This window comes from Streptomyces sp. NPDC005551 (assembly GCF_042871785.1).
Lineage (GTDB): Bacteria > Actinomycetota > Actinomycetes > Streptomycetales > Streptomycetaceae > Streptomyces.
Genome location: NZ_JBIAJE010000003.1, coordinates 1 through 226,843, shown reverse-complemented (window position 1 = coordinate 226,843; position 226,843 = coordinate 1). Strand labels below are relative to the sequence as shown.

Below are 226,843 nucleotides of genomic sequence, written 5' to 3'. Positions count from 1 at the left end.
CTCCTCGTACCCCCACACCCGCTGCGTCATGGAGGCGGCCGGGTCGCCGCCCAGACGGATGTCCTGTGCCGACTCGTCCCAGCGGCTGGCCAGCACGACCACCTCGTCGCCGAGCCGGACACCGCGCACGTCCTCACCGACGGCCCAGACGATGCCGGACAGATCGGAGCCGCCGATGTGGAAGTCCTCCGTGGCGCCCGCCTTCTGCCGCGCGGCGATGACGTCCAGCGGTGAACCGAGCGCCGCCCAGACGTTGTTGTAATTGACGCCCGCCGCCATCACCTTGACCAGGACCTGGCCGCGGCGGACCGGCGGCACGTCCACCACCTCGGTGCGGAAGGCGTCGCGCGGCTGTCCGTAGCGCTCACGGCGGATGAGGGAGGCGTACATCCGCTTGGGCGCGGTACCGAGGTCGGGTGCGTCACCGAGGTCGTAGAGGTCCTGGGACAAGGTCACGGGTGATCTCCTGAGCGGGTCGGGGCGTGCCGGCCGCGGAACCGGCCGGCCGCCGGGGTGCGTCCGGCGTGGGGGAACGGGGCTCGGGACCGGCGCGCGGTGCTTCAGTCGGACGCCGGACGCAGTGCCTTGGCGACCACCGCGCCGATCCTGGCGATCGGTTCGGGTTCGGTCATCTCGTAGTGACCGCACGGCACGGCGTGGTCGTCGAGCCGGCCGTCGACATGGGGACGCCAGCGGTCCGCCTTGCCGGGGGTGAGAGCGAGGTCGGCCGGAGCGGACGCCTCGGACGGCTCCTCCAGCGCGCTGAAGAACAGCACGTCTCCGCGGAAGACACCCGGGGTGAACTCCGGTGCGATACGCAGGTTGTTGCGCATGACGGCGGCGATCGCGGCTGCCTGCTCGCGTGTCACCGGCGCGGTCGCCTCCCCGGAGTCCGCCGCCTCCCGGCCGGCGTCGGCCGCCCCGGTGGCCGGGCCCGCCCCGATGCGGTCGAGGACGGACTCGACGTCGGGCACGTCGCCCCGGGGATCGACGGGCAGGCCTGCCACCCGCATCAGCAGTGCGGCGACCTGCCGCTCCGCCGCTTCGGGCGTGTAGAGGACGCCCCGCGGCAGGGGCGCGTCCAGCAGGGCGAGCAACTCCACCTCCTCGCCCCGCTCCTGGAGCGCGCAGGCCATCGCGTGTGCCACGAACCCGCCGTAGGACCAGCCGAGAAGCCGGTACGGGCCGTGGGGCTGGACCTCGCGGACCAGATCCAGGTACGAGGCCACCATGGACGCGGCGTCCGGCGCCGGCGGCCGGGTCCCGTCGAGACCGACGGCCTGGATCCCGAACACCGGCTGCTCCGCGCCCAGATGGGGCAGCAGGCCGGTGTACCGCCAGGACACTCCCGCCCCGGGGTGGACACAGAACAGGGGCGTCCTGGAACCCTCGGAACGCAGCGAAAGCAGCGGCCGCAGCGGGTCGGAAGCCGTGTCGTCTCCGGCGGCGGCGAGCAGCCCGGCGACGGTGGGCGTGGCCAGCAGCGAGGCGGCGGGCACGTCCAGCACGCCCGCGCTGCGCAGCCGGCCCGCCAGCAGCACGGCTCGCATCGAGTCACCGCCGAGGTCGAAGAGGTTGTCGTGGATCCCGATGCCGCCGATACCGAGCGTCTCCTCCCACAGCCGGGTCACCTCCCGCTCGCGTTCGGTGCGCGGAGCCACGTGCTGTGTGGTCAGGCGCGGACGCGGTGCGAGTGCCGTGCCCGGGACGGCGGGGGAGGCGGGTGTCTCGCCGGCGTCGCTGCCGGGGCGGGCGCCCGGCGCGTCGATCCAGTGCCGGCGGCGTTCGAAGGCGTAGCCGGGCAACGGGACACGCCGGGGCGGGGCCTGGGTGCCGGTGCCGTCGGGGAGCGCCGTGTCGACACCCGCGCTCCACAGCCGGCCCAGTGCCTCGGCGAGGACGAACCCGTCGGGGCTGTCCGCCTTGGCGTGCCGCATCGTGGTGACCGTGACCGGATCCTCCGCGGCGAGCTGGGCGCGGGCCAGCTTGGAGAGGCTGTCACCGGGGCCGATCTCGACCAGGACGGGGCGGTGACGCTGCCACAGGGCCGTGATGCCGTCCGCGAAACGCACCGTGCGGCGGGTGTGGTCGATCCAGTGCCCGATGTCGGTGGCCTGCGCGTCGGTGGCCCAGCCGCCGGTGACATTGGTGACGTAGGGAATGCGGGGCGGGCGCAGGGTGAGGGAACGCAGGTAACCCGCGAAGGTCTCCAGGATGGGGTCGAGGACGTGGGAGTGGGCGGCGGCCGGCAGCCGCAGCCTGCGGAACGGCACGTCGCGGCGCGCCAGTTCCGCCTCCAGCCGGGTCACCGCGTCGGTCCGCCCGGCGACGGTGCAGGCGGCGGGCCCGTTGACCGCGGCCAGGGACAGCTCGTCGTCGAGCAGCGGCAGCAGGCTCTCGGCGGAGGCCGCCACGCCGACCGTCGCACCCCCCGCGGAGGCGATGAGCCGGATGCGTTCCGCGACCAGCGGCAGCATCTCGTCGAGGTCCATGACCCCGGCGAGGCAGGCCGCCGTGTACTCGCCGAGCGAATGCCCGATCAGCGCGTCGGGACGCACGCCGGACTCCATCAGGGTGCGGGCGAGCGCGTACTCGGTGGCGACGAGGGCGAGGAACGCGGACGCGCTGCCGGGCTCGACACGCTCGAACAGGGAGGTGCGCAGATCCTCCCCGGTCACCGGGCGGAGGATGCGGGCGCAGTGGTCGACGACGTCGCGGTAGACGTCGTGGTCGCGGTACAGCTCCTTGCCCATGCCGAGGTACTGGGTGCCACCGCCCGGCAGCAGGAACGCCACCTTCGGAGCCTCGTCGGGGACGGGCGGGCCGGCCGGTCCCGTGGCACCGAGCGCGGCGACGGCCTCGTCGACGGAGGCGGCGGTGACGGTCAGCCGGTGACGCAGGGCGGGGCGGTGGGCCCGCAACGAGTGCGCCACATCGTCCAGGCGCAGGTCCGGCCGCGTCCGCAGGTGCCGGGCCAGGGCGTCGGCCTGGCCGCGCAGCGCGCCGGGCGTCCGCGCGGACAGCGGCAGGACGTGCCGCCGGCCGTCCTCGGGCGGCCGGGGTGCCTCCCGGCCGGTGGCGGGTGCCTCCTCCAGGATGACGTGCGCGTTGGTGCCGCCCACGCCGAAGGCGCTGACTGCCGCCCGGCGCGGGTGGCCGGCCGCGGGCCAGTCCTCCAGCGTGGTGGGCACGCGGAACGGTCCCGAGTCGAAGTCGATGAGCGGATTGGGCTGTTCGAAGTGCAGGTTCGGCGGGATCTTACGGTGCTCCAGGGCGAGAACGGCCTTGATGAATCCGGCGATCCCGGCTGCCGCGCCGAGGTGTCCGATGTTGGTCTTCACCGATCCGAGGGCGCAGAAGCCGCGCCGTTCGGTGCTCTGCCGGAAGGCCTCGGTGAGCGCGGCCACCTCGATGGGGTCGCCGATGCGGGTGGCGGTGCCGTGCGCCTCGACCAGCCCGATGGTGTCCGCGTCGACGTCGGCCTGGGCCTGCGCGGCGAGGATGACCTCGGTCTGCCCTGCGGTGCTCGGGGCGGTGAAGCCCACCTTGCGGCGTCCGTCGTTGTTGACGGCGGTCCCGCGGATCACCGCGCGGATGCGGTCGCCGTCGGCGAGGGCGTCCTCCAGGCGCTTGAGGACCACCACGCCCACCCCGTCACCGGAGGAGGTGCCGCGCGCGTCGGCGGCGAAGGCCCGGCAGTGCCCGTCGGGTGAGAACGGCCCGTCGGGCACGTGCCGGTAGCCGAGCAACGCCGCGGGATTGAGGGAGACCGCGGCGGCGAGGGCGGTGTCGCAGCGGTACTCGATCAGGTCCTGGCAGGCGGTGTGCAGGGCGACGAGAGCGGTGGAGCAGGCCGTCTGGAGCGATACGCTCGGCCCGGTCAGCCCCAGCTCGTAGGAGAGCCGGGTGGCGAGCGTACCCAGCGAGTTCGCGGTGGCCGCGTGTACGAGGTCCACGGTGCCGGGCTGTCCGGCGAACCGCGGATACACGTGCGCGGGGTAGTAGCGGCTGTCTCCGCCGCCCGCGTACACACCCGTCGTCCCGGCGCTCGGCCTGCCGGGGCCGCCCGCGTCCTCCAGGGCGTGGTACGCGGTCTCCAGCAGGAGCCGCTGCTGCGGGTCGACGACGGCGGCCTCGGCGGGGCTGTAGCCGAAGAACCCGGAGTCGAAGAGGTCGATGCCGTCCACGACCGACGCCATGCGCACGAGTGAGGGGTCGTCGAGGTCGCGCGGATCACCCCCCGCGGCCAGGAACTCCTCGTCGGTCACCGGGCGTATCGACTCACGGCCGCCGGCGAGGTTGTCCCAGAAGGCGTCCACGTCGTCGGCGCCCGGGAAGCGGGCCGCCATGCCGATCACGGCGACGGCGGGTGCGCCACCGCCCTGTGGGTCCGACGTCCCGTCGGTGTCCCGGGGGCCGGTCGTCTCATGCATGGCCTCGGTCCTTCCGTTCCCGTGCGGAGCGGCGTGCCGTGCGGGCTGCCCGCTGCCGCTGTGCTTGTTCCTTGGCCCGCTCCAGACCCGTGGGGGCGGGCGGGGGCGCGGGCGTCTCCTGCCGGACCGGACCCGGTGCGGTGGGAGCCGTGACGCCACGCTCGGTCAGGTGCCGGGCGAGGGCCCGCACGGTGGGGTGTGCGAACAGGTCGACCACGGTCAGTTCGCAGCCCAGCGCCTTGTTGATCGTCGTCTGCGCCGTGACCAGGAGCAGCGAGTTGCCGCCCAGGTCGAAGAAGTTCTCGTCGCGGGCCACGCGGTCGCGTCCGAGGACCGTGGACCAGAGTGCGGCCAGTTCGCTCTCCAGGCGGCGCAGCTCGTCCCCTGCTCCGGGGTCACCGTCCGACGGCTGTGCGGCGGTGCCCGCCGAGCGCAGCACCCAGGCACCGCCGACCCCGCTCGCCTCGGCGGCGCCCCCCGCGGCGGTGTACAGGGCGCCCAGGTCGGTGCCGTCGTCGAGCCCGACGCGTGCGCTCAGACGCCGCAACTGCCGTACGGGGGACACCACATGGCTGCGCACCCAGGGCGCCGTGCGGTCGGCGCCGATCAGGACGTGCGGTTCGTCGACGGTGCGGGCCAGGTCGAACGAGCGCAGGGCGGCGGCCGCGTCCAGAACTCGGTAGCCGCGGGCCTCGGTGAGCGAGACGAGCTGGTAGCCGAGGCTCATGCCGCGCTCGCGCCACATGCTCCACGCGAGGCTCTGCCCGGGCAGTCCGGACCTGCGCCGGTGCACGGCCAGGCCGTCCAGGAAGGCGTTGGCCGCGGAGTAGGCGGCGTTCATCGAGCCGCCGAAGTAGCCGTTCACGGAGGAGAAGGTGACGAAGGAGGTCACCGGGTGCTCGGCGGTCACCCGGTGCAGGGTCCAGGCGCCCCGCACCTTCGCGTCCACCGCCTCCCGCCAGTCGGCCGGCGAGAGGTCCTGGAGGGGCCGTTCGTCGAAGGCTCCGGCCAGGTGCAGCACCGATGTCAGTTCAGTGCCCCACGTGTCGGCGGCGTCGCGGACCGCTCGTCCCACCTGCTCGGCGTCGGTCACGTCCACGGCTTCGTAGCGGACCTCGCCGAGCCGGCGCAGCCGCTGGAGCGCCTCGATGCGCCCGGCGGCGGGTCCCGCTTCGTCGAGGTGCCGCTGCCAGGTCGCCTCGTCGGGCAGCCGGGTGCGGCCGAGGAGCAGGAGCCGTGTGCCCGGTGTCCTGAGCAGGTGCGCGGCGATCTCGCTGCCGACCCCGCCCAGACCGCCGCTGACGAGATGGAAGCCGTCGTTCCCGGGCGGCGCGGAGCGGGGGAGCGGATCGGGCAGCGGTGCCAGCCGGCGGACGTGCCGGTGCCCGTCGCGCCACGCCACCTCGGCGTCGGTGGGGTGGTCCGAGGCCTCGGCGAGGATGGTGTCGGCCGCCTCCTCGGCGTCGGCGGGTGCGAGGTCGAGGTGGACGCCCCGCAGCCACGGCAGCTCCTCCCGCAGCGACTTGAGCAGGGCCCCCGCGGCGGCGTGGGCGAGCGAGGGGACCTCGTCGCCCGTGACGGCCTGGGCGGAGGTGGTCACGTGGAGGAGGGTCACGGGGCGGTGCGGTTCCGGCCGCCCGGCGAGCGAGCGGGCGAGCACCAGCAGCGACTCGGCGCTGTCCTGTCCGACGGGAGACTCCGTGCTCCGGTCCTCGTGCAGTGCCGGCAGGTGCAGGACGGTGTCCACGGCGCGCCCGTCGGCGGCCAGGTGCGCCAGCAGTGCCGCGAGGTCGCTCTCGCTGCCGGGGCGGACCCGGTAGCGGGCGGCGTCGAGCCGTTCGTACGCCGGGCCGTGTGTGACGGTCGTGCACAGTCCGGCCCCGGCGCGCAGCCGGCCGGCGATGTGCCGGACCGTGCTCCCGGTGCGCGGGTCGTCCCCGGCCAGGACGAGCGTGTGATGCCCGGCAGGACGAGTGGCCGGACGCAGGGAGCGGGCCCGCTGCCACACGGGACGCAGGAACCAGTCGGGCAGCGTCTCGGCCGTGCCGAGCAGCACCTGGGACTCGCGCACGGCCGCGTCGAACTCACCGGCCTCGAAACTCTTGCGCAGTTTGGTCCGCTGAATCTTGCCGATCTCCGTCTTGGGGATCGCCTCGGCCGGGACGGGGACGAGGAAGGCGGGACTGACCCCGATCTCACGGGTCACCTTGCCGCCGATCTCCCGCAGCGCGGCCGCCGGGTCCTGTCCGGGGGCGAGATGGAAGAACAGGGCGAGTTCGTCGGTGGTGGCGGAGGGGTCCGAGCGCACCGCGCAGGCGGCGGTGAAACTCCTTACGACGGACGGCAGTTCCTCGACGCAGGCCTCGATCTCATGGCTGTAGTGGTTCACGCCGTTGACGATGATGACGTCCTTGGCGCGACCGGTGATGTACAGCTCGCCCGTGCGCAGGAAGGCCAGGTCGCCGGTGTCGAACCAGCCGTCGTCCGTGAACGACTCGGTGTTCGCCCGCGCGTTGTCGTGGTAGCCCCCGGTCACGGAGGTGCCCCGCACCTGGAGCCGTCCGACGTCGCCCTCGGAGAGGAGCCGGTCCTGTTCGTCGACGATCCGCATCGCGAAGCCGGGGTAGGGCAGCCCGCAGCTGACGAACGGCTCGTCGTGCTCGGGCGGTTCGCCGGGCAGGACGCAGTCGGTGACCACCGAGCAGGTCTCGGACATGCCCCAGCCGGGGTGCATGACGTCCTGCGGCAGACCGAACGGCCGCAGCGCGTGCAGGAACCGGCGGGCCGCCGAAGCGACCACGACCTCGCCCGCGTTCATCACCAGACGCATCGGGGACAGGTCCCAGCCGCGGTCCCCGAACCGGTCCTCGTGCTCGGCGAGGAGCCCGAAGGCGAAGTTGGGGGCCCAGGTGACCGTGACCCGGTGGCGGTGCGCGAGGTCGGCCCAGCGCGTCGGATCCTGGAGGATCCACGGGGTCGGCGCGTGGACCTGGCGGCAGCCGAGATAGACGTCCCGCAGATGGAACATCACCACACCGGTCACGTGGTCCAGCGGGATCCAGTTGAGGGTGACATCGCGCTCGCCGAGGGAGTTCATGGCCTCGGTGGCCGCGGAACGGGTCAGCACGTTGCGATGGGTGAGGCGTACGGCCTTCGGCAGGCCGGTGCTGCCGGACGTCATGAGCAGCAGGATCAGGTCGTCCGGCCGCGCGGGGTGCCAGTCGCGGTCCTCGGGGGCGTCACGCAGGACGTCGGCGGTGGTCAGCCGCAGGTCGGGCCACTCCTGCCGGGCGGCGAGTTCCCGCAGTCCGGCCTCGCTGTCCGGCGAGGCCACGATCCAGGGGCGGTCCAGCATTCGCCAGATGCCTTCGAGCTTGGTGACCGCGGCCGACGCGGTGGCGTAGGAGGGGGGCACGGTCAGCGGCACGGCGACGAAGCCGCCGAGGATGCAGCCCCACAGCACGGCGACGAAGTCCTCGCTGTCGCCGCACTGCAGGATCACCCGGTCACCCGGTCGCAGCCCCGCCCGGCGCAGCCCGGCCAGGACCCGTGAGGCCTCCGCCACGAGCGAGGCGTAACCGCGCCGCGTCTCGCTGCCGTCGGCGCGTACGTGGACGATCTCACCGCGGGGCCTGCCGGCCGCACGGGTGAGCGCGGTGGCCCAGTCGGGTACCGACGGCTCCGGCAGCGCGGGGCCCTCGCTGAGCGCGGGCACGGCGGACGTGCGCGCCACGGTTCCGTCCGGTTCGGGCGAGGGCGGAGCGGGGGCCCGGGACGCGCCGGCGTGCCGGCGGTCCAGTTCCTCGGGTACGTCCTCCACACGGACGTCGGCTCCCAGGACGCCGGGAAGGCGGGTCAGCTGCCGCCGCCAGGTCTCCGCGCTGCGCCGGTCGACGGGGACCAGAGTGCGCAGGGCGTCGGTGTCCAGGTGGCCGTCAGCGGTGCGCGGCAGGTCGCTCACCGCGGTGATCCGGGCCGGGGCGCCGCCGCCGAGGGCCTGTTCCACCTGGTCGGCGGCGCCTGCCCGGTGCGGGACCACGTACGCCGTGGGCGCCCCGCCGTCCGGCGCGGACAGGACCACCGCGTCGCGGACACCGGGGACGGACAGTGCCTGGCGTTCCAGCGCGGTCGCGGCGGACGCGGGGAAGCGGCCGGTGTCCGTCCTGACGGACCGGGAGGGCGCGGGCAGGGCGCCGACACGGACGTCCGGGTCGGCGCACACGGCGTCCAGGAGTGCCCGCAGGTCCCGGACGAACTCCTCGGCGGTGCCCGCGTCGTAGAGGTCGGTCGCGTACTCGACGTGCAGGTCCAGGCCGTCGGGCGCGTCCTGTGCGTCGTACCGTTCGAGGACGTCGACGAAGAGGTCGAACTTGGCGGTCCCGGTCGGCGTCGGACGCAGCGGAACGTGATCGTCGCCGAGCCGCAGCAGGGCCCTTTCGTTGTTCTGGAGGGCCAGCATCACCTGGAAGAGCGGGTGGCGCGCCGGATGGCGCGGCGGGTTGAGTTCGTCCACCAGACGGTCGAAGGGCAGCTCCTGGTGGTCCAGCGCCCTGAGGTCGAACTCCCGGGCGGCTGCCAGCACGTCACGGAACCGGGGATCGCCCGAGGTGTCGGTCCGCAGCACGAGCGTATTGGTGAGCAGACCGATCACGTCGTCGAGCGCGGGATCGGAGCGGCCGGCGACCGGCGTGCCGATCGCCACGTCCTCACCGGCGCCCCAGCGGGTGAGCAGGGCGGCCAGCGCACTGTGCAGCACCATGAACAGGCTGGCGTCCTCGGCGTCCGCCAGTCGCAGCAGCTTCTGGTGCAGGCCGCCGTCGACCGTGGCCGTCACGCTCGCGCCCCGGCCGCCGGGGACCTCCGGCCGCGGCCGGTCGGAGGACGGCGAACTCTCGGCGGGCAGCCCGGCCAGCGCCTCCCGCCAGAATCCCGTGAGCTGCTCGAGACGGCCCGGTCCCGCGGGCGGGGGTGCCAGCAGCCGACGCTGCCAGACGGCGTGGTCCGCGTACTGCACCGGCAGTGGTTCCCAGCGCGGGGCCTCGCCCGCACACCGCGCCCGGTAGGCGGCGCCAAGGTCGTCCGCGAGGGGACGCAGCGACCAGCCGTCGGCCGCGCTGTGGTGCAGGAGGAGGAGCAGCGTGCGGTCCGTGCCGGTGCCGAACACGGCGGCTCGCAGGGCGCTTTCACGGGTCAGGTCGAAGTGGTGGCGCAGCGCGCCTTCGACGTGGGCGGCGACCTCTTCGGCAGGGCAGTCCACCACCCGCAGCACGGGCCGCAGTTCACCGGCCGCGAGGATCCGCTGGTAGGGGGTGTCGCCGTCCTGCGCGAACACCGTGCGCAGACTTTCGTGCCGGGCCGCGACGTCGTCGAGGGCGGCCCGCAGCGCCGGGATGTCCAGTGGGTGCCGCAGGGGTACGACCAGCGGGATGTTGTACGTCGCGGACGCCTCGCCCAGCCGGTCGAGGAACCACATGCGTTCCTGGGCGAAGGAGAGCGGCACCCGCTCGGGGCGTTCGGCGGCCCGCAGGGGCGGCAGCCGCGGTCCCTCGTGTCCGTCGGCGAGCCGGGCCGCGAGGGCGGCCGGTGTGGGGGTGTCGAACAGAACGGTGATCGGGATGTCGATACCGGTCTCGGCCCGCAGCCGTGCCAGCAGGCGGGTGGCGAGGAGGGAGTGTCCGCCGAGGTCGAAGAAGTTGTCGTCCGGTCCGACCGTGTCCTCGGCGAGGCGCAGCACGTCTTCGAACAGGGCGCAGACGAGCGCTTGTTGGGGTGTGCCGGGGCGAGCACCACCGGCGGAGGCGGCGAAGTCGGGCGCCGGCAGGGCCCTGGCGTCGAGCTTCCCGTTGGCGGTCAGCGGCAGGTCGTCGACCAGCACGCAGGCCGCCGGGACCATGTGCTCGGGCAGGTGCGCGGCGAGATGGCGGCGCAGCTCCGCCGGGGCGGGGCGCGGGCCCGCGGCAGGGACCGCGTAGGCGACCAGCTGTACGCCGCTGCCGCCTCCGTCCGTGCTCTCGGAGCCGGAGCCGGAGCCGGAGCCGGAGCCTGTGTCGGTGTCGCGGGCGACGACGGCCGCCCGGGCGACGGAGGGGTGCCCGGTGAGGACCGCCTCGATCTCGGCGGGCTCGATCCGGAAGCCGCGGATCTTGATCTGCTGATCGGCACGTCCGAGGTATTCGAGGGTGCCGTCACCTCGGCGCAGGGCGAGGTCACCGGTGCGGTACATGCGTGAGCCGGGCAGCCCGAACGGGTCGGGCACGAACCGCTCCTCGGTCAGCTCCGGACGGTTCAGATAACCGGGTGCGACGCCCGGGCCCGAGACGTACATCTCGCCGGTCACGCCGGGTGGCACCGGCCGCCGGGCCGGGTCGAGGACGTGGACGCGCAGGTCCGCGAGCGGCCGGCCGATCACGCTCGCCCCGTGGGGATCGTCCAGGTCGGCCCGCGTGACGCGGTGCTGGGTGACGTGCACGGTGGTCTCGGTGATCCCGTACATGTTGACCAGCGCGGGCGCGTCCAGCCCGTGCCGGCCGGCCCAGGGGCGCAGCCGCCCGGCGCGCAGGGCCTCCCCGCCGAAGATCACATACCGCAGGGCGCCGGCCGACGGCCGCGGTCCGTCCGGGGCGGCCTCGGCGTCGGCCTGCATCAGCTGCTCGAAGGCCGAGGGGGTCTGGTTGAGGACGGTGACCCCCTCGTCGTGCAGCAGCCGCAGGAAGTCACGGGGGGAGCGGCTCACCGCGTACGGCACCACGACCAGACGCCCGCCGTGCAGCAGGGGGCCCCAGATCTCCCACACGGAGAAGTCGAAGGCGTACGAGTGGAAGAGGGTCCACACGTCGTCCTCACCGAAGGCGAAGTGTTCCGAGGCGGCCTCGAAGAGCCGGACCACGTTGGCATGCGGCACGGGCACGCCCTTGGGCCGGCCCGTGGAGCCCGAGGTGTGGATGATGTACGCGGTGTCGGTCGGGCCGGTCGCCCCGGTGCGTTCGGCGTCGGTGAGGTCTTCGGGCCGGTGTGCCGCCAGCTCCCTGTCGACGTCCGGCTCGCCGAGGACGACGGACGGCGTCTCCGAGGCGGGGAGCTGCGCTGCGTGGGCGGCGTCCGTCACCAGGACGGCGGGGCCGACGTCCTCCATGACCAGGCGCAGTCGCTCCGCGGGATGGCCGGTGTCGAGCGGAAGATAGGCGGCACCCGTCTTGAGCACGGCGAGCAGGGCCGGGACCAGCCGTAGTCCGCGGGGGAGGGCGAGCGCCACGACGCGGCCCGGCCCCGCGCCGCGCTCCACGAGCAGACGCGCCAACCGGTTGGCCTCCGCGTTGAGTTGCGCGTAGCTGAGCGTTTCACCCTCGCAGGAGACCGCCGTCCGTCCGGGCACGCGCGCGGCCTGGGCTTCGAAACGTTCGGTGAGCGTCGTGGTGACGGTGTGCTCCGGGGCGGCGGTGTCCTCGGGATGTTCGCCGGGAAGGAGGATCGAGGTGTCCGCGAGCGGCATCTCGGTTTGAGAGTCCGCGAGTTGGCGCAGCACGAGGAGAAACCGCTCCAGGTGCAGGGCGAGTTCCCTCTCGTCGTACAGGGCGGGGTTGGCGTCGAAGGCGAGCCACAGTCCGTTCGGGTCGGCTCCGGGGCGCACGGAGATCTGCAGGTCCTCGACGGCACCGCCGGACAGATGGTGGGAGGTGGACGGGCTGCCGGCGAACACCAGGTCCTCCGTGAAGGGCACGATGTTCACCACGGGTCCGTGCACGCGCCGGTCGCTGCCCAGCAGTCCCAGATCCCGGCGGAGGAACTCCCCCCGGTACTGCTGGTGTCGGCGCAGCGTCCGGACCTCGTCGGCGACGGTCCGTACGAACTCGCCGGCCGGTGTCCCGGGCGCGGCCGGCACCCGCAGTGGCAGGATGTCGGAGGCCGTGCCCGGTGTGCGCAGGGCCGCGCTGCCGACCCGGCTCATCGTGGCCAGTCCGAGGACGAGGTCGTCGGCACCGGTCATGCGGTGCAGGTAGGCGGCGACCGCGGCGATGAGGAGGTCGGTGCGTGAGACGCCCAGCCGGGCCGCCGACGCGGACAGGTCCTGCGCCTCGGCGGGCGTGAGGTCCACGGTGCGGCGCAGGAAGGGTGCGGTGGGGGCGGCGGTGCGCGGGGTGAGCCGCACGGGGTCCGGCAGTCCGGCCAGCCGCTCCGCCCAGTGCTCACGGTCGCGTGCGTGCCGCTCGGAGGCGAGGTAGGAGGCCTCCTCGGCCTGGAGGCGTGCGACGGACTCGAAGCCGGCCGGGCCGGGCTCCTCCCCGGCGGCCAGGGCCGTGTAGGTGTCGGCGAGGCGGCGTGCGACGACCTTGTAGCTGTAGCCGTCCAGGAGGATGTGGTGCGCGCGCAGGAACCAGAAGTGCCGGTCGGCCGCGAGGGTCAGCAGGGCGTGGGAGAACAGAGGACCCGACTCGATGTCCACCGGGGTCGCAAGGTCGCGCCGGATCCACTCCTCCGCCGCGGCCGCCGGGTCGGCCGAGGCGCTGACGTCGATGCGGTGCAGCGGCCACGCGCCGGGTGCCGGGGCCGGCACGCACACGGGACCGTCGGCGGTGTCGGGGAACCGCAGGGCGAACGTGTCGGCCTCGGCGACGGTGCGGCGCAGCGCAGTCTCGAACAGACCGGTGTCGAGCGGCCCGTGGATCTCCACGTACTCGCCGGTGTTGTAGGCGGCGCTCCCCGGAGCCAGGCGGTGGGCGAACCAGAGGCCCTCCTGTGCTCCGGACAGCGGTCGACGGTCGTCCTGGTGGACTGACATGGCACCAACCCTCAGTGGCGAGTTGACTTCAGACGAATCTCAGGAGAGGCCCGGCGGGGGCCGGGCGGGCCGCTATGGGTGCCACCACCCGCCCGTCGGCCCGGCCAGTCGGCGTACCGGGTGCCACTGAAAGCGGGGGCGAATGCGACGGGGGAAACGGTTGCACGCTCAGCGCAGGAATCGCGTGGTCGGTTGCGATCGCCTGCCGCCGCTTCACCTTGCATGACGCTCTGTCGGGCAGTCAAGGGCGCCCGGGCCTGCACGGAATGCGTTCCGTGGAATTCCCGATGAATGCCACCGGCTGCCGCGGAGGTGCCCCGCCGGGAGTGCGGCTGCATTTCAGTCATCCTTTCCCAACGCCCTGTTGCGCGGACGACGGATGCCTGCGGGCCGGGTCACCGGGTGTGCCCGAACGGGCGGGGCGGCCCGTCCGGAAGCCCCGAAACGGGCACGGGAGGCGCCACGTCGTTTGATCGATCGTGGTGGGCATGACCGGTCCGGGGCGGTTTCGAGGCCCCCGGCGGGCAGGGCCGGGAGGTCCGGCCGCAGGGAACGGGCACCCCCGCCAACCGGTCGGAACCTCTCGTTCCACAACAGGACCGCCGTCTTGTCGAGGGGGTGAATCGGCCAACTTCGCTGATCCGGCGGCTCATCGGTGAAGGGTTTGTGGAAGACTCCGCCGTGTTGGGGCGGCACGGCCGTGCACCAGTGCGAGTCGGCAGCCGCCGTGAACGGATGCGAAGACTTTCGAACAGCCGGCGTCTCGACGGCCCCGGCGCCCGCGGAGCGGTGGCCGCCTCCCGGCGTCGGACGTGGACCGCGCGATCACCGCGACGGGCCGCGCCGGACGAGGCCCGCCGGTCTCGGTGGCTTTCGGCCCGGTGCGGGGAGGTGCTCAATGACGTGTGCGAGAAAGTCCGGCGACGAGAATCCTTCCCATATAAACGACGTGTGACGGAAGAATGAATCGGGAATGTCGGCAAGGGGTTCCCGAGGTGGCGAAGGTCAACTTCGACAACCGCTTCCGGTGAATACCGCCGACGTCCTTTCACCCTCGCTTTGCCGTCGGCGGCACCCGATCTCCTCGTCCCCCAGCGATCCGACTGCGTCAAGAATCCGGAAATTCTGTGCAAAGGACCGTCTCCGTTCCCGGCCCGCCCGGGGCGGCGACGGCGAGAAAGGCTGAACGCATGCGCGCGCTGTGTCCCGTCGAAACCCTTTACGTGGCCCAGAGAAGCAGGGCGGTGCTCTCCTGCGCCGTACGCGGACACCTCGACGCGGTCGCGCTGTCGAGGGCGCTCGACGCGGTGACGGCCGAGCGGCCGACCCTGCGGGCACGCATCACCAACCACGGGCCGGGATACGCCCTGCAACTCCTCGGTGAGGACGACAGACCGCGGCTCGTCCTGCGGACCGGCGACACCGAGAAGACGTACGAGGAGCAGCTCAACACCCCTCTCCCGGTGGGCGGTCCGCTCCTGCGGGCCGTCCTCACCAGCGAACCCGACGAATCCCGTCACCTGCTCGTCCTGACGGTGGACCACACCATCACCGACGGACACAGCGCCATCGCGCTCCACAACACCCTCTGGGACCGGTACCGCGCCCTCGTCGAGGGGACGGAGCCGGCGCCGAGCCCCTCCGCTCCGGTCACCGACGAGACGGACCCCCCTGTCTGGCCCGAACCCGTCAGCGCTCTGCTGCCTCCCTCGGAAGAGGCGGAGACCGCCGAGTACCTTGAGCGCCGGCTCGCCGAGACCGGACGCCATCCCGTCGAGTTGGTCGCCTACGACGCACCCCGGCAGCCGGAGGCCGGCGCGGCCGCGGCGGAGAACGGCCACCGCATCGAGGTGCGCCGCCTGCTCCTCGACGCCGACCACACCAACCGCCTGCGCCGACTGGCCCGCGACACCGGCGTGTCCGTGCACGGCCTCGTCAGCGCGGCGGTGCTGACCGCCGCCCGCAAGCGGCTCGACGGCGACGGCCCGCGCTTCCTCGGCTGCCTGTCACCCGTCGACCTGCGTTCCCGCCTGACCCCGCCCGTGGCGCCGGACGTGATGGTCCCCGCGGTCACCATGCACCTGCACGCCGTCGCGGTCGGCGCGGACACCGAGCCGCTCGCCCTGGCCCGCGAGGTCGCCGCCCACCTGCGGCACTCCATCGAACAGGGCGACCATTTCCAGGACCTGCGCATCATGCCGCAGATCCCCCGGCACCCCGCCCTCCAGACCGGCACCGTGATCGTGACCAACATGGGTGCCGCCCCCGGCCCCCGGCTGCCCGACGGCGCGCAGGTCACCGACGTCCGTCTGGTGCCCGCCCGCGAGCAGTACTTCCCGCAGGCCGGCCGGAGCCCCGTGATGGCGTGCGTGGTCTCCTTCGACGGGCGGCTGGCCATCGAGTTCCCCCACTGGACGGCGTGTTTCACCCCGGCGTTCATGCGTGCGTTCCGCGACGACGTCCGCACCGCGCTCCTGGCCTTCGCCACGACCGGCGACCGATCCGCCGTTCCCGCGGTCACGAGCTGAGGGCACCCCTCAGCGCGGCCGCGGCGCCCCCACCGGCTTTTCCCAAGGAGCACCCCTCCGAGATGAAGACCGCGCACGAACTCCCCACCCCTCTCGCCCTGTTGCTGTCGCGCGCCCAGGCAGGCGACGAACAGGCGATGAACGACCTGCTCACCCACATCACGCCCTACGTCGCCCGGGTCTGCTACTCGATCGCTCACGACAACGGATCCGACGCGACACAGGAGGCGCTTCTCGCCATATACCGGGGCCTCGCCACCCTGAGAGAACCCGCGGCCTTCTACGGCTGGGTCCGCTCCGTCACCATCCGCGAGGCCGTCCGTACCGTCAAACGCCTCGACGACGCGATGACGTGTCCACCGGTCGAGGCCCGGCACGAGGCGAACCCCCTGGACACCGTCCACATCAACGACGTCCTGGAACGACTGTCGACGCAGCACCGCGAAGTACTCACACTGCGCGTCTACGGACTCAACGAGGAGGAGATGGCGAAGACCCTCTCGCTGCCCGTCGGGACGGTGCGTTCCCGGCTGCACCGTGCCCGCCGCCGGTTCCAGGAGGCGTGGCAGCCGTCGGCGGCGTGAGCCGGCCCCGCAGACGTACGACGGCACGGCGTGCCCTCGCCGTGCCGTCGGGGGGACCCTTGGCGGCCCGAGTACTGGTGGCCGGGGCCGGAGTCCTGAAGTCTGTCGGAACACACCTGACGGCCGGCTCCCGTGGAGCGGGCCGACGGCGACGACGGAGGGCACGGCCGATGAGCAGAGCCGACGACGACGCACGGAAGACCGACAGGGACCGTCCCCGCCGGGCCTACCCGGTGGGCCGCGACGACGACGGAACGTGGCAGATACGCGAGCACCGGGCGGCGCGCACCGTCCTGCGCAGCGCCGACACCGTCCAGGCAGGCCTCGGCATCGAGACCGTCGAGAAACTGCCGGCCCGGATCCGGCGTCCCGTCCTGTACCGGGACGGACCCGAGCACCGGGAGCACCGCCGCCAGACCGCACGCTACTTCACTCCCCGCCGGGTGGAGGAGCACTACCGGGACCTGGCGGAACGCGTCACCGAGAAGCACCTGGCGCCCCTGCGCACGGCGGGCGCGGCCCGGCTGGAGGACCTGAGCTTCGGCGTGGCGATCGACGTGGCGTGCGAAGTCATCGGCCTCACCCGCAGCAGACCGGGCATCCAGCGGCGGCTGGAGCGGTTCTTCCCCGAGAAGTTCGGCAGGCCGGGACTGACCAGCCTGCACGGGATCCACTGGATGTTCCGCCAGAACACGAACTGGCTGCGCGTCTACCTCGCCGACGTGCGCCCCGCGATCCGCGCCCACCGTGCACGGCCCGACGACAACCTCATCTCACATCTGATCGCGGAAGGCTGCACGGACGCCGAGATACTGGGGGAGTGCCTCACCTACGCGGCGGCCGGAATGGTGACCACCCGCGAGTTCAGCTGCGTCGCCGCCTGGCATCTGTTCACGGACGCCGGCCTCCGCGACAGGTTCCGTGCGGGGGACGGGCCGCAACGGCTCGCCGTCCTCCACGAGATCCTGCGCCTGGAACCCGTGGTCGCCCGCCTCAGCCGGAGGACCACCGCTGACCTCAAAGTACCGGGCGCCGAAGGTCCCGTCACGGTACCGGCCGGTGCGCTCGTGGACATCCTCGTGGACGAGGTCAACACCGATCCGGGAGCGGTGGGCGCCGATCCGCTGCTGGTCCGCCCGGGGCGCCCGACGGCGACCGGCAAGGCGATGGCGCTGTCCTTCGGCGACGGTCCGCACCGCTGTCCCGGAGCCGACCTCGCCATGGCGGAGACCGACGTCTTCCTGAGCCGCCTCTTCGCGCTGAAGGGCATCCGCATGGTCACGCCCCCTCGCGTCTCGTTCCAGGAGGAGACGAGCGGCTACGCGATCCGCGGCCTGGAGGTCGCCGTCGACGGCCCCTGACCCGCCACTCGTCTGCCACGTCCCGGCCGACGCGCTCCGCGGGAACGGGAGAGCCCCGCGTCCGGCCCGCCCCGGAAATCCAGGGGCGGTTCGTGCCGGCCGCGGGGCTCAGCCGGCCGGATCAGGTGCGGTACGCGTAGTACGCCGCGTTCGGGTTCGAGGCGATGATGCTCGCCACCGACCTGCGGTAGGTGTCGGCGGAGTGGTACGTCAGATACGGCACGCCCCGCGAACTGCGGTACGAGACGATCATCGTGTGGTCCTTGGACCCGTCCTTGTTGAAGTCCATCTGCAGCACGTCGCCGACGTCCATCTGATAGACGTTCGCGAGGCTGGTGGCCCGCTTGGAGTTCAGGGAGAACCAGGAGAACTCGTTGACGCCGACGAACGAGTCCGAGTGGATGTCGGCGTTGCCGAACCACCTGGTGTAGTCGTACACGTAGCCGGGGACGTGCTTCCAGCCGCCGGCCTTGAGGGACTGGCTGACGAAGTTGGTGCAGTCGCCGGCGCCCCCGTCGAAGCTGGGATAGGCCGGGTTGTAGTCGTCCCAGTACTTCTCCGCGTACGCGGCCATGGCCTTGTAGTTGTAGCCGCTGGCGGAGAAGTTCTTGGCCTTGGCGGGAGCGGGCCAGGAGGTGGCCGAGCGGGCCGCGGCGGGCATGTCGTCGCCGGCGACCGCCGCCGTGAACGAGGTCTTGGCCGGCTGGTTCACCGCCAGGTAGCCGTCATCCGTGTTGCGGACGCCGGTCAGCTGCCAGTCGCCCTGCCGGTCGGCGGTGAACGTCAGCTTGTGGTGGGCCTGGAAGCCGGTGGTCTTCGGCTCGTCGCCACGCACCTTCTCGTACGTCAGCATCGTGGTCTCGGTGACCTGGACGGTGGCGTGCCCGCCCCGCACCCGGGTCCTGTCCAGGGTGACGCTGGTCTCGGCCTTGCTGTACCGCTCGCCCAGGGTGGCGAGACGGGACTTGCGGCCGCGCAGCGAGGACAGCGTGGAGTCCTCCTTGTTCTCCAGCGAGGAGGACAGCTCCACGTCACCGGAGAAACGCGAGGTGAGCGGCGAGCGCCCCCGGTTCTGCTTGTGGTCCACCAGGGCGTCGGTACGGTCGGTGAAGACCGCGTCCGCCAGCCGCTGGAAGGTGGCCCTGGTGGCCGTATCCACCACGGGCTCCCCGGCCCCGGCGCTGCTCGCGCCGGCACTCCAGTTGGGCAGCATGGCCGCACCCGCGACGACCGAAGCGGCCGCCGCCGTCACTATGGTGGCGCGACGCCGCGTTCTGCTCAATTTCCTTGACTTCACTGAGTTTCCCCTCTACCCCGGACGCCTGCTGCCGGGGCAGGGCATCTTCGCACGTCAACGGTTCCGTTTGGGAAGAGGGATGCACAAGTGATACACGGACACTGCCCGGCGGCGTCCCGGGGCCACCGCACGCCCGCGTGTGCTCCGCTCCGCCGGGCAACGTCGGAGCAGACCCCTCGCACTGCACCAACGCCCGTGCCATGATGCTGAGTTATGACTGACGGGGAGGGTGTGGCGACTCGTGCGATCCGGGTCCGGCTGGACGGCACCGCGAGCCAGGGCGACATCGGTGCTCTGAAGAAGTGGCTGGAGCGGGAGAAGCCGCTGGAAGAGCTGGCCAGAAACGGCGATCTCCGCATCCAGGAGCGCGCCGGGACGGACGACCGGGAAACGGACGAACACGGCAGACCCATGGGCGCCGGGATCGAGATCCTGCTGCTGCTCGCCGGAGCCGCCGCCCAGTCCACGTTCGACATCGTGTTCAAGCAGGTGAGGAGAGGCGTCAAGGCCTGGTACGAGAACCGCCGTTCCGTGGAGAGCGGCGATCCGCCCGACTACGACGTCGACCCGGTGGACCTCGACGAGAGGTAGGCCGGTGCACCGCTTCGACCCGCGCGGAGAGGTGAACCGGGCCCTGCTGGTCGGCGTGTCCGTGTACGACTCCACGCGGCCGAAGGACCCACACGGCGTCCCCGGCGACCTCGCCGCCGTGGAGCACAACCTCGCCCTGCTGGAAGGTGCGCTGCTGCGGGGCGAGGTGTTCCGGAAGGGCGAGGTCGTCGTCTCCGGGTCGCCGTACCTGGACGCCTTCAGCGAGGCGCTGCGCACCGCCGCCGACGAGGCCGAGGGGCTGCTTCTCTTCTACTTCGCCGGTCACGGGGCCGTGCCCAGCGCGGGCGACGAGCTCTGGCTGCAGATGCGCAACGCGCGCGTCGTCCCCGGCAGCCGGGCCGTGTTCCCGGGCGCCGACCCCTTCTCCAGCGTGCTGACCGTGCTCGCCACCAGCCGGGCCCGGCACGTGGTCGTCGTCCTGGACTGCTGCAACGCCGGCAACGCCGCACAGGTCTGCGAGGCGCTCGCGGACCGGCGCCGCTTCTCGGTCCTGATGAGCGCGCAGGCCAACAACCGGATCGACGCCGGGGACGACGCGACGCCCACGCCGTTCACCTCCGAGCTGGTGCGGATGCTGGAGGAGGTGAGTACCGGACGGGACGGCGAGGTCACGTTCCTGGACCTGGCGGAGACGCTCACCGCGCACATGTCCGCCCGTTACACGACGTTGCGCAACGAGCCGTGGGAACCGCAGCGGTGGGGCGACACCGACATCGTCCTGGCCGGTGCGGCCCCGGCGCCCGTGCCCGTCGACGCCGTCCCGGTGCCCCCGGAGCAGCCGTCCCGGGAACCCGCGAAGGACCACCAGGGGCGTCGGACGCCTCCGGCGCAGCCCGACGAGCCGACGAAAGGGCGGGAAGCGCGGCCGCCACGGCCCGCGGTGGCGATCCCGCCGCGGGAACAGCAGACGCCCCCGGACCATGCTCCGCCCGGGGCGAAGCGGCGGGCCGGGGAAGGCCGGTCGCGGCCGCGCGCGTTCGCCCTGCTCCGGTCCCGGGGCCGCCGGACACCGTCCGCGGGCTGGGCGGGCCGGCTGTTGCTCTGGTCGCGGAGCAGGCCCCGCCGAGCCGTGGTCGCGGCCGCGGTCGTCCTCACCGGCGCGGGCGCCGGCGGCCACGCCCTTCTCTGGGGCACCGGCCCCGACCAGTCGTCCTGCGGCCCGACCCTCGAACTGCGCCTCCTCACCGACCCGGACCTCGAGCCCACCGTGCGCAGGGCCGCACAGGCGTATCTCACCTCACCGGCCAACACGACGTCCGCCGGCTGCCGGCGCAGCGGGATCACGGTGTACGGCGCCGGCGCCGCCGACGCCGTGACGGGCTTCCACGACCGGTCCGACCCCTGGCAACGCCCCGTCAGCGACGAACTGAACCCGCAGCGCGACATCGGTCCCCAGCCCGACATCTGGATCCCGGCGACGTCCGCTAGCGCGGCGCGGGCCCAGCCGGTCGAACCGCCGCGCACGTACGTGACGCTGGAACCGGACAGCGAGCCGTTCGCGTACTCCCCGATGGTGCTGTCGGTCCCGCAGAACATCGCCGAGGAGTCGTTACGGGACAGGACCGGGCGGCCGCTCGCCACCCTCAGGGACAAGCTCCTCCACCGGCAGCGGGACGCCGATGTACGGCGCACCGACCCCGAGTACACGGACTCCGCGCTGCTGGCCAGCGTCGGTCTCTACGGCGCCGGCACCGACGTGAGCCGCGCCGAGGGCACCGTGGCGCAGCCGGGACCGCCCGCGCCGACGGGCGCGGATCTGCTGTGCGCGCTGCCGGACCACCGGGACGTCGACAAGCGCACCGCCGCGCTCGTGCCCGAGTTCCTGATGGTGAGCGGACTCGGCTGCGACGGGCCCACGCGCACCCCGCGGCTGGCCGAGTACCCCACGGACGTACCGCCCCTGGACCCCACCTTCGTCCGCGTGCGCTGGGAGAACGCCGAACGCGACCGGGCCGCACGGGACGACGCCGTCCGGCGCTTCCATGACTGGCTGGTCGGCGGCACCACCGAGGACGGCCCGGGCGGACTCGACGTCTTCGGCGAGGACGGCTTCCGTGCCGTGTCGGGCGGGGACTTCCTCGGGCCCCGCGGCAACGACACCGGGACGCTCGCCCGCCCCAGCCCGCTCCCGGCGCCCGCCCGCGGTGACGCGCTGACGACGGCCCTCGAGCGGTACCGCAACGCCAACGGTCCCGGACGGGTCCTGTTCCTGCTCGACAGCTCCGGCTCGATGGGCGACCTGTGGGAGGGCGCCGGCGGCGCCCCCGGCATCCTCAAGCAGTCGCTGGGCGGACTGGGCGGACAGGACGAGTACGGGGTCTGGGCCGTCGCCTCGCGCGGGAGCAGCCCGTACGACGTCCTCCTGCCCTTCCGCCGCCACTCGCGCGCGGACGCGGAGCGGACCATCGACCGCGAGGCCGCGGTCCAGGACGCCGAGGCCGACCCGTACGCGGCGCTGACGGCGGCCCTCGACTACATGGCGGGGCGCGGCCGGGACGACGAGCGCCCCCAGCTGATCGTCTACGTCACCGACGACGAGGACAACGACCGGTTCACCGCGGGCAAGGACTTGGGCAGGCTCCTCGCGTCGGCCGAGGACCGGGGGGTCCCGGTGGTGATGGCGGCGCTGGACGGCGGCGGCTGCGACCGGGACAAGCCGGACGCCCGCCTCTCGGAGGCGAGCGGCGGGCGCTGCCTCGACACCCGGGCCGATCTGGTCGCGGGCCTGCGCGACGAGGTGGCGCGGACGGGGACGGGGGACGAATGAGGCGGCCGTGGACGCGTGGGCGGGCCTGGGTGCTCGCCGTTCTGCTCACGGCGTGCGCCGCCTGCACCGGCGGCGGCGCCTCCGAGCAGTCCGGAGCGGGCGCCACACCGAAGGCCGGTGGCGACATCGTCGTGGCCAGCGGGCGGGACGTGACCGGCAAGGGCGGCATCCGGCAGCAGCTCATCGACACCTGGAACGCGCAGCAGGACCGGCGCCACACGGGCCGCCGTGCCCGCCTGGTGGAACTCCCGGGCTCCGCCGACGAACAGCGCAGCCAGCTCCTCGGCGCGCTCCAGTCCGACAGTGCGCAGTACGACGTGGTGAACCTGGACGTGACCTGGGTCCCCGAGTTCGCCGAAGCGGGCCTGATCCGCGCGCTGCCGGCGGAGCTGGTCGACGACCACGACGTGATCAAGTCCGTGGCCAGTACCGCGCGTTGGGACGGGAAGGTGTACGCGGTCCCGTTCAACAGCGACGTCGGGCTGCTCTACTACCGCCGCGACCACCTGGAGCGGGCGGGCGTCCAGAACACCGACCTGAGCAAAGGGTTCGACCGGGGACAGCTGCAGGAGCTGATCGAAACCCTCGGCGAGCAGACCGGGAAGGACCGGCCCAAGGGCTACGAGAAGGGCTGGACCTCACAGTTCGGAGCTTACGAGGGGCGCACGGTCAACGGGATCGAGGCGTTCGCCTCCGTCCCCGGCGGCGTCACCCTCACCGACGCCGCGGGCCGCTACACCGCCACCGTGGCGGACCTGGAGAAGGGCCTCGCGGAACTGCGCAACCGCACCCAGTCCTCGTACCTGCTCAAGGACGCCCTGCGCTCCGACGAGGCCGCGTCGCTCACCGACTTCGCGAACGGCCGGACGGCATTCCTGCGCCACTGGCCCTACGCGTACCAGAGCCTTCACCAGTCCCTGCCCGGGGCACGGCTCGGGGTGACGACCCTGCCCGGCAGGGCGGTGCTCGGCGGACAGAACCTCGCCCTCACCCGGTCCTCCGCACAGCGGGACGCGGCGACCGACCTGATCGGGTTCCTGACGAGCCGGGAGAGCGAACGCTGCCTGCTGGACGCGGGGTTCGCGGCCACGCGGGTGTCCGCGTACCGGGACGACGACGTCAGGTGCCGGTCGGCGAAACCGTCCGGCGCGGCGACCGGCGGCGCGAGCCCCTCGCCGTCCGGCGAGAGCGCCGACCGGATGCCGCGCGACGGCCAGGGCCGCCCCAGGTACGCCCGCGGCATCCTGCTGCCGGCCCTCACCCGAGCCGTGCAGCGCCCTCGCACCCCGCTCTACGGCGCCTTCACCCAGACCTTCACCACCGAACTCGGCAGATTGTTCACCGCCGATCCTCCGGGCGACAGCGAACTCGCCGCAGACCTGGACAAGGCGCTCCGGGGCGTCCTGCCGGACGGGTGACCGCATCGGCGGCGAAGGCCGCCGGCCCGTGGCGGCGCCCCCACCGGACACGGAATACCGGAAGGAATCATGTCGTTCCAGCACAAATGAGCATTCCCTTCGAGGATGGCACTCCGTCCGCCGCCGAGCCGGGCCCGGTGCGCGGGCGGCTGATGGCCGAGCGCGCGGACACGTTCGCCCGGATCGCGGCCCTGGAGCGGGACTTCGACGCGATCGTGGAGGCGAACGCGCTGGTCGCGGTCGACGACGAGCACGACCCGGAGGGGTCGAGCACGGCGTTCGAGCGGGCGCACGTGGCATCCCTGCTGTCCCGGGCCCGGCAGTACCTGGAGGAGCTGGACGGCGCGCTGGAGCGACTCGAGCGCGGCGCCTACGGTTCGTGCGACACGTGCGGTGAGGTGATCCCGGCGGAGCGGCTGGAGGTGCGGCCCGCGGCGCGTACGTGTGTCAGGTGCGCCTCCGTCCGTCACCGCTGAGCGGGGCGGGGCCCGGGCGGGGTGGCAGGTGGTCGGGGATCTGGAGGGCGGGCGCGGCTCCCGGATCCACACCGAGCCGGTCCCACAGGGTGTCGCCGAGGAACCAGTGGTGATGGGTGAGCATGGTCAGGTGGTGACGGGCCCGCGCGTCGCCCCGCACCCTGGCGAGGGCCTGGTCCGGGGTCAGCGGCGGGCGGGGCGGGAGGCCGAGGCGCTCGAGGACGAGAGCGGTCAGCTCGGCGACGGCCAGCGGGGTCGGATGGTTGGCGTGCTGCGCTCCGGTGACATCGCTGTCGGTGAGAGCGGCGGCGACGGCGGCCCGGGCGAGGTCTGCGGCGTTGACCGCGGAGTGCAGGGCCGGGGTGTCCACGGCCGCTCCCAGGTACCGCAGGAGCCAGGTCAGGCCGGGCACGACCTGGCGGTCCCCGGTGCCGTAGACGAGGTGCGGGCGCAGGACGGTGCCGCCGGCGGCCAGGACGTGGCGCTCGGCGGCGGCACGCGTGTGACTGGCTGCCGATTCCGGGGCCGGGCGCAGATCCGCGACATCCGCCCGGTGGAAGGTGCCGTGGCCGTACACGGCGGCGGTGCTGACGTACACGACGCGGCGTACGCCGTGGCGCTCCGCGTCCTCGACCAGGGCCCGGGTGCCGACGTCGTTGACCGCGTGCAGCGTGGACGCGTCCGCGTCGATGGCGGAGGCGCAGTGGACGACCGCGTCGACGCCCTCGCACAGTCCGCGCAGGGAGTCGGGGTCGCCGAGGTCGGCTGTCACCGTGTCCATCTGCGCGCCCGTCGCCGGCCGCTCGGCGGTGCGCGCGAGGATTCGAAGCCGGACGTGCGGTTTTTTGAGGGCGGCGGCGGTGATGTGCCGTCCGATGAACCCGCGCGGGCCGGTGATGAGGAGGGTGGACGGCATCGGAACTCCTTGAAGGCGGCCTGAACTGGTTGCTTACCGTGTTGCCCGACGTGCGGAGGGTGGCGGGAGTGGTCCGGAGATGGCGTCGGAGTTCCTGGACATCCGGTACCGAAGGGAGTAGTGGCTTGTGAAAATACGGACTACCTGGTTTTGTTTCCGTAAAGGAAGGCAGTAGAACATCCATGGTTGTACTGGCGTCGTCCCGGGCGGACGCCGCGGTGGGATGTACACAAGTGAACTTCGGGAGGTCTGGTGGCGCGTCAGGAGCGTGCGGTCCGTACGAAGCTGGCGATTCTGAACGCCGCGGCGGCGGTGTTCGACGAACGCGGCTACGAGGCTGCCACGATCGGTGAGGTGCTGGCCCGGGCCGGCGTCACCAAGGGAGCCCTGTACTTCCACTTCCCCTCCAAGCAGGCGTTGGCGGAAGGCGTGCTGGGACAGCAGTTCGCCGCGGTGTCCGTCGTGCCGCAGGCTTCCCGGCTCCAGGAGTTCGTGGACACGGGCCTGCTGGTGGCCTATCAGATGCGGCGCGACCCGATGGTGAGCGCGGTGGCGAGGCTGTCGCTGGAACAGGACATGCGGGCCCAGTTCGGCACGGCGGCCCTGACGCAGTGGATCGACGCGTGCCGGCACCTCCTGCAAGAGGCCAAGAAACAGGGGGAGTTGCTGCCGCACGTCGACCCGGAGGAAAGCGCCTGGCTGTTCTCGGCGGCCTGGACCGGGGTGCAGGTGTACTCGCAGATCCTCGCCGGCCGCGAGGATCTGGAGACCCGCGTGGTGACGCTGTTCGAGCACCTGCTGCCCTCGATCGCCGTGCCCGCGGTGCTGGGCAGGCTGGTCATCACGGCCGAGCGCGCCCGCGAACTGGGCGCCGCGAGCATCCGTACCCCCGAGGAGCCCGAAGCCTCAGCGGCTCGCCAGAAGGACGAGGGCCCGGTGGACGCCACGGTCTGATCCGCCAGGGCCGCTCGCACCGGCTGTCCGGGATGCGTCACCCGGACGGCCGAAACGGACCGGGCATGCGGAAAAAGCACGGCCCGGACCCCGCCCCCGCACCCCCTTCGGACCGCGGCCACCTCTGGTACGGCGGCACCGCTCGCGCGGTCCCCCGCCCCGTCGGGTAGGCAGGAGGGGTGACGAACGATCCGAGTGACTCCTTCGTGCGCGTGCGGGGCGCCTGCGAGCACAACCTGAGGAACGTGGACGTCGACCTCCCCCGGGACGCGATGGTCGCCTTCACCGGTGTCTCCGGCTCGGGCAAGTCCTCCCTCGCCTTCGGCACGCTCTACGCCGAGGCACAGCGCAGGTACTTCGAATCCGTGGCACCGTACGCCCGCCGGCTGCTGCAGCAGGCCGGCGCACCCCACGTCCGGGAGATCACCGGGCTGCCGCCCGCCGTGGCGCTCCAGCAGCGCCGGGGGACTCCCGGCTCCCGGTCGACGGTCGGCACCCTCACCACGCTGTCCAACCTGCTGCGGATGCTGTACTCGCGCGCCGGAACCCACCCGCCCGGCGCACCCCGGCTGGCCGCGGAGGCGTTCTCGCCCAACACCCCCGCCGGTGCCTGCCCGCGTTGCCACGGGCTCGGCGTCGTCCACGACGTCGCCGAGGACCTCCTCGTCCCCGACCCCTCGCTGAGCATCCGGGACGGCGCGATCGCGGCCTGGCCGGGTGCCTGGCAGGGCGCCAATCTGCGCAGCATCGTGAGCGGCCTGGGCATCGACGTCGACCGGCCGTGGCGCAGGCTCGGGAAAAAGGACCGGGACTGGCTGCTCTACACCGACGAGCAGCCCTCCGTGCTGATCGAACCGGAGCCCGGCCGCGTCGACCACGGCTACCACGGGAAGTTCTGGAGCGCCCGCGCACACGTCATGCACGTCCTCGCCGACTCCAGGAGCGAACGGATGCGGGAGCGGGCCATGCGGTTCGTGCGCGGCGTGCCGTGTCCGGAGTGCCAAGGCAGCGGGCTGCGGCCGGAGGCGCTCGCGGTCACCTTCGCGGGCCGCACCGTCGCCGAGGTGAACGCGCTGCCGCTCGCCGGGGTGGTGAAACTGCTGCGGCCCGTCGCGGGACTGCCGGGCACCGGGACCACGACGGGGAGCGTCCCGCCCGCCGAGCGGACCGAGGCCGCGATCCGGATCTGCGCCGACGTGGTGGCACGCCTGGAGGTGCTGCTCGGCCTCGGCCTGGGATACCTGAGTCTGGGACGCCGGTCGACGACGCTCTCACCCGGAGAGGCACAGCGACTGCGGATCGCCACCCAGCTGCGCTCCGGACTCTTCGGAGTCGTCTACGTGCTCGACGAGCCGTCCGCGGGCCTGCACCCGGCGGACGCGGAACCCCTGCTGGACGTCCTGGACCGTTTGAAGGCCGCGGGCAACTCACTGTTCGTGGTGGAGCACGACATGGACGTCGTACGACGTGCGGACTGGGTCGTCGACGTCGGCCCCGGTGCGGGCGAGGGCGGCGGCCGGGTGCTGTACAGCGGGCCGGTGGCCGGCCTGGAGCGGGTGACGGAGTCGGCCACCGCCCGTCACCTGTTCGGCCGTGCCGAGGCGTGCGTTCGCCGCCCCCGGAAACCGTCCGGGCGACTGCGCCTGGCCGGGGTGTCCCGGCACAACCTGCGCGACGTGTCCGTCGAGGTGCCGCTGGACGTGCTGACGGCGGTGACCGGGGTCTCGGGATCCGGAAAGTCGACGCTGGTCACCCAGGTCCTCGCCGAAGTCGTACGCGCTCATCTCGGACTGGCACCCGACGACCTCGACGAGCCGGAGTCCGAGGTCGAGGTGCGGGACGCCTCGGGCCTCGACGCCTTCGACCGGCTGGTGCGGGTCGACCAGCGGCCCATCGGACGTACTCCCCGGTCCAACCTGGCGACCTACACGGGGATGTTCGACGCGGTGCGCAAGCTGTACGCCGCGACGGACGAAGCGTTGTCGCGCGGCTACCAGGCCGGCCGGTTCTCCTTCAACGTCCCGGAGGGACGGTGCGAGACCTGCCAGGGGGAAGGGTTCGTCGCAGTCGAGCTGCTCTTCCTGCCCGGGACGTACGCGCCGTGCCCGGCCTGCGACGGCGCGCGGTACGACGCCGAGACGCTCGAGGTGACCTACCGGGGGAAGAACATCGCGGACGTCCTGGCGATGTCGGTGGACGAGGCCACCCCGTTCCTGGCCGGGGTCCCGGCGGCCTCGCGAAGTCTGGAGACGCTCCGGGAGGTGGGACTCGGATACCTGCGGCTGGGCCAGCCCGCGACGGAACTCAGCGGTGGTGAGGCCCAGCGCATCAAGCTGGCCACGGAGCTTCAGCGCGCCCGGCGCGGCCACGCCCTGTACCTGCTCGACGAACCCACGGCCGGTCTGCACCCTGCGGACGTCGCTCTGCTGCTGCGTCAGCTGCACCGTCTCGTGGACGCCGGCAACACCGTCGTCCTGGTGGAACACGACCTGGACACGATCGCCACCGCGGACTGGATCATCGATCTCGGGCCGGGCGGCGGGGACGCGGGCGGACGGGTGGTGGCCACCGGCACTCCCTCCAAGGTGGCGAGATCCCGGCGCAGTGCCACCGCCCCCTACCTGGCGTCGAGACTGTCGCGCTCATGAGCGGCCGACACCGGCACGTGCACCGGCACGTCGGCCGCCGAGGCCGGGACTTCCCGGCCGGCTAGGGGTCCGCCGTCATCGCCGGTGCCGCCGACGGTCGCCGTCGGCGGCACCCGTCCGGCCGGGGTCAGTGCTGTCGCCCGCGCAGCTTGCCCAGAAGGCGCTGGGCCTGGGCCCGGCGGCGGGGGTCGGCGGAGGCGCGGCGGACCTGCTCGGCGGTGCGGCGGCCCTGCGGACTCTTCGCGAACTGCTTGATCTTCTCCATCATGCCTGGCACGACGTTCCTCCTGTGGCGGGGTCCTTGCAGCGGATGCGTGCACTGCTCTTGTACCCCGTTGACGCCGAGTAACCGGATTCCGGCCCATTCCCCGACCCGTACGGCCGGTACCGCATCGGCGGACCGTGGTCCCGCCCGCCCCGGCCGGGGAGCGGCGTCGGCGCGGCGTCGTCGACCAGGTGTGAGCGTCGGCGCCGGTCGGTACGGGCTGGTTCGTGATCTCCCGATGCCTTTCCTCCACGCTTCTCTTACAAGTAGAGGTGTTTCCCATCGAAAACGGACCGTGCGCGCATTTCGGCTCGCGGATGCGCGGGATCTCCAATAGGGAAGCCGGGCCGCCCGTTGGTTTCGACCGTGCAGGATTCGCGTCGATCATGAAACGCGCCGTCTCGGAGCCGGGCGGGCGCTGAAACGCCCCACCGGACCAGCCGTGCCGGAGAGTGACTCCACAGGGGCGAAAAGGCCATCCGTGAGTATTTGGTGCGTGTTTGTTACCCCCTGGACCGTCGCCCTCCGGGTCGGCGAAATGTCCGTAGTTGGAATTCGGCGGTGCCCCATTCTTCTCCCGGTATTCCAGCGTTCGCTGTGCGGATCCGGTGAATTTCCCGTAAGGGGAAGCGGTGTGCACGCCATTCGCCGCAGCCCCGGAGGAACTCCCGCAGACGAGAAACCCTTGCGGGAATACTGCGCGTCGAGTAACTAGATGACCTATGAATCTGTTCACCCGCAGTGCCGCACCGCGCCGCACGATCTCCCCGGCCCCGCACGAACGCGCGGCGGTCGTGTCGGCGTCCGGCTCCGCCGTCCGCCCGGACCCCCGCCTGGCGGCTCTGACGGGGGAGTGGGTCATCGACCCGGCGCACAGCCGTATCGGCTTCTCCGTCCGGCACGCCATGGTGACCACGGTGCGGGGATCCTTCACCGAGTACCAGAGCCGCATGTACTTCGACGGGCGGAACCCCGAGCGCTCGCGGGCCGAGATCGTGCTGTTCACCGCGAGTGTCGACAGCGGCGTGGAACAACGCGACGCCCACCTGGTCGGCCGCGACTTCCTGGACGCCAGGACCTATCCGCGCATGGCTTTCACCAGTACGTCCGTCGAGCTGGCCGGCCCGGACGTCTACCGCATGACCGGCGACCTCACGATCAGGGACGTCACGCGTCCCGTCGTCCTCGAACTCACCTACATCGGGCACGTCGTCGACCCGTTCGGCTATGAGCGGGCCGGCTTCGACGGCACCACCACCATCAACCGCTCCGACTGGGGGCTGACGTACAACACGAGGCTGGCGGAGGGCGGTGCCATGGTGAGCGAGAAGGTGCGTCTGCAGTTCGACATCGCCGCCATCCGCACCCAGGGTCCCTTGGCATGATCGAGGTCTGTCCGGTTTCATCCGGTGATGCCGAGGGCGGCCAGGGTCCTTCGCCAGTCGCGAGCGGTGTGACGTAGGGCGGTGGCGATGTTGGCGTGGCCGTCCTGGCGGTGGACGTCGATGGCGAGGTTGCGCAGGCCGGCCATGATGCGGGAGATGGCCGGCATGGATCTTGGAGTCGTCCTCGCGGAACGTGCGGTCGCGGACGTGGTGCAGAACATTTTCGATCTTCCGGTGGCCTCTGATCCAGTCCGCGAGCAGGGCACCGGTGAATGTCGTTGCCCTGTCGGCAACCTGACGTTGGGCCAGGACGTGGCCGCTGTGGTCCATCGCGGCGAGCAGGGTGACGTGCGTGGCGGTGGCGGTGCGTGAGCCGCGCAGGGCCTTGCCGTCGACGGCGATCGCCCGCAGTCCGGGGCCGGCCGGGGCACTGGCAGTCGTTCTCGTACGACAGCGCCGGCAACCGCAAGTCGGCCACCGACCATCTGTCCGGCGAGACCACCTCGTACGTCTACAAGACGGCCGATCAGCCCCGCCCGCACGCCCTGGCCTCCACCGAGACCAAGAAGAACGGCGCGGTCACCGCCACCACCGGCTACACCTACGACAAGGCGGGCAACACCGACCTGCGGACCGTCGGGGGCAAGCCCAGGACCTCGACTACAACGCCGAGGGCAGCCTGGAGAAGGTCACCGAGGCCGACAAGACGTCCACCGAGTACCTCAACGACGCGGAGGGCAACCGGCTCATCCGCCGCGACGTCACCGGCACCACGCTCTATCTGGGCGAGACCGAGCTGCGGCTCGACAAGGCCACCGGCAAGGTGGCGGCGACCCGCTACTACGGCCACGGCGACGAGACCGTCGCCGTGCGCACCACCGCGGGACTGTCCTGGCTCGCCGGCGACCACAACGGCACGGCCAACGTCCAGGTCGAAGCGGCCACGCAGCGCGTCACCCGGCGGCAGCTGAAGCCGTTCGGCGAGGACCGGGGCACGGCCGCCACCGCGTGGGTCGGCGAACGGGGATTCGTCGGCGGCATCGAGGACTCGACCGGTCTCACCCACCTGGGGGCGCGCGAGTACGACCCGACGACCGGCCGGTTCATGAGTGCCGACCCGGTCGCGGACCTGAAGGACCCGCAGCAGATCAACGGTTACGCCTACAGCAACAACAACCCGGTCACCTTCTCTGACCCCGACGGCAAGTTCTTCTTCGCCCTGGTCGCGCTCTTCGTGGCGATTGTCAGGCTCATCGTCGCCTACTACAACTACGTCCGCAGCCAGTCCTCCGGCTCCAACGGCTCAGGCGGCATGTCCACCATGGGCAGCGCCAACTACGGGAGTGGCGGCGGTGGCACGGACACCGGCACGGACTGCTCGGCCACGTATCCGGCGTACAAACCCGGTTGCAACACCAACGTGGAGCCCAAGGACCCACGCGCCGAGGGGTCGTTCAAGGACGATGCCTGCCACGCCGGAGAGCCAGCCGGCCGTTTCGGCGGCGTCGTCGCCCGCGTCGAACGCCTGGGAATCCTTGTCGACGCCGTGCTTCGCGACGAAGTCGTCGTACATGTCCTGCACCAAGTGCTTCCTCGCGGGCACGGGCGTCCGGATGGCCGACGGCTCGACCAAGGACATCGAGGACGTCCAGGTCGGCGACGAGGTGCAGACGACCGATCCGGAGACCGGCAAGAGCGGCCACCGCCAGGTCACGCGCCTGGTCGTCACCGAGGACGACAAGCGCTTCAACGAACTGTCCCTCGCGACCGACGACGGCGTCGAGAAGCTGACCGCCACGGACGAGCATCCGTTCTGGTCACCGTCCGAACAGGCCTGGATCGAGGCGGGCGACCTCACGGTGGGCGTGGCGCTGCTCACCGACGCCGGCGACACCGTCACCGGCAACCGCGCCTACACCGATCACGCCCGTACGTACAACCTCACGGTCGACGGCGTCTACGTCTACCGATTCCAACAGGCCATCGGCAAGACCGCGAAGAACGAGGACCAGTTCGAGATCAGCGTGGTGATCCGGGACCACAAGCTGATCACGGCCTACCCGTCGGGCAAATAGAGTAGGGAGATGCCGTGTGTGAGGGCTTTCCGAACTCGCGATATCACCGGGAGCGTAGCCATGGGCGTCGATGTCCTTCTCATGCAGGTGCGCAGAGAGGGGACGAGTTCCAAGCGTCACCATCGCTCGGTCCTGGACAGCGTTCCAGACTACTCCGACGTTTTCGCCGAGCTGTGTGAGAACAGTGGCAAGCCGATGCTGAGCAGGGTGAACCGATACGGTTCGCTGCTGCTGACCTCGCAGGACATGCCGCAGTTCATCACTGAGGTCGACGGGGTGCGAAGCGGCGTCGTAGTGGCCGAACAAGCAGCGGTCCTGGACGAGATCGGCCGCCTCGCGCGTCGGTGCGGCGAGGACGGAAGCCTTGAGCTCCACTTGGAGGGCGACTGACGGTCACGTCGGTCCGCTGTCCGGAGGGGAGCCTCGCCGAGTAATTCGGCAAGGCTCCCCTCGGTTCGCGAACAAGGAATACAAGGGATGCAAGGGGCATAAGGAATGCAGAGAGGGAATGTACGCCCGTGTCACAAGAAGGAAAGACCGTGAGTTCACCTACGAGGACCGATCCCACGATGCCCTGTCAGGTGCGCGCGGCTCAGTTGCTGTTGCTCGGGCTGGCGTTGGCGGGGCTGGTGGTCATCCTTGCGCTCTCGGACAGCCTGACTTCCTACGGCTTGGGCGACCTGATGGCGCCGTGGATCCTGGTCTGGGTGTGCGCGCTGCTCGCCCTGAGGTACGGCGGCAGCGCGCGGGGCGGGGTTCGGATCACGACCATCGTGGTGATGGTGTTCGTGGTCCTGCCGTCGTTCAGCAAGGCACTGGGCGCGGCGGGGCCCGCGGAGTTCGTGGACGCCGCGCTGCGGATCGTGCTCGGGCTGCCCGTGATCGTCCTGCTGTTCCTGCCGGAGACTACGGCCTGGTTCGACCGCGCGAAGTGACGAAGGCCGTCCAGGCGGGGCGGAGAAGGTGCCGCGCCAGTTGTGGGTGCTGCGAGACCGTGAACGCCGCGGCGTCAGCAGAAAGCTCACCATCGAGCGCGTCTACCCGATCACCAGCCTGCCGCCCGGCGCTGTCACCGGTGCCCAGCTCGCGGACTGGATCAGAGGCCACTGGAAGATCGAAAATGTTCTGCACCACGTCCGCGACCGCACGTTCCGCGAGGGCGAGGGCGAGGGCGAGGCGGAGTTCCGTGCCGGCCATCTTCCCCGCCTCATGGCCGGCCTGCGCAACCTCGCCATCGACGTCCACCGCCAGGACGGCCACACCAACATCGCCACCGCCCTACATCACACCGCTCGCGACTGGCGAAGGCCCTGGCCGCCCTCGGCATCACCGGATGAAACCGGACAGACCTCGATCATGCAAGGGACCCTGCATCCGCACCACCCCCGTCGGCTGACCGGACCTGCCGCCACCCTGCGGCCGTCGGCGAGGCCGGGTGGACCGAACCCCGCATGCCGTCAACGGTCCGCACGACGAGGAAACCGCGTCAGCCGGCGACGGCTGACGCGGTTCGTCACGCTCCAGCTCGCTGTCAGGCCTCCACGGGGGCCTGGTCCGGCGTCGTGGCGCCGGACCGGCCGCCCGCCGCTTCCGGGGCGCGGACGGCCGGGATGAGGGCGGCGATCACGGCGGCGACCAGGGCGACCCCGCCGCCGATCAGCAGAGCGGTACGGAAACCGTCCTCCGACGTGAAGCTGTAGCCGCCCATGGTGGTGGTGAGCTGGGAGAGGACGACGCCGATCACCGCGGCTCCGATCGACGTGCCGAGCGAGCGCATGAGGGTGTTGAAGCCGTTGGCGGCGGCGGTCTCGGACAGCGGCACCGAGCCCATGATCAGGGCGGGCATCGAACCGTAGGCGAGGCCGACGCCACTGTTGATGACCATGCACACCAGCATCAGACCCCAGGCGGAACCCAGCAGGGCCAGGGACAGGCCATAGCCCGCGGCGATGACCAAGACCCCGCAGATCAGGGTGAACTTCGGGCCGCGCGCGTCGGTGAGCTTTCCGCCGAGCGGCGAGACGAACATCATCATGACGCCGCCGGGGGCCATCCACAGACCGGCCGCGAGCATCGACTGGCTCAGACCGTAGCCGGTGGCCTCGGGGAACTGCAGCAACTGGGGGATGACCAGCATGCCGGCGTACATCCCGAAACCGACGAAGACCGAAGCGACGTTGGTGAACAGCACGCGGGGGCGGGCGGTGGTGCGCAGATCGACCAGCGGGTCCCGGGTGCGCAGCTCCCACACGCCCCACGCGCCCAGCACCACGACGGCGGCGGCGAACAGGCCCAGCGTGGTCGCCGAACCCCAGCCCCAGTCGGCGCCCTTGGACACCGCGAGGAGCAGGCAGACCAGGCCCACGGCGAGGCCCAGCGCGCCGGGCGCATCGAACCGCTGGCCCTTCGCGGCGGCCGGCACGTCGGGAATCAGGAACCAGATCAGTACGGCGATCGCCGCGGCCAGGACGGCACAGGCCCAGAACAGCACCCGCCAGCTCGCGTACTGCGCGACCGCCGCGGCGATGGGCAGGCCGAGGCCGCCGCCGATGCCCATCGAAGCGCTGACCAGCGCGATCGAGGAGCTGAGCTTCTCGGCGGGGACGACGTCACGCAGCAGGGCGATGCCCAGCGGCACCATGCCCATGCCCATGCCCTGAAGGCCGCGCCCGACGATCATCGGAACGACGGAGGACGCGAGCGCGCACACCACCGAACCCGCGACCAGCGGTATGGAGCACGCCAGGAGCATCCGGCGCTTGCCGAGGAGATCCCCGAGGCGGCCGGAGACCGGCACGCACACGGCGGCAGCGAGCAGGGTGACCGTGATCACCCACGCCGAGTTGGACGGGGAAGTGTGCAGGATCTTCGGCAGTTCCGCGATGAGCGGGGTGACCAAGGTCTGCGTGATCGCTGCCACGATGCCGGCGAAGGCGAGCGTGGCGACCACGCCTCCTGCGCGCGCTGACGGCTGGGGGGCGCCCATGGCGGGACTCCTGAGGTGCTTGTCCGACGGGAGTGTGCATCGTACATGCCGTATGTATTCAGCACGTCTCATGTACGGGGCACATGGTCATGAGAGGATGGGAGCCGGACCGGGCGCGACGAGACGTGACGTGCCACCGGACCGGCGGACGCAGGAGGCAACAGGCACGTGGTCAAGCCCACGCACGAAGTCGAGTACGAGCAGATGCTGCTGAGCCGCCACGGGCTCATGCACCACAGAAACGGGCGCCGCAAGGGCGGGCTGCTGGAACGCAGCGCCTACATCCTGCTCAGCCGTATCCGCGTGCAGGGACCGATGTCGATCGGTGAACTCAGCGACGCCTTCGGGCTCGACGCCTCCACCCTCAACCGGCAGACCGCCGCGGCGATGCGCGCGGGACTCGTGGAGCGCATCCCCGACCCCGAAGGGGGCATGGCCCGCAAGTTCCGCCTCACGGACGAGGGTGCGCGTCTCCTCGACGAGGAACGCGACGGCATCATCCACTCGCTGGACCAGGTGATGGCCGACTGGCCGGACGAGGACATCGCTGCCTTCGCCGCCTACCTGAGGCGCTTCAACACGGACATCGAACGCCTGGGCGGGCGCCCTTGGCCGCGTCCGTGACCGGTCGGTGGACGCCGTACCGCCGTGCGCCGGTGCCGCCCGGCCCGCCCCGGCCGGCGAGACAGGTTCCCGTCCTCGCGGAGCCCCGCCGTGCCGCGCGGCTCTACGCTCTCGGTCCATGACGAGCCCCGACTGCTACGCGTGCGCCACCGAGGCGCGGTTCGAGGAACTTCCGTCGCGCGAGCGCATCGCGAGTGACCAGTACTGGCGCGTGGCCCACGCCGTCGGCACCGCGTTGCCGGCATGGCTGGTGCTGTTGCCCCGGCGCCACGTGACAGCGGTCCACGAGCTCACCGATGCCGAGGCCGCCGACCTGGGCACGTGGCAGGTCCGGCTGTCCCGCGCCCTGCGGGACGTGACCGGCTGCGCCAAGACGTACGTCGTCCAGTTCGCCGAGGCCGAGGGCTTCGCCCACGTGCACTTCCACATCGTGCCCCGCGGCGCGGATCTTCCTCCGGAACAGCGTGGACCGGGCGTCTTCGCGCTGCTGGGCCGCCCGGAGGGGGAGCAGGTCCCGGCCGAACAGGCGGACCGCCTGGCTCACTCCCTGCGAGCCCGCCTCCGGGGTCGTACGGACGAGGAGGAGACCGCGGAACCCGGTCGCGACCACCGTTGACGCGCCCCGACGGGCGCAGGCGGAGCGCCCGGGAGAGCGGTCACGCGGCCCGGACGTCCTCGGACGGCGCGGCGGGACCGGGGGCGGACAGGTGCGCTCGTCCGGGCAGGAGCAGCGGGGTGGCGAGCAGGAGAGCGCCGGACACGGTGATCGCCGTGAGCGGGCCGGTGAGGGTGGCGAGAAGACCCCAGAGCGCCATCAGGGCAGCTTGCACGAGCTTGCTGACGGCACTCCAGGTACTGAGGACCCGGGCCGTCCGGCCCACGGGTGTCCGTTGCAGGCGCTCCGTGGCGCAGACGGGATTGAAGACGCCCATGCAGGTGATCAGCAGCCCCTCGACGACGATCACGGTGAGGAGCCCGCGGAGACCGGGACCGACCAGGGCGAGCCCGAGCGGAAAGAGCGATCGCAGCCGGCCGAAAACGGTCATGATCCGGAACCGGCCGTAGCGGGTGACGAGGCGCGGGGAGAGGCGGGCACCCGCGAACCCGCCGAGAGCCGGCACGCCGAAGGCCAGACCGTATTGCCAGGCCGGGACGTGGTACTGACCCAGGAGAAGGACGGACAGCAGCGGGGCGGTGGCCATGATCAGGCCGCTGACCAGGATCGAGTTGAGGAACAGGCGCCTCAGAACCGGATCCCGGACGATGAACAGCCACCCGCCCAGCAGCTCGGCTCCGCGCACCTCGGTGACCCGCCCGCGAGGTGTCACGACGTCGCCGCCGCGGATGCGCAGGACCCCGAGCGCCGACAGCAGGTAGCTGAAAGCGTCCACCGTGACGGTGACGACCGGGCCGAGCACCCCCATCAGCGCACCGCCGAGAGGCGGCCCGGCCGCAATCGCCACCCAGCTCGTACTCTCGAATCTCCCGCTCGCCACCACAAGACGATCGCCGGGGACGAGATACTTCAGATACGCACCCGACGCGGCGGTGAAGGCGATGCCCGCGGTCCCGGAGACGACCGAGACCACCAGCAGCTGGCCGTACGACAGCAGATTGAGGACGTACGACACCGGGACGCTCACCATCGCGGCGAACCGGACCAGATCCATCGTGATCATCACGCGGCGCTTGGCCCGGTGCTCCACCCACGGCCCCAGCGAGAACGCGACAAGCGCCGCCACTGCGAGCCCGGCCGCCTCCAGGAGCGACACGGCGAACGCAGACGAGTGCAGCACGCGGACCGCGATCACAGGGAACGCGCCGAAGGCGATCCACGTACCGTACGTACTGACCGCGTAGGCCGACCACAGCAGGCCGAAACCGTTCCCCAACCCCGCGCTCATGCGCCCCCCGCCACAACCGATGTTCGAGTCCCCCCATCACATCGGCCGCCCCTCGCAGGATCAAACAACCGCATCCCGGGCGAGCCACAACCATCGGTTGGGCGCCTCTATGCTGCCTTCATGGATACCGAGGCGGTGCGCTCGTTCGTCCGCGCGGCCGAGCTGGGACAGCTGCGGCACGCCGCCGACGAACTCGGCGTCACCCAACAGGCCGTGTCGAAGCGGATCGCCGCCCTGGAGCGCGAGCTGGATGTCCGGTTGTTCACCCGCACCGCCCGCGGGGTCGAGCTGACACTCGACGGCCAGGCCTTCCTCCCGCACGCCCGGAGCATCGTCACGGGTGTCGACCGCGCCGTCGGCGCGATCCGGCCCGGTTCCCGGGCCCTGCGGATCGACGTTCTCGGGCTGCGGTCCGCGCAGGCCGTCGTCCTGCACGACTACTGGCGGTCGCATCCCGAAACCGACCTAGACGTGGTCACCCTCAAGGGCAACGACCCGCGCACGGCCGTCACCGCAGTCCGGGCCGGCGACATCGACGCCTCGTTCCGCTCGGTCACCGACCCGGCCGCACTACCGCCCGACGTGCGGATGATCCACGCGTTCGACTCCCCGCTGGAACTCCTCGTCGGGCCGAAACACCCGCTCGCCGCCGCACGCACGGTGACGCCGTCGCGGCTGCGCCGGCACCGGATCTGGGTGCCTGGCATCGCGCCGCACAGCGAATGGGCGGATTTCTACGACCAGCTCGCCACCGACTTCGACCTCCGCGTCGACGCCGCGGGCCCGAACTTCGGCAACGAGGTCCTCCTCGACGTCCTGGCCGACTCCGCGGACGTGGCGACCCTCGTCGGCTCCCGCGACCGGTACATCTGGCCGACCCACCACGACCTGCGCCGCATCCCGATCGTGAATCCGACGATCGCCTACCCGCTCTCTCTCATCCTCCCCCGCGCGAATCCGCACCCCGGACTCCGGGCAATCATCGACCACTTCGCGAGCCTGGCACCGCTTCCCGAGACGACCTGGCGGCCGTCCTGGGCACCGGCACCCCACCCCGGCGGCGGACCTCGACGGGGCGCGGCGGACCTCGAAGGGGTTCGACGACCGCCGCCGACACCGTCCTGACCGACCGCGCCTAGGGGGTGAAAACCTCGTCGAGGCGGTCGATGGCGCCGTCGGCACCGAGGTGGTAGGTGAAGACCAGACCCGAGTTCGGGTGGGCCTCAAGCCAGTCGAGGAACTCCTGCACGCCGATGTGCTGGTTCTCGGTGTTCTCCACGATGGGGTTGGTCACGGTGATGTCCGCGGCCTGGTCCATCGGGATGAACGTCTCCTTGCCGACGGTCTCGAACGGCGCGCCGTCCGAGTCGGGCGAGCCGCAACCCCAGTTGCCGTGCTTGACGATCAGGCTCAGGGATCCCCCTTCCGGGGTGTAGCGGTAGACCGCGATCTCGTCCGGGGAGATGGGCATCTTGTGGTCACAGCCGTCGTCGTCGGCGCCACCCGCGCCCGTCGGCGTGGCAGCGGGGGACTTCGACGCGGCCGGAGCGGTGCCCTGGGACTTCGCGCCGCCGCCCGTACCCGCGGATGCCTTCGCACCGGCACCGGGCTTCTTGCTCGCGGCGCCGGTGGCCGCCTCCTTGCTGCCCGTGCCGCCCGCCTTCGTGGCGCTCGCGCCGCTGCCGGCGCCCTCCGCGCCGCCGTCGCCGTTGCACCCGGTGAGGGTCAACGCCCCCACCACACACGCCCCCAGCACGGCAGCGCGGAGGGTGCCCGGTCTGCGGCTCTTCGTCGGCGTCTGGTTCATCGTTCGTCCCCCTGGTGTCAAAGAATCCGTGTGCCTCAACAGCTTGACCGGAAGGACGACTTTCGGCCGTCCGCAGTTGCACGTCCGCGCGACCTGTTCACGCGTCACCGGCTGGTCGATTATGCGTGAGGAGTCCACCGCCGACGAGGGCCGGGTCGCGGTCGGCACAGGTGTTCCGGGGACCGCGGGCGGGATGCCGCTCCCACGGCGGCCCGGCCCGGCGCCGGTGACGAATGCTCAACAGACCGCATGTACCGGACACCTTGCCGTCGCTGGACGGCATGGCCTGTTCTCGCCCGCGCGCACCCCTCGCGACGAGGACGCTCCCGGGGACGTCCCCCGGTGCGGGCCCGCAGTCCCCGAGCGACTCCACCGCCGCCCGTGTGATTGACTACGGCCGTGCTGCACGAGTCGGTCTTCCGCACCGTTGATCTTCCGGTGGGCGACCGGTTCGAAGCCTGGACGGAGCGACTGGGCCGTACCCACGCACCCATGGAGCTGGCCAGTGACCGCACGGCCGACTACCGCGCCCAGCAGCGGCTGATCCAGCTCGGGGACGTGACGGTCTGGCCGGCGACGTTCGACCAGCTGGTCTTCCGCCGGACGGCGAAACTGATCCGCCGGTCCGACCCCGAGGTTCTCCACCTCTCCCTCCTGCTGCGCGGAGAGGCGGCCGCCACCTGGGACGGGCGGGACGTCGCGTACGGCGCCCACGACTTCCACGTCAACTGCTCCTCACGGTCGTACGAGATCTTCACCGGCCCCGACCCGGTCAGCAGCATCGGCGTCGAGATCCCGCGGGCGCTGGTCGCGCTGCCCGCCCACCGGACGGACGGCATGATCGGGCGCCGGATATCCGGCCGGGAGGGATTCGGTGCCCTGCTGCGCCAGTTCCTGGTCCAGGTGGCCTCGGACACCGGCTCCTTCCAGCCGTCGGACGCACCCCGGCTGGGCACGGTCGTCGCGGATCTGGTCACCGCGGTCGCGGCGCACGGGGCGGATTCCGACGTACGGCTGCCACCGGAGACCCACAGCCGGACGCTGACCCTGCGCATCAAGGCGTTCATACGACATCATCTGGGCGACCATGAACTGACACCCGCCCGGATCGCCGCCGCGCACCACATCTCGCGCAGCTATCTGCACCGCCTCTTCCAGGCGGAGGGCGTCACCGTGGCCTCCTACGTCCGGGACCAGCGACTGCGCAACGCCCGCCGCGATCTCACGGATCCGGCCCTGCGCACGCAACCCGTCCACGCCGTCGCCGCCCGGTGGGGGTTCCCCCGCGCCGCGGAGTTCAGCAGGGCCTTCCGCACCGCCTACGGCGTTCCGCCGAGCGAACTCCGCCAGCAGGCGCTCGGGTCGGGCGCCGGCCGCAAGACCGCGCAGTAGCCCCACAGCCATGTGCAGTAGACCCACCGCCAAGGGAATGTGGACTGTCGGCCAACGACAGGCGGACCCCTGCCCGTGCATGCTTGTGATCACCGCGGCCGGGGGGCGTGCGAGCGTCTGGAGCGGGCCGGGTACGGGGGTCCTGGCCCGGCTCCGGCGCGCACGGCGCCGGACCGGCGTCGCGGTGCCGGCGGTGGTCGTCAGCGCGGGCCGTGCCGCAGCCGACGGTTTCCGCGGAGGCCGCGCGGCGAGGGGGCGTTGCGGTCGGCAGGCGAGCAGCCGGCCCGCGGCGACGGCGCCGGGGCACGGGTCGCGTGCCGGGCAGGCCTCGGACACCGGCAGGGGAGCCCACCCGCCCGGGTGCGTGGCAGGAAGCGTGCATCGCACCTCCGTGGGACGACGACGGCGCGCAGCCGGAGAACCCGGCTGCGCGCCATCACCTGCACGCGGCTGCACGCACGGCGTGCGTCCCTGCGACCGTTCGGTCAGCGCTTGAAGCTGTCCTTCGACTTCTCCTTGGCGTCCCGGGCCTTGCCCCGGGTCTCCAGCGCGGCACCCTTCGCGGCGGTGGTCTCGTTGCCCGCCGCGTGGGCCGCCTTCCGCACGGCCTTACCGACGACCTGCTCGGTCTTGGCCTTGGCCTTCTCTCCGGCGCTCATGTCGGTCCTTTCGTAGGCACTCACCGAACCGACTGCCCGGGGTCCCCGGAAGAAAACCGCGGGCCTGAGCCCGTAAGCCTGTCCGGATGGCGGAACCGCCGGTCTGCCGTCGGGACGCGCGCGGCTTCGGCCTTCCGCGGCCGACCCCGCGCGACCGCGTTGCTCGTGCCAGGCGACCGCGTTGCTCGTCCCACGCGACCGCGTTGCTCGTCCCGCCGGTGACAGCGTGGTTCGTCCCCCGTGACAGCGGAGGTGAACAAGCGCTTAGATAGTGCTCGTCCAACGTCTCTCCCTCTCCTTCGATCCCGACCGGCTCGCGCCGCGCTGGAGGCCCCGTTGCTGTTCACATCCGTCGACGACGTGTCCGCGCGGCTGGCCGGGACCGGCTACCTCGCCTCCCCGGCCGTCGCCACCACGGTCTTCCTGGCCGACCGGCTCGGCAAGCCACTGCTCGTCGAGGGCCCCGCGGGCGTCGGCAAGACGGAACTGGCCAAGGCCGTCGCCCAGGTCGCCGGGGCAGAGCTGATCCGCCTGCAGTGCTACGAAGGAGTCGACGAGTCCCGGGCGCTGTACGAGTGGAACCACGCCAAGCAGCTGCTGCGGATCAGTGCGGGCCGTGACGAGACCTGGGACGAGGCGCGCACGGACATCTTCAGCGAGGAGTTCCTGCTGCCCCGGCCGCTGCTGACCGCGATCCGCGGGGACGAACGGAAGGTCCTGCTGATCGACGAGACCGACAAGGCCGACATCGAGGTCGAGGGCCTGCTTCTCGAGGTGCTCAGTGACTTCCAGGTCACGGTCCCCGAACTGGGCACGATCACCGCGACGAGCCGCCCGTTCGTGGTGCTCACGTCGAATGCGAGCCGTGAGCTGTCGGAGGCGTTGCGCCGACGCTGCCTCTTCCTCCACATCGGTTTCCCGGACGAGGAGTTGGAGCGCCGCATCGTGCGGCTGAAGGTGCCTGACCTCGACGAGGCGCTGACGGAGTCCGTGGTGCGCGTGGTCGGCGCGCTGCGCGGGATGGACCTGCGGAAGGTCCCGTCGGTCGCCGAGACCATCGACTGGGCGCGCACCCTCCTCGCACTCGGCGCCGGCACCCTCGACGAGTCGGTGGTGCGCGACAGTCTCGGCGTCCTACTCAAGCACCAGGACGACGTGCTCAAGGCGACGGCGAAGCTCGACCTGGGCGCCGTGTGAGCGCCCCGGCCGGGGTGGCGGAGCGGCTGACGGGTCTCGTCGCCGCGCTGCGCTCGCACGGTGTCGGCATCGGCACCGGCGAAACCGTGGACGCCGCACAGGCGTTGGAGGCGCTCGGTCTCACCGACCGGGAACGGCTGCGCGAGGGACTGGCCGCCACGCTGCTCCACAGCACGGGGCAGCGGGCGGTGTTCGACCCGGTCTTCGACGTGTACTTCCCTCGTCGGGTCGGGGTGGCGGACGTAGAAAAGCCCGTCGACCGGGAGGAGTTGCGGGACCGGCTCGTGGCCGCGCTCGCCGCGGACGACCAGGCGGTGCTGGCGGGGCTGGCCGTCGAGGCGGTGGACGGCTTCGGCGGCTACGGTTCCTCGCCGGGCTCGGACGGCTGGTCCTCGTACCAGACACTGGACCGGTTGCGTCCGCAGACGCTGATGGCGCGCGTGCGCGACACCGTCAGGGCCCAGGCCGGGGGAGCGGGGTTCGCCGACCGGCTGCTGGAGGACGAGGTCCGGCGGCGGATACAGGCCTTCCGGGCGCAGGTCGTCACGGAGGCCCGGCGCCGGGTGGCCGAACGGCGCGGCCGGGACCGGATCGCGCGGCGGGCGGTGGTCACCACCGCGGACCGGGTCGACTTCCTGTTCGCCGGACGGGACCAACTCGCCGAACTGCGCAGGGTGGTTCAGCCACTGGCGCGTAAACTCGCCACCCGTCTCGCCGCGCGGCGCCGTCGCGCCTCCCGGGGGACCGTCGACCTGCGGCGGACGCTGCGCGGGTCGTTGTCGACCGGCGGGGTGCCGATGCGGCCGGTGCTTCGTCGTCGCCGTCCCGCCCGCCCCGAACTCGTCCTGCTGTGCGACGTGTCGGGCTCGGTGGCGGGCTTCTCCGACTTCACGATGCTGCTGACGCAGGCGCTGCACGATCAGTTCAGCAAGGTGCGGGTGTTCGCCTTCGTCAACCGGATCGACGAGGTGACGGGTCTGCTCGTGCGCGGCGCCGCCGACCCCGAGGGGCTGAGCGGCCGGATCCGGTCGGAGGCGACGCTGACCGGCTGGCACGGGAGCAGTGACTACGGCGCCGCGTTCGCTGAGTTCAGTGAGCGGTACGACGCTGCGGTGGGGCCGCGGACGACCGTCTTCGTCCTCGGTGACGCCCGGACGAACATGAGCGACCCGAATCTGCCGGCCGTGCGCCGGCTCGCCGGACAGGCCCGCCGCTTCCACTGGTTGAACCCGGAGCAGCGGTCCCAGTGGGGCACCGGCGACTCCGCGGCGCTCTCCTACGCCGAGCTGGTGAACATGTACGAGTGCCGCAACGCCCGGCAGCTCGGTGACCTGATCGCCCGCCTGCTGCCCGTCTGAACGTCGTTCGGCCGTGGTGTGTCAGCGGGAGAGGGGGAGCGGAAGGGCGTCGGTGTAGGCGTTCACCGGTTTGGCGACCTTGTCGACGGTGCGGGCGTCCAGCGCGATCGCGGCGGATTTCGTGCCCAGGGTCCCGCCCCGGTGCCAGGTACCGGTGACGGACACCCAGGTGTTCGCGGGCAGCGCGGCGGCGCCGTGGATCCGTACCCGTACGGACTGGGCGTCCGCCGCGCAGCACGAGATGATGATCCGGGTCAGGTACCAGCTGTCGTCGCGCCGGCCGGGGGTGACGAAGCCGGTCATCCGGACGGTGCGGCCCGCGACGGCCCGCTCACGGTCCTGCCGTACGCGGCTGGTGAAATCCGTCAGGGTCATGGGCACCGGCGAGGTCGCGGGCAGCCGGTCGAAGTCCCTCTTCTCCGTGACCGCCCGCGGCGGCTGGCGGGCAGCGGTGTAGGCACCGAGGGCGGGCGGCGCGAGGAAGAGCAGACTCAGCGCCGGGAAGAACAGCAGCCAGGAGACGCGGGGCACGGAGGAGTGGTCGTGACCGTGGCCGTCGCCACTGTCGCCGTTGCTGCCCCCGCCGCGCCGCCCGTCATGCCCGCCCTCCGCGTCCGGACGGCGGACCGACCACGCCTCCGCGAGCCCGAGCAGGATCAGCAGGGCCCCCGAGACGATCAGCATCGGACGCATACCGGGCTTCACGTACCGGAGGCACAGGTCGGTGAAGAGCGAGGCGTGCAGCAGGCCGAGGCCGCTGAGGACGAGCAGGAGCACCTGAAGCGGCCGTCTCACAGCAGTAGTCCTCCGGTCAGCGTGCTGCACAGGATCGCGACGACCGTGGTCGCGGCGGAGAAGCGGAACGCGAAGGCCCGTCCGAAAGTGCCCGCCTGAAGAGCGATCAGCTTCAGGTCGACCATCGGCCCGACCACCATGAACGTCAGCCGGGCGAGCGGCGAGAAGCCGGTGAGCGAGGCCGCGAGGAAGGCGTCGGCCTCGGAGCACACCGCGAGCACGACGGCGAGCACGGCCAGGAACAGCACCGACAGCCACGGCGAGCCCGAGAACATGTCGAGTACCGAGCGCGGAACCGCCACGTTGAACGTTGCCGCGGCCATCGCACCCAGCACCAGGAACCCGCCGGCGTGCAGGAAGTCGTGCTGGAAACCGCGCCGGAACTCCCGCAGGCGGTTGCGCCCCGGCTCGTGCCCGGTGTGACGGGCCACGGGCTTCAGCCACTCCTCGCGACCCAGCCAGAGCCACAGCCATCCCATGACCGCGGCGGTGACCAGCGAGGCGAGGAGCCGCGCCAGGACCATGCCCGGACTGCCGGGGAAGGCGACGGCGGTCGCCGTCAGCACCACCGGGTTGACGGCGGGTGCCGACAGGAGGAACGCGAAGGCGGCGGCCGGGGTGACACCGCGCCCGATGAGGCTGTTCGCGACCGGCACCGACGCGCACTCGCAGCCGGGCAGCACGACTCCCGCGACTCCGGCGACGGGGACGGCGAGCGCGGTCCTGCGGGGCAGCAGTCGGCTGAACACGCGGGCCGGTACGAACGCGTTGATGGCACCGGACAGGGCCGTGCCGAGGAGGAGGAACGGCAGCGCCTGCATGGTGATCGCGAGGCAGACGGTCCGCCAGGCCTGCACGGCCGGTGTGTCCCACCGCATGGCGACGAAGGCCGCGGCGGGAGGCAGGACGATCGCGCACAGCAGTTCGAGCGGCCAGAAGCGCGGCCAGTTTCCCGACGAGGTCGTCTCGGCCGTCGTGGGCTCCACGAGGGCGGCCCGCAGCTCTCCGGCCGGTTCGTCCGTCGTCCGCATGCCCGCTCCGCTTGTCCGATGTTCAGAGCGAACATAGCGGCTGGCCCGGCCGGGGCGTGAACCGCCCCGGGCCGCCCCGGCCCCTCCCGGCCCGTCCGCGGGCGGGCCGCCGGTGCCCCGCGGGCGGGTCTCGGGACGCCCCCTCGCCCTGATCGGTGCCGGCGCCGCGGGCAGGCGCCCCCCCCCCCGCGACCGGGCTCAGGCCACGGCGAGGCTCTGGTAGAGGGCGGACTGCTGGCACAGCTGGCGGTCGTCCAGGAAGTGTTCGAGTGCCCGACGCCGGGCTCCGGCACCGAGTGCGGCGGCCCGGCCGGGATCCTGGAGCAGCCCGCCGGCGTGTGCCGCGAAGGCCACGCGGTCGTGCGGGTCGTCGAGGAGGATGCCGTGGACGCCGTGCTGGATCTGGTCCCGGATGCCGCCGACAGCGCTCGCCACGACCGGACGGCTCTTCCACATGGCCTCGGTCACGGTCAGCCCGAACCCCTCGGCGAGGCTCTTCTGCGCGACGACGGTGGCCTGCTGCTGCAGGGCACTGACGGTCACCGCGTTCTCCTCGGCGTCGGCCATCGGCAGGCACACCAGATGGATCCGGGAGCGGCTGCGAAGCGGCAGCCGGCCCCACAGGTCGACGCACTGCGCGAACACCGCACCGCCCTCGGGGTCGTCGCTGACACCGGTGACATCGGGTCCCACCAGCGCGAGGTGCGCCCCGTCGAGCGAGGCGGCGCCCGCGGCGAAGGAGCTCATCACCCCGGCCATGTCCTTGAGCGGGTCCCACCGGGAGATCTGTACGACCAGCGGAGCCTCGGCCGGGGGAGGGGAGACGCTGTACAGACAGACCGGCCTGCGACGGACCTGCCCCACGGTTCCGTCCCCGCGCCGGTAAAAGGCCCGTTCGCGGGCGCGGCCGCCGGCCCGCAGACCCATGCGGCGCACGATCGCGGCGGCGGCGTGGTCGTCCAGCGGCCGGTTCTTCGCCGACAGGGGATCGATCGACGGCTGGATCACCGCGATCTGCCGCTCGGCGAGCCAGCCGGGCACGTACTGGGCGCGCGAGAAGACGAACGCGTCCGCCGAATCCAGAAAAGGCCGCAGGAATGCCCATGCCCGGTCGGTGAACTCGTTGTGCGCGTCGCTTCCTATGTGCGAGCGCCACACCACCCGTACGCCTCCTCGCCGCAGTGCCGGAGCCAGGCCGGCCGTCTGGGGATCGTGCAGGGTGACGAGGTCCCCGGGCCGCACCGACCGCAGGAGCGCCCGCGCGTTGCGTTCACCGACGGCCGCGTAGTAGGCGCCGGCGTGGGTGTCCAGGGGTGGACCCGGGGCGTCCTGGCCGTGCAGGAGATGGTGGAGCCGCTTGGTGAGCGCGAAGAACGTCGGATCGGCCTCGATCGTGAACCACCGCGCGTCGACCCCGGCGCCACGCGTGTACCGCACGATCCGGTAGAGCATCTCGGCCACTCCGCCGCCGGCCGTCGTGGAGTTCACGTCGATGACCCGGCGCGCACCGAGCACCGAGCGAAGGCCGCCGACCGCCGCGTCGAGGCCGGCCGCCCGCTCGGGCCCGATGGTGTCTCTCAGCAGGGAGGGATCGGCGGGGGCGACGGCCACCTCCGGCAGCGGCGCCTCCCCGGCGGTCGCATGCGGAGAGAGGAAGAGCTGTGCCATGGCAGTCCGTCCACTGGGATTCAGGTCCACCGCTCGTCGGAGCCCGACACGGATCGTTCTCCGCTTCATGACGTTCTTGGCGTACGCGGCCTCTTTCGGAGGCTCTCCTGGCCTTGTCCCCTCGGGGTGATCCGGAGAAACCATTCGAAACACTGCTTTCTCATGAATTACGACGAGATCGGTTGTCGCGTCGCATTGCTCGGCGTTCCGCGTCGGATCACGATCAACGTCGCCCTGGTAGGGCTGGAAGGCCGAGGCCCGTCCGCACGGGTGGCGAGCGGACGGGGGCATGTCAGGAAGGGGGGACGGCGGAGTGCCCGAAGCGGTGCCGCGGCGGCGTTCGGCCCTACTCGTTCCTGAGCAGGGCGACCGTCCCCGCCAGGCCCTCGTCTCCGTGCCCCTGAGCCACCCGTCGGCGCATCAGCTCCATGTACGGGGTGAGCAGGCGGGGGTCGACGGACTGCTCCGCCGCGGTGGCCAGGAGGGTGTCGTTGCCCGTCGCCATCATGGCGAGGTGGGAGGTGACCCCCTCCGTGTAGTCACCGCTGGCCAGTTGTGCGGCGATGCCCTGGGCGGCACCCGCCATGGCGGCGAGCCATTCCGTGAGCAGGGTGGCGAACCGCGCCTGGTCGATGTCGTTCTCCGGCCGCGTGAGGGCAAACGCGTGGGTGATACCGGCGAACATGCCCGTCATCGCGCTGAGCAGTGCGACGTCATGCAGCGCGGCATGGCCGGGGTCGGCGCCGACCAACTGCGCACCGGCGGGGGCCCGCAGTACCTCCTGGTGCTGTTCGAAGACCTCGCGGTCGCCGCTGTAGAAGACGTACCCCCCGGTCGCCGGCCGGCCGATCATCGCGGGAACGGCCATGATTCCGCCGTCCAGGAGCCGAGCCCCGCGCTGCCCGGCCCAGTGGGCACGCCGTCGTGCCTGGGACGGCGTGCCCGTGGTCAGATTCACCAGATCCTTGCCGCGCAGGTCGACGCCGTCCAGAACCTCACCCACGGAGGCGTCGTCCAGGAGACATAGGACGACGGGGCCGGTGGCCGAAGCCACCGCTTCTGCCGGGGTGGCCACCACTCGGGCGCCCTCCTCGGCCAGTCGCACGGCCTTGCCCGGCGTGCGGTTCCAGACGGTCAGTGGATGCCCCGCGGCAAGCCAGGCACGGGCGAGGGCGCTGCCCATGTCGCCGAGGCCGAGGAGGGTGACGGACGTCTTTTCGGTGAGGTCGGTGTGCATGCAGATCAGACTCGTCCGCGCCCAGGCCGTGATCAAGTACGCACTGTTTTGTGGGTGGTTGCCTTAAGGTGCGCGCATGACCAGGCGGGACAAGTACGTGTGCGGCATCGACGCGGCGATCGACGTGGTTGGCGGTAAATGGAAAGCCCTCATCTTGTGGGCGCTGGACCAGGCGCCTTGCCGCTTCGGCGAGTTGCGGCGCGGGATCCCCGGTGTCACGGAGAAGGTCCTCACCTCGCATCTGCGGGAGTTGGAGGACGCCGGAATCGTCTTCCGGGAGGAGACGTTCGGGGGAGCGGTACGCCATGTCACCTACGCCCTCACCCCCCTCGGCGTCTCACTCAACGAGGCGCTCGCCCCCCTGGGCGCCTGGGGCAGGGAGCACCTGCTCGGCGGGCGGCCCGCCGAGGCGGCGGAGTTCGACGGGCCGCACTGAGCCGGTTCCGTCGGAGGCCCGTAGGACGGGCGTCGTCACGGGGAGCGGCCGAGACCGGCGATCCGCTCCCGGGACTCGTCGGCGTGGGCCGCGGGTCGACGAGGGCTGCGGTCCATGTGACCGGATTCCAGTGCCTCCGGGGCGTGCCGGACCACCTGTCCGGCACGTCCCGGTCGGCCGGGGCTACGGCAAGGAGACCGTTCAGCGGCAGGCGGCCTTCACGGCCGTCAGCTCCTCACCGGTGAGTTCCGCGACGCGGTGTGCCGGCACACCGGCGGCGAGCGCACGCGTCAGCAGCGCGTCGCGACCGTCGGTGCAGGAACGGTAGGCCAGCAGCTCCTGCTCCAGCAGGGCGATGTCCTGAGGTGCGGACTGGTTCCGTACGAGGCTCAGCTCCTCGTCGCTGAGGGGGACGGGCAGGCGTTCGGCGTCCTCCGGGACGGCCGAGGTCTCCTCCGGCGGCAGCAGACGCAGCTGCGGCGACGCCGCCGTGACTCCCTGCGCGTTGAGCCACGCCTGGACGGCGGGGGTTTCCAGACACGCCAGGTCTCCTACGGCTGCCGGGGGGACCCCGAGCGTCGCGGCCGCGCCGTCCAACAGGACGAGGTAGGCGTCGTCAGTCATTCTCGGTTCCTAACGGGGGGGGGGGTGGGTAGTGCTGTTGGCGGCCCTATACCCCGTAGCGGCCGTCGCATAGCGGCGGGATGAAACCGACAGTGGCGACATCTCGCCTGGAAGAGCGGACAACGGTGTGCTGCTTGGGGAAGGTCCGTTGCGGCGACTGGGCAAGCCAGGCGTGAGGCTGCTGTGAGCAGGTGGGACGACCGGGACTTCGCCATACGTACATGTGGGCGACCCCGACCCCGGGTCCAGACACAGGTTCGGCTGGGCTGGCCTCCCTACCGGGACTCCACGACATGACCCGGCGAACTTCGGCACGGAACACAACCTTTCACGCCGCCGGACTGTCTCATTTTCGTAGCCGCCCGCACGGGGCGGGGCGGCACTGAACCGACAGGGGGATGTCATGCGCAGGAGCGGTATGGCAATGGCGGCACTCGTACTCGCGGCTGGGGGACTGGGAGTGACGGCCGTTCCGGCCGCGGCCGCGGGTGCGGCCACGACGCGGGCGGCGGCCTGTGCGACGGCCTGGGGCAGCGGCCCGAAGAGCGGGGCCGCGACCACCTCGGCATCGCTGACGGACGTCAGGACGGGCCGGCACGAGTGCTTCGACCGGATGGTGCTGGACATCCCCGGCGGGGGCACCAGCGGCCTCGGCTACCACGTCCAGTACGTGGACCGGCTGTATCAGGACGGCTCCGGCCAGTACATCCCGGTCGGCGGCGGTGCCGTGATCGAGGTGCGCGCGGGGGCCCCGAGCTACGACCCGGAGACGGGTTCGCCGACCTACCCGGGGCAGGCCGCGCAGCCGCTTCCCGGTGTCGACCTCACCGGCTACAAGACGTTCAGGGACACGCGCTTCGCCGGCAGCTTCGAGGGTGACACACAGCTCGGTCTGGGCGTGCGGGCGCGGCTGCCGTTCCGCGTGCTTCAGCTGGACGACCGGCTCGTGGTGGACGTCGCGCACACCTGGTGAGACGGCACGCGTAGTACTCCGGCCACGCTCACCACGCACCGCCCCGCGGATCCACGGATCCGCGGGGTGCGTGGGGGCGTGGCCGGCGTGTGAGACGGCGTCGCCCCGTCGTGCAGACCGGATAGGCGCTTCTATCCGAACTGGCCGGGCTGGTAGTCGCCGGCGGGCTGCCGGACGATGACGTTGACGCGGTTGTAGGCGTTGATGAGGGCGATGAGGGACACCAGGGCGGCGAGCTGGTCCTCGTCGTAGTGCTCGGCGGCGTCCGCCCAGGCCTGATCGGTGACGCCGCCGGCCGCGTCGGCGGTACGGGTGCCCTGCTCGGTCAGTTCCAGGGCGGCCCGCTCGGCCTCGGTGAAGACCTTGGCCTCCCGCCAGGCGGCGATCAGATGGAGACGCGTCGAGGTCTCCCCGGCGTGCGCGGCGTCCTTGGTGTGCATGTCGGTGCAGAAGCCGCAGCCGTTGATCTGGCTGGCGCGGATCTTCACCAGTTCCTGGGTCTCGGCGGGCAGCGTCGAGTCGGAAAGCACCTTGCCGGCCGAGTTGATGTACCTCAGGAACTTGGTCGCGACCGGGTTGCCGTAGAGGTTCAAGCGAGCGTCCATGGTGAACTCCTGTGCCGTCGTCGGGTTACACCCCACTGACGGATCCGCTCGACGGCATGTGACAGGAGCGGATGTGACGTGCGTCTCCCCGACTGCCGGGGCGCCGGGCGCCAAAGTGCCGGGGGCCGGACCCCCGGCTGCGCGGGCTCGGCCGTCAGTCGCACGGGCGGGCCGCAAGTCGCGCGGCTCGGCCGCGAGAACAGGCCACCGTTTCGCCGCCGACGACGACGACGCGCGACCGCCCCGACCGGACGCGCGATGGCGCCCCGGACGCCCGACCGCCCCCGACGCGCGACCCTCGTCAACGCGCGACGGCGCCGTCCGGCCGCTCGCGCGGCCGGACGCGACACGAACCACGCGAGACGAACTAGGCGTCCTTCGGGGCCGCCTGCTGCACGACCTCGAACGACCACAACGTGGAGCCGCTCGCCGCCGGCTTGGGACGCTCCCCGCTTTCCGTGCCGCCGCCACCCTGGTGGGCGGCCTTCATCGGGCCCTCCATCCACGCCTGGAAGGACTCTTCGTCACGCCACCGCGTGTAGACGAGGTAGCTGTCGGTGCCTTCGACCGGGCGGAGAAGTTCGAACCACTCGAACCCGTCGGAGTTCTCCACGGCGTGGGCGCGGGAGGCGAAGCGCTTCTCCAGCGTTTCCCGCTGCTCGGCAGGGACGGTCAGTACGTTGATCTTGACTACGCTCATGGCCCCATCCTGCCCCACCGGGCAGGGCGGGCAGTCCGCCGGTCACCCCCCACCGGCAGGACGCCGCCCGCGAAAGCCAATGAGCTCCCTGGACCACCGTCCCGCCCGCCGGTCCGCGCAGTCCTGTGCTTCGGCACAACGCGGCCCCGGCCTCGCTGTGCACTCGCCTCTCACCCGCCCCGCCCCCTGTACGGGGCACCGGGCCGCTGGTGCCATGTCCGGCATGTCTCCTGCTATCCCTGCGACGTCGGGCCCGGGCGCGCCAACAGACCTGAACGCATCAGCGGCACCGGAGCGCCGCCCGTGAGCACCGGCGACGGACAGTCGCTCGCCGCCATGGTCTTTCTCGCCTTCGTCGCGGTGTCCCTGCTGCTGTGCGGTCTCGCCGCCGCCGACTTGGACGACCCCGAGCACTTCTACGCGGGCGGCAGCGCCGCCTTCGGTCCGGTCGGCAGCGGGCTCGCCGTCGCCGGCGACTACATCTCCGCGGCCACCCTGCTCAGCACCACGGGAGCCGTCGCCCTCGACGGGACCGACGGCATCCTCTTCGCGTGCGCCACCGTCGTCTCGCTCTACCTCGTCATGCGGATCCTGGGCGAGCCCCTGCGCCGCCGGGGCGTGTTCACCCTGGGCGACTTCCTCGCCGAACGGCTCGGCGACGTCTCCGTACGGCGTGCTCTCGGCATCGCCACCCTCGTCGTGCTCGCCCCCCTGCTCCTGGTGCAACTGTCCACGGCCGGCCACATCATGGCGGCCATGTTCGGCCTTCCGGAGGGCGCGCTGACCGGCTGCACCGTCGCCGGCGGGACCCTGATGGTCTGCTACGCCGCCTTCGGCGGGATGCGTGGCATCGGCTACGTACAGATTCTCAAGGTCGGGGTGACCCTGACCGCCGTACTGCTTCTCGCCGGGCTCGTTCTCGCCCGGTACGGATGGTCGCCGCTCGCCCTCTTCGACGCCGCGCGGGACCGCTCCGAGGCGGGCTCCGACTACGCGGCCCCCGGACTGCACTTCGGTCACTCCTTCGCCGGGCGACTGGACCTGATCAGCTTCGAGTCCACCCTCCTGATCGGCGCCGCCTGCCTGCCGCACCTGACCATGCGGCTGCACCCGCTGCGCGACGCCCGGACCGCGCGCCGTGCCGTCGGGTGGGCCGTGGGCCCCGTCGCGGTGGTGTGCGCCGGAGTCGCGGTGGCCGGGCTCGGTGCCTGCGCCCTGATCGGCCGGGACCTGATACGGGCCGCCGACCCCGGGGGAGCCACCGCCCTGCTGATGGTGACGGGCGCACTCGACCCGGTCCCCGGGGGCGCGCGGCACAGCATGCTGTTCGCGATCGTCGCCTGTGCCGTCTTCGTCACCACTCTCGCGGCCGTCGCGGGCATCACCCTGGCCGCCGCGTCCAGTCTCGCCCGCGACTTCGGCGCCCGCCCGGCCGGCGGGACCCCGGGCCGCTCACCCGGGGGAGAGATCCGCAGGGCGAGGGCGGGCATCGTCGTGGTCGGCGTTGCCGCCGTGATCCTGGCGGTGCTCCTCCAGGACCGCGGCCGACTGACCCTGATCTCCATGTCGTTCACCGTCGCGGCCTCGGTACTCGCTCCGGTCCTCCTGTACGCGCTCTTCCTGCCCGGCCACACGGCCACCGGGGCGCGCTGGACCATCTACGGGACGCTGCCGCTGATCGTGCTGCTGCTTGCGGGATCCCCGGCCGTGTCGGGCACGCCGATCGCGCTCTTCCCCGATCGCGACTTCCACTGGTATCCGCTCCAGACCCCGGGCCTCGTCACCATCCCGGTGGGCTTCCTGCTGGGGTTGGTCGGCCGGGACCGTACCCGCACCCGCACCCGCGCCCAGGGAAGGCAACCTCACCGGGACGTACAGACCAGGTCCCTGAGGAGGAGCTGGGTCTCCACGAAGTAGGGGGCCCACTCGGGATGCCCGCCTGTTCCCTGCCGTCCTTCTCCGTCGGCGGCGGGCGCTGCGGAGACGGAGCCCTCGCCCCGGGCGCTCGCAGCGGCGGCGCTGTTCTGTCCAGCGAGCGTGGGCGTCGTGAACGGCGCCGGCACCGGACACGTCGGTAGGCGGACTCCCGGCTGGGACGTGTGCGGATCAGCCTGCGCGGCGCGGATCGCACCACGTAGGTGCCGGTCGAGCCGCGCACGCGGGGCCGGGCCGGGGCCTGCCGCCGAAGTCCGTGCCCGGGCGCGGGCATGGACTCGTTTGTCCGGGGCACACGGACAACAGTTTCCCGGACAGATCACCGAAGGGGTGTCACCGTGTCGACGCCGGACCCGCGCCATGTGAGAAAGCTTCTCGCCCGGTACGCGAGCGCACGCATCGCTCTCGCGGAGAGGAGCACGCGTGAGTGGCAGCGGGAGCTGGACGACGTGACGCGTACCCTCTGCATGCTGACCGGCACCCGCTCGGTCGCCGACGCGATCTGCGCCGCAGACGAGATCCTGGCGCAGCACGCCCGGCGGCGGGCCCCCCGCCGTGCGACCGCGGGCGAGGGCAGGGCCCTGGCTGCCTGAGGACCTCGGGACGGGCCGGACGGACGCGCGCCGTTCCTGGTGAACACTCCCAGGACCTGACCTCGACCTCCTGCCACGGTTCCCGCCTGTCCCCAGGCTGCCCTGGACGAAGCGAAGTGTTCCTTCGCCGACGTAGTACGGGTGCGCTACCCGCTGGCCGGCCGGGCCGACTTCGAGCCCTGCCGGCCGACGCTGCGCGCGCGTTCGGCGAGGTCCGGCCGGCCGCCCCATGCTCATGTGCGGCCTCACCGATCCCCGCATGAAGGTCGAGATCGAGGTGTGCGCCCGGCGGATCACCGCGTAGCCGTCCGATCCGATCTCTGGGAACGGGGGCACCGTGCCCGAGGTTGCCCTGGCGTGACGTGCCTTAGCGATATGGGTCGGGTCCAACGCTCGATCAACTCGCTCGAGAGATTCCGCGCCGTGGCCACTCGCCATGACAAGCGTGCCTACGTCTTCCACGGCACCGTCGCCCTCGCCCCGATCCGCGCGTGGCTCCGACCATGATCCGCCGGACAGGCCCTAATCGTTGACGTGGAGGGTGGCGGCGTGGGGAACGAACACCGTGTCTCCGTCCTTGGCCGTTGCCAGTGCGGAGACGTACCAGGTACCCCGGTCCAGCCGGGATGCCTCCTTCTTGGTGACCTTCAGGGTGTAGGTGCAGCGAGAGGTGTCGTCCGAGGCGCTGCGGCATGTGGCGTCGTTCGTGTGCCGCAGCTCCGCCGCGGTCGGGTCAAGCTTCGAACTGCCGGGCCACGCGAGGACCTTGAGGCTGCGGACACCGGAGTCGTCACGCACGTCCGCGGTGAAGGTTGCCGAGCCGGCGCTGTCGCCTGAGGGGGCGATGTAGCGGGCCGAGCCGTTGGTCAGGGCCAGTTCCGTGGAGTCTGAGGCCATGGCGATACCGCCGGCGGTCACCGCGCCGACGAGGGCGAAACCGATGAGCGAGGAGACGAGAGCGTGCTTGGGCATGGGAGATCCCTCGGATTCATGTGGGAGCGGGCGTGGTGCGCCTGCAGAATGGAGTGGACGGGCGAAGCACGGCCGGAGCTGAGCGCAAGAACTGCTGGTCGAGCCGTTGGCCGGTCGCTTTTCCGATGTGTTCGAGACTATGGCCCGGAGTGGGGCGCGGTCCTCCGGCGGCCGGATGATTGCCGTGTCCAACCAGAGGCGGAGACCGCCGCCGGACGACAGCGTGAGGTACTGACGCCGGCGGCAGGAGGCACACGGGATCGCGGAGTTCGGGCGACACTGGTCGCGTGATCATCGAACGTGCCTATGCCCATCTCTCCTCGTACGACGAGGAAGCCTGGCCTTGGTCGGTGCCCTGCGTCCGGCAACTGCTCGACGAGGGGCTGCGGTTCACCGCCCCAGTGACGTTCCTGGTGGGTGAGAACGGCTCGGGGAAGTCGACCCTGGTCGAAGCGCTCGCGGAGGGGTTCGGTCTGGACTCCTACGGCGGCTCCCACGACTGGCGTTACGCCTCCTCGCGCGGGAAGTCGACCCTCGGCGAGCGTATGAGATTCGACGCCGCCTCGGGGCGCGGGCGCCGTATGGCCACCAGTTGGTCGGCCCGCAAGGGCTTCTTCCTGCGCGCCGAGACCGCGCTGGACGCACTGGACAGGGAGGGCTTCTCGCCGGACCACGTCAGCCACGGCGAGGGCTTTCTCGCGGCGTTCCGCGGGAAGTTCCTGCACGCCGGGCTCTACGTTCTCGACGAGCCGGAGGCAGCGCTCTCCTTCTCCTCGTGCCTCGAACTGATCGGGCACATCGACCGGTTGGCCAAGGAGGGCGGACAGGTCATCTGCGCCACGCACTCCCCGTTGCTGACCGCACTGCCGGGCGCGGACATCATCGAGGTCGGTGAGCACGGTATGCGCAGGGTCGCCTGGCAGCAGCTCGGCGTCGTGGATCACTGGCGCCGCTATCTCGCCGACCCGCACACCTATCTGCGGCACATCGTCGAACCGTAGCCTGACGTCAACGTGGACCAGTTCGCCCGGCCGGGAGCTTTCGTAGGGTCGTACCGGTTCTCCGGTGGCTCGGTCGCAGGCGGTGAGGGCGGGCGGACCGTGCCGGTTCAGGATGCGGGTTGTCGTACGCCCCCTCCGTACCGGCTGAAGACGCCGGCAACGCCAGGTGTGGCGTTGCGGCTCGGCCCGCTCCCGCGCCCATGAAAGCGAAGTGTTCTGCGGGGTGAACCGGAGCTGCGCCGATGCCGTTGAGGCAACAGGCATGCCCTGCACGTCGTGCACCCGACACCAGGCTGACCGACTGCAGATCTCCTTTCTACCCCAAGGAAAAGAATGCGCCATCACAGCCCCTTCTCCCTACGCCGCAGAGGGGGGATGACGGCCGCTGCCCTCACCGCCGTCACGGCCTCGCTGTTGCTCTCGGGGACCGCTTCGGCCGAAGCGGCCGGCGCCTCCGCGCAGGGATCCGTCAGGCACTACGTCGCCCTCGGTGACTCCTATGCCGCCGGCACGGGTCTGCCGCAGCAGACGAACGCGGAGTGCAAGCGTTCCGCGGGCAGTTACCCGTCATGGATCGCCGAGACGTACAAGCCGGCCGTGTTCAAGGACGTCACCTGCAGCGGTGCCACCACGCGCTCCCTGTGGAACAAGCAGGGATCAGCCGCCCCGCAGGTCGAGGCCCTCACCAAGGACACCGACCTGGTGACCGTCACACTCGGCGGCAACGACCTCGGCTTCTCCGACGTGCTCACCACCTGCGTGCTGGCCGGGTTGACCACCAAGGAGGGCACTCCCTGCCGCGACAGGCTGGCCGGCAGCGGCAAGGACCTGGACGCTGACTTCGCACGGCTGAGCACACGTGTGCCCGACATGCTCACCGACATCAAGCGGCGCAGCCCCGAGGCGCGTGTCGTCGTGGTCGGCTACCCGAATCTGTTCCCCGCCGACGGGAGCATCTGCGGTTCCTCCGTACCACTGGCCAAGGGTGACATCACCTGGCTGAACCAGGCCACGAACCGGTTGAACCTCCTGCTGGAGACGGCGGCCTACCTCAAGCAGGCCGAGTTCGTCGGCACGTCCTCCGTGTTCCGTGGCAAGGACATGTGCCAGTCCTCGGCCAAGCAGTGGATCAATCCGCTGCTGCCGCAGACGTCCGGCTCCGCCCACCCCAATGCCGTCGGACACCTGATGACGGCCCTCGAGGTGTACGGCCGGCTCGGCAAGTAGTCACCGTTCTCCCGCTCCGTCGCGTCGAACGACACCGCCGACGCGGCGGAGCGGGGCGCAGCCACAGGGCACCGCCCTGGACGAGCAGACCATCGTCGTGCCGGGCAGCGACGCTGCCGCTGTGAACGCCCCTGACCTCGCCAGCAGCTCGGTCGGCCGGTGGCTCCGTGTGGGCACGGTCGCGTCCGTAAGGCCGTCGGGCTGCCGGTGGCGACATGCGGGTCCGGCCTGCTTGACCAGCGGGGCCGCCGCCTGCAAAGTCGGGATGCGGCACCGCAGCAGCGCCGCCTCACTCTGTCGAGCGGTCCGCCCCTTCACAGGTGGTAGACGGCCCTGACGTCCAGGAGGCAGCTGATCCCATGGTCCTCGACCTGATTGTGATCGGTACGGCTGTCACGCTGGGGCCCTTGCACAACAGCGCGTTCATCCTGCTGCTCGCCTCCCGGCGCGGCGTTCGCAAGGGCCTGGCGTTCCTGTTGTCGTGGCTGGCCAACCTGGTTGTGGTGATCGCCTGCGTGATGCTGCTGACCGGCGGTCAGCCCCCGGCCCGTCACAGCGTGCCCTCGACCGCCGTGCTCGTTGCGAAACTCGCCATCGGCCTGGCACTGGTGCTGTACGGCGCCCATCGGCACCGTCGACCGCCCCGCCCACACCGACCCCCACGCTGGACCGCTCGCATCGACAGCGCATCCCTGGCCGCGGCAGCCGGCCTGGCATGGCTGCTGCAGCCCTGGGCCCTGGTCGGCGCCGGCGCCGCGACCGCCGTCGGCGCGAACCTGTCCGCACCTGCCGCCTGGCTCGCCCTGACCGGCTACTGCCTCCTGGCCACACTCAGCCTCATCGTCATGGAGATGTACGTGGTCTGGGCGCCTGCGGCCGCGAACGCCCGGTTGAACGCCCTGCGAAACTGGCTCGCGCAGCACCAGGAGGAGCTGGTCGTCACCCTCTCGCTGCTCCTCGGCCTGTGGCTGACAGCCCGGAGCATCGCCGAGCTCGTCGCCTGATAGAAGCGGTGCGGGCGGCGGCACCATCCCCGCATGCGTCCCCGGTGGCGCCTTGTATCGGGGGGCCTGGCTCCGCGCTGCGTCAGCGAACGCCGGATCCGCCGGGCGGGCGGTGGGGGAGACGTGCGGCGGCGGTGAGGCCGAGGAGCCGGACGGCTGCCAGCGACACGGACAGAACCCCTGAAAACTGCCCGTACGACATAGGCCGAGCCCGAGGAAGAACGAGGCAGCGCCCTTGCCCGTCCGGAAGCTCGCCGGCAGTCCGCTGCACGAGAAGCGACGGTGCAGGGTGAACCGACGCGGTGTTCCTGGCGTTCACATGAGGGGACCGCAGATTCGAAGATCATGGCACACGACTCCTCCGCCGCGTCTTTCGAAGAAGCGTTGCCCGAATCCGCTGTGGCCCGGCATTTCCCCCCGGGTGTCGAATCATGAAAAGGAGTTCACTGTGTTGGGTCGTCGTTCTCTTCTACGGTCCAGTGGCGTGGCGGCGGCTGGCGCGCTCGGCGCCGCCGCCTTTGCATCGGCGGCTGAGGCATCTTCCACGGCGCCTCACGGTCATCGCCCGCCTGTTCCCGACCCGACCGCCGGCGTGACGCGCACCTTGCTTCAGGAGAATCCGTCGCCCGCACAGGGCTGGAAGACCGTGCAGACACTCGTCGAAATCCCCCGGCGTAGGGAATCGGGCCGCCACAGCCACCCGGGAGTAGAGGTCGGATACATCGTCCGCGGTGACGTGTCGATGGAGTTCGACGATGGGACCACCAGGCGACTTCGCACTGGTGACCCCTTCTTCATCCCCTCGGGCACCATCCACAACGCCCGCAACATCGGGACGGTGACAACGATGATGCTGTCCACCTACGTCGTCGACGAGACCAAGCCTCTGGTTACCGTCCACACCCGTTAGTTCAAGATCGTACGCCCCCATCGCCGAAGGGTGAAGGAGAGCTGTGGGCGGCTCGGCCGCGCCGGCGCGGTCACGCGGGCTGCCACAGCTCGACTCGGTTGCCCTCGGGATCGGTGACCCAGCCGAATCGGCCGACACCCTCCATGTCCTGGATTTCCTCCGCCACGTCTGCTCCCTTTGCGCGCAATTGCGCGAGCATCGCCTCCAGATCGCCGACCCGGAAGTTGAGCATGGTCTGCTGGGCGCGGGATCCGAAGTAGTCGGTCTCCGACTCGAAAGTCGCGAACACCGTCGGCCCGTCTCCCTGACGCCATAGGCCGTTCTCGTCGACGTCCAGGCCCAGACAGTCGCGGTACCACGCGTTCAGGACCGCCGGGTCGGCAGCCCGCATGAAGTAGCCGCCGATTCCAAGTACACGTTCCATACCGCCATCCTGCCACTCTGCGAGCACTACCTGACCTGTGGTCACCTTCCCCTGCCACTTGGGGGGATCGCAGAAGTAGCGTGCCGACAGGAGCGGGGCGGGCGGCTTTCGCCGACCCGCCGACCTGGATGGGGTCCGCGCCGAATCGGCCCGCCTCATGCCCGCCGGGCGGCCGAACGGCGCCCGGCGGAGGACATCCCGGCAAACGGCGTCGGCACTACGAGGGAAGATCATCCCGTTCGTCGAACACCTCGCGGCCCTCGGTCACCGGTCCGACCTCGCCGGCGACGGGCGAGGCTCGCTCCGGGTCCGGTCCGTCGGCCACCGGCCGGCCGCCCTTACGTCCGGGTCCCCTGCTGACGGGGGTCTGCCGACCCGCCGGCCACCCACCAGCCGATGGCCGACGGCCACGAGGGCGAGCAGCGCCGCACCCGCCAGCAGTCCCAGGACCAGTCCGATGGCCACTCGCAGGATGAATTCTTCGCCCATGGTCGTCCTCGCTTCGCTGCACGTCGTTTCCTCCTGTGCAACGGGCTCCAGGCCAGGGTGGTTCAGGCCAGAGCGGGCGTGGGCGGACGGATCCCCCCGGTGGGTACCCGCGCGACTCGTGGTCGACCTGATCGTCCGGTGACCGAGGAGTTACTGGATCGCCACTGGACCTACGCTGCGTTCGTAATTGTGGATTGCGCAGGCCCGCCGCAGAGCATGCGTGCTGGACCCGGTCACAACCCTTGACGAAGCCGTCCCGTCGCCGTAATCGGCCCGCTGATCGCGGCAGTGGACCGGGTCGCCGACGGAGTCCTGCGCCCCGTGCCCTGCTAATGTCCCTTCCCGGAATGCGGGAAGGACGACGGGGTACTCACCGCTCCGGTCGTCTACGCCACTACCCGTCCCGGTCGGGTAGGTCACCGCGGGGGAACCGCGCGTGTCCCGCACGTCACGTGCGGGTGAGGGTAGTAACACCGTTGAGCGGGATACCGGGGAACGGTGACGGCTGTGGGGTTTGAACTCGACTTCGGGTTGCTGGGCCCGCTGCTGGTGCGGCGGGCGGGCGCCGTGTTGAACGCGGGGCCGCGCAAGCAGCGGCTGCTGCTGGTGCGGCTGCTGATCGCCGACGGCTGTGCGGTCCCTGCCGAGACGCTGTGCGAAGAGCTCTGGTCAGAGCAGTCAGGACGGGCACCGGGCGGGGCTACGGCCTCCCTGCACGCCCACGTCAGCAAGCTCCGCGCCGTCCTGGAACCCCCGCACCTGCGCGAGGGTGCGTTCGAGGTACTGGTCACCGAGCCCGCCGGGTACGCCCTTCGCGCCCCGTCCGAGAGCCGGGACACCGTCCGCTTCGGACGGGCCGTCGCCCAGGCACGCCGACTGCTGGGCCAGGACCAGCCCAAGCGCGCCCTGGAGGAGGCCGAGCGGGCCCTGGGCATGTGGCGGGGTGCCCCGCTCGCCGACGCCGCGCATCACCTGTTCGCCGCCCATGAAGCCGCTCGTCTGGAGGACCTGCGGCAGACCGTACGGGAGGTCCGCACCACCGCCCTGCTCCTGAGCGGACGGATCACGGAGGCCGAACAGGCGGCCCGGGAACTGACGGTGGAGCACCCGTTGCGGGAGACCGGCTGGGCTCTGCTGCTGCGGGCCCTGTACCTGGCGGGCCGGCACCCCGAGGCCCTGCGGTGTTACGCGGACCTGCGCCGGCACCTCGCCGACGAACTCGGCCTCGAACCAGGCCCCCCGCTGCGCGCCCTGCACGACGGCATCCTCCGCCACGACCTGCCACCTCTGCGTCCGACCGAGGCGGTGAAGAGTCCGGGCCCGGCGCCTGCATCCGGTGCGGGCGCGGGGGACGGCGGCGATCCACACAGGTCGACCGAGTCCGGAGGGCCGCATGAGGAGGAGCGGCCCGGACCCGTCGGCAGCGCGCCCTCCGCCGCGGCCGCCGTGGACTTGCCAGATGCGAGCGGCGCCCCGTCCACGAGCGGCAGTGCGAGTGAACCGCTGCCGGTGGCACGTCCGGCGCAGTTGCCGGGTGATCTGGCGGTGTTCGCGGGCCGGACGACCGAGGGCGCGTGGCTGTCCGGGGTGAGCGGTGCGTTCGGGCGTCCGGGAACGGCTGGTGCGCGGGCCGTTGTCATCGCGGGTGCTCCCGGTGTCGGCAAGACCACTTTCGCTGTTCATCACGCCCACCGGATCGCCTCGTACTTCCCCGACGGACAGCTCTTCGTCAATCTGTGCGGGTTCCATCCGCACGCGCCGGCCGTGGAACCCGGTGACGCCCTGCACGGTTTCCTCAGCGCTCTGGGGGTTCCCGCCCAGCGGATTCCCGAGGACACTCCCGCGCGCAGCGCGCTCTTCCGCAGTCTGCTGACCGGCCGGCGGGTCCTGCTCGTCCTGGACAACGCCCGCGACGAGCAACAGGTCCGTCCTCTGCTGCCCGCGGGAGACGGTTGTTTCACCCTGGTCACCAGCCGCAATCAGCTCGCGGGTCTGATCGCGGCCGACGGAGCCAGGTTCCTGTCCCTCCCGTTGCCCTCGCAGGCCGAGGCCCACGAGACGCTGGCGCGGCGGCTGGGAGCCGAGCGTCTGGCCGCCGAGCCGGACGCCGTCGGCGACATCGTCCGGTTGTGCGGGCGGCTGCCCCTGGCCCTGGCCGTGGTCGCCGCCGCCGCCGAACTCGACCCCGCCTTTCCCCTCCAGGCCGTCGCCGACGACTTGCGCCAGGCCCGCGGCGGCCTCGACGCGTTCACCGGCTTCGACACCACCACCGACGTCCGGGCCGCGTTCTCCTGGTCCTACCGGTCCCTGGACCCGGGTGCCGCGCGTCTCTTCCGCCTCCTCGCCCTTCACCCCGGACCCCACATCACCGCCCCGGCCGCCGCCGGCCTGGCCGGACTCTCCCTCCCGGCAACGCGCCGCCTGCTGGCCGCACTCACCCGCTCCTGCCTCGTCGAACAGCCCCTGCCCGGCCGCTTCACCCTCCACGACCTGCTGCGCGACTACGCCGGCGAACTCACCCACACCCACGACCACGCCGACGAACGCCACACGGCCACCCTCAGGGTCCTGGACCACTACCTGTTCACAGCACACGCAGGCAACCAGCTGCTCAAGCAGGGCTCCCTGCCCGACCTCGACCTAGGCTCCCCGACCGCGGGCGTCACCCCCGAAGTCCTCACCACCCCGGAACAGGCGAACCGGTGGTTCGACGCCGAACACCGGGTACTGGCCGCCCTGCTGCACACCGCCGTCAGCAAGCGACTGGATCGCCACATCACCGGGCTGGCCTGGTCACTGAAGGAACACCTGAACCGCCAGGAGTACTGGCCGGAGTCGATGGCAGCCCTGGCCCCCGCCCTGGAGGTGGCGCAGCGCCGGGGCGATCGCCTGGAGGAAGGACGCTGCCACCGCAGCCTCAGCGGAATCCACACCTTCCTGGGCCATCAGGAAGAGGCCTTGGAACATATGGAACGCTCCGTCGAGCTCTTCGAGGAGATCGGCGCGGTCGTCGAACAGGCCCGGACCCAGCACGCGATGGGGGTCGTGCTGCACCAGTTCGGCCGACTCCGGGAAGCCCTGGTGCCCGTTGAGCGGGCGCTCGTGCTGACCCGCGCGGCGGGGGACGACGTGTGGACGGCCGAGTGCCTCAACAGCCTCGCCTGGCTGCACTCCAGTCTGGGCCGGCCCGAGCAGGGTCTCGTACACGCCGAGGAGGCCATTGCCCTGTTCCAGGGCTTGAACGCGCCATGGCGAGAGGCGATTTGCCTGGACAGTCTGGCCTACACCCTCCATCTGCTCGGCCGGTACGAGGAAGCGGCGGCCGGCTACCGCAGGGCACTGGACGTGTTCGAGGAACTGGGGGACCACAGGAACGCGGTCGGCGTGCTGATGCGCCTCGGTGACACCCGCCTGGCCACGGGCAACCGGGAGGCCGCCCGCACGGAATGGATCCGTGGCCTCGCCGTCGCCGAACAGCAGGCGCTGTCCCACAGCGCCCAGGAGGTCCGGGACCGACTCTCCTCCCTGGACACCGGAGCAGACCACTCAGCTGCGGCGCCCACGAAGAGCCCTTCCGGGACGGCGGACTCCGGCTCCGCCATTTAGTAGACCAGTCGCCTAGTAGATGGCATGCTGGTGGAATCGGCCGGTTCGGAGGTCGGTGGTTCCAATGGACGGGAGAACCCTGATGCACAGCACGACGGAGACGGAAGCGATCCTGCGCGGCGTCGCCGACCGGTGGAAGGCGGCCGTGGACGGGCACCAGCCGCGGCGGGTCGCGTCCCTGTTCACCGAGGACGCCATCTTCCAGGGGCTGCACCCCTACGGCGTGGGTCGCGAGGCCGTCGCGGACTACTACGACTCCCAGCCGTTGGGCCTCACCGCGGACTACCGGATTCTCGAAACCAGACGCCTCGGCGACGATCTCGTCCTCGGGTATCTCGGTGTGGACTTCTCGTTCACCGACCGGCCCGCGATCACCGGCAGTCTGAGCCTGCTGCTGAAGCGCACGGACGAAGGCTGGCGCGTCGCCCACTACCAGGTCTCACGCCCGAGCTGATCCCGTCGGCTCGGAGGGAGCGCCAGGGCTCATCCCGGGCCGGCAGGTGTGCCGACGGGGTCAGCGGGCCGCTGCGGAGTCCGCGGGGAGTCCGGCGCGTGAGGGCGCGGCGTACGAGTGCCGCGCCATCGGTCGTCGCGGACGCTCGCCTCGCAGGCCCAAATGTCGGTCACCTCTTCGACGGGTGACACCCGCGCCGCGGTCGCGCCGGGACGCTTCAGAAAGGCAGGTCGATCCACGTGCCGTTCTGGGCGGTACGCAGGCACCCGGCGAGGCCCGCGTCGTCGAACGCGCGCTCGATGTCAGCACGCTCTTCGCTGAAGTGCGCCCAGCTGTCGCAGTGGGCGGGGATCACGACGGGTGCGCCGAGTACGGACACCGCGGCGCTCGCCCGCTCCGCGGACAGGGTCAGCGGGCGTCCGCGCATCTTGCCGGGCACGCGAGCCGCTCCCATGAACACGACCGCGACATCGACCGGCGCCATGCGACGAGCGATCTTGGCGACAATACCGACAGATGCGTTGTCGCCGCTGACGTACAGGGTCGGCAGGCCGTCCCCGCGCAGCACGAACCCGGTCACTTCGCAGTTCACGTGCCCGTCCTGGTCGCGCTCCCCGTCGTCCGGCCCGTGCTGGGCGGGAACGGCGCAGACTTCGAGCGTTCCGCCGTCGGGGCGGGGGAGCCGGGCAGGTTCCCAGGCCGCGAGCCCCCGGGCGGGTGAGCCCAGGCGGTCGGCGGACGCGGGACCGGTGAGCACCAGCGGAGAACGCAGAGCGAACGCCCGCCCGCGGTCGTCCAGGTTGTCGGGATGCAGATCGTGGCTGACCAGGACGGCATCGACGTCTCCGAGGTCGTCCTCGGCGGCCGCGGGCCCGGCGGTCTTCGTCAGGTAGCCGTGATCGCCGGCTTCGTCGAAGGTGGGATCACACACCAGACGGAGACCGCCCATGTCGATGACGGTGGTCGGCCCGCCGAGCACCGCAACGGCGCAGGGCCGACGTTCAGGACTGACTGTGTGAGCCATGACCGCACCTCACTGATGAGTTGCCTGCCGTTACCGACGGTGGTCCCGTTGGTGGGAGTCGATGACCGGAGTTGAAAGTGCACTCGAACCGGAACCGGGCCGGCCCGGCGCCGAAGGCCGGTTCCCCGAGCAACATATCCCGACGATGACGAGCGGGCGTTCCCGGCAGTCACGCGCTCACCTGCGTCACCTCGTCGCCGCTCGGCCGCGTCCTCGGGAGCGGCGAGCGGTCTCGATGCGGACGCCGACCGGAGCGCGGGCCCCGTCGCTCAGGCCTCTTGGTCGGACTTCCGGAAGGAACGCGCCGGCTGTTGCCGCCCCGCGCCGGTGACACGCGTCTGCTTGGAGGACCAGTTGGCGGGCTCCGGACGGGCGAGCGGCAACTCGACGATGATCGCCTTGCCCGTGCCGTCCGGGAGGGACTCCACGGACAAGCTGCGGCTGACGGCCTCGACGATCTCCAGGCCGTGTCCGCCGAGTCGTCCGGGATCCCGCTCCAGCACCTGGGGAGACCGGGTGGAGGTGTCGCGGACACTGATCCGGGCGCTGTCGCCGTCCGGCGCGAGGGCGATGTGCAGGCTGCCGCCGCCGGCTGTGTGGCGCAACACGTTCGTGACCAGCTCGCTGACCACGAGCTGTACGTTCTGGGTGTCGCGCGGGGTGGGTGAAATCCGGCCGGACTGCCGGGACCGCTCGAGGAATGCGCTTGCCGCGTGTCGCGCGTGCGCACTTGTCATCGCGCCACCGTCCCAGGAAATCTCCCAGTCCAGTGTCACGTCCGAGTTCGGCCCTGGCTCATCCGACGCCTGCTTCCTAAGCGGGATGACCATGGGTAACACGCCCTGTCAATCTGTGCTGTTCCGTCACTGAGGTGCTCTCGGCACGACAGCCACATACCCGGGGGCGCTGACTTTAAGGGCCCGCACATGTAGGTGGAAGGGGTCCGCTGCCTCCTGCGGGGCGGTGACGCGCGCGGTCCGCCTTTGGCCGCGGAGCCGCGCCCTGTGGCCTCAAACCGTCCGGCGGGCGCGGTCGGCGCTGGTGGTGCCGACCGCGGTCCCGCGCAGTCTCCGGCCGCGCCGGGTCAGTCCCCACGGCTTGAGGACCGAGATCACGGTCATGAAGACGTATGTGGACAAAGAGACAATCGGGCCGAACAGGAGGTCGCCGGCGTCGGGCAGCGGGCCGCCGTCGGAAAGTGCGGCGACGGCCGCGTTCACCCCGGGGCGCAACGCGAAGGCCGTGGCGGTGGTCGTCGCCAGAGTCAGCCAGAACTTCGTGTGGACCCACCGGTGTCTTGCCAGGCCCCAGTGGGTGCTCAGGGACAGCAGCAGGCCGCTGACCAGCGTGAGAAGCGCGACGGGGAGCAGGAGCCAGTCGGCGAACAGCTTCATGGATTGGGCGGAGGCCGCCACGGAAGCCGCGCCCGAGGTGGTGGTCGCGGTGATCCCGAGGGCGAGCAGTCCGAGCGACAGCCCGAGCCAGCTCGCGGAGGCGGCTACGTGGACGACGAGGCAGGCCCGGCGTGCGGGGCGGCTTGGTTTCACCTGGACACCGTGCCCGGCGGGGGAGGGGCGAGGCGTCTGCCGGCGGGAGTATGCACGCGTACTGGCCCGGGAGTACACACCGGGACGCCTTCCGTGACACGGTTCCTCTCCGGCAGGCCCGGATCCCGCACGAGCGGGCGTGCGACGTCTGCCGGGTTCCGCCCGGTCACTACCTGCGCGTGAGCCGCTGTCCCTGGCCGCAGCGACCTCGATCCTGCCGCTCCGGAGGGTCCGGTCCTCGCCGGGCCCGGTCCCCCGGGCGGCGGCCAGGCGGCGGCCGCTGGGCGGTCCCTCGCCTTACGGGATGTTTATCTTTGCCTTATCGGTGCATTCGGAGAAGGAACGCACTTCCGATTGTCTGAGGAGGAGTCGTGGGCATCATCGCCTGGATTCTGATCGGCCTGCTGGCCGGTGCCATCGCCAAGCTGTTGCTGCCCGGCAAGGACCCGGGCGGAATCATCGTCACCATGCTGATCGGTATCGCGGGCGCCCTGCTGGGAGGCTGGCTGGGGAAGGTCCTCTTCGACGTCGACTCGGTGGACGGTTTCTTCGAGCTGTCGACCTGGGTGGCGGCGATCGTCGGTTCCCTCATCCTGCTCGTGCTGTACCGCCTCATCACAGGCAATCGGCGTTCGCACCGACACGCCTGACGTACCCCGTCTCAGCCGGCGTCGCCCTCACGGGCGAGGCCGGCTGAGACGTGTTCGGGGCCCGTGGTTTTGGTGCGGCGGGCGTCAGGAGTCCTCCGTGGGGGGATCCGCGGCGGTGATGTCGGTGAGGAGCCCGCGGATCCGCGCGTTCCGAGGGTGGGCCGGGTGCAGGGACCGCTCGCAGTCGGCGAGTGCCCGGCGAGCCGTGATCTCCGCCTCGCCGCGGCGGCCCAGGCCACGGAGCGCCTGGGCGGTGACCAGTCCCAGCTGTCCGGCACCGGCGCGGGACGCCGACGGCGTCGGCTGCCGGGACTCGGCCACTGCCTCCTCGTACCGCCCCTGACCGTTCAGGCTCTGGATCAGCAGGCAGCGCAGGGAAGTCGCCCTGTTGCCCTCGGCTCTGGCCAGATTCCCGCGCGCGACGGCCTCGGCCTCCCCGAAACGGTCCTGCCCGCACAGGGCTTCCGCGAGGCACGCCAGCGCCGTCAACTCGATGTTCCACACATCGGTGAGATGCGTCAGACGGGTCACCTCGCGCAGGACGTCCGAGGCCTCGGCCCCTGCCTCCGGAAACCGCTCCTGCCCGTTGAGGATGACGGCGCGGTTGATCCGGAGCACCAGCAGCACCGTCCGGTCGGCGCCGCTCGACCCGCGCAACTCCTCCATCAGGACATCGAGTTCAGGCAGCAGGCCATCCCTGCGGCCGTGCAGCACGGCGGCTGTCACGGCGGAGGTCCTGGCCAGCCATACCGTCATGGAGTTCCGGTCCCCGGCGCGGCGTGGAGTGGCGACCAGAGCTGCTGCCCGGGCCTCGGCCTCTTCGTACTGGTCCGCCGCGATCAGGTCCGACAGCCCTCTGAGAGCCGACTGTTGTGACCTGGAGGGCTGTCTCGCGTCCCGTCCCGGCCGCAAGCGGTCAACGCTCCTGCGTATGAACTCCACGAGGGGCGACGGTACATGTACCGGGCAGTCCCCGTTCCCGGGCTTCCCGACGTCGCCGGAGCCCGCGGCCGAGGCGAAAGCCTCGGCCGGAAAGCCGCTCGTGCTACGTCTTCACCGGCACCGGCCGTCGGAGCAAGTACACGCCGGCGATGGTCACCAGGACGGCCATGCACGCGATGAACACCAGCCCCGCGCCCTCCAGACCCATCGGACCCGCCAACAGCCCCACGCCGATGACCGGCACCGAGATGCCCGCGTAGGCCACGACGAACAACGTCGAGATGACCGCGGCACGTCGTCCGGCGGGAGACGCCCCGGCCACCGCGGACAACGCTCCGCGAAAGGCCAGGCCCTGCCCGGCTCCGCCGACGACCGCGCTCAGCACCACCAGCGGCAGCGACTCCCACCGCAGCGCACCCGCGAGCAGCGCCAGCCCGGTGAGAAGACCCGCGCAGCCGAGTGGCAGTGACCGTCTCACCCCGACCCGGCCGACGGCCAACTGCCCGCCGGTCGAGGCGAAGAAGGCCAGCGCGACGACCAGCCCGCTCACGGCGTGGTCGCGCACGTCCAGGGACTGCGCGAGGAACGACGGGCTGACCGACGTGAACACGCCGAACAGGGCGAACCCGACGAACGAGGCGATCGCCGCGGGCCCGAACACCCCACGGACCTGGCCGGGCAGGCTGGGGCGCTGCGGCCGAACGGTACTCAGGGGTCGCCGCTCGCGCACGGTCTCCGGCAGCCACAGCAGAACGGCCGCCGAGCAGGCCACCAGCGCGAGGTGGACGACGAACGGGAGGTGGAGCGGCCGCTCGGCGTACTGTGCGAGCAGTCCCGCGAGCAGTGGGCCGCAGCCCAGCCCGCCCATGTTGGCGGCCGTCGCCACGAACGTGGCACGGGAAGCTGCGCCCGGCGGTGCCAGCTCCATGACGTACACCGTGGCCGCCCCGGTGAACAGACCGGCGGACAGTCCGGAAAGGAGCCGCCCCGCGTACAGCCAGCCCAGACCGGTCGCGCACAGGAAGCAGGTGGCGCTCGCCGCGGCGAACCCCAGTCCCACCAGCAGAACGGGACGTCTGCCGACCGCGTCCGAGGCGTTGCCCGCCAGCAGCAGCACGGCGATGACTCCGAAGGCGTACACGGCGTACACGACGGTGACCGTCAACTCGGAGAAGCCGAACTTCTGCTGGTAGAGGCCGTAGAGGGGAGTCGGCAGCGTGGTCCCGGCCATGCACACGGCGAACACCGCTCCGCCGAGCAGACACGGGACCCGGCCACGGCGATCACTGTCCATGCCGCTGACGGTAACTCCGCGTGCCACCCGGACCTGGAGAGGCGTGCCGGTGGGGGAAGGGCCGGGACGACCGGCGTGGCAGGAGCGCGCAGGGCATGGGCCCGGGGCTTGTCGTCATGGCCGGTCGCGGAACAGGCACCGGGGCGGCCGCGACTTCACGCGACCGCCCCGGTTGACTGGCTGTCAGCAGCCGATGGGGGCGGAGCCCACGGCCACATCGTCGAACCACAGGGTGTCGTCGCCAGTCCCGTAGCTTTCCCAGCCCAGACGCAGGGCGGTGGGCCGGGGTGGCGTGGTGCGGGCCAGCCACTGCTGATCCATGTCCTGCGTGGGGACGCCGTCGGCGTGCAGTCCCGGAATCCGCTCGTCGCCCAGCCAGGTGTCGAGACCGGGAACGGTTGTGTCGATCGCGAAACGCAGGCACTGCCAGCTACCCGTGGGCAGTGGCCTGCTCAACGCCACACCGGCCGGGCTCTGCACGGGCAGCGTGGCGTCGTCGCTCTCCCGGTTCCACTGCAGGGCGCCGTTCTGGCCCCCGACGCGCAGGGTCCGCCCACCCTGGGAGGCGTCGGGCAGCGAGACGAAGGTGACGTGGGCGGAGGGGAGCGCCGTGGTATGCCTCACCCACATGCGTGCGTACATCACCGGACCGACCGACGACAGGTCCGCGGTGGCGGCGACGAAGGCGTGGTTGCAGTAGCCGGCCCGGCCTTCGACGCGCAGCGATCTGCTGCCGCTGTGCGCGACGTCCCTGTCCACGGCGGCCGTGCCGCTGCCCTGGCAGTCGGGTGCGGTGAACCGCCAGGCGCCGGACGGAGCCGAGCCGGTCTGGTCCTCGAAGTCCGAGCAGATCACCGCGCTGCCGCAGTCCGCGCCGGACGCCGGGGGTGTCGTCGGCGGCGTGGTCGTGGGGGGCGGGGACGTGGGTGGCGGGGAGGTGGGTGGCGGGGTCGGCGGCGATGTGCCGTCACCGCCGCAGGGCACGCCATTGAGGGCGAAGTCGCTCGGCGCGGGATCGGCCGACCGCCAGGTCCCCTGCAGGCCGAAGTCGGCGGTGCCTCCGGTGGCCAGCGTGCGGTTCCAGTCGGTGTTGACGGCGACGACGGATCGGCCGGTCTGGGTGACGGTCGCGTTCCACGCCGATGTCACCTCCTGGTCGCCGGTGTAGGTCCAGGTCAGACGCCAGCCGCTCAGTGCCGGGCCCAGATTGGTGATCTTCATCTGGGCGGTGTAGCCGTTGGTCCACTTGTTCACGGTGTAGCCGACCCGGCAGCCGGACTCCGCACCGCTCGCGGACAGCGCCGTGAAACCGGACAACAGGACGACCACCGTGAGGACCGCCGTCCAGGGGCGCCGCGGTAGTCGCGGGTGAGTGACGCGCACGTGTGCCTCCGAGGCAGTAGGCGTGGAGGAGCGGACGACTCGGGAGTGTCCAACGGGCCGGGACGGGGCCCCGGTGCAACCGGAGCCCCGTCGGCGGTCAGCTGGTGGGGAAGTTGTCGGGGGTGCTGATGCGGTTCTTGAGCAGTGTTCCGGATTCGGTCAGTACGCCGCTGCTGCTGTAGTCACTGCCGTTGCAGGTGCCGGACTTGAACGCCGCACTGCTCTCGGAGGCGTCCGAGTAGGTCCAGTTCGCGTAGCTGATCTTCAGCTGATCGAGCAGGTCCAGCCAGGCCGTGGTGCTCGCCCGGTCCATCGCCCCGCCGCCGGTGGCGCTGACCGTGCCGAACTCGGTGACGAACAGCGGCAGTTTGGCGGCTGCCCGGCTCACTGCGGCCCGGTAGTTGTCCTTGTGGCTCGCGGCGTAGAAGTGGAACGCGTACATGACGTTGGTGGCGTTGACGGGACTGTTGACGACCTCGGTCTCGTTGGAGCCGTCCGAGACGCCCAGCGAGGACCAGCCGCGGGTGCCGACGATGATGACGGCGTCCGGGTCGGCGGCCCGGATCACCGGGATGACCTGCTCGGCGTAGTTCTTGATGGCCGCCCAGCTGACCCCGTTGGGCTCGTTGGCGATCTCGTAGATCACGTTCTTCTTGCCGGCGTTGCGGGCGGCGACGGACGCGAAGAAGGTCTTCGCGCGGTCGAGGTTGTAGTTCGGGTCGCCGGGCGTCAGGGTGTGGAAGTCGATCAGCGCGTACATGCCGCGGGCCTCGGCCATGTCGACGTAGCTGTTCACGCGGCTGGTGAAGCCCGCCGGGTCGGTCTCGTAGCCGCTCTCCTGCACGTACATGGCGATGCGCAGCAGGTCGGACTTCCAGTCCTTCGCCAGGGCGTCGAGGGAAGCGTTGTTGTAGCACTTGCTGAACCACTGGATGCCGTGCGTGCTCATGCCGCGCAGCTGTATGGGGCGGTTGTACTGGTTGCACAGGTTCACGCCGCAGACGTGGAGCTGCCCGTTGACGTCGACGGGAGTGCCGTCGGTGCCCGGGGTGGGCGGCGGAGGGTCTTCGTCGCCGACGGAGCCCGTGCAGGCCACACCGTTGAGGGTGAACGCCGAGGGCTTGGGGTTGGCGCCCGTGAAGGAGCCGGTGAACCCCAGGTCGGTCGCCGCGCCGGTGCCGAGCGTGCGGTTCCAGTCGACACTGGCGGCGGTGACCGCGGCGCCGGACTGCGACCAGGTGGCGTTCCAGCCCTGGACGACCTTCTGTCCCGCGTCCGGCATGGTCCACTTCAGTGTCCATCCGGTGACAGGGGCGCCCAGGTTCGTGACCTTCACTCCGGCCTGGAAACCGCCCTGCCATTGACTGGTGATCGTGTAGTCGACCTTGCACCCCGTGGCTGCCGCCGCCGGGGGCCCTGCCAGTGCGGTGAGACCGACGGCCGTGGCGCAGGTGGCCAGTACGGCCAAGAAGCGTTTCAACGTGTGTTCCTCCTCGTGCGATGCGGAAACTACGGGAGCGCTCCCGTTCGGGAGTCCGTCAGAACCCTCGCCCGCCCGGGGAGTCGGCCGGACAGGCGAGGGCGTTCCAGGGGTGGCCAGGGGGCTATGCGGGCGGTGTGCCCCAGGCCAGTGCGGTGCCGAGGTGGGCGGGGACCGTCGGGGCGTCGGCGTACGACGTGCCGGCGGTACGGCTGTAGTCGCCGACCTCGTTGAACGCGGACCAGTCCGACTTGTTCATCCGGAGCTGGATGTCCCCGGTGTCCTTGCCGGCCGCCAGGGAGCCACTGGCGAAACCGACCTCCAGGTAGGCGTCGGCGCCCGCGACCGGGGTGCTCAGCGGGACCACCTTGAGCCTGAGCCGGGAGCAGCCGACGGCGGCGTAGTCGCAGACGGCGTTCACCGTGGAGGAGCCGCCGTCCCGCGTGAAGTAGTAGCGGGCGGTGACCTCGGTCAGGTCCAGCGAGGCGCTGCCGGTGTTGACGATCTGCAGGCCGGGACGGATGCCGTTGTCCGTGGCCGAGGGGTCGTTGTTCTTGTACCGGACCTTCACACCGCCGGTCGGGTCGGGGTTGCCCCCGCCCGCGTCCGTGGTGACGCTCAGCGCGGCCGAGGACGCGGACGTGTTACCCGCGGCGTCCCGGGCCCGGACGGTGTAGCTGTAGGCGGTGCTGGCGCTCAGCCCGGTGTCCGTGTACGTGGTGCCGGGCACCGGCGACGTGGTGACCTTGGAACCGTTGCGGTAGACGTCGTACCCGCTCACTCCCACGTCGTCGGTGGACGCCGTCCAGGCCAGCGAGACGCTGCCCGAAGTCTTCGCCGTCGCCTTCAGCCCGGTCGGTGCGGTCGGGGCGGTGGTGTCACCCGGGTCGGTGCCTTCGACGGGTACGGCCGGGTAGGCGTTCCTCACCAGCATCGCGAACTGGTCGTGGAACCAGTGCCCGGCCAACGGCGCGTCCGGCAGCGCGCCCGTCTTGCTGTTGCCGGCGCTGGGGGCGGTGTAGGCCGGGTCGCACATCGGGTCCTGCCGCTTGCCCTCGTCGTTCGGGATCGCCGAGCTGGCCCCGTCGGACTCACCCGGCGGCTTGACCCACAGGAAGGCGTCCAGGTGCGAGTCCGGGTAGCCGGACGGCGCACTCTGCGGTGCCTGTCCGAGACCCGCCCCGTTCACGTTGCACCACAGACCGCGATGCGTGCGCCGGTCGGCCTTGGACTCGGCGACGTAGGTGTCGAGGGTGGTGCCGGTGCTCTCGGCGGCGGGCCGGGCGGAGCCGCCCCAGCCGTTGCGGGAGGTGTCGATCACCATGCCCGTGGACGCGGGCCAGCCCGCCGTGACCAGCGCCCGGTGCACGTTCCTGGTGAAGTCCGACTCGTCGAAGTTGGGGTTCCACTCGTAGAACTTGCCGGACTTGACCATGTTGCCGCCGACCGTCCTGTCGGGGTTGGTCAAGAACGGCTCCTCGAGCGGCGTGTAGTTGGAGACGTTGGTGATCAGGCCGTCGACGCTGCTCGTCCCGGCCGTGGTGCCCTTGGCGACTTCCGTGTAGAGCTGCACGGTCTGCGTGAGGTTGGTGTCCCAGCCGAGCCAGCCGGAGTGAGCGAAGTCCAGGTACGTGTAGGCATTGGGGACGGCGTGCAGCTTGTCCAGGGCGTACTGGATGCCCTTGACGTAGATGCCGCTGCTCTTGGCCTGGGCGCACTCCGGGTCGGCGGTGTTGGTCACCAGGTTCGGCAGGCCGTCCGGTTCGATGACCGTGGTGATGCGGATGTCCTGGTACTCGGGATTCTTGAAGACGTCGGCGATGGCGTCGATGTAGTCGTGCTTGTAGCGGTCCAGGCCGGCCTGGGTGAGCGGCAGTTCACCGTTGGAGGCGAGAGCCGCGCAGTCCCGGCCGGGCAGGTCGTACACGACGAACGTGGCCGTGATCGGCTGCCCGGGCTTCTTCTGCGCCAGCGCCAGGTCGAGGTGGTCGGCCAGGCTCTTGCGTCCGCCGTTGGCGTCGCCGCCGCGGATCGCCGCGATCCGGTCCAGCCAGACGGCCGTGGGATAGCTCTTGACCTTCTCCATCCTGGCCTTGAGCGCGGTGTCGGAGGTCTTGGCGATGGAACCGTCGACACTGGCCGCGTAGTCCGGGTTGACGTAGAAGTCCGCCCCGGCGAACGGGTTGTCGACGTGTGCTTCCGCGGCGGCCGCGGGCTGTCCCGCGACCTGGCCCGCCACCCCGAGCATGAGGGTGGCGAGTGCGGTGGCCAGTGCCGCCGGACATCGTCGGCGTGGCCGCCGCAGACGTGTTCCGGCGGGTCTGGTCGGGTCGGTCATGGTCTCTCCCAGCTTGTACGGTGCGGGTGGTGCCGGTCGTACGGTCAGGAGGCGGCGCACTGCGGAGCCGGCGCGCCCGCGGTGCCGTTCGCGGTGAAGCCGAACGACGTGGTCGCGCCCGGTGCCGGCGCGCCGTTGTGGGTGACGTTGCGGACGGTGGCCCGGCCCTGCGCCACGCTCAGCGAGCCGTTCCAAATGTTGGTGACGGTCGACCCGCCCAGGTCCCACTCGACCGACCAGCCGGTCAGGGGAGCGGTCCCGGTGTTCTTGACGGTGATCTCCGCCTGGTAGCCGCCCGTCCAGGAGGAGGCCACCCGGAACTGGGCACTGCACGCCTTGGACGACGGCGTCGGGGTCGGCGTGGGCGTCGGGGTCGGCGTGGGGGTGTCGGTCGGCGTCGGGGTCGGCTCCGGGGTGGGGGTCGTGTCGTAGGACAGGCCGTAGCCGTACGGGAAGAGCGGCGTCTTGCCGTCGCCGTCGTTGATGGGCTGCTGGGAGACGCTGTTCATCCACGTCACCGGCAGCTTGCCGGTGGGGGCGTAGTCCCCGAACAGCACGTCCGAGACGCCGTTGCCCTCGGTGCCCGGCAGCCAGCCCGCCAGCAACGCCTTCCAGTCGGGCAGTTGGGCGGCGATGTCGAGCGGGCGCCCGGAGACCAGGACCACGACGACGGGCACACCGCTCGCCTTCAGCCTGGCGAGGGTCTGCAGGTCCTCCTGGTCCAGCCCCATGCCGCCCGGGCGGTCGCCCTGTCCCTCGGCGTACGGGCTCTCGCCGACGACGGCCACGGCGGCCGTGTAACTGCCGTCGATCCCGTTGCCGTAGCGGTCGTAGGCGACCCGGGACGGGTCGGTGGCGGTCGACCGGATGCCCTGCAGGATCGTGGTGCCGGGAGTGACGGCGCCACTGCGCCCCTGCCAGCCCACCGTCCAGCCCCCGCTCTGGTTGCCGATGTCGTCGGCGGACTTGCCCGCCACGAACAGCTTGGCGTTCTTCGCCAGCGGCAGGATGCCGCCACTGTTCTTCAGCAGCACCTGTGAGGCACGTACGGCCTGCCGGGCCAGGGCACGGTGCTCGGCGGAGCCGACCCCGGAGGTGTACGAGCGGTCGGTCAACGGGCGCTCGAACAGACCCAGTTGGAACTTCTTGGTGAGGACGCGGCGGTTGGCGTCGTCGATGCGGGCCTGGGAGATCCGGCCCGCGCTCACCTCGCCGCGCAGCAGGCTCAGGAACTTCTTGTAGTCGTGCGGGACCATCACCATGTCGACGCCCGCGTTGACGGCCGTGGTGATCTCGGCGCCGGTGAAGCCGGTCTGCCCGTCGAGTTGGTCGACCGCGGCCCAGTCGGAGACGACGAAGCCGTCGAAGCCGAGTTCGCCCTTGAGCACGTCGGTGACCAGGTACTTGTTGGCGTGCGATCGCACGCCGTTCCAGCTGCTGTAGGACAGCATCACCGAGCCGACACCCCGGCGCACCGCCTCCTTGAACGGCGGCAGATGGACGGCACGCAGCTCGGCCTCGGACACCTGGGTGTTGCCCTGATCGACGCCGCCGGCGGTGCCGCCGTCGCCCAGGTAGTGCTTGGCGGTGGCCAGGACCGAGGCCGGGCCCGCTCCCAGGTTCTCGCCCTGCAGGCCGGTGACGAACGTCGCCATCGCCGTGGGCAGTTCGGGCTTTTCGCCGAAGGACTCATACGTCCGGCCCCATCGGTCGTTGCGGGCCACGCACAGGCAGGGGGCGAAGTCCCAGTCGATGCCGGTGCCCGCCATCTCCTCGGCCACCGTGCGGCCGACGCGCTGGACCAGGGCGGGGTCGCGGGTGGCGCCGAGGCCGATGTTGTGCGGGAAGATCGTGGCGCCGCGCACCGCGTTGTGCCCGTGCACGGCGTCGATGCCGTAGATCATCGGGATGCCCAGCGGAGTCCCCAGCGCGGTGCGCTGCAGGGAGTCATAGGTGTCGGCCCAGGTCTGGGCGTTGTTGGGACTGACGGTGGAGTCGCCTCCGGAGAGCACCGATCCGATGCGGTAGGTGGCGAGGTCGGAGGACGGGACCAGCGCGTCCTTCTCGATCTGCGTCATCTGGCCGATCTTGTCGTCGAGCGTCATCCGGGACAGCAGATCGGCGACGCGGTCCGACACCGGCAGAGAGGGGTTCTGGTACGGCAGAGCGGCGACGGCGGAGGCTCCGGAAGGCGGGGCGGCGGCGGTCAGCCCGGTCAGGGACAGCGCCACGGCACACAGCGCGGCCACGAGGGCCGGGCGGCGGGGGGACGGCGAGCGGTTCATGCGGACAGGCCTTTCCGGGACGGTCGGCACTGGGGGAGTTCCGGGGCCCGCCCTGTCGGCGCAGGGAAGGAGAGCGAGCCCCGGAGCAGGTGGGACACGGCGGGCTCACAGGCCCGCCGGTCGGGTCAGGCGAGGGTGCAGGCGGTGCCGTTCAGGCTGAATGCGGCCGGCTTCGCGAAGGTGCCGCTGTAGGTCCCCTGGAAACCGAACGTCTGACTGCCGCCCGCCGCGATCCGTGCGTTCTGGGACAGTCCGCTCGCCGTGACCGCCCCCGACGTCGGGGTGATCGACGCGTTCCAGGCGTTGGTGATCCGCTGGCCGGAGGGCAGGGTGAAGGCGAGCTTCCAGTTGTCGACGGCTGCCGAACCGGTGTTGCTCACCGTGACGTTGGTGGTGAAGCCGCCCTGCCAGACGTTCGTGCCGTACGACACCTTGCACGCGACCGGGCCGCCGGGGTCCCCGGGGTTGCCCGGGTCCGTACCACCGGTGTTGACGGTCGACGAGAAGGAGTTCACCGACAGCCCCGCGCCGTTCTGCCAGGGCTCGAAACCGGCCTGAATGCTCGTCAGGTACCAGTTGTTCTGCGCCAGTCCGCGCGCCACGGCCTGCCGGACGAAGTCCATGACGTCGAAGCTCCAACTGGTGATCGCGGACGGGGCGACGAAGGACAGCACGTCGTTGCCGCCGTTGTTGCCGGACCACACCTGCCAGCTGCGCCCGCCCACGGTGGCCGTGCCGACCTGGGAGCCGACGGGCTGGACCGAACCCACCTTGTTGAACCAGACCATGATCTCGGTCCGGTTCACACCGTCCTTGCGCGGCGTCGGGTCGAGCCAGATGTCGTACGCGGCGTCGTAGACCGCGTTGCTGACATAGCCGTACGAGATGCTGGTGGGGGCGCTGGAGATGGTGCTGAGCTGCGCGGGGAGGTTGGTACCCGGCGAACAGTTGGTGTAGTGGCAGCCGTTGAAGATCGACGGGTACGACTTTGGGGCGCCGTTGGTCGGCACGGAGCCGTCGGCCTGGGTGACCCTGAAGCCCGTGTCCGAGACGGAGACGCACTGCGTTTCGCTGGTGCCCCAGCGGTTGTTCTGGACGACGTAGCGGCCCTGGACCGTGGTCGATCCGAACGGTTCGCAGATCGTGGTGTCGGCCTGTGCCGGTGCCGTCGTGGTGATCAGCGCGGCGACGACGGTGAGAGCCGTGAGGAGCGTTCCCAACAGGCCGCGCAGGGCGCGGAGGTGATGCGGTGACGATCGCATGCGGGGGCCTCTCGTGAGACTGCGGGGGGACGAACCGGCGGGAGCGCTCCCGTCACCGCCCATGATGGGAGCGCTCCCACTTGTGGTTCGGACGAGGACTTTAAGAGGCTCACATGTCCCTGACAAGGGAAAGCGCAGCGAACCGTCGAAGGATTTTCGAAGCGGCAGGTCAAGTCGGGTGCATGAAAAGGAAGTTCTGGCTTGGGAGCGCTCCCGAGACATGTCGCGGAGGGGCTGGAGGGCCGGGGGAGGGCCACGCCGAAGAGCCCGGTGTCACCGGGGCGGTGGCGACACCGGGCTCGTGTACCGGTCGGGCGCGGCTGGTCTCAGCCGCGCGGAACTACCGTCGTACGGGCTTGGTAGGGCCCGGTCAGGCTCGTGTGGGCCTGGACCTTTCGTGGTGGTAGGTGGCAGTTGGCAGCCGTACTGGGACAGCCGTACGGGGCCGCACCCCTCGCTCAGGTGCAGGCGCGGCCGTTGAGTGTGAACGCCGACGGGGTTCCCGCCGCCGTGCCGCTCGACTGGAAGCCGAACCCCGCCGTACCGCCGGCGGGAACGCTGCCATTGTGGCCGGCGTTGACCGCAGTGACGGTTTCTCCGGACTGGGTCACCGTCGCGTTCCAGGCGTTGGCCACCTTCTCGCCACCGCGGAACGAGAAGCCGAGCCGCCATCCGTCCAGGGCTGTCGTCCCGGTGTTCTTGACCTGCACTTCTGCGGTGAATCCGCCGCTCCAGGAGGAGGCGACCGTGTAGGTCACGGCGCACGAGCCGACGGGACCCGGTGTGGGCGTGGGTGTCGGCGTGGGCGTGGGTGTGGGTGTCGGATCGGGCCCGGGGGTGCTGCCGTCCGGCGGAGTGCCCCACTGTCGTTCCGCCCCCTCCAAAAGGACGACGTGCGGGGCGTTCACCGGGCTGCTGCCCGGAGTGGTCGCGAGGCCACTGTAGGACCAGTCGTCGGCCGGGTCCCAGGCGCCCGACGAGCTGATTCTGAACTGCACCTCCTTGCGGTACGCGGACTGGCCGGCGGGCGCGATCACGGCGTTGGAGCAGTCCACGGAGACGTAGTACACGTCACCCTCGTACCGGGTCGGGCCGGACACCTTGCCGCACTGGTTGTAGTTGGTGGAGAGGCTGATCTGGTCCGGGCGCACCCCCGGTTCGAGCGTGAAGTAGTAGCGCAGTGAGCTGTTGGTCAGGGCCCGGGCCGGCCAGGCGGACTTGTTCACGAGGTAGGCCTTGATCTCGGTGAAGGCGGCTCCGGAGGCGTTCACCGAGGCCTGCACCGACATCTCGGGCCCGTCGGGCTGTTCGGGCTTGGGGAAGTCCGCCAGGGGCGCGCCGCCGTACTCGGCGTACAGGCGTGCCAGCGCTCCGGTGAAGGCCGCGTTGTAGTCGGTGGCGACCTCGTTGTTCACATAGTTCTGCCGGTCGTCCGTGTAGGCGTCGTCCGGTGCGCTGGGGCCGCCGACGAGGGCTCCGTAGAGGGTGTGACGGCTGTCGGCCGGACTGGTGATCTGGTCGGTCCACGAGCCGTGCGCGGTACGGTGATGGGGTTTGGTCGGCGGGTTGGTGCCGAACCCGACGACGTAGCTCGACTTGCGCGGGTTGTCGCCGAGCGCGTAGTTGATCTGCCGGACCGCGAAGTCGTGGTAGCGGGCCTTGCGGTCGGGGTCGCCGGTGAGCCGGTCCGAGTGGATGAGCGCCGCGAACGCCGTGTTGGCGCTGTAACGCAGAGAACCCCAGCTGTCGAGGACGGCCTGGCCGCCGGGGGAGTAGCGCACGCGGTTCCCGTTCACGCCGACCGTCCACCAGTCGAGCCAGCGGTTGGCGTCGTCGAGGTACCGCTGTTTGCCGGTCAGCTGGGCCAGCAGGACGTACGCGCCGTAGGAGGAGTCGTCCCAGGACAGCGTCCAGCGGTAGGAGCGGGTGGAGGTCTGCGGTTCGGTGGACAGCTTGTCGTAGGAGCTCTCCGCCTTGGTCAGGTAGGCCGGGTCACCGGTTGCCTTGTACAGCCAGATCGCGCCCCAGACCAGCTCGTCGTTGTAGCCGCTCCAGGAGTTGTAGTAGCTCTGGGCGTCGGTGATGCACTCGCTGTACTTGCCCCGATAGGTGTCGGCGAAGCCGTACAGCTGTTTTGCGTGCGTCAGCAGCTTGTCGGCATAGGCGGCGTCGCTGTCGGCGAACACCATGGAGGAAGCCGCAAGAGCCGCGGCGGTCTGTCCGGCGAGGTCGGAGCCGGGGCAGGAGGCGTCGATCTTGTAGGCGGGCCGCTCCATGGGCATGACCTCGGCCGGGCCCCACCAGGCGTGGTCCTTGGCGCCGTTGCCGACCTGCCCGTACAGGACGTTGGCCGAAGGATGTGCCTTGACGAAGTAGTCGTCGACGAACTTCAGGTTGTTCTTCAGGTGCGTCCACTGCCCGGCGGAGGTGTAGGCGGCCCGCTCCTCCAGTGCTCCCCAGGCCAGGACGGTGGCCGAATACGCCATCGGCAGGCCGAACTTGACGTGGTCACCGGCGTCGTACCAGCCGCCGGTGAGGTCGAGGCCCGCGTCCTTGCCGTCGTTCGAAGCCGAGTCTCCGCGCCAGTCGACGCGGTTGGTGGACGGCAGCTTTCCGGACTGCTGGGCCTCGTAGAAGAGCAGGGACTTCTGCAGGGCCTCGCCGTAGTTGAACGCGGGTGCGGCGGCCGACGGGGAGGCCGCGGCGAGGGGCAGCAGCAGGCCGGCGGTCAGCGCCGCGGCGAGCGCGGCGGCGGGACCTGCCCGGCGGCGTCGGCGCGGGATCGGGCGGGAGGCGGTGGACGGCGGCGGATCGGCCTGTCCACGGTGGCGGAAGGAATGCGGGCGGGGGACTCGGAGCAGGTGCGGGCGCAACGGTTCGTCCTTTCCGTACGGGTGTGCGGGGAGGATCGGGGTCGTACCGTGCCGTGTTCGGTCTTCTCGGGCCGTGCCGTCGCGGTGGGCGCCGAATCGGCCACGTCGGACTGTCCTGGGCCCTACGAATGTGTTGGTGTCAAGCAGACATGGGTATGGGAGCGCTCCCATGCCGTTCGTCATGAAGCCAGGGGATGCCACTCGTGTCAAGGGGTGACGGACGGATCAGGCGGAGTCGCACACCGCCATCTCCGTGCGCACGACGACGTGCGGTCAGGCCATCGCCGAGTCCTCCATCGCCTCGACGAGCAGCCGCACCACGGTCCGGCCGATCAGCCACCACCGGGACGACGGCCGCGCGCTGCACGGTGCGGCGCGTCGAGTCCTTCGAGCCACCATCGGGCCGCGTGGCACAAGGCATGGTCATACCCTGTCGGCATGTGCCAACTGACGATTTCTGTCGACAAGTTGCTGCTTCCGAACGGATGCTCCACTACGCTCCGTGCGACATCGTCACCCGCCGGTCGGCGGACACGTACGGCGACGGGGGGAAGCCGGATGGCCGCAGGACTGGGTTTCGAGGGACTCCTCGAGGACCGAGGGTTCTTCCCCAGGCTGCTGGGCCGCAGTGCCGGGGGCCGCGGCGAGAGGCTTCTGTACGGGCCGGACCTGCCGGTCGTGCCGCTCACGGGCGGGCCGGGCATGGGCAAGCAACGGCTGCTGGAGCTGCTGCGGGACGAGTTCGGACAGAAGCTGCCGGTGGCGTTCTGGCCGTCGTCGAGCTGAAACCCGGCGCGAGGGCGGGGCGGGGCATGCTGGAGTTCGTCGGGCTGGCATGGCCGGCCGGCAAGCCGCAGCCCGAGGACTGCGTCGTACGCGGCCGGTAGCCGGGCCGACGTCATGACCGCGCCGAGGACGGGGCAGGCAGCCGGGGGAAGCGGGGCCCGTGAGCGCCGGCCCGACCGGTCCGCGGCCGGTCAGCCTTCGGCGCCTGTGGCGCGGGCGCGGCCCGCCCACCGCGAGCGGCCCGCCCAGCGCGCCCGGCCCCGCGCCGCCCCGGCGCGCCGCTCGGGCCGCCAGGTCGACACCAGCGCCGCGGCCAGCAGGAGTTCGGCGAAGTCCCCGCCGTAGTACATCAACTCCGCGCCCTGCTGCACCTGGGCGACGGGGGCGTGGATATCCACGAAGAAACCTCCGTACATCGCCTGCGCGATCAGTGCGTGCGCGGCGACCGCCGCACCCAGGTACACCAGCCGGGCCCGCACACCTGGCCGGCGCGGCGCGGGATCGGGGCCGGCGATGACGTGGGCGAACAGACACCCCGACGCGAGGAAGTGCGCGAGCATCAGCCAGTGCCCCGCGGGGCGGGCCATGGCCGCGTTGTACAACGGGGTGAAGTACAGGGCTCCGAGCGTGCCCGTACTCAGCACCAGCGCCACCACGGGGCGTGTCAGCAGCCGGGCGGGCGCGCTGTGCAGCACCCCGGTCACCCTGCGGGCACGGGCGGGCGTGACGGTACGGAGCAGCAGCGTGACGGGTGCGGCCAGCACCAGAGCCAACGGCGCGTACATGCCGATGAGCATGTGCTGGGTCATGTGCCCGCGGAAGTCGGTGTGCGCCGACGTCCCCAGGGGCGGCAGCAGCGCCGCGCCGAGCAGGGCCAGCCCGCCGAGGAACGACACGGACCGCCATGTACTCCAGCCGACGGTGGGATTGCGGTGACGAGCCCGGCGCACCGCGAGCAGGTAGCCCACCGCCGCGGCGAGCAGGACCAGGCCGCTCAGTACCGCCACCGGCAGACTCTGCGCGGCGCTGTCGTGGTGGGTGTGCTGCATGCCCCCCATCAGGTCCTCCCCCCGGCCTGCCCGCCGCCGCGGGGAGCACCCGGCTCGACGGGCCTCCCACCGCGCTGGAGCAGGAAGCCCCCCATGACCAGCAGCACACCCAGGACGAGGAATCCCGCGTCCCACCACGCCTGGTGCGGGCCGCCGTGCACATGGTGGATCCCCAGGATCTGATGGTCCAGGAGGCCCTCCACCAGGTTGAACAGCCCCCAGCCGACCAGGATCCACCCCCAGAGCACCCGCGAGGCCCAGACCGCGCGGCGGTTGTGCGTGACCCGGGCGTAGAGGATCCCGAGACCGGCGATGACCGCGACCCAGCAGACGGTGTGGAAGACGCCGTCCCACACCGTGTTCATCTCGAGCCCGGACACCGTGTTCGGGTCGTAGTACCTCACCCCGGCACGGTCGGTGTCGGTGCTGGTCAGCATGTGGTGCCATTGCAGGAGCTGGTGCAGCAGAATGCCGTCGGCGAAGCCGCCGAGCCCTGCTCCCAGGACGACTCCGGGCAGCCGCAGCCTGTTCGACGCCGTCGTAACCGCTCGGCCGGGGTCCGTCGTGGTGGCCATCGCCTGGTCTCCGATCCGTTGACAGTGCGCTCACATCACGCGGACACGGTTTCCCTGACGGCCGACCTCAATCAGTCGTTCGTGCACCGCTTCCGAAAAGCGGCCCCGGGAACCGTCAGCCCGCGTGGACGACGGAGTCGCAGTGGGCGCACATGGACTCCTGCTGGTCCGGTGGGCACCAGCTGTCCGGGCCGACCGGCTGGTAGGCGAGCCGCTTCATGGCGGACGTGGCCGTGCCGCAGAACGTCGTCGTGCCCGGTTGTCCTGAACCCGGGGGGTCGGCGGGCGCGGCGTGGATGGTGGGGGCCGGCGGGAGGGCGTCGCCCGGCCGGGCGTCGGCGGGGAGCTGGGTGTCGGGTTCCTGGACCGCGATGATCTCCATGGGTTCACCCTCCGTCGGCTCGCGGTGCTCTGCACGTCGGACTGGCGAGTTCAGGTGACGCGGGTGCGCAGGCGGCGGACGGCCGCCTCCGTCCCGCGGATGTGCGTGCCCGGTCGCCGGGCCGCTCCGAGGGCAGGAAGAGCGGGGTATTCGTCATTGCGGACTCCGCGGCCGCCGCGAAGGATGGAACGCAGGGCGCCGGGGACCCTGGAGTCGCTCCGGCGGCAGGCGCCGGCCCCCCCCTCACCCGCCCCTTGAAAGGGAGACCGTGCAGATCGCGATTGTCCTCTTCGAACGCTTCACCGCACTGGACGCGGTTGGTCCGTACGAGATGCTCTGCCGCATTCCCGGCGCCCAGACGGTGTTCGTCGCCCAGCATCCCGGCCCGGTGCGCAACGACCGAGGCGACCTCGCACTCGTCGCGGCGGAGGCAGTCACGGACGTACCGGCCCCCGACATCGTCGTGGTGCCCGGCGGCCCGGGGCAGTCCGCCCAGATGGGGAACGAGGTGCTGCTCGACTGGCTGCGCACCGCCGACGCGACCAGCACGTGGACGACCTCGGTGTGCACGGGTTCGCTGCTGCTCGCGGCGGCCGGGCTCCTCGCGGGCCGCCGTGCCACCTCGCACTGGCTGGCGCTCGACGGCCTCGCCGCGTTCGGGGTCGTGCCGACCGGTGAACGGGTCGTGACCGACGGGAAGTTCATCACCGCGGCGGGAGTCTCCGCCGGGATCGACATGGGCCTCACCCTGGTCGGCAGGGTCGCCGGGGACGAACAGGCCCGGATGGTCCAGCTGGGGACCGAGTACGACCCTCAGCCGCCGTACGACGCGGGTTCACCCCGAAAAGCCCCCGCCGAACTGGTCGACAGGCTCCGCGCCGGGAGCCGCTTCATCCTTCAGTAGCCCCGTCACCTCTGGCTTTGCTCAAGGAAGGCTTGGCGCAGCCATGGCGCGGGGCATGCTGGGGGCAGTCGATACCAATGCCTGGCGTTCGGGGGAGAACATGCTGATGGTGCTTGTCCTGGTGGGTGTGGCCGTGTTGGGGCTGGTCATTCTGCGCACGCGGACGGTGAGAGGGGCCCGGCGAGGCCGCCGGAACGGCCCCGGCCGGCAGGCGGCCGCCCGTGGTTCTCAGGCCGGGTGGTCCAACAGGGCCGGCGGGGCCGGTGGCGGTTCTGCGGGCGACTCGTCCTCGTCCTGGTACGTCATGGGCACCGCGTACGACGGCTCGGGGGCCGGCTCCTCCTGCGGGAGCGGCTCGTCGTCCTGCGGCAACAACTCGTCTTCGTGCGGCAGCGGTTCTTCATCGTGCGGCAGCGGTTCGTCATCCTGTGGCGGCAGCTCGTCGTCGTGCGGCGGCAGCTCGTCGTCCTGTGGCAGCTCGTCGTCCTGAGACGGATATGAGACGACCCTGAGACGGCGGCTTCGTAAGCCGCGACAGAAGTGCACCGCAGTGAGTCCGCGGCCGTTCCGCCGAGGGGCGACGCGTCACGGCGAGCGGAAATTCCTTACCCCGGTCGGGCGAAAAGGCGCAGACTCCCCTCATGGCTGACATGGGGTCGTTCCGGGAAGCGGTCACCGCGTGGGCGGCCGGTGGCGTCGGCGACCCCGCACGCGCGCTGGCCGCGCGGCTGCCCGTCCGGGCGGCCGTCCTGCTCGAAGGGCCGAGCGACGTCGCGGCGGTCGACGCGCTGGCCGCGAGCCGGCACCGGGACCTGGCGGCCGAGGGAGTCTGTGTCCTGTCGATGGGCGGGGCGACGAGCGTGGGGCGCTTCGTCCGCCTCCTCGGGCCCACGGGCCTCGGCCTCCGCCTCACGGGACTGTGCGACGAGCGGGAGCGTCCCTACTACGCCCGCGCCCTGGGCGGGGCCGGTGCGGCCGGACAGCGGTTCTTCGTCTGCGCGGCCGACCTGGAAGACGAACTCATCCGCGCGCTGGGCCCGGAACGGGTGACGGAACTCGTGCGCGAGGAGGGCGACCGGCGCGCCCTGCCACCCTTCCTGCGTCAACCCGCACAGCAGGGCCGCACCGCGCAACAGCAGTTGCGGCGCTTCCTCGGCACCAAGAAGGACCGCAAGATCCATTACGGCCGTGTCCTCGTCGAGGCCCTCGACCCCGGCCGCGTCCCCGCCCCGCTCGACAGCCTGCTCGCCTGCCTGTGACCGCGTGCCCGCGGGCGAGGCCCGGCCGACGATGTCGACGCATCCTCGAGCGGGACGTGAGCGCCCTTTGAGGGGTGTACCGAAGGGTGACCTCATGTCGTGGCGCGGGGTGACCTGGGGAGGGCTCGGTGAGTGACGCGGACGCTGTCGGACCTGTCGTGCGAGTGGTACGCGGAGCGGCGGGCGAGGAGGAGCTGGCCGCGGTGGCCGTGGTCCTGGGCGCCCTGCTGGCCGGCCGGGGCGCGCAGGACGGCCTTGCCCGGCAGCCGCGCGTCGCGGACTGGCGGCCGGCGGGTGGACGGAGCGTCTTTCGGTCTCCGCACTCCTGGCAGTAGCCGCCGGGGATCCACCTCGTGAGCTGATGCCGGGCCGCTGACGGGTGCCCGGCGTCTGAAGGAGGGAAGAGCATCGTGACCGTGGTGAGGGACAGTGCGGGGGCGGATCCGGTGGACGGTTCCGGCACCGGCGTGGGAGCCGGCGGGATGACGGACGGCGCGGGAGCCCTGGCGGAGTTGCGGGCGCTGCGTGGACGGGCGGCGGCCGGTCCGGGTGAGGCGTCCTCGGCCGCGCAGCAGGCGAAGGGGAAGCTGACCGTCCGGGAGCGGCTGGACCTCCTGCTGGATCCGGGATCGTTCGAGGAGGTCGGACTGTTGCGGCGGCACCGGGCCACCGGATTCGGCCTGGAGAACAAGCGGCCGTACACGGACGGTGTGGTGACGGGCTGGGGGACGGTGGAAGGGCGCACGGTCTTCGTGTACGCCCATGACTTCCGGATCTTCGGAGGTGCGCTGGGGGAGACGCATGCCGCGAAGATCCACAAGATCATGGACATGGCGCTGGCCGCGGGGGCGCCCCTGGTGTCGTTGAACGACGGGGCGGGGGCCCGGATCCAGGAGGGCGTGTCCGCGCTCGCCGGGTACGGCGGGATCTTCCGGCGCAACGCCCGGGCGTCGGGGGTGATCCCGCAGATCTCGGTGATGCTGGGCCCGTGTGCGGGAGGAGCCGCCTACAGCCCCGCGCTGACGGATTTCGTGTTCATGGTGCGGGAGACGTCGCAGATGTTCATCACCGGACCCGACGTGGTCAGGGCGGTGACCGGCGAGGAGATCACGCAGAACGGTCTGGGCGGCGCGGACGTGCACGCCGAGACGTCGGGGGTGTGCCACTTCGCCTACGACGACGAGGCCACGTGCCTGGCGGAGGTGCGCTACCTGCTGTCGTTGCTGCCGGACAACAACCGGGGTTTCGCGCCCGGCGCGTCGTACGGGGACCCGGCGGGCCGGCGGACCCCGGCGCTGCGCGAGCTGGTGCCACAGGACGGCAGCCGGCCCTATGACATGGCACGGGTCATCGAGGAACTCGTCGACGACGGGGAGATGTTGCAGGTCCACGAGTGCTTCGCGCGCAACGTCATCTGTGCCCTGGCCCGGCTGGACGGGCAGGTGGTGGGGATCGTCGCCAATCAGCCGCTGGCGCTGGCGGGCGTCCTGGACAGTGCGGCCTCGGAGAAGGCGGCGCGGTTCGTGCAGATGTGCGACTCCTTCAACATCCCGCTGGTGACGCTGCTGGACGTACCGGGTTTCCTGCCCGGGGTGGACCAGGAGCACGGGGGGATCATCCGGCGCGGGGCGAAGCTGCTGTACGCGTACTGCACTGCGACGGTGCCCCGGATCTCGGTGGTGGTGCGCAAGGCGTACGGGGGTGCCTACATCGTGATGGACTCCCAGTCGATCGGTGCGGACCTGACGTTCGCGTGGCCGGGCAACGAGATCGCGGTGATGGGCGCGGAGGGGGCGGCGAACGTCATCTTCCGCCGGGAGATCGCCGCGGCCGACGATCCCGAAGCGACCCGGGCACGGCTGGTCAAGGAGTACCGCGCGGAGCTGATGCACCCCTACTACGCCGCGGAGCGGGGGCTGGTCGACGACGTGATCGACCCGGCCGAGACGCGGGAGGTGCTGATCCGCTCCCTCGCGATGCTGCGCAGCAAGCAGGCCGAGCTGCCGGCCCGCAAGCACGGCAACCCGCCTCAGTAGCAACGCGACGGGAACGGGCCGGCGGCGGTGTGCGGACCGCAACCGCCCCGCCCCCGCAGCGGCCCGAAACGCACCCGACCGGGACGCACCCGGTAGTCCTTCAGCAGGCGGCCGTGAAGCTGTCCAGGAGCAGCGGAGCGCCGGTACGGGCGGTGACGTCCTCGACGGTGACGCCGGGTGCGGTCTCGACGAGGGCGAGCCCGTCCTCGGTGACGTCCAGGACGGCCAGGTCGGTGATGACGCGGTGGACGCACCGCTCGCCGGTGAGGGGCAGCGTGCAGTCGGTGAGGATCTTGGGGCTGCCGTCCTTGGCGGTGTGCTCCATCAGGACGATGACGCGGCGGGCCCCGTGCACCAGGTCCATGGCACCGCCCATGCCCTTGACCATCTTGCCGGGGATCATCCAGTTGGCGAGGTCCCCGCGGGCGGAGACCTGCATGGCGCCAAGGACGGCGGTGTCGATGTGGCCGCCGCGGATCATGCCGAAGGACAGCGCCGAGTCGAAGAAGGAGGCGCCCGGCAGGACGGTGACCGTCTCCTTGCCCGCGTTGATCAGGTCGGCGTCGACCTCGTGCTCGCGCGGGTAGGGGCCGGTGCCCAGGATGCCGTTCTCGGAGTGCAGGACGACGTGGACGTCCGGCGGGACGTGACCGGGGATGAGGGTGGGCAGGCCGATGCCGAGGTTGACGTAGGAGCCGTCGCGGAGTTCGGCGGCGGCACGAGCGGCCATCTGGTCGCGGGTCCAGGCCATCAGTTGCCTACCGTCCTCTTCTCGATGGGTTTATCGGCGGCCTCTTCGGCGCTGAGTGCGACGACGCGCTGTACGTAGATGCCGGGCAGGTGGACCTCGTCCGGAGCGAGTACGCCCGGTTCGACGAGCTCCTCGACCTCGGCGACGGTGATCCGTCCGGCCATGGCCGCGAGGGGATTGAAGTTGGCGGCGGCGCGGCGGAAACAGAGGTTGCCGTGCCGGTCGCCCCGCCAGGCCCGCACGAGGGCGAAATCGGTGGTGATGCCGTGCTCCAGGACGTACGCGCGCCCCCCGAACTCCCGGGTCTCCTTGGGCGGGGAGGCGACGTCCACCGTCCCGTCGTCCGCGTATCGCCAGGGCAGCCCGCCCCCGGCGACCTGGGTCCCCACGCCCGCCGGGGTGTAGAAGGCCGGGATGCCCGCGCCGCCCGCGCGCAGCCGTTCGGCGAGCGTGCCCTGCGGAGTCAGCTCCACCTCCAGCTCGCCGCTGAGGTACTGGCGGGCGAACTCCTTGTTCTCACCCACGTAGGAGCCGGTGACGCGGGCGATGCGGCGGGCGGTGAGCAGGACTCCGAGGCCGCGGCCGTCCACGCCGCAGTTGTTGGACACGACCTCGAGCCCGGTCGCGCCCTGTGCGTACAGCGCGTCGATGAGGACGGCAGGTACGCCGGACAGGCCGAAGCCGCCGACGGCGAGCGACGCGCCGTCGGGTATGTCGGCGATCGCCTCGCAGGCGCTGCCGCGGACCTTGTTCACGTGCGGACGTTCCTTTCGGTGGTAGTGCGGGACCGGCTGCCGCCGGCGGCGAACCCGGTGCCGGCGAGCCGCTTCATCGGCCGTTTTGGGGGTCGCGGAGGGCGTCGGACAGGGACTTCACTCCGCCGTGCGCGGTCAGGCCGCCGTCCACGGGAATCTCGGCGCCAGTGATGAACGACGACTCGTCCGACAGCAGGAAGACCACGAGCGGGGCGACCTCGTCCACGGTGCCGGTGCGGCCGAGCGGGGTCTCGCGGAGGTTCGCCTCGCGGAACGCGGGGGCGGCGGAGGCGGTCATCGCGGTCTCGATGTAGCCGGGGTGAACGGTGTTGACCCGGATCCCGCGCGGTCCGAGTTCCATCGCGGCGGTCTTCGACAGGCCCCGCAGCCCCCACTTGCTCGCGGTGTACGCGACCGGGTAGTGGGCGGTGAGCGCGGCGGAGGAACCGACGTTGACGATCGAGGAGCCGGGCGGCATCAGCGGGCTCAGCTGCTGGATGCCGAGCAGCGGACCGGTGACGTTGACGGAGTGGACCCGCTCGAAGTCCTCGGCCCGGACGTCACCGAGACGCGCCCGCCAGGTGATGCCCGCGTTGTTCACCAGGCCGTGCACCTGCCCGTACGCGTCCTTCAACTCGGCTGCCAGCCGTGCCCATTGCGCCTCGCGGCTGACGTCCAGCCGGCGGCATCCCCGAGCCTCGTCGACGTCGGTGGCGATGACGCGGGCTCCCTCGCGGGTGAGGGCCGCCGCCTCGGCGGCTCCCTGCCCGCGGGCGGCCCCCGTCACCACGACGACCTTGCCCAGAAGCCTTTTGCGGTACGGGTCGTTCACGGGCGCTCCCGTGGGCGGCGCCGGCCGGCCGGCAGGGGCACCGGCGCCGGGCCGGGCACCACGGTGTTGGTGAGGGTGCCGATGCCCTCGACGGTGAGGGTCACGGTGTCGCCGGGCCTCAGCGGCGGCGGTTTCCGCTCGCCGAGCCGCCCCCACAGCTCGGCGAGGCAGCCGCCGTTGCCACAGGTGCCCGACCCGAGGACGTCACCCGGCATCACCCGGGTGCCGCGGGAGGCGTACGCGGTCATCTCCTCGAAGGTCCAGCTCATGTTGGAGAGCAGATCCTCACCCACGACCTCGCCGTTGACCTCGGCGGTCAGTGCCAGGCGCAGGAAGCCGTCGGCGTCCCGGTACGGCTCCAGCTCGTCGGCCGTGACCAGGTAGGGACCGAGCGTGGTGGCGGTGTCCTTCCCCTTGCACGGGCCGAGCCCCACCTTCATCTCCGCCGACTGCAGGTCGCGCGCGGACCAGTCGTTGAACACGGTGTAGCCGACGATGTGGTCGCGGGCCCGCTCGGGGGTCAGGTCGCGGCCCTCCCGGCCGATCACCGCGCCCACCTCCAGCTCGAAGTCCAGGACGGACGAGCCGGGCGGTATCGGGACCTCGTCGTGCGGACCGTTGACGGCATGCGGGTTGCCGAAGTAGAACGTCGGTGCCGCGTACCACTGTTCGGGGACGCCCGCGGCTCCGTCGACGGAGCGGCGTACCCCTTCGACGTGCTCCTCGAAGGTGACGAAGTCCCGCACCGACGCGGGCCGCAGCGGAGCCAGCAGCCGTACCTGGGAGACGTGCGGACCGGGCGGGACGTCGAGAGCTGCTCGGCCGGCGGAGAGCAGTCCGGGCAGGCCGGCGGTCTCCGTGATCAGCGCGGACAGCGAGGTGACGCCCGGCAGCGGATAGAGCGTGCCGTCGTCCTCCACGACGGCCACCCGCTCGCGGTGTCGGTGTTCGTAGGCGGCGAAACGCATGGCGGGGCTCCTGAAGGCGGTCGGGGCGCGTGCGGTGGCACCCGCGGTCGTGGGTGGAGGGGACGCGGCGGCGGCTGTCCGGGCGTGAACGCCCTGCCGCGTCCCCGGGGACGGGTGCGGGTCAGACCGGCGGCGCGACGAACACGCCGCGGTCGGGGTCGTTGAAGGACTCCTTGGCGATCAGTTCGTTCATGGGGTTGGCGGTGCCCCACTGGTCGGTGACCTCGGGCCGGGAGAAGTCGTAGACGTGCGGGTGCCAGGTGTCCTCGTCCAGGCACTCCAGCTCGGTGGTGTACTCGACGGTGTTGCCGTGCGGGTCGAGGAAGTACGTGAAGGTGTTGTCGCCGGCCATGTGCCGCCCGGGACCCCAGATCTTCCGGTGGCCCGCGCGCATCACCCGGCCGGAGCCGCGCATGTACTCGTCGATGCCGCGCATCTCGAAGGAGACGTGGTGCAGGGCGGTGTGCGGGCCCTGCGCGATGGCCATGGAGTGGTGCTGGTTGCTGATCCGCATGAAGTGCATGACCTCGCCCATGTGGGGCGAGCTGAGGGTGTCGGAGAGAGCGAAGCCGAGGTGGCGCTCGTACCACTCACGAGTGCGGTTCAGGTCGGGGGAGTTGAGGACGACGTGGGAGAGCTTGACCGGGATCGCCTCCTTCTCCTCGATCTTGCGGTGCCGGCGGACCTCGACGTCGGACGAGACCTCGATGGTGCGGCCGTCGACGTCGAAGAAGCGGAAGCCGTAACCGCCGCCGGGTGTGCCGACCTTCCCCGGCTGTGAGATCAGGCGCACGCCTCCGGCGAGGAGACGCTCGGCCAGCGCGTCCACGTCCGCCGCGCTCGCCGCGCCGTAGGAGACCAGGTCGAGACGCTTCTCCTCGGCCCTGCGCAGCCGTACGACGTACTGCTCGGGCGAGCCCTCGGCGGCCAGGAAGGAGATGCCGGAGTCCTCGGCGACCTTGGTCAGGCCCCAGACACCGGAGTAGAAGTCGAGCTGCTTGTCGTAGTCGGGCACGGCCAGGTCGACGTGCCGCAGATGAGTGAGCAGACGCATGACGGTCAGTCCTTCCGGAGGAGGGCGGCGGCGTTCCCACCGCGTACGGCGTCGAAGTCGGCGGGGGAGAGCCGGGCGGCGCGCAGGGCACCCAGCGGGTCCTCGGCGCCCATGTCGAAGGGGAAGTCCGAGCCGAGCAGGACCCGGTCCGCGCCCGCGACCCGCACCAGCTCCCGCAGCACGTGCGGGTCGTGGACGAGTGAGTCGAAGTACAGCCGCCTGAGGTAGCTGCTGGGCGGATGTGCGCAGCCCGCGCCCGCGTCGGAGCGGGCCGACCAGGCGTGGTCGGAGCGGCCGATGTGAGTGGGCAGGTAGCCCCCGCCGTGCGCCGCGACGAGCGTCAGGCCGGGGTGGCGGTCGAGCACGCCGGAGAAGATGAGATGCGAGAGCGCGACGGCGTTCTCGGTCGGCTGGCCGACCGTGTTCGACAGGTACCACTGGTCGAGGCGCTCGTCGAGCGTGCATCCGAAGGGGTGCAGGAAGACGAGCGCGCCGGTCTCCTCGGCCCGGGTCCAGAAGGGTTCGTAGGCGGGGTCGGAGAGTTCGTGTCCGGGGGCGTGGCTGGAGATCTCCACGCCCGCCAGACCCTGTCGCAGGGCGTGGTCCAGCGCGCTCACCGCAAGTCCCGGATGCTGGAGGGGCACGAGTCCGAGCCCGCGCAGCCGGTCGGGGGCAACCGAACAGTGCGCGGCCGTCGCCTCGTTGGCGATCCGGCACACCTTCGCGGCCGTCTCCTCGTCCGCCCAGTAGTGGTAGTGCGAGGGGGACGGGCTGACCAGTTGCACGTCCACGCCCTGTGCGTCCATCGCGGCCAGGCGCGCGGAGACGTCGGTCAGCCTGGGGAGGCGTTCGCGGACCATGGGGCCGCTGACGGCGAGGGCGGCGGCGCCGTTGCGCCGGGCGTCGAGTTCCCGCGCCTCGGCGTGCCCGGGCAGACCGGCGACCAGTGACTCGACCTCGGGCAGCAGGACGTGGGCGTGCACGTCCACGGTGGGCCCGGTCACGGCAGGTCCCTGAGCATCGTCATGGTGCGGGCCATCAGGCCGGGCACGTCGGCGTCGCGGGCCCCGTCGAGCTGCCACTGCCCGATCTGCACCGACGCCTCGACGACCGGCCGGACACGGGCGATCCGCCGCTCGTAGTAGGCCTGGAACAGAGCGTCGTCCCAGGTGTCGGAGCCGGTGAGGAGCTGGGCGAGGACCCAGGCGTCCTCCAGGGAGAGGGCGGCGCCCTGGGCGAGGGTGGGCGGGCAGCAGTGGGCCGCGTCACCGGCGAGGACGACCCGGCCGCGGTGCCAGGACCCCTCCACCAGCATCCGGTCGAACCAGGTGTAGTTGACCTTCGCCGGGTCGGTGATGTGCTCGGTGATCTCCGGCCAGAAGCCCCCGTAGTGGCGGGTGAGGCCGCGCATCTCGTCCGCGTACGACTCCGGCGCGATGGCGGCACGGTCGCGGTTGGCCTCGACGACGTACGCGTAAAGGGTGCTCTCGCTGGTGGGGCAGTAGCCCGCGATGTAGGCGGGGCCACCGTAGGCGAGATCGGTGCGGACGACGCCCGCAGGACGCGGGGCGGCGATGCGCCAGATGGCCATGCCGGTCGGCTCGGGCTTCGCGGTGACGCCGATCGCGGCGCGGGTGGCGGAGCCGAGCCCGTCTGCGGCGACGACCAGGTCGTAACGGCCCTGCGTACCGTCGCTGAGGCGGACGAGGACGCCGTCGGCGTCCTGGTCCAGGATTTGTGCGGTGGTACCCAGCCGGACCGTCGCGCCACTGGCGCGGACGGCCTCGATGAGGATCTGCTGGAGCTGCGGCCGCTGCATGCCGACCGTGGCGGGCAGGTCGTCGCCGCCGGTGCGCAGATCGTCCTGCACGTGCAGGACGGTGCCGTCCGGGGCGGTGATGCCCACCGAGCCGAAACCGAAGCCGGACGCCTCGATCCGCTCCCACACACCGAGTTGGCGCAGCACGCGCAGGGCGTTGCCCTGGAGGGTGATGCCGGAGCCGGCGGTGGCGTTCCAGTCGTCCCTGGCCTCGACCAGGTCCACCGTGAACCCGGCGCGGCGCAGCAGGACGGTCACGGCGTTGCCGGCCGCGCCGCCGCCGACGACAAGGACCTTTCGGGGTTGGGTCATGGGGAACTCCCTTGTTCCTCGCGCTACTTGACGGCGATCGGATTGACGGGCGAGCCGACCGCACCGGTGATGGGCAGGGGTGCGGCGGTGAGCGAGAACGTGTACACGCCGTCGGTGGCGCAGTCCTCGGCGAGGGCGTCCAGGTCCCACATCTCGCCGATGAGCAGGCCCAGATGAGGGATGGCGACCTGGTGCAGAGGCTGGAAGGCGTGCTCGAACTCGTTGGGCCGTACCTCGAATCCCCAGGTGTCGGTGGCGATCGCGGCGATCTCCGTGCGATGCAGCCAGCCGGCCGTGGTGAACGACAGGCCGGGCGCGGGCCCGCCCGCGTAGTCGCCCCAGCCGTCCCGTCGCGCCCGTGCGAGCTGCCCGGTGCGGACCAGCACGATGTCACCGCGCCTCACGCTGACGCCCTGCGTCTCGGCGGTCGCCGTCAGGTGCTCCTCGGTGATGGCGAAACCGTCGGGAAGTTCGCCACCGTCACCCGCGCCGAACGCGCGGCCGACGTCCAGCAGCACCCCGCGTCCGGCGACGTGCGCGGCCATGTGCTCGATGCCGGTGACCAGGTCGCCCTCGGAGGTGACGACCCGCTCGGCCGGCCGCCCGTTCCACGCCTTGCCGTGGTCGAAGATGTGCCCGAGCCCGTCCCACTGCGTGGAGCACTGCAGCGGCATGGCGATCACGTCGTCGGCGCCACCGATGCCGTGCGGGAAGCCCTGGTTGCCGAGGGCGGCGTCGGTGCCGGTGTCCAGCATGGTGTGCACCGGGTTGGTGCGCCGCCGCCAACCCTTCTGCGGGCCGTTCATGTCGAAGCGCTGGGAGAGGGAGAAGCTGACACCCCGCCGGACCAGGCGGGCGGCCTCGCGGCGTGCCGCCTCGTCGAGGAAGTTCAGGGTGCCGAGGACGTCGTCCTCGCCCCAGCGGCCCCAGTTGGAGTACGCCTCGGCGGCCCGGGCGATCGAGCCCTCGGGATCGGTGGGGTCCAGGGTCACCGTGCCGCCTCCGCCACACAGCGCGTGCGCTGGGCACCGAGCCCGGTGACCGAGGCGTCCATCACGTCACCGTCGCGCAGCAGCCGGCCCCAGTGCATGCCGTTGCCGGCCGGGCTGCCGGTGAGCACCAGGTCACCGGGCAGGAGACGGGCGCTCTGGGAGACGTAGGACACCACGCGGGCGACGTCGAAGATCATGTCCTTGGTGGACTCGTCCTGCATCGTCTCGCCGTTCAGCTTCAGCGTGAGCCGCAGGTCACCGGGGTCCGCTATGGAGCCGGCGGGCACGATCCACGGGCCGAGCGGAGTGAATCCGGGCGCGTTCTTGCTGCGCAGCCAGTCGGTGCCGATCTGCGGCATGTCCCGGCGGAAGACGGTCGCGCGGTCGGTGAGGTCGTTGGCGATGGTGTACCCGGCGACGTGGTCCAGGGCCTCCTCGACGGAGACACGGTGTGCGGGCCTGCCGATGACCGCCGCGACCTCCAGTTCCCAGTCGGGCTTCTCCGCCCAGGCGGGCAGCTCGACGTCGTCGTACGGGCCCGTGATCGCGCTCGGCAGGCCGATGAAGACGTACGGCAGGTCCTCGGCCGCCCGCCGGTCCATGATCTCCGCCGCCTCCGCGCGCCGCTCCTCCTCGGACCGGTCGTCGCCCGGCGTGCGGTGGGCGACATGGAGGTCGATCACGTGCTGCCGGTAGTTGGCCCCCGACTGGAAAACCTGGCGGGGTGCGACGGGAGCGTGCACCTGGAATTCTCCGAGCGGCCTGCGGGCGAGGCGGCTCTCACCGGCCAGGGACCGCAGCCGCGGCAGGACCGTCTCCCAGCGGTCCAGCAGGTCCCGAACCGTCAACTGCTGCTGTTCCAGGGCGACTCGCAGATCGAGCACCTGGGAGTCGGGGGTGACGAGCGCGGGAAAGACCGGCCCGCCCGGGTCCGACAGGGTGCCGAGGGCGAAGGGTCCGGCGAAGGGCGCGGACGCGGATCCAGGTTTCACAGACATGTCCTCCTGATTGCGGTGGGACTAATCTGGACCCGCCACCCGCAATCAGGGAAATCGATTCTGTGGATGCTTTCCATCCATAGCGTTTATTCCGCCCTGGTCGGCGCCGTACCGCAAGGGGAAGCCCCGTGAATCTGGCCCGTCTCGACCTCAACCTCGTCGTCGCCCTGCGCGCGCTCTTGGAGGAACGCAACGTCACCCGCGCCGGACAGCGCATCGGACTCAGCCAGCCCGCCATGAGCGCCGCCCTCGCCCGGCTGCGCCGGCACTTCGACGACGACCTGCTCGCCCGCGTCGGCGGCCACTACGAGCTCACCGCCCTCGGACAGGTCCTCCTCGACCGGACCTCCACCGCCTACGACGTCCTGGAGCGGCTGTTCGCCAGCCAGGCCGACTTCGACCCGGCCACCGAGAGCCGGGAGTTCCGGCTGGTCGCCTCCGACTACGCCGTCGCCGTGTTCGGTACCGAGCTGGCCCGCGTCGTGCACGAGGAGGCCCCCGGCATCCGGCTCCGCTTCACCCAGACTCCGCCCACCGTGGTCGACGACACCGCCACCCTGCTGAGCGCCACCGACGGGCTCTTCATGCCGCACGGCGTCATCAGCGACTTCCCGGCCACCGACCTGTACGACGACCGCTGGGTCTTCCTCGTCTCCGAGAACCATCCCAGCGTCGACGCCGAGCTCACCCGCCAGGACCTGGCCCGGCTGCCGTGGGTCACCTACCAGCGCACCTACGACGCTCCCGCGGTGCGCCAGCTCGGCATGCTCGGCATCGAGCCCCGCGTCGAGGTCTCCGTCGACAGCTTCCAGCTGCTGCCGCTGCTGGTGGCCGGGACCCGGCGCCTGGCCCTCGTCCAGGCGCGCCTCGCCCAACTCCTCGCACCCCTGGCGGCCGTACGCGTGGTGGAACCGCCCTACGAGGCGGTGCCCCTGCGAGAGGCCCTGTGGTGGCACCCGGTGCACACCCACGACGCGGCCCACATCTGGCTGCGCGAGACCGCGGCCCGGGTCGGCAGGCGGCTGGGGGAGGCGCCCGGGCCGCGCTAGCTGTACTGCTTTGAGAGGTACGGGGCGCGTCGGCGGGAGGTCGCGCCGGACCCACGGGGGGACATCGCTCCGTACGGCCGGCCGGAAGGCCGCGGGGTGCGACCCGGCGGAGGCCGCCCCGTGACGACCGGGGACATCCGGCCGCCCACCCCCCTCGCGCGGTATCCACGCCCTGGATCGAGACCATCCGGAACGTGAATCGCGCCAGGGGTGGGCAGGGCCTCGCGCGGAACGCATAGTCGAGGCACATCACGCGTCCGTACGCCGACGCCTTCCCGCCGAAGGACACCGTCCGCCCGCGACGCCCTCCGCCTCCCGCACCGCGCTCAGGAGTGCCGCCATGCCCGCATCCGCCGTCCCGCCCGCCCCCGCCGCAGCGGCTTCCCCGGCCGCGCCGGGCAGGCTGCCCGCCGTCCTGCTCATGACCGGCAGCTGCCTGCCCGTCCTCGGCGCGGTGCTGCTCGCGCCCGTACTGCCCCGCATGCAGGACCATTTCGCGGGCGTACCCGGCAGCGCGGCCCTGGTGCCGCTCGTCCTCACCGTGCCCGCCCTGTCACTCGCCCTGCTGGCTCCCTTCGCGGGCATCGTCGTCGACAGGCTCGGCCGCAAGCGGCTTCTCGTCGTGGCGACCGTCCTGTACACCCTGTTCGGCACCGTCCCGCTGTGGCTGGACTCGCTCTACGGCATCGTGCTCAGCCGGGTGCTGGTCGGCGTCGCGGAGGCCGCCGTCATGACCGCCTGCACCACGCTGATCGGCGACTACTACTCGGGCCGGGTCAGGAACCGCTACCTGGCCCTGCAGACCATGTGCGCGTCGGCGTCCGCCACCGTCTTCTTCGTCCTCGGGGGTGCCCTCGGCGCGGCGGGCTGGCGGACGCCCTTCTGGCTGTACGGCGTCGGGCTGCTGCTCGCGCCGGTCATGGCCCGCGCGTTGCCGAAGGCCGCGCCCTCGCACGCCGCCGAGGCCGGAGAGGCGGTGTCCGGATCCGGGCCCTTCCCGCTGCGTCGCATGGCCGGCATCTGCCTGCTGACCGTGTTCGGCGCCGTCGTCTTCTACACCGTGCCCGTCGAGATGTCGTACCTCCTCGACGATCTGGACGTGACCTCCACAGGGGTCATCGGCGCGGTCACGGCGATCGCGAGTGCCGCCACCGTGGCCGGCTCCGTCGCCTTCACCCGGTTCACCGACAGCCCGCGCCGGCGCCTGCCCGCTCTCCTCCTGCTGTGTGCCACCGGATTCCTCCTCATGGGAACCGCCGACAGCCTGCCGCTGCTGATCGCGGGAGCAGTGGTGAACTGCGTCGGCACGGGGCTGCTCCTGCCGTCGCTGCTGACGCTGGCGATGGCCCGGCTCGACTTCGCCGACCGGGGGCGCGGCACCGGTCTGTGGACGTCGGCATTCTTCTTCGGCGAGTTCGTCTGCCCCCTGGTGCTGCTCGGCGGCAAGCAGGCCCTGGGCAATCTCGCCGCGGCCGTCGGACTGCTCGGCGTCGCCACCCTGCTGGTCGCGGCCGTGCTGGTGCCCCTCACCCGCCGTGCCCCGCAGGTGCTGCCCCGCCGTGCCCCCGAACAGCTCTGACCGGGCCCTGTCACCGCGCCGGCGTCCCCAGGGTCGACCGGCGCACGACCAGCCACCCCCGACGAGACCCGCATGCCCTCGGCCGTCTCAACCGCGTACGGACTCAACGCGCACACCCCCCACCGCAAGGCGGCCTTGGCGTTCATCGACCACCTGGGCTCGGAACGCGGCCAGAACCAGTACAACCGCTCCGGTGCCACCCTCCCGGCACTCCCCAACGACTCGTTTCACACCGACCCCGCCGTCACGGAGGTGGAAAGACGGCAGAAGGACGGCACGACCGTACCCTTCATGGACCAGCGGTGGCCCAACTCGGCCGTACAGCAGACCCACTTCGCGCAGATACGCCGCCTCTTCGAGGGCACCACGGACATCGCCGGCGCCCTGGCCGCCATGGACTGGGCCTACCGGGAGGAACGGTAGGGACACCCCGTCGGGACGGCTCGCCATGAACACACCCCACCGCGAATCGGTGCTCTCCAGGGCGGCTCGCATCCTCGAGGCGTTCAGCCAGGACGAACCCGCGCTGACCGTCTCCGACATCGCGCGCCGCACCGGTCTGCACGTGGCCACCGCCTCCCGGTTCGTGGCCGAGCTGGTGGCGCACGGATTTCTCAGCAGGGACGGCGACCGCAGGGTCCGGATCGGCGTCCGGCTGTGGGAACTGGTGACGCGGGCTTCACCCACGCTGTCGCTGCGCGATGCCGCCATGCCCTTCATAGAGGGTGTGCACGACGTCGTGGGTCACCATGGGGGCATCGTCATCACCCCACTGCTGCCGATGATCGACGCGGCTGAACTGATGCACGCCGACTTGGACGTTGCTGTACGGCGGCCGCAGCAGGGCCTCGATGGCGTTCAGCGACCCGCTGTCCGCGGCGTACGGGGACCGCGTGCACAGATGACCCTCACCGACGGCACCGAGCTGTCACCGGCCCTCGGTATCGGCGCCTTCGCCGAGAAGACACTCGTCGCCGCCGGGCAGTGCACGGGGATCGACCCGGCCGCGTCACCCGCCGCGGCCGGTCTGCTCGGCTGCGGGGTGATGGCGGGCATCGGGGCGGCCGTCAACACCGGGGGAGTGGGCCGCGGTGACACCGTGGCCGTGATCGGCTGCGGAGGCGTCGGGGACGCCGCCGTGGCCGGTGCCCGGCTGGCCGGCGCCGCGAAGATCATCGCCGTGGACATCGACGACCGCAAACTGGCGACCGCGCTGGCGATGGGCGCCACGCACGCCGTCAACTCCCGCGAGAACGACCCGGTCACCGCGATCCGTGACCTGACCGGCGGTTTCGGCGCCGACGTCGTCATCGACGCCGTCGGCAGGCCGGAGACGTACCGGCAGGCGTTCTACGCCCGAGACCTGGCCGGCACCGTCGTCCTCGTCGGCGTCCCCACCCCGGACATGCGGCTGGAACTGCCGTTGCAGGACGTCTTCGGCCGCGGCGGAGCGCTCAAGTCCTCCTGGTACGGAGACTGCCTTCCGTCCCGGGACTTTCCCCTGCTCGTCGACCTCTACCTCCAAGGCCGCCTCGACCTCGACGCCTTCGTCAGCGAAACCATCCTCCTCGACGAGGTCGAGGACGCCTTCGCCCGCATGCGCAAGGGTGAGGTCCTGCGTTCGGTGGTCGTTCTCGGTTGAGCGCCCCTCACCGGTCTCGTGAGCGCCGAGTGGGGCCCAGGGGGACGGATCGCGGCCCGGCCCCCAGGGCCGGGCCACCCCCGTACGTTTTCGCCACCGTGCTGCTCCGGGCGTACCGGCGGGTCCTTGTGGTCGACCCGGATGTCCAGGAGGTCAACTCCTGGGAGCGTCCGCCCTCTCGGTCGGAGGCGTCACTTCTCCTCGCCGGTGATGTTCCAGCGCGCGAGGTCCCGCAGCCACGCGTCCGCCGTGCCATCGGACGGGGCGCGCCAGTCGCCCCGCGGGGAGAGGGAACCGCCGGCCGAGACCTTCGGCCCGTTCGGCATGGCCGACCGCTTGAACTGCGCGAATCCGAAGAAGCGGCGGCAGAACACCTCCAGCCAGCGCCAGATCTCCGGCAGGTCGTACTCGCCCCGCTTCGGCAGGGGGAAGTGGGGCGGCCAGGCACCCGCCTCCTTGTCGTGCCAGGCGTGCCAGGCGAGGAAGGCGATCTTCGACGGCCGGAACCCGTACCGCAGCACGTGGAAGAGGGTGAAGTCGTGCAGCGCGTACGGTCCGATCTTGGACTCCGTGGACTGGAGTTCCTCGCCGGGCACGAGTTCCGGACTGATCTCCGTGTCGAGGATCGCCGCCAGGGTCTTCCCGGTCTCCTCGTCGAACTGCTCACTGCCGATGACCCAGCGGATCAGGTGCTGGATGAACGTCTTCGGCACGCCGGAGTTGACGTTGTAGTGGCTCATCTGGTCGCCGACGCCGTACGTGCACCAGCCGAGGGCCAGCTCGGACAGGTCACCGGTGCCGAGCACGATGCCCCCGCGCTGGTTGGCCAGCCGGAACAGGTAGTCGGTGCGCAGCCCGGCCTGCACGTTCTCGAAGGTGATGTCGTACAGCGGCTCGCCGGACGAGAACGGGTGCCCGAGTTCCTTGAGCATGAGGCGGGCGGTCGGAGTGATGTCGAGTTCGGCCGCGGTGATGCCGAGCGAGCGCATCAGTTTGTGCGCGTTGTCCTTGGTGTGGTCGCCGGTCGCGAAGCCGGGCAGCGTGAAGCCGAGGATGTCGCTGCGCGGGCGGCCGGCGCGGTCCATCGCCCGGGCGGCGACGATCAGTGCGTGCGTGGAGTCCAGGCCGCCGGACACGCCGATCACGACCTTGGGACCGCCGATCGACGCCAGCCGCTGCTGGAGGCCGGCCACCTGGATGTTGTACGCCTCGTAGCAGTCCTGGGCGAGACGGTCCGCGTCGGCCGGCACGAAGGGGAACCGCTCGACCCGGCGCTTGAGGCCGAGGTCCGCCGTGGGCGGGTCGAGCCGGAACTCCACCTGCCGGAAGCTCGCGGTGCGCGAGGCGTGGGCACGGCGGTTGTCGTCGAAGGTGCCCATCCGCTGACGCTCCTGCCGCAGCAGGTCGAGGTCCACGTCGGCCACGGCGTACCGGTCGTCCTGCGGGAAGCGTTCGGTCTCGGCCAGCAGGACGCCGTTCTCGTAGATCATGGTCTGGCCGTCCCACGACAGGTCGGTCGTGGACTCACCGAGTCCCGCCGCCGCGTAGACGTAGGCGGCGAGACAGCGCGAGGAGGCGGAGCGGCACAGCAGTTTCCGGTCCTCGGCCCGGCCGACCGTGATCGGGCTGCCGGAGAGGTTGGCGAGGACGGTCGCACCGGCGAGTGCGGCCTCGGCGCTCGGCGGCACCGGCACCCACATGTCCTCGCAGATCTCCGCGTGCAGCACCAGCCCGGGCACGTCCTGCGCCGCGAAGAGCAGATCGACGCCGAACGGCACGGCCGCGCCGCCGATCCGGATCGTGCCGCCGCGCTCGTCGTCCCCCGCGGCGATCTGCCGCCGCTCGTAGAACTCGCGGTAGTTCGGCACGTAGGACTTGGGTGCGATGCCGAGGATGCGGCCGCGGTGCACGACCACCGCGCAGTTGTAGACACGATGGCGGTGGCGGAGCGGGGCGCCGACGACGAGCACCGTCATCAGGTCCGCGGTACCGGCCACCAGGGTCTGGAGTGCCTGCTCGACCTCGTCGAGGAGCGTGTCCTGCAGCAGGAGGTCCTCGATCGAGTAGCCGGACAGGCAGAGTTCCGGGAAGACCGCGACGGCGACTCCCTCCTCCGCACACCGGCGCCCCTGCCGCAACACGGCCTCCGCGTTGGCAGGCGGGTCGGCGATGGCGGCATGGCCGGTGCACGCGGCGATCCGCGCGAATCCGTGCTGATAGATCGACCAGAAGTTCATCGAGACTCCGCATCCGTCCAGTGCCCGCGTTCCGGGCCGGTGGTGCGCGTACCCGGAACGCCCATGATCACAGATTAGAGGGTGGTCCGTACTGCGACGGAAGGGACGTCCGGGCGTGGCCGCTGCCGCGGCGCCCCGCCCGCACCGCGGCGCCGCCTGCCCCTCCGCGGTCCGAGGGCCCTGCGGCAGCTCTGCCCGCACGCCCACGAGCTCCGTGGGGGCCCGCCGCCCGGGGTGAGGCGCCGCGAAACCACTGGGAAGGGGTGTGCCTGTGCAGGAAGCCGAAACACGGTCGTGTGAAAGCACGCGGGCCGGGCAGGAGCCCTGAATGGTTCATCTCGCGCAGTTGTTGCAGCAGACCATGCGGCGCCGCCGTCTCACGGCTCAGGCCCTCGCGGAGCGGACCGGCATCCGCACGCCGCGGATCAAGGTCCTGGCCGAGGACGGTACGGCCGGGCCCATCCAGCCGACGGAGGAAGAGCTCGCGGAACTCGCTGCGGCGCTGGAGCTGCCGCTGCCCCAGGTGCTGGAGGCCGCCCGAGCCCCCGCCGCAGCTCCGGCCTGACCAAGGGCCGGTCGTTCGGATCATGCCGGAGGGCTGCCACCGCCCGGCGTCGCACCATCGGCAGCCGGTCTCAGCCCGGCTGGGCGGACCTCAGCGCCGCGAGCAGCATACGAGCGTCCCGGACCGTGGGATGGCCGTCACCGAGACGTACGGCGACCTCGTCCACGACGCGTTCGGCGTAGGCCGTTCCGCTTGTCCCGTCGTAGCCGAGCATGGCGTGGGAGACCTTGAGGCGCAGGGCCAGGGGGTGGTCCTCGCCGAGCCGGAGGCGTGCCTCCGCGGCGAAGGCGCCGCATTCCCGGCGTACCTGGTCGGTCGACTTCGAGCCGCCTTCGCGTTCCCAGGCGAGGACTTGGGCTTCGAGGTCCCGGGCCGCGGTGTCGGGGGTGCGGGCCTCGGGTGGTGTGTCACCGGTGCCGCCGCCCGTCGCCGGCCGTGCGGCGACCGTGGTGTCGTCCGGCCCCTCGAGCCGAGTGCGGACGACCGTCTCGAAGCGGCGGGTGGCAGGGAGAGCGGCATGCTCGCGGATGAGGGTCGTTGCCTCGGCGGGCAGGGGCGGCGGGGCGCACCGTTCCGCCTCCGGTCCGAGGGATGCGTCCGCAGGTCCGGCCGCGAGGGCCGCGGCGACCTCGGCCGGTGTCGGCCTCCGGGTCGGATCGGCCTGCAGGCACGACCGCACCACCTGCTCCAGTTCGGCGGGCAGACCCTCCAGGTCGGGCGTGCCGTCGCAGATGTTGCTCATCACGGCGAGGACCTTCCTGCCCCAGGGGAGGCGCCCCAGGGCGAGGCGGGCGAGGAGCGTGCCGAGGGAGAACACGTCGCTGGCCGGGGTGAACTGCTGGTGCTCCCGGATCTGTTCCGGCGAGGCGTAGGCGTACGTTCCGGCAAACCCGCTCCGGGGCTCGGTCAGCCGCTCGATCTGTGCGACACCGAAGTCGATGACGCGGGGGCCGTCCTCGGTCAGCAGCACGTTCGCGGGTTTGAGGTCAAGATGCACGATGCCCTCGGCGTGAATGGCACTGAGCGCGGAGGCGATGCCCGCACCGATGCCGCGGACGGTGGCGGTATCCAGGGCGCCGCACCGCTCGGCCACCTCCTGCAGCGACGGCGCGGCCACGAACGGCACGGCCATCCAGGGGGTCTCGCCGCTGGTGTCGGCGGCGATCACGGGCACGGTGAACCGGCCGCTGACCCGCCGGGCCGCCTGCACCTCGTGCGTGAACCCATCCCGGATCGAGGTGTCGGCCGCGTACCGCGCGTGCAGGGTCTTGACCGCCACCATGACGCCGTCCGGATCCTGGCAGAGGTAGACGCGACCGAACCCGCCCTCCCCGACGCGCTCCAGGACCTCGTAGGGACCGAAGGCCGCCGGATCCCGCATCGTCCGCGCGGACGTCGCCCGTGCCACCTGCCGCCACTCTCCCAGGGCCTCGGCTTCGGCATGGACGTCGGTGGGACCACCCCGGGCACGCGCGGGGGCGGGTTCCGGCTCCGCCGGCTCGTCGTCCACTACGACGAGCGACACCGAATGGGGCGTGCCGTCCCGGAAGGAGTAGGCCTGCACGTTGACATTGCCGGCGCCCTCACTGGAGACGTAGACGCCGAGCAGCCCCAGCCGCTCGCACAGAGCGACCTCCTCGGGTATCGGCCGGCGGTCCGCACGGGCGAAGTAGATGGCGCGGGCCTCGCACCCCTGGTCGGCCACATGCTGGATCACGGTGCGCCACTGCGCGACGCTGACCCGGTGCGGTCGCGTGTCATCGGTATCACCCCTGACCGGGAAGACCCGGGCGACATGCCGGGCGCGGGCTTCGCGTGCCAGCAGGCCGAAGGCCCTGGCGGGTGCCGCCTCCACCTGCCTGGCGAGCAGGGTTCCCACCATGTCGCCGATGTGCATTTCCGTCGTCCCGGCTGCCCGGGCGAGTCCGTCGCGTTGCTGGGACAGCGTGTCGTACTCGGGTGAGCCCGGGCCCTCTCCCCGTAGCTCCATGCACGCCAGAACTTTCCCGAAGCAGACAACGGCTTCGGCCAGGCCTTCCGGGTCATCCGTCTGCATGGCCGCCTTCGTCTGCGACACCAGCGCGCCGAGCGTCCGGTCACTGCCGGCGCCGTACAACGCCTCACATTTCTCCGCTATGTGACCGTACATGCGGGCGGCTCTCCGCAGGTCACCGCTCCGCTCGATCTCCGCGGCCGCTGCGACGAGCCCCTCCAGGCCGTCGTGCCCCCGCTCATGACCGAAGGGCAGCCCGCCGGCGAGTTCGGCATAACGCTGTCGGGCGATACCGGTGAGCCGGTGCTGTGAACCGAGCTCGCCCTCGGCGGTCTTCAGCATCCGGGTGAAGGTGCGCAGCGCAGCCGCGTTGTCGCCGGCCTGCTGCTGCCAGTGGCCCATGTCGCAGAGCAGGCTGAGCGCGGCTTCGGTACGGTCCTCCTGCTCGGCCGAGCGGTGCATCTCCTCGTAACGGCGTACGGCTTCCTCGGGCCGCCCCGCCCGGCCGTGCCAGTGGGCGAGCTGGTGGCGGGCCAGGCCGGTGTCCTCATGCCGGGGCCCCTGGAGCCGCTCGCGGTCGGAGACGAGCTGCGCGAACAACTGCACCGCGCCCTCTGGGTCGCCCGACTCTCCTGTCCAGTGGGCGAGTTGGTGCCGCAGGGCCAGGGTGGCAGGGGCGTCGGGCCCGGGCGCGGCCGTCGCCCCAACGACCAGTTCGCGGTACCGCTTCACCGCCTTGCCGGGCCTGCCCTGCCGACCGTCCCGCTCGGCCGAGGCACTGCCCTCCCGCAGCCTGGCGAGGACCTCGGCGGCCGGCTCACCGGACGCCGGTGTGCCGTTCTGTCGCTTGCCGATCCAACGCATACAGATCCCCCGGAGCTGTCGATCGGCCGACATCCCGCCCTGCCGGCAGACCGGATGAAGAGCCCGTACACGGCAAAGTACCGTTCCCGCAGGTCCACGTGCACCAGGCGCGGCAGATGCGTTGTGCGTGCCGGGCCCCACGGGCGCGCGAGGCGGACCTTGATACAAAAGCCGTGCCGGCACATCCGCCAGGCCCGGGACGGCGTACTCACCATTAATCGCTTTGCCTACATCGTGGGCGGTCGAAACCCTTCCGTGAACGGAAGGGCCCATGCAGTGCGCCTCCATGCGACCGCGCACACGGTGAAAGCGTGACCGAAAACCGGAATCGCTTGCGCACCGACACCGAGCGCCCGTGCACGCCGTTGCCGCGGCGGTCGGACTACTCGCGTCGCCCATCACTCCGCCCGGCAGGTAAACGGGAACCGGTGTCGCCTCGACCGCCACACCCCGCAGCTGGTGGTGGGCCGCGACAGCGGCCCGGCCGACCCCACCACATCCGGCGGAGCGAAGACGACAGCCCAGCTAGTGCTGCCCCGCGGAAGTTCGTGGAGGGGCGTCCTGTCACAACGTAGGGAAGGTTGAGCGGTCTCACTGAACGTTGGTGGCTGGCCATTGCGTCTCACCGAAGTCTCGGTGATGGCGGCGCCGAGGACGAGGAGGTCAGCGAGAGGTGAGGCTCGCGCGGGCCGCGGTCATGAAGGCGTTCTTGTGGTCTTCGAGGTGCTTGTTGACCTCCGTGTCGCCGATCTCCCGCCACACCGCCTGGTTGAGCGCGCGACCATAGGCTCGGGCAGGGGCCTCCAGGGCGGGGTCGCAGAGCAGAACGACGTTGCGATCCGCGGTCCAGAGCTTGCTCATGGTGGCCTGGGCCTGGGTCATCCAGCCGTCCTCGTCGTCGCCCCACGGTTCCGGGCGGCTGTAGGCAGCCCGCTCGGCGTCCTGGGCGCACGCGAGGAACTCCTTGATCGCCTGCAGCTTCTCAGCCCGGCGTGCCTCGGCGGTCGCCGCCGCCTGTCGCCGCTCCTCCGCCCGTTCAGCCGACCGCTGCGTGGCGCGCTGGGTGAACGCCGTCAGCGCACCACCGAGCACGACACCTGTGAGCGAGAAGACGGATGCCGCCAGTTCCCCCGCCATGCCGATTCCCCTCCTACGACAAGTCCTTGCGCATCAGCGTGCACATGGTCTCGTACCGGCGGATCGAACCGTCGGGGGCCTCCTCGTCCCAAGCGTCGGGCTGCCGACCATAGGCCACGTAACCGAGCCGCTCGTAAAGTGCGCGCGCCCGCGGGTTTCTCTCCTCGACGCCGAGCTCGGCCCGCCGTACCCCGCGCGCCCGAATGCAACCTTCCGCAGCGCGGATCAGCAGAGTGCCGATGCCGTGCGACTGCAATGCCGGCATCACCGATAGCTGCCACAGCGTGCCCGCACCGGAGGTGACGTGGTAGTCGACGCCGCCGATCGCCACGGGAAGCTCGACCGGAGTGCAGGCCGCCAGGTAATCTACCTCGCCGACCGCTGCGCGCTCCAACTCCATGGCCACTTGCCGGAGATGATTGGCAGATCCGGACCAAGTGCAGGACGATAGATCGGCGGGTACCAAGTCGCGGACGGCGATCGGTACGACCACGTCCGTTCCATGGGTGCGATGGAAGTTCATGCCCTCATCCCAGCAGTGCAGTAGACGGCTGCACCACGGAATTTCGAACTGGCCGGTCCCCAACCTTCGGTGAGATCGCTCAACCTTCCCTACGTTGCGACGCGACAAAGGGTGTTGATCAGGTGGCCTTGAGCAGGCTGCCCTCATAGGTCCACCGGTACGGCTTGGCGGCCTCGTTGTGCCCGATCACGTAGGCTTCCAGCTTCTCGATCAGGTCGTCGCGGCTGGCGAAGTCGCCGTGCCGCACGACCCGGCGGGTCAGCGCAGAGAAGAACAACTCGACCTGGTTGAGCCACGAGGCGTGCGGCGGGGTCCATCGGACGTGCCAGCGCGGGCGGGCCGCCAGCCACGCCTTGGTGTGTTTGGCAGTGTGGGAGGAACCGTTGTCGAGCACGACGTGGATCTCCTTGCCGGGTGCGATCGTCTGATCGAGCTGGTCCAGGAAGGCGGTGAAGGTCACCGCGTCGTTGCGGGCGATCACCTCGGTGAGAACCTCACCCGTGCAAACGTCGAGCGCGGCGACGAGGGAAGCCGTGCTGTGGCGCCGGTACTCGAACTCCTGCCTGGCCGGCTTGCCGGGACGCGAGGGATACCCGGGATGACGGCGTGAGCGGGCGGCGATCGCGGTCTTCTCGTCGATCGAGAGCACCACCGCGCCCTTGGGCGGATCCAGGTAGAGGGCGCACACCTCGGCAGCTCGCTGCCAAAAGTCGGGAGTGTCCCGGCGGGTCAGCCAGCCGCGGACCTTGTGCGGCTTCAGATCCAGGTCGGCCAAGATCCGGCCGACCTGGGATGCGGAGACCGGCGCGAAGCACATGTCGGCCACCCGCTGCGCGATGGCCCGGTGCGACCAAGTCGACTCCGGATGCGGCGGCGCGCTGGTGGCGGTGGCCACGATCACCATGCGGACCTCAGGCCCATAGGCCCTCGAGCGGCCCGAGCGTTCGGCGTCCCGCAGACCATCCAAGCCCAGGGCGGCGAACCGTCCCCGCCATTTGCGCACCGTGTTCACGCTGACGTCCAGCTCCCGGGCGATCGCGCCGTTGGCGAGCCCATCCGCCGCCGCGAGCACGATTCGGGCCCGCAGCACCGCCCGCACCTCGGACCTCGCCGAAGCCACCGTTCTCAACAGCCGCTCGCGAGCCTCCGCCTTCAACACCACCGCAACCGCCGTCCCCGCCCGTCGCCCATCACGCACGGCCAACGATCATGGCGGGCCGCCGCCGCACCCGGCAGGATGGGCCCGTGCCAAAAAACCCGCCGGAATCGATGCAGCACCACCTGCGCCAGCGCCTGAACCGCCACGCCCGCGAACGCTGGCCGCACGTGGCCGCCATCGCGGTTCGCTTCCGCGCCGGATTCGCCTACGCCGCTGCTGAGTTGCCTGGCGGGCAAATCCTGCCACTGTGCCGCCTGCGCTTCACCGGTGTACTACATACCTGGGGCTTTGCCCTCTACCTGGCTAGCAACAACAGCTACCGCGACAACTTCCTGCCCAGCGGCCTGACCGCCGGTTCCCCAGAAGAAGCCCTCGACTGCGCAGGTGACCTCTACCTCAACGCTCTCGCGTCGGGTGGCTCCGGGCTGATCCAAGTGCCGACGGGACTCATTGTCCTCGTTGGCCCACCAGCATCGGGCAAGACCAGCTTCGTCCGGGCACTGATTGCGCGTCGGCAGATCGACGAGGAATCCGTGGTATCCAGCGACGCGATCCGCGCGGAGCTTCTCAGTACCTCACCCCCCGAAGCGGACTCCGACGTGGCGGACGCATGGATCTTCGAGGAACGTGACCGCAGGATCGTCGCCAGGCTCGCTACCGGACACAGCGCAGTCGCCGAGTCCACGAACGTCACCCCGCAGGCGCGTGCACGACTCATCAGCATCGCCAGGCGCTTCAACGCCCCGGTGACCATGCTGAGATTCAACTCGGACGTCACCGACCTCCTCCAGCAGCACGCGGGGCGAGGCCGCACCGACATCACCGCGGCAGACGTCCGCGCCTACGCCTCGATCATGATTCGACACGCCACCGCCGATCAACTGCGCTCCGAGGGCGCAACCGCCGTCTACGACGTCCCCGGACGCTGCCAAGGAACTACGCCCGCCGAAGCCGCCGCGCGATTCTCCTTCGTCTGACAGATCCGACGCGCTCAGCCTGTTCTCGGCGCCCCTCCACGAACTTGCGCGGGGCAGCACTAGTGATCACCGAGGTGTCGACCGCGACGGTTGCACGCGTCGCCGCAGAGGTTCAGTACTGCGCCATGACGAGCCGCCGATGCGTTCACCGGGGTACGTAGTGGCATCCGGTCGTGGGCGGTAGCGTCAACGACATGAAGATCGAACGCCTTGCACGTCGCTTCTCCGTCACAACGCTGACGGCGCTTTCCGGTATCCATATCACTTGGGGGCTGGGTTCGTCCTGGCCGCTGCCCGACCGTGAGGCCTTCTCGGACGCCGCGGTCGGCCGCCCGAATCCGCCGGGCCCAGAAGCGTGTTACGCGGTGGCGTGCGCACTGGGGGCCGCGGCGCTCGTTGTCGCGGGACGGCCCAAGCGGAGCCCGGCTCTGTCCCGGCTCGGCGCCGCAGGCGTGGCGGGCGTGCTCAGTGTGCGGGGCATGGCAGGGCTCTGGGGGCGTACCGATCTGCTCTCCCCCGGATCGACCTCGGCTCGCTTCCGTCGCTTGGACCGCCTCGCCTACTCGCCCCTGTGCCTCGCACTTGCGGCCTCTACGGCGATGGCCGCCGTCCGACGCAACTCCTGATCAAAAGGCAGCTCCCGGGTGGAGAGAAGTGCGCCCTCAGCCGTGTCACCCCAGCCCCTCACCGTCCCTTCGAGGAACGGCCAGTGGCCCGGCCGGTACAGGACAAGAGGTCGGACCCGAATGCTCTGCGGCATCCGTTGGTCGGCGAACTGGAACTGACCTACGCCACCCTGCGTGCCGCCGACGATCCGGACCAGGCACTGATCACGCACGCCACCTAGCTGAACACCTCGTCACGCGACGCACTTCGCTTGTTGCATGGCTGGTCCGTTCCAGCGCGCGGCGGCGGTTCCGAGTCGGCCGATTTGAACGCTGCATCAACAAGCTCAAGCAGTGGCGCGGCCTTGCCACCCGCTACGACAAGACCGCCACCATCTACCTCGCCGGACTCCACCTCGCAGCCATCTTCATCTGGTCCGCAAGGCGATCCGAAGGAACGGCCTGGGTCCAGGATCAGGTGGTCTTGGTCCGGTCCCATGTCCAGGAGCCGGTGCCGGAGTCCCAGAGTTTGTCGGGGCTGTTGAAGCCGGTGCCGGTCGAGGTGAACGTCCACAACGCGGTGTGACCACGACCGTCGGAGGTGTTGGCGTACTTGTAGAGGGCGCCCACGTCGGACTTTCCGTCGCCATTGAAGTCACCCGCCACCAACTTGCTGTTGTCCGCGGTCCAGGAGCCGGTGCCGGAATCCCACAGTTTGGCGGGGCTGTTGAAGCCGGTGCCGGTCGAGGTGAACGTCCACAAGGCGGAGTGACCACGGCCATCGGAGGTGTTGGCGTACTTGTAGAGGGCGCCCACGTCGGACTTTCCGTCGCCATTGAAGTCACCCGCCACCAGTTCACTGCTGTCCCAGTCCCACGAGCCGGTACCCGAATCCCAGACCCGGACAGGGTTGTTGAAACCGGAGCCGGTGGAAGTGAAGGTCCACAGGGCGGAGTGGTGGCGTCCGTCGGTGGTGTCGGCGTACTTGTACAGGACTGCGACGTCGGACTTATCGTCGCCGTTGAAGTCGCCTGACAGCGTCTTGCTCAGGCTCCAGTTCCACGAGCCGGTTCCCGAATCCCACTGCTTGACGGGGTTGTTGACGCCGCTGCCGTTCGAGGCCTGCAGCCACAGGGCGGAGTGGTTGGTGCCGTCGGAGTTGGTTCCGTAGTCGTACAGATAGGCCGCGTCGGACCTGCCGTCGCCGTTGAAGTCACCGGTCTTGTCCGACTTCTGGCTGAGTGCCTGGCCGATGTCAATGCGGGGGGTGCTGGCACCGGTGTACGTAGTGGGCTTTCCGGTGGCCTTCAGCAGCGTCTCGAGCGACGTGATGCTTCTGGTGGGGAATGCCTGCCGCAGGAGGGCGAAAGCGCCGGCCACATGAGGGGCCGCCATGGAGGTGCCGCTCTTGGACGCGTATCCGCCGCCGGGGACGGAGGAGACGATGCTGGTTCCGGGCGCGAAGAAGTCGAGCAGGGGACCGCGGTTGGTGAAGGCGGACAGTTCGTCGTCGTCGGTGGTGGCACCGACGGCGATCGCGGAGGAGACGCAGGCGGGCGCGGTCACCGCGTCCGTGTATCCGTTGTTCCCGGCCGCAACGACGGTGGCGACTCCGGTGTCGAGCAGCTGGTCGATCACTGCCTGGCGCGGGTCGTCCTCGCAGACGCTGGAGCTTCGGCCGCTGCCGAGGCTGAGGTTGGCCGCAACGAGCGGGGTTCCGGTCTGCTTGAGGTCCCACACCTTCTCGAGCGCCGCGAGTTGGGCGCTGGTGAAGCTCAGGACGCACGGTGTTGCGCCGGCTCCGCAGTAGTCCTCCGAGGCGAACTTACTGAAGATCTGGATGGCCACGATGTCGGCGCCGGGAGCGACACCGCGAGCCGGGGCTCCGCTGATGCCCTTGCCGCTGCCGGCGGCGATTCCGGCTACGTGTGTTCCGTGGTCGCATTCGGTGATGGTGGCGCACGGTCCGGCCTCGGAGTCGGCCGAGCCGGCGCCCTCCTGGGTCTCCGTGCCGTTGGGGCACAGGCTGGTCGCGGAGTAGTCGGCGTCGATCGGGGAGAAGCACGCCTCGGCTACTACCCGGCCCTTCAAAAAGGAATGGCTGGTGGCGACTCCGGTGTCCAGGACGGCGATCGCACTGCCTGCACCGGTCAGTCCCGCGGCCGCCGGCGACGTGCCGCCGATGAGCGGGACGCTCTCGTCGAGGGAGGGCGGTACCGGGATGTCCTCGGTGACACTGACCACGTCGCTCTGGGCTGCCAGCTTTTCCAGGCCGGACCTGTCCACCTTGACCGTGACCAACGGCAAGGACTCGAAGGACTGCATCGTCTTGCCTGTGGCGGCTGCGGCCGGCAGGTCCGCACGCTGCCTGGTGACGACGTTGACACGGACCTTCGCGCCGTTCTCGGTCCTGTCGTAGAGCGGTGGGTCGACAGAGCCGGGGGTTGCTTCAGCGGCTGTCACGGGGCTCGATGGCGCGGACGCCTGGGCCGGTATCGCAGCGGCGAGGGAGATGACGCTCATCGCGGTGACGACGGTCATCCAGCTCGTTCTCTTCATAGCGCCTCAGTGAGCAGGGGGCTTGTCCTCGGCCGGCCGGTGGGGAGGCAGGCGTGACTCAGCCCGGAGCGATGTGTGGGGAGCAGGAGTGTGGTGGTGAAGGTGGTGCGGGGGTGCGCCGGTGAGGGGAGCCGGGCGACGCGAGGTCCGCGTCCCCGGCTCCGTCTCATCGATGGGCGTACGTTGACCCTGTCGCGCGGCACGCTGTCAGAGCGGCGGCCTCGATCAGGTCGCGTTGGCACCGTTCTTGGGGTTGCCCTTCCAGCCCACGGCCTTGTAGTAGCCGTATGCGACGGCAACGCACTTGGGCCGCTTGGTAATGAAGTAGGCCTTGCAGCTGTATGTCTTCATCGTCGTGTAGAAGGCGCTGTCGACGTTCGACTTCTTGCTGCGGTCCAGGTAGTACTTGTAGCCCTTGTACGTGTTGCCGATCAGGCCGTAACCGTAGTCGTGCATGTCGCACGCGGTCAGGAAGTTGAAGCCGAGGGGCTTGCTGATGTTGGGGCCGGGAGTGCTGCAGCCGTCGTTGATGATGCCGACGACCCAGTGCCCGGTCGGAGTCTGTCTCCACAGCGGCCGGTGCCAGCCGTAGTGCGCGGCCCACGCGGCGCACCCCTCCTCGAGGTACCACAGCCAGTCCGTCGCGCGGTTGCAGTGGCGGGGATAGGCCTGCGGGTCGGTGATCTCTCCGGTGGAGAAGTCCGTTGCCGGCGGGGCGGTGGCGGCCTCGTTGGTGATGTCGGCCGCACCCACAAAGGGTGATTCGGAAGTCGGGCGCGCGGGGCCGACAGGCTCGACGTTCGGCGAGGCGGAACTGCCGGGGAAGGTCAGGTCCCAGGTGCCGTTGGACGTCGAGGTGACGTCGGAGACACGCCCGGTGGTGTCGTAGGCGTATGAGGAGACCGGCTCGGTGCCCTCTGCCGGGTTGGCCACCGAACGCAGCAGACCGGAGGCGTCGTAGGCGTACCGCGCGAGCGTCTGCGTTGTCGCGCCGGTGGTGACGCTGATCTCCTTGGCACGCCCGCTGTACTCACCGAGCGTCGTGCCGCTGGCCGTCGTGGCGGTTGAGTAGGTGACCTTCAGTGACTGCTGCGGGGCTTCGGCGGCGGCTGCCTCTGTAATGGTGGCGACGCGACCCTTGCTGTCGTAGCCGATGGCGGAGAGGCTGCCGTCGGTCAGGTTGCCCACGTTGGTGACGCGCCAGGTGTCGGTGCCCGGGGCGGTCTGCTTCCAGGTGTAGGTGGGGGTCAGTCTGTCGAGGGCGAGGGGTGCGTCGGCGTCCGTGTCGGCCGACAGGTCCTCGTCCGCGGCCGATGCGCTCACGCTGACGACTTCGGCGATGGTGGAGACCAGCGTGCCGGTGGCCTCGTCGAACCTGGTGGTCTCGGTGAGCTTGTCGCCCTCGGCGGTCGCGTACTTCTTGACGCCTCCGCCGCTCGGGGAGTCGACGCTGCTCTTGAGCGTATAGGTGATCGGGGTGTCGGTCGTGAGGTCGGTGATGACGACGGAGTTGGACTTGTGCTCCAACTGGCGGTCGAGCTGGCCGCCGACGAACTGGGCTTCCCAGCCCGGACCGAACACGCCCATGTCGGTGCGGGACGCGGGTGCGGACTCCGGTCTGGCGACATCGCCCGTCCGGGCGCTGACTGTGTGACTGCGGCTCATGAGGCCTTCTGTCACGTCTGTTTCGTAGATCTCGAAGGACTTGTCGGCCGTCGAGTACAGACCGGGTCCGACTTGCTGGATCGTGCCCTCCGCCAGCGGCGGGTCGACGACGGTGGCGGTCTCGACGGGCGATGCACCTGACGGTGCGGCCCCGGCCATCTGCGATGGGAGCAGCAGAGATAAGGACAGTGCGGCAAACACGGGCAGCGCAATGCGGCGCACGAGTTCCCCCCTCGTGTTGGAATTGTGAATGATCGCTCAAGGAACGGTGCGGACAGTAGATCAGGCCGGAGCTGTTGCACAACCCCTCGCGAAATAAGGGGAGTTGGGCACGCGCCAGACGCTGAGGCAAGGCTGTCCCGCTACTCATCACACATGAGTACGCGTACTCATGCGGAACGCGGAACACAGGCCCGAGACTTCGCGCATGACACGCAGCCCTGCCTCCATCAGCGCCTTAGCCCGCCCGCAACACATCCTCGTGACGGCCGCTCTCGCCGCTCTGGCGCTTACCGGGTGCGGAAGCGATGCTGCAAGGGGCGATGGATCACAGGTCGGTCGACCCGGGAACGCCGACTCCAAGGCCAGCGCTACGTTGTCGGCCGAACAGGCGGCGTTCGCGCACATGCTCGACAAGGTCGCGCAGTCATGTCCCGCGACCGACAACAAACTGTCGTCGCAACCCTCTGGCCAGGACACGTCGGGACCGGCCTTCAAGAGACCGACCGGGGCCACCGGCGACCAGAGCGCTCCCTCCGGCCAGACTCCTCCGCCCGATCCGATCGAGCCGGGCGCCCCCACTGGACCGGAGGCAGAACTAAGCGACCGCGACAGGTGTGCGAGCGTCCAGCACGAACAGCGCATCATCGAGGCGTTGCAGGCGGTCTCGAAGCCCAACCCCGACAAGGTCCGCGAGGCTCTCAACCGCCTCGGGTACATCGACGAACGCATCCACGGCCTCAAGCAGGCCGGTCGGGCCACGCACTTCCTCCTCGATCTACGCGAGAACGGCGGCCGACTCTGCGAAACGGGCCGGGCGGCAGACGATCAGACGGAAGTGACTGCGTGCACGGCTCCGGCCACCGGCGCGTTCACCGTCACCGACCCCGGCTCGACAAGGTGACGCCAGGCGGTGAAAGCCCGGCTGGCGCTTGCCAGTCGGCGTAGACGAGCAGGCGTGCCCGTTCGGAGAAGAAGCACAGGTCGACACCAAAGGCCTCGGTGAGGCGCGGTGGGACGGGGGACGTCAGAGGGCGGGAATCGTGCTCCATCTGGTTCAGGTACCTGGACGAGATGGCGAGGACGCGGCCGGCTCCGCCTGAGTGATTCGCCGTTCCTCGCGCAGGCGGCGCAGCCGGCGCAGCCGCGCTCTCGCCTGGATCTTGCTCACGCCTTCCTCCGTCCTGCCATTGGTGTGCCCCGGTTCTCCGTGTGCGCCCGCACTGGTCGACGTGGGCGGGGAACTCGTTCCTCGCACGGTACGAGGGCAGGCAGCCTTCGCGCCTGGAGGAACTCTCGCTGGTCGGCGATCCGGACGAGCTCCTGTGAGACCATCCGCGTCCTTACCGCCGATCACGCCGACCTGCAGGCAGCGGACGACACTGCCCTGTTGCTCGCCCACATCCGCCCATTGCGCGACGATGTGGTCGCTGAGTGGACGTTCCCTGCCAACCCGGCCGCGGTCGCCGACGCACGAGCCGCAGCCCTCGCCAAGCTTGCGGAGTGGGGGCTGACGGATATGGACTTCGCTGTCGAACTGATCGTCAGCGAACTGGTCACCAATGCCGTCCGGTACGCGGGCGGGCCGATCGGTCTACGGCTCATCTGCCACGCCATGCTCGTGTGCGAGGTCGTCGACCCGAGTAATACTCAGCCCCGGCTGCGTCGCGCGTCGACCGGCGACGAGGGCGGGTGAGGGCTGTTTCTGGTTGCCCAGCTGAGCAGTCGTTGGGGGAGCAGATACGGGCGATCGGGGAAAACCATCTGGGCCGAACTGGAGACGCTTGGTTGAGACGTGCCGCGGGACCCAGGACGCTAACGCCGTGTGGGCAGGTTCAGTTGCCAGGAAACGCCGAACCGGTCGTTGACCCAGCCGAACTTGGCGCTGAATCCGTAGTCGCCCAAGGGCATGAGCACGGCACCCCGTTCGACAAGGGCCGCGAAGAGGCGGTCCAACTCGGCTTCGGAATCGCATTGTACGAAGAGGGAGACTGCGGGAGTGAAGGTGAAGTCGTGCTGCGCGGGGCTGTCGATGCACATGAATTCCTCGCCCGCGAGCGTGAACGTGGCGTGCTGCACGCTCCCGGGCCTGCCGGGACCATTGGCACCGTAGCGGGTGATGCTGACGACGTCGGCGTCGTCGAAGACAGAGGTGTAGAAGGTCATCGCGTCCTCGGCGTTTCCCTCGAACATCAAGAACGTGGTGATCTTCTTCGACGACACGATGTCCATGGCGCTGACTCCTCGGGCGCGACCAGGCAGTGGGGGAAGGGCCAGGTTACTGACGTCGTAGCCGTGATGCCTTCAGGTTGAGGCCGGTGTCGGCTGGGGCGCCCGCTGTCGCCCACTGGGCGGCGGGCCGTCTCACGCCGCTGACAAAGAGAAGACCAGGTCAAAGGGGGCGGCAGTGAGGAACGAAACGGGCAAGACGGCGAAGCCGATCCCGGACGGGAGGAACGACGGCGGGTGAGGCGCCAACGCAAGCTCCGGCTGAGGGCCGCCTTCCTGGGGCGTTCGAGGGGTGGGCAGACCAGCAAGGTCCACCTGGCCGCCGACCGCAGATGCCGGCCGCCGGCGTTCGTCCTGACCGCGGGCCAGGCCGCCGACAGTCCGCAGTTCATCCCCGTCCTGGCCAAGGTGCGGGTCCGCGGTCCGGTCGGCCGTCCCCGCACCCGGCCCGACGCAGTCACCGGGGGCCAGGCTCACTCCTCCCGCGGCAACCGCGCCCACCTGCGTAGACGCGGCCGCAGGGCCGTCATCCCGGAGAAGAAGGACCAGACCGGCAACCGGAAGAAGAAGAGTTCCCGGGGTGGGCGGCCCGTCGGCCCCGGCGCCGAGCTCTACAAGGAAAGGAACACCGTCGAGCGTCTGATCAACAGGCTCACTGCATGGCGCGGCATCGCCACCCGCTACGACAAGACTCCCGACAGTCACCTCGCCGGGCTTTACCTCCGTGCCTCGATGATCTGGATCAAGGTCCTCGCCCGGGCCGCTCAATGATCACGACTCGTCTGTTACTCCGCCGGTGACCAGGGAGCGGAGCGCAAGTGCGCGACGCTGCGTCGGTCTCGGCCCTCCGGAGGTCCGCCAGCCGCTTTGCCCACCGCGACCATGGAGACGATCACCCAGCCCGGGTTCGGGTCCAGCTCCTTGGTGAGCCCTTCCAGGTCGAAGGCCCGGAATTGATGCGCGGCCAGTCCCATGGCCTGGGCCTGAACAGTCATGTGGGCGATGGCCTGGCCGAGGTCGTAGTCCGCGAACTCGGAGTAGAGCAGCTGCGTGTCATCGACGTGCCGGCGCGTCAGCGTAACGACGAGCAGGCCCGCGTCCGTCGCCCAGCGGGCCGAGCTCGGCGCAAGGTGAGGGAGCACCCGGTCGTGCTCCGGCTCACCAGGCCTGCCGATGAAGAAGCCCCACGGCTGGGAGTTCCCCGCCGACGGTGCCCACCGCGCGGCTTCCAGCAGCAGCTCGAGGGCGTAGTCGTCAACAACCGCCGAGGGATCGAACCGGTAGGGGCTGAAACGCCCGGCAAGCAGTGGGTGTATGCCGCTGGGCGGCTCCTGAGGATGGTGCATGTTCCGCTGCAACCGGCGACCGCACGTGTGTATTCCGGCGCACTTGATGCCCCGGAACGACCAGGAATCCGCGGTCGGCTGACTGTGCCACCCGGGAGTTCGCCGTACGGAGGCCCGGCGCGTTCAGGGTGCGGCTGGACCCGGTGGCCGAGACCTGCCTCGTCCACCGGGCAGCTGAGGGCAGGACCTCCCGAAACGGACAACAATGTCTGAAGCGAGCCTCTGCTAGCAGAAGTTCAAGCTCATCAGACGCTTGAGTCAAAGGGCATCCAGAACCTTGAGGATCTCCCCTTCACCGCTTGACGTGATAGAGCAGCACCGAGGGAGGCGGCTGCCGAGTAGGGTGAGGGCAGCCCAGGGAAATCACTGCACTACGACTCTGTCTTCCGCCGAAGTCGACGGCCCGGTGGTGGTGTTGCCGTAGTACACCCACCGCCACGTTCCCGTCTTGGACGCCTTCACGGTCGTCTTGAGATCACCCGAACCGTTCGCATACACCTTTTTCACCGTGGTGTAGGACGTGGCTCTGGTGGGCTTGAACTGCAGGCTCACCAGGCGGCCTTCGTAGGACGCGTACCTTCTGGTCTCCCAGTTGGCTCGCGTGACCTTTCCGGTCACGGTGACGGTGCTGCCCTGGGCCACCGGCTCGGGTGAGGCGTTCACGGTCAGGCGGGAGTTGCGCTTCACGTAGACCGTGAGGCCCTCGTCGTCAGTGTCACCGCCGCCGCCCTGGAAGTACACCTCGGCCGCGACCTTCCAGGCTCCGGCCTCACTGTTGTGCATGTCCCACACGCTCGGGTCAAAGGACATGGTCTCGTTGAAGTCGCAGACGCCCGAGCTCACCCTGATGCAGTCGCTCGTCTCGACGGCGTGCCACAGCCGGTCACCCGTACTGCCGCGGTACAGAAACACCGCCGGCCACTTCCAGGTGTGAGTGGTCGCCATCCTGAAGGAGGTGGGCACCGCGACCTCGTTCGACACCCCGATCACGATCGGCTTGCCGTCGTTCACCTGGACGCGGGTGAACGAGGCCCCGCCTTCGGCCGCGCCGGCCGGGACCGTGGCCAAGCCGATGAACGATGCGGCCGCGCCGCCGGCCACGACAGCTCTCCAGAGCTTCTTCCCCACTTGATCTCCCATCTGTGTTCCGAAAAGCGCGGCAGACATACCCGCCGACACGATTCCCAGACAGCCGGGGTACACGCGGGGTTGTACAGCTGTGGATCACGATCGGGCATCAGGCGAGCTTCGCGTCACGCCCGGCCATGCGCCATGCATCGGAAGGCTGCGATGATCCCTGGCATGGACATCATATGTGGGAGGGCCACAGCGGCAGCGCTGACGGCCATCGTGGTCATGGGTGTGAGCGGCTGTGGTGGGGACGCCGATGCCGACGCGGAACACAAACCGGGCGTCGCGGTGGCTCCGGCCTTCAGGGCGGCGTCCAGTACGTTCCAGGGCCAGGTCGAAGCTGGTAGCTGCGAGTCGATGGAGCCGGATTCGTGCTGGGGTGAGATGCAGGCCCTCATGAAGTCGGCCCGGACTCTGCGGAAGGCGATGAACGGCGAGGAGACCGTGAGCGCCGACTTCTGGACGGAGGCGTACACGCTGATCGACACCATGGAGGGAGGCGTTGCCGAGGGTCAGGACCTCGGGGGAGCGGGGGAGGGGGAGAGCGTGGACGCGGCGGCAGCCCGGTCCAACCGGGACGAGGTGTTCGGGTCCGGCCATCAGCTGTCCGACTGGCTGGACGAGCACCCGATCAAGTAGCGGACGCTCTTCAAATCTTGGCCCGGGCCGATCGTAGGGTCGGCCCTGTGACCGGAAAGGGCGTAGGCCGGAAGCCGACCTGCTGCGATCCCGTCGTCCGGTGCCGCGGTACGCGAGCCGATAGCGGTGTCACCCGGTAGCGGGCCGCCGGCGCACTTGGGGTGACGCACCGTGCGCCGGGACGCTCCACAGCCCGGTGCGTCCGGCACCCGGCTGGGCGCCCGTACAACCATCGGCCTCGGGGACGGGTCTGCCGTGTCATGCGAAGACTCATCGTCGCCGGCGCCGCGCTGCCGGCCGCCCTCGCGGCCTCCGTCCTTCTACCTCCGGCCGCCGCCCACGCCCGCACACCAGCGCCCTCCGCCGACTTCAACGGCGACGGCTACGGTGATCTCGCCGTCTCCGCGCCCGGCGCGGCGATCGACGGGCACATCCTGGCCGGGGCGGTCGTCGTCGCCTACGGCTCGTCCGCCGGGATCAAGTCCTCGCGGACGACGATCGTCAGCCAGAACACACCGCGCGTGCCCGGTATCGCCGAGGCGTTCGACCGCTTCGGCGCGTCCACCGCGGCTGCGGACTTCAACAAGGACGGATACACCGATCTGGCGGTCGGCTCGCCCGGCGAGGACGTCCCGCGCGGTGACGACTGGGGCTCGGTCACGGTGCTGTGGGGCAGCCCGAAGGGACTCGGCGCGGGCGGGGCACTGAGCCAGCCACTGGGCATCGAGCAGACCGGATTCGGCACTGCGGTCACCGCCGGGGACTTCGACGGGGACGGCCATGCCGACATCGCGGCGAGCACGGGCAGCGGCACCCACCTGTGGCTCTACCTCAACCGGAGCACCGGCCAGTCCGGGGAAATGGGCTTCGTGCTCGGCGACTTCGAGGCGTCGGCGATCCCCGCCACCGGCACCGGCGTCACCGCGCTCGCCGCCGGGGACGTCGATGGCGACGGCACCGACGACCTGGCCGCCGTGACCAACCCGCTCAGCGGCTCCGGCGGCGCGCTCTACCTCTCCCCCGGGGTCCCGGCGAACCGCCGCGCGGCAGGCGATCTGCCCCCGGCACTCTCCCTCGCCATCGGCGACGTGGACGGCGACGGCCACGGCGACGTCGTGTCCGGGCAACCGTACGGGCGCGAGGAGGTGAACGGCGCCGGGGACGGCGGCAGCGTGACCGTGCTGCGGGGTTCGGCGCAGGGCGTCGACGGCCGACGGGCGGTCGTGATCACGCAGAACACCACCGGGGTACCCGGGGTCGTCGAGGAGCGCGACCGCTTCGGTTGGTCCGTGGAGCTCGGCGACGTCAACCGGGACGGACGCGCCGACCTGGTCACCGGCGCCGTCGACGAGGGCGTGGGCCTGACGGGCTTCACCGGCTCCGTCACCGTGCTCCCGGGCTCCGCGAAAGGCGTGACCGGCGCCGGCTCGTACGCCTTCCACCAGGACACCCCGGGCGTGCCCGGCGTCGCGGAGTCCCGCGACTCCTTCGGCGAGGCCGTGGCGCTGGCCGACACCGACCGCGACGGGCGGCTCGACCTGGCCGTCGGCGCGCCCGGCGAGAACGGTTGGTACGGCGCACTCACCTCGTTGCGCGGAGACGGCGCGCGGATCACCTTCACCCGCGCGGTCGGCTTCAGTGCGGAGACCATCGGGCTCGCCACCGGCGAGGACTGGTACCCCGAGTTCGGGGCGCCGATCAGCGGCTGAGCCCGGATGCTCAAGGAAGGGGGCGCGTTCCGGTGCGCACACCACCGGGACACGACCCCTTGCCGTTCCCAACGCGGGCCGACACGCGGCGGGTTGCGAGGTGATCACGCCTGCGAGACCGAATCGGAGGTCGACGTCAATCAGGTTCTGGCCGCGCGGACCGCGCCGAGCGGGGGACAAGGGACGCCCGCTGCGCACCTGTGACTGGCGCTGACCGGGTACGCGAAGGGGCCCCGCGACCGGACCGGTCGCGGGGCCCCTTCGCGGACGGGCGGTTATTCCGTCTTGATCGCTGTCAGCATGTTCAGCCGAGCGGCGCTCCGCGCCGGCCACAGCGAGGCCAGCACACCGACGACTCCGGCCAGCAGCAGGAAGATGCCGATCCGCTCCCACGGCAGGACCAGGGTGTAGTTCGGGACGCTGGAGCGGATCGTCTCGCCGATCGCCCAGGCCAGGAACGTACCGAGACCGATGCCGATCACCGCGCCGAAGAGCGAGATGACGACCGCCTCCAGGCGGATCATGCGCTTGACCTTGCCGCGGTCCAGGCCGATCGCCCGCAGCATGCCGATCTCCTGCTGGCGTTCGAAGACGGACATGGCGAGGGTGTTGACGACGCCGAGCACCGCGATCAGCAGGGCCATGGCGAGCAGCCCGTACATGATGTTCAGCATCGTGTTGATCATGCCGCCGAACATGTCGCGGATGCCCTGGCGGTCCATGACGCTCATCGCCGGGTTGTCGCCGAGCGCGTCCACGAGCGCCTGCTCGTTGGCCTCGCTCGCGCCGCCGTCCGTCTTCACCCAGATCTCGGGGATGTACGGCTTGGGCTCGAAGGGCGCGACCAGCGAGGTCGGCACCACGATCGGCGAGAGGAACTCGTTGTCCTGGTAGATCGCGCCGACCGTCATGGTCTTCGTCGCCGACTTGCCGCCGTCCTGGTCGTCGCCGACCGTCACGGTCAGCTTGTCGCCGGCCTTCCAGCCGTTGGACTTCGCGGTCTTCTCAGCGACGGCGATCCCGCCCTTGCCGAGGGTGTCCATCGATCCGGAGAAGAGCTTGAGGTCGAAGACCTGCTGCACGTCGCCGGGGGTGACCGCGGAGGCGGAGTGGTAGGTGCCCTTCACCTTCACCGAGGTGGCCTGCTGCGGGGAGACAGCGGTGACGCCGTCGGCCTTCTCCAGCGCGGTCAGCGCGGACTTGTCGAGGGCACCGCCGCCCGCCATGGTGACCATGTAGTCGGCACGGATGTTGTCGGTGGTCATCTTGTCGATGGCCGCGCCCAGCGTGACACCCATGACGGTGAGGCCGGTGACCAGCGTGAGCCCGATCGCCAGCGCCGAGGCGGTGGCTCCGGTACGGCGCGGGTTGCGCACCGCGTTCTTGCCGGCGAGCTTGCCGGACACTCCGAACACACGGTGCAGCAGTGGCCTGGCGAGCGCGATGACCGGGCGGGACAGCAGCGGGATCAGCACGATGATGCCGATCAGCGCCAGGAAGGCACCGGCACCGATGAGCATGCGGCCGGTGTCCTTGCCGACGGCGGCGCCGCCGAAGATGGCCGCGGCACCGCCCAGCGTGATGATGCTGCCGAGGGTGTTGCGCACGACCAGCGACTTGGTGCTGGCGGGCAGATGGGCGCTGCCCATGGCCGCCACCGGCGGAATTTTCGCGGCCCGGCGGGCGGGCAGCCAGGCGGCGAGAACGGTGATCAGAACACCGACGCCGAGGGCGGCGAGCACCGCGGTGGGGGAGACGACCAGCGGTCCGGCCGGGACCTTGGCGCCGAACGAGCCCATGGCGGACCGCAGTCCGGTGGCGAGTCCGATGCCGAGGGCGAATCCGACGACGGAGGCGACCACGCCGACGACCATGGCCTCGAGGATCACCGAGCGCTTGACCTGCCTGCGAGAGGCGCCGACCGCCCGCAGCAGGGCGAGTTCCCTGGTGCGCTGGGCGACCAGCATGGTGAAGGTGTTGGCGATCAGGAAGACGCCGACGAACAGGGCGATGGCGGCGAAGGCCAGCAGCATCGTGTTGAGATTGCTCAGCCCTGACTCGATGTCCTTCGCCTGCTTGTCGGCGAGCGCGCGGCCGGTCTGCGCCTCGGAGTCCTTCGGCAGCAGCGGCCGGACGGCGTCGAGGAGCTTCGCGTCGGACGCGCCCGGCTCGGAGGCGATGGTGACGTCCTGGTAGTACCCCGGCTGGAGGTACAGCTTCTGGGCCACGGCGGTGTCGAACAGCACGAGGCTGCCACCCGCGTTCACGGCGCCGTCCTCGGTCGTGAAGACGCCGGCGAGGGTGTACTCCTTCACGGGCCCGTTGGTGGCGACGCGCACGGTGTCGCCGACCTTGTACTCGCCTTTGGTTGCGGAGTCCTTGTCGAGAGCGATCTGGTCGTCCTTCACCGGGCCCGAGCCGTCGGTGAAGGTGTACGCCCGGTCCTCTGCGTTCTTGCCGTTCTTGCCCGGGGCGTAGTTGGAGCCGGTGTTGGACCAGCCGTTGCCGATCAGCTTGCCGTCCTGGTCGGCGACCCCGGCGAAGCCGGAGACCCGCCCGGTGGCCTCGGCGACGCCGTCCAGACCACGGATTCTGTCCAGGGTCGCGCTGTCGATGCCGGACTTCTTGCCGTCGTCCTGGACGCCGTACGTGGTGACGGCGACGGCGACGTCGTCGTAGCTCTTGGCCGACTGGTTGCGGTAGGCGCTGCCCAGGGTGTCGGTGAAGACGAGGGTGCCGGAGACGAAGGCCACGCCGAGCATGACGGCGAGCACGGTCATCAGCAGTCTGGCCTTGTGCGCAAGCACATTGCGCAGGGCGGTACGGAACATGTCTGTGTCAGTCCTGTGGTGAGAGCCGGAAGTCGACGGATCGGCGGATGGTCAGCTGGTCCGGCCCTTGGCGTCGAATGCCTTCATGCGGTCGAGGACGCCGTCCGCGGAGGGCTGGATCATCTCGTCGACGATCCGGCCGTCCGCGAGGAAGATGACCCGGTCGGCGTAGGAGGCGGCCACCGGGTCGTGGGTGACCATCACCACCGTCTGGCCCAGCTCCCGTACGGAGTTGCGCAGGAAGCCGAGCACCTCGGCGCCCGCCCGGGAGTCCAGGTTTCCGGTCGGCTCGTCGCCGAAGATGATCTCCGGCTGGGAGGCCAGGGCGCGGGCGACGGCGACGCGCTGCTGCTGACCGCCGGAGAGCTGGGTCGGGCGGTGGCCGAGGCGGTCGTGCAGACCCACCATGTCGATGACCTTCTGGAGCCACGTCTTGTCGGGCTTGCGGCCCGCGATGTCCATGGGGAGCGTGATGTTCTCCAGGGCGGTCAGCGTCGGGAGCAGGTTGAACGCCTGGAAGATGAAGCCGATCTTGTCGCGGCGCAGCTGGGTGAGCTGCTTGTCTTTCAGGGTGCCGAGTTCGGTGTCACCGATGCGCACGGATCCGGAGCTGAAGGTGTCGAGGCCGGCCACGCAGTGCATCAGCGTGGACTTGCCGGAGCCCGAGGGGCCCATGATTGCGGTGAACTGCGCCTGCTGGAAGTCGACGGTGACCCGGTCGAGGGCGACCACCTGGGTCTCGCCCTGGCCGTACACCTTGGACAGGTCCGTGGCGCGGGCGGCCACGGCGGTGGCGTGGTGTGCGATGAGCGTGGTGGTCACGGGAGGGCTCCTGGTCACAGGGGGTGAGCATCGGGGACCACCCCATCGTGTCTGCCCCGCGGCCGCGGATCGTCAGTCCCGGTGCCCGTTCCCGGGGCCCTCTTGAGTCGGACCACGCACTCCGTCTCTCCTCCTCTGGTATGACGGCGACCCCGAGAGGGGGCGAATTCCAGTGTTGCTGCAACACAGGTGATCAACTCACACTCCTCTCGCCCGTGCCAGTACTGCACCGGTCTTTGCCGTCACTGCTCGGCGGATCTTCGATTGGGCCCGCTCGGGGCCGCCGCGCGGATGCCGACCCCGTAGGCCCGCTCGGAGGAGCGGCGCCGGTGAGGGCGGGGTGGCGGACACGGTCGCACCGACCGCAACCGGTGCCCCCGCGCACGCGTCGCACCACATATGCAACGCGTATGGCTTCTCGCCCTCATCCCGCTGACGATCGGCGTGGTCTTCCTCGGCTTCGGCGCGTACGGACTCCGCCGTGCCGCTGCGCTGCGCCGCGGGGGTGTCACGGCTGAGGGCCGGATCGTCCGCCACGACGTCAGGCGGGACCACGAAGGCGCCACCTACCACCATCCGGTCGCCGCGTGGACGGCCCGGGACGGACGCGCGTGCGAGTACGCGTCCAGGCTCGGCCGCGGTTCCGTCGCGCGGGCCTTCCGTGTGGGGGCGTGTGTCACGGTCCGCTACGACCCGCGGAATCCCCGCCGGTGTGCCATCCAGGGCTGGGACGCACCGACCGTCGACCGGGTGTTCACGGCCGTGGGAGCCCTGCTCACCGTGGGCACGCCGGCGGTGCTGCTCGTCCGGCTCTTCACTCTCTGACCGCGGACCCCGGGTGTCGACGGTGAGACGGCGCCGGTCCTGCGCACCCTCAACGCCCTGCCGCCCGAGCACCGTTGGGACCGCGTGCCCGGGGTGACGCTGCTCGGTGACGCCGCCCACCTCTCGGCCCCGAACGGCGTAGAGCCAACCTGGCCATGTACGACGGCGCCGAACTCGCAGAAGCCATCGCCGCGCACCCGGACGACACCGAGGCCGCGCTCGCCGCGTACGAGCAGGATGTGTTCCCCCGCAGTGCCGCGGCCGCCGACGATGGCGCCCGGCTGCACGAACTTCTCTTCGGCGACGACGCGCCCCACGGCCTCATCGACATGTTCGCCGGGGCCGAGCAGCACCGGTAGGTCACTCGCGAACACCGGTCCGTCCAAGGGTTCAACTCCCTGACACAACCGTCGTACGACCTGTTCCGCGGCAAGACCCTGCGCGACAGCACCGTGCAGCAGGGATTCGTCTTCGACAACGTCAACCGCCGCCTGTTCGTCGTCCAGCGCCGTGACGGCACGTCGGAGACGGCCGGCGACCTGTGCGTGACCCAGCTCGACTTCGACGGCAACCAGGTCGGGTACATGTACCTCACCGGTTTCGGTCACGGGGTGTCCATAGGTGCCCAGGCCGTCGGCACCTCCACGTACCTGTGGACGGAGACCGACGCGAGCACCAGCGGCTACGGGACGCGCCTGGCCCGCTTCAAGTTCACCAGCGGCACCACGCTGACGACCAGTTCCTCGGCGCTGACCAAGTACACGCCCGTGGCCGGAGCCACCTCCTACACCTGCGCGACCGACCCGGTGAACGACCGGCTGATCGTGCGTTACCTCCTCGACGGCGACCGGTACATCTCCGTGCACTCCCTGTCGGCGGCAGCGTCGGGTGACTTCAGCAGCCCGCTGTCCCGGTTCGTCATGCCCACCGTCAGCACGGCGTCGTCGGTGTTCCAGGGCTACACGGCGTACGGCCAGTATCTCTACGTCCTCACGGGCACCAGCTACGAAGCCAACGGGAACATCGTCGACTCGGAGGTCACCGCCATCGACCTCAACACCGGGAAGGTCGCCCAGGGGCCCGTTCTGACGCAGGCGGGCTCGACCCTCAGCTTCCGCGAGCCCGAGGGCATGGCCGTCTACCGGACGGTGGCCGGTGAGGTACGGCTGTTCCTCGGTTTCGCCTCCGGCGAGGCAGGCGACCGCCGCTCCAACCTCTTCTACAAGAACGCGCTCGTCTGACCCGGACAACGGCGGCGCCGCCGCGCTACGAGAACCCGGGGCCCGCCGGCGCCCCGGGGTCAGTGGCATGTCTGAGTGGTGGTGGCTGACTGGTGGTGCGCGGGGCACCGGCTGATACTGCACGGTCTTTTCAAGATCTTAAATAGTGATCGTTTCAGGTCGTCGGCGGAAACAACGCGCTCCTGATCTGCACCACGTACCCTATTCCGCCGGTCGTCGCGGCCGCACGGAGCGATCCGCATGCCCCCCGTTTCAGACGGGCGCGGGCACGGTCTTTCGGCCAACAAGGAATGCGGCGGTGTGTGGTGGGGGCGGTTGGGAACCCGTACGCCTGTACACCTTTACTCGCCTTAACAGCTTCCGGTTAATAGGTACCGGTCAATAGGTTCCAGATGTGCGCCGCGAAGCTCGCGACGTTACTTCGCGACGTATTACTCGTGGAAATGGGGGATTACCGATGGGCAACCGTCGTGCCCGATCCGATGCGCGAGCCGCCGACGTGCACGAGTTATGCAGCTGCGGCCATTACCAGGGTTCACCAGGACGGGAATAGCTTCCGGTGACCGAAGAAACGAAGCAGCCTCTCCTTCATGAGCCGCCGCCCTCCGCTCCGGGAAACCTGTGGCACAGCCGCGACTTCCTCACGTTCTGGTCGGGCGAGGCGTTCTCCCTCTTCGGGTCGCAGGTCACCAATCTGGCGCTGCCGTTGACCGCGGTACTGGTGTACGACGCCACACCGCAACAGATGGGTCTCCTGAGCTTCCTGCAACTGTCCCCGTACCTCTTCCTGTCGCTGGTCTTCGGAGTCTGGGTCGACCGCAGCAGGCGCCGGCCGCTGATGCTGGCGGCGAACGCGGTCAGGATGGTGCTCATCGCGCTGGTTCCGCTGCTGTCGGCCCTGCACCTGCTGTCCATCGAGGCGCTGCTGGTCATCGCGTGCCTGGTGGGCGTCTGCTCCGTCCTGTTCGACGTCAGCTGGATGTCCTTCGTCCCCGCTCTCGTCAAGGACCGGCGACTCTACGTCGAGGCGAACCAGAAACTCAGCGTCACCCAGTCGACCTCCGACGTGGCAGGCCCCGGCGTGGCAGGTGTCCTCGTCGGCTGGCTCGGGCCCCCGACGGCACTGGTCCTGGACGCCTTCTCCTACCTCGCCTCGCTGATCAGCCTCCTGATGATCCGCACCAAGGAACCCGCCCCCGCGCCCCCGACGACCGAACGGCACCTGGGACGCGAACTCAAGGAGGGTGTCAGCTGGGTCTTCGGCCACCGCCTCCTGCGCCCCCTGGCCGCGCTAGCCCCGCTCACCAACTTCTCGCTGACCAGCGTCTCCACGCTCTTCCTGCTCTACGGAGTGCGGGAGAAGGGACTGAGTCCTCAACTCGTCGGCCTCATCTACTCGGTGTCGTCCGTCGGCGCGCTGCTGGGAGCCCTGTCCTCGGCAGCGATCATCCGCCGCTTCCCCACCGGCGCGGTCTACGGACTCGCCCTCACCGGCATCTACGTCGGCCCCCTCCTGCTCGTCGTCGCGGGCGGCCCCAGACCTCTGATGATCGTCACGTTCATCCTGTCGCTGCTGATCAGCTACTTCGGCAGCGGACTGTCCAACGTCGTGCAGCTCTCGCTGCGCCAGACCCTGACCCCTCAGTCACTGATGGGCCGCATGAACGCCGCCTTCCGCACGCTGCTCTTCGGCGGCGGAGCACTCGGCGGGCTCTGCGGAGGGCTGCTCGGCGGAGCCCTGGGCCTGCGGACGGGCCTCGTCGTCCTGGTGCTCTGCTCGGCCGCGATGGTGGTCCCGCTCGCCCTGTCCCCTGTCGTTCGTGTGCGCTCCATGCCCGAACCACGGGCGGAGACGGCCGAGACGGCCGGCTGACATCCGCACCGACGTCCGCCGCCCGCGCCCGGGCTCCGACCCCGATTCCCCGCGCCGTCCGGCAGGACCGCCCCTCCGCGCCTCGAAGGAGTTCCCTTGTCCGCTTTGAAGTCGCCGATCACACCGGAGAGGACCTGACATGCATCCCAGCGAACGGCACGGTCCGGCGGTCGCCGAGGGAGACTCCCCGTCGGCCCACCCGGTCTCGTTCGCCCAGGAACAGCTCTACTTCCTGGACGAGTTGGCCTCCGGAGACACGGTCTACAACATCCTCATGGTGTGGCGGCTGACCGGCCCCCTGCGCGTCGACCTCCTCGAGCAGTCCCTCGACCTGGTCGTGGCCCGCCACGAGGCCCTGCGCACCACCGTCCACCGCGTGGACGACACCCTCCACCAAGTGGTGGCGCCGCACGCGTTCGCACCACTGCCCGTGACCGACCTGTCCGAACTTCCCGCCGCCGAACGGGAGATGCGGCTGCGCGCCGAGACCGACGCACTGCGCACCGAGCCCTACGACCTGGGCACCGGCCCGCTCCACCGCTTCTCCCTCGTCCGCCTGGGGCCGCAGGAGCACGTCTTCTTCCAGGGCTTCCACCACATCGTCACCGACGGCTGGTCGACCGGACTGATCAACGCGGAGATATCCACCGCATACCGCAGCCTGTGCAGCGGGATGTCACCCGTCTTCGAGGAGAGGGACCTCGACTACACCGATTTCGCCGTCGAGCAGCGCGAGCGTCTGCACGGTGCCGTGCTGGAGGAGGATCTCGACTTCTGGCGCGCGAAACTGGACCGGGTCCCCGTGCTCGACCTGCCCGCGGACCGGCCCCGACCGGCCGGCGGCGGCCATCACGGCGAGACCCTGAACAGGGATCTGCCCAAGGACGTCCGCGACCTCGTCGTACAGCTCGGCAACGACCACGGCGCCTCCCCGTTCATGGTGCTGGCCGCGGCCCTGAACGTGGTGCTCAGCCGCTACACGGGCCAGAACGACATCCCGCTCGGCGTCCCGATGCTGGGCCGCCCGGAGCCGGAACTGGAAACGGTCGTCGGCATGTTCGTCAACATGGCGGTGCTGCGCTGCGACCTCTCGGACGACCCGCCCTTCAGTGAACTCGTCGACCGGGTGGCCGACGGCACCCTGGAGCTGTACGAGCACCAGGAGGCCCCGTTCAACCAGGTCGTCGACGCCGTACGTCCGAACCGCGAGCCGGGCCGCAACCCGCTGTTCCAGGTCAGCCTGCAGATGCTCGGCGGCGCCACCTCCGGCGAGAACCTCTCCCTGCAGGGGGTGTCGGCAGAACTGATACCGCAGGCCGCCGAGGGCGCCCGCTTCGACGTCGCGATCACCCTCGTCGACGACGGCATGACACTGCGCGCTTCCGTGGAGTACTCCACCGACCTGTTCGACCCCTGGCGCATCGAAGCGCTGCTGGCCCATCTGGAGACGGTGCTGCGCGCCGCCGCGGCCGACCCGGACCGGCCGGTGTCGCGCATCGCGCTGGTCGACGAGGACGAGAGCCGCCTGCTGCTCGCCGCGGGCCGCGGGCCCGAGGCGGAGTGGGACGGTGAGCCCGTGCCCCTGGCGGTCTCGCGTGTCGCGAGGCTGCGGCCCACCGCAACCGCGGTCGTCAGTGGCACGCAGGAGCTGACGTACGCGGACCTCGACCGGCGGGCCGACGCCCTCGCCGCACGGCTGCGGACCGCGGGCCTCCTGCCGGGCGGGGTCGCCGTCGTGGTCGGCGACCGGTGGGCCGACGCCTGCGTCGCGGCCCTGGGCGTGTGGCGGGCGGGAGGGGTTGCAACCCACCTCGGTGTCGAGGAGGCCGCCGGCCAGCTGGCGTTCGTCGCCGCCGACACCGCCGCGGCCGTCGTCGTCACGGACGCCGATACGCGGGCCCGGCTCCCCGAACCGTCCGGGTGGGCCGTGGTGGCGCTCGACACCGAGGACGGCCCGCGGCCCGCGGGTGCACCGCTGTCGGCCCATGAGCAGGACCTGGATCCGGGTGCGCCCGCCTGCGTCGTGTACGTACCTGACGCGGCGGGGGGGATCCGCGGCGTGGTCCTCTCGCACCGCACGCTGGCGTTCACCGGCGAGGGGCATCGCCGGGCGCTCGAACTCGCCGAAGACGACCGGCTGTTCGTCCTGCCGGTGTCCTCGGGCAGCCTGTGGGGCGACGTGTGGGCCGCCCTGACGTGCGGGGCGACGATCGTCGCGGCGACGCCCGAGGAGGGTGCGGACGCCGAACGCGTGGCCGCCCTGCTGAGGGAGCGCCGTGTCACCCACGCACACCTGCCGCCGGCGCTGCGTGCCCTGCTCGACCCCGCCGCACTGCCCGCCCTGCGGCACATCCGTGGCGCCGACCGTGAACCGTCGGGACGGGCCGCCGGGGAGTGGGCGCGTGAGGGGCGGCGGTTCGGCACGCTGTGGGGACCGCCCAGCGCCCCCGCGGCCTGCGCCGGTTCCGCGCAGGGAGGCACCGCGCCGCACGTCAACCGGTCGCTGTACGTCGTCGACGACGCACTGAACCCGGTACCGCGTGGTGTGACCGGCCGTCTCCTCGTCGGTGGTGCGGCGGGCAGCCTGGCCGACGGCTACCTCAACCAGCCGGAGGCCGCCGCGAACCGCTTCGTGCCGGACCCGTTCCACCCGGGCCGCACCGCCTTCCTCAGCGACGAGACCGCCCGCTGGAGCCACGATCTGCGTCTGGAGCTCCTCGGTGCCGCGGACACGCGCATCGAGCGCCGGGGTGTGCCGACGTCGCCCGCCCGCATCGAGACGCTCCTGAGCAGCCATCCGGGCATCGCCGCGGCCGTGGTGCTGGAGGACACGGACGAGGACGGGGCCTCCCGGGTGACCGCCTGCGTCCGCCCGGTCGGCGACCGCGCCCCGGCTCCGCCCGAACTCCGGTCCCACCTGGTGGGCCTGGTGCCCGACGCGCTGATCCCGACGCACTGGATGGTGGTGCCCGCCCTGCCACTGCGCGACGACTGGGAGGTGGACCGCGAGGCCGTGATCGAGCTGGTGGCGGCCGGCGGTGCCGGCGACGCCGACCGCGCGGAGCCTCGCACGCCGACCGAGGAGGCCGTGACCGGCATCTTCTGCGAGGTGCTTGCGAAGCCGGAACTGGGGGCCGAGGACAGCTTCTTCGCGGCGGGCGGGAATTCGCTGCAGGCCATGCGTGTGGTCAGCCGCATCAACAAGAGGTTCGGCATCAAGCTCAGCGTGCGGGCGATGTACGGCAATGTCACCGTGCGGGCGCTCGCCGCGCTCGTGGACGAGAAGACCGACGAGGTGCGCTCATGACCAGGCCCTCCCCGCCGTGCCCCGACGTGGACCGGATCGTCCCGCTGAGTCCCGAGGGCACCGCGGCACCGCTGTTCTGTGTGCACGCCAGCTCCGGCTCGGCGTACTCCTACCTTCCGCTGGCCCAGCTGCTCGGCGCCGACCAGCCCGTGTACGGGATCGAGGCGCCCGGCTTCGAAGGGGACCAGGAACCCGTGCCCTCCGTTCCCGACCTGTCCGCGCGGTACACCGCCGCCCTGCGGGAGTCCGTCCCGGACGGCGTGGTGCACCTGCTGGGCTGGTCACTGGGCGGGCTCATCGTGTTCGACATGGCACGGCGGCTGGCAGAGGCCGGCGCCGAGGTGGGCCAGGTGGTCCTCGTCGACACGAGCCCGCCGTTCCCGTCGCCCGTGCCGCCCGAGAGGGAGACCGTCCGGCGCTTTCTGCACGACGTCACCGCGTCGCTCGGCGTGGAGTGCGGAGCCGAACTCGACGCGCTGACCGCGGGGTTCGCGGGAGACGCCGACGCCGTCTTCCGGCAGGTCGAACAGTCGCGGGCTCTGCCGCCCGAACTCGAAGCGGACCTGCTGAGCGAGCGCTACACCGTGTTCCGCGCGCACGTGCGGGCGGTCCACGCGTACCAGGCACCCGGGCGCTACCACGGTCCGGCCTGGCATCTGCTGGCTTCGCACTCACCTCCTCAGGACGGACGGTGGGCCCGGCTGGTGCCCGATCTGACGGAGCACACGATCCCCGGGGATCATCATTCGATCTGGCTCGGTGACGGTCTCCAGCGCATCGCGGGACTCACCCGGGCCGCCCTGGCCGGCCTGCCGCATGCCGAGGGAAATTGAATGTTTACGTCGGTGGAAAGTGGCGAGGGATTAGCCGCGGAAATTCCGGAAATTGCTTGCCATGGGGTGCGGAATTCCCTAGCATATTGGATACGCGCCGTCGGAAGACGGATTGTGTGAGGAAGCTCCTGTGCCTCCTCGAAGCGCCCCGGGCCGCTGCCGAAGCAGAGAGTTCTCGTCCGCCCCGGGTATGGGTCTGACGCCCCTCGCGCTCGTCCCGGAAACTCCGGATGAATTCCCTGCTCATTGCAGCGGTACCGGCGCTCTGCATTCTTTCGGCGCACAGCATTCATGTCCCGCACGACAGAAGCACATCTCGGGCACCCATACGGATCTCAGTGAGGAGTGGCAGCATGTCCCAACCGGGCAGCCAGCTCATGGAAACCGCGAAGGTCGATCTGCTCGACTGCACGTTGCGCGACGGCATGTACGCCGTCGACTTTCAGCTCGACGAGACGTTCGTGACCAACTTACTCACGCGCCTCAACGACACCCCGGTCACCAAGGTCGAGGTCGGCCACGGTCTCGGGCTCGAGGCGGAGAAGACGGGGATCAGGGCCTGCAACATAGACCACCGGCGCTGGGGCGAACTGGCCGGTGCCACCCTCTCGGCCAAGCCGTGGGGCATGTTCGCCCAGCCGGAGTTCACCCGGCTGGAGACCGTCGAGACGCTGGCCAACAAGGGCATGACGTTCCTGCGGGTCGGGATGGAACCCGACCGGGTCCCCGACCACCTCGACTACCTGCGCCAGGCGACCGAGGTGTGCGAAGAGGTCTACCTCAACCTGATGAAGTCCAGTGCGACCCCCGTGGGCCAGCTCCTGGACAGCCTGGCAGGGGTGCCGGAGGCCCTGAAGGGGGTCTACGTCGTGGACTCCTACGGCGCGATGCTCCCCGGCACCGTCCGCGAGTACGTGAGCGCGGTCCGGGAGCACTTCGACGTCGTCGGCTTTCACGGCCACGACAACCTCGGCCTCGCGAACTTCAACAGCGTCACCGCGTACGACGCCGGCGCCACCATCGTGGACGCCACGCTCAACGGCATCGGACGCGGCTCCGGCAACGCCTCCATCGAAGCCGTCGCCGGCATCCTCAAGCTGACCCGCGGCGACCTCTTCAACTACCAGGAGCTCGCCAGGATCGCCGAGTACGCCCACCTCAACATGGAAGCGGTCCCGGAGGACCGCACCATGCAGGTGCTCGGCGCCGTCATCGGCATCCACTCGGGCTTCTTCCCGCTCGTGGAGGACCTGGCCGCCGAGTTCCGCGCGGATCCCGCCCGCCTGATGGAGACCGCGGTGGAGATCGCCGACCACAGCCCCCGCCAGAAGGACTTCCGGAGCGCCGCGGCGCGCTGCGGCTGCGCCGCGTAGACAGCGGGCCCCGTCACACGCCGGGGCGCCGTGGTCCGCGCCCCGGCCCCACCCGCACGACCCGCGCCGGCCGACCGATCGCGACAGAGGAGAAGCAGTGAAACTGGCCAGGACCTCCACCGACAGCGGCACCAGTGAGATCGTCATCGGTCACGACGGCAGATGGCTCCCCCTGAGCGGACTGCCGGGGTACGCCGGGGTCACCCGGATCGCCGACCTGGTCGGCGAGCGGGAACTGGAGGCCCTCGCCGGAGCCCTCGACCGCCACGGGGACGACCTCACGCCGGTCGCGCTGAACACGGAGCTGGCCGCCACGGTGGCCGACCGCGACGCGGACATCTGGGGCGCGGGCCTCAACTACCAGCGCCACAGTGAGGACCTGGAGACCCAGCAGCCCGCCTCGGGCCCCGGCTCCTACCTGCGTCCCGGCGGATGTCTCATCGGCAACGCGGAACACATCGAGCTGCCAATCCAGTCCAAGCGGGTCACCGCGGAGGCGGAGCTCGGACTGATCGTCGGTACCGCCTGCAAGAACGTGGCACGCGACCGCTGGCGGTCGGTGATCGTCGGGGTCACCTGCGTCCTGGACATGACGGCCGAGGACGCCATCCGCGAGAACCCGCGGTACATCCCGTGGGCCAAGGGATTCGACACGTTCTGCAGCGTCGGGCCCGTACTGGTGACCATGGACGAGTTCCCCGACGGCCTCGACGCCGTGCGGATCTCCACGGTCCTGAACGACGAGACCATCGCGTCGGCCACACCGACCTCCATGAAGTACGACCTCGGGTACCTCGTCGAGTACTTCACCGCCGGCCGCACGCTCGCACCCGGCACGGTCCTGTGCACCGGCACACCCGGGGCCACCGTGATCAGCCCCGGAGACACGGTCCGTTCGGTCGTCGAGGGTGTCGGCACCCTCACCCACCCGGTGCGGTGACGGACCCCGTCCGTCTCCAGCACGCCATCGGAACACCACACGACAGAGGAGGGTCGAGGTGCACACCCGTCACATGACAGTCGTCGACGAGATCGACCGCGCGATACAGGACTTCCCGGACGGCCCAGCCGTCCGCACTGCCGAACGTACCTTCAGCTACCGCGAGTTCGGGCAGCTGGCCGACGACTTCGCGCGCCGGGTGGCCGCGCGCACCGAGCCCGGTGAGTTCGTCGGCATCCGAAGCCACCGGGACATCGGCGCCGTGGTCGCCATCGTCGGCGCACTCAAGGCACGGCGCCCGTTCGTCGTCGTCGACGACCGGGACAGCGCGGCCTCCAACGCCGCCAAGGTGCGGCTGCTGGGACTGCGGACCATGGCCGACGCGACCTCGCCCGACGGGCACGTCGCGCTTGGAGAGGTGCCCGTGGCCTGGCTGCCGACGGGCCGGACGGCCCCTGACGGGCGCCCGGTGGGCGGACCGCTGCCGGCCGGGACGGACGCCGGCTACGCCATCCACACCTCGGGCTCGACCGGCGAACCCAAGTGCGTGCTCGTGGGAGCCGAAGCCCTCGCACCGGTGATCCGCGACCACGTCGAGCGGCTGGAGGTCGGTCCCGGCTCGCGCACCCTGCAGTTCGCCCGTCTCACCTTCGACGGATGCCTCACCGAGATCCTGTGGACGCTGTCCGCGGGCGCCTGCCTCGTCGTGCTCGACGAGTCCCGGCTGACACCCGGCTCCGTCCTGGCCGAGACCCTGGAACAGTTCGGCATCACCCACCTCAAGACGACGCCGTACGCGCTGACGGTCACCGAACCGACCCCCGGCATGCGGCTTCGGCATGTGATCAACGGCGGTGGCCCCTGCCGGCCTTCGGTGATCCGCACCTGGGCCACGGTGACCGCGTTCCACAACGCGTACGGACTCACCGAGACCACCGTGTGCAACCTGCTGACCGAACCGCTCGCCCCGGGGACCTGCCGGCACGCGGTGCCGCTCGGCTCGGTGGTCGGCGACTGCGCCTACCACCTGCGGCCCGTGGACGGCGACGTGGCGGGCGACGTGGCCGGCGACCGCGGTGAACTCGTCGTCACCGGAGCGAGCGTGGCGCTCGGCTATCTGACCGAGGACGGCCTCGCACCGTTTCGTGAGCCCGGCTCCGAGGGCGTCTACGCCACCGGCGACATCGTCGAGGAGCGCGACGGCGCGCTGTACTTCGTGGAGCGGGTGGACCGGCAGGTCAAGGTCCGCGGCTACCGCCTGGACCCGGGCGAGATCGAGAACGCGGTCTGCCGGCTGGACGGCGTCCTGGACGCCGTGGTCGTTGCCGAGGCCCACGACGGCGCCGAGGGCAGCGACCCCGACGTGCTCGTCTGCTACTACCGCGGCGACGGCGACCCGCGAACCCTGCGGGGGCAGCTGGAGAACACCCTCGACCCGTACAAGGTCCCCTCGGTGCTCGACCGCGTCGCGACGTTCCCGCACACCCCGAACGGCAAGATCGACCGCGATGCGCTGCGGACCGGCCGCCGCGAAACGGCCCTGCGGGCGATCCTGCACAGCGAGCCCGAGCTGCGGGTTCTGCATCTCGTGCGCAGCCTCACCGGAGTGCAGGACGTGGAGCTGGACGACAACTTCTTCGACGTCGGCGGTGACTCCGCCTCCGCCGTGGTCCTCGTCAACAGGATGCGCGGGCTGGGCTGGGTGGACGCCGGTGTCCGTGACGTGCTGCGGGCGGAGAACCTGCGGGTGCTCGCGGAGCAACTCCAGGAACGGGGCGTGTAGCGCGATGTGCGGCCTGTGCGGGACCTTCGCGCCGGACGGCACCCTGGACAGGGCCGTCTCCGCCACCATGCACGCCCGGCTCACCCATCGGGGGCCGGACGAGAGCTACTCGCTGAGCACACCCACGCTGTCCATGAAACTCGGCCGCCTCGGCATGACCGCGCTGCGTGACGGCTGGCAGCCCGCCGAGGACGCCACCGGCCGCTACGCGGCCGTGACCAACGGCGAGATCTACAACGCCCCCGAACTGAACCGGCGTCTGGGCGTCCGCTCCGCCAACCGGGTGGACGTGGCCGTCGTGCCGGAGCTGTTCGCACGGTACGGGACCGAAGGACTGAGCCTCATCGACGGCCAGTTCGCCACCGCGATCTACGACAGGGACCGCGAGCGGCTGCACCTGGGCCGCGACCGTTTCGGTATCTGTCCCCTCTTCTACACGGTGGCCGGCACCCACGTGCACTTCGCCTCCGAACTCAAGCCGCTGGTGACCTCGGTGCCCGGGACGTGGTGGCTGGACGTCACCGCCGTCGACCAGTACCTCTCGCTGGGGAACATCGTCGCCCCCAAGACACTGGTGCGCGACGTCCACGCCGTACCCTCCGGCTGCGTGGTCACGTTCGGCGACGGCGAACCCCGTACCACGCGCTACTGGCGCTACGGCGAGTTCGACACCGCCGCGGCACCCGCGACCGACGAGGAGATCCGCGACACGCTCGGCGGCGCGGTCGGCGACCGGCTGCACGCGGACGTCGAGATCGGCGCCTATCTCAGCGGCGGTTTCGACTCCTCGACCCTGGTACTGGAGGCGACCCGCCTCCTCGAGAAACCGCCGAAGACGTTCTCCGTGCTCTTCGAGGACGCCGCCCTGGACGAGGGGCGCTTCCAGCGCGAGGTGGCGGAGACGGTGGGCAGTGAGCACCGGCAGATCCGCTGCGGCCCCGCGGACGTGGCCGCCGGGTTCGAGGACATGGTGCGCCACTGCTGCTACCCGCAGCGCGAGACGTACAACGTGGCGGCGCGCATGCTGTCCGACGAGGTGCGCCAGGCCGGGATCAAGGGAGTCGTCTCCGGCGAGGGCGCCGACGAACTATTCTTCGGCTACGACTCCTACGTCTTCGACGCCGCGCGACGCCGCACGCCCCAGGGACGCGAGGAGAACGCCCGCGCCTGGGGCCGGGCGGACTTCGGCTGGGAGGTCGACTGGGACCGGCTCGCCCGCCGGCGCCGGCAGTGCTACACCCCGCAGACCGAAGAGGCCCTGACGGGGCGGGAGTTCTGGCGGGAACGGCTGATCCCCTACACCGACCAGGAGGCCGCCGCCCTCACCCCGATGCAACTGCGCTCCATCGCCGACGTGTACGTACAGCTGGGCGGGCATCTTCTGGGCGACCACGGAGACCTGATGCTGATGGCGAACTCCATCGAGGGCCGTTACCCCTTCCTCGGCAACGGCGTGGTGGAACTGGCGCTCCGCACCGCGGACGACCGCAAGGTGGCCGACTTCGAGGGCAAGGCATGTCTGAAGACTGCGTACGCCGGCGTAGTACCCGAGCGGGTGCTGACCCGCGCCAAACAGGGATTCACGGCCTACGGACTGGACGCCATCGCCGACGAACGGCAGACGGCACGCTGGCGTGACCTCGTCGCGGCCGGCGGGATCTTCGCGCCGGATGCGTTCGACCGGCTGACGGCCGATCCCACGCCCGACAAATGGGATGTACGCCTGAGTCTGATCAGTATCAGCGCCGTGATCGACGAGTTGGGACTGAAGCTGTGACGGATGCATGGAGTGACGTGATCGGCCCGCACCGCTGGCGCTCCGCGGAGACGGTCTGGGTGGAGCAGGAAGTCGAGTACGGCCGGGACCGAGTGGGAGCGCTCGCCGGGGCGGTCCGGCAGGCCGTCGCCCGCTACGACGGCGCGCGCGTGGTCTGCCTGCGTTCGGACTCCCGGCTCGGCTTCTTCGCCGGCCAGTTGGGCGTGTGGCAGGCGGGCGGCCTGGCCGTGAGCGACGACGGCAGCCTCGGCGCCGACGTGCTCGACCGGGTCCGCCCGGACCTCACCCTGTTCGTCCGGGTGGGCGCGGGGGACGCTGCCGACGTCGTCGAGGAGGTCGAGCGGTCCGCTGAACGGTTGCCCGCCGACCGTATTCCCTCCGATGTCGTGGCGGTCAACTTCACCTCCGGCAGCACCGGCCGGCGCAAGGCCGTCGCGGTGACCCGGGGCAACCTGCTGGCGCTGTTCGCCTGCCGCGGACTGGACGTGCCCACGCGTGGGACGCCGACCGCCGGCGGTTTCGCCGCACCCGCCTTCGACGGCTGGTGGTTCGACACCTGGAAGGCGGTGGCGGCCGGCGGCCGCGTCGTCCGCCTGCCGCATGTCAACGAAGACGTGTTCGCCTGGCCGGAACTCGCCGAGCGTTACAACATCGACCGGGTGCTGCTGCCCGCCGCCGTCGTCACCACGGTGGTCGGCGCCATGCCCGAATGCCTCGCCGGCATCCCCTGGGTCTTCAGCGGCGGCGAGCAGTTCCGCGCGGCCACCTACCGGCAGGCCCGCGCGGCCGGACTGACGAACCGCTTCGTGAACCTCTACGGTCCCACCGAGGCGACCTTCGCCACCCACCGGTACGACCTGCCGGAGGGGTTCACGGCCGAGACCATCCCCATCGGCGCCCCGCTGGACGGCTGCCGCCAGAGTCTGCTGCCGACGGACGGCTCCCGCCCGGGCCTGAGCCATCTCGTGGTCTCCGGGCCGCTGGTCTGCGCCGGATACCTGGACGGCGGCCGGCTCACCGAGCCGTTCCCGGTGCACGGGACAAGCGCCACCTACCGGACCGGCGACCTGGTGCGTCAGGACGACGCGGGCGACCTGGAGTTCGCCGGACGGCTCGACAACCAGATCAAGGTCAACGGCACCCGGGTGGACGCCGGGGCCCTGGAGCACGAGGCAAGCCGTGTCCCCGGTGTCCTCGACTGCCTGGTCGCCCAGGACGACCGGGGCACGGTCGCCTTCGTCCGCCTCGGCGGGGACCACCCGGCCGAGGACACCGTCCGCGCACGGCTCGAACCCGTCGTCCGGTCGTTCTCCGACGCGATACGGCTCCACCTCCTCGACGCGTTCCCGACGAAGGCCGGCGGGAAGACCGACGTTCCCTCACTCATGGACGACTTCTACATGGAAAGGGTAGGCAAGCGATGACACAGATCTCACCAGCCATGATCGTGGAGTGCCTGCGCAAGGTCCTCAATCGCGACGTTCCGGAGGACGCGGACATCTTCGAGGCGGGCGTCGACTCGCTGGCCGTCCTGCGGTGCCGTGCCCTGCTCAAGGAGCAGACCGGCGTCAAGGTGCCCGGGCACGTGTTCTTCGAGGGCCGCACCCCGAACCGCATCGCCGAACTGACGGGAGCACTCCATGTTGGTGGTTGAGGACAGCCCGCTGTACTCGGCGGAGTTCTTCGCGGTCGACGACCCCTGGTCGTACCTCGCCGACCTGAGGGAGAACCATCCGGTGTCGGTCCACCGGCGCCCCGACGGATACGAGTTCTACGCCCTGACCCGCTACGCCGACGTGTACGCGGCCTACGTGGACCACCGTCGGCTCAGCTCCGCCTACGGGACGATGATCGACGGCTCGTACCGCCCCGAGAAGGACTCGGCCTCCGGCCGCATGCTCATCGTCGCCGACCAGCCCGAGCACACCGCCATCCGGCGGCCGATCAAACGCAGCGGATTCAGCCGGGACATGCTCGAGAAGGTCGGCCGGACGGTACGCCGCAACATCCGTACGGCGCTCGGGGAACTGTCGGTCGGCGACCGCGTCGACTTCGACAAGGTCGTGGCGCCCGAACTGCCCAAGGGAGTGCTGGAGGTCCTCTTCGGGATCGCCCCCGGGGACGCCCAGGCCCTGCTGGACGCCACCCGCACGATGATCGGCTACCGCGACGAGTCCTACACGGGCGGCTCGCCCCTGGACTCCCTCGTCGACGCGCAGATGGAGGTTCTCGACTTCATCGACGAACTCATCGGCCGGCGCATCGAGTCCGGTTCCGCCGACGACATGATCGGATTCCTCGCGCAGCTCGTCGCCTCCGGCGACATGCCCCGCGACGTGGCCCTCCTCAACGGCCTGAACGTCGCCGTCGGCGGCAACGAGACCACCCCGCACACGGCCAGCCTCACCGTCGACACCATCCACCGTGAACGGGCCCAGTGGCTCAAGGTCGTCGCCGGCGACGTGCCCGTCGACGTCGCCACCCAGGAATTCCTGCGCTGGACCTCGACCAACAGCTACGTGCAGCGGCTGACCCTCGAGGACTTTCCCGTCGGCGACCACGTGATACCGGAGGGCAGCTTCGTCACCCTGTGGAACATGGCCGCCAACCGCGACCCGGCCGTGTTCGACCGGCCCGACACGTTCATGATGGACCGGCCGGACAACAAGCAGATCGCCTTCGGCGCGGGCGTCCACCGCTGCATCGGCGCCCCGGTGGCCACCTTGGAGATCCAGACCTTCGTGGAGGAACTCGCCGCCTGGGACAAGGCGTTCGTCGTCCTCGAAGAACCGCAGCGGCTGCGTTCCAACTTCATGCTGGGACTGACCGAACTCAAGGTCGAGGTGGTCGACGCGAAGGACGCCGGCGCATGACCACATCCGAGCAGAGCTGCCTGCTCGTCGCGTTCCCCGCGGCGGGTTCTGGCGGCACCACCACCGAACAGCTGGAGAAGCTCGCCGCCCGGCGCGGCATGGGCTTCCTGTCCCTGCCGAACCCGCCGGATTCCGGGGCCGTCGAGTCCGGCGCATGGCAGGAGGACTGCGGCACGCAACTGCGGGAGGCCCTCGACGCCGCGGACGCCGCACGAGCCCTGCTGGTCGGGCACTGCATGGGGGGACTGTCCGCGCTGCGCCTGCACGACGGACTCGCCGCCCGGACCGGCCGGCCGGCCGGGCTGCTGCTCATCAACACGCCGTGCCCGGACCACGAAGGCCGCATCCCCACCATGACCCGCCTGACCGACCGCCAGATCGCGGAGATCCTCGCCCACGACGGGTTTCCGCAGGACCTCCTCGACGACGAGGACATGCTCGCGGAGATCGCCGACGGGCTGCGCGAGGACGCCTCGGTGGCCGACGGCCTCGCCGAGTGGATCCACACCACCGCCCCGGCACTGGACACCCTGCACGTGCTCTCGACGCGGGGCGACACGTTCATCCCGCCGCGCCACTGCGTCACGTGGCACGAGCGGGTCCGCGGAGAGTTCCACGTGACGGTCGCGGACGGAGGCCACACCATCGACGCTCCGCTGGCCGGACTTCTCGAACAGTGCGTCGACGCGGCCCTGCACCAGGTGCGTACGGAGGTGACGTGAGCGGGCTCCAGAAGTCGCTGGGCGGCGCCGTGGGAACCTTCCTGGCGCTGTCGACGATCCTCGGCAGCGGCATGATGATCCTGCCCGGCACCAGCTACCACACGCTGTCGCGCTCCGCGTGGATGCCCTGGGCCGTGGCGGCGCTCGCGGTCGTCCCCCTGCTGTACTGCTACGCCTGGCTCGGACGGCGCCATCCGTCCGCGTCAGGCGTGGCGCACTACGCCGAGGTGGCGTTCAACCCCTCCCTGGCGCGGACCGCGGGAACGGCCGCGACGCTCGCCCTGGTCGCCGGCATCCCCGCGACCGCGCTGACCGGCGGACGCTACCTCGCCGAATTCACCGGCGTGTCCGCCCTCGCCTGGCTGTTCCCGGTACTGGCGCTCTGCGGCGCCACCGCCGTCGCGTGCGCCGGCACCACCGTGTCCGGCAGACTGCAGGTCGCGCTTGTACTCGCCCTCTTCGCGATGGTGGTGTGCATCGCCCTGGTCGGGCTCGGCTCCCACGGAGTGCGAGCGCCCGGCACCGACCTCCCCGCCTCGGGCTCCTTCGGCACGGTGCTCACCGCCGTGTTCGTCGCCTTCACCGGATGGGAGACGGTGGCCTTCACCTTCGAGGAACACAAGCGCCCGGACGCCATCCCGCGCATCTTCGCGGCCTCGTACCTCATCGTCGTCGCCCTGTACGGACTGCTGCTCCTCAGCCTGTTCGCCACGGTCGATCCGCACGAGGACGGACTGCGGTCGGCGCCGCTGCTGCTGCTCGCTGAGCGGTCCCTCGGCGAACTGGGGCGTCCGGTCACGCTGGTCCTGGTGACCGCCGCCATCACGGCCAACGTCTTCGCCTCGGTGCTGGCGCTGTCCCGGCTGGTGTTCGGCATGGCGCGCAGCGGCTACCTCCCGGTCAGACTGGTGCGCGTCCGCGAGCGGGACGGCAACCCGCTCACCGCCGTGGTGAGCGTCGGGGCACTGCTCACGCTGATCACGGTCCTGAGCGCGAGCGGAGTCGTCCCGCTGGAGCGCCTCTTCACGTTCTCCGGAGGCGTGTACTTCGTCCTGTACGGAGTGGGGGCGGCGGCCTTCGCCCGGCTCGCGACGGGCGGACCGGCCAGGGCCGTGACGCTCCTGTGCGCGGTGACGGTGGTGGGAGTCACCGTGCTGGCGGGCCCGTCCATGTGGCTGTGCTGGGCGCTGTTCGGGGTGCTAGCTCTGGCGATCGCGCTCCTGCGCCGCCGGACGGTGCACGAGGACAGCCGTGAGAGCGTGCGGAACTGAGGCGCGGCACCCGCCGCACCCACACGAAAGGAGGCACGAGAGATGACGGGTGACGAGCGCTCCGTGGTGATCTTCCCGGGGGCGGGTTCCTTCGGCGGTGAGTTCCGGGCGCTGGGTGACGTGTTCGGAGCGAGGTGCACGGTGGTGCGCTACCCCGGCCGCACCGGTCGCGACGCCGGGAAGCCGCCCGACTCCTTCGACGCGGTCGTCGCGTCGTGCACCGAGCAGATCACCGGCCTGCCCGGCACACGGCCGGTACTGTTCGGGCACAGCTACGGCGCCTACGTCGCCTACGCGACGGCGCTCGTGCTCGCCGGGAGCGGCGTCGAGGTGGACGCGCTGGTGGTCGCCGGGGCGTCGGCCCCCGACCTGCTGCGCGTACCGCCCGGGGCGACGGACTCGCCCGAGGCCGCCGCGGCCTACCTCGCCGCCGTCGACCCCGGGCAGTGGGCCGCCACCGCGCCGGAGTGGCGCGAGGTGGTCGCCGAGACGGTTCAGCAGGATCTGGCCCTGCTCGCCGGTTTCACCCCGTCCGCGCCACCGGCGCGCGTCCCCTGCCCGGTCCTGGCCGTCCGCGGTGCCGAGGACCCGCTGGCCGACGACGCCTCGGTGGGGCAGTGGCGACGCTTCACACGGACGGAATGCGTCCAGCGGACGTTCGCCGGCGGGCACTCCGGCCTCCTCGCGTCCACCGAACTCACCGGCTGGCTCCGCGCCGAACTGGGCGTCGGCGCGGGATAGGAAGTCCGTCCGGGGCCATTCAGGGAGTGCGGGGCGCCCGGGCGGCCGTCCCCCCGGAGATTCGTACCCGGCCCGGACCGCCACCGTGTCTAACCTCGACGCATGATCACTTGCGTTGTGCGCTACGTCATCGATCCGGCGAAGACGGAGGCGTTCGAGCGGTTCGGCCGCCGCTGGATGGAACTGGTCGACGCCAACGGCGGTACGCACCACGGCTACTACCTTCCCGCCGAGGGGGCGAGCGACGAGGCGCTGGCGTTGTTCAGCTTCTCCAGCCTCGCCGCCTACGAGGAGTACCGCGCGCTGTTCGGCGTGCACGTGGACTTCGTCGAGGCCGACCGCATCCGCGACGAGAGCGGGTGCGTGCTGCGCTACGAGCGCACTTTCATGCGACCGCTGCTGCCCGGCGCGCAGAATCAGACCTGACCGACCTTGTCGAGCAGCTGCGGGCCGTTGTTGCGGACGCTGTTGACGGCCGTGGTGACCGGCCGGGTCTCCAGATGGCCGTCCGCGGGCCGGCCCAGCAGGGAGCGCAGTTCGTCGGGGTCCCGGTGGTGGGGGTCGAGCCAGGCGTCGTAGTGGTCCGGGGTGAGCGCCAGCGGCATGCGCGGGTGCACACGGCCGGCCGCGTCGGTGGCCTCGGTGGTGATGATGGTGCAGGTCATCAGCCAGGCGGCCGGGTCGTCGTCCTGCTCGACGGCCGGGTCGCGCCAGTACTCGTAGAGTCCGGCCAGCGCCATGACCTGGTCGTCCTCGGGGTGGATGAAGTACGGCTGCTTGCGCGTCCTGCCGGTGTCGGGGTCCTGGCTCGCCTGCCACTCGTAGAATCCGTCCGCCGGCAGCAGACAGCGGCGCCTGAGGAACGCGCGGCGAAAGGCGGGCTTCTCGTGGACCGTCTCCACCCGCGCGTTGATCATCCGGGCGCCGGCCTTCACGTCCTTCGCCCAGGAGGGCACCAGTCCCCACCGCAGCGGCCGCAACTGCCGCTCCGCTGACGCGGGTTCGTCCTGGCCGCGAGCGGCCCGCTCGAGGACGGCCCACACCTCGTCGGTCGGCGCGACATTCCAGTTCGGCGCCAGGCTCTCCTGGGCGCGCCAGTCGGCGACCTGGAAGAGCTGGACCAGGTCCTCGGGGCTGCGGGTGGAGACGTAGCGACCACACATGCCACCACTGTGCCATCGCCCGCCCCGTCGGGAGCGCCCTTCACCGACCCGTGTCGGCCGACCGGCGGGGGAGACGTTCCCGCGGAGGCCGGCGTGGTCATGGCGTCCGAACGCCCACGAAAACTCCTGTGCGCCCGCTCGCACCTCTCTGCGATCATCCCGGAATGGCGCACAGTTTCGAATCGCTTGTCATCCGGCACACCCATCGCCTTCCCTCTCCTCAGGGCTCCACCGGGGAAGGGGCCGGCGCCGCACGCCAGTTCGACGCGGCGCTGACCTCTGTGGGCTTCAAGCTCTCGGCGGAGCTGCTGGAGCGGCTTTCGGGACTGTCCGAGGCAGCGGTCGTGCACACCGCCCGACGGACATTGCGCACGGTGAGCGAGATGGCGGGCGACCACGTCCGCCACAACGCGTACTTCATCGACTTCCCGGCGAACGTGCCCGACACCGAGGAGTTCTGGATGCGGTGCGTGGCGCAGGCGCTCGGCGACGACTCGTCGCGCGAGAACGTCCTGACGCAACTGGCGCACGGGGTGCTGAACCTGCTCAGCCTTCCCGCATACGGCCGCTATCAGCACACCTACGAGGAAATGCTCGCGGCGCAGGACGAGCTGATCGCCTCGGCGGGCGACCGGGTGACCGTCCTGCACCTCGGCAGGGACCTGGACGACGAACTCACGGACCTGTACCTGGCCCTGGCGGGCAGCACGACGCCCCTGGGCGAGGACCACCTGCACGACCTCAGGACCCTCGCCGCGCGGTGCGCGCTCGGCCCGCAGCCGGAATCGATCCCGGTCCGCGAGAACCGGGCGGTCGTGAACGAGGCACGGCTCGCTGTCGGTGCGGACCTCCTGCTGGACACCGTCACCGATGTGCTGCGGCTTGCCTGCGCCCTGTCGGGCGGCGACGTCACCCTGCAGGAACCGACCCGGTTCCGGGCACTCTCACGGCCGCAGCGCCGTGCTCTGCTCGCGGGCCTCGACGCGGTGGTCGCGGCGAACCCCGCCAAGCTCGCCGACGTGCACGCGCACCGCGAACCCTTCAAACGGCTCGGTGAGCGCCTGCACCCGCACGAGTACCCGCGCTGGCCGCACGCCGCCGACGTGTTCGCCGTCGCACGGGGCGAGAAGGAGGCGCGGTCCTTCGACAGCCGTGTCGAGCAGCTGCTCGACGCGTCCGACGTCCCCGGCGCCGTGCGGCTGCTCAAGTCCGCTCCCGGCAAGCTGTTCCGCGCCCTGGACCTCCTGTTGCGGATCGCCGGCGACCAGGAGCAGCGGGACGCGGTGGTGGACGCCGCGGTGCAGGTTGCTCCCGAAGTCTCCGGCCGGGTCGTGCTGTCGGTCCGCGAGCACTTCCAGAACCGGGAACGCGAGGCCGGCGAACCCCGGATCTTCGTCAACCGCCGGGGCCGCGGGTGGGTCACCTCCGACGTCCGGCCACCGGTCCCGGCCGCGGACCGCGACCGCCTTCTCGCCGCCCTCGACGACGAGATGCGCCGCAGGCTCCCGGCACCGGACCGGCTGCTGCTCGACCCCGACATCCTCGACGTGGCACTCCCGCTCAGCGGCAGGGCGACGGCAGCCGGGCTCGGCGTACTGCCACGCGGTTCGGTGTCCGCGGTCCAAGGCGATCAGCTGCGCTTCTTCGTGTACTGGAAGGAGGCCGGGCAGCGGACCGACTACGACCTCTCGGCACTTCTTCTCCACACCGACTACAGCACGGACTGCTGGCTGTCCTACACCTCCCTCAGGGCTGTCGGGGGCCGGCACTCGGGAGATGTGACTCAGGCGCCCGACGGCGCTTCCGAGTTCATCAGCCTGTCCCTGGACCGGGTGCGCAGCGCCTTCATCGTGCCGCAGGTCAACATCTACGCCGGTGAGAGCTTCGAGGAGGTCGAGGAGTCGTTCTTCGGCTTCATGCTGCGGGACGGTGAGCAGAAGGGCCGGCCTTTCGAGCCGCGCACGGTCCGTATGAAGTCGGAGCTTCGCGGGGCGGGGCGCGTGGCGCTGCCGCTGGTGTTCCGGCGGGAGGACGACGGCCGTTGGCGGGCGAAGTGGCTGCACCTCTATCTGAAGGGCATCTCGGCGGCCAACAGGGTCGAGGAGAACCAGATCTCGGTCTCCAAGGTGGTGCGCGCCCTCGTGGAGCGCGATTATCTGACAGTGCGTCACCTCATCGGGCTGATGTCGGACGACACCACGGCCGTGAGGATGTGGGACGGCGGCGCGGTCCCGGACGAGCCGGTGCTGTACGTCGGTCTCGAACGTCCTGAGGGCCTGCACCCGGACTCCCGGGTCATCACCCTCGAAAATCTCCGCGACTTGATCCCGGGCTGAGTGCTAGCGTTGCCCAAGGCGAGGCCATGAAGGGGCTTCCTTCTCAATTCCCTTTCTGAAACAAGTTCCTTCGCTCTCCTCGCCGCCGACTCCGACGGGGAGGCGCCCACGGCGCCTCCCCGTTTTCGCTGCGCGGCCCGTCAGGCCGGGAGCTGCTCCTGGTAGCGCTCCAGTGCGGGTGCCGTCTTCGTGGCGAAGAACTCCGTGATCCGGTACGCGCACACCCCGGCCTTCGTGAAGGGGTCCGCCTCCGCGATCTGCTCGGCACGGGCGCGGTCGACGCCGGCCGCGATCAGTATCCCGCCGTCACGCGGTTCCTTGCGGCCGGAGGCGATGACGACGCCCTCCTCGTAAAGGGTGCCGAGCCATGCCACGTGTGCCCGGAGGTGTTCCTCGACGCGCTCGAGGGGTGCCGTGTAGGTCAATTCCATTACGAACATGACCGGAAGGTTAGTGGGATGCCTACGTGGCGCCCGCGCCCGGAGGGGTCGTTCCGTACCCGCCCGTGGTGAGGTCGCGTCGGTAGCGCGTGCCGGGGCGCCCGTCGAGGGTGATGTCCTCGACGCCGGTGAACCCGTTGCGGGTGAGGACTGCGCGTGAGGCCGGGTTGTCCTGCGTGGTGCACGCGGTGAGGGTGATGAGCCGGTAACGGGTGGCGGCCAGTCGGCACACTTCGGTGACCGCGGCGCGGGCGACACCACGGCCCGTGGCGTGCTGCGCGATGCGGTAGCCGAGTTCGGCGCTGCCGTTCTCGACGTCGACGAGGTTGACGCGGCCCAGCAAGGTGCCCCGGTCGTCGACGACGAGGTGGAAGTGGCAGGTGCCGGCGTCCTGCTCCGCCAGGAGCGCCCGGTGGCGGTCGGTGAACTCGGCGAAGTAACCGTCCCCGCGGTCGGGCACACTGCGGGCGAAGTACGCGCGGTTCTCCTGCTCGAAGGCCAGCAGGGCAGGTGCGTGATCGGCCCGCAGTCGCTCCAGCTTCGTCATGCAGGACAGCATACGAACCCGGAGATCACGCGCAGGGAGTCCTGACCGGGATGGCACAGTGCTGGAGCCGAGGGTCTGGCCCGGGGCCGGTTCCCGGTGGAGGTGCCGGGGTTCCCGTGCCGGCGCCGGGCCCCGGTCCCGGACCAGGCCGGTCGGGTACCCATGGTGGGGCTGGTGGTAACGGGCAGTTGGGCACAAAGGGTGTGCGGGTGTTCGACGGAAACGGGTGGGGGCGCACCGGTTGTCGGTGCGCCCCCACCCGTGGGTCGGCTGTGTGCGGCTGTTACCAGCGGTACCAGCGGCCTCGGCTGCCGCTTGCTCCGGTGGAGCGTGCGAAGAAGCCGACCAGCCAGATGACCAGGACGATCACGGCGATCCACCAGAGTGCCTTGAGGGCGAACCCGGCACCGAAGAGGATCAGGGCGAGCAGAAGAACGAGAAGCAGGGGAACCATAGTTATCAACCTCCGTTCCGCCGTATGCCCCGCCCGATCACCCGCACACCTGGAACTTTCCCGCGGCTCCGCGGCCAGTCGGCGGCCTCCGGGCCTTCCGAGTGGGTCAGGCGGCCTCAGTGGCGTCGCCCGCGTCCTCCTGCCCCCGGTCGCGGTGGATCGGCGTCCGCGAACCGGTGAGCGGCAGACCCGTGCCGCCACTCCGGGCCGCGATGATCTCCGCCGCGATCGACAGCGCGGTCTCCTCGGGCGTCCGGGCTCCGAGGTCGAGGCCGATCGGCGACCTCAGGCGCGCCAACTCCGCGTCCGACAGACCGATGTCCCGCAGCCGCCGCTCACGGTCCGCATGGGTCCGGCGCGAACCCATCGCTCCGACGAACGCGACCGGCATCCGCAGCGCCTGCTTCAGCAGGGGGACGTCGAACTTGGCGTCATGGGTGAGTACGCACAGGACCGTGCGACCGTCGGTGGAGGTGCGTCGCAGGTAGCGGTGCGGCCAGTCGACGACGAGTTCGTCCGCCTCGGGGAAGCGGGCCCGGGTGGCGAAGACGGGGCGGGCGTCGCACACCGTGACGTGGTAGCCGAGGAACTTCCCGGCCCGGACGAGCGCCGCGGCGAAGTCGATCGCGCCGAACACGATCATGCGGGGCGGCGGCACGTTCGACTCGACGAGCAGGGTGAGCCCGCCGGGGCAGTGTGTCCCGTCCTCCGCGAGTTCGAGGGTGCCGGTGCGTCCGGCGTCCAGCATCGCCCGGGCTTCGGCCGCGGCGGTCCGGTCCAGTTCCGGGGAGCCGCTGCCGTACGACCCCTCGTACGATCCGTCGGGGTGCACCAGCAGGGCCCTGCCCAGCAGTTCGGCCGGGCCCCGGACGATCCGCGCGAGGGCCCTGGGCTCACCCGAAGCCGCGGCCGACAGAGCCGACCGGAACAGTTCACGGGCCGGTGCCCCCGCGGCGACCGGCGTGACCATGATGTCGAGGGTTCCGCCGCAGGTCAGCCCTACGGCGAAGGCGTCCTCGTCGCTGTAGCCGAACCGCTCCAGGACGGTCTCGCCGTCCTGGAGGGCCTGGACGCACAGGTCGTACACGGCACCTTCCACACAGCCGCCGGAGACCGAGCCGATGACCGTGCCGGCGCTGTCGACGGCGAGGGCCGCGCCCGGGCCGCGTGGCGCGCTCCCGCCGACGACCACCACGGTGGCGACGGCGAACTCCCGGCCTTCCTCGAACCAGAGGGCCAGCTCGTCGGCGATGTCAAGCATGTGCGGCCGCTCCCAGGACGCGGTCGGGCCGGATGGGCAGGGCGCGGTGACGTACACCGGTCGCGTGCCACACGGCGTTGGCGATCGCCGCCGCGGCGCCCACGATGCCGATCTCGCCGATGCCCTTGATGCCGACCGGGTCATCGGGGTCCGGGTCGTCCACCCAGTCCGCTTCGACGAGGGGTACGTCGGCGTGCGTGGCGACGTGGTAGCCCGCGAGGTCGGCGCCGTAGTGGGCGCCCGTGATCCGGTCCCTGACGGCCTCCTCGTGCAGGGCCATGGAGATGCCCCAGATCATTCCGCCGGTGAACTGGCCGCGGGCCGTCAGCGGGTTGACGATGCGGCCGGCGGCGAAGATGCCGAGCATGCGGCGGACCCGCACCTCTCCGGTGGTCACGTCGACGGCGACCTCGGCGAACTGCGCCCCGAACGAGTGCCGTTCCTTCTGCGCGAGGGCGCCGACGGCCGCGGTGGTGTCCGACCGTACGGTGATGCCCTCCGCCGGGATGCCGTCGCTCAGGGCGAGCCGCTCCCGCAGTTCCCCGGCCGCGGCCGTGACCGCCCAGGCCCACGACCGGGTGCCCATCGAGCCGCCGGCGATCATCGCCGGGCCGAAGTCGCTGTCACCGATCCGTACGCGTACCCGGTCGGTCGGTACCCGCAGAGCGTCCGCGGCGATCAGGGTGAGTGCGGTCCGTGCGCCTGTTCCGATGTCCGCGGCGCTGATCCGCACGGTGAAGGTGCCGTCGGCCTCCGCGGTGGCGGCAGCCGTGGACGGGGCGGCTCCGACGAAGAAGGAGGCCGCCGCGGTGCCGGTGCCGAGCAGCCAGCGACCGTCCCGGCGCAGTCCGGGGCGCGGGTCCCGGTCCGCCCAGCCGAACCGGCGGGCACCCTCCCGGAAGCAGGCGGGCAGATTGCGGGTGCTGAACGGCAGCCCGGACACCGGACCCACCTCGGGCTCGTTGCGCAGGCGCAGCTCGATCGGGTCGATGCCGCACTTCTCGGCGAGTTCGTCGAGCGCCGACTCCAGCGCGAACGACCCCGGCGCCTCACCGGGAGCACGCATGAACGTCGGTGTCGGCACATCGAGCCGTACGACCCGGTTGGCGGTGCGATGGGCGGGCGCGTCGTACATGACCCGGGCCACGCCGGCGCTCGCCTCGATGAAGTCGTGCACGGTCGAGGTCCGGCTCAGGGAACTGTGCTCCAGCGCGCGCAGCCGTCCGTCGGGGTCGGCGCCGAGCCGGATGCGCTGGACGGTGGGGCTGCGGTATCCGGCGAGCGAGAACATCTGACGTCGTGTCATGACGACGCGGACGGGGCGTGCCAGGACGGTGGCCGCCATCACGGCGGCCACCTGGTGCGCGCGGAGGCCCTTGCTTCCGAAGCCGCCGCCGACGTGCTCGGACCGCACCCGCACGGACGAGGCGTCGAGCGAGAACATCTTCGCGAGTTCGTCCGCGACCCACACCGCGCCCTGGTTGGAGTCCACCACCTCCAGCCGGCCGTCGTCCCACAGGGCCGTCGCCGCATGGGGTTCCATCGGGTTGTGGTGCTCCTCCGGAGTGGAGTACTCGGCGTCCAGGACCACGGCGGAGGACGCGAGTTCGGCCTGGAGGTCGCCCTTCTCCGTCTCCGCCGGGCCGCCCGGTCCGGGCATCGTGTACGCGTCCGGGTGCCCACCGGAGAAGGCGACGTCGTGCGGTTCCTCCTCGTAGTGGACCACCAGTGCTTCCGCTGCCTCCCGGGCCTGCTCGGAGGTCTCGGCGACGACCAGCGCCACCGGCCAGCCCGCGTGCGGCACCCGGTCGTGCTGGAACACGGCGGCGGTCGGGTCCGGCGACATCCCGAGCATGCCCACGTAGTCGATGTCGACGCGCGGGGCGTTCCCGTGATGCAGGACGGTCAGGACGCCCGGCATCTCCAGGACCGGGGCGGTCTCCACCGACCGGACGCGGCCCCGCGTGACCGTCGACAGCACCAGCCATCCGTGTGCCAGCTCGGCGAAGGGGATCTCTCCCGCGTAGCGGGCCGCTCCGGTGACCTTGTCGCGGCCCTCAACGCGGGTGTGTGCGGTTCCGACGGCGTTCCTCGTCGCGGTGGCCCCGGTCGTGGTCGTGGTCATCGGGAGGCCTCCTCGGCGAGTTCGCTCAGCACGGCGACGGTGAGATTGCGCATCAGTGTCACCTTGTATCCGTTGTGCGACAGCGGCCTGGCGGCCGCGAGTTCAGCGTCTGCGGCCGCGGCGAAGGCCGCGGCCTCGGCCGGCCCGCCGGTCAGGGCCTGTTCGGCCGTACGGGCCCGCCAGGGCCGGGACGCGACCGCCCCGAACGCGAGGCGCACCTCCTGTACGACGCCGTCCCGCACGTCGAGCGCGGCAGCGACCGAACCGATCGCGAAGGCGTACGAGGCCCGCTCGCGCACCTTGCGGTAGCGGGAGTTGGCGCTCACCGCAGCGGGCGGAAGGGTGACGCCGGTGATCAGTGCACCCGGTGGAAGGGCTGTCTCCAGGTGCGGGGTGTCACCCACCGGGAGATACAGGTCGTTGAGGGGCAACCGGCCCTTCCCGTCCGCCGTTTCGTAGGAGACGAGGGCATCGAGAGCCGTCAGTGCGACCCCCAGATCGGAGGGGTGGGTCGCCACGCAGTGGTCGGAAGCACCCAGCACCGCGTGGTTGTGGTGCTCACCCTTGATCGCGGGGCAACCGCTGCCGGGGACGCGCTTGTTGCAGGGCTTGGTGACGTCGGCGAAGTAGCCGCAGCGGGTGCGCTGCAGCAGGTTGCCGCCGACGGTCGCCATGTTGCGCAGCTGCCCGGAGGCGCCGGCCAGTACCGCCTGGCTCAGGGCGGGGTAGCGGCTGCGGACGGCGGAGTGCGCCGCGAGGTCGCTGTTGGTGACGGTCGCACCGATGTGCAGCCCGCCGTCCTCGGTCGATTCGATGGCGTCCAGGGGGAGTTCGCGTATGTCGACGAGGCGGCCGGGCCGTTCCACGCCCGTCTTCATCAGATCGACGAGATTGGTTCCTCCGCCGAGGAACCGGGCGTCCGGGTCGGCGTCGAGCAGGGCGAGGGCGCCGGGGACGTCGACAGCGCGCTCGTACCGGAACTCCTTCATGCCGACGCCCCTTCCTGCTGTGCGGGCCGTGTGTCCTTCGCGGTCCGGTCGCCGTCCGCTGCGCGGGCGTTTCGGGCGTCGGCCTCGGCGGCACGGGCGACCGCCCGCACGATCGACACGTACGCGCCGCAGCGGCACAGGTTGCCACTCATCCGTTCTCGTATCTCTTCGGGGGTCAGCGGCGGCGGCCCCGCCTCGGGACGTACGTCGTCGGTGACGGCGCTCGGCCAGCCGGCGGCGTGTTCCTCGATGACGGCGACGGCCGAGCAGATCTGGCCAGGCGTGCAGTAGCCGCACTGATAGCCGTCGAGATCGAGGAACGCCTGCTGCACGGGGTGTAGTTGCTCACCCTCGGCGATGCCTTCGATGGTGGTGATCTCCCGGCCTTCGGCCGCCACCGCCAGTTGCAGGCAGGCGACGGCCCGGCGTTTGTCGACGAGGACGGTGCAGGCCCCGCACTGCCCCTGGTCGCAGCCCTTCTTGGTGCCGGTCAGATCGAGGCGCTCGCGCAGTGCGTCGAGCAGGGTGGTGCGGTGGTCGACGGTCAGCGTGTGCTTCTCGCCGTTGATGTTCAGGGTGACGGCGCTGTACGTCGACGAAGGTGCTGGGGCCATGATCAGCCTTCTTTCGCATTCCGGACCACCTCGCGGAGACGGTCCGGCAGCAGAGGAATCGGAAGACGCTAAGACGTGTGCAGGAGGGGCCTGGGATGTGTCGGCGGCTGTGGGGGAGGCCACGCCCCGCGGAGCGAGGGCAGGCCGGAAGCAGGGAGGATGCCGTGAGGAAGACCGGGGCCGACCATCACCGGCTGTCCCGGCCGGCCGCCCACCCGCTAGGGTGAGCCCAACCGGACAATTGTCCGCTCACCTGGAAACGTAGTGGACAGTTGTCCGCTTAGCAAGGACAGGTTTCGGCCACGCGACCATGAGGAGGACGAGTGCAGCAGAAGAAGGACGCACCGCTGCGCTCGGACGCGCAACGGAACCGCGAGCGGATCCTTGAAGTGGCCCTGGCGGAGCTGACACGCTGTGCGGACGTGCCTCTCAGCGTGATCGCCAAGAAGGCGGGCGTCGGGCAGGGCACGTTCTATCGCAACTTTCCCAGCCGCGAGGCTCTCGTCCTGGAGCTCTACCGGCACGAGATGCGGCAGGTCGCCGACGCCGCCCACGAGTTGCTCAAAACGCATGAGCCCGTCCGGGCCCTGCGTGAGTGGATGGATCACCTCGCCCGGTTCGCCATGACCAAGGCCGGCCTCGCGGACGCGATCCGCCAGGCCACCAGCGCGCCGGGCAGCCCGGCGAAGCCGGGACACACCCCCGTGACCTCCGCTGCGGAGCTCCTGCTGCGCACCAACGAGGAGGCCGGCACGATCCGCCCGGGAGTGACCGGGGACGACTTCTTCCTCGCGATCGCCGGTCTGTGGCAGCTCGACCCCCACGGAGACTGGCAGTCGCGCGCCGGCCGCCTTCTGGACCTCGTCATGGACGGACTGCGCGCGGGGGCCTCCGGCCGCCGGGAGAGCTGAGACGGGACCCGAAAGGACCGGCCGGGGGGCCCGCTGTCCGACAGGGCAGGACGCGAGGGGGATCGGCGCGTGCGCTCCGCTGAAACGCGGACCCGTCAGGCGAACCAGTGGGGGGAGCCGGATCCGAGCTGGCGGGGAGGGGAAGTCGGGGGCGACGCGGCGGGGAGCCTGGGCAGGTGGCGGTCGGACGCGGGTTCCGAGTGGAGGATCCACTCGAGTTCGCGCTGGATCCGGCGGGCCTCGGTACGGACCTGAAGGGGTATGTCGCCGCGTTCGGAGATCAGCTGGGCGTAGATCGGTGCGTCATGCACGAGTGGTGCTTCTCCTCGAATTGGGATGCCTGGCGTGGCTTCAACTGTAAGGCTGCCGCGTCGAAGTGGCGGTCGGCCTTCCCGTTCGGCCGGATCCTGAGGCCGCGTGCCCGCTGCACAGCGCCCTGTGCGCAGCGCCCTGGCCAAGTGGGGCGACGATGCCGCCGACTTATTGAGCGTCAGAATGCCGCCGCGCAGGGCGGAACGACGCCGGCGGCTCGCACCGCACCCGTAAATGATGGCATGAAGCCGGACTTTCACCGTTTGTAATGATTGGCTGCGGTCCCCGCCGGGCGGCTGCTCTACTGGACGGTGGTATGCGCACGGTCCCGACCAGCCAAGAGCGGGTCCGGGCCGGGTCGTTGCTGCCATCGTGGTGGACAGGGATATGCGTCACGGTCAGGGGCGGTGGCATGGGACGGAACGCCAGGTGGTTGGTGGCGGGGCTGGTGACGGCGGCGGCCTTCGCCGTACCGGCATGGGTGAGCGGGGCGGTGGTGCTGCCCTCGCTGCTCGAGGATCCCGCGATCCGCTGGTCACTGGCTTCCGCCCTGGGCGCGGTGCTGGGCTCGCTGGGCGTCCTGTGGGGCCATGCCTTCGCCACCCGGGCCTCCACAGCCGGACGTACGGATTCCTCGGTCCAGGCCACAGGAGAACGCTCCGCCGCCGTCGGCGGGGACAACTGGGCTCCTGTTACCACCGGCGACACCACGGCGCCCGCCCCGCCCACGGCTGCCCCGCCGCTTGAACACCCGCTCGCCGCGGGTCCACCGCCGCTCACGCCCACGGCGGGGACGGCGTCCGCCACGGGGGACCGCGCGATCGGCGTCGGCGGGAGCAATTCGGGCCCTCTGTCCACTGGCGACCAGCCCAGGAACCCCCTTCCATGAGGTGGCCCTCCCGGCGGACGAGCCGGCCGCCGCCACCCGGCACCGGCCCCGGCGCACAGGTGGCGGCGAATGCCGAACGGGCCGCCGCCATCGGGCGCGACAACTACGCCCCGGTGCTGACCGGTGACCACTCCACCGCGGTGTCCCTGCCCTCCGAGGCACTGCGTCCGCCCGATCAGGTCCCGGCCCGGGCCGGGCTGGACACCCAGGCAGCGCGTCCGGACCTGTTCGTCGGCCGCACGCGTGAACTGGACCGACTCGACGCGGCGTTCGCCGCCCCCGGCGGGCCCGTCGCCCAGGCCGTGCACGGCCTGGGCGGCATCGGCAAGAGCACCCTGGCCGTGCACTGGACCGCCACCCGCCCCCACCACTGCGCCCCCGTCCGGTGGATTGCCGCCGACACCCCAGACGGCGTGCAGCACGGCCTCGCGGACCTGGCCAGCGCCCTGCAACCGGCCCTCACCACCGCTGCCCTGCCCCTCAAAGAGCTGGCGGAGTGGGCTATGCAGTGGCTGGCGAGCCACACCGGCTGGCTGCTGATCCTGGACAACGTCAACGACCCCGCTCACATTGCCCCGCTCCTGGCCCGCACTCACGCACAGGGGCGCTACCTGATCACCAGCCGCCTCGCCACCGTATGGCACCACGCCCCCGAGGCCGTACGCCTGGACGTCCTGGACGAGACCGACGCACTCGACCTGCTCACGCGCATTGCCCTGAGCACCGCTCCCGGGCGGGATCTGGACGGCGCCGACGACCTGTGCGCGGAGCTGGGACTGCTGCCACTGGCCGTCGAACAGGCAGCCGCCTACCTCGCGCAGAACGCGCTCACCACCCCCCGCGCCTACCTCGCACTCCTCAACGACTACCCGGCGGCGATGTACGGCTCCGGCGCCGTCGGCATTACCCCACGTGAGCGCACCATCGCCCGGATCTGGCACGTGACCCTGAGACAGATCACCAGACTTCAGCCCCAGGCCGCCGACCTGCTGCGCCTGCTGGCCTGGTACGCGCCCGACCGGATTCCCGTCACCCTCCTGGACGGCCTGGCCGACCCGCCCGACCTCAACGAGGCGCTCGGTCTCCTGACCGCCTACAGCATGATCACCCCCGCCCCGGCCACCAACACCCTCACCGTCCACCGGCTCGTCCAGGCCCTCACCCGCACCCCCGACCCCGACGACCCCCACCGCACCCCGCACCTCATCGACCAGGCCCGCACCCACGCCACCATCCAGCTGAACACCGCCCTGCCCACCATTTGGAGTGCCCCCGACACCTGGCCCACCTGGCACCCTGCTCCCCCACGTCAACGCCCTGGTTGCCCACGCACCCGCCGACACGGACGACGCCACAACCGTCCACCTCCTCAACCGCACCGGGCAATTCCTCGACAATCAGGGCCAGCTCACCCGGGCGCTCAGCCACCTCCGACGCGCTGTGACCGACGCCGTGCGGGTGCTGGGGGAGGACCACCCCGACACCCTGACCTCCCGCAACAACCTGGCCAACGCCTACCAGGCGGCGGGGGATCTGGGGCGGGCCATCCCGCTGCACCAGCAGACCCTCACCGACCTGGTGCGGGTACTGGGGGAGGACCACCCGGACACCCTGACCTCCCGCAACAACCTTGCCGACGCCTACCAGGCGGCGGGGGACCTGGAACGGGCCATCCCGCTGTACGAACAGACCCTCACCGCCACCGTGCGGGTTCTCGGCGAGGACCACCCCTCCACGCTGGCCTCCCGCAACAACCTCGCCGACGCCTACCAGGCGGCGGGGGACCTGGAACAGGCCGTCCCGCTGCACGAACAGACCCTCACCGACCTGGTGCGGGTACTGGGGGAGGACCACCCCGACACCCTGGCCTCCCGCAACAACCTGGCCGGCGCCTACCAGGCGGCGGGGGACGTGGAACGGGCCATCCCGCTGTACCAGCAGACCCTCACCGCCTGCGAACGGGTGCTGGGCGAGGAGCATCCGATCACGAGGGCGGTACGGGACAACCTCACTTCGGCCAACACCCAGCACAGCGGCCGCACCCTGCGGTCGTGATCGCCGTGTCACAGGCCGCGTGATCGCCGTGTCACAGGCCGAGCGGTGCACCGACCCTGCGACGCCGTCCGGCGCGAGGTCCGCTCCCTCTTCGTCACCTCGCCGGCACCGGACGGCTTCTTCGCTCCAGCACGGCGGCCGTCTCCTGGCTCTGGCTAAGACTCGCGGACCGGAGCGTCCACCGCGGGCCGGCCCCCGCCGTTGTCCGCGCCGAGGCCCGCGAGCAGGCGCAGTCCGTCCTCGGCGGGGCTGCCGGGGGCCGCGTGCAGCACCAGCAGCTCCATGCCTGATTCGTTCGGCAGCGCGAAGTTCTCATGGTGCAGTTCCAGCAGTCCGACCAAAGGGTGCCGGTACGTCTTGCGTCCGTGGGTGCGGGCGCGCACGTCCGCGCGGGCCCAGAGGCGACGGAAGCGTTCACTGCCCATCGCCAGTTCGCCGATGAGTGAGGCCAGGCGGGGATCCTCGGGGTATTTGCCAGCGGCCAGGCGCAGGTGCCCGACCGCGTCGAGGGTGCAGTTCTCCCAGCCCGCGTACAGGCCGCGCTCGGCTTCCTCGAGGAAGATGTGCCGGGCGGTGTTCAGGCCCGGCATCGGGCGGCCGTAGAGGAGTCCGGCGAGGCGGTTCCCGGCGAGTACGTCCATGCGGTGGTTCATGATCAGCGCGGGTGCGTCGACTACCAGGTCCAGGACGCGCAGTAGCTCCGGCCGGACCCGCCCGCTCGGTGCCTTCGCGTGGTGGCGGCGCTGTCGGACAAGCCGGTAGAGGTGTCCGCGTTCGGTCTCGTCGAGGTCGAGGACGCGGGCGAGCGCGTCGAGGACCTGCTCGGAGGGCTGGGTCGCGCGGCCCTGCTCCAGGCGTACGTAGTAGTCGACGCTGACTCCGGACAGGTGCGCGACCTCTTCGCGGCGCAGCCCTTCGACCCGGCGGCGGCTGTCGGTGGGGATGCCGGCGGCCGCCGGGTCGACCCGGGAACGCCGGGTCCGCAGGAAGCCCGCGAGATCGTCCATGTGCCCAGTATGGCTTCGGCAGGGGCCCGTGAGGGTGGTCCTGCCGTTACCAGGAAGTCCCGTCCGACGGATGAGGGGCCCCTGAATGCCGGACGGCGGGACGTCCAGGATCGGAGGCATCCGATCCGAAGGAGTTCCCATGAAGACGCTGATCGTCTACGCCCACCCGGAGCCGAAGTCGCTCAACGGCTCGCTGAAGGATCTCGCGGTGTCCACGCTGGAGAGCGCCGGGCACGAGGTACGGGTGAGCGATCTGTACGCGATGAACTGGAAGGCGGTCGTGGACGCCACGGACTACGGGCCCGACGCATCGAGCCCGCTGAAGGTCGCCCGGGACTCGGGCCGGGCCTTCGACGCCGGGACGCTCACGCCGGACGTCCGCACCGAGCAGGAGAAGCTGCTGTGGGCCGACACGATCATCTTCCAGTTCCCGCTGTGGTGGTACACGATGCCCGCGATCCTCAAGGGCTGGGTGGACCGGGTGTTCACCTTCCACTTCGCGTACGGCGTCGGCGAGCACAGCGACACGAAGTACGGCGAGCGCTTCGGCGAAGGCACCCTCGCGGGCCGGAAGGCCGTGCTGTCGGTGACCGTCGGCGGCCCGGAGCCGCACTACGCCGCTCGCGGGATCGGCGGGCCCATCGACGATCTGCTGTTCCCGATCCAGCACGGCATCCTCTACTACCCGGGCATCGAGGTGCTGCCGCCGTTCGTGCTGTACGGCGCCGACCGGACGACCGCCGAGGACTACCCGGACATCGCCAAGGCCTGGGAACAGCGCCTGCTGGCCTTGGAGTCGACCGAGCCGATCGCGTTCCGGCGGCAGAACTTCGGCGACTACGAGATCCCCTCGCTGCACCTGAAGGAGGGACTGGAACCGGCGGGCCGCACGGGTTTCGGGCTGCACGTGCGCGGCTGACCGCCGACGCGGACAGGGAGCCGGGGTGCGTTGAGGGCCGTGTGCCGCGCAACGTATCAGCGGGCGCTCACGCGAACGTCGGCTGATACGTCGGCGGGTGCTGGCGCGCGGCGTCCGTCAGCCCAGCACCTTCACGGCCTGGTAGTACGTCCATGCCGTGCTGTCGCAGGTGGTCTTCGTGGCGCCGCTGTACCGGGCGCAGACACGCTTGAGGTCCTCGTAGAAGGCGCTGTCGACGCGGGGCTTGTTGGCGGTGAAGGTGCCGGCGGCCTTGTAGTTGCGGTAGCCGAAGTCGTGCCGTGCGCAGGAGGTGCTGAAGGGGAAGCCGAGGGGGTTGTCCGGCGAGGTGGAGCAGTAGTCGGTGGACCAGTCGAACCCGTAGGCCGTCCAGGCGGACTGGTTGGCCCGGGCGGCGGTCCAGGCGCTGTAGCTCGACGCGCTGGTCTGCGTCCAGCCGGCCAGCACTTGCGCCTTGTCGGCGGGTGCTGCGTCGGCGGTCGCGGCGCCGGCGATGACGGTAGTGACGGCCAGCGCCGAGGCGGCGAGTCCGGTGGCGAGTCTGCGGTGCATTCCCACACCTCCACGAGGCTGCGGTCCGCCTCTCGGACCGCAGGTTCATGTCAAGATGATGTGCTTCCCGGGCACCCCTTCACACCTCTGCCGCCCCACGGAATCGTGAACTCCACTCGCATTCGAGGCGCGGACGAGCGGGAGTGCGGGGCTGCGACGTCCGTGCGACAACCGGGCTTCTCGCAACCGGTGTTGGCGGCGGCGCGTGTCTCACGCCGGTCCCTTGTGCGTCAACCCCTCTGACCCTTCGGCCTACCCCGGCATGGCACGGCATCGTGACCGTTACGCAGCCGGGTTGCGAGCACTACGGACGTACCGGGCCGACATCACCGAGGTGTTGCGGAAGCTCGGCACCAAGGGTGGTGAGGCGAGTCGAGTACGCCGCGGCGTCCGGTACTACTGTCCCGGGCATGGTCGAACACGATGCCTTCAGCGCCACCCGCGAGGCCTACGACGCCGCTGCCACCACCTACGCGCAACTGTTCCGCGACACGCTCCGCGACAGCCCCCTGGACCGTGCGGTACTGGCGGTTTTCGCCGAAGCCGTACGAACGAGTGGCGGCGGTCAGGTCGCGGACCTAGGGTGTGGGCCCGGTCATGTCACCGCCCATCTGGACGAGTTGGGGCTGACGGCGTTCGGGGTCGACGCCTCTCCCGTGATGATCGAGCTGGCACGCCAGGCATATCCGGGCTTGCGGTTCGACGTGGGCTCGATGGCCGCGTTGGGCATCGCCGACGGAACGCTGGGCGGCGTACTCTCCCGCTGGTCGATCATCCACACTCCGCCGCACGAACTTCCCGCCGTCCTCGCCGAGTTCCATCGTGTGCTGGGACCGGACGGCCACCTTCTGATCTGCTTCTCGGCTAGCGACGATCCGTCTCACGCGACGCAGGTCTTCGATCACGCGGTCGCGCCGGCTTACCGGTGGTCGCCCGATCACCTCGCAGGGATGCTGCGCAGTTCCGGGCTGGCCGAGGTGGCCCGGATGATCCGGGAACCCCAGCCCACCGACCGGCGGCAGTTCCGCGAGGTTCAGCTGCTCGCCCGCAAGGCGTAGCCACCGGCGCCCCCCAACGGATCACCACCGTTTGCGGCCCGCTCGCCCCGGACGCTGAATGGACTCGTGCGGCGACACCCCGGCGCGGGACGAGGCCGTGCCGCCCACCGGACGTTCACACCGGGTGGCCGTCGCCGGGACCCTGCTGATGATCGCCGGCCTGTTCGGGTACGAGAAGGGCGTCAGCGATGAGGACGAGCACGGAAGACCGCCACGCCGGGGGAGGGCGGCAACTCGTACGGCGGTGGCGCCAGACGGCGAGGACGCATCTCACGCCGGTGCAGCGGTCCCTGCTGATGACCTGGGTGTCTTTCGGAGTCACCTTCGGCACCGTCAGGGTCATCACCCACGGCATCCGCGGAGGTTGGCTGCCCTGGGGCAACATGTCCGTCGGCGGGGAGCACCTGCATCACTACAACTTCGGCATCGCCGCACTGACCGGCGTAGGTCTGATCGCCGTCCGCGGGGACGAGCGGGCCGTCGGACACCCGGTCGTCGCCACCGCCTACGGCTGCGGCACCGCGCTCATCTGCGACGAGTTCGCGCTACTGCTCGATCTGCGCGACGACTACTGGGGCGAGCGGGGACGCCTCAGTGTCGACGTCTCCCTGGGGGCGATGTCCGCGCTGGGCGCCTACCTGACGGCCAAGCCGTTCTGGCACGAGATCGTGAAGATCACCGGGGTCCACGTGGCGGCCGCGGCGAAGCGCAACGTCCGCGCCGTCACCTGACGCCGCGCGTCTGCTCAGACGCGCCGCCGTCGCCTCCGGCGTTCCTCCACGGTCATCGCTCCCCACACGCCGTCGCGTTCGCCGTTGCGCAGAGCCCAGGCGCCGCATGCCCTCACGACGGGACACCGGTGGCAGACCGCACGGGCCCGCTCGATCTGCTGCCGCGACAGGCCGTCCTCGCCGACCGGGAAGAAGAGTTCCGGATCCTCGGAACGGCAGGCGGCCAGCTCGCGCCAGTTCATGCACAGCCTCCCTTCCGGTCCGTCGCGCGGCCTGCGCCACCGCGGGGCAGCGGCCACCGGCCGTCGTGGGGAGAAGGTACTGAGTGAACCATCGAAACCTCCGCCGGTCTCTTGGCCCGCCCACGGGCAGGCGAGTGTCGCGGCGCCTCACGGCACCGCGCGACCCGGCAGGGTGAAGAGAAATATATGCAATATATCCCGTTTGGTCCATACCGCAGGACCTGCCGTGAGCTGCCCGTCCTCACCGTGCTCGAACGACTCGTCGCGGCTCCGCGCACCACTCCCTGCAGCGGTCACCGACGCGGGCGGCGAGCAGGGGCGCCCGCGCCGTCTGGCGCCGCAACACGTCGGTGATCGCGTGCGCCTCGATGCCCGCCTGACGAAGGACACCTGGCAGGGGATCGGTGTATCCGGCGAAGTGCGGGCGCGCGGCCTCCGGATGGGTTCGCGCGCCTACGGCGAGTGGCCGCCCGGCCTCGTCGAGTACGCCCGGGAACACCGGTGCCCTTCCGCTGATCTTCATCGCCCCCAGCATGCGTGGGGGAGCGGACCCGGTGGTCGAGGGAGGTGTCATACCCCTAGTACCTGAGAGCTACCTCCAAGGACACCTCCCCAGGGGGGCGCGGGCGACGGTCCGTGATCCTTAACTTTTCCTCCAGCGAAGCCCGATGGCCGGGCGAAGCGGTCGGGGAGGCGCGGGGCGATGGGGGTCGGGGCGGGGTGGTTCGCCGTACGAGGGCGCAGCAGGCGTGCAGGGGGCGCAACGGTCGGTGCGGCGGGCCGACGGGAAGGTGGCAGGCCGGAGCGTGACGGCGGAGCACCGCGCGGGCCCGGGGTGCGCGAGGGCGCACCGGCCCGTGACGGCACAACCGTCCACGCCCGGCGACGGGTCCGTGCCCTGCTGGCCGTCCTGGTCACCGCGGCCGTCGTCGTGCCGCTCACGGCCGCGGTCCGGCCGCGCATTCCCGCCCCGGCCCCCGCCGACCTGGCACCGGTGACGGCGTCGACCCTGGAGGGGGCGTACGCGGCCAACCGGGCCAACGCCGCGCTGGCGGCCCGCATGGCGGCCGGCCACGGGGACCGGCACCGCGCCTCGGCCGACCGTGCGCTCGCGCGGCCCTCCCGCAGACTCCTGTCCTTCGACGGCCGCGGTTCCGGCCGGGCGGCCGAAGTGTTCGGCGACCTGCCCCACGCCCGCCACGTCGCCGTGCTCGTGCCCGGCTCGGACACCTCGCTGGACACTTACGAGCGGCTCCACGCCGCCGCGGTGTCCCTCCGCAGGGCACTCGCCCGGCAGGGACCGGCCGGCACCGGCACCGCGGTGATCGCCTGGCTCGGCTACACCACTCCGGGCACCGTCAGCACCACCGCGCTGACCCCCGACCGGGCCGACGAAGCGGCCCCGGACCTGCGGGATCTCGTGAGCACCACCCGCCGCATCGCCGGCCCGGACACCCGGATCACGCTCCTGTGCCATTCGTACGGCTCGGTCGTGTGCGGGCGGGCCGCCGACCGTCTGGACGTGGCGGAGCTGGTCCTCCTCGCGAGTCCGGGCACGGGCAGGGACTCGGCGGCGGACCTGGGGACCCGGGCGCGGGTGTGGGCGGCGCGCGGCGGCGGCGACTGGGTCGCGGAGGTCCCGCATGCCGACGTCGGCCTGTTCGGCACGACGATCGGCTTCGGCAGGGACCCGCTGTCGCCGGCCTTCGGTGCCCGGGTGTTCTCCGCCGGAGACGGCGGACACAGCGACTACTTCCAGCCGGGATCGATCTGTCTGGCCAACGTCGTCCGGATCGTCCTCGGCCGGACGGGGGAGGTCACCCGTGGTTGAGAAGACCGCCGGCCGCCCCGTGCGGCGGCGCCTCCTCCCGTCCTCCTCCGGAATCCGGGCGGCGGTCGGCCGGCTGGACGCGGCCACCCCGCCCGGCCGGGACCGGGCCGTCGACGCACTGCGTGCCCTGGCGATCCTCGGCGTCGTACTCGGCCACTGGCTGGTGACCGCGCTCGTCGCCGACGGGGGTGCCCTGCGCGCCGAGAGCCCGCTGGGCCACATGCCCTGGCTGGCCCCGGTGTCCTGGCTGTTCCAGACACTCGCGGTGTTCTTCATGGTGGGCGGCCATGTGGCGACGAGGAGCCACGCCTCGGCCCGGGCGGCCGGCGGGACGTACGGCCGCTGGCTGCGGACCCGCCTGGCCCGCCTGTTCCTGCCGGTGCTCGCCATGACGACCGTGTGGACGGCGGCCTCGACGTGTCTGCTGCTCGGCGGCGCGTCCTTCGCCACCGTGCACACGGTGGCGAAGCTGGCGCTGTCACCGCTGTGGTTCCTGCTGGTGTTCGCGGGCCTCACGGCGGCGACCCCGCTGCTGGCCCGCCTCAACCCGCTGTGGCCGCTGGCCGTGACCCTCCATGTGGACCTGGTCCGCTTCGGTCTGGACGGCCCGTCCTGGCTCGGCCGGGTGAACGTGGCGGCGGGCTGGCTCGTGCCGTACACGCTGGGCGCGGCCTGGACGCGCGGGGAACTGGAGGGCAGGCGTGCGGGCTGGATCCTGTGCGGGGCGGGGACGGCGGCGACGGTGGTTCTCGTGGTCCGGGCAGGCTATCCGGCGTCGATGGTCGGCGTGCCCGGCGCGGCCGTGTCCAACCTCGACCCGCCGACGCTCGCGGCGGTCACCTTCGGACTGGCCCAGTGCGGCGCGGCCCTGCTGCTGCGCGACCGGCTGCGGCGGAGCATGCGCAGACCGCCGGTCTGGGCGGCAGTGGCCCTGGTGAACCTGTCCGCGATGACGGTGTTCCTCTGGCACCAGACCGCCCTCATGGCGACCACGGCCACCGGTCTCCTGGCGGGCCGCCTGTCCGGCCTGCACACGGTGCCCGACGAACTGGACTGGGTGGGCGCCCGGCTGCTCTGGCTGCCGGTCTTCGCCGCGGTGCTGGCGGTGTGCTGGGCGGCGTTCCACGGCTTCGAGAGCCGCGGCAAGCGGCCTCCGAGGCCGGGTGCGGCCGCATCGCGGGTGGTCCGTGCCGGAGGACTGCGGGAGAACCCGGAGCTGCGGGAGGCCGGCCGTGCTTAGGGTGGGGTTGATGAACGGAGTGGAGGTGCGCCTGACCTGCCTGCTGCGGATGCTGCGCGACGACTTGTGGACGGTCCGCCCGGCTCCGCTGCCGCCCTCGGTGTGGCTGCGCTGGCTGCCGCACGGCCTGGTCTGCCTGGTGGCGTTCGGCTCCGCGGTCGCCAACGTCGACTTCCTGGCCGACAGTTACCGCCTCGGCGCCCAGTTCGGCGTGCTGTGCGCGGTGTCGCAGGGCCTCACGGTGGCACTCGCACTGTGGCGTCCGATGCCGGCGTGGTGGATGTCGCTGGTCATCACGGTCGTCACCGCTCTGGCCGCCCGCCCTCAGCTGTTCCACGATCCGCGCGCGGGTGGCCCGAGTTGGCCGTGGGGGCCGCCCGGACTGACCGCGCACTGCGTGATCCTGCTGCTGCTGTCGCTGCGGCTGCCCACCCGGGTGTCGGCCGAGGTGCTCGCGCTGACCGCGCTGGCCACCTACGCCGTCCAGGGAGTGATCGGCGGCGCGAACTACGCGCCGTCCGGCGTGGTGGCGGTGTCCCTGTTCACCGCCGTCGTCCTTCTCGGCACCGCCCTGCGCGGCCGCCGTGAGGCCCGCCACCAACTCGTCGAGCAGACCGGCATCACCGCCGAGGAACGCGCCCGCCGCACCCTGCTGGAGGAGCGCAACCGCATCGCGCGCGAACTGCACGACGTGGTCGCACACCACATGTCGGTGATCTCCATCCAGGCACAGGTGGCCCCGCACCTGGTACAGAACCCGTCCGAGGAACTGAGGGAGAACCTGGAGGGCATCCGGCAGAACGCCCTGGAGGCGCTCAACGAACTGCGCCGGGTTCTCGGCGTGCTGCGCTCCGAGAACCCCGAGGACCCCTACGGCCTCGGCGCGACCGGCACCGGAACCGCCCCAAACGCACCGCAGCCCACACTCGACCGGCTCGACGCCCTGATCGACAACACCCGTGCCGCCGGGCTCGAGGTCGTCGCCGAGACGCGCGGCGAGGCGTCGGCGTATCCGCCGGGGGTGCAGCTGTCGGCCTACCGGATCGTCCAGGAGGCGCTGAGCAACGCGCTGCGGCACGCGCCCGGTTCCCAGGTGCGGGTCGGTGTCACCCACGATCCGCGGGGCCTGCACCTGGAGGTCACCAACTCCCGCCCGAGCGGGCCGGTCCGGTCCTCACCGGGCGCGGGGCACGGGCTGCTCGGCATGCGGGAGCGGGCCGTGATGCTGGGCGGACATGTCGCCGCGCACCCGACGCTGCACGGCGGCTTCACGGTGTCGGCGTTCCTTCCGAAGGACGGCACCGCCCTCCCCGCCTCCGAGGGCGGCGACCCTCCCACCGGCCTCGCACCAGTCCTCCCCGAGCCCGGTCCGAAGCCGCAGTGACCGCATCCCCGACGGGACCCACACGCGTACCCACGGCAGGATCCATCTACAGGGCGCACGACGCGATCCACCGCAGGACCCGCGTGCCCGCACCTCCACAGGCCGCACGGCCGGCCCCCGACAGGAGAAGAGACCCGATGACGAGCGGCACCATCCGCGTACTGATCGCCGACGACCAGCAGATGGTCCGGCAGGGTTTCACCGTGCTGCTCAACGCCCACCCCGGCATCGAGGTGATCGGGCAGGCAGTCGACGGACTGGACGCCGTGGCGCAGGTCGCCGAACTGTCCCCGGACGTCGTCCTGATGGACATCCGCATGCCCGAACTGGGCGGCATCGAGGCCACCCGTCGCATCACCGTCTCCACCCCCGACGTCAGGGTGCTGGTGCTCACCACCTTCGATCTCGACGAGTACGTGTACGAGGCGCTGCGCGCCGGGGCGTCCGGATTCCTGCTCAAGGACGCCTCCGCCGACCAGCTCGCCGAGGCCGTGCGGATCGTCGCGGCCGGTGACGCCCTGCTGGCGCCCGGCATCACCCGCAAGCTGATCGCCGAGTTCTCCCGGCTGAACGACACCCCGCGAGCTCCGTTGAAGGAGCGCGTCGGCGACCTCACCGAGCGCGAGACGCAGGTCCTGACACTCATCGCGCAGGGCCTGTCCAATGCGGAGATCGCCCGGCACCTCGTCGTGGCCGAGCAGACCGTGAAGACACACGTCGGCCGCATCCTGGTCAAGCTGGGACTGCGGGACCGCACTCAGGCCGCGGTGTTCGCGTACGAGTCGGCGCTGGTGAGACCCACCGGTTACTGACCAGCCGGACTGTTCGGGCGCCGGGCCATCAGGCCGTCAGCGCCGCAAGCTCCGCGTTGGCCCGTTCGTTGACCAGGGCGAGGACACGGCCTGTGGCGGCCAGGTCCGCGGCGGGTATGCCGCCCCAGACCCGGGCGCTGAGGGGAGCGGTCTCCGCGCCGACGGCGGCGACCAGGTCGCGCGCGGCATCGGTGGGGCGAAGGTACGCACCGTCCGCGAGCAGCAGTTGCCCGGCCAGCAGTTCGTCGAGAGTGGCGCGGATGCCGGCGCGGTCGGCCTTGAGGGAGCCGTGGACCCGGGCGACGAGATCGTCCGGCGTCAGCGGGCCGTCGGCGGTCAGGGCGGTGCGCAGGGCGATCTGCTGCTGGAAGGTGATGCCGTGCCGGGCCAGGACGTGCTCCAGGACACCGCGGGCGGCGTAGTGGGCCAGAGCGAGGGCGCGGGCGTCGGCGACGGGTTCGGCGGTGGTGGATGCGGCGGTGGTCATGGTGTTCTCCTGTTCGTGCTCTCGTCGTTCGGCAGGGATGCCGTGAGGGGTGCGTCGAGCAGGGTCGTCAGCTCGTCGGTGAACGCGCGCGTCCGCGGGGTGCCGAGGCCGCCGAGCGGCTCCAGCAACTGCTGAAGCAGTTCCTGGACCGCGGGGATGGCCTGCCGTGTGACGGACTGCCCCTGCTCGGTGAGGGCGAGTTGCACGGCGCGGGGGTCGCGGGGGTCGCGGGTGCGCTCGATCAGACCGGAGGACTCCAGGGTGCGCGCCAGCTTCGAGACGTACAGCGCCTCCAGGCCGGTGTGGTCGGCGAGTCGGCGCTGGCTGGGTCGCTCGCCGGCGCGCTGCATGCCGTACAGCGACGCCACCAGTGAGTACTGCGCGTGGGTGAGGCCCAGCGGAGACACCGCGCGATCAACCGCGACGCGCCATTTGTTGGCGAGCCGCCATACCAGGAAGCCGGGCGTGGGGTCCGGAAGCACCTTGCTCATGCCAAATACAGTACATGGCGACTATATCTATGGCTACTATGTTCATGGCTATTACTTTCCGCCGGGTGCGCGGGTGCACTCCGAACCTCGCACGGACGGCTCGGTCCTGGGCCCCCGGTCATAGCCGGGAGGGGGCCGTTCTCGTCCGTCGGTTCACAGGACGTCGTAGGTCAGGTGCGTCACCGTCGAGGTCGAGGTCACGCTCCGCCGCACGAGCGTGCGTGGCGTCCTGCCGGTGAACAAGGGTGTCCCGGCGCCCAGCACGACGGGGGCGAGGTGCAGTGTCAGCGTGTCCACCAGCCCGGCGTCGAGTGCCGAACCGATCGTGGCACCGCCACCCATGAGGACGACGTCGAGATTCCTGCCGCTGTGCGACGACGACGCCTCGGCGCGCTCGCGTGCCGCCGCGACGGCGTCGGGCAGGCCGGTGCTGACGAACGTCCAGTCGAGCTCGGTGAGCCGCACCGACCCCGGCGGCGAGCTCGTCACGACGACGAACGCGGGCCTGCCGACCTGGTCGGCGCCATAGCCGACCTCGTCGTTCCAGCCGTTCGGCCCGTCGACCACGTCGAAAAGGTTACGGCCGAGGACGACGGCACCCGAGCGGGCGGTGCCCTCGCGCAGACAACGGCGGTCGTCAGGATCGTCGGAAAAGGCCCAGGTGTGCAGGGCTTCACCGCCGGTGCCCAGACCGTTGTCCGGGCCGGGGTCGGGCCCGGTGACGAAGCCGTCGAGAGAGACCGAGATGTCAGCGATGATTCGAGTCATACCAGTGCAGACTCGATCGTCCGGCCGGACTAATCGGTCAGGCGGCCGGGGAGAGGCTCGCTCGGGTGCCCGGCATCCGTTCGGGTCAGTCGGGATAGCGGCCGGTGAAGGCTGCCACGAGGCTGGAGTGGTACTCGACATTCCAATCGGCACCTCGTCCCTTCCAAGGAGCACTGTCATGTCCGATCGCAACACCCTCATCCGCAGCCTGCACGATGTGGGTCTGGCAGCCTGGTTCGGCGGCTCCCTCATGGGGGCGGTCGGTCTCAACGGGGCAGCACAGGAGGTGAGCGAGACGGCCCAGGCCAGGGCGCGCATCGCCTCATCGGGATGGGCGAAGTGGACACCCGTCAACGCTGCGGCCATCGGCGCGCACCTGTTCGGCGGCGGGGGGCTCCTTGCGGTGAACGCTCACCGCGTCGCCACTCAGAAGGGGGTCGGGGCCTCCACCGCGGTCAAGACCGCCGTCACCGTCGCGGCCCTCGCCGCCACTGCCTACGCCCGTGTCCTGGGCAAGAAGGTCGAGCTCGCTTCTTCCCCCGACCCGGAGGACGCCGAGAAGGCCGCCCAGCACCCCATCGACATCGACTCGGCCCAGCGGCAGCTGGCCTGCGCGCAGTGGGCGGTGCCGGCGCTGACCGGGTGCCTGGTGGTGCTCAACGCACTGCACGGTGAGCAGCAGCGTCCCGAGGAGCAGATGTCCGGCATGTGGGAGCGGGCCCGCTCCGCCGCCACCCCCTTCATCCCGCAGCGCGCTTGACAGCTCCGCTCACGCCGGTGAACTACGCAGGCACCGGCCGGTGGTAGCGGCGTCCGAACCACCGGCCGGCTGCCGCGACCGGCCGTGGCGGACACCCTCGGCGCTCCCGGGGTGCTTGCGTGATGGGAGTTGGTCGGGGTGGCGGGGGGATTGGTGGGTAGGTTCCGTGTATGGCTGACGTGGTGGATTCTGATGAGTTGTTGCGTCGGGTTCAGCGGGCGCGGGATTGGGCTGCCGGCGAGGAGGAGCGCTGGAGGGCCCGGGCTGGGACTGGCCGCTCCGAAGGCCGTGAGGTGAGCGGCGCGGGGGAGGCGGCCGTCTTCGCCTCGGCCTACGAGGCGGTCCGCAGGGTCTTGGACGAGGTCGTCACGCCGGGCAGCAACGATCCCGGTTAGATCGGCCAGAAGCTGTCCGGCCGATCATGCACGGAGCGCTTTGCGCAGGCGGGCTGCCTGGCCGTCGGTCTACTCCGGAATCGTGTGCTGGATGCCCCGGTGACGCAGGTACTCGCGGACGGGGCCGTCGCTGTACACCTCGTCCGCTGCGAGGCTGACTGGCCCCCTCGGTTCAGCGCGCCAGGAAGCCCCAGGCCTCAGGGTCTGGGGCTTCCCCGTTTTCAGACCTCCCACAGCGGAACCGGGGGTCGGAACGGCCGCATGACCGACCAGGCAGGAACCGAACGGGCGCGGGCCGCTGGGGGGTGCGTTGTCAGTGGTGGGTGGCAGGGTGGTGGGTGTGGATGAGGATGAGTTCTTGCGGGGGCGGGTGTATGGCGTTGATCATGATGATGCCGTCTGGGGGCGGCGGCCGGGGCGGGACTACGTGGAGTTGACGGGTGGTCCGCTGGACGGGTTGCTGCTGGATGTGACCGGGTGGCCGGGCGGGCGCCGGGGTGAGGTGGCGCTGCCCACGGAGATCGGCCGCTACGGTCCCGGCGGTCGCGCCCTGTACGGGCCGAGGCCTGGTGACGAGGGTCGTTTCGACTGGCTCGGCGACAGTCCCTGAGCTTTTTCTGTCGGTTTGCACCGGTTTCTATCGGCTTCCATTGGTTCCTGTCGGTGCAGGCTGAGTCGGTAGGCGGACGGCGTTGACCGTCTGCGGCGGCGAGTTGAGGTGGGGGTGGGCGAATGGGTCGGGTGGCACGTTCTGTTGCTGCATGATGGCGGTCAGCAACAGACGTCCCAGGGGGGATCATGCCCATCCGTGCCACTGCCGCGATCGTCACCGCGATGCTCGCCTCCTTCGCGCTTGCTCTCGTCGGCTGCAGCGGCGGCGGCAAGGGCGGTGGTGACGGGGAGACGGGGTCCGATAGGGCTGCTACTGCTACGACGGCGCAGACGCCCGCGCCCCGGAAGTCCGTGGACCCGGATGCGGGTGAGGGTGGACGTAAGAGTGAGGGGCAGGGCAAGGTTCGTCTGCCTGACGAGCCGGATGCCGCTACCCGGGCCCGGCTGATTCGGGCGTTGAGTGCGATCAGTCCTGCTCTGGTCGCTGACGAGGACAAGGCGGTGGCCAGCGCGCGCAGCCAGTGTGCCGCCCTTGCCGGCGGGAGCGGTGCGGAGAGCGCGGCGAGGTCCCGCTTCTCTTCCCGTGTTCACAAGGTGACGCGGGCCGAGGCCAGGAGGATCAACGCCGCCGTGTCGTCGGTGCTCTGCCACTGACGCCCTGCTCGGCCAGCATCCAGCCCGCTCATGTCCGCCTGTCCGTCCTCGGTCTCGCCTCGTTTGCCGTGCGTCGCGCGGACTGAGTCCGGGGTGGAGGTGGTGGTGAGTGGTGCGGTGGCCGGGGTAGTATTGATCTTGAGCGCACGCCGTACTGCGGTTGTCGTCTCTGCGTCGGTGGTCCAAGGAAAGACGCCCCACTTCCCGTGGGGAAATGCAGGTGCAAGGCCTGCCCGGCGCTCCATGAAGTCCCATCCCGGCTGTCCCGGGGTGGGACTTTTGTCATGCGAGTGATTTTTTCTTTCCCATGCGTTCCGTCTGTTGGCGGATGGAGTGGTGGGCGCGGCGTGCGAGGAAAATGGCGGCGGCGAGGGTGACCGCGGCGGCGGTGACCAGGCTCGCGCGGCGGGCGGAAGGGGAGGTGAAGGGAGCGAGGTCGCCGAGCCGGTCGAAGGCGCTGAGGGGCAGGCCGCTCAACGCGTTCCCGGGAGGGCGCCGCGACACAGCGGGATGGGGGTGGGTGGGTGCGCCGGCCCGTACGGTTTCCCAGGCGGCGCCGATCTGCCGAAGGCGGCGGTCGCTGAACGCTTCTCGCAGATGGGGCAGGAGCTCGTCCTCCTCGTCGCGGATGTCCTGGCGAATCAGGGTGAAGGCCTGCTGGATCCATGCGGTACGGCTGGGATCATCGGTGTCGGTCGTCTTCTCGATGCGTGCGATCAGTTCGTTGATCTCCTGGTGTTCCTGTTCTACACGCGCGGTGAGGAGTTCGCCGTCGCCGTGGATGCGGCGCAGGAGGGGCCACAGCACGGTTTCCTCGGCGAAGGCGTGGCTGAAGACGAGCTGGACGATGTCCTTCCACAGGGCGGCCCGTTGCTCTGGCGTGCTGTGGGGGTTGAGGTAGCGGTTCATCATCGCGTCTAGCTGCGCGTGGTCACGGCGCTGGCGCAGCAGGATGCTGCCTTCCCCTCCGAGCTGGGAGGCGTCCTGTGTGCTGATCGAGAGTGTCATGAGGTTTTCTCCCGGGCTGTTCTGCGTGTGGTGCGCCGTCCGTGCTGTTCCGTTACGGCCGGGGGCCGGACTATCCGACCGGCGGGAGCCGTTCTCCTGATTGGGTGGCCGCCTTTCGTGCCGGTGCGAGGATCGTGCCGGTGATGCGGGCCCTCATTTCACGTGCCGGTTCTCGTGTCGGCTGGTCATGTCGGCTCCTGTCCGGCTCCGACCGTTGTGCCGGGTTCCCCGCGTCGAGGTGTCCCACCGTCTGTACGGAGCCCAGTGTTTCCGGTCTCTCCTCCAGGGGCGCCACGTCCTGTCCGCGAGCCGGCGTAAGCGGCCGTACGCAGGCCGGCGAGACGGCCCATGGGGTGGAGCAGGGGCAGGTAATGGGCATAGGGGTCAAAGCCGGGGCTCTGCACCTTTACCTGTGCGGGTGCGGGTGCCGGTGCCGGTTCTGGTGCGGGAGCGTCGAGCGTCAGTGTGGCGAAGGTGTGCCAGGGTTCGTTGCGGTCGGCGGCCCGCAGCGTGAAGCGGATCGTCCTCTGGTGGAGTGCGTCGGCGAGCGCCGTGACGGAGGTGCCTACTGGTGGGATGGGGGACTGCGGGAACGCGGCGATGATCCGGGGTCGGTTGCCGAAACGGTAGGACAGCAATGTGGAGTAGGGACCGCCGACGGCGTTCGTGCGCATCCGGGGCAGGTGGCGTCCCAGGCGGCCGGATCCGCTGGTGGTGAGGAGCAGATCCAGGGGCCGTCCGGGCCCTGCGGCGGCTTCCACGCGGACGGCCAGGCCCATCGCGTCGGGCCATGAGCGGGGCAGGCCCGCTGCCCGTGACCAGCGCACCAGTGCTGTGTGGCGGGCCGGGGCGGCCAGCCAGGGCACGCCCCAGCGGGCGCCGTCGGCGGCGACGTCCACCGTGGCCGTACAGAGCAGGCCGGCGGGGTGCAGGGCCGGCGCCGAGCGGTGCGCGGCCACCAGCCGGGCTGCAGCGAACGCCCAGGTCTGCCTACGGGACCTTTCGCCAGGTCGCGGGCCGGTTCCGGGTGTCGGCAGATCCGTGGCGGGCGATGTCTTCATGCTCGTCGCCGGGTCGGGCAGGATGCCGTGCGGGGCTCGTACTCCGCCGCGGCTCTGGAAGGCTTCTGCTCACTCATTCTTGGCTCCTTGTTCCCCTGTCATGACCGCGACGGCCTGCCCCGCCGGGCGGCGCGGACGCCCGGGCAGCTCAGGAAATGCCCCCTGGCCGGGCACCCACAGGTCGCTGTGGCGTAGCGGTGGTCCTCCCGGAGGCAGGCCGCAAGGGTGCGCCGTGGTGATCGCAGGGCGGGTTGAAGGCGCGCGGGTGGCTGGCCCCGGTGCGGTGCGGTGGATTGCCGGTCAGTTGTCCACTTGTTGCTGAGTGAAGCTCCAGGCGTATTGGAGCCAGTCCGAGATGACGACCGCGCTGAGACCTGCGGCGACCAGGCGGGTGGCGTGTGGTGCGGCGACGTATCCGCACATCAGGCTGGTCGCGGCCCAGGTCGAGGCGCAGAACGGGCAGGCGAGGAGTTCGCCGGTGGCTTGTCCCAGGGTTCCTTGCCGACGGGGTTCGTCCGCGACTTCGCTGCCGCCGGTTGCTTCCTGGCGGCGGGTGAAGGGTGCCCGCAGGAAGCTGGTGATCTTTCCTTTGGTCACGAGCCGGGAGATCTTGTAGGTGGCTGTGCCGAGTACGAGCAGGTCCCACGGCGGGACACCGGCGGGCAGGGGGCGTCCTGTCCGGCGCAGTGTGAGTGCGGCGAGTCCTGTGGCCGTGGCGTAGAGGCCTGCCAGGGCGGCGTAACCGCCGAGTGGGACGCTGCCGTCGGGCGCGTAGGGGCTGCCGTCCGGTGCGCCTTGAACGCTGTTCGCCGGCCGTGTGTGGGTGCAGGAGGGTGGGGTGTCGCTGTTCTCGTTCTCGTTGGTTGTGCCGAACACCATGGGTTCCTCCCGACGTGCCCGGCCGGGGGCCGGGTCTTCGTTCACTGACGCTTTCATGGGCCCGCTTCGGGCCGGTGTCCGCCGTCCGGTGTCCGTCTGCCGACGGTGCGGGCGGTGACTGCAAGGCGCCGAGTACCCCCATCAGCGAACTGAAGCAGCCTGAAAGCCGGGAACTGATCGGATTCGCGGCGGCAGCGGGAGCGGCGAACATTTGTGCCCTTTGTCGATGCCGCCGTGTCGGCCTGCAAGACCCCCTGCGCTCGCGTCGGTCGTCGGGCGCCCGTGCCAGTCTGCTGTTTTCGATCGTGCGTCCCGACCTGCCGGCCGTCCCGACTTTCGGACGTCCGTTCCGCTCACCGCGCCGACCTTCGAAGATATGACCCAATCCGTCGGCTGCCGCGGTTTCGGGCGTGTCGCAGGTGCCTGCGGCGCCGGCGGTGCCTCGGTCGGCAGCGGCCGGAGCATCGCGGTCCGCGTGGCACCGCCGTATCCCGATGCCGGTGTATGTGCCTGGGCTGCTGCAGGCGGCCCGGCTCACGCCCGGCGGCGGGTGCGGCGCCAGTCTGGAGGCGATGCAAAACGATTCAGTGGCCGACGTGGACGTACCCGGCCCACAGTGAGGGGCTGGCCGGATACCGGTCACGTAGGGCGCGTACCGCCCGGTGGAGCGCCTGGGCCGACAGTTCGGTGCGGGGTGGCGGGCTGCCGCCGTGGGTGAGGGCGGCGTAGGTCGCGCGGGTGATCTCCACCGAGGTGGTGTCGTTGACCGGCCAGAGGGTGCCGATGACGCGTCGGTATCCGGCGAGTTGGAAGGCCCCGGTGATGTGCAGTGCCTCGTCGGCGTTGTCCGGGTGGGTGTTGGAGGTGCTGCAGGCGGACAGGTACGCGAGGTCCGCTGAGGGCAGCTCCATGGCGGAAAGCTGTTCCACCGTCAGCGGTTGGGTGAGGTGGTCGTGGAGCAGCAGCATGCCGGCGGCGGGGTTCTCCCAGAAGGTGAGGCCGTGGCAGGAGAAATGGGCGACGTGGCAGGCGGGCAGCGCGCGGACGACGTTCTCGTACGTGGCCTGCGCGCCGGACAGGACCAGGGCGTTCGGTAACAACTCCGTGAGGGCCGCGACCTCTGCCGCCGCGCCCGGCAGCGAGGGGGCGTTCTCCGCGTCGGGCACCGCCACGATCAGCGTGTGCAGGCTCGCACCGGCTGCCTCGGGACTGACGCGGCCGGCCAAGGCGCGCACGGTGGTTGTGTAGGAGGAGACGGCCCGGTCCATCACGGTCGCCTTCCCGCCGCTGTCGTGATGGCCGGCGGCATGGAGCGGGAAGTACGCCATCAGGCCGACGGGGCACCACCAGATGCGGGGCGCGGGCTGCGTAGCGGACGACGGCGCGGTGAGGTTCAGCGCGTCGAGCACGGGTGCGGTGACGCGGTCCCACAACCAGCGCAGGATCTCGTCCAGGTCCCGCTGGGCGTCCCGTCGGGCGAGCAGCGACGGGTCGTTCGGGGCGAGGAAGACGGCACGAGTCAGGCGCAGGAGGTGGGCGATGACATCGGCCTGGGTCAGCCCGGTCAACGGGACCGCCAGCACGGGCTGTTCACCGTCCGCCCGCAGGATGAGCGCGTCGCAACGGCGCTCGCTGATGTTCACGATCACTACGGGGCCCTGAGCGGCGTGGCGGCGCAGCGCCTGGACGGAGGGCGCCCGCAGGAAGTCTGCCATGCCGTCGAGGCTCCGGATCCGGATCATCAGGTCGTCCCAGATCCCGTCGTTCCCGTCGCGACCACGGGCGTTGAGGACGGTGCGCAGTCGCAGGAGCTCGGCATGGAGCTGGGGTGACCGGTGCCGCAGCAGCCTGAGGTCACGGGCCTCCAGCGTCCGGTCGTGCAGGATTCCGCGCGACAACTCCAGCAGCTCCAGGGCCCGTTCGGGTCTGCCGAGCTCCAGTGCGGCGGCAGCGGCACCGTCCGGCAGTCCCTCGATCTGTCTGAGTCCGATGACGTTGCCCGTGTAGGACAACCAGTCCGGGGTGAGCTGCGGCAGCAGGGCAACCGCGGCTTCGTAGGCGGCGAGTGCGGCGTGCGGGTCGCCGAGGGCGGCCTCCATGGCGCCCAGGTGGTGGTAGTTCTTGATCCGCACGTTGGGCGGTCCGGCGGCGGACGCGGCCTCGGCGAAGACATGCCGTGCCTGGCGCCTCCACGCGGCGGTGTCACCGTCGCCGTGCCTGGCCAGGTCGCGCAGGGTGACGCCCAGATGCCACAGCCGATCGCCACGTTCCCTGTGGTCGGGCGGTGTGGCGGCCGCCACGTGCTGGAACAGCCGCAGCGCCTCATGCAGTGCTACGGCGTCCGTGCCGCGCTCGTCCACGCTGGAGCGGTACAACAGGATCGTTGCCAGGGCGAGTTGTGCCTCTGTGCGCCAGGGGCCGGGATCGGGGGCGGCGGCCACGGCCGTACGAGCGGTCAGTTCCGCGTCCCTGAGTGCGAGTTGGTCGTCGGTCATGGCGTGCAGGGAAGCGAGCGACTGAGTGAGGTCGATGAGAGTGTCGGCGTGCTCGTCGGCGGCTGACGGTGTCTCGATCGTCGCCCGCATCAGGTCGATGGCCCGGCGCATCAGGCCGGGGTCCCTGAGGTCCTGGGCGAGCAGCCTGACGGCGGATGCGAGACGTGTCCGACGCGTGTTGTATCCGGGATCGCGCCGCGGTGTGGCCGCGAGGCACTGTTCGCTCAAGTCGACCGCCTCGACCAGCAGTCGCGTGTCCTTCGTCGCGTCGTGCAGTGCCCTCAGAGCGCGTACGAGATCGAATTGTGCCCCGGTACGGTCGGAGGTGCTGCTCGCCTCGGACAGCGCCTCGCGCGCGAGGCCGACGGCTTCCTGGAGCGGTTCGACGTGTGCGGTGGCGCTCGCGAGATGTCGTAGTGAGGTGATCAGGGCCGTCCGGAACATGGGGCGGAGCTCGTCGCCGGGCGGGACGGTGGCGTAGCCCTCGCGTGCCACGTGGACGGCCTCGACGGGTGCGTCTCGGTCCCCGCTCCGCTCGAAATGCTCACCGAGCTGGACCACCAGAAAGAATTGGTTCACCTGGCGCATGCTGTCGCCGTGCGGCGTCGCCGCCACGGCCTCGCGGAAGGCGATCACCGACTCCGACACGGGCTCGGGGGAGTCCGTGTCCTGGGCGACCGTGAACAGCCGCTGTCCCAGGCTGTTGAAGACCCGGCCGCGCTTGTAGTGGCCCGGCGGCACCAGCGGAACGCAGCGATGCAGCAGGGCGATCGAGGCCGCGAGGTCCGCGTCCCGCGCCGTGCCGGTTCTGCGGCCGGCGCGGTCGGCGAGCAGTTCCGCGGCAGTGAGCAGCACTTCGAGATCGTACGGATCTTCGGCCGCCAGCTCGTGCAGTCCGGCCAGCACGTCGGACGGGTCGGTGCCCCGCCTCTCATGCACTTCGGCCATGAGGAGCAGTCTGCGGCGCTTCCACTTGCTCATCGCTTCCTTGCTTCCTTCTGGTCCCCCACGGCGTCCGGGCATCACCCTGGCGCCATACCACTGACCACCGTAGCGGGATGCGCCGGATCCCGGGGCCCCGTAGAGTCGCCAACCCCGGTATCCGGCAACTGACATGGCGATCGCGAAGGCAGGGAGCGCTCGGTGGACGAACTCGCGGAACGGCTCGGTCGCGTATGCACACTCATGGGTGCGGGTGAGCTGGAGGAGGCGGCGCGTGAGGCGGGCGCGGCGGAGCTCGTCGGGGCTGTTCTCGCGGCGCTGCGCGGAGACGAACCTGTGGCCCGCTCCGTGCTGGAGCGTCGGCTGGACACCCTGGACGACCGGATGGCCGCAGCCGGCTTCGGCATCGTGACCGGGGCGGCGAAGGGCTTGCCGACTCTGCCGGGGAACAGTGCCAGTCGACCGGTGGTGCACCGGTGGACCTGCCCCGCCGCCCATACCTGCGAGCGGTTGCCGAGCGCGGAGTTGCACCCGGAGGCCCCCGTGTGCGCGATGACGGGACGTCCCTTCGTCTATGGCCGGGCCCGGTTGTGACCACCTTTCTGTCCGCCCTCGCCGGCAAGGCCGCCGAGAAGTGGCTCGCCCTGCTCGTCCTGCCCGGGGCGGTCTACCTCGCCGGCGTGGCCGCCGCCGTCGTATTGGGACACGCCCACGCCCTAGACCCGGCTGAACTCCAGCATGCCATCGACCGGTTGGCCGCCCACCCAGGAGCCTCCAACGCCGGTGCGATCCTCCTCGTGGCCGCCGGTGTGCTGGCGGCGGCCACGCTGGCCGGAATGTGCGCCAGAGCGTCGGCCGTCGTCGTGGAGCGCCTGTGGACCAGCCGGGGCGACCGGTGGCCCGCACGCCTTCTCGTACGGCGCCGCGTCCACCGCTGGCAGCGGGCCGCCGCGGCGTGCGAGGCGGCCGGGACCCGCGCCGAACTCGCCAGGGCCATCGAACGGCGCGAGGCCATCGCCCTCGTCCGCCCCCTGCGTCCCACCTGGATCGGCGACCGCCTTCACGCGACCGACCAACGGGTGTATGACGCCTACGGTCTGGAACTCGGTGCCGCCTGGCCCAGGCTCTGGCTGACGGTGCCCGATGCGGTCCGGGCCGAACTCCTCTCCGCTCGCGAGGCCTACGGCGCCGCTTTCGGGCTCGCCGGATGGGCCGCGCTGTACCTGCTGCTCGGCGCCTGGTGGTGGCCGGCGCTGCCCGCCGCCGCGGTCGTCGCGGCCACGGCATGGATCCGGGGCCGCTCGGCGACGGCGGTGTTCGCCGATCTCGTCGAGGCCACCGTCGATCTGCACGCCATCACCCTGGCCCAGGAACTCGGCCTGACTGGCGAACGGCCCGCCCTCACCAGAGAGATCGGCGACGCCATCACGACCACCCTGCGCAAGGACCCGCCGCCCGACCCACACCGTGATCCGCCGGGCACCATCTGATCGCGGCGCCCTGCGTCCCGGCAGCGCAGGCCGAGCGCGTCATCCATCCCTTTCAGTGGCTGCCGCAGGGCGTGGTGCGCCGCGTCACCAGCTTCCGGCGCTGTGTTGGACGACAGCAGCACCAGCACGCTGTGCAACGGGACGAGGCCGATCACGACCACGCTCACCGCGGATGTCCCAGGCCGAGCCGCCTGCGTACGGATCCGCATCGATGACGCGACGGCCGTACACCTCGAATGCGAGCGCTGTGACCACTTCTGATGACTCGAGCAGCACGTGCGGCAGCCGATCGAACCCAGGCGCCCCCTGCTGTCAAGGGCAGGGGGCGCCGTTTCCACGGAGGCACCCGTCAGCGTCCCACGGTGCCTCGCCTCGAACCGGACCGTCCGGACGGTGGGGTTGCGCCGTTAGCGGGCGCTCGTCGTTTCGATGTCGACGATGTGGTTGTACCGCTCCAGCAGCACGAAGAGCTTGGTCTTCCGCGCGGTCTCCCCGCTGCCGAACGTGAGGGTGACGATGACCTCGTGGCCGTTGCCCACGGTGTCGTTGTCGGTCACCGTCCACTGCGCCGGCACGTTCTGGGCACGCAGGACACCGTCCACTCCGTTCTCCTCCTCCCAGGCCGTCAGCCGCTCGGCGAACTCGGGCGTCAGGTAGTGCTTGCGGAGCGCCGTGGCGAGCGTGCGGTCCGGGTCCGCGTAGTCGCCCTTCGCGTCGATGTACGCGCCGTAGAAGTCGGCGACGCGGGTGACCGCCTGGCCGGGGGTGCCGCTGATCGGCCGCAGCGCGGCGGCGGACGCCTTCGCGGGGGCATGCACGGCCGCCTGTGCCGGCATCTGCGTCGCCGCACCGAGTCCGACAGCCAGGACGAGGCCGGCGACGACGGCCGCGCGGCGGGCCGGACGACGGTGTGCGGGGGTATTGCTGTTCATGTGGGGTCTTCCTTTTCGGGGCTGTATGTGCGAGCAGGTGCAGGTCGGGTGTCGTTCCCGGGCTGCCGCCGCGCCGTATCGCTTCGACTCGGCCGGGGCGACACCCAGAGCATTGAGGACGCCGTGGACCCGGGACAACAGCCGACGGCACGCCTGCCGGGGTGGAACGGTCCCAACCCTGTTGACCTGCGGAAACAGGAGCACCTGGGATGCCTTCCTGGGATGCGGAGCCCACTCATGGGACGGTTGAGTGCCAGATGCGGCCGCCGAGGCGGGAACCGCCGTCCATCGGCCGCGCCCTGCTGTCCCGACTGCGTTCTGCATCGGGCACGCGACCCCCCAGGTCTTCGGGGCGCACCTGATGCAGCACTCTCCGGACGGCCGTGCCGTGCCGCGCGTATGCCGTGATGAGTCGCCGAGCGTGCGTGACGGCTGCCGCCCCGTCGGGGACAGTGGAACCATTCCGGCCCACCTGACGTGCAGGTATGTGAGTGCCCGGTGAGCGGGCGGGCGACGGGAGAACGGTGTCGAAGCGGGACGAGGTCGAGGAGTTCGCGGCACGGCTGCGTCAGCTGAAGGGCCGTACGGACCGCAGTTACGGCTCTCTGGCGCGGCGCATCAACATGAACACCTCCACGCTCCACCGTTACTGCAGGGGCGACGCGGTACCCCAGGATTTCGCACCCGTGGAGCGCCTCGCGGCCTTCTGTGAGGCGACACCGCAGGAGCGGCTCGAGCTGCACCGGCTGTGGTTGTCGCTGATCGAGGCTCGGCAACAGACGCGTACGGCCGGTCCGGCGGAGGAGACGATTCCCGCACCGGAACCGGCACCGGCACCTGCACCCGCACCGGCACCTGCACCCGCACCGGCGGCGGCTCCGGAACGGGCACCGGCACCTGCACCGGAACCGCCGCCGGACGCGAACCGGGAACCCGTCAAGGAGAGCGGCTCCGCGGTGCAGCCCGGAAACGATCCAGACCCGGACGAGCCCGCCATCGGCCCTGCTCCCCGCCCCTGGTACCGCCGTCGGCCTGTCATGGTCTCCGCCGCCATCTCCTGCGTGCTGCTCATCACTTGGGCCGGCACGTCCGCCCTGTCGGACGACCACTCCTCCGACGCCTCCCTCCCGCGGACAACCGCCCCGGGCGCATCCCACCGCCCGGCGGATCGGCCGGCCACTCCATCCCCGTCCCGCAGTTCGGCGTCGCCCGGCTCCCGGCACAAAGTCCCCGCCCCGACCCCAACGGAAAGCAGTCCCGCACCGACTGCGAAACCTGCCGGCGGCCCGCCTCTCACCTGGAGTGCCGATTCCCAGATCTGGGACCTGGGCTGCCGACACGACTACGTCATCGACAAACCGACCGAGCAGGTGCCGCCGCCGCCGGTGCAGCAGGACGCCGGGGCGTGGGCGGCGACGCAGGACGCGGTGCACGGGAAGCAGACCATGGTGCAGATCTCCGTACAGGGACGGTCGTCCACCGCTGTGGTCCTGGAGGCGCTCCGCGTCCGCATCGTCAGCCGCGGGAAGCCGGCGGCCGGGCGCGCGTACGCCACGGACCAGGGCTGCGGCAGCGACCTCACGCTCCGCCGCTTCACCGCGAACCTCGACGCCGACCGCCCCATCGTCCGCTCCAAGGACGGCGCCGACCAAGGACGCACCATCCCGGCCGCGCACTTCCCCTACCGGATCTCCGCCACGGACCCGGAAGTGCTGCTGGTCGACGCGACGACACAAGCCAACGACGCCCGCTGGTACCTCGAACTCGACTGGTCCTGCCAGGGCCGCACCGGGACGATCCGTATCGATGACCACGGACGCCCGTTCCGCACCACCGGCATCAAGGGGATGCCCCACTACTGGTACGGCACGAACGAGGCAGGCAGTCGTGCGTGGGTGCCGTACGACCGTTAGGCAGTTGCGTCTGGATCAGTCGGTCGTGGGTCTCGGTGTGTCGCTGACTGGCCCTCAGTGGGCGCCGGTCGAGCCGTTTGCTCCTACGGGACAGGGCGCACAAGCGGGGGGCCGACCGGCGGCACCCGGTGCGGCGGCAGAGCCCCGACACGGCAGCAGGGCCCGGACCGCGACGCGCGGTCCGGGCCCTGCTGCCGTGCTGTGCCGCCCTGCGGCGGCGGTACGTCAGCCCTGAGCGGTGTCGTCGTCCGCCTGCCCGGCGTCCTCAGCCGCACCTGTCTTCTCGCGCATCTTGCGCACCAGCTCCGCCTTCTGGTCGGCTGCACCCTGCCGGTCGAGGTTGCGGTGCGGGCCGTTGTTCTGCCGTTCGGCGCGGGACTGCTTCTTGCGCTGGCCACCGCCCATGCCGACGGGGTTGTTGATGTTCTTGCTCACGGTCACGAATTCTCCCGGTGATGATGTGAAGTGATCTACGGATTCAACGGTGGGGGACGGGCGGCGACATCGAAGGACGTCAGCAGGGGCCCATCACGCTCTCACTCGTAAATCGGCGCCTGGAAGAACATGACAAAGACGATACCCGGTTCCGTCGGCCCCGCACACCAACCGCTGCGCCGCCCCGGTGTCGGCCGGGCCGACCCCGAGCACAGGCGTGCGTCCTCGCGGTCGCGCCATGCCAAGGAGTGACGCACGTCCTTCCGGCCGCGTCGGCTGCGCCACTCTGGAGGAAGGCGGCTGACGCCGTCGCTCAGTGTGACCTGCGCCTGCTCGCCGAGGCCGATGCCGTGCGCACGATCACTGGAGGACGCCGCCGCGCCTTCCCTCGTCGAGCAGAGCCTCTACCAGGGCGGACTTCACCCCCGGCGCCACGAACCAGAGGGGCGCGGCGGAACGGCTCCGGAAGATTTCGATGCGGTGGCAGCCCAGGACGAGACCCACCGCTGCCGTCTGCTGCACCCCGGTCACCTCGGTCCACGCCACGGAGTCGCGTATCCGGCCGAACCGGTCGGTGACGGCCACGCCGTCCGCGCACAGGTAGCACCTGTTGACACCGAGCCGGGCGGTGAGCCGGCGCCAACCGAACTTGAGGGCGTACACCGCCGCCACCACGGCTGTCGCGACAGCGGCGTTGTCGTTGACAGCTGACGGGTTGACGACAGTGGTGACGAGCAGGGCGATCCAGAGAAGCAGCAGGAATCCCCGCAGTACCTGCATCATGGCGCCTGTCGCCGGGTTGATGATGGCGTAGTCGCCGCGTACATCGCCAAGTCCCGCCCCTGCCACCCTGTTTCGCACTGACGCCCCCTCGGTCGAAGCCGGAGCCGCGTGCATGACATGCGTGCGGCAGGGCAAGGCATACCCGCGCGGCCGGTGCGCGGAACGGGGTTGCCGCGGTCGCCCCGTGAAGGATGCGGTCCACGGGAGCGGGGCGGGGTCCCGCTGGTGGAAGCGGAAGGGTGGATACCTCGTGTCTGTCCTCGCGGGCCGGGCACAGGTGGGGCATGACTTCTCTTGTTGTGGCGGCCTCCGAGCTGGCCCAGGACAGCAGGCCGGACGGGCCCCCGTGGCTCAAGTGGGCCTTCTTGGCGGTGTGGATCGCCCTCGCTCCCTGGATCGTGTACAAGCTGCATCAGAACGGCTACTTCAAGCGGCGACGCTGACGCCCGCGCCCCCCACCCCGACTGTCGGCGCATGCCGAGGGCGCGTCCTGTTCGGCACGCTGTTCGGAAGTGGGCTCGGCGCGGTCCCGGCCCACGGACTCAGGCGAGGGCGGTGACCAGCAGGGCGAAGGCGGCGGTGATGACGGCGACGCGGACGTAGTGGAAGCGGTCCCAGCGGTTCATCTGCTGCTTCCAGTCGGCCGGCAGGCCGTCGGCGGTCCACGTCTTGACCCGGTTGTTGATCGGGACGAGCAGCAGGATCGACATGACGACGCTGAGAACCAGCAACGCGGCGGCGACGATGACGAGGCCGACGCCGTCGTGGTGCCAGCCCGCGATGGTCCAGATGGCGGCGAGGGCGAGCGAGCCGACGTACCAGAACGGCATGACGGCGCCGAGCAGCCGGGCCCCGTGGGTACGGCCGCGCAGGCCGTTGTCGCCGGGGAGGCCGTTGAGGATCGGGTTGACGAAGAACGCGACGCAGAACTCGACCCCGACCATTACGCCGACGATCACTGTGGTGCAGACCTCGAGTGCGTTGAGCATGATGACCCCTCCTGATATCTAGCGGCGCTAGATTATGAGGCGATGCTAGTGCTGCTGTCGCTTGCTTGTCTAGCGGTGCTAGGATTCAGGGGTGTCGGTACAAGAACGCAAGGAGCGCGAGCGGGCGGTCCGCGAACGCCTCATCGTGGCGACGGCCCGCGAACTCGCCGAGCGGCAGGGCTGGGACGCGGTGACCACCCGTCGGCTCGCCGAGAGCATCGAGTACAGCCAGCCCGTCCTCTACAGCCACTTCCGCGGCAAGCGCGAGATCATCGGCGCCGTGGCCCTCGAGGGCGCCGCCGAGATGGCCGCGGCGCTGCGGGCCGCGACCTCCGCCGCGGAGGGCCCGCGCGCCCGGGTCACCACGCTCGCCCGCGCCTACCTCGACTTCGCCGAACGCAATCCGGCGGTCTACGACGCCATGTTCCAGCTGGACGGCGGCCTGGCGTTCGCGGAGGAGAACACTCCGGAGCCTCTGAAGGACGCCTTCGCCGCCCTGTCGGAAAGCCTCGCCGAGGTCGCCGGGGACGGCGTCCACCCGGCGCTGTTCACCGAGGTGTTCTGGGCCGCCCTGCACGGGCTGGCGACCCTGACCCGGGCGGGACGGCTGCCGCCGGTGGACGCCGGGCGGAGAGTCGAGCTGCTGGTGGACCGGCTCGTCGCGGACTGACGCGCCGTCCGGACGGGCGGGGTCTGTCGGCTCGGCGCCCAACTACGGGACCGCTGCTGGTCAAAAAGGCGCCCGCCTGGCCGAGTCGCGGATCAATGGGCCCTGACGGGGCGCTCTTCGTCCCGGGCAAGCTCGGGCGCGTACGCCTTCCGAGACCGGGCGGCGCTGGTTGCGTGGTTGTCGTCGGACCGTAGGCGGGTCCCCTTCCCTCCCTCGTCGCATGGGCGAGACAGAGGACCCGGCTCGGCGTTTGCCGACAAGCGTGCTTCCCGCCCCACGTTTCGTGCCTGCCGGCGTCCGGAACCTAGAGCCCGGCGTCAAGGGCTTCGTAGACCTGCCGGATGTAGCCGTGTGTCCGCTCCGAGCCCAGGATTCCGGCATCCAGGCGGTTCATCGTGTAGGCGAAGGTGACGCGCCGGTCGAGGTCCATCATGACGACCGAGCCGCCCCGGCCGACCCAGAAGCAGATCCTTCCCGTGGGCATCTGCGGCATCGTCCTCGGGTCCGAGAGGGCGTAGCCGACGCCCCACCGCACGGGAACGCCCAGGACCAGGTCGACTCCGTCGGCCTGCACGTCGAAGATCCTGTCCACCGTGTCCGGGGAGAGCAGCCGATGGCCGTTCGCCTCACCGCGCCGGGAGATCACCGAGAGGGTACGGGCCAGACTCCGCGCGTTGCCGTGCCCGTTGACGGCTCCGAGCTCGGCGCGGCGCCACCCCGGGGTGTCGACGTGCTCGTCCCGGGCGGGGCTGCCGAACAGCGTCCTGGTGAAGAACGCCTCGGGATCGAGACCGGTCATTCCCTCGACGGTCTGCGACGGCGGCACCAGCGGGGCGATACGCAGCCAGTCCGCTTCCCGCGCACCGATCTGGACGTCGGCCTCCAGCGGCTTGGCGATCTCGGTGTCCACGAACTCGGCCAGGGTCCGGCCACTGGCTCGCCGGACGAGCTCCCCGACCAGCTGTCCCTGGGTCTGCATGTGGTAGCCCGCGGCGGTCCCCGGCTCCCACCAGGGCGCCTGCCCGGCGAGTCGGGCGCTCGCCGTCGGCCAGTCGTAGAGATCGTCGATGGTGAAGGGCTGTTCCCAGCCGGGCAGCCCCGCGGTGTGCGCCAGCACATGCCGCACCTCGATGTCCTGCTTGCCCCGGGCGGCGAACTCCGGCCAGTACTCCGCGACAGGGCGGTGCAGGTCCAGTTCTCCACGGTCGACGAGGACGAGGGCGGCGAGACTGGTGAGGGTCTTGGTCGTCGACCACAGGCTGACCAGTGTGTCCCGCTCCCATGCGATGGTCCGCGCTGTGTCGGCATGCCCACCCCAGAGGTCCACCTCCATGACGCCGTCGACGTCCACGGCCAGTGACGCCCCCAGTTCGTCGCCGGACTCCAGGTGTGCCGCCAGTGCTGCCCGGACCGGTTCGAACCGGGCGGTACTCGTTCCTTCGATGGTGACCATGGCATTCTCCGCTACGTACGACAGTGCTATTCGGTTACTCGAACGTGCGGGACGGCACCGTGGTTCACGTCCTGCGTGGACCAACGCGGGAGCCGCTTACTCACGCCGAACGACGCCTTGGTAATGTCCCGTTAGGCACGCGGGAGGAGGGCGACGGGGCCCCCACCGCTCCGATCATCCGCGCAGCACCGTCCCTGGCCGACCGGCCACCGCGACAAGGTCGCGACGGTCGCACGGGCAACCGGGTGGGACGAGCACCTGGTGTTCGTCACTGCGGCCACGGTGAGGCCACCGGCCTCGGACCGGGCCGCTCGCGCGTCCGCCGGTCAGCCGGGTGCGGGGGTGCGAGGCGTGACGCCGCAGGGACAACAGGGGAAAACGGTGCCGGATTCCGAACATGAGCTGGACTTCGAGTTGCTGGGTCCGCTGGTGGTACGGCGAGCGGGCGCGGTGCTGGATCCGGGGCGGCGCAAGCAGCGGTTGCTGCTGATCCGGCTGCTGATCGCCGACGGCCGTGCGGTCGCTCCCGAGACGCTGTGCGAGGAGCTGTGGCCGCAGCAGACGGGGCGGGCCCCGGGCAAAACGATGGCTTCCTTGCACGCCCATGTAAGCAAGATCCGCGCGATTCTGGAGCCTCGGCGTCAACGCGGAACGCGGACGTTCGACGTACTGCTCACCACACCGTCCGGCTACGCCCTGAACGTCGCACCCGACAGCCGGGACACCGTGCGCTTCGAGCGGGCCGTCGCCGACGCACGCCGGTCGCTGGGCCACGGCCGTCCCGGACATGCCCTGGAGACGGTCGGCCGGGCCGTGGGCATGTGGCGCGGAGCGGCCCTCGCCGACGCCGCAGACCACCTGTTCGCCGCTCAGGAGGTCGCACGGCTGGAGGACCTGCGGCAGACCGCTTGGGAGATCCGTACCACCTCATTGCTCCTGAACGGGCGGATCACCGAGGCGGTGGAGGCGGCCCGGGAACTGACGGTGGAGCACCCGTTGCGGGAGACCGGCTGGGCTCTGCTGCTGCGGGCCCTGTACCTGGCGGGCCGGCACCCCGAGGCCCTGCGGTGTTACGCGGACCTGCGCGGGCACCTCGCCGACGAACTCGGCCTTGAACCCGGCCCCGCACTGCGCGCCCTGCACGACGGCATCCTCCGCCACGACCTGCCGCCCCTGCTCCTGCCGGACGCCGTCACCGCACAGGAAGCGGGACCGGCCGCCCCCACCGCGGACAGCGGTGATCCGAAGGGGGCGACGTGGTACGAGGCACGGAAGCAGCACGCCGTAGCCATGGTCGGCGAAGCACGGCCGGCCGGTACACCTCATGGAGCCCCGCACTCGTCTCCGACGGAGCCCCCCGGCGCAAGCGGCGCACCCGCCGTCGGCGCTGACGAGGTCGGGCTGGCCCGGGTGACACGTCCGGCACAACTACCGGGCGATCTGGCGGTGTTCGCGGGCCGGACGACCGAAGGCGCGCGGCTGTCCGCCGTGAGCGCTGCGTCCGGCCGGCCGGGACCGGCCGGTGCTCGTGTCGTCGTCATAGGCGGCGCCCCAGGCATCGGCAAGACCACCTTCGCCGTCCACCACGCCCACCGGATCGCCCCCTCCTTCCCCGACGGACAGCTCTTCGTCAATCTGTGCGGGTTCCATCCGCACGCGCCGGCCGTGGAACCCGGTGACGCCCTGCACGGTTTCCTCACCGCCCTCGGCGTTCCCGCCCAGCGGATTCCCGAGGACACTCCCGCGCGCAGCGCGCTCTTCCGCAGTCTGCTGACCGGCCGGCGGGTCCTGCTCGTCCTGGACAACGCCCGCGACGAGCAACAGGTCCGTCCTCTGCTGCCCGCGGGAGACGGTTGCTTCACCCTGGTCACCAGCCGCAACCGGCTCCCAGGCCTGATCGCGGCCGACGGAGCCAGGTTCCTGTCCCTCCCGTTGCCCTCGCAGGCCGAGGCCCACGAGACGCTGGCGCGGCGGCTGGGAGCCGAGCGTCTGGCCGCCGAGCCGGACGCGGCCCGCGACATCGTCCGGCTGTGCGGGCGGCTGCCCCTGGCACTCGCCGTGGTCGCCGCCGCCGCCGAACTCGACCCCGCCTTTCCCCTCCACGCCGTCGCCGACGACTTGCGCCAGGCCCGCGGCGGCCTCGACGCGTTCACCGGCTTCGACACCACCACCGACGTCCGGGCCGCGTTCTCCTGGTCCTACCGGTCCCTGGACCCGGGCGCCGCGCGTCTCTTCCGCCTCCTCGCCCTCCACCCCGGACCCCACATCACCGCCCCGGCCGCCGCCGGCCTCGCCGGACTCTCCCTCCCGGCAACGCGCCGCCTGCTGGCCGCACTCACCCGCTCCTGCCTCGTCGAACAGCCCCAGCCCGGCCGCTTCACCCTCCACGACCTGCTGCGCGACTACGCCGGCGAACTCACCCACACCCACGACCACGCCGACGAACGCCACACGGCCACCCTCAGGGTCCTGGACCACTACCTGTTCACAGCACACGCAGGCAACCGACTGCTCAAGCGGGACTCCCTGCCCGACCTCGACCTCGGCTCCCCGACCGCGGGCGCCGTCCCGGAGGATCTCACCACCGCCGGGCAGGTGAGCCGGTGGTTCGCCGCCGAACACCAGGTACTGAGGGCCCTGCTGCAGACCGCAGTCAGTCACGGCCTGGACGACCGGGTCACCGGGCTGGCCTGGTCGTTGAAGGAACACCTGAACCGCCAGGAGTACTGGCCGGAGGCCATCGCAGCCCTGGCGCCCGTCCTGGAGGTGGCGCAGCGCCTCGGCGACCGCCTGGCCGAGGGACGTTACCTGCGGCACGTGGGCAGCGTCCACGGCTATCTGGGCCACCAGGAACAGGCGGTGGACCACCTGGAACGCGCCACCGTGATCTTCGAGGAACTCGGCACCGTCCTCGATCAGGCCTGCGCCCACTACGCCATGGCGTGCGCGCTGTTTCTGTTCGGCCGGGTCCAGGAGGCCCTGGCGTTCTCCGAGCGAGGCCTCGCACTGTCCCGGGAGACAGGGAACGAACTGTGGGTGGCCGAGTGCCTCGTCGAACTCGCCTGGCTGCGTTCCCACACGGGGCAGCCCGAGAGGAGCCTCGCCTACAGCGAGGAGGCCATCGCCCTGTTCCGGCGTCTGGGTACACCGTGGCAGGAGGCCCAGGGCCGGGACGTGCTGGCCCACGCGCTCCGTCTGCTCGGCCGGTACGAGGAGGCGATGGCCACCTACCGGCGGGCTATGACGGCGTTCGACGAACTGGGGGACCACAGGAACGTCGTCGGCGTGCTGATGCGCATGGGCGACACCCGTCTGGCCATGGGCGACCGGGAGGCCGCGCGAGCGGACTGGCTCCGTGCGCTCGACGACGCCGAACGGCAGTCGCTGCTGCACACCGCACAGCAGGTACGGGACCGGCTCGCCGCCCTGGCGACGGGCGAGCCGCACGGCGACGGGCACGACGGCTCCTCGTCGCTCGCGTGCCCGTCTGCCGCGGAGCACACCTCGGTGTAGGCGACGGACGCGGCAATCCCAAGGGGACATCGCGCCACCGGGCGTCCGTGACCAGCACGGCCGGCCCGGCCCCGGACCGGGTTGCGGGCACATGCTTCAGGCTGCCGTGTCCGGGTTGTTCCCGCGACGCAGTGCGCGGGCGCACCAGCCGATGAGCATGGCGTTGATCAGTACTCCGAAAACGACGGAGAGGCCGAACGTCGCCGTGCCTTCGGGCAGGACGAGAAGCAGTACGAGACCGGACGGGACGATGGCGAGCAGCGGTATGACCAGCGCCATGGACCCTTCGGAGGCGGCCAGCAGGGCCCACCCGAACAGGAGGACACAGGCGACGAGGTAGACGCGCGCGGCGACGTGGCCGAGGGGGCGGAACACCCGGCGAAGGAGGGAGGGGCCTGGACCGGTCATGATGGCGGGACTCCTGGATGATGGCGGGCGGTCAGGCGGGGGAGAGGGGCGGGTTCGGCTGGGCGAGGCCCAGATCGTAGGCGAGGATCGTCGCCTGCACCCGGTCGCGCAGTCCGAGCTTGCGCAACAGGGCGTTGACATGGGACTTCACGGTGCCGACGGTGATGCCGAGTTGCTCGCCGATCTCCGCGTTGGTGAGTCCGGCGGCGATCAGGGTCAGGACGCTGTGTTCGCGGCCGGTGAGACTGTTCAGCTCCCCGGCAGGGGTGCCGCCCTGGGGTGCCGCGCCCGGCCTCGACGCGTAGTGGCCGATGAGCCGGCGGGTCGCGGACGGAGCGAGGACGCTCTCACCGGCCGCCACCACCCGGATGCCGTGCAGCAACTCGCCGGCGTGTACGTCCTTGAGGAGGAACCCGGAGGCTCCGGCGCGCAGCGCGTCGAACACGTACGCGTCGAGGTCGAAGGTGGTGAGTACCAGGACGCGGGGTGCGTCGGGGCGCCCGGTGATGATCTGGGTGGCGGCGATGCCGTCCAGTACGGGCATGCGGACGTCCATGAGGACCACGTCCGGCGCCAGTTGCTCGGCGAGGCGCACCGCTTCGGCGCCGTCGGCGGCCTCGCCGACGACCGTCAGGTCCTCCTCGGCGTCGATCACGGCCGCGAACCCCGCCCGTACGATGCCCTGGTCGTCGACGACCAGCACGCTGACGCTCATCCTTGTTTCTCCTCGTCGTCCTGCCGCACCTCCGGCGCCGCGGTCAGCGGCAGCCGGACGCCCACCGGGCCCGACGGGCCGGTGGTGAGAGTTCCGCCGATCACCGCGGCCCGCGCCGCCAACTGCTCACACAGGGCGGAACGGCCGCTGTCCGGCACGCCGGTCGCCGTGAGTGTCACCGCGGCGTCGTCCGCGTCGAGTGACACCACCATCGGCTCCGCACCGCCGGCCGCCAACATCGTTTCGCAGGCATGGTAAGCGGCCAGGTCCACGGGGGTGGGCAGCCGTCTCGGCAGGCGGTCGGTCAGCCGTATCACGACATCGCGGCCGGTTGCTCTGATCTGGTGGGCGAGGAGGTCGAGAGCCTGGAGGGTGGGCTGCGGCCGCAGCGCGGGCGTCGCTCCGGCGTCCCGGACCGTGTCGAGCAGGGCACGCATCGCGGCGAGTGCCTCGCGAGCGCGCTCGGCGACCTCGTCGAGCCTGCCGGCCTCAGCCTGCGCGACCATGTCGGCGGTGCGGGCGAAAACGGTGGTCTCGAGCCCGGTGGCGATCCGGCGCCGCTCGGCCCACGCGTCCCGTACCGCTTCCTCGGTCCAGACTGCGAGGTTCTTTGCCAGCGCGCCCCGGGCGGCCCGGCGGCGGCGCCCCCACAGGGTCCCGCCCCACTGTGCCGCACCGACCGCCAGGGCCGCCTGGGTCGCCGCCCCTGTGACGAGGACCGGGACGGAGACGGCCGTGCCCCGTTGCAGAACGGCGGCGGTCATGGCCAACGCGTGCACGAGCACGGCGACGACCGGGCCGGCCTGCGGCAGCCGGCGCGGGCGGCCCGCGCCGTCCGGCGGGCCGCAGGCAGCCCTGCCGGCCGCGACGGAGGCGACCGTCGCGCAGGTGGCGACCATGCTCAGCAGGGGCGGCAGAAGCACCCAGCCGGTGTATCCGCCCATGGACATCGCCGGCGGCCAGAGCAGAGCCAGTGCGCACATCACACCCTGGGCCACGCCCGGTGCCCGGCGCAGCCACAGCAGTGCGAGTCCCTGCGCCGCGGCCAGCAACGCGAAGAACACACCTGCCGACACCTGTTGCCCGCCCGAGACGGACCCCTTGTGGACGACCAGCGTGGGAAGCAACGGCTGCACGGCGAGGCCGGCGGCGGCCACCACCTGCGCAAGGCGGTAGTTCCACGGAACCGACCGCTGTACCGAGGCGGCGGCGACCCGGCCCGGCAGCACCGCACGTACCTCCCAGCCACCTTCCGCCGTCGGACCGCTGGTCAGGGTGCCGCCCGCCTCCCGCGCCCGCGACCGCAGGAAGCCCTGACCGCGTCCGGACCCGAGGCCCGCGCCGTGCGCCGCCGACCCGGCCGGCGGCGCCGCGCTCACGATCACGACTTCCGTGCGGGCGTCGCCGTACCGGCACGTCACGGTCGTGGGGGCACCGGGCGCGTGCCGCGCCACATTGGTCAGCGCCTCGCGCACGATGCCGTACGCCGCGTCCGCGACGGCGCCCTCCGGCAGCGGGTCGATCTCGTGCTCCACGCGCCGGCCGAGACGGGAGAACCCCGCGATCAGACCGAGCAGTTGTTCCCTCGGCGACGGGAGCCGCTCACGCGAGGGTGCCGGCGCCCGCACCGTGCCGAGCGCCCGGGTGACCTCGCGGCCGGTCTCGGCGGCGAACCGGAGAGCCTCGCCGATCATTTCGGGACGCCGGTCGCGCAGTCCGAGCGCCGCGCCCGCCGTGACGACGACGGCCGTCAGATGGTGAGCGCTGACGTCGTGCAACTCGCGTTCCATTCGGCGCCGTTCGGCCTCCGGAAGCCGGTGGCGCTCGAGTTCGGCCCGCCGCGACCGCTGTTCCGCGGCTCGCCGCTCACGGCGGGTTCGCCGCACCAGCAGTCCGGCGGCACACGCGCCGAGGTACAACACGGCCGTCAGGACGAGGTCGAGACCGTCGTGGTCGCTGAGCCCGTGCAGGGTGAGGTTGTACAGGGTCTGCCAGACCGAGAGTGCCACCACGCACAACAGCGCGGTGAAGGTGCCCCGTTCGGCGGCCACGGTGAACAGGGCCAGGGCGACGCCCGCCGTCCCCAGGACCGCCGCCGCCCCGGTGGGCAGCGGGCCGGCGCCCAGCGCACAGGCGGCGGCGACCGCGACGAGGGTGATCACCGGCCTCGATCGCCGAAGAGAGAGGGCGGCCGTCACCAGTCCGCAGACGAGGGCCGCCACGAGAAGGGCGGACCCCGCCGGGACGGTTCCACGGATCAGTTCCGCCCCGGGCCACACCGCGGCCTGGGCGCAGAACAGCAGGACCGGGAGCAACCGGTCATTGGTTCGATTCATGACCGGCCAAGACTATGGCCGCAGGTGAATGGCGGTCCTCCGGCTGGAGGCGGAGCCGGTTCTCTTACCTGGGGTGCAGAACCAGAGCCCATGGGCTCCCCCTTCACGGTCTGTTGGTGGTCATGCGCCGAGTACGCCCCGTCCCGCCAGCGACTTGCGCAGGGCCCGCATCGCGTAGAAGGCGCGGCTCTTGACGGTGCCGGGTGGGATGCCGAGGTGCTCCGCGGCCTGGGCCACGCTGCACTCCAGGTAGTACATGAGCTGGATGACGGTCCGCTGCTGCTCGTTGAGATCCCGCAGCGCTTCGAGTACCACGTGGGAGGTGAGGGTGGAGTCCGTGCCGTCCCAGGCGGCGTCCAACTCCTCGCCAGGCATGAGGTCCAGAGGGCGGATCCGACGAGCCCGGTGGTGGTCGACGACCAGATTCCTGACCACCGTGAACAGCCATGGCCGTATGTGTTCGCCGCGGGTGCCCAGGAACCCGGCATGCTTCCAGGCGCGGGCCGCTGCCTCCTGGAGGATGTCCTCCGCCCTGTGCCAGTCGCCGTCCAGCAGCCGTGCGGCATACCGGAGGAGCACGGGCCCGTACTGGTCGTAGAGGTCTTTCATGAAGGCGTCGCAGTCGGTTTCCGACGCGGCGTGCCGGGCATGCACCCGGGCTGGAGCGGGGGTGGCGATCCTCGCGTCCAAGGTCCCGTTCATAGGTGGAGCTCGATCCTGTTCGAGTGTTCTGTGACGTGTCTCCCGCACGGGCGGAAGCGCGGGGCCAACACTCTTGGAATCGCCTTGGCCAAACCTTGTCGTCTTCTTGTCGTGCCTTCTTGTCGTGCCTTCCTGTCCTTCGGGTCCGGCGCTTCCGGAGAAAACCGGCGAAGTTCTGTGAGCGGTGAACCGGATGCCGTCCGGCGCCGTTCTTGGCGGTGGGTGCTTCGCTTCGTACCCGAAGCACCTCGTCGCGCCCGGCCCGAAACCCCCTGACGGCCGGGCGCGCACCCCGTGCCGCCGCTGACCCTTCAGCGGCGCCACCAACGCGGCTGACAGAAGCGGTAGAGGACACCGCCGTCCACGTCCCGCGTATCGGGTGTCCCCGCGGGTCGCGGCACGAGCGGCGCCCGCGGAGGGAAGAAAGTCCACTGCACGGTGAACCGGTCACCACCGCACCGCGCACCACGGAAGGAAAGCTCCACCAATGAAGCGCTCCATCACGCGCATCGCACTCGTCGTGACGGCGGGAGCCATGACGGCTCTTCTGCCCGCGTTCTCGGCCGCCGCGACCAATCAGACCGGCTGCGGCGACCGGACGGACTTCGTCAAGGTCTGGTACGACGGCGGCAAGACAGCGTGTTTCGCCAACGCGGGTGTCATAGCACCCCAGCTTCCCAACGTCTCGAGGATCACCTCCGGCAACAACAACATCGAGATGATTCTGGGCGACAAGGTGGAGACCATGTCCAAGTGGTCGAGCATCAGGGATGTCGAGGGGCTCAACGCGACGCTGTACATCCTGCAGATCCGCTGACCCGCCGCGTCCGCAGCGACGCCGTTCCGCGGCAGCGCTTCCTGCGAATGAACCGCTGCGCCTCCCGGGCGGCCACGGAAAGTGGCCGCCCGCCCGGTGGCGCCTCGCCCGCCCCTTCAGTGCCCCTCTCCACCAAGACCACCAGGTCAAGAAAAAGGACGTTCACGATGCGCATCACCCCCCTGCCCCGACCGAGCCGCAGGTTCGCCCTGCTCGGTGCCCTCGCGGCCGTGGGCCTCTCCGTCACGGCCGTCACCCTTCCCGGAGTGGCCGGGGCCGCACCCCGCCACCAGGAGCGGCCGACGATCGTGCTGGAGCACGGGGCATTCGCCGACGCCGCGAGCTGGGACGGCGTCGTCAAGCGACTCCAGCGCGCCGGCTACCCGGTGGTGGCCGCCGCCAACCCGCTGCGCGGCCCGTCGAACGACGCCGCCTACCTGCGCAGCGTCGTCGACCACATCGACGGGCCCGTGGTCCTGGTCGGCCACTCCTACGGCGGCACCGTCATCAGCCAGGCCGCCGCCGGACTGGAGGACAAGGTCAAGGCGCTCGTCTACATCGCGGCGTTCCTGCCCGACTCCGGCGAGAGCTCGCTCGGGCTGACGAACAAGTTCCCCGGCAGCACCCTCGGCCAGGCGATCGAATCGGTGAACTACACTCTGCCGGACGGTAGTCAGGGTGCCGACGTCTACATCAAGCCGGACAAGTTCCACCAGCAGTTCGCCGCGGACGTGCCGGCGGACAGGGCGCGGCTCATGGCCACCGGGCAGCGTCCGATCTCCGGCGCCGCGCTGGAGGAGAAGTCCACGCAGGCCGCCTGGAAGACGATCCCCTCGTGGTCGCTCGTCACCACCGAGGACCGCAACATCCCCGTGGCCGCCCAGCGCTTCATGTCGGCCCGGGCGCACGCGCACACGACGGAGATCGACGCGTCACACGCGGTGTCCGTCTCACGCCCCGACGCCGTGACCCGCATCGTCGAGAGGGCGGCCCGGACGGTTCGCTGACCGGCGCGACCGGCAGCCCGCCTCGCCCCCGTTCCCGCCCCGCCATCTCCCGTAACCCGTGACGTGACCGTCGCGCACCACTGTCACCACCAGACGCACACCCACCGAAAGGCGACAACCACCATGCCGTTCATCACCGTCGGCCAGGAGAACTCCGCCTCCATCGACCTCTACTACGAGGACCACGGCACCGGGCAGCCGGTCGTGCTCATCCACGGCTACCCCCTCGACGGACACTCCTGGGAGAAGCAGTCCGCCGCCCTGCTCCAGGCCGGCTACCGCGTCATCACCTACGACCGACGCGGCTTCGGCCGGTCCAGCCAGCCCACCACCGGCTACGACTACGACACCTTCACAGCCGACCTGAACACCGTCCTGGAAACCCTGGACCTGCGCGAAGCCGTCCTCGTCGGCTTCTCCATGGGCACCGGCGAGGTCGGCCGCTACCTGGGCACCCACGGCTCCGCCCGCATCGCCAAGGCCGCCTTCCTCGCCTCCCTTGAACCGTTCCTGCTCAAGACCGACGACAACCCCGAAGGCGTCGACGGGGAGGTGTTCGAGGGCATCAAGCAGGCCGTCACCGCCGACCGCTATGCCTACTTCACCGCGTTCTACCAGGACTTCTACAACCTGGACGAGAACCTCGGCACCCGGATCAGCGAGGAGGCCGTCCGCCACAGCTGGAACGTCGCCGCCGGTGCCTCCTGGTATGCCTCCCTGGCGTGCGTGTCGACCTGGACCACCGACTTCCGCACGGACCTTCCCAAGATCGACGTACCCACGCTGATCCTGCACGGCACCGCCGACCGCATCCTGCCGATCGAGGCCACCGCCGAGCCGTTCCGCCGGGCGCTTCCGCAGGCCGAGTACGTCGTCGTCGAGGGCGCTCCGCACGGCCTGCTGTGGACCCATGCCCAGGAGGTCACCGACGCCCTGCTCGCCTTCCTGGCGAGGTGACCTGCGGGTGGCCGGTTGCTCGCGCCGGTGACGGACGCGGCGGACCGGGAGGTGTCCGCCGCCCGTACCCCTGCGGCGCGTGTGCGACCGGCCGCCGAACGGGCCCGCCGACGCCGCCGGGCATGCGCATCGGGGGAGAGGAGAAGGCGGAGAAGGTGAAGCACGTCCTTGGACCCCGCCAGGTCACTGCGGGCACGTCCGTCGCAGGGCGCTCGTACCGCTTCACCGGCCCTCAGTGCCCGGCGTCCGACGTCGAACCACCGGTCCGCCTGCCCGGCGGGGACGAGATCCTCCGGAACGGCGCCCGCGGTTTGCGGGCCGGGGCCGAATGCGGGCAGCGAGCCCGGCCTGAACAGCCGTTTCCAGTCGTACCGGTTGTCGGACCCGCCGCCTGAGCCGCGCCGGGTGGGGACACGGGCAGGGGCGGCAGGTCGTGGCGGAGGATGCCGTCGTGCAGGGCGCGCAGTGCGGGGCCGGGTTCGAGGCCGAGTTCGTCGGCGAGGTGCCCGCGCAGGTCCGCGTAACACCGCAGGGCCTCGGGGTGCCGGCCCGCCAGGTACAGGGCCCGCAGCAGCAGAGCCCAGCCGGTCTCCCGCAACGGGTGCCGCACCGTCAGTTCCCGTGCCGCCTCCATCGCTTGCGGTATCCGTCCGCTCAGGAGCAGGGCGGTGGTGCGGACCTCCCGGGTGGTCTGCCGCAGGTCCTCCAGCCGTGCGACCTCCTGAGCGGCGAACAGTTGATGCGTGGCGTCGGCGAGAGCGGCTCCGCGCCACATGCCCAGGGCCCGCTCGGCCTCCCGCAGCACGTCCGCGGGCCGCCCCTGCGCCAGCAGTCGGTGCGCCCGGACGACGGCCCGCTCGAAGCGCACGGTGTCCCGGCTCTCGGACGGGACGCGCAGGGCATAACCGGCGGGTTCGGTGACCAGTACCCGGAACGTGCCCCGCACGCGCAGGTGCCGGGGTTCCAGAACCGCCCGGACCTTGCTGACGTGGGCGTGCAGGGAGGCCGTCGCCCCACCCGGCGCCCGGCCCGGCCGCTCCGGCCACAGCTCCCCGCACAGCACCTCCGGAGCGACCGCCCGACCGTCGGCGATCAGCAGCCGGATCAGCAGCAACCGCTGCTTGCGCCGCCCCGGATCCAGCACCGCGCCCGTCCGCCGTACCACCAGCGGACCCAGCAACTCGAAGTCGAAGTCATGCTCCACAGCCGTCATCGTTCCCCCACCCAGCACCCCGCCTACGGTCTTACCACCTGCACGCACACGGGCCGTCGGGCACGTGAGCGACCTCAGCGCCCTCGGGCTGCCGCGCTCGGAGGGTTCCGGGGTCTTCGTCGTCGCCGCGCTGCTGCCCGGGCACCTCGGGGGTGCCCGGGCGCGACGGCGGATCAGCCCTTGACGTCGAAGGTGGCGGCGCGGGGCACGAACACCGTGTCCTCGTCCTTGGCCGTTGCCAGCGCCGAGACGTACCACGTGCCCCGGTTCAGCTCGGCCGCCTCCTTCTCCGTGACCTTCAGTGTGTAGGTGCAGCGGGCGGTGTCGGCCGAGGTGCTGCGGCACGTGGCGTCGTCCGTGTGCCGCAACTCCGCCTCCGTCGGGTCGAGCTTCGAACTCGCGGGCCAGGCCACGACCTTGAGGCCCCGGACACCCGAGTCGTCCCGCACGTCCGCCGTGAAGATGAGCGACCCGCTGCTGCCGCCGGACGGCGCGACGTAGCGGGCCGAGCCGTTGGCCAGTGCCGGCTCCGTGGCGCTCGAGGCCAGGGCGAGCCCACCGGCGGCCACTCCGCCGACGACGGCGACACCGATGAGCGACGGGACGAGAACGCGCTTGGACATGGGAGATCCCCCGGATTCCTGGTGAGGCGGGCGTGGTGCGCCCGCAGACTGGAGCGGGAGGGCGAAGCACGGCGCAGTGCGGAAGAACCGCTGGTCGAACCGCTGGCCGGTCGCCTTCCCGATGTGTTCGAGACTATGGCCCGGAGCACGGCGCGGTCCTCGGGCGGCCGGATGATTGCCGTCTCTAACCACAGGCGGAGAACGCCGTCAGAAGTCCAACCGCGGATGCCACGGGTGGTGGCATGATCAACGAGGTGCCGGCCATGGCCGCCGTGCCCTCACATCCTGCGGACAGCGGAGTGGCCGCCGTCCCCCTGCACCTTCGGACAGTGCAGTGGACGGCGGCCACCTGGTCGATCGTGGCGCCCGCGCCGGTATGGAGCACATGCGCCGCGCGCTGATCCACCGGGAGTGCGGGACAGCCCTCAGGGTGCCGGCGCGATGATCACAGCCGTTCCGTAGGCGCAGACCTCGGTGCCGATGTCCTGGGCCGTCGTGACGTCGAAGCGCATGGCGAGTACGGCGTTCGCGCCGCGGGCACCGGCCGCCTCGACGAGGCGCTCCATCGCCTCGTTCCGGGTCAGCACCAGTGTCTTGGTCAGGCCCTTCAGTTCACCGCCGATCACCGACTTCAGTCCGGCACCCAGCTGGGAGCCCAGATTGCGGGAACGTACGGTGAGGCCGAAGACCTCGCCGATCACTCGCCTCACCTCATGTCCCGGCACTTCGTTGGTGGTCACGACCAGAACGTCCGAGCCCTGTGCCGGGCCTCCGGTGTAGTCATCGATGGGCATGGAATCCGCCTTACAGGTAGGAAGGAAAAAAGAACCAGGCGCCTGCCACAACGGTGCCGGTGGGGTGCGGGTTCATCCGGCGGCGCGAATCCTTTTCCATACGTGGCCCTACGGCCCGTCGGCCTGCTTGTGCGGCGAGTCGTCGTCCTCGGCCCCGGTCCTCAGCTCCTCACCGCGCGCGTCGCGACCCAGGGCCGCCGAGCGGCGCAAGCCGCTCCGGCGGGGCGGCCGGAACGCGTTCCAGGACGCCGCCCGCGAAGACGTCGTACAGCGGCAGGGTCTCGAGATGGACGTATCCGATGTGGCAGTCGCAGACGGCCAGGGGACACGGGCGGGGGCGCAGGGCGGCGCGGTAGGAACCGTCGTAGAGGTTTCCCAGTTCCGTACGGACGAAGTGGCAGCGCCGGACGGTGCCGTCGCCGTCGACCGAGATCACGGATTCGCCGGTGCGGCAGGGCAGCCCGGCGCTGGCGTGCGGATGGCGGCTGTAGGGGAACAGGGGGTCGAGCGCGGTCCACTGCCCGGCCTCGGCGTCCTGGTAGGTGTGGCCTTCGGCGGCATTGATCCACAGGTACACGTGGGCGGGCAGATCGGCGCGCAGACGGCGGGCCGCTTCCAGGTGTTCGGGCAGCCCGACGACGCCGACGCTGAAACGGACACCGCGGTCGGCCAGGTCGCGGCATTTGGTGAGGAAGCGGTCGTAGGGGGTCTGGCCCGGGTGGTAGGTGCACCACAGGGCGAGGGTGTCGGTGTCGGCGTCGGTGAGCCAGTCGGTGCGGCAGCTGAGATTGGTCTGGATGGCCACCCTGCGGATGTGCGGGAGACGGGACAGCTCCGCGAGGGTGTGCCGGTACCAGGACCGGACCAGGCCCTCGCCCCAGGGGGTGAAGAGGAGAGAAAGCCGGTCGTCGGTGCGGGCGGCGGCCCACCGGGCGAAGCGTTCCAGGGCGGCGCGGTCGGCGCGGAGCCGGGCGGTGGAGTCCCGCCGCTTGGCGAACGGGCAGTAGGGGCAGTCGTAGTCGCAGGAGGCGAGCGGGCCCCGGTAGAGGACGGTCAGGTCCATGGCGGGCGGTCACTTCCTCGCGTAGGCGGCCATGGCGGCCCGCACGGCCGGCGAGAACAGCTCCGGGCCGACGGCGTCGGAGTGGGCCAGACCCTCGGGGGTGAGGCGCAGGCCGGAGGCTCCGGTGCCGCTCAGCCAGCCGCGGTCGGCCAGACGGCCGAGTTCGGGGCCGAAGTCGTCGTCGGGGGAGCTGCCGAAGCGAGCGCGGTAGTCGTCGGTGGCGAGGCCCTCGGCCTGGAGCAGCGACTGCAGCAGGTGACGGCGGCGGGCCTCCCGGCCGTCCATGCGGTAGCCGACCTCGGCGCGGGTGAAGTCGGTGGTGGTGACGTAGCCGTCGATGATGCCGCGGATCTCGTGCATGCCGACGGCGTAGTCGAACGAATAGTGCACGGCGGAGGTGTAGGAACGGGCACCGCAGCCCAGGCCGATCATGCCGTCGGTCTGGCAGGCGTAGTCGTCGGCGCCCTGCCGTGGGGCGTCGGTACGGCGGAACATGCGCATCGACTGCTGCGTGTAGCCGTGGGCGAGGAGATGGTCGCGGCCCGCGCGGTACAGGCGCAGCCGTTGCTCGTCCCAGGCGGGGTCGGGCCGGCCTTCTTCGCCGCGGCGGCCGAGGCCGGTCAGCGGGCGGACGTAGAGCGGGTAGAGGTACAGCTCCTCGGGCCGCCAGGCGAGCGCCGCGTCCAGGGAGTGGCGCCAGGTCCGCTCGGTCTGGCCGTCGATGCCGTAGATGAGGTCGATGTTGAGGACCGGGACGCGGGCGTCACGGATGCGGGCGAGAGCGACCTCGACATCGGCGCGGCGCTGCGGACGTACGGCGGCCCGCGCCTCGGAGTCGACGAAGCTCTGGACGCCCAGGCTCAGCCGGGTGGTGCCGCGCTCCGCCAGCACGGCGAGGCGGTCGGCGGTGGCCGTGGCGGGCGAGGCCTCCACCGACAGCGGGACGGCACGCAGGTCGGCGCCCATGCGGTGCTCGGCGATGTCGCACAGGCGCTCCAGCTCGGCCGCGGTGAGGAAGGTCGGCGTGCCACCGCCGAAGGCCGCGGTGGCGAACCGGACTTGACCCTCCTGTCCCAGCGCCTCCCGTACGGCGTCCGCCTGTCGTTCCAGGGCGTCGAGGTAGGCGCCGGTCAGGCCGTCGGGTGCGCCGATCCGGGTGAAGAGGTTGCAGAAGCCGCAGCGGACCTCGCAGAACGGTATGTGCAGGTAGAGGGAGAGGGCGTCCTTCGGTTCGGCCGCCCAGAGGGAGGCGAGCGCCGGACGGTCGGGCAGTCGGCGGTAGGCGGTCTTGTGGGGATAGGCGTAGACGTAGTGCTGGTACGGGCTGGTCAGCTGAGCTGTGGTCATACGGCGGCCTCGGCGGGGTCGAGGAAGAAGTGGGCGTACGGCACGGTCCACACGGACTCGTGACCCAGGCGGTGGCCGGTGTAGCCGTCGTCGCCGTAGGCGGTGCCGTGGTCGGAGCAGACGACGGCGAAGCAGCGGCGCCGGCTGCTCGCGACGGCGAAGAGCCGGCCGATGTGCCGGTCCACGTACTCCAGTGCGGCGGCGTGCGTCCGGCGCGTGTCTCCGTCCTCGCGGGTCGCGCCGGGCAGGTGGAACCAGTTCGGCTGGTGCAGGGCGGAGACGTTCACGAACAGGAACAGCCGCCGCTCAGGCGGGAGTTGAGCGACGACCTTCGCCACGCGGGCGACCTGGTTCTCGAAGGAGTGGGGTGAGGTGACGCCGAAGTCCGGTTCCCAGTGGGACTCGTGGAAGAGGCCGGGCAGCACCGAGCCGAGCGGGCCCCGCTTGTTGAAGAAGCCCACACCCCCGATGCACACGGTGTGGTAGCCGGCCCCGGCGAGGCCTGACACCAGATCCGGGGTGTCGAAGACGAAGGTCCCCTCGGCGGTGGTCTCGCTGCCCGCGAAACGCGCCGCGAACAGCCGTGGATGAGGCCCGGGGGAGGCGGGGGTCGGCAGGAACCCCGCGAACATCGCCTGGTGGGAGGCGTAGGTGAAGCTGCCCGGCGCGTGGCGCTTCTCCCAGCGGCCGCCCGGGAGGTGGCGGGCCAGGTTCGGGATACGGCCCGCCGCCGCCAGCTCGACGGCCACGTCGTGGCGCAGGGTGTCGAGGGTGACCAGCAGGATGTCGTGGCTGCCGACCACCTCGGTCATGTCGGGCTCAGGCATGGGCGGTTCCTGTTCTGTCCGGGTGGGGCGGGCCGGATCGGGGGTGCCCCGGATGGGGCGGGCCGGGCCGAGGGTGCCCCGGGTGGGGCGGGCCGGGTCGGGGGTGGCCACGCAGTACGGCCGCCACCTGCGCGGCGTAGGTGTCCAGGCCCTCGGCGCCGCTGCCGGGCAGGCCGGTGAGCCGGGGCAGCAGATCGCCGAACGCGTTGACCTCGCCGACGAAGGCTCTGCGCCAGCCGACGGCAGGCAGCAGGTCCACGCCGACGCACAGGGTGCGCGGGAAGCAGGCCGCGGCCCGCTCGCACACGTCGAGCAGAGCGGCCCAGCGCGCGCCGGCGGACTCCACGGCCTGACGGGCCGCGCCCAGGTCACCGCGGAGGCCGCCGAGATGGAGGTTGGTCATCGGCCAGCGGCTGGTGCGGACCACCGCGTGCGTGGCCCGGCCGGCCACCACGACGACCCTCAGATCGGCGGCTCTGCCCTGCTGGGACGCCTTGGGCAGCCAGCGTTCGAGGTGCAGGCCGTCCGGGACGAGCGCGTCGACGACGGCCGCGATGTCCTGTTCGCGGTCGTAGCGGCGCACCTTCAGGGAGTTGTGCAGCCGGTTCCCCGGGGTGAGTTCGACGGACGTGGTGGCCCGGACGCGACCACCGCCGCCCGTCTCGACGGCGAGAACCCCCGACGCGGACGAGCCGTGCGCGGGCTTGACGAACACGCGCGGCATGCGGTGCTCACGCATCAGCGTCCGCACGTCGTCCCAGCCGCGCACCGGCGCGCCCGGCGTACCCGGCCGACTCGACGTGGGCGAGGCGGGGACGGGTACGCCCGCCGCGTCGAGCACGCCGTGACAACGCCGTTTGTCGAAGAGCACGGCGAGGTCGCCGGGGTCGTCCAGGCGGACACCGCCGCGCAGACCGCGCAGCGCGGCGGTGAACCCGGCGTACCAGCGGGCCGAACCCTCGACCCGGGTGAGGTCCTGGGTGCCCCGCAGCAGACGGTCGACCTCGGCGTTCTCACCGGGCGAGTCGATCCGGACGATCTCGTCCGCGCCGAAGTCCGCTCCCCGGGCGCGCAGGACGTCCACCCAGGGGACGACGCGCGGGCCGGGCAGGCCGGCCGCGAGTACCGCGTCGCCGAAGAGGGACACCCGGCGGTTCTCCGGGTTGCCGACCACCGCGAAGCGCGGCAGGGCGAGAGCCGGCGGCCGGGTCACGGGGGGTGCGCTCACTCGCCCACGGCGACGTATCGCCAGACCGTGCCGTCGTCCTCGGTGTCCTCGTCCGCGTCGCCACGGTCCAGGTTCACCTCCACGCCCTCCAGGGTCTGCCGGACGCGCTCCTCGAAGGGCTTGCTGAGGTAGTGGTGGTGCAGGTCGAGCTTCTTGAGGTGGGTGAGGGGCTGACCGGCGAGCAGTGCACCGGCCCCCTCGTCGGTCAGGACGCCCATGGACAGGTCCAGCACCTCCAGACGGGCCACGACGGGGGCGGAGGCGATGGCCGCGGCGACGGCGTCCTGCATCTCGCTGTTGCGCAGGGCCAGATGCCGCAGGCGCGGCAGGCGGGCGCCGGACAGGATGGGCGCCAGGTCGGCGGCCTCACTGTCGCCGCCGTACTCCGGGGTGCCCAGCCACAGGTCGAGGTGCTCCAGGGCGGGCAGGTCGCTGCCGCCGATGCCGCGCACCACCTCGGCGGGCAGCCCACCGGTCTCCACGACGAGCCTGCGCAGCGCGCCGTGGTTCACCGCGGGGAACCGCAGCCCCGATCCGCCGCGCACACCGAACTCCTCCAGGGCGGGGAAGGCGTTGAGCAGCGGGGTGACGTCGGTCTGGTTGATCCAGGAGATCTCGCACTGCTCCATCACCATGTCGCCGAGGAACAGCGCGCGCAGCGCGGGGAACCGTTCCCGGGCGGTGACCAGGGCCTCGATGACGTCGGAGGGGTCCGAGTCGTACGCCTCCTCCCAGGCCCCGACGATCAGCGCCCGCACACGCGTCGTGTCGACGGCGGCGCGGAAGCGCTCGAAGGCCCCCGTCCAGTCCTCGTCGGCGTCGTACACGTCGCCGGTGATCCGCCAGGCGACGGCGTCCGCGTCGGGAAGGCCGTCCACCTTCGCCTCGGGACCCGGGAAGTCGTAGGCGGGCAGCCGGTACAGCGCGGAGAGGTGTTCACCAATGGTCATACGGCTGCTCCTGAGAAGAAAAGTGTGCGGTCCGTGATGTCGGAAGTTCTACCAAGAGGCACTGACAGCACTCGTCGGCGGGGCCGCTTCGCGGGGGCGTTGTCAGTGGTGGCCTCTACGGTCGTCGACATGAGGCCGGTGCGCCGAGCACCCGGCGGTGAGAGGAGAGCCATGTACCGGCAGGGAGACGTGCTGATCGTGCCCGTGACGGAGGAAGCGGTGCCGGCGCATGTCGCCCGTTCGCCGAGGGAGCGGCGCGACGCGCGGGGCCGGCTCGTGCTGGCGCTCGGCGAGGTCACCGGACATGCCCACGCCGTCGTCGGACCGGGAGAACTGGTGCGTGAGCCGGGGCCGTTCGGGCCTTTGCTGCTGCACCTTCCGCACGGCGGACGCGTGGTGCACGAGGAGCACGCGGTGATCGCGCTGCCCAAGGGGTGGTACCGGGTGATCAGGCAGCGGGAGTACGTGCCCGGATCCGTGCGGATCGTGGCGGACTGAACAGCGCATGACGGAGGGGCAGATGATCAGGACTGAGGCCGACGGGACAGCGGTGGGGGACATTGTGGAGGACAGTTCCTCCGACGAGCTGAGCGCGTGGCGCGGGTGGCTCTCGGCAACCGTTCCCGCCGACCGCACGGTCGCCGAGGCCGGTGTCCGACGGGCCTATCGGCAAGCGGGTCTTCCCGAACCGGAGCGCGTGGTGTGGGCCGGATCCCCGCGCGCGGCCGTCGAACTGCTGCGGGACCTTCCGGACCGGGGACCCAGCGTGCGGGACGCGGTCCGCAGCACGCCCTGGGCGCTCGAACGGCGGCGACTGCACGAGCAGTTGGGAGCCACGGGATGGTCGGCGCACTGGGCCGCGACCGGTGGGCGCCTGTGGGAGTCGACCCAGGCGCTGGTGGACCGGATCCGCACGGGCGTCCTGGAAGAGCTGGTGGGCCGCGACACCGGGGAGGCGGCTGCGGACATCAGGCTGCTTCTCCTGGACGCCGTGCTCGGGCAGCACGACGCTCCCTGGCTCGCCGCGTTCACCCCCGACGACGGCCCGCTGGAGGCGGTGGCCGCCGTGTGCCGCAGCGCGGGCTGGTGGTGGCCCTACTCCCGCGTGGCGGTGGTGTGCGAGCGGCCCACGGCCCTGCACCGGGACGAGGCGGGCCGGCTCGACAGCGGGACCGGCCCGGCACTCGCCTATCCCGACGGCTTCGCCCTCCACGCCTGGCGCGGCATGCCCGTACCGGCGGAGTTCATCACGGAGCTGCCCGGGCTCACACCGGAGCGGATCCGCTCCGAGGAGAACGCCGAACTGCGCCGGGTGATGCTGGAGCACTACGGCTACGACCGCTACCTCACGGACTCGGCCGCCCACCCGGTGCACCGGGACGCGACGGGTGTCCTGTGGCGGATAGACCTGCCGGACGACGAGCCGGTCGTGATGGTGGAAGTGCTCAACTCGACGCCGGAGCCGGACGGGACCCGGCGCACCTACTGGCTGCGGGTACCACCCACGACCCGGACGGCCAAGGCCGGCGTCGCCTGGACCTTCGGGATCGCTCCCGAGGCTTACGCGCCGCTCGTCGAGACCTGAGGCGGCCGTGGGCCGGCGGCACCGGTGCCGGTGCCGTCCGGAACCATGAGGCACTGACCCACCCACCGCAGGCCCTTCTGCTTCTGTCTTCTGCTTCTGTCTCTCGGGCAGGGGGGCGCCGACACCGCGGCACAGTCGCCGTCTCCGCGAACCGCCCGCATCGACTGCACCCGTCACCCCCACGACATCTCGGCCGGCAACGGACGAGGACTCCCGTGCCAGCAGTGATACCAGTCCTGACCTGCAAAAGAACCACACACGAAGGTCGGACAGGGAATGATTTCTGACGGTGAGATTCGACCAAGTGCGCGCTTCATATGGCAGGCGCCGTCAATCTCTCCGAGTCTGATGTCAATGCCCTGCGCCCGCAGAGGCGTATGTCGTGCACTGCAGCTGCCGGGTGCCAGGTGCCGGCTGCCGGGTGAGCAGTGGACGCGGTCCGCTGCGGGCACCCGCATGACTCACGTGAGGAGAGACATCATGCCCAGAGCTGCCACGACCAAGGTTGCGCAACCCGTGACGGACGACAGCATCAAAGTGCGCCAACTCAGCCACTACCAGTTCAGCTGGGTGGCGGGGGAGCCCGCTGCCCGCGGCACCCTCACCCTGCAACTCGTACTCGATGAGGGCGCTTGGGAAGAGGTACTGACCGTCGATGTCGACGACGCCGACGTGCTCCAGGACCTCCTGCGCAGCACACCGACCGTGCACTACGACGTCAGTCGCCGGACCCTGATGTTCGGTGTCACCGCTGTCGGCGCCTGACCAACTGCGCGGGCTCGTGGTCACCTCCTCGTTGTGAACGATCGCTCGCCTTCACATGTCGCCGCACCGCTGCCGAGGAGTCTGAGGAGACCGAGGAGACCGAGGAGACCGACCACGGGACCCGGTGGGACTCCCGGCCCGACGGCCCTGCCGGTGGCGGAACCGCAGGCGATCGCCGGTAGGCTGCGGCGGTGCGCACGGTCGAGCTCCTGTTGGATGAGGCGGCAGAACTGGCGGTTCGGGAGGCCTGGCGGCGGCTCGCGGACGCGGGGCTGTCCAGTCAGGCGCGTCACCGCTCACCGACCAACAGCCCGCACCTCACCCTGGCGGCCTGCCCGGAGCTGACCGCCTCGATTCGCTGGGAACTCGCGGAGGTGGCCGCCGCCCTGCCGCTGCCGGTGCGGTTCACCGGCCTGGTTCGTTTCGAGCGGCCCACCTCGGTGCTGGCCTGGGGGCTGGATCCCGACTCCACGCTGGTCGGCCTGCACCGGCGGGTGTGGGAGGCGGTGGCCTCGGACAGCCCACCCGATACGCTCAATCCGTTCCACGAACCTGGACGCTGGAGCCCTCACATCACCCTCGGACGGACCCGGCGGGCCGGTGCCTTCGCCGACCGTCGGCTCCCCGAGCTGCTGCCGGCGCCGCCGTTGTCGGCCCGCCTCACCACCCTGCGCAGCTACGACACCCGGACCGGCGCCCTGGAGGTGCTGAAGCCCCGACCCTGAAACGCCGTCTGGGACGTAAGGCGCGCGAGACCAGCACCCGCTGGTCGGACTGCTGGAACCGCACAGCGGCCGCGGCCTACCGGCGCTTGGCGCACAGGGCCGCGTCCACGGCTCCCTGGAGGTGGCGCAGGCTGTCCCCTTCGGCTGCCCACGTCGTGGTGTAGACGGTCACGGTGCCGCGGCCCCCCGTGGCCCGCCCACCGCCCACCGAATCGCCCGGCAGATCGCCGCCGTGGCCCCAGTAGGAACCGCCACAGCTGAGGGGGATCGACGCGACGCCGTACCCGTAACGGCTGCCCGGCGGGTAGACGTCGCGGCCACCGACGTCGGTGGTGTCCCGGGTCATCAGGCCCACCGCCCAGCCGGGCAACAGGCGCCCGCCGAACAGGCCGTCCCAGAATGCGTTGAGGTCCTCGGGCGTGGACACGAGCCCGCCGGACGCGCCGAACTCGTACCCAGGCAACTCGGTCACATCCACCCGGCCCGCGTCCGGGCGCGCCGGGTGGACCCCGTAGTTGCGGGCGTGCGGCCCACGCAGGGTGAATTCGCCAGGTGCGGGCCAGTAGGTGTCGTCCAGGCGCAACGGATGCACGACCGTGCGATCGATGTACGTGCGGAAGCCGACTCCCGACGCCGTGTCGATCACCATCCCGAGCACCAGGTAGTTGGTGTTGGAGTAACCCCAGTCGGTGCCGGCTTCGAACACGGGTTGTTCCTCGAGCGCGAGGGCCAGGTAGTCCTCGGGCGTTCCCGGCCGACTCCAGTCGGCCAGCGCAGAGTACTCCGGCAGACCGCTGGTCTGCTTGAGCAACTGCCGTACGGTGATGGTGTGGTGAGCGAGCTGCGGTACATACGTGCCCGCGCGGTCGTCCAGTCGTATCCGCCCATCCACCACCAGGCGCATCACGGCCGCCGCGGTGAACGCTTTGGTGTTGCTGGCCAGCCGGAACCTGCCCTGCGCACCGACCATCGGACGGCCCGACTCGATGTCCGCGACGCCGAGGGTACGCGTCACCTTGCCGTCATACGCGAGGGCGCCCGGCACTCCGTCTCGCTCGACGAGAAGACTCAGCTGCCGCTGCACCGGGTCGGGCCGGTGGGCGTCGTGGGCCGCTGCTGCGGGAACGAGACCCCCGGTGAGGGTGGCGGTGAGCAGGACTGTGACGGCGAGACGCTGGCGGTGCATGAGTGTTCTCCCTGGGTCATGGCTGCCGGACGCTGCCGGATCTTCGCTTGCCGACGACCCTGCCAGGCTTCCACCGAGAGATCAGTACGACGGGTGCCCGTATCGAACTGGGGTCATCCCCCTTGACACAGCCCGGCGTACGGCGATTCAGCCGGTCTCGGTCGAACGGCACGCTGCACACGGCCGAGGCCGGCATCAAGAACCTGACCTCCTGCACGACGAGTGGGAGAGACGGCGGAGGCCAGGACGGCGGGAGCGGCGCCCGAGTGCCCTGCGCGCCTGCTGAAACCCGGCCTACTGGCGTTCCGCTGCCGGAGGCCGGAGCTGCGACCCTGTGCCACCGGGCGCCGCCAGCCGCAGGCTCGGGGGGATCAGCCGCGGTCGAGCCGCGGCAGCGACGCGCAGAGGTGCTCGGGCAATTCCGGCAGGACTTCGTGGATCCCGGCGCACCCCGCATCGCCATTCGTGGCGACCGGCCGCCAGCCCGAGGACTCGGCCCGGTAGAACCAGCGCTGGGAGACATCAGAGGAGGAGCAGCCGTCGCCGGCGTCACCGCACGCCGGCCCCATCCGGGTCGACAGGTCCAGCACCAGCCACGTGTCGTCGCAGCCGCGTTCTTCCCAGCTCGTGTGCTTGGGGATGTCCGTGTCGTTGACCGCCTGCCCGTACGAGGACGAAGTGCAACGCGGCGGCGTGGGGTCGCAGCCGTTCTCACCGCACTGCCGCAGAGCGGGTGGCGTGGCACCGACGGGGGTGTACACGTCCATGCTGTTCACCATGACCCTGCGGGAGCCAAGGGGCTCGCCCAGCTTCACCGTCGCTTTGACCCGCCGCGTGCCGGTGCAGCCGGAGTCCTGGTCCAGGGAACGGGTCTCGTACGTCACCTTCGCGTAAACCGTGCCGTGCTCGACGGTGTCGAGCTGACCGCGCAGGCTGCGCACGCAGTCGCGTGCCCCGTCGGGCACTTCGGCATCGACCACCAGAGACCGACCGCCGTCGGCGGTACGGACGCCGGCGATGCGAATCGGAGCGGCGAGCGTCCAGGCGGCGGCCGTGGCCGCGCCTCTCGCCTCCTCCTCATCGGTCTCGGCGGTCTGGGAACCGCAGCCGGTGAGGACCACCAGGGCCGCGCCGAGCACGACCACCCAAATCCTCCGCTGCCACATGTCATGCCCCCGTCCGCCGAAGAACGGCAGCCTAGCGTCCTGGGTGTCCCTCACCGTCTCCTCCTGAACCGCCTGCAGGGCAGATCCAGGCCGAGCACGTCGTACGGGGCGTGGAAGACGCTGTATCAGTGACCCGCCGTGACGGCTCCCCGGGATCTGTGCCAGACCCTGAGAACGGGCAGCAGATGTTCACCACTTCGGGAGGCGTCAGAGCCCTCCGTGGATTCGAACGGCCATGTCCAACGTCGTGGCTGTGCTGCGGCCCCGCAGGGTGGATTCAAAACACGTTGGCCCATCCGTCACGGAGCTGCGAGGATGCCCTCCGTTTCTCTGGCGGAGGGCCATTGTTCGTTTTCGTTTGTGTGGGATGCGGCGGCCGGCTGACCAACCCGTTGTCCCGGGTCGACCTGCCGGCCCACGCTCATCAGAAGTACGGGAACGGGATTCAGCTCCCGGTGCTGATGGAGTCGGGAACGTTCGCCGTGGACCCCGAGCCCTGGGGCCCGCCGTGGAGGAGATGGGAAGAGATCCATCCGGACGAGGCGGCGGCCCGCGGGATCTACGCGCCGGTCCACGCCCTCTCCGACGGCGCCCCCGGCTCAGTCGTCATCGCACCCGGCGATGCCCGCGGCACCCTGCTGATCCCGGAGCTGGCCGGTGGCTACTGTTGCGGCCTCGACGGAGCAGACGGCCCCAACATGGCCTGCGAGGACTGCGGCCTGCCCGTGGCGAGCCGGATCGACGACTGCTCACTCTGGCAGGCGGTATGGCTCGCCCCCAACGCCGTGCGCTGCGTTCTCGTCGACGGTGCCGACTCCGCGCGGCTCTCCTGGGCAGAGCTGTTGGAGGAAGGGAAGCGCACGCCTCCGTTCGAGCCGATCGCCACATGGGGGTCGCGGCTCGGGCCGAACCACTTCTGGTCGTGGAGCCCGCAGTGGGAGGCCGCGGTCGGCCGGGCGCTCGCTCACCTGCTAGCAGCCTCGGAGGGCCGGCCGGTGACCGTCCCGGACGGTCTGAGTAAGGAAGTGTTCCAACGCGCCCTCGACGCCCTGCTGCCCGCGGGTCCGCCGGCACGGCGCGCCGTCCTGGCCGGACCAGGACAGCCCACCCTGGACGGGGACGCCGACATCGTCCTCGTGCCGACCCATCCGCAGACCGGAGAGACTTGGGTCCCGGTCGGCCCGGCCGCCACGGCCTACCCGGTGCCTCTGCCGTTCGGGGTGTGGCTGTGGCTGGCCTTCCCCAAGCCGCACCTGCCGGTTACCGCGTCGGGCGGCATGCCCGACGGCGTCCTCCGCGACGACCCGCCCCCACCGCGCCCCCGGTACCTGTTCCGGGCCGATCCGGGCACGTTTCAGCACACACTGGTCCGGCTGCCGGCCGTCCAACGACCGTGGTTGCGCGAGATCCGCGAGAACCTCACACAGCACATGCGCGCCGGCCTCTTCTAGCGGACTGACCAAGACGTGCCGGTATTCAGTCTCCAACGTGGGAGTAGTGGGCCCACTCGGGCCGTTGCACGTGAACCGGTGGGCAGCAGGCGTTGTCGCCGAGGGCACATCATGACGTCTCCGTCGTTGCACACCGCCGGCTTCCACCTGCCGGGGATCTATTGAAACTCTTCTCTGCGAGGCTTGGCCCGGGCGACCCGATCCGGCCCTCGTGAACCAGCCGAGGGCCGGAACGGCCCCATGTGTTCAAGGCCGCTCGTCGCGGTCCGGCCCGACCAGGCGTGACCCCACCACCGCCAGGACCATGAGAAGCGCGGTGCAACCGCCCAGCAACATGACTGCGGACGGAGAGGTGCGGTCCAGGACGACTCCCCCTACGAGTGCGCCGATCGAGATCGTTGCCTGAAAAGAAGCGGTGAACAGGACCGATGCCGCTTCCGGGGCGTGCGGTACCGCCTTGGAGAACCAGGCCTGCGACGCGACTGGTACGGCACCGTACGCGAAGCCCCACACGATCAGCAGCATCATCGCGCCGGTCTCCCAACGGCCCAACGCTGGAAGCAGGAGGGTCACCGCGGCGATCAAGGCGCCGGCGAAGCCGAAGACACTCCGCGGATACCGGGCTACGCAGGCGCCGCCCAGGAAGTTGCCGAGGATGCCGGCGGCACCGTAGAGCAGCAAGGCTGTGGTGATCAGACCGCCGCCGGCGTGGGTGACCTGTTCCAAGAATGGTGTCACGTAGGTGTAGGTGCCGAAGTGAGCCAGTACAACCAGGAACGTCAGCAGGAGTGCGAAGCGGGTGCTGCCGCTGCGGAGCGTGCTGCCCAGGACGCCCAGCCGAGTGGCCTGGACCGGAGGAAGCGGCGGGACGAACAGGACCAGCATGATCAGTACGCCGACCGTCAGAGTTCCCATCAGGGTGAAAGCCGTCCGCCATCCGGCGAGATCTCCGATGAGGGTCCCTGCCGGCACGCCGAGGACGGATCCCAGCGGGACGGCAGAGAAGATCACGGCGGTTGCCCTGCCGACCGAGGCCGGTGGCACCAGTCGTTCCGCCAACCCGGCTCCTATCGACCAGAAGCCGCCAATCGTGATCCCGACCATGATCCGGGAGGTCAGTACGAGCCAGTAGTCGGGTGCCGCGGCGGCAAGAAAGTTCGCCAGTACCAGCAGGAGCACGAAGGCGCACAGCATCAGTCGGCGGTCGAAGCGTGCCGTGGCCACGGTGACCAGTGGAGCGGCGATCGCCGCCAGGAAGCCCGGCATGGTCATCATCAGTCCAGCCATCCCGTCCGAGACGGTGAAACTGGATCCGATCGAGGTCAGCAGACCGATCGGCAGGATCTCGGTGGTGACGATGGCGAAGATTCCCAGCATCACCGAGATCACTGCCAGCCACTCCGTCAGCGGGGACCGAGGAGGCGAGAGTCTGTCGTCGGCTGATGTTGTGGTGGTTCCCGGCATGACGTTCCGTCCTGTGAAAGGCGCTGGGTTTCGCGATCAGTCCAGCAGGTCTCGTCGAGAGGTGGCTGGCAGCTCTGCGACTGCACCCTTGCCCTTCACGGGTGATGTCGCATTCCGGCTCACAACGGCCCACGCGGAAAGGTGTCCTGGCGCCAACTGTGTCTTCCGCAGGGCGGACCGAGCATTCGGGACCGCAGCCGCATGCGTCTGCACCGATGACGAATCTCTGGGGCGCCAGGCTCCCCGCTTCCGCCCACTTGTCGAGGCGCAGCAAATGCCTGACGAGGATGACGGAGAGCCCATTCCTGCTTCACAATGACCGGATGGTCACGCTTGGAACTCCCCGTTTGATCCTGCGCCGTTGGCGCGAGGAAGACGTTGCTCCCATGGCTGCCGTCAATGCCGACCCCGAGGTCATGCGGTGGATCCGCGACGGCAGCGTCCGTGACGAACAACAGACCCGCGGCGGGATCCAGGCATGGGAGAGCGAGTGGGAGTCACGGGGCTTCGGTCTGTTCGCCGTGGAGATCCGGTCCACTGGCGAGCTGGCCGGGTTCACCGGCCTTTCGGTGCCGGACTTCTTGCCGGAAGTACTGCCGGCGGTTGAGGTCGGCTGGCGGCTGGGACGTTCCCACTGGGGGCAGGGCCTGGCCACCGAGGCTGCCGTCGCCGCCGTACGGTTCGGGTTCGAAGAGCGAGGGCTGGAGCGGATCGTCAGCATCGCTCAAGTCGGCAACGACGCCTCTGAACGGATCATGGCCAAACTCGGGATGCACTTGTTCCGCGAGACCGTCGTTCCCACCTCCGGCCGGCGGCTACGGGTGTTCGAGTTGTCGTCGGACCAGTACGCCTCAACCACGCGTGTACGGCGGAAGTCCCGACGGTAACCTCGTAGCGGCCCCCGAGGTTCAGTCCCGGGGTGTCAGCCAAGCGGTGGCGGTCATACCCGGTCTCAACGAGCCGGTGCAGAGCTGAACGCCAAGGCGAGAGAGCCGAGGATGTGGCCCCTCTTACAGACCCCCGCCGCATGATGGGCACCGGTCGAGGGCCGCACTCAAGGCATCAGGGGCACGGGCCTCAGGCATGTCCGGCCGTGGCACGATGGCCTCTCCGCCGAACACGTCCTGGGGAAACCATGCGCACCACCACCGCGATTACGCTGACCGCCGCCGCGCTGCTCGCGCTCACCGCCTGCTCATCCAGCGAGGAGAGCAGCGACGCCGCGCCCACGAAGAACGACAGTGCCAGTAGCCCGGGTAACGCCCGGACCGATGACGACAGCGGCGTGCAAGAGGCCGTCGAGGACTACACCGACGCCTACTTCGAGGGCGACGCCGACAGTGCGTACGACACCCTTTCGCAGCGCTGCCAGAAGACGGTCGCGTTGGAGGACTATCAGGCACTCGTCGAGCAAGCATCGGCCGACTACGGGGACGGGCACCCGGCGGCGGGCGTGACGGCGAAGGTGTCGGGGGGCATGGCGCGTGTCTCGTACAAGGTCGAGGGTCTGCCGAAGTTCGACCAGCATGGGCAGCCGTGGGTCATGGAGGGAGGCGACTGGAAGTACGACGCCTGCTGACTGGCACAACGAGCCCCGTCCCCAACCCGCCGACGGGGCTCGTGTATGTCCGCGTCTTGCGGAGGGCGGGCGTGCCGTGCCCTCTCGCATGGGTGCGACCGTGCTCGCTGAGTGGAGCGCCCGTCAGGCGTCAGCCCAGGTCATGGCACACCGTCTGCGGAACGGTCTGTGCCGAGCGGGGGCACGGGTGTGCGGGAGTGCGGGTGGTGGAGTACGAGAAGGGCGATGTCGTCTGTGCGTTGGGCGGTCGTGCTCGTCTTTTCGAGGAGGTCGTCGATCAGCAGGTCCAGGTCCTCGGTATCGGCGGTGGCGAGGTGGCGGGCGAGGGTGTTGAGGGAGTCTTCCAGGTCGGTGCCTGGTACTTCGACGAGTCCGTCGGTGTAGAGGGCGAGGGTCAGGCCGGGGGTGAGAGGGATGTGGGTGAGGGGGAAGTCGGCGTCGGGGTCGATGCCCAGCAGTGGTCCCGGGGGGACGGTCAGCGGCCGGGCGGTGCCGTCGGCGAGGCGCAGGATGGGTGGTGGGTGGCCGGCGCTGGCGAGTGTGACGCGTCGGTGGGAGAAGTCGAGGTGGGTGTAGAGACAGCTGGTGAGCAGGTCGGGGGACAGGTGGGTGAGGAGCCGGTTGGTCCTGGCGAGGACTTGGTCGGGGGGTGTGCCGAGGGTCGCGTGGGCGTAGATGGCTGTGCGCACCTGGCCCATGAGTGCTGCCGCGGCGGCGTCGTGGCCCTGGACGTCTCCGATGACGGCGGCGGCGGCGCTGTCCGAGAGGCGGATCAGGTCGTAGAAGTCACCACCGATGCCCATGCCCCGGGTTGCGGGCAGGTAGCGGGCGGCCACTCGCAGCCCGGGGATGGAGGGCAGGGCGCGGGGGAGCAGCGCCTGCTGGAGGCTGTGGGCGAGTTCGTGCTTGGTGTCGTACAGACGGGCACGGTCCAGGGCCTGGGCGATGAGGCCGGCCAGTGAGGTCAGGACGGCGCGTTCCTCGGCCGGGAAGGTGTGGGGATGGTCGTAGGACAGGATGCAGCAGCCGACGGGCCGGCCGGAGATGATCAGCGGCAGGAAGGCCCAGGCCTCTTTTCCGCTGACCACCGGGGCCTGGGGGTACAACTGCTGCATTTCCCGGGGGTTGGCGAAGAAGGCGGGGATGCCGTCGCTGAGTGCTTTCCCGGCCGGGGTGAAACCTGTGTCCAGGGGCAGACCGTCCAGGCGTTCGATGGTGTGCGTGTCGTATCCGCGGTGGCCGGTGATCCGTAGCCGTCCGGCGTCGGCGGCGGACAGGACCAGGCCTTGTGCTGCGAAGGCGGGCAGGACCTGGTCGGCGATCAGGTCGATGACGTCCTGGACGCCGACGACCTCGGTCAGTGCGGCGGCGAGGTGGGTGAGCTGGTAGAGGGGGCCGGCCCGCGCGGGTGTGACGGTGGCTGCCGCGCGGGCGGAGCCCGGTACCGGCGGCTGCCGTGTCCCGGTGGGCACGATGCGTACGCTGATGCCGCTGGCGTCGGGGTAGAGGTGGAAGTCCAGCCATTGGTCGGGGGGACGGCAGGCGGTGAACGTCGTGGGTTCGCGGCTGAGCACCGCGGCACGGTAGCGGTCCTCGTAGGCGGGGTCGTCCAGCCAGCGCAGGGACTGCCACGGCAGGGTGCCGAGCAGACGGCCGGCTTCCCGGCCCAGCAGTTCGCAGGCCCCGGAACTGAGGTAGACGAAGCGTCCCTCCAGGTCCAGGGCGCAGCTGCCGCCTGGCAGCCGCTCCACGAGGTCGGCGGCGGCCGTCGCCGGGCTGGCTGATCGCGGGCCGCCCACGGCGGTGACGACCCGCATCCCCTGGCGCCGCACCGCGGGACGGTCCTGCTCGGCGGCTTCCTCCAGGAGCCGGGCCAGGCGTCGGCAGCGCGAGGCGATGTGACCGCGCTCGCGGCCGGTCATGTACGGCGGACGGGAGGGCGGCCACATCAGCAGCAGCGCACCCAGGCGCCGGACCCCGGTGACGGGCGCCGCCGCCAGCACCAGCGGGTAGGGCAGTGCCATCGCGGTACGGGGGTAGGACCGGGCCATCTCCTCCTGGCTGCCGATCCAGACCATCCGCTGCTCCCGCACGGTCTCGGCCACCGGTGCCGGAGCGTTCAGCGACACCCGGGCCCACGGCGCGGCGAACTCGGCCGGTGCTCCGCACAGCACAGTCAGCGACAGCACCTGTTCCCTCGGCATGAGCGGGTCGAGCAGGTACAGGGCGCCGACGGACGCACCCGTCTGGCGTACCGTCTGAGCGATCTCGGCATCCAGCGCACGCTCGGCGGCGGTCGGATCACCCGCGCCGGTCACAGGGACACCTCCAGCATCGCGGGACGGATCGGGTGGACGGCAGCGGCCGTCCCTGCGCCCTTTCAGGTGCATCCTGCGCGGGACGCGGGGCTGGCCCGCCCGCGCGAGTCCCTTTATGGACGTTACGCCGGTGGGAGACGCCCGGCACGCCGTCCCGGTCCCGGTCGGCCGCCCCACCGCCCACCCGTGCTACCGCGGCGGCCCGTGGGCGGCGGCTGCGCCCGGGGACGACACGACGGGGCAGTGCCTCCGCTCAGTGCGGTGGCGGCACGGTGGGGTACGGGGGGTACGGCGGGGGTTCCGTCGGGCCCGGCGTGGTACTCGGGGATGCGGCGGATGCGAAGGTGTCTCGTGCCGATGGGTCACACCGCGCCTCGGGGCAGTGGGGCACCGGAAGAAGGGGAGAGGGACGTGGGGAGGGAGGCGTGGTCGGTTCCGGCGGCACGGGATGCGTACCGGACGCGCGACCGGCCTGGCAACACCGCATGCGTATCGAACGTTCCGAAGACTCATCCGAAAGGGCCGCAGGCCTTGCGAAGGACACATGATGAACGCCGATGACGCATACGACGACAGCAGCCGCATCACGCGGTGGCTGCTGGAGACGGACTCGCTGGAGGAATTCCTGCAGACGCTGGCGGACGCCGCCCTGGAGCTGGCCGGGGCGGAGGGGGTGGGGGTGACGCTGGAGGGCGGCGGCCGGCCCATGACAGTGGTCAGCATCGGGCCCGCGGCGCCGAAACTGGACGAGAAGCAGTACGGCCAGGATGACGGCCCCTGCCTGCAGTCCCTGCGCACCGGAACGGAGATCACCGTCGCGGACATGCTGCGCGAAAGCCGCTGGGGAGACTATCCCGCCTACGCCGCCGCGTGCGGGATCCGCTCCTCCCTCTCCCTGCCGATCGCCGCTCGCACCCGCCTCGCCGGAGCGCTCAACCTGTACTTCGGCGCGCCAGGTGCCTGCGGGGACGACGACCTCACCGCGCTGCGCTCGCTCGCGGCCCAGGCGGCCGGCGGCATCGCCGTCGCCCAGCGCATCGGCGACACTCAGGAGTTCACCCTCCAGCTGCAGGCCGCCATGCAGTCCCGCAGCGTCATCGACCAGGCCCTGGGCGTGATCATGGGCCAGCGCCGGTGCACAGCCGCCGAAGCCTTCACCACCCTGCGCTCGGCCTCGCAGCACCGCAACATCAAACTCCGCGACCTGTGTGCCGAACTGATCACCAACATCAGTGGTCGGCCCCCCACCACCCCCGACTTCGGCTCCCGCACCTGACGCAACGCCCTGCGGCCGTGTCGTCGCGGTCGTCTCCGGCCGGACTCGAGTGCGGCTCAGGTGGCTTCGTGCAGTGTTGAGGATTCCTGGAGGAGGGGGTCGTGCATGGCGTCGAGTCGAGTGCTCAGTGCTCAGCACACCGTCCCCGTCGCGGCTCCTGCCGGGGTCGTGTACGGCCTCCTTGCCGATGCTCCGCGCTGGCCGGTCCTGCTGCCCTCCTACATCCATGTCGAGCGCCTGGGCTTCGACGGTGTGCGGGAGGAACTGCGGTCGTGGCGCCTGCACGACGGTCAAGTGCGCTCCGCGATCGTCCGTCGTGTGCTGCGCCCCGGCGACCGCCGGATCGAGTTCGAGGTGCGTGACGCGCTGCTGACCGGCGCACCGGCCACCGGTGTGTGGAGCGTGGTGCCGGACGGTGCCGGCCGGTGCCTGCTGAGCCTGCGTCATGAGCGCCCGCACGAACCCTGGGAGTCGGTCGGGGCAGCTCACGCGCTCGAGGGGGACGTGCAGAGCGAGCTGGCGGCGCTGCGCGAGACTGCGGAGCGCTGGGACCGGCTGGATGAACTGCTGCTGTCCTTCGAGGACAGCGTCTATGTCTCGGGTTCCCCGGAGCTGGTGTACGACTTCTTGTACCGCATCGAGGACTGGGTGGACCTGGTCCCCGACGTCGAACGGGCCGAGGTCACCGAGGACCAGCCCGGTGTGCAGCTGACGGTGCTGCACACCTGCGCCCCGGACACCGGGCACACGCTCGTGTCCGAGGCCGTTCGCCTGTGCTTCCCGGCCGCGGGACGCATCGTCCACAAGGCGACCGTGATGCCCGATCCGGTCGCCGCGCACTACGGGGAATGGTCCCTGGAACCCGACGAGAGCGGAGTGCGTGTCGTCTCCGTCCACCAGGTGATGTTGAAGGAGAGCGCCGTCCAGGCCGTCCTGGGCGAGGACGCGGTGCTCTTCGACGCCCGCAGGCACGTGCGTGAGTGGCTGGGCCGTTCCAGCACCGAGGCCCTGGGCCTGGCGCGCTGGCACGCCGAGAGCGCCGTACCCCGGCTGCGATGAGCTCCGCTGCGGAACCGGCCGTTCGACGCGGCAGCACCACTACGAGGAGGAGATCGGTGATGGCCCTGACCCGGCCCCTGCCGGATGCCGGCCGGCACCCGGGGATGACCGCCACCGGACCGGCACACCCGCCGTCGGGCGCGGCGCGCCAACCACGGGGCGCGGTGGACGGGTTGAGCTCGGGGCACGAGGCACCAGGCTCGGGGCACGAGGCACGGGGTGTGGGGCACGAGGCACCGGGCTCGGGGCACGAGGCACGGGGTGCGGGGCACGAGGCACGGGGTGCGGCGGACCGGCCGTGGGACGCTGTGGGCGAATCACCGGGTGCGGTGCACGAGTCATCGGGTGCGGTGGACGGGCCGGACGCGGGGGGCGGGGAGTGGCGTGCGGTGCAGTACGCGGTGCGCCTGGAGGCGTTGCTGGGTGATCCCCGGGACCGCGCCAATCCCTACGGCCGCGCCGCCTTGTGGGCGGCGGGCCATGACGCGCTGCCCGCCCCGCCCGCCGAACTGACCGTGGCCGGGAAGACGCCGCCGGCGCCCTGGGAGCTCGCCCGGGCTCTGCGCCCGCTGTTGCGCCGGGATCTGGCCCTGGCTCATGCCTGGAGCACCGGTCCGCTGCTGCACGCAGTCGTGCCGCACCCGGCAGCCGCGCTGCTGGGGCCTGCCGCGCTGCTCGCCTCGGCCGCCGGTGTCCTGCGCGGCGCGACCCGTATCGTGGACGGTCTGAGCAGGTACGAGCCCGGTGCCGGGCAGTGGCAGCCGGTTCTGGCCGCGGTCTTCGCGGACCTGCTGGCCTGCGAGAGTCTGACGGCCCTGGCCCTGCGCTCCTGTCCCGCGGCGGGGCCGGACGTAGCGGCGCCGGACGCGGCGGGGCAGCACGAGGCGGGGCAGCACGAGGCTAGGCAGCACGAGGCGGGGCAGCACGAGGCTAGGCCGGACGCACCTGGGTGTGGTGCGCACAGCGACTCGCTCGGCGCGGCGCCGCTGGCCGCTGTCGTGGGATACCTAGTGCCGCTGCTGCTGGAGGAACTGCTGGGCGACCTCGAACTGGTGCTGAACGAGTGCGGGTTCGATGCCGACACCCTCGAACGGCGCACCCTGGCCAAGATCCTGGACGACCGGAAATTTGCCGGGGCCGACTGGGCGGCTGCCCGCGCCGCCCAGGCTTGTCTGGTGCGCGGGCTGAACTCGGCGGACCGCCCCCCGCCGGGGTGGCAGGGGGAACCAGCGGCACTGTTCAGGATCGGTGAGGCCGCACCCGCCGCGGCGCCGGGCACCCACAGCCCGCAGGCCCTTGCGGCGACTCTGCCCGCTGCCGCCAGACGGCTCGCCGCCACCGGCACCGCCGGCACCGTGGCGCTCGCCCGTCTGGGCCGCCGGCTCAGTGCCGAGCAACGGGCGCTGCGGGCCGCCTGCGCGGCCGCCCCTGTGCACGAGCCAGCCGACCCGGCGGCACGCGCGCTGGCGGACCGTCAGGCACTGCTGGTGCTGGCCGCCGCCGTGCTGGGCGTGCGGGAAGCGGTGGCCGCGACCCCCGAGTCCTTTTTCGGCGACACCGACTGGACGCTGCTGGCGCTGGCACGGATCACCGGCCGGCTCGCCCTGCCCCTGCCCGACCACATGCCCCAGACCTGGCCAGGCGTGTGGGACGAGCTGGCCCGGCGCGCGACGAACGGCGTGGACTACGACCTGTATGCGACGAGGCTTCCGTGGTGAGCGCAAGCGGGGGAGGAAGCGCCGGCGTGGAAGGGAACGGGAGCGGAAGGGTGGGCGGGGGCGCGGGCTTGGGCGTTGGCGGGAGCGGGAGCGGGAGCCGCGCGGACGGTGCCGACACTCTCGCTGCGGTGTCCTACGCACCCGCGTCCGGGCGCGTGCCGGTGTTCTTGCCGCCGTGCCATGCTCCGGGGCCGGACGGGCCGTGGGAGGAGGTCCAGGAGCGGATCGAGGACAGTGGCCGAGCCGTCGTGTACACGACCTGGGGTCAGTGGCTGACACCGGCTCTGCTGGATCCGGGGCTGCGTACCCTGCTGGGCCGTGACTGGCCGCGCTACCGGCAGCACCCGGCGCCGGCCGGGCGGCTGAGCCTGGCCGTCTCCCGCGTGGTGGTCAAGCACACGGCTGCCGCCGCTCTGCAGGTCCCCGCCGCCCGGCTCGACCTGGCCTACCTGCCGGGCGGACGGCCCGTACTGCGCGGGCTCGGCGCGGACCTGGAGGTGAGCCTGGCCCATACCGACGAGCTGATCGTGGTCGGGGTCAGCCGCACCGGGCCCGTCGGTGTCGACGCCGAACCCGCCGGGCGCCGAGTCTCCTTGGAGGCGCTGCGCGAACACGTGTGCACCGCCGAGGAGGCCGCCATGCTCGCGGACCTGCCCGACCCCGAGCGCAACGAGCGGTTTCTGCGCCTGTGGACGCTGAAGGAGGCGTACACCAAGGCGCTGGGAGACGGCATGCGGCGCCGATTCTCGGCGGTCGGCTTCGGGTGGGACGCGGCAGGAGAGCCCCGCCTCGCCGGGGACAGCGCGGGCCGGTGGGCCTTTGCCACCCATCTGGTCGAGGGAGACTTCTGGGTCAGCGAGGCGCACCGCAAGGACACCGCAGCGGCGCCGCCGGCCGGGACCGGGGCCCTGGCACCCGCCCGCGGACTCTGGCGAACACCCCCACCGCAGCCGCAGCCGCAGCCGCAGCCGCAGCCGCAGCCAGAGCCGGAGTTGGGGCCGGGGGCGCCGCCGGAACCGGAGCCAGAGTTGGAGGCGGAGTCGCGGTCGCTGGACTGCCGCGTCATCGACTTTCCGGGACGGCGGCGGTCGAAGCGGTGAGCGGCGGTGCCGATGTACCGCCGGCCACGGTCGGTGTAGCGCCGACCAAGGCCGACACGACTCCGACCACGACACCCACCCTGCAGAAACCATTCGACAAGGAGGCCGGGACACCGCGAGTCGGCTGCTGCGCCAGCGCCGCCGTCCGGCCCCCCGGGGAAATGGATGAGCAGTCCTGACCGGCAGGCGGGCACCGATCTTGCCGCGGTGCACGAACTGCCCGGCACTCTGCCCGGCTCGCCGCTCGTCTTCGAGGTGGGCCCGCTCCCCGGCACTAATGCCGAGGCGCTCGCGGTCCGTGCCGCCGAGCGCCGTCGGGCATACGACGTCACCCTGGACGCCGAAGCGGACACCGAGTGCCCTTGTCGCCGCGTCCTGCGGCTCACCCCGCGTACCCGGGCCACGGCCGGCGGCTCGCTCAACGACGACCTGTTGGCCGACCTGCTGGCACCACCGGCGGCCGACACCCTCACCCTGAGCGGGCATCAGCAGACGCTGCCCTGGGCCGCCGTCGAGGATCAGGACGCCCCCGGCGGGCACGGGGAGCAGCTCACCTGGGACTGAAGCGGACCGCTGGACCCGGGCCGGTTCGCACGTGCCTGGCAGTCCGTCGCCGAACGGGAGACGGTCCTGCGGAGGCGAGCGCTTCGGCCGGGTCGTCCCCGACGGGCGCGGGTTGCGGTCGTGTACGAGCACGTCGAGTACAGCGCGGCCTGCTGGCCGACGTGGCCGAGGGCACGGTCGATGCTCTGGCGGCACGTCTGAAGTCGACCGACGGCGCGCTTGAGTAGTGGGTGCGCGCCTATCGGTTGTTCACCCGGGCTCCGCCCGAGGGGTCCGGCTGATGCACTCCCACCCAAACAACCCACCCCATCAGCAAGTGAAAGCCCGGCAACTATCAACCCGGCGTGTGTGGGGGTGTTGGGGTTGAGACCGGGTGGTTTGTTTGGTGGGGGGTGGAGTGGTGGTGGGTGGGTGGTGGGGTGGGGTGGTGGGGGTGTGGGGTGGTTGAAGGGGTGGTGGGTGTGGGGGTGTTGGCTGGTGGGGGGGTGTGGTGGGGGGTGTGGTGGGGTGGGGTGGAGGATTTCAGAAACAGGACGGACGGTTTTCTATTGACATACCGTTCGTGCTGTTTTTGAATGGTGGGGT

Annotated in this window: 196 protein-coding genes and 9 pseudogenes (1 of these 205 cut by a window edge); 106 read left to right on the top strand and 99 right to left on the bottom strand. The window is 71.0% G+C overall.

All coding sequences use genetic code 11. The features are described from left to right. The 3 genes from ccrA to ACFYP4_RS09245 form a co-directional block, all read right to left on the bottom strand. Positions 1–456, bottom strand: the beginning of a protein-coding gene (ccrA, locus tag ACFYP4_RS09255; protein WP_358851787.1) for a crotonyl-CoA carboxylase/reductase. It extends 774 nt beyond the left edge of the window; the window shows 456 of its 1,230 coding nt (coding positions 1–456); its start codon is at positions 454–456; its stop codon lies off the left edge, out of view. Positions 457–560: 104 nt separating this feature from the next. Then, entirely contained in the window at positions 561–4,433 is a 3,873-nt protein-coding gene (locus ACFYP4_RS09250; protein ID WP_358851786.1) for a beta-ketoacyl synthase N-terminal-like domain-containing protein, read from the bottom strand. Continuing rightward, positions 4,426–13,209 carry an amino acid adenylation domain-containing protein gene (locus ACFYP4_RS09245; RefSeq protein ID WP_388784215.1) on the bottom strand — a complete coding sequence of 2,928 codons (8,784 nt, stop codon included), beginning with the start codon at positions 13,207–13,209 and terminating at the stop codon, positions 4,426–4,428. The genes ACFYP4_RS09250 and ACFYP4_RS09245 overlap by 8 nt, the downstream gene beginning before the upstream one ends. A gap of 1,190 nt (positions 13,210–14,399) precedes the next feature. On the opposite strand from ACFYP4_RS09245, the gene ACFYP4_RS09240 reads away from it, so the two are divergent. From ACFYP4_RS09240 to ACFYP4_RS09230, 3 genes are all read left to right on the top strand, one after another. After that, a complete protein-coding gene (locus ACFYP4_RS09240) occupies positions 14,400–15,737 on the top strand; it encodes a condensation domain-containing protein (protein ID WP_358851784.1) in 1,338 nt (445 codons plus the stop codon). Positions 15,738–15,799: 62 nt separating this feature from the next. Beyond that, positions 15,800–16,321, top strand: coding sequence for an RNA polymerase sigma factor (locus tag ACFYP4_RS09235; RefSeq protein ID WP_358851783.1), 522 nt, complete (start codon positions 15,800–15,802; stop codon positions 16,319–16,321). A 170-nt stretch (positions 16,322–16,491) separates the two neighbouring features. Then, a complete protein-coding gene (locus tag ACFYP4_RS09230; RefSeq protein ID WP_388784210.1) occupies positions 16,492–17,682 on the top strand; it encodes a cytochrome P450 in 1,191 nt (396 codons plus the stop codon). 121 nt (positions 17,683–17,803) lie between these two features. Here the strand turns inward: ACFYP4_RS09230 and ACFYP4_RS09225 are convergent, their stop codons facing one another. Continuing rightward, positions 17,804–18,895: an amidase domain-containing protein gene (locus ACFYP4_RS09225; protein WP_358851853.1), complete on the bottom strand. Its 1,092-nt coding sequence runs from the start codon at positions 18,893–18,895 to the stop codon at positions 17,804–17,806. Here ACFYP4_RS09225 and ACFYP4_RS09220 point away from each other — a divergent pair. From ACFYP4_RS09220 to ACFYP4_RS09200, 5 genes are all read left to right on the top strand, one after another. Then, positions 18,828–19,070, top strand: coding sequence for a hypothetical protein (locus ACFYP4_RS09220; RefSeq protein ID WP_358851858.1), 243 nt, complete (start codon positions 18,828–18,830; stop codon positions 19,068–19,070). The genes ACFYP4_RS09225 and ACFYP4_RS09220 overlap by 68 nt on opposite strands. Before the next feature lie 122 nt (positions 19,071–19,192). Continuing rightward, complete coding sequence (locus ACFYP4_RS09215) at positions 19,193–19,570, top strand: hypothetical protein (protein WP_358851781.1); 378 nt, start codon at positions 19,193–19,195, stop codon at positions 19,568–19,570. 4 nt (positions 19,571–19,574) lie between these two features. Next, positions 19,575–22,358: a caspase family protein gene (locus ACFYP4_RS09210; RefSeq protein ID WP_388784207.1), complete on the top strand. Its 2,784-nt coding sequence runs from the start codon at positions 19,575–19,577 to the stop codon at positions 22,356–22,358. Then, positions 22,355–23,776 carry an extracellular solute-binding protein gene (locus ACFYP4_RS09205; RefSeq protein ID WP_358851779.1) on the top strand — a complete coding sequence of 474 codons (1,422 nt, stop codon included), beginning with the start codon at positions 22,355–22,357 and terminating at the stop codon, positions 23,774–23,776. The genes ACFYP4_RS09210 and ACFYP4_RS09205 overlap by 4 nt, the downstream gene beginning before the upstream one ends. An 86-nt stretch (positions 23,777–23,862) precedes the next feature. After that, entirely contained in the window at positions 23,863–24,252 is a 390-nt protein-coding gene (locus tag ACFYP4_RS09200) for a TraR/DksA C4-type zinc finger protein (protein WP_358851778.1), read from the top strand. Here ACFYP4_RS09200 and ACFYP4_RS09195 read toward each other — a convergent pair. Beyond that, positions 24,224–25,168: an NAD-dependent epimerase/dehydratase family protein gene (locus ACFYP4_RS09195; RefSeq protein ID WP_358851777.1), complete on the bottom strand. Its 945-nt coding sequence runs from the start codon at positions 25,166–25,168 to the stop codon at positions 24,224–24,226. The two genes, ACFYP4_RS09200 and ACFYP4_RS09195, sit on opposite strands and share 29 nt — an antisense overlap. Before the next feature lie 252 nt (positions 25,169–25,420). On the opposite strand from ACFYP4_RS09195, the gene ACFYP4_RS09190 reads away from it, so the two are divergent. Both ACFYP4_RS09190 and uvrA read left to right on the top strand, forming a co-directional pair. Next, entirely contained in the window at positions 25,421–26,122 is a 702-nt protein-coding gene (locus ACFYP4_RS09190) for a ScbR family autoregulator-binding transcription factor (RefSeq protein ID WP_358851776.1), read from the top strand. Positions 26,123–26,301: 179 nt separating this feature from the next. After that, the gene (uvrA, locus tag ACFYP4_RS09185; RefSeq protein WP_388784201.1) at positions 26,302–28,770 is read left to right on the top strand and encodes an excinuclease ABC subunit UvrA; all 2,469 of its coding nucleotides are present in this window, start codon (positions 26,302–26,304) and stop codon (positions 28,768–28,770) included. 127 nt (positions 28,771–28,897) lie between these two features. Here the strand turns inward: uvrA and ACFYP4_RS09180 are convergent, their stop codons facing one another. Then, positions 28,898–29,047 carry a hypothetical protein gene (locus ACFYP4_RS09180; protein ID WP_358851774.1) on the bottom strand — a complete coding sequence of 50 codons (150 nt, stop codon included), beginning with the start codon at positions 29,045–29,047 and terminating at the stop codon, positions 28,898–28,900. A gap of 710 nt (positions 29,048–29,757) precedes the next feature. Here ACFYP4_RS09180 and ACFYP4_RS09175 point away from each other — a divergent pair. Then, complete coding sequence (locus ACFYP4_RS09175) at positions 29,758–30,420, top strand: YceI family protein (RefSeq protein WP_358851773.1); 663 nt, start codon at positions 29,758–29,760, stop codon at positions 30,418–30,420. A 17-nt stretch (positions 30,421–30,437) separates the two neighbouring features. Here ACFYP4_RS09175 and ACFYP4_RS09170 read toward each other — a convergent pair whose 3' ends face one another. Then, a complete protein-coding gene (locus ACFYP4_RS09170; protein WP_358851772.1) occupies positions 30,438–30,587 on the bottom strand; it encodes a hypothetical protein in 150 nt (49 codons plus the stop codon). Here ACFYP4_RS09170 and ACFYP4_RS09165 point away from each other — a divergent pair. Next, entirely contained in the window at positions 30,577–30,792 is a 216-nt protein-coding gene (locus ACFYP4_RS09165) for a hypothetical protein (protein ID WP_358851771.1), read from the top strand. The two genes, ACFYP4_RS09170 and ACFYP4_RS09165, sit on opposite strands and share 11 nt — an antisense overlap. Positions 30,793–31,021: 229 nt before the next feature. On the opposite strand, the gene ACFYP4_RS09160 is transcribed toward ACFYP4_RS09165, so the two are convergent. Beyond that, positions 31,022–31,486 carry a hypothetical protein gene (locus ACFYP4_RS09160; RefSeq protein WP_388784196.1) on the bottom strand — a complete coding sequence of 155 codons (465 nt, stop codon included), beginning with the start codon at positions 31,484–31,486 and terminating at the stop codon, positions 31,022–31,024. On the opposite strand from ACFYP4_RS09160, the pseudogene ACFYP4_RS09155 reads away from it, so the two are divergent. The 3 genes and pseudogenes from ACFYP4_RS09155 to ACFYP4_RS09145 all read left to right on the top strand — a co-directional run. Beyond that, a pseudogene (locus ACFYP4_RS09155) lies at positions 31,451–32,387 on the top strand (Hint domain-containing protein); the annotation flags it as partial. The gene ACFYP4_RS09160 and the pseudogene ACFYP4_RS09155 overlap by 36 nt on opposite strands. A gap of 168 nt (positions 32,388–32,555) precedes the next feature. Beyond that, positions 32,556–32,885: a hypothetical protein gene (locus ACFYP4_RS09150; protein ID WP_388784193.1), complete on the top strand. Its 330-nt coding sequence runs from the start codon at positions 32,556–32,558 to the stop codon at positions 32,883–32,885. A 149-nt stretch (positions 32,886–33,034) separates the two neighbouring features. Next, positions 33,035–33,430: a hypothetical protein gene (locus tag ACFYP4_RS09145; RefSeq protein WP_388784190.1), complete on the top strand. Its 396-nt coding sequence runs from the start codon at positions 33,035–33,037 to the stop codon at positions 33,428–33,430. Here the strand turns inward: ACFYP4_RS09145 and ACFYP4_RS09140 are convergent. Both ACFYP4_RS09140 and ACFYP4_RS09135 read right to left on the bottom strand, forming a co-directional pair. After that, the gene (locus tag ACFYP4_RS09140) at positions 33,402–33,755 is read right to left on the bottom strand and encodes a hypothetical protein (RefSeq protein WP_388784187.1); all 354 of its coding nucleotides are present in this window, start codon (positions 33,753–33,755) and stop codon (positions 33,402–33,404) included. The two genes, ACFYP4_RS09145 and ACFYP4_RS09140, sit on opposite strands and share 29 nt — an antisense overlap. Positions 33,756–34,026: 271 nt before the next feature. Further along, positions 34,027–35,481: an MFS transporter gene (locus ACFYP4_RS09135; RefSeq protein WP_388784184.1), complete on the bottom strand. Its 1,455-nt coding sequence runs from the start codon at positions 35,479–35,481 to the stop codon at positions 34,027–34,029. A 204-nt stretch (positions 35,482–35,685) separates the two neighbouring features. Between ACFYP4_RS09135 and ACFYP4_RS09130 the strand changes: the two genes are divergently transcribed. After that, complete coding sequence (locus tag ACFYP4_RS09130) at positions 35,686–36,105, top strand: MarR family winged helix-turn-helix transcriptional regulator (RefSeq protein ID WP_388785040.1); 420 nt, start codon at positions 35,686–35,688, stop codon at positions 36,103–36,105. 118 nt (positions 36,106–36,223) lie between these two features. After that, complete coding sequence (locus tag ACFYP4_RS09125; RefSeq protein WP_388784181.1) at positions 36,224–36,721, top strand: HIT family protein; 498 nt, start codon at positions 36,224–36,226, stop codon at positions 36,719–36,721. Positions 36,722–36,761: 40 nt separating this feature from the next. Here ACFYP4_RS09125 and ACFYP4_RS09120 read toward each other — a convergent pair whose 3' ends face one another. Then, a complete protein-coding gene (locus ACFYP4_RS09120; RefSeq protein WP_388784178.1) occupies positions 36,762–38,009 on the bottom strand; it encodes an MFS transporter in 1,248 nt (415 codons plus the stop codon). Between the two features lie 120 nt (positions 38,010–38,129). On the opposite strand from ACFYP4_RS09120, the gene ACFYP4_RS09115 reads away from it, so the two are divergent. Further along, complete coding sequence (locus ACFYP4_RS09115) at positions 38,130–39,134, top strand: LysR family transcriptional regulator (protein ID WP_388784175.1); 1,005 nt, start codon at positions 38,130–38,132, stop codon at positions 39,132–39,134. Positions 39,135–39,144: 10 nt separating this feature from the next. Here ACFYP4_RS09115 and ACFYP4_RS09110 read toward each other — a convergent pair whose 3' ends face one another. Continuing rightward, complete coding sequence (locus ACFYP4_RS09110; RefSeq protein WP_388784172.1) at positions 39,145–39,816, bottom strand: hypothetical protein; 672 nt, start codon at positions 39,814–39,816, stop codon at positions 39,145–39,147. Between the two features lie 399 nt (positions 39,817–40,215). Here ACFYP4_RS09110 and ACFYP4_RS09105 point away from each other — a divergent pair, with 399 nt between their 5' ends. Next, on the top strand, positions 40,216–41,208 hold the full coding sequence (locus ACFYP4_RS09105) for a helix-turn-helix domain-containing protein (protein ID WP_358855956.1): 993 nt from the start codon (positions 40,216–40,218) through the stop codon (positions 41,206–41,208). Positions 41,209–41,693: 485 nt separating this feature from the next. On the opposite strand, the gene ACFYP4_RS09100 is transcribed toward ACFYP4_RS09105, so the two are convergent. Then, the gene (locus ACFYP4_RS09100) at positions 41,694–41,867 is read right to left on the bottom strand and encodes a hypothetical protein (RefSeq protein ID WP_388784168.1); all 174 of its coding nucleotides are present in this window, start codon (positions 41,865–41,867) and stop codon (positions 41,694–41,696) included. Between the two features lie 339 nt (positions 41,868–42,206). Here ACFYP4_RS09100 and ACFYP4_RS09095 point away from each other — a divergent pair, with 339 nt between their 5' ends. Further along, positions 42,207–43,064: a MoxR family ATPase gene (locus ACFYP4_RS09095; protein ID WP_358855484.1), complete on the top strand. Its 858-nt coding sequence runs from the start codon at positions 42,207–42,209 to the stop codon at positions 43,062–43,064. Continuing rightward, positions 43,061–44,422: a VWA domain-containing protein gene (locus tag ACFYP4_RS09090; RefSeq protein ID WP_358855481.1), complete on the top strand. Its 1,362-nt coding sequence runs from the start codon at positions 43,061–43,063 to the stop codon at positions 44,420–44,422. The genes ACFYP4_RS09095 and ACFYP4_RS09090 overlap by 4 nt, the downstream gene beginning before the upstream one ends. A gap of 21 nt (positions 44,423–44,443) precedes the next feature. Here ACFYP4_RS09090 and ACFYP4_RS09085 read toward each other — a convergent pair whose 3' ends face one another. The 4 genes from ACFYP4_RS09085 to ACFYP4_RS09070 all read right to left on the bottom strand — a co-directional run bounded on the left by ACFYP4_RS09085 (position 44,444) and on the right by ACFYP4_RS09070 (position 49,153). Next, the gene (locus ACFYP4_RS09085) at positions 44,444–45,217 is read right to left on the bottom strand and encodes a TIGR03943 family putative permease subunit (protein WP_358855480.1); all 774 of its coding nucleotides are present in this window, start codon (positions 45,215–45,217) and stop codon (positions 44,444–44,446) included. Further along, entirely contained in the window at positions 45,214–46,248 is a 1,035-nt protein-coding gene (locus ACFYP4_RS09080) for a permease (RefSeq protein WP_388784163.1), read from the bottom strand. The genes ACFYP4_RS09085 and ACFYP4_RS09080 overlap by 4 nt, the downstream gene beginning before the upstream one ends. 198 nt (positions 46,249–46,446) lie before the next feature. After that, positions 46,447–47,916, bottom strand: coding sequence for a glycosyltransferase (locus tag ACFYP4_RS09075; protein WP_388784160.1), 1,470 nt, complete (start codon positions 47,914–47,916; stop codon positions 46,447–46,449). Positions 47,917–48,262: 346 nt separating this feature from the next. Next, positions 48,263–49,153, bottom strand: coding sequence for an NAD(P)-binding domain-containing protein (locus ACFYP4_RS09070; RefSeq protein ID WP_358855477.1), 891 nt, complete (start codon positions 49,151–49,153; stop codon positions 48,263–48,265). Positions 49,154–49,229: 76 nt separating this feature from the next. Between ACFYP4_RS09070 and ACFYP4_RS09065 the strand changes: the two genes are divergently transcribed. Then, a complete protein-coding gene (locus tag ACFYP4_RS09065) occupies positions 49,230–49,589 on the top strand; it encodes a helix-turn-helix domain-containing protein (protein ID WP_358855476.1) in 360 nt (119 codons plus the stop codon). A 201-nt stretch (positions 49,590–49,790) separates the two neighbouring features. Here ACFYP4_RS09065 and ACFYP4_RS09060 read toward each other — a convergent pair whose 3' ends face one another. Continuing rightward, positions 49,791–50,213 carry a DUF6003 family protein gene (locus ACFYP4_RS09060; RefSeq protein ID WP_358855475.1) on the bottom strand — a complete coding sequence of 141 codons (423 nt, stop codon included), beginning with the start codon at positions 50,211–50,213 and terminating at the stop codon, positions 49,791–49,793. Positions 50,214–50,631: 418 nt separating this feature from the next. On the opposite strand from ACFYP4_RS09060, the gene ACFYP4_RS09055 reads away from it, so the two are divergent. Next, positions 50,632–51,186: a hypothetical protein gene (locus ACFYP4_RS09055; RefSeq protein ID WP_388784155.1), complete on the top strand. Its 555-nt coding sequence runs from the start codon at positions 50,632–50,634 to the stop codon at positions 51,184–51,186. Between the two features lie 131 nt (positions 51,187–51,317). On the opposite strand, the gene ACFYP4_RS09050 is transcribed toward ACFYP4_RS09055, so the two are convergent. Further along, complete coding sequence (locus ACFYP4_RS09050) at positions 51,318–51,791, bottom strand: carboxymuconolactone decarboxylase family protein (RefSeq protein ID WP_358855473.1); 474 nt, start codon at positions 51,789–51,791, stop codon at positions 51,318–51,320. Between the two features lie 367 nt (positions 51,792–52,158). After that, positions 52,159–52,491, bottom strand: a complete 333-nt coding sequence (locus ACFYP4_RS09045) for an antibiotic biosynthesis monooxygenase (RefSeq protein WP_358855472.1) — start codon at positions 52,489–52,491, stop codon at positions 52,159–52,161. Between the two features lie 303 nt (positions 52,492–52,794). Between ACFYP4_RS09045 and ACFYP4_RS09040 the strand changes: the two genes are divergently transcribed. The 4 genes and pseudogenes from ACFYP4_RS09040 to ACFYP4_RS09025 all read left to right on the top strand — a co-directional run. Further along, positions 52,795–54,408 carry a cation acetate symporter gene (locus ACFYP4_RS09040; RefSeq protein ID WP_358855471.1) on the top strand — a complete coding sequence of 538 codons (1,614 nt, stop codon included), beginning with the start codon at positions 52,795–52,797 and terminating at the stop codon, positions 54,406–54,408. 356 nt (positions 54,409–54,764) lie between these two features. Then, positions 54,765–55,019: a DUF5133 domain-containing protein gene (locus ACFYP4_RS09035; protein WP_358855470.1), complete on the top strand. Its 255-nt coding sequence runs from the start codon at positions 54,765–54,767 to the stop codon at positions 55,017–55,019. Positions 55,020–55,112: 93 nt separating this feature from the next. Then, positions 55,113–55,323: pseudogene (locus ACFYP4_RS09030) on the top strand (Rid family hydrolase); the annotation flags it as partial. A 101-nt stretch (positions 55,324–55,424) separates the two neighbouring features. Continuing rightward, positions 55,425–55,526, top strand: a pseudogene (locus ACFYP4_RS09025) (IS5/IS1182 family transposase); the annotation flags it as partial. A 15-nt stretch (positions 55,527–55,541) separates the two neighbouring features. Here ACFYP4_RS09025 and ACFYP4_RS09020 read toward each other — a convergent pair. Beyond that, positions 55,542–55,991 (bottom strand): DUF5707 domain-containing protein, encoded by a 450-nt coding sequence (locus tag ACFYP4_RS09020; RefSeq protein WP_388784150.1) that lies wholly within the window; start codon positions 55,989–55,991, stop codon positions 55,542–55,544. Between the two features lie 287 nt (positions 55,992–56,278). Here ACFYP4_RS09020 and ACFYP4_RS09015 point away from each other — a divergent pair, with 287 nt between their 5' ends. The 4 genes from ACFYP4_RS09015 to ACFYP4_RS09000 all read left to right on the top strand — a co-directional run bounded on the left by ACFYP4_RS09015 (position 56,279) and on the right by ACFYP4_RS09000 (position 60,133). Further along, positions 56,279–56,992, top strand: a complete 714-nt coding sequence (locus ACFYP4_RS09015) for an AAA family ATPase (RefSeq protein ID WP_388784147.1) — start codon at positions 56,279–56,281, stop codon at positions 56,990–56,992. A 375-nt stretch (positions 56,993–57,367) separates the two neighbouring features. Continuing rightward, positions 57,368–58,219: an SGNH/GDSL hydrolase family protein gene (locus ACFYP4_RS09010; RefSeq protein ID WP_388784144.1), complete on the top strand. Its 852-nt coding sequence runs from the start codon at positions 57,368–57,370 to the stop codon at positions 58,217–58,219. Between the two features lie 359 nt (positions 58,220–58,578). Continuing rightward, the gene (locus tag ACFYP4_RS09005; RefSeq protein ID WP_388784141.1) at positions 58,579–59,223 is read left to right on the top strand and encodes a GAP family protein; all 645 of its coding nucleotides are present in this window, start codon (positions 58,579–58,581) and stop codon (positions 59,221–59,223) included. Between the two features lie 484 nt (positions 59,224–59,707). Then, a complete protein-coding gene (locus ACFYP4_RS09000) occupies positions 59,708–60,133 on the top strand; it encodes a cupin domain-containing protein (RefSeq protein ID WP_388784138.1) in 426 nt (141 codons plus the stop codon). Between the two features lie 70 nt (positions 60,134–60,203). Here ACFYP4_RS09000 and ACFYP4_RS08995 read toward each other — a convergent pair whose 3' ends face one another. After that, a complete protein-coding gene (locus tag ACFYP4_RS08995) occupies positions 60,204–60,557 on the bottom strand; it encodes a VOC family protein (protein WP_388784135.1) in 354 nt (117 codons plus the stop codon). 996 nt (positions 60,558–61,553) lie between these two features. On the opposite strand from ACFYP4_RS08995, the gene ACFYP4_RS08990 reads away from it, so the two are divergent. Continuing rightward, positions 61,554–64,652 (top strand): BTAD domain-containing putative transcriptional regulator, encoded by a 3,099-nt coding sequence (locus ACFYP4_RS08990; RefSeq protein WP_388784132.1) that lies wholly within the window; start codon positions 61,554–61,556, stop codon positions 64,650–64,652. An 82-nt stretch (positions 64,653–64,734) separates the two neighbouring features. Next, positions 64,735–65,106 carry an SgcJ/EcaC family oxidoreductase gene (locus tag ACFYP4_RS08985; protein WP_388784129.1) on the top strand — a complete coding sequence of 124 codons (372 nt, stop codon included), beginning with the start codon at positions 64,735–64,737 and terminating at the stop codon, positions 65,104–65,106. 217 nt (positions 65,107–65,323) lie between these two features. Here the strand turns inward: ACFYP4_RS08985 and ACFYP4_RS08980 are convergent, their stop codons facing one another. The 3 genes from ACFYP4_RS08980 to ACFYP4_RS08970 all read right to left on the bottom strand — a co-directional run bounded on the left by ACFYP4_RS08980 (position 65,324) and on the right by ACFYP4_RS08970 (position 67,677). After that, positions 65,324–66,130 (bottom strand): MBL fold metallo-hydrolase, encoded by an 807-nt coding sequence (locus tag ACFYP4_RS08980; RefSeq protein ID WP_358852400.1) that lies wholly within the window; start codon positions 66,128–66,130, stop codon positions 65,324–65,326. Positions 66,131–66,399: 269 nt separating this feature from the next. Next, positions 66,400–66,867 carry an ATP-binding protein gene (locus ACFYP4_RS08975; protein ID WP_358852399.1) on the bottom strand — a complete coding sequence of 156 codons (468 nt, stop codon included), beginning with the start codon at positions 66,865–66,867 and terminating at the stop codon, positions 66,400–66,402. 273 nt (positions 66,868–67,140) lie between these two features. Next, positions 67,141–67,677, bottom strand: coding sequence for a DUF2269 domain-containing protein (locus ACFYP4_RS08970; protein ID WP_388784125.1), 537 nt, complete (start codon positions 67,675–67,677; stop codon positions 67,141–67,143). Between the two features lie 371 nt (positions 67,678–68,048). On the opposite strand from ACFYP4_RS08970, the gene ACFYP4_RS08965 reads away from it, so the two are divergent. Further along, the gene (locus tag ACFYP4_RS08965; RefSeq protein ID WP_358852397.1) at positions 68,049–68,327 is read left to right on the top strand and encodes a GlsB/YeaQ/YmgE family stress response membrane protein; all 279 of its coding nucleotides are present in this window, start codon (positions 68,049–68,051) and stop codon (positions 68,325–68,327) included. Between the two features lie 84 nt (positions 68,328–68,411). On the opposite strand, the gene ACFYP4_RS08960 is transcribed toward ACFYP4_RS08965, so the two are convergent. The 8 genes from ACFYP4_RS08960 to ACFYP4_RS08925 form a co-directional block, all read right to left on the bottom strand. Then, positions 68,412–69,083 carry a hypothetical protein gene (locus ACFYP4_RS08960; protein ID WP_388784122.1) on the bottom strand — a complete coding sequence of 224 codons (672 nt, stop codon included), beginning with the start codon at positions 69,081–69,083 and terminating at the stop codon, positions 68,412–68,414. A 289-nt stretch (positions 69,084–69,372) separates the two neighbouring features. Then, the gene (locus tag ACFYP4_RS08955) at positions 69,373–70,563 is read right to left on the bottom strand and encodes an MFS transporter (RefSeq protein ID WP_388784119.1); all 1,191 of its coding nucleotides are present in this window, start codon (positions 70,561–70,563) and stop codon (positions 69,373–69,375) included. 183 nt (positions 70,564–70,746) lie between these two features. Next, entirely contained in the window at positions 70,747–71,946 is a 1,200-nt protein-coding gene (locus ACFYP4_RS08950) for a cellulose-binding domain-containing protein (RefSeq protein WP_388784116.1), read from the bottom strand. Positions 71,947–72,043: 97 nt separating this feature from the next. Beyond that, entirely contained in the window at positions 72,044–73,426 is a 1,383-nt protein-coding gene (locus tag ACFYP4_RS08945; protein ID WP_388784113.1) for a cellulase family glycosylhydrolase, read from the bottom strand. A gap of 124 nt (positions 73,427–73,550) precedes the next feature. Then, positions 73,551–75,764, bottom strand: a complete 2,214-nt coding sequence (locus ACFYP4_RS08940) for a glycoside hydrolase family 6 protein (RefSeq protein ID WP_388784109.1) — start codon at positions 75,762–75,764, stop codon at positions 73,551–73,553. Between the two features lie 44 nt (positions 75,765–75,808). Continuing rightward, positions 75,809–78,049, bottom strand: coding sequence for a glycoside hydrolase family 3 N-terminal domain-containing protein (locus ACFYP4_RS08935; protein ID WP_388784106.1), 2,241 nt, complete (start codon positions 78,047–78,049; stop codon positions 75,809–75,811). A gap of 125 nt (positions 78,050–78,174) precedes the next feature. After that, positions 78,175–79,311, bottom strand: a complete 1,137-nt coding sequence (locus ACFYP4_RS08930; protein ID WP_358852392.1) for a cellulose binding domain-containing protein — start codon at positions 79,309–79,311, stop codon at positions 78,175–78,177. Positions 79,312–79,769: 458 nt separating this feature from the next. Beyond that, positions 79,770–82,184: a glycoside hydrolase family 9 protein gene (locus ACFYP4_RS08925; protein WP_388784102.1), complete on the bottom strand. Its 2,415-nt coding sequence runs from the start codon at positions 82,182–82,184 to the stop codon at positions 79,770–79,772. Between the two features lie 558 nt (positions 82,185–82,742). On the opposite strand from ACFYP4_RS08925, the gene ACFYP4_RS08920 reads away from it, so the two are divergent. Then, positions 82,743–82,970: a hypothetical protein gene (locus ACFYP4_RS08920; RefSeq protein ID WP_388784099.1), complete on the top strand. Its 228-nt coding sequence runs from the start codon at positions 82,743–82,745 to the stop codon at positions 82,968–82,970. 191 nt (positions 82,971–83,161) lie between these two features. On the opposite strand, the gene ACFYP4_RS08915 is transcribed toward ACFYP4_RS08920, so the two are convergent. The 3 genes from ACFYP4_RS08915 to ACFYP4_RS08905 all read right to left on the bottom strand — a co-directional run bounded on the left by ACFYP4_RS08915 (position 83,162) and on the right by ACFYP4_RS08905 (position 84,976). Next, positions 83,162–84,028 (bottom strand): cytochrome c oxidase assembly protein, encoded by an 867-nt coding sequence (locus ACFYP4_RS08915; RefSeq protein ID WP_388784096.1) that lies wholly within the window; start codon positions 84,026–84,028, stop codon positions 83,162–83,164. Beyond that, positions 84,028–84,594, bottom strand: coding sequence for a DUF2243 domain-containing protein (locus ACFYP4_RS08910; RefSeq protein WP_358852389.1), 567 nt, complete (start codon positions 84,592–84,594; stop codon positions 84,028–84,030). The genes ACFYP4_RS08915 and ACFYP4_RS08910 overlap by 1 nt, the downstream gene beginning before the upstream one ends. Positions 84,595–84,709: 115 nt before the next feature. Further along, positions 84,710–84,976, bottom strand: coding sequence for a hypothetical protein (locus tag ACFYP4_RS08905; RefSeq protein WP_358852388.1), 267 nt, complete (start codon positions 84,974–84,976; stop codon positions 84,710–84,712). 268 nt (positions 84,977–85,244) lie between these two features. Between ACFYP4_RS08905 and ACFYP4_RS08900 the strand changes: the two genes are divergently transcribed. From ACFYP4_RS08900 to ACFYP4_RS08880, 5 genes are all read left to right on the top strand, one after another. Next, positions 85,245–85,880: a DJ-1/PfpI family protein gene (locus tag ACFYP4_RS08900; protein WP_358852387.1), complete on the top strand. Its 636-nt coding sequence runs from the start codon at positions 85,245–85,247 to the stop codon at positions 85,878–85,880. Positions 85,881–86,117: 237 nt separating this feature from the next. Beyond that, positions 86,118–86,381, top strand: coding sequence for a hypothetical protein (locus ACFYP4_RS08895; RefSeq protein ID WP_358852386.1), 264 nt, complete (start codon positions 86,118–86,120; stop codon positions 86,379–86,381). Between the two features lie 140 nt (positions 86,382–86,521). Continuing rightward, positions 86,522–87,139: a TOPRIM nucleotidyl transferase/hydrolase domain-containing protein gene (locus ACFYP4_RS08890; protein WP_388784090.1), complete on the top strand. Its 618-nt coding sequence runs from the start codon at positions 86,522–86,524 to the stop codon at positions 87,137–87,139. Positions 87,140–87,267: 128 nt separating this feature from the next. After that, positions 87,268–87,474 carry an acyl-CoA carboxylase epsilon subunit gene (locus ACFYP4_RS08885; protein ID WP_358852384.1) on the top strand — a complete coding sequence of 69 codons (207 nt, stop codon included), beginning with the start codon at positions 87,268–87,270 and terminating at the stop codon, positions 87,472–87,474. Positions 87,475–87,621: 147 nt separating this feature from the next. Further along, a complete protein-coding gene (locus ACFYP4_RS08880; RefSeq protein WP_388785038.1) occupies positions 87,622–89,175 on the top strand; it encodes an acyl-CoA carboxylase subunit beta in 1,554 nt (517 codons plus the stop codon). A 100-nt stretch (positions 89,176–89,275) separates the two neighbouring features. Here ACFYP4_RS08880 and ACFYP4_RS08875 read toward each other — a convergent pair whose 3' ends face one another. From ACFYP4_RS08875 to ACFYP4_RS08835, 9 genes are all read right to left on the bottom strand, one after another. Continuing rightward, entirely contained in the window at positions 89,276–89,926 is a 651-nt protein-coding gene (locus ACFYP4_RS08875; protein ID WP_358852383.1) for a CoA transferase subunit B, read from the bottom strand. Then, positions 89,926–90,681, bottom strand: coding sequence for a CoA transferase subunit A (locus ACFYP4_RS08870; RefSeq protein WP_388784086.1), 756 nt, complete (start codon positions 90,679–90,681; stop codon positions 89,926–89,928). The genes ACFYP4_RS08875 and ACFYP4_RS08870 overlap by 1 nt, the downstream gene beginning before the upstream one ends. Before the next feature lie 73 nt (positions 90,682–90,754). Continuing rightward, positions 90,755–91,513 carry an SDR family NAD(P)-dependent oxidoreductase gene (locus ACFYP4_RS08865; RefSeq protein ID WP_388784082.1) on the bottom strand — a complete coding sequence of 253 codons (759 nt, stop codon included), beginning with the start codon at positions 91,511–91,513 and terminating at the stop codon, positions 90,755–90,757. Continuing rightward, positions 91,510–92,481 carry a fumarylacetoacetate hydrolase family protein gene (locus ACFYP4_RS08860; RefSeq protein WP_388784079.1) on the bottom strand — a complete coding sequence of 324 codons (972 nt, stop codon included), beginning with the start codon at positions 92,479–92,481 and terminating at the stop codon, positions 91,510–91,512. Before ACFYP4_RS08860 ends, ACFYP4_RS08865 begins: the two co-directional genes overlap by 4 nt. Positions 92,482–92,602: 121 nt before the next feature. Continuing rightward, positions 92,603–93,535, bottom strand: coding sequence for a VOC family protein (locus ACFYP4_RS08855; RefSeq protein ID WP_388784076.1), 933 nt, complete (start codon positions 93,533–93,535; stop codon positions 92,603–92,605). 5 nt (positions 93,536–93,540) lie between these two features. Beyond that, positions 93,541–94,539 (bottom strand): amidohydrolase family protein, encoded by a 999-nt coding sequence (locus ACFYP4_RS08850; protein ID WP_388784073.1) that lies wholly within the window; start codon positions 94,537–94,539, stop codon positions 93,541–93,543. After that, positions 94,536–95,666 carry an FAD-dependent oxidoreductase gene (locus ACFYP4_RS08845; RefSeq protein ID WP_388784070.1) on the bottom strand — a complete coding sequence of 377 codons (1,131 nt, stop codon included), beginning with the start codon at positions 95,664–95,666 and terminating at the stop codon, positions 94,536–94,538. The genes ACFYP4_RS08850 and ACFYP4_RS08845 overlap by 4 nt, the downstream gene beginning before the upstream one ends. A 23-nt stretch (positions 95,667–95,689) precedes the next feature. Further along, on the bottom strand, positions 95,690–96,658 hold the full coding sequence (locus ACFYP4_RS08840) for a cyclase family protein (RefSeq protein ID WP_358852376.1): 969 nt from the start codon (positions 96,656–96,658) through the stop codon (positions 95,690–95,692). Next, complete coding sequence (locus ACFYP4_RS08835) at positions 96,655–97,656, bottom strand: fumarylacetoacetate hydrolase family protein (protein WP_358852375.1); 1,002 nt, start codon at positions 97,654–97,656, stop codon at positions 96,655–96,657. The genes ACFYP4_RS08840 and ACFYP4_RS08835 overlap by 4 nt, the downstream gene beginning before the upstream one ends. Positions 97,657–97,784: 128 nt before the next feature. On the opposite strand from ACFYP4_RS08835, the gene ACFYP4_RS08830 reads away from it, so the two are divergent. The 4 genes from ACFYP4_RS08830 to ACFYP4_RS08815 all read left to right on the top strand — a co-directional run bounded on the left by ACFYP4_RS08830 (position 97,785) and on the right by ACFYP4_RS08815 (position 101,926). Then, positions 97,785–98,705, top strand: coding sequence for a LysR family transcriptional regulator (locus tag ACFYP4_RS08830; RefSeq protein WP_358852374.1), 921 nt, complete (start codon positions 97,785–97,787; stop codon positions 98,703–98,705). 340 nt (positions 98,706–99,045) lie between these two features. Beyond that, the gene (locus ACFYP4_RS08825; protein WP_388784065.1) at positions 99,046–100,284 is read left to right on the top strand and encodes an MFS transporter; all 1,239 of its coding nucleotides are present in this window, start codon (positions 99,046–99,048) and stop codon (positions 100,282–100,284) included. A 72-nt stretch (positions 100,285–100,356) separates the two neighbouring features. Continuing rightward, positions 100,357–100,707, top strand: a complete 351-nt coding sequence (locus ACFYP4_RS08820) for a hypothetical protein (protein WP_358852372.1) — start codon at positions 100,357–100,359, stop codon at positions 100,705–100,707. A gap of 25 nt (positions 100,708–100,732) precedes the next feature. Next, entirely contained in the window at positions 100,733–101,926 is a 1,194-nt protein-coding gene (locus ACFYP4_RS08815; protein ID WP_388784062.1) for a zinc-binding dehydrogenase, read from the top strand. A gap of 191 nt (positions 101,927–102,117) precedes the next feature. On the opposite strand, the gene ACFYP4_RS08810 is transcribed toward ACFYP4_RS08815, so the two are convergent. Further along, a complete protein-coding gene (locus tag ACFYP4_RS08810; RefSeq protein ID WP_388784059.1) occupies positions 102,118–104,163 on the bottom strand; it encodes an NAD(+) synthase in 2,046 nt (681 codons plus the stop codon). Between the two features lie 328 nt (positions 104,164–104,491). On the opposite strand from ACFYP4_RS08810, the gene ACFYP4_RS08805 reads away from it, so the two are divergent. Continuing rightward, the gene (locus ACFYP4_RS08805; protein ID WP_388784056.1) at positions 104,492–104,728 is read left to right on the top strand and encodes an XRE family transcriptional regulator; all 237 of its coding nucleotides are present in this window, start codon (positions 104,492–104,494) and stop codon (positions 104,726–104,728) included. A gap of 70 nt (positions 104,729–104,798) precedes the next feature. Here ACFYP4_RS08805 and ACFYP4_RS08800 read toward each other — a convergent pair whose 3' ends face one another. The 4 genes from ACFYP4_RS08800 to ACFYP4_RS08785 form a co-directional block, all read right to left on the bottom strand. Continuing rightward, positions 104,799–107,585 carry a protein kinase gene (locus ACFYP4_RS08800; RefSeq protein ID WP_388784054.1) on the bottom strand — a complete coding sequence of 929 codons (2,787 nt, stop codon included), beginning with the start codon at positions 107,583–107,585 and terminating at the stop codon, positions 104,799–104,801. A 663-nt stretch (positions 107,586–108,248) separates the two neighbouring features. Continuing rightward, a complete protein-coding gene (locus tag ACFYP4_RS08795; protein WP_358852367.1) occupies positions 108,249–108,722 on the bottom strand; it encodes a hypothetical protein in 474 nt (157 codons plus the stop codon). Positions 108,723–108,735: 13 nt separating this feature from the next. Further along, on the bottom strand, positions 108,736–109,245 hold the full coding sequence (locus tag ACFYP4_RS08790) for a GNAT family N-acetyltransferase (protein ID WP_358852366.1): 510 nt from the start codon (positions 109,243–109,245) through the stop codon (positions 108,736–108,738). Positions 109,246–109,363: 118 nt separating this feature from the next. After that, positions 109,364–110,443 (bottom strand): IS630 family transposase, encoded by a 1,080-nt coding sequence (locus tag ACFYP4_RS08785; RefSeq protein WP_358852365.1) that lies wholly within the window; start codon positions 110,441–110,443, stop codon positions 109,364–109,366. A 47-nt stretch (positions 110,444–110,490) separates the two neighbouring features. Between ACFYP4_RS08785 and ACFYP4_RS08780 the strand changes: the two genes are divergently transcribed. The 4 genes and pseudogenes from ACFYP4_RS08780 to ACFYP4_RS08765 form a co-directional block, all read left to right on the top strand. Next, positions 110,491–111,381: an AAA family ATPase gene (locus ACFYP4_RS08780; RefSeq protein ID WP_388784050.1), complete on the top strand. Its 891-nt coding sequence runs from the start codon at positions 110,491–110,493 to the stop codon at positions 111,379–111,381. A 194-nt stretch (positions 111,382–111,575) separates the two neighbouring features. Beyond that, the gene (locus ACFYP4_RS08775; RefSeq protein ID WP_358852363.1) at positions 111,576–112,007 is read left to right on the top strand and encodes a DUF3995 domain-containing protein; all 432 of its coding nucleotides are present in this window, start codon (positions 111,576–111,578) and stop codon (positions 112,005–112,007) included. After that, positions 111,953–112,228: a hypothetical protein gene (locus ACFYP4_RS08770; protein ID WP_358852362.1), complete on the top strand. Its 276-nt coding sequence runs from the start codon at positions 111,953–111,955 to the stop codon at positions 112,226–112,228. Before ACFYP4_RS08775 ends, ACFYP4_RS08770 begins: the two co-directional genes overlap by 55 nt. Before the next feature lie 86 nt (positions 112,229–112,314). After that, a pseudogene (locus tag ACFYP4_RS08765) lies at positions 112,315–112,419 on the top strand (IS5/IS1182 family transposase); the annotation flags it as partial. Positions 112,420–112,460: 41 nt separating this feature from the next. Here the strand turns inward: ACFYP4_RS08765 and ACFYP4_RS08760 are convergent. Further along, complete coding sequence (locus tag ACFYP4_RS08760) at positions 112,461–114,545, bottom strand: S8 family serine peptidase (protein ID WP_388784047.1); 2,085 nt, start codon at positions 114,543–114,545, stop codon at positions 112,461–112,463. Positions 114,546–114,770: 225 nt separating this feature from the next. Next, complete coding sequence (locus ACFYP4_RS08755; protein ID WP_358852360.1) at positions 114,771–116,369, bottom strand: phospholipase A2; 1,599 nt, start codon at positions 116,367–116,369, stop codon at positions 114,771–114,773. Between the two features lie 436 nt (positions 116,370–116,805). On the opposite strand from ACFYP4_RS08755, the gene ACFYP4_RS08750 reads away from it, so the two are divergent. Then, a complete protein-coding gene (locus ACFYP4_RS08750; RefSeq protein WP_358852359.1) occupies positions 116,806–117,333 on the top strand; it encodes a hypothetical protein in 528 nt (175 codons plus the stop codon). 34 nt (positions 117,334–117,367) lie between these two features. On the opposite strand, the pseudogene ACFYP4_RS08745 reads toward ACFYP4_RS08750, so the two are convergent. Continuing rightward, positions 117,368–117,600 (bottom strand): annotated as a pseudogene (locus ACFYP4_RS08745) (helix-turn-helix domain-containing protein); the annotation flags it as partial. A gap of 204 nt (positions 117,601–117,804) precedes the next feature. Here ACFYP4_RS08745 and ACFYP4_RS08740 point away from each other — a divergent pair. Then, positions 117,805–118,221: pseudogene (locus tag ACFYP4_RS08740) on the top strand (ATP-binding protein); the annotation flags it as partial. A 23-nt stretch (positions 118,222–118,244) separates the two neighbouring features. On the opposite strand, the gene ACFYP4_RS08735 reads toward ACFYP4_RS08740, so the two are convergent. Continuing rightward, on the bottom strand, positions 118,245–118,661 hold the full coding sequence (locus tag ACFYP4_RS08735; protein WP_358852358.1) for a VOC family protein: 417 nt from the start codon (positions 118,659–118,661) through the stop codon (positions 118,245–118,247). Between the two features lie 144 nt (positions 118,662–118,805). Between ACFYP4_RS08735 and ACFYP4_RS08730 the strand changes: the two are divergent. Next, positions 118,806–119,429 (top strand): annotated as a pseudogene (locus ACFYP4_RS08730) (IS5 family transposase); the annotation flags it as partial. 14 nt (positions 119,430–119,443) lie between these two features. On the opposite strand, the gene ACFYP4_RS08725 reads toward ACFYP4_RS08730, so the two are convergent. Together ACFYP4_RS08725 and ACFYP4_RS08720 are read right to left on the bottom strand one after the other, a co-directional pair. Beyond that, entirely contained in the window at positions 119,444–120,004 is a 561-nt protein-coding gene (locus ACFYP4_RS08725; protein WP_358852357.1) for a nitroreductase family protein, read from the bottom strand. 363 nt (positions 120,005–120,367) lie between these two features. Continuing rightward, positions 120,368–121,132: a hypothetical protein gene (locus ACFYP4_RS08720; protein ID WP_388784042.1), complete on the bottom strand. Its 765-nt coding sequence runs from the start codon at positions 121,130–121,132 to the stop codon at positions 120,368–120,370. A gap of 174 nt (positions 121,133–121,306) precedes the next feature. On the opposite strand from ACFYP4_RS08720, the gene ACFYP4_RS08715 reads away from it, so the two are divergent. Then, positions 121,307–121,774, top strand: a complete 468-nt coding sequence (locus ACFYP4_RS08715) for a hypothetical protein (protein WP_358852355.1) — start codon at positions 121,307–121,309, stop codon at positions 121,772–121,774. Between the two features lie 260 nt (positions 121,775–122,034). Continuing rightward, positions 122,035–123,483 (top strand): FG-GAP-like repeat-containing protein, encoded by a 1,449-nt coding sequence (locus ACFYP4_RS08710; protein WP_388784039.1) that lies wholly within the window; start codon positions 122,035–122,037, stop codon positions 123,481–123,483. 275 nt (positions 123,484–123,758) lie between these two features. Here the strand turns inward: ACFYP4_RS08710 and ACFYP4_RS08705 are convergent, their stop codons facing one another. Further along, positions 123,759–126,314: an ABC transporter permease gene (locus ACFYP4_RS08705; protein WP_388784037.1), complete on the bottom strand. Its 2,556-nt coding sequence runs from the start codon at positions 126,312–126,314 to the stop codon at positions 123,759–123,761. 51 nt (positions 126,315–126,365) lie between these two features. Next, positions 126,366–127,136: an ABC transporter ATP-binding protein gene (locus ACFYP4_RS08700; RefSeq protein ID WP_388784034.1), complete on the bottom strand. Its 771-nt coding sequence runs from the start codon at positions 127,134–127,136 to the stop codon at positions 126,366–126,368. Between the two features lie 399 nt (positions 127,137–127,535). On the opposite strand from ACFYP4_RS08700, the gene ACFYP4_RS08695 reads away from it, so the two are divergent. The 17 genes and pseudogenes from ACFYP4_RS08695 (at position 127,536) to ACFYP4_RS08615 (ending at position 147,121) form a co-directional block, all read left to right on the top strand. Further along, complete coding sequence (locus tag ACFYP4_RS08695) at positions 127,536–127,961, top strand: DUF3592 domain-containing protein (protein ID WP_388784031.1); 426 nt, start codon at positions 127,536–127,538, stop codon at positions 127,959–127,961. Between the two features lie 18 nt (positions 127,962–127,979). Then, positions 127,980–128,320: pseudogene (locus ACFYP4_RS08690) on the top strand (FAD-dependent oxidoreductase); the annotation flags it as partial. A gap of 93 nt (positions 128,321–128,413) precedes the next feature. Then, positions 128,414–129,202 carry a teichoic acid biosynthesis protein C gene (locus tag ACFYP4_RS08685; protein WP_388784028.1) on the top strand — a complete coding sequence of 263 codons (789 nt, stop codon included), beginning with the start codon at positions 128,414–128,416 and terminating at the stop codon, positions 129,200–129,202. 559 nt (positions 129,203–129,761) lie between these two features. Then, positions 129,762–131,075, top strand: a complete 1,314-nt coding sequence (locus tag ACFYP4_RS08680; RefSeq protein ID WP_358852349.1) for an MFS transporter — start codon at positions 129,762–129,764, stop codon at positions 131,073–131,075. 139 nt (positions 131,076–131,214) lie between these two features. Then, a complete protein-coding gene (locus tag ACFYP4_RS08675) occupies positions 131,215–134,382 on the top strand; it encodes a condensation domain-containing protein (protein ID WP_358852348.1) in 3,168 nt (1,055 codons plus the stop codon). Then, complete coding sequence (locus ACFYP4_RS08670; RefSeq protein WP_358852347.1) at positions 134,379–135,215, top strand: alpha/beta fold hydrolase; 837 nt, start codon at positions 134,379–134,381, stop codon at positions 135,213–135,215. Before ACFYP4_RS08675 ends, ACFYP4_RS08670 begins: the two co-directional genes overlap by 4 nt. A gap of 353 nt (positions 135,216–135,568) precedes the next feature. Beyond that, entirely contained in the window at positions 135,569–136,588 is a 1,020-nt protein-coding gene (locus tag ACFYP4_RS08665; protein ID WP_358852346.1) for a hypothetical protein, read from the top strand. A 97-nt stretch (positions 136,589–136,685) separates the two neighbouring features. Further along, positions 136,686–137,528, top strand: coding sequence for a fumarylacetoacetate hydrolase family protein (locus ACFYP4_RS08660; RefSeq protein WP_358852345.1), 843 nt, complete (start codon positions 136,686–136,688; stop codon positions 137,526–137,528). A 73-nt stretch (positions 137,529–137,601) separates the two neighbouring features. Then, the gene (locus ACFYP4_RS08655) at positions 137,602–139,311 is read left to right on the top strand and encodes a non-ribosomal peptide synthetase (protein WP_358852344.1); all 1,710 of its coding nucleotides are present in this window, start codon (positions 137,602–137,604) and stop codon (positions 139,309–139,311) included. Between the two features lie 4 nt (positions 139,312–139,315). Then, positions 139,316–141,088, top strand: a complete 1,773-nt coding sequence (gene asnB, locus ACFYP4_RS08650) for an asparagine synthase (glutamine-hydrolyzing) (protein ID WP_358852343.1) — start codon at positions 139,316–139,318, stop codon at positions 141,086–141,088. Then, complete coding sequence (locus ACFYP4_RS08645; RefSeq protein ID WP_358852342.1) at positions 141,085–142,512, top strand: AMP-binding protein; 1,428 nt, start codon at positions 141,085–141,087, stop codon at positions 142,510–142,512. The genes asnB and ACFYP4_RS08645 overlap by 4 nt, the downstream gene beginning before the upstream one ends. Beyond that, positions 142,509–142,742, top strand: a complete 234-nt coding sequence (locus ACFYP4_RS08640; RefSeq protein ID WP_358852341.1) for an acyl carrier protein — start codon at positions 142,509–142,511, stop codon at positions 142,740–142,742. Before ACFYP4_RS08645 ends, ACFYP4_RS08640 begins: the two co-directional genes overlap by 4 nt. After that, a complete protein-coding gene (locus tag ACFYP4_RS08635; protein ID WP_358852340.1) occupies positions 142,729–143,961 on the top strand; it encodes a cytochrome P450 in 1,233 nt (410 codons plus the stop codon). Before ACFYP4_RS08640 ends, ACFYP4_RS08635 begins: the two co-directional genes overlap by 14 nt. After that, on the top strand, positions 143,958–144,683 hold the full coding sequence (locus tag ACFYP4_RS08630) for an alpha/beta fold hydrolase (RefSeq protein WP_358852339.1): 726 nt from the start codon (positions 143,958–143,960) through the stop codon (positions 144,681–144,683). Before ACFYP4_RS08635 ends, ACFYP4_RS08630 begins: the two co-directional genes overlap by 4 nt. Then, the gene (locus tag ACFYP4_RS08625; RefSeq protein WP_358852338.1) at positions 144,680–145,954 is read left to right on the top strand and encodes an APC family permease; all 1,275 of its coding nucleotides are present in this window, start codon (positions 144,680–144,682) and stop codon (positions 145,952–145,954) included. The genes ACFYP4_RS08630 and ACFYP4_RS08625 overlap by 4 nt, the downstream gene beginning before the upstream one ends. Before the next feature lie 42 nt (positions 145,955–145,996). Beyond that, positions 145,997–146,695 (top strand): thioesterase II family protein, encoded by a 699-nt coding sequence (locus tag ACFYP4_RS08620; protein ID WP_388784018.1) that lies wholly within the window; start codon positions 145,997–145,999, stop codon positions 146,693–146,695. A gap of 102 nt (positions 146,696–146,797) precedes the next feature. Next, positions 146,798–147,121, top strand: a complete 324-nt coding sequence (locus ACFYP4_RS08615; RefSeq protein ID WP_358852336.1) for an NIPSNAP family protein — start codon at positions 146,798–146,800, stop codon at positions 147,119–147,121. On the opposite strand, the gene ACFYP4_RS08610 is transcribed toward ACFYP4_RS08615, so the two are convergent. After that, complete coding sequence (locus ACFYP4_RS08610) at positions 147,112–147,858, bottom strand: SOS response-associated peptidase (protein WP_388784014.1); 747 nt, start codon at positions 147,856–147,858, stop codon at positions 147,112–147,114. The two genes, ACFYP4_RS08615 and ACFYP4_RS08610, sit on opposite strands and share 10 nt — an antisense overlap. Before the next feature lie 164 nt (positions 147,859–148,022). Here ACFYP4_RS08610 and ACFYP4_RS08605 point away from each other — a divergent pair, with 164 nt between their 5' ends. Continuing rightward, positions 148,023–150,194 (top strand): hypothetical protein, encoded by a 2,172-nt coding sequence (locus ACFYP4_RS08605; protein ID WP_388784011.1) that lies wholly within the window; start codon positions 148,023–148,025, stop codon positions 150,192–150,194. Positions 150,195–150,334: 140 nt separating this feature from the next. Here the strand turns inward: ACFYP4_RS08605 and ACFYP4_RS08600 are convergent, their stop codons facing one another. The 7 genes from ACFYP4_RS08600 to ACFYP4_RS08570 all read right to left on the bottom strand — a co-directional run bounded on the left by ACFYP4_RS08600 (position 150,335) and on the right by ACFYP4_RS08570 (position 156,624). After that, entirely contained in the window at positions 150,335–150,634 is a 300-nt protein-coding gene (locus tag ACFYP4_RS08600; RefSeq protein WP_358852333.1) for a YciI family protein, read from the bottom strand. A 22-nt stretch (positions 150,635–150,656) separates the two neighbouring features. Continuing rightward, the gene (locus ACFYP4_RS08595) at positions 150,657–151,181 is read right to left on the bottom strand and encodes a GNAT family N-acetyltransferase (protein WP_358852332.1); all 525 of its coding nucleotides are present in this window, start codon (positions 151,179–151,181) and stop codon (positions 150,657–150,659) included. A gap of 283 nt (positions 151,182–151,464) precedes the next feature. Further along, positions 151,465–151,635 (bottom strand): DUF5670 family protein, encoded by a 171-nt coding sequence (locus ACFYP4_RS08590; protein ID WP_358852507.1) that lies wholly within the window; start codon positions 151,633–151,635, stop codon positions 151,465–151,467. Between the two features lie 106 nt (positions 151,636–151,741). Continuing rightward, a complete protein-coding gene (locus ACFYP4_RS08585; protein ID WP_388784005.1) occupies positions 151,742–152,896 on the bottom strand; it encodes an XdhC family protein in 1,155 nt (384 codons plus the stop codon). Beyond that, complete coding sequence (locus ACFYP4_RS08580; RefSeq protein WP_388784003.1) at positions 152,889–155,021, bottom strand: xanthine dehydrogenase family protein molybdopterin-binding subunit; 2,133 nt, start codon at positions 155,019–155,021, stop codon at positions 152,889–152,891. The genes ACFYP4_RS08585 and ACFYP4_RS08580 overlap by 8 nt, the downstream gene beginning before the upstream one ends. After that, on the bottom strand, positions 155,018–156,010 hold the full coding sequence (locus ACFYP4_RS08575) for a xanthine dehydrogenase family protein subunit M (protein WP_358854450.1): 993 nt from the start codon (positions 156,008–156,010) through the stop codon (positions 155,018–155,020). Before ACFYP4_RS08575 ends, ACFYP4_RS08580 begins: the two co-directional genes overlap by 4 nt. Beyond that, complete coding sequence (locus ACFYP4_RS08570; RefSeq protein WP_358854451.1) at positions 156,007–156,624, bottom strand: 2Fe-2S iron-sulfur cluster-binding protein; 618 nt, start codon at positions 156,622–156,624, stop codon at positions 156,007–156,009. The genes ACFYP4_RS08575 and ACFYP4_RS08570 overlap by 4 nt, the downstream gene beginning before the upstream one ends. Before the next feature lie 323 nt (positions 156,625–156,947). On the opposite strand from ACFYP4_RS08570, the gene ACFYP4_RS08565 reads away from it, so the two are divergent. Next, positions 156,948–157,535 carry a TetR/AcrR family transcriptional regulator gene (locus ACFYP4_RS08565; protein WP_388783999.1) on the top strand — a complete coding sequence of 196 codons (588 nt, stop codon included), beginning with the start codon at positions 156,948–156,950 and terminating at the stop codon, positions 157,533–157,535. A gap of 95 nt (positions 157,536–157,630) precedes the next feature. Here the strand turns inward: ACFYP4_RS08565 and ACFYP4_RS08560 are convergent, their stop codons facing one another. Then, positions 157,631–157,846: a hypothetical protein gene (locus tag ACFYP4_RS08560; RefSeq protein ID WP_358854453.1), complete on the bottom strand. Its 216-nt coding sequence runs from the start codon at positions 157,844–157,846 to the stop codon at positions 157,631–157,633. A gap of 886 nt (positions 157,847–158,732) precedes the next feature. Here ACFYP4_RS08560 and ACFYP4_RS08555 point away from each other — a divergent pair. Continuing rightward, a pseudogene (locus ACFYP4_RS08555) lies at positions 158,733–159,500 on the top strand (NB-ARC domain-containing protein); the annotation flags it as partial. A gap of 502 nt (positions 159,501–160,002) precedes the next feature. Then, positions 160,003–160,791: a tetratricopeptide repeat protein gene (locus ACFYP4_RS08550; RefSeq protein WP_388783995.1), complete on the top strand. Its 789-nt coding sequence runs from the start codon at positions 160,003–160,005 to the stop codon at positions 160,789–160,791. A gap of 155 nt (positions 160,792–160,946) precedes the next feature. Here the strand turns inward: ACFYP4_RS08550 and ACFYP4_RS08545 are convergent, their stop codons facing one another. After that, on the bottom strand, positions 160,947–161,798 hold the full coding sequence (locus ACFYP4_RS08545) for a helix-turn-helix transcriptional regulator (RefSeq protein ID WP_388783992.1): 852 nt from the start codon (positions 161,796–161,798) through the stop codon (positions 160,947–160,949). A 139-nt stretch (positions 161,799–161,937) separates the two neighbouring features. On the opposite strand from ACFYP4_RS08545, the gene ACFYP4_RS08540 reads away from it, so the two are divergent. Further along, positions 161,938–162,717: an NAD(P)H-dependent oxidoreductase gene (locus ACFYP4_RS08540; protein WP_388783989.1), complete on the top strand. Its 780-nt coding sequence runs from the start codon at positions 161,938–161,940 to the stop codon at positions 162,715–162,717. A gap of 117 nt (positions 162,718–162,834) precedes the next feature. Here the strand turns inward: ACFYP4_RS08540 and ACFYP4_RS08535 are convergent, their stop codons facing one another. After that, positions 162,835–163,287 carry a phospholipase gene (locus ACFYP4_RS08535; RefSeq protein WP_358854458.1) on the bottom strand — a complete coding sequence of 151 codons (453 nt, stop codon included), beginning with the start codon at positions 163,285–163,287 and terminating at the stop codon, positions 162,835–162,837. A 410-nt stretch (positions 163,288–163,697) separates the two neighbouring features. Here ACFYP4_RS08535 and ACFYP4_RS08530 point away from each other — a divergent pair, with 410 nt between their 5' ends. Further along, on the top strand, positions 163,698–164,345 hold the full coding sequence (locus ACFYP4_RS08530; RefSeq protein ID WP_358854459.1) for a class I SAM-dependent methyltransferase: 648 nt from the start codon (positions 163,698–163,700) through the stop codon (positions 164,343–164,345). Between the two features lie 188 nt (positions 164,346–164,533). Continuing rightward, positions 164,534–165,076, top strand: coding sequence for a hypothetical protein (locus ACFYP4_RS08525; RefSeq protein ID WP_388783985.1), 543 nt, complete (start codon positions 164,534–164,536; stop codon positions 165,074–165,076). 14 nt (positions 165,077–165,090) lie between these two features. Here the strand turns inward: ACFYP4_RS08525 and ACFYP4_RS08520 are convergent, their stop codons facing one another. After that, the gene (locus ACFYP4_RS08520; RefSeq protein WP_358854461.1) at positions 165,091–165,318 is read right to left on the bottom strand and encodes a WhiB family transcriptional regulator; all 228 of its coding nucleotides are present in this window, start codon (positions 165,316–165,318) and stop codon (positions 165,091–165,093) included. Positions 165,319–165,559: 241 nt separating this feature from the next. Beyond that, the gene (locus ACFYP4_RS08515) at positions 165,560–165,841 is read right to left on the bottom strand and encodes a hypothetical protein (protein ID WP_388783982.1); all 282 of its coding nucleotides are present in this window, start codon (positions 165,839–165,841) and stop codon (positions 165,560–165,562) included. Between the two features lie 312 nt (positions 165,842–166,153). Here ACFYP4_RS08515 and ACFYP4_RS08510 point away from each other — a divergent pair, with 312 nt between their 5' ends. The 4 genes from ACFYP4_RS08510 (at position 166,154) to ACFYP4_RS08495 (ending at position 170,585) form a co-directional block, all read left to right on the top strand. After that, positions 166,154–167,149, top strand: coding sequence for an alpha/beta hydrolase (locus ACFYP4_RS08510; RefSeq protein WP_388783979.1), 996 nt, complete (start codon positions 166,154–166,156; stop codon positions 167,147–167,149). Next, positions 167,142–168,389 carry an acyltransferase gene (locus ACFYP4_RS08505; protein WP_388783976.1) on the top strand — a complete coding sequence of 416 codons (1,248 nt, stop codon included), beginning with the start codon at positions 167,142–167,144 and terminating at the stop codon, positions 168,387–168,389. Before ACFYP4_RS08510 ends, ACFYP4_RS08505 begins: the two co-directional genes overlap by 8 nt. A gap of 10 nt (positions 168,390–168,399) precedes the next feature. Continuing rightward, positions 168,400–169,773, top strand: a complete 1,374-nt coding sequence (locus tag ACFYP4_RS08500; protein ID WP_388783973.1) for a sensor histidine kinase — start codon at positions 168,400–168,402, stop codon at positions 169,771–169,773. A 137-nt stretch (positions 169,774–169,910) separates the two neighbouring features. Beyond that, entirely contained in the window at positions 169,911–170,585 is a 675-nt protein-coding gene (locus ACFYP4_RS08495; protein ID WP_358854464.1) for a response regulator transcription factor, read from the top strand. Positions 170,586–170,613: 28 nt separating this feature from the next. Here the strand turns inward: ACFYP4_RS08495 and ACFYP4_RS08490 are convergent, their stop codons facing one another. The 3 genes from ACFYP4_RS08490 to ACFYP4_RS08480 form a co-directional block, all read right to left on the bottom strand. Then, the gene (locus ACFYP4_RS08490) at positions 170,614–171,072 is read right to left on the bottom strand and encodes a MarR family transcriptional regulator (RefSeq protein WP_358854465.1); all 459 of its coding nucleotides are present in this window, start codon (positions 171,070–171,072) and stop codon (positions 170,614–170,616) included. Beyond that, a complete protein-coding gene (locus ACFYP4_RS08485) occupies positions 171,069–171,563 on the bottom strand; it encodes a MarR family winged helix-turn-helix transcriptional regulator (RefSeq protein ID WP_388783968.1) in 495 nt (164 codons plus the stop codon). Before ACFYP4_RS08485 ends, ACFYP4_RS08490 begins: the two co-directional genes overlap by 4 nt. Before the next feature lie 153 nt (positions 171,564–171,716). Further along, positions 171,717–172,331, bottom strand: a complete 615-nt coding sequence (locus ACFYP4_RS08480; RefSeq protein WP_388783965.1) for a dihydrofolate reductase family protein — start codon at positions 172,329–172,331, stop codon at positions 171,717–171,719. A gap of 178 nt (positions 172,332–172,509) precedes the next feature. Here ACFYP4_RS08480 and ACFYP4_RS08475 point away from each other — a divergent pair, with 178 nt between their 5' ends. The 3 genes from ACFYP4_RS08475 to ACFYP4_RS08465 all read left to right on the top strand — a co-directional run bounded on the left by ACFYP4_RS08475 (position 172,510) and on the right by ACFYP4_RS08465 (position 174,752). Then, complete coding sequence (locus ACFYP4_RS08475; protein ID WP_358854468.1) at positions 172,510–173,091, top strand: hypothetical protein; 582 nt, start codon at positions 172,510–172,512, stop codon at positions 173,089–173,091. A 735-nt stretch (positions 173,092–173,826) separates the two neighbouring features. Beyond that, positions 173,827–174,096: a hypothetical protein gene (locus ACFYP4_RS08470; protein ID WP_358854469.1), complete on the top strand. Its 270-nt coding sequence runs from the start codon at positions 173,827–173,829 to the stop codon at positions 174,094–174,096. Between the two features lie 188 nt (positions 174,097–174,284). Further along, entirely contained in the window at positions 174,285–174,752 is a 468-nt protein-coding gene (locus tag ACFYP4_RS08465; RefSeq protein WP_388783962.1) for a hypothetical protein, read from the top strand. Between the two features lie 282 nt (positions 174,753–175,034). Here the strand turns inward: ACFYP4_RS08465 and ACFYP4_RS08460 are convergent, their stop codons facing one another. From ACFYP4_RS08460 to ACFYP4_RS08445, 4 genes are all read right to left on the bottom strand, one after another. Further along, a complete protein-coding gene (locus ACFYP4_RS08460; RefSeq protein ID WP_388783959.1) occupies positions 175,035–175,760 on the bottom strand; it encodes a hemerythrin domain-containing protein in 726 nt (241 codons plus the stop codon). A 185-nt stretch (positions 175,761–175,945) separates the two neighbouring features. Beyond that, on the bottom strand, positions 175,946–176,719 hold the full coding sequence (locus tag ACFYP4_RS08455) for a phosphodiesterase (RefSeq protein ID WP_388783956.1): 774 nt from the start codon (positions 176,717–176,719) through the stop codon (positions 175,946–175,948). A 402-nt stretch (positions 176,720–177,121) separates the two neighbouring features. Then, positions 177,122–177,700 (bottom strand): DUF1360 domain-containing protein, encoded by a 579-nt coding sequence (locus tag ACFYP4_RS08450; protein WP_388783953.1) that lies wholly within the window; start codon positions 177,698–177,700, stop codon positions 177,122–177,124. A gap of 584 nt (positions 177,701–178,284) precedes the next feature. Further along, positions 178,285–181,176: a CHAT domain-containing protein gene (locus tag ACFYP4_RS08445; RefSeq protein WP_388783950.1), complete on the bottom strand. Its 2,892-nt coding sequence runs from the start codon at positions 181,174–181,176 to the stop codon at positions 178,285–178,287. A 162-nt stretch (positions 181,177–181,338) separates the two neighbouring features. Here ACFYP4_RS08445 and ACFYP4_RS08440 point away from each other — a divergent pair, with 162 nt between their 5' ends. Continuing rightward, entirely contained in the window at positions 181,339–181,731 is a 393-nt protein-coding gene (locus ACFYP4_RS08440) for a hypothetical protein (protein ID WP_358854475.1), read from the top strand. Then, positions 181,728–182,627: a hypothetical protein gene (locus tag ACFYP4_RS08435; RefSeq protein WP_388783947.1), complete on the top strand. Its 900-nt coding sequence runs from the start codon at positions 181,728–181,730 to the stop codon at positions 182,625–182,627. The genes ACFYP4_RS08440 and ACFYP4_RS08435 overlap by 4 nt, the downstream gene beginning before the upstream one ends. 407 nt (positions 182,628–183,034) lie before the next feature. Here ACFYP4_RS08435 and ACFYP4_RS08430 read toward each other — a convergent pair whose 3' ends face one another. Further along, positions 183,035–183,559 carry a hypothetical protein gene (locus tag ACFYP4_RS08430; RefSeq protein ID WP_388783944.1) on the bottom strand — a complete coding sequence of 175 codons (525 nt, stop codon included), beginning with the start codon at positions 183,557–183,559 and terminating at the stop codon, positions 183,035–183,037. 524 nt (positions 183,560–184,083) lie between these two features. On the opposite strand from ACFYP4_RS08430, the gene ACFYP4_RS08425 reads away from it, so the two are divergent. Then, positions 184,084–185,472: a helix-turn-helix domain-containing protein gene (locus ACFYP4_RS08425; RefSeq protein WP_388783941.1), complete on the top strand. Its 1,389-nt coding sequence runs from the start codon at positions 184,084–184,086 to the stop codon at positions 185,470–185,472. A gap of 225 nt (positions 185,473–185,697) precedes the next feature. On the opposite strand, the gene ACFYP4_RS08420 is transcribed toward ACFYP4_RS08425, so the two are convergent. Both ACFYP4_RS08420 and ACFYP4_RS08415 read right to left on the bottom strand, forming a co-directional pair. Next, a complete protein-coding gene (locus ACFYP4_RS08420) occupies positions 185,698–185,913 on the bottom strand; it encodes a DUF6243 family protein (protein WP_358854479.1) in 216 nt (71 codons plus the stop codon). Between the two features lie 354 nt (positions 185,914–186,267). Continuing rightward, positions 186,268–186,768: a hypothetical protein gene (locus ACFYP4_RS08415; RefSeq protein ID WP_358854480.1), complete on the bottom strand. Its 501-nt coding sequence runs from the start codon at positions 186,766–186,768 to the stop codon at positions 186,268–186,270. A gap of 206 nt (positions 186,769–186,974) precedes the next feature. Between ACFYP4_RS08415 and ACFYP4_RS08410 the strand changes: the two genes are divergently transcribed. Then, positions 186,975–187,133, top strand: coding sequence for a hypothetical protein (locus tag ACFYP4_RS08410; protein WP_358854481.1), 159 nt, complete (start codon positions 186,975–186,977; stop codon positions 187,131–187,133). 99 nt (positions 187,134–187,232) lie between these two features. On the opposite strand, the gene ACFYP4_RS08405 is transcribed toward ACFYP4_RS08410, so the two are convergent. Continuing rightward, positions 187,233–187,679: an anthrone oxygenase family protein gene (locus ACFYP4_RS08405; RefSeq protein ID WP_388783936.1), complete on the bottom strand. Its 447-nt coding sequence runs from the start codon at positions 187,677–187,679 to the stop codon at positions 187,233–187,235. 91 nt (positions 187,680–187,770) lie between these two features. On the opposite strand from ACFYP4_RS08405, the gene ACFYP4_RS08400 reads away from it, so the two are divergent. Continuing rightward, positions 187,771–188,349, top strand: a complete 579-nt coding sequence (locus ACFYP4_RS08400) for a TetR/AcrR family transcriptional regulator (protein WP_358854483.1) — start codon at positions 187,771–187,773, stop codon at positions 188,347–188,349. 304 nt (positions 188,350–188,653) lie between these two features. Here the strand turns inward: ACFYP4_RS08400 and ACFYP4_RS08395 are convergent, their stop codons facing one another. Continuing rightward, positions 188,654–189,802, bottom strand: coding sequence for a serine hydrolase domain-containing protein (locus ACFYP4_RS08395; protein WP_358854484.1), 1,149 nt, complete (start codon positions 189,800–189,802; stop codon positions 188,654–188,656). A gap of 381 nt (positions 189,803–190,183) precedes the next feature. On the opposite strand from ACFYP4_RS08395, the gene ACFYP4_RS08390 reads away from it, so the two are divergent. After that, the gene (locus ACFYP4_RS08390; protein ID WP_388783932.1) at positions 190,184–193,315 is read left to right on the top strand and encodes a BTAD domain-containing putative transcriptional regulator; all 3,132 of its coding nucleotides are present in this window, start codon (positions 190,184–190,186) and stop codon (positions 193,313–193,315) included. Positions 193,316–193,411: 96 nt separating this feature from the next. Here the strand turns inward: ACFYP4_RS08390 and ACFYP4_RS08385 are convergent, their stop codons facing one another. The 4 genes from ACFYP4_RS08385 to ACFYP4_RS08370 form a co-directional block, all read right to left on the bottom strand. After that, entirely contained in the window at positions 193,412–193,723 is a 312-nt protein-coding gene (locus tag ACFYP4_RS08385; protein WP_358854776.1) for an SCO4225 family membrane protein, read from the bottom strand. Between the two features lie 31 nt (positions 193,724–193,754). Next, positions 193,755–194,438, bottom strand: a complete 684-nt coding sequence (locus tag ACFYP4_RS08380) for a response regulator transcription factor (protein ID WP_358854775.1) — start codon at positions 194,436–194,438, stop codon at positions 193,755–193,757. Continuing rightward, positions 194,435–196,774: a histidine kinase gene (locus tag ACFYP4_RS08375; RefSeq protein WP_388783927.1), complete on the bottom strand. Its 2,340-nt coding sequence runs from the start codon at positions 196,772–196,774 to the stop codon at positions 194,435–194,437. Before ACFYP4_RS08375 ends, ACFYP4_RS08380 begins: the two co-directional genes overlap by 4 nt. Positions 196,775–196,894: 120 nt before the next feature. Beyond that, entirely contained in the window at positions 196,895–197,476 is a 582-nt protein-coding gene (locus ACFYP4_RS08370; RefSeq protein WP_358854773.1) for a sigma-70 family RNA polymerase sigma factor, read from the bottom strand. A gap of 487 nt (positions 197,477–197,963) precedes the next feature. Between ACFYP4_RS08370 and ACFYP4_RS08365 the strand changes: the two genes are divergently transcribed. From ACFYP4_RS08365 to ACFYP4_RS08355, 3 genes are all read left to right on the top strand, one after another. Further along, positions 197,964–198,293 (top strand): beta/gamma crystallin domain-containing protein, encoded by a 330-nt coding sequence (locus ACFYP4_RS08365; RefSeq protein WP_358854772.1) that lies wholly within the window; start codon positions 197,964–197,966, stop codon positions 198,291–198,293. Positions 198,294–198,460: 167 nt separating this feature from the next. Then, the gene (locus tag ACFYP4_RS08360; RefSeq protein WP_388783923.1) at positions 198,461–199,300 is read left to right on the top strand and encodes an alpha/beta fold hydrolase; all 840 of its coding nucleotides are present in this window, start codon (positions 198,461–198,463) and stop codon (positions 199,298–199,300) included. A gap of 123 nt (positions 199,301–199,423) precedes the next feature. Further along, positions 199,424–200,257, top strand: coding sequence for an alpha/beta fold hydrolase (locus tag ACFYP4_RS08355; protein WP_388783920.1), 834 nt, complete (start codon positions 199,424–199,426; stop codon positions 200,255–200,257). Positions 200,258–200,489: 232 nt separating this feature from the next. Here the strand turns inward: ACFYP4_RS08355 and ACFYP4_RS08350 are convergent, their stop codons facing one another. The 8 genes from ACFYP4_RS08350 to ACFYP4_RS08315 all read right to left on the bottom strand — a co-directional run bounded on the left by ACFYP4_RS08350 (position 200,490) and on the right by ACFYP4_RS08315 (position 208,302). After that, a complete protein-coding gene (locus tag ACFYP4_RS08350) occupies positions 200,490–201,470 on the bottom strand; it encodes a BTAD domain-containing putative transcriptional regulator (protein WP_388783917.1) in 981 nt (326 codons plus the stop codon). Positions 201,471–201,643: 173 nt separating this feature from the next. Beyond that, the gene (locus tag ACFYP4_RS08345; protein ID WP_358854768.1) at positions 201,644–202,093 is read right to left on the bottom strand and encodes a DUF5707 domain-containing protein; all 450 of its coding nucleotides are present in this window, start codon (positions 202,091–202,093) and stop codon (positions 201,644–201,646) included. 425 nt (positions 202,094–202,518) lie between these two features. Beyond that, a complete protein-coding gene (locus tag ACFYP4_RS08340) occupies positions 202,519–202,887 on the bottom strand; it encodes a YbjQ family protein (RefSeq protein ID WP_358854767.1) in 369 nt (122 codons plus the stop codon). Positions 202,888–203,056: 169 nt separating this feature from the next. Further along, positions 203,057–203,950, bottom strand: coding sequence for an STM4011 family radical SAM protein (locus ACFYP4_RS08335; RefSeq protein ID WP_358854766.1), 894 nt, complete (start codon positions 203,948–203,950; stop codon positions 203,057–203,059). 9 nt (positions 203,951–203,959) lie between these two features. Continuing rightward, positions 203,960–205,297 carry an STM4012 family radical SAM protein gene (locus ACFYP4_RS08330; protein WP_388783912.1) on the bottom strand — a complete coding sequence of 446 codons (1,338 nt, stop codon included), beginning with the start codon at positions 205,295–205,297 and terminating at the stop codon, positions 203,960–203,962. Continuing rightward, positions 205,294–206,109 carry an STM4013/SEN3800 family hydrolase gene (locus ACFYP4_RS08325; RefSeq protein WP_358854780.1) on the bottom strand — a complete coding sequence of 272 codons (816 nt, stop codon included), beginning with the start codon at positions 206,107–206,109 and terminating at the stop codon, positions 205,294–205,296. The genes ACFYP4_RS08330 and ACFYP4_RS08325 overlap by 4 nt, the downstream gene beginning before the upstream one ends. 7 nt (positions 206,110–206,116) lie before the next feature. Further along, complete coding sequence (locus ACFYP4_RS08320; protein WP_388783909.1) at positions 206,117–207,352, bottom strand: STM4014 family protein; 1,236 nt, start codon at positions 207,350–207,352, stop codon at positions 206,117–206,119. Continuing rightward, positions 207,349–208,302: an STM4015 family protein gene (locus ACFYP4_RS08315; RefSeq protein ID WP_388783907.1), complete on the bottom strand. Its 954-nt coding sequence runs from the start codon at positions 208,300–208,302 to the stop codon at positions 207,349–207,351. The genes ACFYP4_RS08320 and ACFYP4_RS08315 overlap by 4 nt, the downstream gene beginning before the upstream one ends. 171 nt (positions 208,303–208,473) lie before the next feature. Between ACFYP4_RS08315 and ACFYP4_RS08310 the strand changes: the two genes are divergently transcribed. The 4 genes from ACFYP4_RS08310 to ACFYP4_RS08295 all read left to right on the top strand — a co-directional run bounded on the left by ACFYP4_RS08310 (position 208,474) and on the right by ACFYP4_RS08295 (position 211,377). Further along, a complete protein-coding gene (locus ACFYP4_RS08310; RefSeq protein WP_358854762.1) occupies positions 208,474–208,800 on the top strand; it encodes a hypothetical protein in 327 nt (108 codons plus the stop codon). A gap of 22 nt (positions 208,801–208,822) precedes the next feature. Then, complete coding sequence (locus tag ACFYP4_RS08305; protein ID WP_388783904.1) at positions 208,823–209,887, top strand: DUF6745 domain-containing protein; 1,065 nt, start codon at positions 208,823–208,825, stop codon at positions 209,885–209,887. Between the two features lie 480 nt (positions 209,888–210,367). Beyond that, positions 210,368–210,652 carry a hypothetical protein gene (locus tag ACFYP4_RS08300; RefSeq protein ID WP_358854760.1) on the top strand — a complete coding sequence of 95 codons (285 nt, stop codon included), beginning with the start codon at positions 210,368–210,370 and terminating at the stop codon, positions 210,650–210,652. A gap of 191 nt (positions 210,653–210,843) precedes the next feature. Then, positions 210,844–211,377, top strand: coding sequence for a 2'-5' RNA ligase family protein (locus tag ACFYP4_RS08295; protein WP_358854759.1), 534 nt, complete (start codon positions 210,844–210,846; stop codon positions 211,375–211,377). Between the two features lie 76 nt (positions 211,378–211,453). On the opposite strand, the gene ACFYP4_RS08290 is transcribed toward ACFYP4_RS08295, so the two are convergent. Beyond that, positions 211,454–212,563: a serine hydrolase domain-containing protein gene (locus tag ACFYP4_RS08290; protein ID WP_388783900.1), complete on the bottom strand. Its 1,110-nt coding sequence runs from the start codon at positions 212,561–212,563 to the stop codon at positions 211,454–211,456. A 371-nt stretch (positions 212,564–212,934) separates the two neighbouring features. Beyond that, positions 212,935–213,783: a hypothetical protein gene (locus tag ACFYP4_RS08285; protein ID WP_388783897.1), complete on the bottom strand. Its 849-nt coding sequence runs from the start codon at positions 213,781–213,783 to the stop codon at positions 212,935–212,937. A gap of 290 nt (positions 213,784–214,073) precedes the next feature. Here ACFYP4_RS08285 and ACFYP4_RS08280 point away from each other — a divergent pair, with 290 nt between their 5' ends. Next, positions 214,074–215,180 carry a hypothetical protein gene (locus ACFYP4_RS08280; RefSeq protein ID WP_358854756.1) on the top strand — a complete coding sequence of 369 codons (1,107 nt, stop codon included), beginning with the start codon at positions 214,074–214,076 and terminating at the stop codon, positions 215,178–215,180. Between the two features lie 246 nt (positions 215,181–215,426). On the opposite strand, the gene ACFYP4_RS08275 is transcribed toward ACFYP4_RS08280, so the two are convergent. Then, on the bottom strand, positions 215,427–216,644 hold the full coding sequence (locus ACFYP4_RS08275; RefSeq protein ID WP_388783894.1) for an MFS transporter: 1,218 nt from the start codon (positions 216,642–216,644) through the stop codon (positions 215,427–215,429). Between the two features lie 323 nt (positions 216,645–216,967). On the opposite strand from ACFYP4_RS08275, the gene ACFYP4_RS08270 reads away from it, so the two are divergent. Both ACFYP4_RS08270 and ACFYP4_RS08265 read left to right on the top strand, forming a co-directional pair. Next, positions 216,968–217,531, top strand: a complete 564-nt coding sequence (locus ACFYP4_RS08270; protein ID WP_388783891.1) for a GNAT family N-acetyltransferase — start codon at positions 216,968–216,970, stop codon at positions 217,529–217,531. Between the two features lie 248 nt (positions 217,532–217,779). Beyond that, on the top strand, positions 217,780–218,223 hold the full coding sequence (locus ACFYP4_RS08265) for a hypothetical protein (protein WP_358854754.1): 444 nt from the start codon (positions 217,780–217,782) through the stop codon (positions 218,221–218,223). 140 nt (positions 218,224–218,363) lie between these two features. Here ACFYP4_RS08265 and ACFYP4_RS08260 read toward each other — a convergent pair whose 3' ends face one another. Then, positions 218,364–220,541 carry a SpoIIE family protein phosphatase gene (locus ACFYP4_RS08260; RefSeq protein WP_388783888.1) on the bottom strand — a complete coding sequence of 726 codons (2,178 nt, stop codon included), beginning with the start codon at positions 220,539–220,541 and terminating at the stop codon, positions 218,364–218,366. 547 nt (positions 220,542–221,088) lie between these two features. Here ACFYP4_RS08260 and ACFYP4_RS08255 point away from each other — a divergent pair. The 5 genes from ACFYP4_RS08255 (at position 221,089) to ACFYP4_RS08235 (ending at position 226,258) form a co-directional block, all read left to right on the top strand. Further along, positions 221,089–221,817: a GAF and ANTAR domain-containing protein gene (locus ACFYP4_RS08255; RefSeq protein WP_358854778.1), complete on the top strand. Its 729-nt coding sequence runs from the start codon at positions 221,089–221,091 to the stop codon at positions 221,815–221,817. Positions 221,818–221,922: 105 nt separating this feature from the next. After that, on the top strand, positions 221,923–222,876 hold the full coding sequence (locus ACFYP4_RS08250) for an SRPBCC family protein (protein WP_358854752.1): 954 nt from the start codon (positions 221,923–221,925) through the stop codon (positions 222,874–222,876). Between the two features lie 389 nt (positions 222,877–223,265). Further along, positions 223,266–224,594, top strand: a complete 1,329-nt coding sequence (locus tag ACFYP4_RS08245) for a hypothetical protein (protein WP_388783884.1) — start codon at positions 223,266–223,268, stop codon at positions 224,592–224,594. A 128-nt stretch (positions 224,595–224,722) separates the two neighbouring features. Continuing rightward, positions 224,723–225,694, top strand: coding sequence for a 4'-phosphopantetheinyl transferase family protein (locus tag ACFYP4_RS08240; RefSeq protein WP_388783881.1), 972 nt, complete (start codon positions 224,723–224,725; stop codon positions 225,692–225,694). Positions 225,695–225,859: 165 nt separating this feature from the next. After that, positions 225,860–226,258: a hypothetical protein gene (locus tag ACFYP4_RS08235; protein WP_358854749.1), complete on the top strand. Its 399-nt coding sequence runs from the start codon at positions 225,860–225,862 to the stop codon at positions 226,256–226,258. The last annotated feature ends 585 nt before the right edge of the window (positions 226,259–226,843 follow it).

Bases quoted from the DNA above. Each gene is read 5' to 3' on its own strand.
- ACFYP4_RS09055 (WP_388784155.1), top strand. From the start codon at position 50,632: ATGGCAATGGCGGCACTCGTACTCGCGGCTGGGGGACTGGGAGTGACG.
- ACFYP4_RS08755 (WP_358852360.1), bottom strand. From the start codon at position 116,369: ATGGCCGGGGCCGCACCGTCAGGTGCATCGCCCGTCGAGACCGCCACC.
- ACFYP4_RS08490 (WP_358854465.1), bottom strand. From the start codon at position 171,072: ATGACCACCGCCGCATCCACCACCGCCGAACCCGTCGCCGACGCCCGC.
- ACFYP4_RS09170 (WP_358851772.1), bottom strand. From the start codon at position 30,587: ATGCCGGCCATCTCCCGCATCATGGCCGGCCTGCGCAACCTCGCCATC.
- ACFYP4_RS09125 (WP_388784181.1), top strand. From the start codon at position 36,224: ATGACGAGCCCCGACTGCTACGCGTGCGCCACCGAGGCGCGGTTCGAG.
- ACFYP4_RS09245 (WP_388784215.1), bottom strand. From the start codon at position 13,209: ATGTCAGTCCACCAGGACGACCGTCGACCGCTGTCCGGAGCACAGGAG.
- ACFYP4_RS09135 (WP_388784184.1), bottom strand. From the start codon at position 35,481: ATGGGCGCCCCCCAGCCGTCAGCGCGCGCAGGAGGCGTGGTCGCCACG.
- ACFYP4_RS08860 (WP_388784079.1), bottom strand. From the start codon at position 92,481: ATGCGTTTCGCCGCCTACGAACACCGACACCGCGAGCGGGTGGCCGTC.
- ACFYP4_RS09020 (WP_388784150.1), bottom strand. From the start codon at position 55,991: ATGCCCAAGCACGCTCTCGTCTCCTCGCTCATCGGTTTCGCCCTCGTC.
- ACFYP4_RS08880 (WP_388785038.1), top strand. From the start codon at position 87,622: ATGACGGACGGCGCGGGAGCCCTGGCGGAGTTGCGGGCGCTGCGTGGA.
- ACFYP4_RS08235 (WP_358854749.1), top strand. From the start codon at position 225,860: ATGAGCAGTCCTGACCGGCAGGCGGGCACCGATCTTGCCGCGGTGCAC.
- ACFYP4_RS08825 (WP_388784065.1), top strand. From the start codon at position 99,046: ATGCCCGCATCCGCCGTCCCGCCCGCCCCCGCCGCAGCGGCTTCCCCG.
- ACFYP4_RS08515 (WP_388783982.1), bottom strand. From the start codon at position 165,841: ATGAAGATCAGCGGAAGGGCACCGGTGTTCCCGGGCGTACTCGACGAG.
- ACFYP4_RS09195 (WP_358851777.1), bottom strand. From the start codon at position 25,168: ATGCCGTCCACCCTCCTCATCACCGGCCCGCGCGGGTTCATCGGACGG.
- ACFYP4_RS08445 (WP_388783950.1), bottom strand. From the start codon at position 181,176: ATGAGCAAGTGGAAGCGCCGCAGACTGCTCCTCATGGCCGAAGTGCAT.
- ACFYP4_RS08940 (WP_388784109.1), bottom strand. From the start codon at position 75,764: ATGACCGACCCGACCAGACCCGCCGGAACACGTCTGCGGCGGCCACGC.
- ACFYP4_RS08585 (WP_388784005.1), bottom strand. From the start codon at position 152,896: ATGCTTGACATCGCCGACGAGCTGGCCCTCTGGTTCGAGGAAGGCCGG.
- ACFYP4_RS08985 (WP_388784129.1), top strand. From the start codon at position 64,735: ATGCACAGCACGACGGAGACGGAAGCGATCCTGCGCGGCGTCGCCGAC.
- ACFYP4_RS08605 (WP_388784011.1), top strand. From the start codon at position 148,023: ATGGCGCACAGTTTCGAATCGCTTGTCATCCGGCACACCCATCGCCTT.
- ACFYP4_RS08385 (WP_358854776.1), bottom strand. From the start codon at position 193,723: ATGACCGGTCCAGGCCCCTCCCTCCTTCGCCGGGTGTTCCGCCCCCTC.
- ACFYP4_RS08580 (WP_388784003.1), bottom strand. From the start codon at position 155,021: ATGACCACGACCACGACCGGGGCCACCGCGACGAGGAACGCCGTCGGA.
- ACFYP4_RS08960 (WP_388784122.1), bottom strand. From the start codon at position 69,083: ATGACGGTATGGCTGGCCAGGACCTCCGCCGTGACAGCCGCCGTGCTG.
- ACFYP4_RS08920 (WP_388784099.1), top strand. From the start codon at position 82,743: ATGGCCGCAGGACTGGGTTTCGAGGGACTCCTCGAGGACCGAGGGTTC.
- ACFYP4_RS08995 (WP_388784135.1), bottom strand. From the start codon at position 60,557: ATGGAACGTGTACTTGGAATCGGCGGCTACTTCATGCGGGCTGCCGAC.
- ACFYP4_RS08570 (WP_358854451.1), bottom strand. From the start codon at position 156,624: ATGGCCCCAGCACCTTCGTCGACGTACAGCGCCGTCACCCTGAACATC.
- ACFYP4_RS08540 (WP_388783989.1), top strand. From the start codon at position 161,938: ATGAAGACGCTGATCGTCTACGCCCACCCGGAGCCGAAGTCGCTCAAC.
- ACFYP4_RS08410 (WP_358854481.1), top strand. From the start codon at position 186,975: ATGACTTCTCTTGTTGTGGCGGCCTCCGAGCTGGCCCAGGACAGCAGG.
- ACFYP4_RS08915 (WP_388784096.1), bottom strand. From the start codon at position 84,028: ATGGGGGGCATGCAGCACACCCACCACGACAGCGCCGCGCAGAGTCTG.
- ACFYP4_RS08635 (WP_358852340.1), top strand. From the start codon at position 142,729: ATGTTGGTGGTTGAGGACAGCCCGCTGTACTCGGCGGAGTTCTTCGCG.
- ACFYP4_RS08910 (WP_358852389.1), bottom strand. From the start codon at position 84,594: ATGGCCACCACGACGGACCCCGGCCGAGCGGTTACGACGGCGTCGAAC.
- ACFYP4_RS08715 (WP_358852355.1), top strand. From the start codon at position 121,307: ATGGACATCATATGTGGGAGGGCCACAGCGGCAGCGCTGACGGCCATC.
- ACFYP4_RS08890 (WP_388784090.1), top strand. From the start codon at position 86,522: ATGGCTGACATGGGGTCGTTCCGGGAAGCGGTCACCGCGTGGGCGGCC.
- ACFYP4_RS08640 (WP_358852341.1), top strand. From the start codon at position 142,509: ATGACACAGATCTCACCAGCCATGATCGTGGAGTGCCTGCGCAAGGTC.
- ACFYP4_RS09045 (WP_358855472.1), bottom strand. From the start codon at position 52,491: ATGAGCGTAGTCAAGATCAACGTACTGACCGTCCCTGCCGAGCAGCGG.
- ACFYP4_RS08595 (WP_358852332.1), bottom strand. From the start codon at position 151,181: ATGACGAAGCTGGAGCGACTGCGGGCCGATCACGCACCTGCCCTGCTG.
- ACFYP4_RS08600 (WP_358852333.1), bottom strand. From the start codon at position 150,634: ATGTTCGTAATGGAATTGACCTACACGGCACCCCTCGAGCGCGTCGAG.
- ACFYP4_RS09250 (WP_358851786.1), bottom strand. From the start codon at position 4,433: ATGCATGAGACGACCGGCCCCCGGGACACCGACGGGACGTCGGACCCA.
- ACFYP4_RS08485 (WP_388783968.1), bottom strand. From the start codon at position 171,563: ATGAGCAAGGTGCTTCCGGACCCCACGCCCGGCTTCCTGGTATGGCGG.
- ACFYP4_RS09065 (WP_358855476.1), top strand. From the start codon at position 49,230: ATGACCAGGCGGGACAAGTACGTGTGCGGCATCGACGCGGCGATCGAC.
- ACFYP4_RS08705 (WP_388784037.1), bottom strand. From the start codon at position 126,314: ATGTTCCGTACCGCCCTGCGCAATGTGCTTGCGCACAAGGCCAGACTG.
- ACFYP4_RS08905 (WP_358852388.1), bottom strand. From the start codon at position 84,976: ATGGAGATCATCGCGGTCCAGGAACCCGACACCCAGCTCCCCGCCGAC.
- ACFYP4_RS08670 (WP_358852347.1), top strand. From the start codon at position 134,379: ATGACCAGGCCCTCCCCGCCGTGCCCCGACGTGGACCGGATCGTCCCG.
- ACFYP4_RS08590 (WP_358852507.1), bottom strand. From the start codon at position 151,635: ATGGTTCCCCTGCTTCTCGTTCTTCTGCTCGCCCTGATCCTCTTCGGT.
- ACFYP4_RS08495 (WP_358854464.1), top strand. From the start codon at position 169,911: ATGACGAGCGGCACCATCCGCGTACTGATCGCCGACGACCAGCAGATG.
- ACFYP4_RS08450 (WP_388783953.1), bottom strand. From the start codon at position 177,700: ATGGTGTTCGGCACAACCAACGAGAACGAGAACAGCGACACCCCACCC.
- ACFYP4_RS08355 (WP_388783920.1), top strand. From the start codon at position 199,424: ATGCCGTTCATCACCGTCGGCCAGGAGAACTCCGCCTCCATCGACCTC.
- ACFYP4_RS08980 (WP_358852400.1), bottom strand. From the start codon at position 66,130: ATGGCTCACACAGTCAGTCCTGAACGTCGGCCCTGCGCCGTTGCGGTG.
- ACFYP4_RS08835 (WP_358852375.1), bottom strand. From the start codon at position 97,656: ATGTCTGTGAAACCTGGATCCGCGTCCGCGCCCTTCGCCGGACCCTTC.
- ACFYP4_RS09080 (WP_388784163.1), bottom strand. From the start codon at position 46,248: ATGCGGACGACGGACGAACCGGCCGGAGAGCTGCGGGCCGCCCTCGTG.
- ACFYP4_RS08775 (WP_358852363.1), top strand. From the start codon at position 111,576: ATGAAGATCGAACGCCTTGCACGTCGCTTCTCCGTCACAACGCTGACG.
- ACFYP4_RS08475 (WP_358854468.1), top strand. From the start codon at position 172,510: ATGTCCGATCGCAACACCCTCATCCGCAGCCTGCACGATGTGGGTCTG.
- ACFYP4_RS09100 (WP_388784168.1), bottom strand. From the start codon at position 41,867: ATGAGCGCCGGAGAGAAGGCCAAGGCCAAGACCGAGCAGGTCGTCGGT.
- ACFYP4_RS08395 (WP_358854484.1), bottom strand. From the start codon at position 189,802: ATGGTCACCATCGAAGGAACGAGTACCGCCCGGTTCGAACCGGTCCGG.
- ACFYP4_RS08725 (WP_358852357.1), bottom strand. From the start codon at position 120,004: ATGCACCATCCTCAGGAGCCGCCCAGCGGCATACACCCACTGCTTGCC.
- ACFYP4_RS09110 (WP_388784172.1), bottom strand. From the start codon at position 39,816: ATGAACCAGACGCCGACGAAGAGCCGCAGACCGGGCACCCTCCGCGCT.
- ACFYP4_RS08845 (WP_388784070.1), bottom strand. From the start codon at position 95,666: ATGACCCAACCCCGAAAGGTCCTTGTCGTCGGCGGCGGCGCGGCCGGC.
- ACFYP4_RS08575 (WP_358854450.1), bottom strand. From the start codon at position 156,010: ATGAAGGAGTTCCGGTACGAGCGCGCTGTCGACGTCCCCGGCGCCCTC.
- ACFYP4_RS08270 (WP_388783891.1), top strand. From the start codon at position 216,968: ATGGTCACGCTTGGAACTCCCCGTTTGATCCTGCGCCGTTGGCGCGAG.
- ACFYP4_RS09010 (WP_388784144.1), top strand. From the start codon at position 57,368: ATGACGGCCGCTGCCCTCACCGCCGTCACGGCCTCGCTGTTGCTCTCG.
- ACFYP4_RS08300 (WP_358854760.1), top strand. From the start codon at position 210,368: ATGCCCAGAGCTGCCACGACCAAGGTTGCGCAACCCGTGACGGACGAC.
- ACFYP4_RS08430 (WP_388783944.1), bottom strand. From the start codon at position 183,559: ATGAACAGCAATACCCCCGCACACCGTCGTCCGGCCCGCCGCGCGGCC.
- ACFYP4_RS08975 (WP_358852399.1), bottom strand. From the start codon at position 66,867: ATGACAAGTGCGCACGCGCGACACGCGGCAAGCGCATTCCTCGAGCGG.
- ACFYP4_RS08265 (WP_358854754.1), top strand. From the start codon at position 217,780: ATGCGCACCACCACCGCGATTACGCTGACCGCCGCCGCGCTGCTCGCG.
- ACFYP4_RS09175 (WP_358851773.1), top strand. From the start codon at position 29,758: ATGAATCTGTTCACCCGCAGTGCCGCACCGCGCCGCACGATCTCCCCG.
- ACFYP4_RS09230 (WP_388784210.1), top strand. From the start codon at position 16,492: ATGAGCAGAGCCGACGACGACGCACGGAAGACCGACAGGGACCGTCCC.
- ACFYP4_RS08325 (WP_358854780.1), bottom strand. From the start codon at position 206,109: ATGACCGAGGTGGTCGGCAGCCACGACATCCTGCTGGTCACCCTCGAC.
- ACFYP4_RS08815 (WP_388784062.1), top strand. From the start codon at position 100,733: ATGAACACACCCCACCGCGAATCGGTGCTCTCCAGGGCGGCTCGCATC.
- ACFYP4_RS08675 (WP_358852348.1), top strand. From the start codon at position 131,215: ATGCATCCCAGCGAACGGCACGGTCCGGCGGTCGCCGAGGGAGACTCC.
- ACFYP4_RS08820 (WP_358852372.1), top strand. From the start codon at position 100,357: ATGCCCTCGGCCGTCTCAACCGCGTACGGACTCAACGCGCACACCCCC.
- ACFYP4_RS08695 (WP_388784031.1), top strand. From the start codon at position 127,536: ATGCAACGCGTATGGCTTCTCGCCCTCATCCCGCTGACGATCGGCGTG.
- ACFYP4_RS09240 (WP_358851784.1), top strand. From the start codon at position 14,400: ATGCGCGCGCTGTGTCCCGTCGAAACCCTTTACGTGGCCCAGAGAAGC.
- ACFYP4_RS08360 (WP_388783923.1), top strand. From the start codon at position 198,461: ATGCGCATCACCCCCCTGCCCCGACCGAGCCGCAGGTTCGCCCTGCTC.
- ACFYP4_RS08290 (WP_388783900.1), bottom strand. From the start codon at position 212,563: ATGCACCGCCAGCGTCTCGCCGTCACAGTCCTGCTCACCGCCACCCTC.
- ACFYP4_RS08365 (WP_358854772.1), top strand. From the start codon at position 197,964: ATGAAGCGCTCCATCACGCGCATCGCACTCGTCGTGACGGCGGGAGCC.
- ACFYP4_RS08310 (WP_358854762.1), top strand. From the start codon at position 208,474: ATGTACCGGCAGGGAGACGTGCTGATCGTGCCCGTGACGGAGGAAGCG.
- ACFYP4_RS08665 (WP_358852346.1), top strand. From the start codon at position 135,569: ATGTCCCAACCGGGCAGCCAGCTCATGGAAACCGCGAAGGTCGATCTG.
- ACFYP4_RS09075 (WP_388784160.1), bottom strand. From the start codon at position 47,916: ATGGCACAGCTCTTCCTCTCTCCGCATGCGACCGCCGGGGAGGCGCCG.
- ACFYP4_RS09225 (WP_358851853.1), bottom strand. From the start codon at position 18,895: ATGCTGCCCAACTGGAGTGCCGGCGCGAGCAGCGCCGGGGCCGGGGAG.
- ACFYP4_RS08615 (WP_358852336.1), top strand. From the start codon at position 146,798: ATGATCACTTGCGTTGTGCGCTACGTCATCGATCCGGCGAAGACGGAG.
- ACFYP4_RS08535 (WP_358854458.1), bottom strand. From the start codon at position 163,287: ATGCACCGCAGACTCGCCACCGGACTCGCCGCCTCGGCGCTGGCCGTC.
- ACFYP4_RS09200 (WP_358851778.1), top strand. From the start codon at position 23,863: ATGAGCATTCCCTTCGAGGATGGCACTCCGTCCGCCGCCGAGCCGGGC.
- ACFYP4_RS09215 (WP_358851781.1), top strand. From the start codon at position 19,193: ATGACTGACGGGGAGGGTGTGGCGACTCGTGCGATCCGGGTCCGGCTG.
- ACFYP4_RS09050 (WP_358855473.1), bottom strand. From the start codon at position 51,791: ATGGACGCTCGCTTGAACCTCTACGGCAACCCGGTCGCGACCAAGTTC.
- ACFYP4_RS08875 (WP_358852383.1), bottom strand. From the start codon at position 89,926: ATGGCCTGGACCCGCGACCAGATGGCCGCTCGTGCCGCCGCCGAACTC.
- ACFYP4_RS08275 (WP_388783894.1), bottom strand. From the start codon at position 216,644: ATGCCGGGAACCACCACAACATCAGCCGACGACAGACTCTCGCCTCCT.
- ACFYP4_RS08520 (WP_358854461.1), bottom strand. From the start codon at position 165,318: ATGAACTGGCGCGAGCTGGCCGCCTGCCGTTCCGAGGATCCGGAACTC.
- ACFYP4_RS08370 (WP_358854773.1), bottom strand. From the start codon at position 197,476: ATGAACGGGACCTTGGACGCGAGGATCGCCACCCCCGCTCCAGCCCGG.
- ACFYP4_RS08855 (WP_388784076.1), bottom strand. From the start codon at position 93,535: ATGCGTCTGCTCACTCATCTGCGGCACGTCGACCTGGCCGTGCCCGAC.
- ACFYP4_RS08610 (WP_388784014.1), bottom strand. From the start codon at position 147,858: ATGTGTGGTCGCTACGTCTCCACCCGCAGCCCCGAGGACCTGGTCCAG.
- ACFYP4_RS08335 (WP_358854766.1), bottom strand. From the start codon at position 203,950: ATGGACCTGACCGTCCTCTACCGGGGCCCGCTCGCCTCCTGCGACTAC.
- ACFYP4_RS08500 (WP_388783973.1), top strand. From the start codon at position 168,400: ATGAACGGAGTGGAGGTGCGCCTGACCTGCCTGCTGCGGATGCTGCGC.
- ACFYP4_RS08760 (WP_388784047.1), bottom strand. From the start codon at position 114,545: ATGAAGAGAACGAGCTGGATGACCGTCGTCACCGCGATGAGCGTCATC.
- ACFYP4_RS08405 (WP_388783936.1), bottom strand. From the start codon at position 187,679: ATGCTCAACGCACTCGAGGTCTGCACCACAGTGATCGTCGGCGTAATG.
- ACFYP4_RS08480 (WP_388783965.1), bottom strand. From the start codon at position 172,331: ATGACTCGAATCATCGCTGACATCTCGGTCTCTCTCGACGGCTTCGTC.
- ACFYP4_RS09235 (WP_358851783.1), top strand. From the start codon at position 15,800: ATGAAGACCGCGCACGAACTCCCCACCCCTCTCGCCCTGTTGCTGTCG.
- ACFYP4_RS08350 (WP_388783917.1), bottom strand. From the start codon at position 201,470: ATGACGGCTGTGGAGCATGACTTCGACTTCGAGTTGCTGGGTCCGCTG.
- ACFYP4_RS09115 (WP_388784175.1), top strand. From the start codon at position 38,130: ATGGATACCGAGGCGGTGCGCTCGTTCGTCCGCGCGGCCGAGCTGGGA.
- ACFYP4_RS08460 (WP_388783959.1), bottom strand. From the start codon at position 175,760: ATGACACTCTCGATCAGCACACAGGACGCCTCCCAGCTCGGAGGGGAA.
- ACFYP4_RS09120 (WP_388784178.1), bottom strand. From the start codon at position 38,009: ATGAGCGCGGGGTTGGGGAACGGTTTCGGCCTGCTGTGGTCGGCCTAC.
- ACFYP4_RS08655 (WP_358852344.1), top strand. From the start codon at position 137,602: ATGACAGTCGTCGACGAGATCGACCGCGCGATACAGGACTTCCCGGAC.
- ACFYP4_RS08305 (WP_388783904.1), top strand. From the start codon at position 208,823: ATGATCAGGACTGAGGCCGACGGGACAGCGGTGGGGGACATTGTGGAG.
- ACFYP4_RS09060 (WP_358855475.1), bottom strand. From the start codon at position 50,213: ATGACTGACGACGCCTACCTCGTCCTGTTGGACGGCGCGGCCGCGACG.
- ACFYP4_RS08735 (WP_358852358.1), bottom strand. From the start codon at position 118,661: ATGGACATCGTGTCGTCGAAGAAGATCACCACGTTCTTGATGTTCGAG.
- asnB (WP_358852343.1), top strand. From the start codon at position 139,316: ATGTGCGGCCTGTGCGGGACCTTCGCGCCGGACGGCACCCTGGACAGG.
- ACFYP4_RS08330 (WP_388783912.1), bottom strand. From the start codon at position 205,297: ATGACCACAGCTCAGCTGACCAGCCCGTACCAGCACTACGTCTACGCC.
- ACFYP4_RS09070 (WP_358855477.1), bottom strand. From the start codon at position 49,153: ATGCACACCGACCTCACCGAAAAGACGTCCGTCACCCTCCTCGGCCTC.
- ACFYP4_RS09130 (WP_388785040.1), top strand. From the start codon at position 35,686: ATGCTGCTGAGCCGCCACGGGCTCATGCACCACAGAAACGGGCGCCGC.
- ACFYP4_RS08380 (WP_358854775.1), bottom strand. From the start codon at position 194,438: ATGAGCGTCAGCGTGCTGGTCGTCGACGACCAGGGCATCGTACGGGCG.
- ACFYP4_RS08530 (WP_358854459.1), top strand. From the start codon at position 163,698: ATGGTCGAACACGATGCCTTCAGCGCCACCCGCGAGGCCTACGACGCC.
- ACFYP4_RS08930 (WP_358852392.1), bottom strand. From the start codon at position 79,311: ATGCGATCGTCACCGCATCACCTCCGCGCCCTGCGCGGCCTGTTGGGA.
- ACFYP4_RS08340 (WP_358854767.1), bottom strand. From the start codon at position 202,887: ATGCCCATCGATGACTACACCGGAGGCCCGGCACAGGGCTCGGACGTT.
- ACFYP4_RS08375 (WP_388783927.1), bottom strand. From the start codon at position 196,774: ATGAATCGAACCAATGACCGGTTGCTCCCGGTCCTGCTGTTCTGCGCC.
- ACFYP4_RS09205 (WP_358851779.1), top strand. From the start codon at position 22,355: ATGAGGCGGCCGTGGACGCGTGGGCGGGCCTGGGTGCTCGCCGTTCTG.
- ACFYP4_RS08630 (WP_358852339.1), top strand. From the start codon at position 143,958: ATGACCACATCCGAGCAGAGCTGCCTGCTCGTCGCGTTCCCCGCGGCG.
- ACFYP4_RS08620 (WP_388784018.1), top strand. From the start codon at position 145,997: ATGACGGGTGACGAGCGCTCCGTGGTGATCTTCCCGGGGGCGGGTTCC.
- ACFYP4_RS09165 (WP_358851771.1), top strand. From the start codon at position 30,577: ATGGCCGGCATGGATCTTGGAGTCGTCCTCGCGGAACGTGCGGTCGCG.
- ACFYP4_RS09150 (WP_388784193.1), top strand. From the start codon at position 32,556: ATGGGCGTCGATGTCCTTCTCATGCAGGTGCGCAGAGAGGGGACGAGT.
- ACFYP4_RS08810 (WP_388784059.1), bottom strand. From the start codon at position 104,163: ATGAACTTCTGGTCGATCTATCAGCACGGATTCGCGCGGATCGCCGCG.
- ACFYP4_RS08800 (WP_388784054.1), bottom strand. From the start codon at position 107,585: ATGCGTTGGATCGGCAAGCGACAGAACGGCACACCGGCGTCCGGTGAG.
- ACFYP4_RS08465 (WP_388783962.1), top strand. From the start codon at position 174,285: ATGCCCATCCGTGCCACTGCCGCGATCGTCACCGCGATGCTCGCCTCC.
- ACFYP4_RS08250 (WP_358854752.1), top strand. From the start codon at position 221,923: ATGGCGTCGAGTCGAGTGCTCAGTGCTCAGCACACCGTCCCCGTCGCG.
- ACFYP4_RS08525 (WP_388783985.1), top strand. From the start codon at position 164,534: ATGAGGACGAGCACGGAAGACCGCCACGCCGGGGGAGGGCGGCAACTC.
- ACFYP4_RS08935 (WP_388784106.1), bottom strand. From the start codon at position 78,049: ATGAACCGCTCGCCGTCCCCCCGCCGCCCGGCCCTCGTGGCCGCGCTG.
- ACFYP4_RS08710 (WP_388784039.1), top strand. From the start codon at position 122,035: ATGCGAAGACTCATCGTCGCCGGCGCCGCGCTGCCGGCCGCCCTCGCG.
- ACFYP4_RS08545 (WP_388783992.1), bottom strand. From the start codon at position 161,798: ATGGACGATCTCGCGGGCTTCCTGCGGACCCGGCGTTCCCGGGTCGAC.
- ACFYP4_RS08795 (WP_358852367.1), bottom strand. From the start codon at position 108,722: ATGGCGGGGGAACTGGCGGCATCCGTCTTCTCGCTCACAGGTGTCGTG.
- ACFYP4_RS09005 (WP_388784141.1), top strand. From the start codon at position 58,579: ATGGTCCTCGACCTGATTGTGATCGGTACGGCTGTCACGCTGGGGCCC.
- ACFYP4_RS08255 (WP_358854778.1), top strand. From the start codon at position 221,089: ATGAACGCCGATGACGCATACGACGACAGCAGCCGCATCACGCGGTGG.
- ACFYP4_RS08790 (WP_358852366.1), bottom strand. From the start codon at position 109,245: ATGAACTTCCATCGCACCCATGGAACGGACGTGGTCGTACCGATCGCC.
- ACFYP4_RS08805 (WP_388784056.1), top strand. From the start codon at position 104,492: ATGGTTCATCTCGCGCAGTTGTTGCAGCAGACCATGCGGCGCCGCCGT.
- ACFYP4_RS08315 (WP_388783907.1), bottom strand. From the start codon at position 208,302: ATGACCATTGGTGAACACCTCTCCGCGCTGTACCGGCTGCCCGCCTAC.
- ACFYP4_RS08345 (WP_358854768.1), bottom strand. From the start codon at position 202,093: ATGTCCAAGCGCGTTCTCGTCCCGTCGCTCATCGGTGTCGCCGTCGTC.
- ACFYP4_RS08955 (WP_388784119.1), bottom strand. From the start codon at position 70,563: ATGGACAGTGATCGCCGTGGCCGGGTCCCGTGTCTGCTCGGCGGAGCG.